We start from the raw sequence: 230,686 nt of genomic DNA on the forward strand, positions 1-230,686 counted from the left end.
GAGTCATGATGGTGCCGATCGGCATCCTCTATCCGGGGTATTGATCGAGGCGCCAGACGCTGGACGCGCGGGTCTCCGGGCCGGAGCCTCATAGGGATTTTATATCAGGGGGACGCGGTAAAGGTGAAGACAACGACACTGATTGTTGGTTGTGGCGACATTGGCATAACGCTGGGACGCGAGCTGCTCGCCAGTGGACACCGGGTGATCGGCGCGCGTCGCCGGCCCGAACGCCTGGCGGATTCGGGCATCGAAGGCGTCAAGGTCGATCTTGCCGACCCCGAGACGCTGGCTGAACTGCCCGATGCCGACATCCTGGTCTACGTGGTCAGCGCCGACCGCTTCGAGGAGGAAGCCTATCGCGCCGCCTACCCCGAGGGCCTTAAGGCGGTACTGGCGACCATGGCCATCCGTGACAAGGCGCCTCGCCACGTGTTCTTCGTGTCCTCCACCAGCGTCTACGCCCAGCGCGACGGCGAGGTGGTGGACGAGACCAGCCCGGCAGAACCCACCGGTTTCTCCGGTGTGCTGATGCGAGAGGCCGAGCAGGCGTTGATCGAACATGATCTGCCTGGCAGCGTGGTGCGTTTCTCCGGCATCTACGGCCCTGGGCGTGACCGCCTGATCCGCCAGGTGGGCGAGGGCCGCATCGCGCCGGCGTCGCCGACAATGTACTCCAACCGCATCCACCGCGATGACTGCGCCGGGGTGCTGGCCCATCTGATCGGCAAGGCGCTGGAGGGAGCCACCCTCGAGCCCCTGTACCTGGCCAGTGACACCGAGCCGGCCCCGCTCAACGAGGTAATGACCTGGCTGGCGAAACAGCTCAAGGTGGAATGTACCGAAACCATTCAGTCACCGCTGCGTCGCAGGGCCAGCAAGCGCTGCGACTCCAGCCTGCTGATCGATAGCGGGTATCGCTTCCGTTACCCGACCTTCCGTGACGGCTATACCCAGGTGCTGAAAGAAGGCGGTTTTCTCAAGGCCGGCGTGGTGGAGTAAGGCCGGCGTCGAGCACCGGATCGACGAGGGTTTCAAAAGGACCGACAGCGCAAGGTCCGACAGCGCAAGGCCGGCAACGGAAAACTGCCGGCCAGGTAGCAGAAAAGCCCGCAACAAGGTTGCGGGCTTTTTCTTATCGACTTTTTCTTGCGGACTTTTTTGCGGTAGTGGCAACGCAGGGGCGATCGCTTGCCCCGCCTTGTTCAGGACGAACGGGGAGTCACCGCTAAAAATGGCATGACCAGATAGTGCAGCGCACGTCTTGTCCAATAAAAGCGTATTCGCTCTGGTGTCGCGAGTGCGCCGAATGCATCGCCAGGGTCTGACCCTTGTCGGTCACATCCCGCAAGGCTTCAGTAGGCAAGGCGCCAGTTGAGCGCATACAGCTCGAAGCCATCGTTGGGCTCCTTGATACTGGCGTTGGAGTAGTGGGTGGCACTGATCGACAGATCCCCGTAGGGGCCCATCCGTAGACCCAGGGCGAGACGATCCTCGAACTGGAAGGAGCTCCCCAGATCACGGTCCTCGATATGGGTATCGATAAAGGCCGAGGCACCGATGCCGCCTTCCACGAAGACGTGGTCCCAGCTGTAGCGCAGCGCAGGACGCAGGTAGAAGGCCTGGTTGGCGCTACGGTCGTCGCCTTCGAACAGGATCACCCCGGTGCCCAGGCGCAGGTCCAGTGAGGGGTGGTAGCGACTCAGGTCGAAGGTCCAGTCATAGCCCAGATCCAGTGCCCCGGTGCCCTCGCTGGTGGAGCCGAGACCGAGGGTGGGGCCTGCCGTGGCGGTAGAGGCGAGTCCCATGAGCAGGCAGCAGGCCAGCGGGCGGGCGAGTGAGGTAGTCATGGCGATTCCCCTATCCTTGTTGTGTCCTCGGGTCGTGAATCCCGCTGGCCCGAGCGCTGTTCGTTATTGTCTTTTGCAAATGGCTTTCGACACTGGCATTCGCACTCGTGCCACTGTCGCGTCTTGCCCGGATATCGTTGACGTTGCTGTGCTGTAATACGCTAGTCCCGGGTCCCACCATCGTTCGTGATTCAGGTCACATTCTTCTGCATAGCCGTGAGGTTTCTGCACAGCGGAAAAGCTCTTGTCGATGGGCCAACCCCAGGTAGATCGGTCAACAGGCAGACCCTCCGGGTGTACGAAAGGTGGTGTTCCTGTGCCTGGCCGGAGCCTACGCTCAAGGGTGCCACTATCGGTCAGATGGCAGAGCTACCTATGCCGAGTTATCGACTGGTTGCGAGCGTGGTATATCGGCTGCCTTCATGACTAATTGATGACTGTATTAGTTGAATTGAAGTATAAGGCCAGCAGAAACAATCTTCTGATAAAGGTTGTGCTGATTGAGTCATCGCACTACGCAGTAACGATACATGGGGACGAAATTGCTGCGGTTGGTGGGGCAGGCCCCATCGGGTGAGCTGTCGCGACAGGTCGCTCTGCAGCTTGAGAAGGGAATCGTGGGGAGAGGAAGGACCGATCCAGACGATGCCGGGCCGGTGGAAGTAGCCTACGTGGTCGAGGGTTAGCCGACCGGGCGCACAGGGGTAGCGCTGGACCCAGCGACGCAGCTTCAAGGCGGAGGTGTCGCTCTGCTCACCGAGGAAGGCCAGCGTCAGATGAAGGTTGTCGTCGGGGATGCGGCGCCCGCCCAGTTCGGCGTGCAGCCGGTCGGCCAGCCCGCCGAGACGTTGGCGCAGCGCAGTCGGCGGCGTGAGCGCAAGAAACAGTCGCATCCCCGGGTTGCCCAGGCAGGGAGCGAGGCCGGAAATCCAGACGCCTCGGACCCTGACCTCAGGCTCCGTCCATCAGTCGCCGATGACCATCACCGCCTCGGCTTCGAACTGGGCGCCCTTGGGCAGGGCCTTGACGCCGACCGCGGCACGCGCCGGGTACGGCTTGGTGAAGACCTCTTCCATCACCTTGTTGACGGTGGCGAAGTTGTCCAGGTCGACCAGGTAGAGGTTGAGCTTGACGATGTCCTGCAGCGAGCCTGCGGCCTCTTCACACACCGCCTTGAGGTTGGTGAAGACCTGGCGCGCCTGGGCCTCGAAGTCGTCGGAAACCAGCTCCATGGTGGCCGGGTCCAGCGGAATCTGGCCAGACATGTAGACGGTGTTGCCGGCCTTGATGGCCTGGGCGTAGGGGCCGATGGCGGCGGGCGCCTGGTCGGTGTTGATGACAGCCTTGTTGCTCATTGTTGACTCCTGATGTCGTGTCAGCGGCAAATAGCAACACCACCACCAGGGCCGTCATCGGGATGACGGCCCTGGCGTCGGGGCTCAATTGCCAAGTCGAGAGATCTTGCCGATATGCGAAAGGTTACGCAGTCGTTTGATGATGCGTGCCAGATGGGTCCGATTACGCACAGAAAGTGTCAGATTGACGATCGAGAGACGGGCGTCACGCTCCTCGATGCCGATGCGCTCGATATTGGCGTCGGCGTCGGTGATCAGGCCGGCCAGCTCGGCAACCAGGCCGCGACGACTCTCGACCTCGAGGCGCAGCGCCACGGGGAAGTCCTCGTCGATGGTGTCCGACCAGTTGAGCGTCAGCAGCTTCTCCGGGTCGCTCTTCAATTCCTGCAGGTTGCGGCACTCGGAGCGGTGTACCACGATGCCTTTGCCCACCGACAGATGGCCGATGATCGGGTCTCCCGGCAGCGGGTGGCAGCAGCGGGCAAACTTGATCACCATGCCTTCGACGCCGCTGATGGTGACCCTGGAGCTGTCCTCGGCGGCCTCGCTATGGGAGATTCGCTCGCCACGGTGCAGTTCCACCAGACGACGGGCGATCACCTGGGTCATGCGATTGCCAAGGCCAATGGCTTCGAGCAGGGCGGATTCGCTCTGCAGCTCCATCTCCTTGAGCAGCCGTGCCATGACGTCTTCGCCGACGTCCTCCAGATGCACGCCAAACTCGCCCAGCGCCTTGGTCAGCAGGCGGCGTCCCAGCTGTACCGCTTCGGTATGCTGCTGATGCTTGAGCGCATGGCGGATGGCCGAACGCGCCTTGGCGGTAACGACGAAATTGAGCCAGGCGAGGTTCGGCTTGCCGCCCGGAGAGGTGATGATCTCCAGCGTCTGGCCGCTCTCCAGGCGCGATGACAGCGGGGCCAGATGGCGGTCGATACGACAGGCGATGCAGGTGTTGCCGATCTCGGTGTGCACGGCGTAGGCGAAGTCGATCACGGTGGCGCCCTGCGGCAGCTCCATGATGTCGCCTTTCGGCGTGAACACGTAGATATCATCGGGGAACAGGTCGTTCTTGACGTGTTCGATGAACTCCAGCGAATCGCCGGCATGGCGCTGCATCTCGAGCAGCCCCTTGACCCATTCCCGGGCCCTGGCGCGGCTGCCTTCGGCGATCGGGTGGGAGGTCTGCCCGGCCTTGTACAGCCAGTGGGCGGCGATACCGTTGTTGGCCATCGCTTCCATTTCCCGGGTACGGATCTGGACCTCGATGGGCATGCCGCTGTTGCCGAACAGGGTGGTATGCAGGCTCTGGTAGCCGTTGGCCTTGGGGATGGCGATGTAGTCCTTGAAGCGCCCCGGGACCGGCTTGTAGAGATTGTGCACCATGCCGAGGATGCGATAGCAGCTGTCGACGTCGTCGGCGATGATGCGAAAGCCGAACACGTCCATGATTTCGGCGAAGGACTTACGCTGGTCGCGCATCTTGCGATAGATCGACAGCAGGTGCTTCTGGCGCCCGATCACCGTGCCCTTGAGCTCGTGCTCGTCGAGCCGGGTCTGCAGCGCATTCTGCACCTGACGGATGGCCGAGCGACGGTTGCCTCTGGCGCTGGCCACGGCGCGCTTGATGCGTTCGGCGCGCATCGGGTGGATGGCCTGGAACGACAGGTCCTCCAGCTCGACCCTGATGGTATTGATGCCGAGGCGGCTAGCCACCCGGGCATAGATCTCGAGCGTCTCCCGAGCGATGCGGCGCTTCTTGTCCGGGCGCAGCGCGCCCAGGGTACGCATGTTGTGCAGCCGGTCGGCCAGCTTGACGATGATTACCCGGATATCCCGGGACATCGCCATGACCATCTTCTGGAAGTTTTCCGCCTGGGCGACGGCCTTGTCCTCGAAGGTGATCTGGGTGAGCTTCGAGACGCCGTCGACCAGTTCGGCCACGGCTTCGCCGAACTGCCCGGCGAGGGCATCCTTGGAGACCCCGGTATCCTCGATGACGTCGTGCAGCATGGCCGCCATCAAGCTCTGATGGTCCATGTGCATGTTGGCGAGGATGTTGGCCACCGCCAGCGGGTGGGTCACATAGGGTTCGCCGGAGCGACGACGCTGGCCGTCGTGGGCCTGTTCGGCATAATAGAAGGCACGCCTGACCTGCTGGATTTCCTCGGCGGGCAGATAGCCTCCGAGTCGGTCAGACAGATCGTCGATCGTGAACATGTGGCGTGCCCTGACTGCGTGATGAGAGGTCCGAAGGGCGACCCGCGGCCGCCTTCGGCACGATCATTCCTCGGAGGGCGAGGCCTGGTACTCGGGACGGAAGCGGCTGGGCGCCTCGACCGGCTCGTCCAGCACGCTGTGGTCGATCAGGCCCTCGGCGATCTCGCGCAGAGCCATGACCGTGGGCTTGTCGTTTTCCCAGGGAAGCAGCGCGTCGCGTGAGCCACGGGCCAGCTGCCGGGAGCGCTGGGTGGAAATCATCACCAGCTTGAAACGGTTCTCGACGTGTTCCAGACAATCTTCGACAGTAACTCGCGCCATTGGGCCCTTCCTGATCTGACAGACGGTGTGTCGGGCAGGTGCTGGCCTTTCGCGGTCGGCGAGACGGACTGTGCCCCCGTCGACGATTGCGCCCGGGGGTTGCACCTGCGAAGTGACAGGCTAGATTACTCGAGTCACGCCGCCTGTGACAAGACGCCGGGGTCTGGTTGCAGCGCCGAAAAGCGAGCCGCGGGAGGCGTGGGTTGCCCGCGCTCCTCGGCGACTTGCCTTTGATAGCGTGTTCTAGTCAGACAGAAGCGCCTCGAGCAGCGGGGCATGGCGCTGTCCAAGGCGCGGTGTGGCCAGGCGCTGGCTCACTACCAGGGCGCGCAGCTCGTCCAGTGCGGTGGTGAAGTCGTCGTTGATGACCAGGAAGTCGTATTCGCTGTAGTGGGACATTTCGCTGACCGCCTCACGCATGCGCGCGCTGACCACCTGATGGTCGTCGGTGCCGCGGCTCGACAGGCGGCGTTCAAGCTCTTCCCGCGAAGGCGGCAGGATGAACACCGAGACAGCCTCTGGCATCTGCTCGCGAACCTGGCGGGCGCCTTGCCAGTCGATCTCCAGAATCACGTCCTGACCGGCGGCCAGCAGTGTCTCCACGGCGCTGCGCGAGGTGCCGTAGCAGTTGTCGAAGACCCGAGCGTGCTCGAAGAAGTCACCCTGCTCGATCATCGCCTCGAAGGTGGCCATGTCGACGAAGTGGTAGTTGACGCCGTCGACCTCGCCCGGGCGCATGGGGCGGGTAGTGTGGGAGACCGAGACCTGAATGCCGTCGAGACCCTCGATCAATTCACGCACCAGGCTGGTCTTGCCGGCGCCGGAAGGGGCAGAAACGATAAACAGCGTACCTTGGGACATGGGCGGGGTCTTCACTTGGAGGCCTTGGGGATCGAGCGCCGTTCGCGGGCGACTTCGCGGGCGACAAGGTGGCGAAGTATGGCACAGTTGGGCCTGGGCCTGCATCCGCCCAGGCTGACCCGCGACGTCGCTCGGTGGGGCCATCGCTCCCCCTGGACTCTCCGTGAATTCCCCCTGAACTCCCGTGAAAAAGCGCCGTGGAGAGGGAAACGGGACCGCCTGGACGGGCGGCGAGATCGGAAAAAGGCAAGCCGATGGCGGCGGTGGATCCGGGGAGCGTCATTCAGCCGGGGCGGAACAACGTCCGAGCATGGGCAAGGGAGCATAAGACATGAAAGGAACAGCCTGGCGGGCGGCGTTGACGGGGGTGCTGATCCGGCTGGTGGCACGGCTGGTGACGGCGCCCAGGCCGATCTGGTCGGGGGTCGCGCCGGTGGCACGTCAGCGGCTGTACTTTGCCAATCACTCGAGTCATGGCGACTTCGTGCTGATCTGGACCACCCTGCCGCCGCGCCTGCGGGCGCGCACCCGCCCCGTGGCGGGCGCCGACTACTGGCTGGCGTCACGGCTGCGGCGCTTTCTGATCCACGACGTCTTCAAGGGGGTGCTGGTCGACCGCCAGCGCAAGCCCGGCCAACCTGACCCCCTGGCAGTGCTGCGTGAGGCGCTCGACGGCGGCGACTCGCTGATTCTGTTTCCCGAGGGCACCCGCAATACCGATGACAAGGGCCTTTTGCCGTTCAAGCCGGGGCTCTACCACCTGGCCTGCGACTATCCCGAGGTAGAACTGGTGCCGGTATGGATCGATAACCTCAATCGGGTGCTGCCCAAGGGCGAGGTGGTACCGCTGCCGCTGCTATGCACGCTCAACTACGGCGAGCCGCTGGCTCGGATAGAGGGCGAGGACAAGGCCGATTTTCTCGCCCGGGCGAAGCGAGCGCTGCAGGCGCTGGCGCCGGCCGGGGCCAGCGTTCCCAGCGACCCCGTGTCTCCCGACACCGCGCCACCCGACACCGCTCATCCAGGTTCTACCACCCCTGGCTCTACCACCCCAGCTACCAGCACCCCAGACACCACCACCCCAGCTAAAAGCACCCCAGGCTCCGCCACCGAGGCATCTGGCCCCAGGGAGGGGGCGCCGAATGACTGATATCGTGATTCCCGCCGGTCTCGGCACCCTGCTCGCCGCCATCGTCGGGATCTTGCTGGTGGCCAGTAGCGTTGGCTTCGTACTGGCCCGCCGCTATTCGCCCGAGGGCGAAAACGAAGTGATCGAAAACCTCAACCAGCGCATCCGCTCCTGGTGGATCATGACGCTGTTGATGGGTATCGCCCTGCTAGGCGGCAGGACCGGGGTGGTGCTGCTGTTTGCCTTCGCCTCGTTTTCCGCGTTGCGCGAGTTCATCGGCCTGGTGCCGTCACGACGGGCCGATCACTGGGCCCTGGCGCTGGTGTTCTTTGTGGTGCTGCCGGTGCAGTACCTGTTCATCTGGCACCAGTACTACGGCATGTACTCGATCTTCATTCCGGTCTACGCGTTCCTGCTGTTGCCGGTGGTGGCGGCCCTGAGAGGGGATAGTCAGGGCTTTCTCGAGCGGGTCAGCGAGGTCCAGTGGGCGCTGATGGTGTGCGTCTTCTGCGTTTCTCACGTGCCTGCGCTGTTGAGCCTGGACATCCCCGGCTATGAGGGGCGCAACGTGCTGCTGATCGCCTTTCTGATCGTGGTGGTGCAGCTCAGCGATGTCCTGCAGTACGTCTGGGGCAAGCTGCTCGGACGCCGGCGTATCGCCCCCAGGCTATCGCCCTCCAAGACCTTGGAAGGCTTCCTCGGCGGGGTGGCCAGTGCCACCCTGGTCGGGGCCGGATTGGCCTGGATGACCCCCTTTTCCATGGGCCAGGCGGCGCTGCTGGCGCTGATGATCGCGCTGCTCGGCTTCGTCGGGGGGCTGGTGATGTCGGCGATCAAGCGCGATCGCGGGATCAAGGACTGGGGTCACCTGATCGAGGGACATGGCGGCTTTATCGATCGTCTGGATTCGGTGATCTTCTCGGCACCGATCTTCTTCCACGTGGTGCGCTACTTCTGGTCGGTGGCATGAGGCCCTGGTGGCGTCACAGCGCAATGCATGGACTGGTGGGGTTCGTCGCCATGGGCGGCTGGACCGCCTGGGCAAGGGCGCGGCGCCTGCATCGTTTCCTTGCCGAAGGCGGTAACTAAGCCTGGGGACGCGGCGCGGCGCCTGTCATTGCGGTTCTCGATTGGCGAAGGCGGCGCCTGACATTGCGCATTCTGCTCAACGAAGGCGACGCCTGAGTCCGGGGCGAACGATCAGCTCTCGCTGGCGCAGTCGGTGGCCGCGGCGCGGCGCCTGTCGCTGCGCTTCTCGGCGCGCAGGCCGATATAGAAGACCACCAGGCCGCCAAGGGCGAGCCCGGCGCCGACCAGGCCACTGGAGGACCAGGGCGCACCGGCCTTGATCGTCACCCCGGCCAGATAGGCGCCCAGCGCATTGGCGCAGTTGAAGGCGGCGTGATTCATCGAGGCGGCCATGGTCTGGGCGTCGCCGGCCACGTCCATCAGGCGTGTCTGCAGCGCCGGACCCAGCGCCATGCTGGTGCCGACCAGGCCGACGAACAGGATGCCGGTGTAAAGGTTGTCGGCGGCAAAGTAGAAGGCGCCCTGGACCACCAGGCACCACAGCAGGATGCGCGGCACCGCCTTCATCAGATTCTTGTCCGCTGCCCGGGCGCCCACCAGATTGCCGATGATGCCGCCGATGCCGAAGATCGCCAGCACCCAGGGGCCGACCATCTCGGGCATGTCGGCCTGGGCGCGCAGGGTCGGTACCACATAGCTGAACACCGAGAACATGCCGCCAAAGCCGATGCTGGCCACGCCCAGGGTGTAGAGCACCCGCTGTTTGACCAGGGCGGTCAGTTCGCGCTTGGGGCTGGCCTTGACGTCATGCGGCTGACGCGGCACGAACAGCTTGATCAGGCCCATGGTGACAAAGGCCACGACGCCCACCGCGAAGAAGGCGAACTGCCAGCCGAACCACTGGCCGGCCCAGGTGGCCAGTGGCGCGCCGATCACGATGGCGCTGGTCAGCCCCAGCATGACCCGGCTGATGGCTCGGGCGCGTTCTTCCACCGGTACCGCTGCTGCGGCCACCAGGGCGGCCACGCCGAAGTAGGCGCCGTGGGGCAGGCCGGCAAGAAAACGCAGACCGACAAAGGGCCAGAAGCTGGTCGCCAGGGCACTGGCGATGTTGCCCACGGCGAACACCAGCATCAGGCAGATCAGCAGGGTGCGCCGGGGCACCCGCGCGGCCAGCGCCGAGATCAGCGGCGCACCGACCACAACCCCCAGGGCATAGGCGGAGATGGCGTAGCCGACGTCGGCGGCGCTGACCGACAGGTCCTGGGCGACACGCTCCATCAAGCCCATGATCACGAACTCGCTGGTACCGATGCCAAAGCCACCGAGGGCCAGGGCGAGCTCCGCCAGGCGAGGATGACGAGCTCTGAGATGGGTGATGGAGATTGCCATCGGGCCTCCTGGAAAACGAAAACGATCCCGACGGGTGTCGAGATCGTAAATTTACGACAAAAGTATAAGGCATCCGAAAGGTGGGTTCTAGCGCCGAAAACGTCAATCTTGTCGATTAGATAGGGCTAAAATGCGGGTAAGTGACGGTTATGTGTCGTCGAGCCGGGGCGCTCTCCAGCGCCACGGCGAGCTATCGTGTTGTTAATTTTACCACTGTGAAAAAGCGCTCAGCTTTAGCGCATTTCTGTTGAAGAAGTTTCACCTATACGCAGTGTACTGTTTTTCTGTGCTCTTTTTTTGACACGACCAGCAGGCTGATCTCTTCAAAACTCTCCACTGCGCTTAACATTTGATTGAAAATCAATAGCCTGGCATGTGTTCACCGGCAAGTGATCGTGCCGATGTCGACGCGTGATTGTCGTGACGAGTGATGGCGGCGAGTGAGGAACGAACTACCTTAGTAGTTCAGTACCACCCGACTAAGTCCGTTGAGCCCCATTCCCCGGTTCAGCGGCGGTCGTCGTGGCGACGCCGAAACCGATGGTTCGGTGCACGCGCTGACGGCAGGGAGTCGACATGAAGGTCGAACTGCATCAGGCAAGGAGCGGCGACGCGACGCTGACCGAGCGCGTCGAGAAAGCCGGTGGCTGGCTGGTGGAGGCTGGACGCAAACGGCTGCTGGTCGCCGCCAACGCCCGCTGGCGGGCCGTCCGCGAGGCCATCAGCCTGCATGACGCCGATGACGCGATGGTCCAGGACCTGGGCCAGGGAAGGCTGCACGGTGTCTGCCAGAAGGGTCGGCTGTTCCAGCAGGCCCATCCCGAGGTCCCGGTGCTGCTGGATGCGGGGCGCTATCTGGTGGTGGACCTGCCCAGGTCCGAGGCCAACAGGATCAACAAGCCCCTTGAGCAAAGTGAAGCGCCCTGCTTCCGCCTGTTCCCTTTACGCGAATCGACCCGTCTGTTTCGCCAGGTTGCGCCTCGTCGCGACGCCGCAGGATCCCGGGCCGTCGACGCTGTCGTCGCGTCGGCCTCCCAGGCCCGCTACGTCACCCTGCTGAGTCAGCTGGTGTCCTATCCGACGCGCCTATCATCGAGCGCCGAGTACGCCCAGGCGGTGGACTGGGCCGAGTCTCAGCTGACCACGGCGGGGCTGGCCGTGGATCGCCAGCAGGTATCGCTGCCCGGCGGCGCCAGCAGCATCAACCTGCTGGCGCGGCTGCCGGGGCAGGCCGTCAGCCCCCGTCACTGGCTGGTGGTCGCTCACCTGGACAGCGTCAACCATCAGGGCGGTACGTCCGCACCGGCGCCGGGCGCCGACGACAACGCCAGTGGCTCGGCGGCGCTGATGCTGATGGCCGAGGTGCTGGCCGGGCAGCGTTTCGATGATGACCTGAGCTTTGTGCTGTTCGGCGGCGAGGAGCAGGGGCTGCACGGTAGCCGCCAGTTCGTGGCGGGACTCTCCGCTGCCGAGCGGGGGCGCATCGCCGGGGTGCTCAACATGGACATGATCGGCTCGATCAACGCCACACCGGCGGCGGTACTGCTGGAAGGCGCGCCCCTCAGCCAAGACATGATCGATGGCCTGAGTGCGGCGGGAGGCCGCTTCACCGATCTCGAACTGCAGGTCTCGCTCAACCCCTTTGCCAGTGATCATGTGCCCTTTATCGACGCCGGGATACCCGCCGTGCTGACCATCGAAGGGGCCGACGGCGCCAATGACGCCATCCATGGACCGAACGATGTCCTGGCCACGGTGGATCCGTCCTACGCCATGAAGATCGTGGCAATGAACCTGGGGTTTGTGGCCACCAGCGCCGGCCTGCACGCGGTTGACGCCCCGCCCCTGCCGGAGTGCCACTGTCGTGGCGACGAGCGCCACCACCTGGGCGACCCCTGGCGCCAGCTCGAGGCCCACCATGAAGCACTGCTGGCCCAGTATCGTCGCTGGCAGGGCCAAGGCGTCTGGTCGGCGCAGCTGGACGCCGGCTGGCGTCAGGCCTGGCAGCGGTTGGAGTTGCTGCGCTCGCGCAGGGGATGGGAGCGACGGTCTCGGTCGACAGGCCGTTGAACGAGCCAGTGGCAAGGCCGCTCACCCAGCCGCTCAGCCAGCCACTCGCCCAGCCATTAACCCAGCCAGTGATCGAGTGACGCCCCGGCGAGACGAGAACAGGCAAGACAAGATCAGGTAAAGCAAGACAAGACCGATCAGGAGGATGTGATGCCAAAGGACCTGTGCGGAGACTGGATCGAGATGCGCGAGGAAGGCATCGGCGACTGCACGGTGCTGCGACACCCGGATTCGCCGGCTGTCACCCCCTCGCGGATGCCGCGAAGGCGCCTGTGTCTGCACCAGGACGGCGCCGTCGAGCTCCACACCGGAGACGCCGCCGACCGCCTTGCCTGCGATGCCCGTGGTCAGTGGCGGCGTGATGGCGATCAACTGCACCTGACACTGCCCGGTTGGGACGGTGACTACGATATCGATGCGCTGGAGGACGATCTTCTGATCATTACCCGTCATTGAGGCCACCAACGCCGCCAATACCGTGCGTTGTGGGGCCACTTGAGGCCAGTTGCTGGCCATTGAACCTGTACTCACGACGCCGACCGGCTGGCCGGCGGGGAGGCTTGCATGTCCGATAACACCACCCATCCGGAACGGTGTCGCTGTTGTGGCACCATGGCGGTTCACCGGCGACTGCTGGACCAGGACCCGGGTTATGCCAGGCGGCGATCGCGCATCGAGGAACACGCCTTTCGCGCCATGCGCGGCACCATCGTCCAGCGTCCGGGGTGCACCCGCATCCCGGTGGTCGTCCACGTGGTCTACAACACCGACGAGCAGAACATCTCGCGGGAGCAGATCGACAGCCAGATCGAGATCCTCAATGAGGACTTTCGCAAGGCCAATGCCGACATCTCGACGGTACCTGCGCCCTTCGCGCCGGTGGCCGCCGATGCCAGGCTATTGTTTGCGCTGGCCACCAGCGATCCCGACGGCAACCCCACCGATGGCATCACCCGCACCCGCACCGACGTCAGCGGTTTTGTCGATGACGACAAGGTCAAGGCCGACGCCAGCGGCGGCAAGGATGCCTGGCCCGCAGACGAATACCTCAATATCTGGGTCTGCCCGCTTTCCGGGGGCTTGCTCGGCTACGCCCAGTTCCCCGGCGGCGCCGCCGCCACCGATGGCGTGGTGGTTAACTACACCGCCTTTGGCAACATGGGCACCGCTCAGGCCCCGTTCAACCTGGGACGCACTGCCACCCACGAGATCGGGCACTGGCTCAACCTCTTTCATATCTGGGGAGATGACGGTAGCGGTTGCTCAGGTTCGGACTTCGTCGACGACACCCCCAACCAGGGCGGGGCCAACGTGGGTAAGCCGGCCTTCCCCAAGGTGTCCTGCGACAATGGCCCCGACGGTGACATGTTCATGAACTACATGGACTACGTCGACGACGACACCATGGTGATGTTCACCGAGGGTCAGGTGGCGCGTATGCAAGCCTGCCTCGATGGGCCACGCAGCGCCATCGGTGAGACGGTGTCATGCACGCCGATGCAACCCAAGATTCTGCCCAAGGACAATCCCAAGGATCTGGCCAAGGAACCGATCAAGGAGCTCGTGAAGGATCGACCCAAGGAGTTTGTCAAGGAAAGGCCGAAGGATCTGATCAAGGATGGCCCAAAGGACGGGTTCAAGGACGGGCCGAAGGATGGGTCCAAGGACGGCATCAAGGATGGCATCAAGGACGGTGGCAAGGAGATTCCCAAGGACAGTCCCAAGGACAACCCCAAGGACTTTGGCAAGGATCCAGGCCTGGAGCCGGGCAAATGGAAGCCGCTTGACCCGCCTCCCAAGCAGATCTTCGAAGTGCCGACCAAGCAACTGGTGGAAGGCCCCGTGGGCGGCAAGCAGGCCTTCGAGAATCCGCTACCGGGGGGCTGGGGCAACCAGCCCGTCCAGCCGATGCAACCAATGCAACCAGCCCAGCCGCTGCAGCCCTTTGTGCTGGCCACCGGTCAGGCGCCGTCGGGCGCCTCGCTCAAGCCGCCGGTGGCGGACGGCGGAGGCGAGCAGGATCAGAGCCAGGCGTTGCTTGGCGAGTACGCTCAACTGCTGGCGCAGTACGCCCAGCTCTACCAGCAGGGCATGCTCGATCAGCAGGGGATGCTGGCCTGGCAGCAGGCCTGGGCGGCCTACGTGCAGCTTGGTGGACGGTGAGCGATGACAGGACCCGCGGGCACCCTGTCGGTGCCCGCCTTTTTCGAGGGAGCCGAGCATGATCCTGATCCTGTCGTTTGCCGACAATGCCCACGTCGAGCGGGTACTGCCCCATCTTCACTCGCCGGTGGAGGTGATCGACGTCGCCGACTTCCCCCGGCGCCTGGGAATCCTGGCCTACGCAGGTGCCAGCGGTGACAGCCTGTGGCTGGAACTTGGCGACGGGCGCCGGCTGGCGCTGGACGAGGTGCGCTCGGTATGGAACCGGCGCATCCGTTCCTTTGACCTGGACCCTGCCCTGGGCGACGGCACCGAACGGCTGTTTGCCTGGTCCGAGACCCAGGAGGCGGTGCTTGGACTGTGGTATGCCCTGGATAGCTTCTGGATGAACCATCCGCTGGCCGACGAACGCGCCCAGCGCAAGCTGACCCAGCATCGTCTGGCCCACCGGCTGGGGCTCGAGATTCCCGATACCCTGATCACCAATCGCCCGGACGCCGCTGCCGAGTTTATCGCCCGCCACGGCGACGGTGGAGTGGTACGCAAGGCCTTTCGCAATATCGTCGAGGCGCCGCGAGAGACCCTCAAGGTCGGCCAGGACGAGATGGCCAGGCTCGAGGCGGTTCGTCTGGCGCCGGTGATCTTTCAGGAGTACATCCCGCTGGCGCTGGACCTGCGCGTCACCGCGGTGGCCGGCGAGATGTTCGCGACCGCCTTCAGGAGCGAGCCGCAGTACGAGGTCGACTACCGCAGTGGCGTGGGCAGCGCCGAGGTCTTCCCCTATACCCTGCCGGATGAGGTGGAGGCCGGACTGCGCGCGCTGATGAGAGAGCTTGGACTGGCCTACGGCGCCATCGATCTAAGGGTCACACCCGAGGGGCGTCATGTGTTCTTCGAGGTCAATCCGGCCGGCGAGTACCTGTTCGCCAGCGAACGCAGCGGCCAGCCGATTCCCCAGGCCATCGCCGCCGCCCTGGAGCGCGGCGGCGGCGAGTGGTGACGTCCCCGGCCGGTGGCAGCAGGGCCCCCGGTCGGTGGGATCAGGGCCCCCGGCCGGTATCAGGTCAGTAGGGTCCCTGGGACCCGTCGCCAGGGCTGGTGGATGAGTCTTCCTGCGAATCGGCCGCCTGCGGGCCAAGCGCAAACTCTGATGCACGCTGGCGCACCGCCTGCATCATCAGGCTGACGTCGAGCCCCACCGCCACGAAGCTGGCACCAAGGGAGAGATAGTGTCTGGCAAGCTCCGGGTCACCGGTGAGCACGCCGGCGGCCTTGCCGCTGGCAACGATGCGGGCGATGGCCTCGTCGATGGCGGCCTGGACCTCGGGATGGCCCGCGTCACCGAGATGGCCCATGGAAGCGGCCAGGTCGGCGGGTCCGACAAAGACCCCGTCGACGCCGTCCACCGCGCAGATCGCTTCGAGGTTATCCAGCGCGGTCACGCTCTCCGCTTGGACCAGTAGGCAGATCTCGTCGTTGGCCCGATGCACATAGTCAGGCCGTGCATTCCAGCGTGACGCCCGGACGATGGCGGAGGCTTCACCTCGCACCCCGTCCGGTGGGTAGCGGGTGGCGGCGACCATGGCGCGGGCCTGCTCCGGGGTGTCGATCATCGGCACCAGCAGGGTCTGGGCGCCGATGTCCAGCAGTTGCTTGATCCGCGCCGTCTCGCCGTTCACCACCCGAACCACCGGGTGGCTGTCGTAGGCGGCGACCGCCTGCAGCTGGGCGAGCATGGAGCGCACATCATTGGGGCCGTGCTCGCCGTCGATCAGCAGCCAGTCGAAGCCGGCGCTGGCGCACATCTCTGCGCAGTAGGGGTCGCCCAGCGACAGCCACAGGCCGATTCTGGCCTGGCCACTGGCCATGGCGGTCTTGAAGGGATTGCCGGCGGGGACACCCGCGCAGTGGGAAGGGGTCATGGGCAGCGTCCTTGATGAGTGTCAATCGTCCAGCATCGCCTTGAGCCGACGGAACACCCCGGGGTCCTGGCGCAGCCCGTCGTGCTCGTGCTCGTTGGTGATCCAGTAGCGTAGCCGCGGGATCGCCTCGGCGGTGGCCAGCGACAGCTCGGCGTCCACGTACATGTCGTCGAAGTAGATCAGCGCCGCCACCGGCACCCGGTTGGCGGCGAGCTGTCTGGCGTCGTAGAAGGGGCTGGCCAGAGGTCGCCGGGCCAGCTGGTGTACCGCCCCACGGAAGGGCTTGAGGGCGCGAATCTCGTCGAACATCCAGGGGTAGATCATCTCGCCGGTCAGCCTGAGCGGGCGATGACGCTCGTCGAACTGCGGCCCCTGCTGGCGCTCGGCGGCCCAGTCGCACAGGCGCTCAGGGTTGGCGTAGATGTTCTCGTGGATGGCGCCGAACAGCGGATTCTCGTCGAAGCCGGTCAGCGTCATCACCTCCACCAGAAAGTGATGGTTGAGCGCGCTTCGCGTGTCGTCGGTGAAGGCCTCCTCGAGCAGCCAGTGGAGCTGCTCGGCGCCGTCACCCATGCCCAGCATCAGTCCCAGGCTCTGGAAGCGGCGCACGCTCAGTCGGTCGCCGTCGGGCAGGCGGACATCGTGGTCCAGCAGATGGTCGGCGATGGCGTCGATCCGCTCGCGATCATCGGGAAAGCGCGCCAGATACGCCTCAAGCTTGCGCTCCACCCGACGGTGAGTGCGCCGATAGACCTCGTCGGGGTCGGCGTCGAGCGCCGGCAAGCCGCCGGTGATATAGCAGCGGCTCAGTCCCTGAGGCGCGTAGGACAGGTAGGTCAGGGTCAGAAAGCCGCCGTAGCTCTGGCCCAGCGTGGTCCAGGTGGCGCCCTGATAGCGGGTCTTGCGCAGGTGCTCGAAGTCCGCGACCACCGCGTGGGCGTCGAAGCAGGCCAGGTAGTCACCGCCTGCCTCGTCACTGTCGAAGGCGGCCATGGTGGCCTCGGTGATGCGCGAACTGCGTCCGGTGCCACGCTGGTCGGGCAGGATCACCCGATAGTGCTTGAGCGCCTCGTGCAGCCATCCCGGTCCATTGGCGGTGGGGCGTGGCGACTTGCCGCCTGGGCCACCCTGCAGGAACAGCAACAGCGGCAGTTCCTCGTCGACACGGTCTGACGCGCAGACCTCGCGGTAGAACAGGCTTAGGTTCTCGCCGCTGTCCGGGTGGGACCAGTCCAGCGGCACCTCGAGGCGATGGTCGCTGATGGAAAGGCCCGGGATGGCGTGGTCGGAAGGCATGCCTGCATCCTGTGTCGAAAGAGTGACGAGAGAGTATCCGGGCGGCCATGGCCGCCCGGTGCCGAAAGAGACAAGGTCGGCCAGCTTCTTGTTGCCAGCGCTGGCCGACCCTGGCGGTAGCTCAGTCTGCGCCGCGCATGGCCCGGCGAATGAACGGCAGGCAGGCCGCCAGCAGCAGGGCGCTGACGCCACCGATGGCCGCCATGGCAATAAAGTAGCCGACTTCGGTGTCCTCGGTATAGAAGGCGCCGAGCTTGCCGCCGGCGGCGAAGCCGAGCGCCAGCGAGAGAAAGAACAGTGCCATCATCTGGGTCTGGAAGGCCCGCGGTGCGAGCTTGGTGGTCACCGACAGCCCGATCGGCGACAGGCACAGCTCCGAGGCGGTGAAGCCCAGCAGCAACAGCACCAGCATGGCCAGCGGCATGTTCGACCCTTCGCTGCCGAGAAACGGCAGGTAGCCGAGGAAGGTGGCGCCGATGATCGCCATGGCGATCACGAACTTGCCGGCCGACGACGGCTGGCGCTTGCCCAGCGTCGTCCACAACCAGGCGAACACCCCCGAGAACAGGATGATGGTCAGCGCCTGCACCGATACCAGCCAACCCACCGGAATCTCCCAGCCGAACAGGCTGCGATCCACGCGCTGATCGAAGAAGGCGGTGATCACGGTGTAGGACTGGCTGTACAGCGCCCAGTAGGCGGCGCTGGTCAGAAACAGCGGAATGAACGCCAGCACCCGGCTGCGTTCCTCGGGGCTTACGTGGGTGGAGCGCAGGATCACCGCAAAGTAGCAGAGCGCCGCTACAGCGATGATGCCAAGCATCACTCCGGACAGATTGTCGGCACGAATCCAGCCCGCCAGGGCCGCGCCGACCACGAGGGCGAGCACCACCAGGGCGATACCCAGGTAGCGCTTGAGGGTCGCTGGCGCGATGGGGTCCGGCGCGGCCTTCTGATCATCGGGCAGCCCCTTGCGTCCCGCCGTGTACTGGGCCAGACCGATCGCCATGCCCACGGCGGCGATGCCGAAGCCATAGTGGAAGCCGGCGTTCTGCTGCAGCAGACCTGTCAGCAGCGGGCCGACGAAGCCGCCGATATTGATACCCAGATAGAAGATCGAGAAGCCGGCGTCGCGCCGGGGGCTGCCGGGCTCGTACAGGGACCCCACCAGCGCCGAGCAGGTGGCCTTGACCCCGCCGCTGCCCAGCGCCACCAGAATCAGGCCGGCGGTGACGCCGTAGACACCGGGCAGGATGGCCAGGGCGATATGCCCGAGCATGACCACAATGCCCGAATAGAACAGGGTGCGTTCGGCGCCGAACACCCGGTCGGCGAACCAGCCGCCGAGGATGGTGGCCAGATAGACCGAACTGCCGTAGGCACCGACGATACCGATGGCCACCGACTGGTCGATCGCCAGGCCCCCGCGGCTGGCCTCGTAGTACAGGTAGATCAACAGGATCGCCTGCATGCCATAGAACGAAAAGCGCTCCCACACCTCCATGCCGAACAGGGTGGCGAGAGGCCAGGGATGGCCGAAGAAGCGGCGTTTGCCGCTGTCGCCGTGCTGGCGGGCGGCGGCCTCGGTGGTTTTCATCGAGAGCTCCTGCTTTGACGAGAAAATCGGAACGAAAAATACATTTTCCGCCCATGAAAACCCTAAAGCGTTGCGAATTACAGGGCAAAACTCATGTCCGCGATCGGAAAGGCCAAGACGAAAAACGACAAGCGGGAGCGAGGACGTTGGCTCACAGCAAAACGAGCGGAACTGCTGCTGCACAGTGATGCTCTGGAGACAGCCCGTCGTGGGGGAGAAGGCCTGCCTGGCTGGGCGGCACGGGCCCCGCCCCTTTCGACGCATAGCCCGCCCCTTTCGGCGCATAGGTAGTGCACGTTTAGCGTGCTACTATCCGCGCGAATGTGCAGGGATAACGTCAGAAGGCGACATGATAAGAACGTTTTTCAAGAAAAAGGTGGCCGAAACGCCACTTGGGAGCATCACCGTCCAGGACCGGACCATCACCGATCTGACGCCTCTGGGCAGCAAGCATTCTCCCGGCATGACCAAGGCCGGCAGGCTGTCGTTTGCCGGCTGGATGAACGGTCGCAAGGTCAAGGTCTATAGCGCCTTCTCGCCGCGTCAGATCGCGTTGAGTCACGCCATTCGCGAACTGCCGGCGTCGGGGCTCAGCTTCCCGGCGATACTCGCCCACGACGACGAGCTGGTCGTCGAAGAGTGGATCCAGGGCCCGTCTCTCAAGCAGATCGAACGCTCCAGGGCAGACAAGGCGCCTATCGCCGCGGCGGCGGAGGCGGTGAGTCGTTTTCTCGAGATGGCGCAGTCGGACGAGCGCTATCGCGCCCTGGCCGACGAGCACGCCGGGGCCTTCTGTTACATTGACGACTACCTGCTCAGACGGGTGGACGGCTGGAAGCACCTGGATGCGATCGGTGGCTTTCTGGCCCGCTGGCAGCGTGAGGACGAGCGCCACCGCGCAGCGGTGGGCGCCAGGCTCAGCCACCCTGACCTGTCGCTGGCCAATATCGTGATGGAAGAAGGCAGCGGCCGTTTTGTGGTGATCGACAACGAACTGGTCGGGGTCGGTCCGGGCTGGGTCATCGACTGGCACAATTCCTTCCTCAAGCGGCGCAGCATGGCCGATGCCCCCGTCGTGCCCGAGGCCATCCGCCCCTTCATCGACCTGACCTGGCGCCTGCGTCTGCTCGGGTCCGCACTGTCCACCGGCAAGCTTCATCGCGCCATCGAGCAACTGGACGCCGAGACCGCGCCGAGCTGGTAATGCCCACAACAAGGCGCTGCAGGCCCCCACCGGCAGCGCCTTCCCGCCTCTCGATTGCTTTCCTTCCCGTCGAGTCCCTGGCCGGGGTTCGACTACCTGTTCAGCAGGCCCCAACCCCATACCCCATACCCCATACCCCATACCCCATACCCCATACCCCACCATTGGCTAGTTGCCATTTGCGCTGCGAGTACGGTTGTGCTTTATTGTTCACATCGCACGCAGAATTGCGTGCAATCCTGACAAGGCCGCCAGACGGTCGATAACAACACCAACAATCAGGGTCGTCGCTTGCTTGGCGACCTCAGGAGAAACGGGATGCTCCCGCAGCGTGATCTGGTCGGCTACGCCGATACTCCCCCCACCGGGGCCTGGCCCAACGGCGCCCGCCTGGCGGTCAATATCGTGGTCAACTACGAGGAGGGCTCTGAAAGGTCCTTCGCCATGGGCGACGACGACCAGGAGTCGATGACCGAGTGGGGGAGTTACGTAACTCCCGCTGGCACCCGTAATCTGGCGATGGAGTCGATGTACGAGTACGGCTCGCGGGTCGGCATCTGGCGCATCCTCGACATCCTGCGCGAGGCCGACGTGCGTTCGACCTTCTTTGCCTGCGCGGTGGCGCTGGAGCAGAACCCCCGCGTTGCCCGTGTCGCCAGCGCCGACGGCCACGAATTCTGCAGCCACGGCTATCGCTGGGAAGAGGTCTTTCGCCTCAGCGAAGACGAGGAACGCGAACATATCCGCCTGGCCATCGAGTCGATCACCGCCACCACCGGCAAGCGCCCGGTGGGCTGGTACTGCCGCTACGGACCCAGCGTGCGCACCCGGCGCCTTTTGGTAGAAGAGGGTGGCTTCCTCTACGACTCCGACGCCTACAACGACGACGTACCCTACTTCACCGAAGTGGCGGGCAGTCGTCAGCTGGTGGTGCCCTACACCACCGACATGAATGACTTCCGCTTCTGGCTTTCTCCTGGGCTTACCTCGGGGCGCGAGTTTCTCGACAACCTCAAGGAAGGCTTCGACGTGCTGTTCGAGGAGTCGGCCCGCGGCCCCAGGATGATGTCTGTCGGCCTGCATCCGCGCATGGTCGGGCGCCCCGGCAAGATTCGTGCGCTCAAGGACTTTATTGCCTATGCCCAGGCCCACGAGGGCGTATGGTTCGCCACCCGGGAAGAGATCGCCCGGGCCTGGCTTGCCCGGGAAGGTGAAGCGACCGGCGCCGTCTGACGTCGCCGGTGAACCCCTGTGTTTTCTGCTGTACCTGCAACAACGACAATAACCAGAGGAAATATCCCATGAGCCTTTCCTACAAGACCTTCTCCAAGCGTTCCCTGGTGCTGGCCACCGCCCTTTCCGCCGGCCTGGCAGCAGGCGGCGTGATGGCAGAGACCCTCAAGGTCGGTGCCAACATCGGCAACCTGCCCTGGGAGTTCCAGGACGACAGCGGTGACTACGTTGGCTTCGAGATCGACCTGGTCAACGAGGTCGGCAGCCGCCTGGGCTACGACGAGGTCGAGATCAGCAACATTCCGTTCAATGGCCTGTTCTCGGCGGTACAGTCCGGGCGTATCGACGTGGCGGTGTCCTCCATCACCATCACCGACGAGCGTTTGGAGTCGGTGTCCTTCGCCCAGCCCTACTACGACAGCGACCAGTCCCTGGCGACCCACACCAGCAAGGGCATCAGCGGGCTCGAGGACCTGGACGGCAAGGTGGTCGGCGTCGATACCGGCTCCACCGGCGACATCTGGACCAGCGAGAACCAGGAGCAGTACGGCATCAAGGAAATCCGTCGTTATGAAGGCCTGCAGCCGGCCATGCTGGACCTGTCCAGCGGCCGCCTGGATGCCTACATCTCCGACATTCCGGCGGTGCAGTACTACGTGCGTGACAAGCCCAGCCTCGAGGTGGTCAGCCGCATCCCCAGCGGTGAGCAGTACTCGATGATGTTCGCCAAGGACGCCGAGCTTGCCGCCAAGGCCAGCGAAGTGATCAGCGAACTCAAGCAGGAAGGCTTTGTCGCCGAGCTGCACGAGACCTGGTTCGGCGCCGCTCCGGATGCCGGCACCAGCACCGTCGAAGTGCGCGATATGCCTTCCGCCCAGTAAACCTGGCCCAGCAAGTCCCGTGGCCGCGGCGGTGACCGCCGCGGCCAGCGTATTACCCTCGATCGTGGAGACGATCCATGGACCTGGTCCAGACATTCTTCAACTGGGAGGTGCTGGTGCGCACCTTCCCGATGCTCCTGCAGGGGCTCGGCATGACCCTGATGCTGGGCTTTCTGAGCATCCTGCTGGGGCTGATCGGCGGGCTGGGGCTGGCGCTGTTGCGCCTCTACGGCCCCAAGCCGCTGCGTTTTCTCACCATCGCCTACATCGACGTCTTTCGCTCGCTGCCGGTGCTGGTGTGGCTGGTCATCGTCTACTACGCGCTGCCGTTCGTCGGCATCACCCTGTCACCGTTCGCCGCGGCCTGTACCGCCCTGACCATGATCTCGAGCGCCTACGCCGCCGAGATCTACCGCGCCGGTATCGAGGCGGTGCCACGGGGCCAGTTCGAGGCCGCCCAGTCGATCGGCCTGAGCCAGTATCGGGTGATGTGCGACGTGGTCCTGCCCCAGGCGATCCGGCTGATCATTCCGCCGCTGACCAGCAACTGCATCAACGTGATGAAGGACACCGCCCTGGCCTCGGTGGTGGCCATGCCCGACCTGCTCAAGCAGGCTACCCAGGCCCAGGCGCTGGCGGCCAACCCGACACCGCTGATCGGCGCGGCGCTACTCTACCTGGCGGTGCTGCTGCCACTGGTGCGCCTGGTCGGTCTGCTCGAGAAACGCTTCGCCCAGGGCCGGGCCTGACAGGAGAACTGCCATGATCAATGAAACCCGGACAACCCAGGGCGCTACCCAGGGCACTACCCTTCCCCCGCTCGAGGCTGGTCTGCCCGAGGCGCCCAGAGCGATCATCTCGCTCGAAGGGGTCAACAAGTACTACGGCGACTTCCACGCCCTCAAGAACATCGACCTCAAGGTACGCGAAGGCGAGGTGGTGGCGATCCTCGGCCCGTCGGGCTCCGGCAAGTCGACGCTGATCCGCTGCATCAATCATCTGGAGGCCTACAGCGCCGGCGACATCTACGTCGACAGCGTGCGGGTCCAGCCCGGCCCCGAGCTGATCGAAGTACGCAAGGACGTCGGCATGGTGTTCCAGAGCTTCAACCTGTTTCCCAACATGACGGTGCTGGAGAACGTGACCCTGGGACCGATCCGGGTGCGTGGCATGAGCCCGGGGGATGCCCAGGCGCGGGCCAAGGAGTTGCTGGAAAAGGTCGGCATCGCCGAGCAGATGTACAAGTATCCAAGCGCCCTGTCCGGCGGTCAGCAGCAGCGGGTCGGCATCGCCCGGGCGCTGGCCAATGAACCGCGCGTGTTGCTGTTCGATGAGCCCACCTCGGCGCTGGACCCGGAGATGGTCGGCGAGGTGCTCGACGTCATCAAGACCCTGGCCGGCACCGGCGTGACCATGCTGCTGGTGACCCACGAGATGGGCTTCGCCCGCCATGTCGCCGACCGGGTGATTTTCATGGAGGCCGGCCAGATCGTCGAAGAAGGCGCTCCCGAACAGATCTTCTCGGCGCCGCAGGAAGACCGAACCCGCGCCTTTTTCCAGTCGGTGCTGGCTCACTGAACCGTGGCGCCTGTTCGGTTGCTGGCCGGCGCTGGTTTCGCCCCAGCCTTGTCTCTCGACGTCCATGTATCGCCTCTCGACCCCTATTCAAGGACTTCCCATGTCACTCGATTCATCCTCAGACGCTCGCCTTGATCTGACACACGTCAGAGCCCAGTTTCCCTCGCTTGAAAGCGACTGGGTGTTCATGGACAACGCCGGCGGCGCCCAGGTGCCGAAGATGGTGGTGGAGCGCATCAGCGACTATCTGCTGGGCGACAACGTGCAGCTCGGCGCGAGCTACGCCCCCAGCCAGAATTCCAAGGCCAAGGTCGACGCCGGTCGCCAGGCGGTGGCGACGCTGGTCAATGCTCGCCACGTGGAAGAGCTGGTGTTCGGTCCCAGTTCGACCATCCAGTTCCGCCTGCTGGCCGACGCCATGGCCAGCCAGTTCGCCCCGGGCGACGAGATCATCGTCACCAACACCGACCACGAGAGCCACGTCGGCCCCTGGATGCGCCTCGAGCAGCGCGGCGTCAAGCTGCGCTTCTGGAACTGCAATCCCGAGACCCTGGAGCTGGAGCTGGATACCCTGGCGGAATTGCTCAACGAGCGCACTCGTCTGGTCTGCGTGACCCACGTCTCCAACCTGCTCGGCACCATCAATCCGATCAAGCGGATCGCTGCCATGGCCCACGACGCCGGTGCTCGCATCTGTGTTGATGGGGTGGCCTTCGCCCCCCACCGGGCCATCGACGTCCAGGACTGGGATGTCGACTACTACGGCTTCAGTCTTTACAAGGTATTCGGTCCCCACCACGCGGTGCTCTATGTGAAAAAGGAGTGCCTGCTGGAGCTGGATAATATCTACCATCACTTCTTCACGCGTGAGCAGATTCCAGGAAAGATGGAGCCGGGAAATCCCAACTACGAGCTGACCTACGCCGCCACCGGTATCCTGGATTATCTGACCTCATTGACGGGCGATAATGGTGAAGGTGATAAGCGGAAAAAGCTGGAAACAGCCTTCGATACCATCGCCAAGCATGAAGCGATATTGAGCAAGAAACTGCTCGATTATCTCGCTGGAAAAGAAGGCGTTCGCATCATCGGAAGGCGGGATTCCGATATCGAACATCGCGTCGCGACCATCAGCTTTACCGTGGAAGGTCATCAGTCTGACGAGATTGTGCACAAGATCGACGAGGCCAAGGTAGGAATCCGCTACGGCGACTTCTACGCCCGCCGCCTGACCGAGGACCTCGGTCTGATGGACATCCAGGGCGTGGTGCGGGTGTCCATGGTGCACTACAACACCGAGGCCGAGGTGGACCGACTGATCGAGGCGCTGGACGCAGCACTCTGATGGCGTGGGCCAGAAGCTGGCAATGACGTCGTGGAAATGCAGAAAAGGGACCTCAGGCCCCTTTTCTGCTGCGGATGTCCCAGGCTTAGGGCCGGCTTTGTTTCCTGCTTGCGTTGGTTTTTCGGCCTGGCGTGGGTTTTTCGGCCTGGCCGGCCCTTTAGCCCAGCGGATCGTCGATGTCGATATCGTAGATGTTGGCCTCGGCGCGGCGGCGCTCGGACAGGTCCAGGCTGTAGAAGATGTGGCGACAGTGCTCCATCATCGACGCGGCGGCGCCCTCGGCGTCGCGCTTTTCGATCAGATCGACCAGGGTCTGGTGCTCGTGGGTCAGGCACAGCACGCCGGTGGAGCGTTCGTAGAGCGACTGGATGATGCAGAAGCGTCGAATGATCGGGCGCACGATGGCAATCAGCTCGTCGTTGCCGGTCAGCTCCGCCAGCATCAGGTGAAAGTCGCCGGAGATGCGATTGACGCTGGGCTGGTGCTCCTCGAAGACCTGGTGCTCCAGCGCCAGGTGGCGACGTAGCGTGGCGATGCCTTCGGCGTCGATACGCTCGCAGGCGATCCGCGCTACCGCACCCTCGATATGCAGCCGCGTCTCGAAGATATCGTAGGCTTCCTTCACCGATGGCAGCGAGACGAAGGCCCCCCGGTGCATCTCGAAGCGTACCAGACGCTCCGCCGTCAGCCGGTTCAGTGCGCGACGCACCCGGCTACGTGGCGTCTTGAAGGCGCTGGCGAGCTTGGCCTCGTTCAAACGCTCGCCGGGACGCAGACGCTTGTCGATCAGGGCGTCGACAATGCGGTCATAGACGAGCTCCTCGGCCAGGGCTTCCGGCTTGGATGGTGCAGCGGAGGTGGCGTCACTCGTCATGGCATGGTCTCGCCAGAAGGCTCGACCATCATCAGGGGGAAATCACCGGGATGGTTGAGCATTGTGAAAGGTGAAATAGCGTCAATTTACGGCCGTCGTGCAAGGGACAGATTATCACGATGTCGCTCGAACGGTAACGTTGGATCGACCAAAGTTCAGGCGCCCAGTGTGCTGCATTTTTGCCATCCGGTCAGCCAGGGCGTACTACTATGAGCAAGCTTCTCGATAACTCCGGACGAACCAGGAAGGATCGGGTAGCGTCCCTTGCCTCGTTCTGGCGCCCGGCTGGGGGTGAGGTTCGCTGTTCCGCTGCCACCAAGGAACGATCAGATGCAGACATTGAAGCCTTCCAGCAAGGCCAGCGTGGCGGTATTTGACGACGCCCTGATGAGTCAGGTGCGTGCTCGCTTTCACCACGTCGACCGCTGCCCCTACACCGGCCCCCGGATATTCTTCGAAAACGCCGGCGGTTCCCTGACGCTAAAGGCCGTGGTGGCGCGCATGGCCGAGGTTGCAGCACTACCGGACAACGAGCATCGCGACAACGACGCTTCCCGGGCCATTTCGTGCATGATCGATGACGGTCGCGATGCCATGGCCAGCCTGCTGGGGGTGGAGGACGGCATCGTGTTTGGCGGCGAGACCGGCACCGAGTGCCTGTTCCGGGTGATTCGCGCCGCCGCCAATGCCGCGCCAGCGGGGGGCAACATCGTTGCTTGTGAGCTCGAGCATCCCGCCACCTTTGATGCCACCGCGCAGTGGGCGAGGCGCACCGGCAGGCAGCGGCTGACGGTGCCCTTCGATCCGCATCAGGGGCGCGCCACCGCCGAGGACTATGCCCGCGTCGTGACGCCAGAGACCCGCGTGGCCACCATTTTGCACACCAGCCCGGTGACCGGCATGACCCAGGACGTGGCCGCCATCACCGAGGCGATTCGCGCCATCGCACCGGACTGCTACACCATCGTCGATGGCATCCAGCATGCCCCCCATGGTGCCCTGGCGGTATCGCACTACGGCGTCGATGCCTACGCGGTGTCGCTGTACAAGGTGTTCTGCCCGTTCAACGACGGCTACGCCTGGGTCTCGCCGCGACTGGGTTGCGCCGATCACGACCGCCTGGCGGGCAAGCCGGAAGACGCCTGGGAGCTCGGTAGCCGCGATCCTGCCGCCTGGGCCGGCGCCCACGAGATGGTCCGCTATCTCGAGTGGCTGGGAGGACACTTCACCGAGGAAACTGGCCGCCGGCAGCGGCTGCTGGCCGCCGGCCAGGCCATGCATGATCAGGAGGCGGCGCTGATGGGTCGGCTGATTGATGGCGCCGATGGTGTCACCGGACTCAGGGACCTGCCCGGCGTGACTCTGATAGGCGAGGCGGATTCGCCCTGGCGGGAGGGGGCGGTCTCGTTTTGCGTGAAGGACCGAGACCCACTGGAGATCGTCGCCGAGCTTGGCGAGCGTGGTATCCGCGTCCACGCCCGCAAGGACGACGCCTACTCCGGCAATATTCTGCGCCCCCTGGGCTTGCCCTCGGTCACCCGGGTGTCATTGGCCCACTACAACACCCCACTCGAAGTGGACGCCTGTCTGGCGGCGCTGAAGGACGTCCTCGGAGCCTGAATCTGGCGGCCCCGCCGAATTGCCCATTCCGGGCGCCGCTGATCAGACCTGGCTTGCCAGGACACCGTGTTCAGGAGATGGCTTCGACGCGCACTCGCCGAAGACACGCTTGGCGCAGCCCTGGCAGACGTCTGGGTTCAGAACCGGCGTAATCGAGGCAATGGCCGCCTCGGGATTTTCGAAAAAGCGAGCTTCGCCGATTCTCTTCAGATCCCCGCGACGGCGCAGCTCATCCATCACCGTGCCCTTGAGCGAGCTGATCATCAGCTCGCCCCCCTGGTCCGTCAGGCGCCGGACCTCCTGCAGCAGCATCTCCACGCCCGCCGTATCGATGAAGTTGATGCCCTTGCCGATGATCAGCGCACGGGAGCCCGGCTCTGCGGTGAAGGCGCGAAGACGACGTTGCACGTGGTCGGCGGCGCCGAAGAACAGCGAGCCGTCGATGCGCAGAATCTTGAGCTGTGGGCACTGCTCGAGCTGGTAGCGCCTGACGTTGCGGATGATCCGCCGGGGATGATCCTGGCGCGGCGCCACTTCCAGCACGGTGGGACGAGAGGTGCGCTTTAGATAGAGCACCAGTGACAGCAGCACGCCGATATAGATGGCGAACTCCAGTGCCACCAGCAGGGTAGCGGAGACGGTAGCGACCAGCACCATCGCCTCGTGGCGACTGACGCGTACCAGATGGACGATGTGCTGGACGTCGATCAGGTTCCAGGCGATCAACAGGATGCCTCCAGCCATGGCGGGTAGCGGCAGGTAGGCGGTGATGCCCGGGGCGAAGATCAGGATCAGCGATAGCAGCAGGGCGGCGAACACCGAGGCCAGCGGAGTGCGGGCGCCTGCGTCGTAGTTGGCACCGGAGCGGGTGAAGGAGCCCGAACTGGCGTAGCAGGAGAAGAACCCCCCCACGATATTGGACAGGCCCTGGCCGATGAATTCCTGATTGCCGTCGATCACCTGACGCGAGCGCAGGGCAATGGCGCGGGCGATGGATACCGCTTCGATCAGCCCCAGCAGGGCAATGGCGAAGGCGCCGGAGGTCAGCACGCGCAGGCTGTCCGGCGTCAGTTCGGGCAGCGTAACGGGTGGCAGGGTCCCGGGCAGGGCGCCGACCAGCGCCACACCGTGGGCGGCGCCATCCATCAACCAGCAGGCCAGGCTGCCGGCGGCCAGGCCCAGCAGCAGGTGAGGACTACGACGATGGAGGCGTCGTGCTACCAGCGAGGTGATCAGCGAGATCAACCCGATGGCCAATGCGTAGAGGTTGATATCCGGCAGCGCCCGGAACAGCGCTGAAAGCTCGGCCAGGAATCCCTGAGCGTCGATGGACACGCCAAGCAGGTGCTCCATCTGACTGGTGGCGATCAGGATGGCCGCACCAGAGGTGAAGCCGATGACCACCGTGTGAGAGATGAAACTCACCAGATTGCCGAGGCGCAAGAGCCCCATGGCCAGCTGGATCAGTCCGACCAGGAGCGTGATGGTCAGTGCCGCTCCCAGGTATTGGTCGGGTGTCAGCGTGCCGAGGCCACCGATCACGCTGGCCAGCACGATGGAGAGCGCCGCAGTGGGGCCGGAAATCATATGCCAGGAACTGCCGAACAGCGCCGCCACCGTGGCCGCGACGATCGCCGTGTAGAGCCCGACCTCCGGTGGCAGCCCCGCGATGAAGGCATAGGCCACGCCCTGTGGCAGTACCAGGATGGCGCCGGTCAGGCCCGCCATCATGTCCGCCGACAGGGTGCGGCGGTCGAGGCCGCGTCCCCAGCGCAGGAAGGGCAGATAACGCTTGGGGGAAGACGCCATGGCGGAACCTCAGGTGGGCAGAAGTAGGGGGTCGGGCAAGCCTAGAGAAATGCGGGTATCCTGAAAAACAAAATTTTTTGCGCCTCATGAACAAAAAAACCGCATAGGTGAGCCGTGGATACCCAACTGCTGAAGACCTTTCTCGAGGTCAGCCGGCTGCGCAATTTCGGCAAGGCCGCAGAGAGCCTCTGTGTCTCGCCCTCGACAGTCAGCGCACGCATTCGTCAACTCGAGACGCAGCTGGGGTTGTCGCTGTTCAGCCGCGGCCATCACCACATCGGTTTGACCCCGGCCGGCGAGCGCATGGAGCGCCACGCCCGCTTTCTGCTCGACGCCTGGGAGCGAGCCTACGAGGACACCGCCCTGAGCGAGCGGCACCAGCGGCGGCTGGTGGTGGCGGGGGTCGCCAGCCTCTGGGATATCTTCCTGCAGGACTGGCTCGCCACCATCTACCGTGCCTACCCGACCCTGGGTGTTCGCGCCGAAGAGAGCACCCCGCTGCGCGTGGTCGAGAAGCTGGAGCGCAACATGGTCGACGTCGGCTTCCTCTACGACACCCCGCGCATCAGTGGCGTCGGGGTCGAGGAGGTGGCGACCATCCCGCTGGTGATGGTCTCAAGCCAGCCGGATAGAAGCGCCGAGCAGGCGGTGGGCGAAGGCTACATACGGGTCGAGTGGGGCACGGCGTTTGCCAGCATCCACGAGAGCAGCTTTCCGCAGCGCCAACTGGCGCGAGGCAGGGTCAACAGCGGCCGCATCGCCCTCGGCCTGCTGCTTGAGTGTGGCGGCGCCGCCTACCTGCCGCAGGACATCGTCGCCCCCTGGTGTGACCGGCAGCGGCTGTTCGTGGTCAAGGACGCGCCCGTCATCGAGCTAAAGGCCTATGTGGCCTACCACTGGCACGGCGAGCACCGCGAATTGATCGGCGAGTTGATCGAGCATCTGGGGTGATCTGCTATGGAGTCTGTGTTGCTTGCGCAGGTCGCTGCGTCATCGTGCCTGGTGTCTTGGCATCATCACCCTGTCGGATCATCGAACCATGACCATCCGGTTCTCCAAAAACCGCTGGAACACGGTTGAGCCAAGTCGCCCCTACCCACACTGATCGACTTGGAAAAACGGTGGATACAAAAAGCGAAAAGTCCCAGTGAAACCACCGAGGCTGTAGCGCCGACCGGGAACTCCCAATCCACTTGATTCACAGTCAAGTGGATGCGCTAACCAGGGTCAAGGCGTCTTCTGTGCTGAATGCTCGGCTGGCCTTGGCGGATACAGCGGCCCTCACTCAATATTCTGAATCTGCTCGCGCATCTGCTCGATCAGCACCTTCAATTCCACCGCGCAGCGGGTGGTGTCGGCGACCACGGACTTGGATGACAGGGTGTTGGCCTCGCGGTTCAGCTCTTGCATCAGGAAGTCCAGGCGGCGGCCGATGGGGCCCTTTTGCTTGAGCTGGCGGCCGACTTCGGTGACGTGGGTATCGAGGCGGTCGAGCTCCTCGGCGACGTCGGCCTTCTGGGCCATCAGCACCACCTCGGCCTCGAGCCGGTGGGGGTCGAGCTCGACGTTGAGGTTGGCGAGCTTCTCCTCGAGCTGGGTGCGCTGGCGTTCGAGGATCTGCGGCATCCTTTCGCGTACCTCGGCCACCAGCTCATGGATGGCCGCCAGGCGCTCCTCGATCAGCGCCTTGAGCTGCTCGCCTTCCCGCGCACGGCCTTCCACCAGGTCATTCAGGGCCTGCTTGAACATCTGGTTGGCGGCTTGCTTGACCGCGTCCAGATCGAGCCCACCGCCTTCGAGCACCCCAGGATGGCCGAGCATGGCCAGGGCGTCGGGCATGTGCACCTCGGGCAGGGTGGCGCGTACCTCGGCCAGTGCCGATGACAGGGCGGTGAGGCGCTCGTGGTTGACGCTCAGGCTGTCGCTCTTGTCGCTGGCATCGAAGCGCAGGGTGCACTCGATCTTGCCCCGGGCCAGGCGCTTGCGCAGGGCGTCGCGGAAGCCGGGTTCGAGGTCACGCAGGGCCTCGGGCAGACGGAAGTGCGGCTCCAGGTAGCGCTGGTTCACGCTGCGCAGCTCGAGCTGCAGGCTGCCCCACTCGGCCTCGAGGTCCTGGCGCGAAAAGGCGGTCATGCTGTGAACCATGGCGGGTCTCCTGGCGATTTCCTGGTGTCGGGCACGGTGGTGTCGCAGGGCCGTCGAGGGTGGGCTCGACACCGGTGAGCGCAGTGTACCCGATTCATCGGCCAAGGCGTGTAGAATGGGCGGCCTTCGTTTTCCATTCCATGATCGACGTCGTCCCCTTCGCTGCGCCAGGCGATGCCGCGGCAAGAGGCGTGTCGACCAAGAGAGGTGCCATGTCCACGGACATCCGTCGTCCCAGCGGACGCGCTTTTGACCAGACCCGCGAGATTCGTCTCACCCGTGACTACACCCGCCACGCCGAAGGCTCGGTGCTGGTCGAGTTCGGTGATACCAAGGTGCTGTGCAACGCCAGCGTCGAGGCCGGCGTGCCGCGCTGGTTGCGGGGCAAGAAGCAGGGCTGGGTCACCGCCGAGTACGGCATGCTGCCGAGGGCGACCCACTCGCGCAGCGGGCGCGAGGCGTCACGCGGCAAGCAGGGCGGCCGCACCCTGGAGATCCAGCGCCTGATCGGGCGTTCGCTGCGTGCGGCGGTGAACCTGAAGAAGCTTGGCGAGTTCACTATCACCGTGGACTGCGACGTGATCCAGGCCGATGGTGGCACGCGTACCGCTTCGATTACCGGGGGCTGTGTGGCGCTGATCGACGCCATCCGCTACCTGCAGCGCGAGAAGCTGATCAAGACTGACCCCTTTTCGCAGCTGGTAAGCTCAGTGTCGGTGGGGCTCTATCGCGGTCAGCCGGTGGTGGATCTCGACTACCCGGAAGACTCCAGCGCCGATACCGACATGAACGTGGTGCTGAGCGAATCCGGCGAGCTGATCGAGGTCCAGGGCACCGCGGAGTCCGGCACCTTCACCCGTGGTCAGCTCAACGCCATGCTGGATCTGGCCGAAAAGGCCGGGAACGAGCTGTTCGAGCACCAGCGTGAGGCGCTCGGCAATCGCGCCTGAGCGGTCGCCGTGACGAGATGAGTCGCATGAACGAAGGCGCCGGCCCCCTGAGGGGCCGGCGCTTTCGTGTCCGGCCCCGGACCCGGGCCAGACGGCGACGAAGGGAGGCTTACAGTTGCAGGTCGTACTCGACGATCAGCGGCGCGAACTCCGAGAAGGTGGCGTCGTAGTCGATCCAGGCGTCGGTGATATGGCGACGGAAGTTCGGCCCGACGATCTGGTAGTCCAGGCGCCAGCCCTCCTGACGGGAGCGCGGCTGATCCTGGTCCAGCGCCGGCCACCAGGTGTACTCGTCACCGTCGCGGTTGATCTCGCGGAAGGTGTCGATGAAGCCGGTGGGACCGAACACCTGGTCCATCCAGGCGCGCTCTTCGGCCTTGAAGCCGGGCGTCGTCTGGTTGTCGGCCCAGTTGGCCAGATCGATGGTCTTGTGGGCGATGTGCCAGGTGCCGCAGATGATGTACTCGCGGCGCTTGCGAGCCATCTTCGACAGGTACTCCTGGTACTGGGCCATGAACGCCTGCTTGGCGTCAGGATCGCTGCCGTCGGGCATCAGGAAGCTGGCGATCGAGAAGCGATCGTAGTCGGCCTGCAGAAAGCGTCCTTCATGGTCGCACTGGGGGAAGCCCAGGCCGTACATGATGGCCTTGGGGATCTTGCGGCAGTAGAGGCCGACCCCTGAGAAACCGTCCTGTTCGGCGTCGAGGAAGTAACCCTCGTAGCCCTCAGGATAAAGAATGCTGTCGTCCAGCTCGAAGCTTTTGGCCTTGATGTTCTGGACGCAGACAACGTCGGCGTCCTGGTTGGCGAGCCAGTCGAGAAAGCCTCGACCGACGGCCTCGCGGATGCCGTTTACATTGATGGTGGCGATTTTCATACGTGGTCCCTTTTGCGTCGCGCGTGTATGATACCCGACGTTTCGACGTTTGGGTAAATGGCCGGTCGAGAAAAACGTGATAAGGCCAGGCAATTGGACAGGAGGCCTCGTGGCTGACATGGCACCTCAACCGCCAGGCGCGGCGCGCCTTCATCCCTACCAGCGGGAGTTCATCGAGTTCGCCATCGGCGAGGGCGTGCTCAGTTTCGGTGAGTTCACCCTGAAGTCGGGGCGGGTGAGCCCGTACTTCTTCAACGCCGGCCTGTTCAAGACCGGCCGCGCCCTGGCGCGCCTCGGGCGCTTCTACGCCAAGGCCATCGAGCAAAGCGGGATCGAGGCCGACGTGCTGTTCGGTCCGGCCTACAAGGGCATTTCGCTGGCGGCGACCACCGCCGTGGCGCTGGCTGACCATCATGACCGTGATCTGCCCTTTGCGTTCAATCGCAAGGAGGCCAAGGACCACGGCGAAGGCGGCAACATCGTCGGGGCCGCGCTCGACGGTCGCATCATGATCATCGATGACGTGATCACCGCCGGTACGGCGATCCGTGAGGTGATGGGGCTGATCGACGGCGCCGGCGCCCAGGCCGCCGGGGTGGTGGTGGCGCTGGACCGCCAGGAGCGCGCCAGCGACGACACCGACAAGAGCGCCATCCAGCAGGTGCAGGCCGAGTTCGGCATCCCGGTGGTCAGCATCGTCGGCCTCGACCAGGTGCTGGCCTACCTCGAACAGAGCGGGGGAGACACCCTCAAACCCCACGCCGAGGCCATCCGCGCCTACCGCGAACGCTACGGCGTCAGCGCCTGAGTCGCTATGGCTTCCTTGCGCCGAGGTCTTCCTCCCAGGAGGGCCTCGGTGATCTCCCTGCCTCACATCGTCCTCCGCCGCGATCCTGGTGATGTCCAATGCTCGACGTGGTGCTCTATCAACCCGAGATTCCGCCGAACACCGGCAATCTGATACGCCTGTGCGCCAATACCGGATTTCGCCTGCACCTTATTGAGCCGTTAGGCTTTACCCTAGACGATAAGCGCCTCAGGCGCGCGGGGCTGGACTACCATGAGTGGGCGCGGGTCCGGGTCCACGCCGACTGGCAGACGTTCATCGACGAGGTTTCGCCCTCTCGGGTCTTCGCCGTCTCGACCCGTGGGCGGCGTGGTTACCATGAGCCCGACTATCGTTCCGGCGACGCCCTGGTATTCGGCCCCGAGACCCGAGGCCTGCCCCAGGCGATGCTCGATGCACTGCCGCCGGAGCAGCGCCTGCGCATCCCGATGCTGCCGGACAGCCGCAGCCTGAACCTGTCCAACGCCTGTGCGGTGCTGGTGTTCGAGGCCTGGCGACAACTCGATTTCGACGGCGCGGCGCGACTCGATGTCCAGCCCGGCGCCCAGGACGACGCATGAACGCACCTGTGAAGACGATCCGCGAACGCATCCGCGGCCTCAACCCGCGTCAGCGCGAGGCCGTGCACTTCATCGACGGTCCCTGCCTGGTGCTGGCCGGGGCCGGCTCCGGCAAGACCAGCGTGATCACCACCAAGATCGCCTACCTGATCCAGGAGTGCGGCATGAGCGCCCGGCGCATCGCTGCGGTGACCTTTACCAACAAGGCCGCCCGCGAGATGAAGGAGCGGGTCAGCTCGATGCTGCAGGGGCGTGAAGGCCACGGCCTGACGGTCTCGACCTTCCACACGCTCGGCCTCAACATCATCCGCGGCGAGCTCAAGGCGCTGGGCTACAAGCCGGGCTTTTCGCTGTTCGATCCGGAAGACGCCAAGGCGCTGCTGCGCGACCTGATGAACAAGGACGCCCAGGTCGACGCCGACCAGATCAATCAGGTCCAGGGAGTGATCTCCAACTGGAAGAACGACCTGATCCTGCCCGGCCAGGCGCTGTCCCACGCCGCCACCGAAGACGAGCAGTACGCCGCCCGGGTCTACGAGGCCTACGTTCGCCACCTCAAGGCCTACAACGCGGTGGACTTCGATGACCTGATCCTGCTGCCGGTGGTGTTGCTGCGCGACGACCCCGAGGCGCTGGCCCGCTGGCGGCGCAAGATCCACTACATGCTGGTGGACGAGTATCAGGACACCAACGTCAGCCAGTACATGCTGGTGCGCATGCTGATGGCCGAGCGCCAGACCTTCACCGTGGTCGGCGACGATGACCAGTCGATCTACGCCTGGCGCGGTGCCCGGCCGGAGAACCTGGTGACCCTGGGCGAGGACTTTCCGCGGCTCAAGGTGATCAAGCTGGAGCAGAACTACCGCTCCACCGGCACCATCCTGCGCGCCGCCAACACCCTGATCGCCAATAACCCCCACGTCTACGACAAGACCCTGTGGTCGGACATGGGCCAGGGCGATCCGATCCGGGTGGTGGTCACGCGCCACGAGGAGGCCGAGACCGAGCGGGTCGCCAGCGAGATCCTGACCCGCCGGATCAAGGAGCGCGCCGAGTGGCGCGACTTCGCGGTGCTCTACCGCGGCAACTTCCAGGCGCGCCTGCTGGAATTGAAGCTGCAGCACTACCAGATTCCCTACAAGTTGTCCGGCGGCACCTCGTTCTTCTCCCGGGGCGAGATCAAGGACGCCATGGCCTACCTGCGGCTGTTGATCAATCCGGCCGACGACAACGCCTTCCTGCGTATCGTCAACGTGCCGCGTCGCGAGATCGGCCCGACCACCCTGGAAAAGCTCGCCAACTACGCCACCGAGCGCGGCGTCTCGTTGTTCGCCGCCTGTCACGAGCTGGGACTGGCCGAGCAGCTGCCGGCCCGCGCGGTGGAGCGGCTTACGCGGTTCACCCACTTTATCGATGGCGTGCGCCGTCGCATGGACCAGGGCGACGCCATCGCCGCGATCCGCGAGATGATGCGCGAGATGGACTACGAGGCCTGGCTCTACCAGAATGCCAGCGCCCCCACCATCGCCGAGCGGCGCATGGCCAACGTGTGGATCCTGATCGACCAGCTCGAGAAGTCGATGCAGGCCGACCCGGAAGAGAACACCGCCAGCACCGATACCGAAACCGACGACGTGGAATCGGCGATCTCGCGTCTGGTATTGCGCGATATCCTCGAGCAACAGGCGGAAGAAGATGACTCGGATCGTGTGCAATTGCTGACCATGCACGCCTCCAAGGGCCTCGAGTTCCCCCACGTCTACCTGATGGGTCTCGAGGAAGAGCTGTTGCCTCACCGCAACTCCATCGAGGCCGGCACCGTGGAGGAAGAGCGCCGCCTGGCCTACGTTGGCATCACCCGTGCCCGGCGTACCCTGACCATGACGCTGGCGCGCCAGCGCAAGGCCTACGGAGAGCTGATGGACTGCGCCCCCAGCCGCTTCCTCGACGAGTTGCCGCCGGATGATCTGGAGTGGGAAGGACGCGCCGATCGGGAAGACCCCGAGCGCAAGCAGGAGCGGGGCAAGAGCGCCATCGCCGGGCTGCGCTCGCTGCTGGACTGAATCCATCCACAGCCGCTGATTGCCATGGGCTGTGGATAAGCCCGAAGGCATCAAGGCCTGGCACGACCCGAGAGCAGGGCCAGGCCCCGCCAGCAGACCAACGCAAGCGGGGCGCCCATGGGCGCCCCGCTGCTATATCGCGTGAGTCGATTTACTGGGTCATGTAAATGACGGCCGCCTTGATCTCGTCATCGGACAGGCTCGGATTGCCACCCTTGGGCGGCATCGCGTTGAAGCCGTTGATGGCGTGGTCATAGAGGGTGTCCATGCCCTTGGCCAGGCGCGGCTCCCAGGCGGCGGCGTCACCGCGAACCGGGGCGCCGGCGACACCGGCTTCATGGCACGCCATGCAGATGCCGCCGTAGACCGCTTCACCATCGATGGCCGCCACCGCCGGGTCGACCTCGGCAGAGCCTGCATCGGCCGCAGCGGCGTCGCCGCCTGCTTCGTCGCCAGAGGCATCGGTGGCAGCGGCGTCCTCACCTGCTGCTTCGTCGCTGGCAGCGGCGCTGTCATCCGATGCTGACTCTTCGGCGGGGGCCGCCTCGCTGGCGCCTGCGTCGCTTGACGGCACTTCCATCACCGGCTCGACCAGGTAGGCCACCGCCGCATGGACTTCTTCATCGGACAGGTTCGGGTTGCCGCCACGGGCCGGCATCGCATTGAAACCGTTAAGAGCGTGATCCAGCAGGGTGTCGAAGCCCTTGGTGGTGCGTTCGGCCCAGGCCGCTTCGTCGCCGCGCTTGGGTGCACCGGCGACGCCGGTATCGTGGCAGGCCATGCAGATGCCGCCGTAGACGGCTTCGCCATCGACGCCACCGCCCGACGCTGCGGCGTCATCGCCGCCTGACGCGGCGGCCATGGCGCTGCCGCATTCCTGGCCTTCGAGGCACACAGAACCTACCGGGGCCAGGCGCTCGGCCATGGCGTCACGCTCGGCATCGTCCTGTGCCATCGCCTGGCCGGAGCCCAGGCCCAGGGTGATCAGACACCCCATGATCAGCTTGCTGGATTTCACTCTCACCACCTCTGTAACGGTCGCTTGATGGAAGTTATTGTTGGTGGCGCCGAGCACGGCCATCGTCCCTATCGCCGGGCGTCACGCTGTGCCGGCAGTATAGCGAGATCGTTCGAGACGGGAAAATGTCGCCCGTCGCCGGGAAGGTGGCGCTGCGGGGCTTGGGCATGGCCTTGGGTGGACACCGGCGGGTGCGCAAGGTAGGATATGGCTCGCCGCGTGACAGGTTCAGGCGGCACCGCGCGCCCTTAGCTCAGCTGGATAGAGCGTTGCCCTCCGGAGGCAAAGGTCAAAGGTTCGAATCCTTTAGGGCGCGCCATAGAATTCAAGGGCTTACGACACTGTCGTAGGCCCTTTTTCATGTCTGGAGGGTGGGTCGGCAGGGGGGCATCGAGCGCTCGAATCGGGCCATTCACTGCCGTTGAATTTGCCCATTGCTGCACGAGCACATGCTTGAAAGTGCACGGTTTTCTGCCGAAGTTCGCCCTTGAGGCGAAAGCGCCTTTGCTGATCTGGATCAAGTCGGCCTTTGTTGCCGAGCGCCGTAGGCCAGGAGCGAGCGGCAGCTTCGCCCCTGGCGCGAACGTTACGCTTCTCTGGCGTGGACGTTGCTCTTCTCTGGCGTGGACGTTACCGGGCGCTCGCTGGACACTTACTCGACCGGGCCGCTATCCAGCTCGCTGAACACGACCTGGGCGTAGTCGCCGTGTTGCTGGTCCGTCTCCCACACCCCGGTACCCAGGCAGGCGCCAGATTCCGGCTTGGTATTGCACTGGTTATAGGAACCCGCCTTGAAGTACATCCAGTCACCGGCGTAGCCGTGCGGATGGTCGGCCTCGTCGACCTCGCCGTCGGGACCGACGTTGTCGGCCAGGTTCTGCTCGAAGGTGCGGGTGGGGTGGCCGTCTGACGCGAAGGTCAGGTGCATGACGTCGTCCTTGACCTCGACCCGATAGCGGAAGCTCTCGCCCAGGGCGATGCCCGCCTCGCCCGGATCCTCGCTGCCGCTCCAGTCGTTGCCCCACACCGCGTGGCTGATATCGATGCGCTCGGGGTCATCTTTCTCGAGGTTGCGTTCGTAGTTCCAGAACACCGAGCCGGTCTCGTGGTCGGGAAACTTCTTGTAGTAGATCTTCAGCGGTTCGTTGCCGTGGCCGAAGCCATTTTCCTGGGCCAGCACCGCTTCGTCCTTGCCGGCGTGGATCTGGCCGATGACCACCGAGTAGGCTGCCGCCCGGTCGGGCTTGTCGGTGCGCTCGGCGACGTGATCGACCCGCAGCGTGGCATCGAGGTAGCCGCCGATCTGGGCGTAGCGGTCAGCCTCGGGGTGGGAGGCGAGGGCAAAGTTTTGCTCAGGTGCCTTGGGGCCGAAGGCGTCGTCGGCGCCGGCCAGCATCTGACGCAGTTCCGTGCGTGCATTGCTGGAATTGGGGGTGGTGAAGGCGCTATTGGGGGTCACGAAGACCAGATTATTGTTGTCGTTCAGATAGTAGTAGTCCGGATGTTGATAGGACTGAAGCTCGCCGACCGATATCTCGTCGACGTCGTCGTCGCCGTCGACGTCCATGGGCAGGGTTAACTTCCAGGTCGTCAGGTCGAAGACCTGCGCCGGTGGCGTATCCTCGGCGGCGGCCATGGAGGATATACCGAAGGAGGAGACGGCCAGGGCCGACAGCGCGACGATCAAGGGCTTGCGAAGGGGGTGGCGAGGGGACTGGTAAAGGGGCTGGCAAAGGGAATGGCGATGGGAGTGAAAACGGCTGAGATGGTCGTGTTCGAGCACGGCGTTGTTCCTTGTTGTGCTGGGGTGGCATCAGCAAGGCTAGAATTGCGTTTCAATATTGTCAAAGACGATTCATCAAAAATAAAACGAGGTTTTGTTTGTATGGGTTCCATGCCTGATAAAAAAAGCCGCCCGGAAGGGCGGCAAGGCGGGGAACCTGTAGGGCCTATGCGTGGCAGTCGACAAGGGTGGCCTGGGGTGAGCCAATAAGCGGCCCGTCTTCCGACGTGGCGTGAAGGGCCGTTGGCACATCGACCTTGAAGCGGCCCACCAGCGAGGCCATGTCGCGAGCCCGCTTGTCGAGGGACTCGCTGGCGGTGGCAACGCGTTCGACCAGGCCGGTGTTGCGCTGGGTGACGTCCTCGAGTTGCGCCAGTGCCTGAGTGATCTGTTCGATACCCAGCGACTGCTCGGTCGCCGCGGTGGAAATCTCCGACACCAGGGTCGCCGTCTGCTGGGCATGCTCGGAGATGGTGACCAGCGCCTCGCTGGTGGAAGCCACCAGTCGCTCCCCCTTGTCGACCCGCTGCGTACTGGTGGTGATCAACCGGCGGATCAGGGTGGCTTCCTCTGCGCAGCGGCTGGCGAGTTTCTGCACCTCCGAGGCCACCACCGAAAACCCTCGTCCCTGGTCGCCGGCGCGTGCCGCCTCCACCGAAGCGTTCAGGGCCAGAATGTTGGTCTGGAAGGCGATGTCGTCGATGGCCTCGACGATCCTGGTGACTTCCTGGTTGGCGTCGCGAATCTGTTCCATGGCCGTGTGGGTCTGGGCGGCGTTCTGGCTCAGGTCGTTGGCGCGGCAGGCGACTTCACGGGTCATTTCTTGCGCCTGGCGAGCGGAGTCCGAGGTCTGCTTCACGGTGGCGGTGATCTGCTCCATGCTGGAAGCGGTCTGGATCAGTGAGGCCGCCTGCTGCTCCGTCCTGCTCGCCAGGTCCTGGTTGCCCCTGGTGATTTCTCCACTGACCGCCTCGACGGCGCTGGCGCTCTTCTTCAGGTTGACCACCAGGCTGGCAATATTGCTCAGCGAGTCGTTGAAGGCGCGGTAAAGCTGAGACAGCTCGTCCTTGCCGGGTACCGCCAGTCGCTTGGTCAGATCATCCTTCTGCTCGCTGATGTCCATCAGGGCAATCTTTAGAGGACGCACCACGCTGCGGGCGGTGATGATCGAAAAGGCAAGGGTGACGAGCAAGACGGCAAGCATGACCAGGGCGTGCTTGAGCAGGTAGCTGAAGGACGCTTTCTGCAAGTCGTCAATACGTGCCAGAAGGTACTGCTCTGCCGACCGGGAGATCTGCTGAATGCCATCGATATACTCGGTCTGGGCCTCGAACCACTCCTGGTGATCGATACCGAAGCCACCGCTTGAGGCCTTTTCGAGGACCACGCTGCGCATGGCATTCAAACGCTCGCCAAGTGCGCTGTCGGTCAGCGTCTTGAGCTCCTCCTGAACCCTCGGTGATGAAAGCTCGAAGAAGTTCTTCTTGTGCACATCGGACTTCACGATCAACGAAAGCAGCTTCCTGAACATTGCAGGCGATATCGCGTCGGCGCTGAAAGATGCCGCCAGTACCGCCCGTTCTATGCCGGCCAGCTCCTTGATGTTCAAAAGGTCGTAATAGGCCGTCAGCTGACGGGCGACTTCTCCCTGATCGACGCCAAAGGTCAGCTTGGCGACGATATCGATCAGCGCCTCGTTGATGTTGGTATAAGCGTCCGTCGATGCTTCGACAGAGATGTCGAGACCATCGACCTTACGCCGTAGGTCATCCTTCTCCTCAAGCAGACGCTTCGCCAGATCGACCTGTGCTTCGATTCGAGGGTCGTGGTGGGAAAAATCGATGTCAGCGATGTAGCGGTCAAATGATTCGGCCTGGGTATTGGTCGCCTCACGTTGCACCGGTAGCTCTGCGTGATAGTTGCGGCCCTGACTGCTGAGAAAGGCGGCCGTCATCCCCCGTTCGCGCTGAAGTTCGTGCACCAGATTGGCCGAATGACGCCCGAGGATCGCCACCTCTTGAAGATTGTCCATCCGGGTAACGACCGCCTGACGTTCCAGCACCGTGGAGAGCGTCATCCACAGGATGGAAAGCAGCGGCAAGAAAAGCACCAGGAAGAACTTTCTTCCCATGGTCAGGCGATCAAGGAGTGATGTCATTGGCAGCGGGCTCATGCTGGGAGGGGCCAACCGGCAGTCATGGCATGAGCGAAGTCATTTCCTGGCTTGCTCATCGCTCGGACTGCCTCCGATTAGCAGCGATGCCAGGGTTATCGACCCATGAAAGCGTCAAGTTGAGAGGAATATGCTAAAGCGCTTTGCACCAATGATCTGGGTCATGAGAGCAGCGGGTTCTCGGCCCTGATGCTCAGGTTCGACCGCGACTATTCGCTGGATGACGGAGGTTTCACGAGAATGGCCGCCTCGGAAGGCGGCCTGTCTTTTTGCCCAAACCTCAGAACTCTGGTCCTGAGGCGAGTCGGGGGGGGGGGTCTTCGGTCAAGCAGGGTGGTCAGGGAGGGATGCGTTCGGATGGTGGGCATGGGCGCGATGGCTGCGACCGACGAGGGTCACGCCGATATACAGAGCCGACGACACCACGCAGCCGGTCAGCGGACCGATCAACCAGCCCACATCGGCGAACAGCATCATGTAGCCGCTGGTGAAGAAGCCGCCGAGCATGGCCGCCAGCGCCCCCCAGGCCGAGCCCTGCCAGAAGGTCGAGATGAACACCGGTCCGATCAGGCTGGCGAGCAGGGTGCCGGTGCCAAGGATGCCGAGCCAGGACAGCATGAAGGGCGGTGCGTAGAGCATCAGCAGCAGCGCCAGCACCCCGAGCACCAGCACCGCGGCCCGGTTCAGGCCCAGGACGCGCCGTGCCGAAGGCTGGCGTTCGGCAAAGATCGCCAGGCGCAGGTCGTGGGAGACGCTGGAGGCCACGGTGTGCAAAAGGGAGTTGGCGGTGGACTTCATGGCGAAGATGATGAACAAGGTGATGACGCCCTGGATCGCCGGATGCATGAACTGCTCGAGATAGACCGGCATGGCGCTGTCGGGGTCCGCCAGTCCCGGCAGCTTGACCCTGACGTAGAGCCCGACCAGCGGAATCAGACTGAGCAGGCCGCCGAGCACCGCGACGTAGATACCGACCTTGTGCAGCTTGACCTCGGGCTTGAAGGCCAGGAAGCGGATCGCCATGAACGGCAGCACCGCCGCGAACAGAAAGGCGTAGGGCAGGACCAGGAAGACGTTGCCTCTGGAGGCGCCGTAGTGGGCCCCGTTGGTCGGGTTCAACAGCTCCGGGTCGATGGCGTTCAAGCCGCTTTCCCACTCGTTCACGTCAATGGTGGTCAGCATCTGGATGACGATGATGACCGCCGCCAGGGCCATGCCCCAGACCATGATGGTGTCGGTCCAGGCCACCGCGGCCAGCCCCCCGAGCATGGTGTAGAGGATGATCACCCCGACCATCAGCATGGCGCTCTGGTCGAGCTCGATGCCCAGCCAGCTGGCCCCCAGAAGCCCCACCGCCTTGATCTGACTGGTCAGGAAGACCAGCAGCAGCACCACGGTGATGATCGCCGATACCGCCTGCAGCACTCGCCCCATGGCGCCGCCGCCGTGGGACTGGCCGATGTACTCGGGGATGGTGTTGCTGCCCATCTCGATCGCCTTGCGCTGCATGAAGCGGGCGAAGTAGAGCACCGCGATGACCATCGCCGGTGCAAAGAAGAAGTTGCCCAGCACCTCGATGGCACCAAACTGGTAGGTGACCCCAGGCGAGCCCATGAAGCCCCAGCCGCTGAATCCGGTGGCAACGATGGTACCGGCACCGACGAAGGCCCCCAGCGAGCGCCCGGCGACCAGGAAGCCCGCAGCGTCATCCTTGTGCATGCGCCGCGAGGACAGGTAGCCCAGATAGAGCATCAGGCCGAAGGTCATCAGCAGAAGCGCCCAATTGAACAGGGTAAAGGAGTCCATGTGCGTCACCTCGGTTGGCGGGCCTTGAGTTCTCGACGCAGGTAGGCTGCACCGGTGTGAATCAGCATGTAGAGCGTTAGAATGGCAAAGGTGGTCAATACCCAGGAGTTCATGAGGAAGCCTCTATTGTTTGTTGTTGGACGTCGACAATCGGCAGTCGTCGAGAGGTAGCGTCGATTTCCATCGACAGATTCAAGGTATTTTCTTGCCGCTGATGCGACCAATAAGAACGACAAATCGATGCATGATCTATGCCAATGAGGCCCCAGGTTGAAGACGATACCGAGTGAGTTATTGCGTACCTTCGTGACCATCAATGAGCTGGGAGGCTTTACCGCGGCAGGAGAGCGCCTGGGGCGTTCCCAGCCCGCCATCAGCCTGCAGATGAAGAAGCTCGAGGAGATGCTGGGTACTCGCCTGTTTCTGCGCGGAAGTCAGCTGGAAATGACCCAGGATGGTGACTATCTCTACCAGGAAGCCAGGGCCATGCTGGCGATCAATGACCGGCTGGTGGAGAAGCTTTGCGGAGGGGGCGTCAGTGGCAAGGTAAGGCTAGGTATTCCCAACGATTTCGAGCTGGCATTTGTGCCGCGAGTGCTGAGGAATCTGGCGCGGGTCTACCCCAATATCGAGGTCGAGGTCGACTGTGAGATCAGCAGGGTCATACTCCAGCGTTTTCACAGGCACCACTACGATATCGCCCTGGTGATGGAGCCGGAAAGGGTCGACGATGATCGCGATGCTCGGGATATCCGGGTAGATGACCTGGTCTGGGTGGTCGGCGACACGGCATTGCTGGAGGGTGAAGCGCCGCTGCCTCTGGTCACCTATCCCCTAGGGTGCCTGTACCGCTCTGCGGCGGAAGCGGCGTTGAGGGCCAGGGCGATGCCCTATCGGGTGAGCTACGCCAGTACCAGCCTGCTCGGTATCTTCACCGCGGTGGAGGAGGGCCTGGGCGTGACCGCCCTGGCGCGCAGCGTCAGCCCCGACCACTTGCACTGCGTGGATGGGGCGGATCGGCTGCCCGAGCTTGGGCGCGTCACCTTCGGCCTGCACTACCAGACCGGCGAGCTGTCCGTGGCGGCGCACCACGTGCTGGACTACCTCAGGGCCGGGCTCGCCGACATGGGGGGCGAGCGGCCCCCCATGTCACGTCCCGGCCGGTGATCGCCGGATCGGTTCAACCCACGATGTTATGCGCCGGCCCGTAGGGGAAGCCGGTGATATTGTCGGCGCCGTCTTCCTTGACCACCAGGATGTCGTGCTCGCGGTAGCCACCGGCGCCGGGCTGGCCTTCGGGAATCATCAGCATGGGCTCCATCGACACCACCATGTTGGGCTCCAGTACGGTGTCGATGTCCTCGCGTAGTTCAAGACCCGCCTCGCGGCCGTAGTAGTGGCTCAGGGTGCCGAAGGAGTGCCCGTAGCCAAAGGTGCGGTACTTGAGGACGTCGTGTCTGGCGAAGATCTCGTTGAGCTCGTGGGCGATGTCGCTGCAGCGGGCGCCGGGGCGAATCAGCTGCTGTCCGCGCTCATGGACCTCGCAGTTGATCTCCCACAGCCGCAGATGGGCATCGCTTGCGTGCTCGCAGAACAGAGTGCGCTCCAGCGCCGTGTAATAGCCCGAGATCATCGGGAAGGTGTTCAGGCTCAGGATGTCGCCGGGACGCACGCGACGGCTGGTGACCGGATTGTGGGCGCCGTCGGTGTTGATGCCGGACTGGAACCACACCCAGGTGTCCATCAGCTCGCTCTGCGGGTAGGTCTTGGCGATCTCGCGCACCATGGCGCTCTGGCCGGCCAGCGCCACTTCGTACTCGGGCACCCCGGCGGCGATGGCGTCGCGTACCGCGACACCGCCCACGTCGGCGATACGCGCGCCCTGACGGATCAGTGCGATCTCTTCGGCGGACTTGATCATGCGCATCTGCATGGTGGGTACGCCGATGTCGACCAGCTCCACCTCGCCAAGGGCGCTTTCCAGCTTGTCGCGGTTGGCCAGGGTCAGATGGTCGAACTCCACCCCGATGCGTCGTTTGCCTTCGCATAGCCGCATGATGGCCTTGAAGAAGTTGTCCTTCTGCCAGTCGGTGTAGACGATGTTGTCGCCCAGACGGTTGCGCCGATACGGTTGGCCGCCGTCGATGTTGGCGGTGACGGTAGTAAAGCCTTCCTGGGTCACCACCAGTCCATAGTCGCGGCCAAAGCGACAATAGACGAAGTCACTGAAGTAATTGATGTTGTGATAGGAGGTCAGGACCACGGCGTCGACCTGCTGCTCGGCCATGTGCTGGCGCAGACGGGCTAGGCGGCCCTGCATCTCGGCGTCGCTGAAGGTGGGGGTGACCTTTTCACCGTTGGGGATCTCGATCAGAGAGGGCAGTTGCATAGGGGCTCCTTGTAATTCTTGGCCGACAGGGCGGTGGTTCTCATCCTGCGCTGGCGCCAGCCTCGACGCTGACCACCACGCTGGATTGACTATCGCCGTGGAGCCGTCAACGGCGCCAATCACAACCGCAAATGTCCCCATTTGCGCCAGAAAAATGGTTCTTGAACAGTGCGTTAAAGAAGTGTCTGCAAGCGCTTGTGGTTGCCGCCCGAGGCCTGTCGAAGGGCCACCCTGACCACTGTCCAATGGCTTTGCATAAATCAGGCTTATGCAAAGCATAAAATCTTGAAAATTGTCTAATACGCCTACCTGGCCGAGTCTCAAGTGACGCCTGTCTTGCCGTCAACAAAGCGGTGGCGGGCCCAGATCACAATCACAACGACTCAACGGGTACCCCCATGACCTCCAGGATGCTCCCCCTGCTGGCGCTTGGCGCCTTCGCCGGTCTTTCCACCTCGGCCCAGGCCCTCGACATCAAGCTCGGCCACGTGCTGGCCCCGACCCATAGCTGGCATATCGCCGCCGAAGGCTTCGCCGACGAAGTGCGCGAGGCCACCGAGGGTCGCGTCAACTTCCAGGTCTTCCCCAGCGGCCAGCTCGGCAACGAAAAGACCATGGTCGAAGGCATGCAGATCGGCAGCGTGCCCGCCGGGGTGATCGGCTGCGGCTCCTTCCAGCCGCTGGACGCCCGCTTCGGCATCGTCGAGCTGCCCTACTCCTGGGCGGACCGCCAGGACGCCTACGCCGCCTACGACGGTGAGCTGGGCGAGGCGCTGGAAGCCATCGCCTCCGACTACAACATGAAGATCCTGTCCTGGTGGGAGAACGGCTTCCGCCACGTCACCAACAACCAGGGCCCGGTCGAGACCCCCGAGGACCTGGCCGGTCTGAAGATCCGGGTAACCCCGGACAAGATGCGACTGGATACCTTCACCGCGCTTGGCGCAAGCCCGGCTCCGCTGTCCTTCGGCGAGCTCTACTCGGCGCTGCAGCAGGGGGTGTTTGACGCCCAGGAAAACCCGCTGTCGATCATCCACTCCTCGTCCTTCTTCGAGGTCCAGGACTACGTTTCGCTGACTGGGCACGTCTGGGCACCGGCCTGCCTGACCGTCGCCAACAACGTCTGGCAGCGCCTGTCCGAGGACGACCAGGCGGCGGTCCAGCAGCTGGCCGACGCCTGGCGTGACGAACAGCGCCGGATGACCCAGGAGGACGACTCGCGCCTGGTGGCCGAGCTCGAGGCCGAAGGCATGAGCGTCAACGAGGTCGATACCACGCCGTTCAATGCCGCCGTCCAGGGCGTCTGGGCCGACTACGAAGACGTCTTCGGCAGCGACCTGATGGCGCTGGTGAAGCGCTACCGCGAAGGGCAGTGAGCGCGATGACCGTGCACGGCCTGCTGCATCCCGTGGCGCGTCTCGTCTCGCGCCTGTGCCTGGCGCTGGCCGGCATCGGCGCCGCCCTGCTGGCGGCGCTGGTCGCCTACTCGGTGTTCATGCGCTGGGTGGTGGGGGCGCCGCCCCACTGGGCCGAAGAGCTGCCCCAGCTGGTGCTGGTGTGGACCGCGCTGCTGGCCGGCGTGGCCTGCACCTACAAGCGCAGCCACCTGAGCGCCGGACTGATGCCGCTGCTGGTCGGCTCCCCTGCCATTCGCCGGCTGATCACCCGGGCCACCGACCTGCTACTGCTGGTGATGCTACTGCTGCTGGCCAAGGCCGGCTGGGACCTGGCCTGGTTGACCATGAGCCAGACCACCACGGCGCTGCAGCTACCTGCGGGGCTGGTGTATCTGTCGGTGCCGGTGTGCTGCGCCGGCATGGCGCTGGCGCAGTGTGACCATCTGCTGGCGAGCGATCCGCTGTCACAGGAGGACGCCTCATGACCCTTGGTGCCTTGACCCTGGTGGGCGTCTTCGCCCTGGCGATCCTGATCGATATTCCCATCGCCTTCGGCCTGATCCTGGCGGTGCTGTCCTATCTGCTGATGTTTGGTGCGGCGCCGATGATGGTCTCCGCCCAGCAGTTCGTAGCGGGCATGGAGAGCTTCACTCTGCTGGCCATCCCGCTGTTCGTGATGGCCGCCCAGTTGATGAATCACGCCGGACTGACCCAGCGTCTGGTGCGTCTGTGCATGGCGCTGGTGGGCGACATCCGTGGCGGCCTGGCGGTGGTCGCGGTGCTGGCCTGCATGATGTTCGGGGCACTGTCAGGCTCCGGCGTGGCCGACGTCATCGCCATCGGCAGCATGCTGCTGCCGGCGATGCAGCGCAGCGGCTATCACCGCGGCTTCAGCAGCGCCCTGGTGGGCACCGCCAGCTCCATCGGCACGGTGATCCCGCCGAGCATCGTGATGATCGTCTACGGCACCACCTCCAACACCTCGGTGGGCAAGCTGTTCATGGGCGGCGTGATCCCCGGCCTGCTGCTGACCCTGGCGCTGGTGGGGGTGGCCATCTATGTGTCACGCCGCAACGGCTGGTCCGGTGGTACCCGGCCCGAGCCCGGCGAGCGCAAGCGTGCCTTTATCGCTGCCCTGCCGGCGCTGCTGGTGCCGGTGCTGATCATCGGAGGCATTCGCTTCGGCGTCTTCACCCCCACCGAAGCCGCCGCCTCGGCCATCGTCTATGCGCTGATCGTCGGCACCCTGGTCTATCGCAGCCTGAGCCTTCGGGACATCGTCGACAGCGTCATCGCCACCGCGGAGACCTCCGGCGCCATCCTGGTCATCATCGGTGCCGCCGGCATGTTCGCCTGGGGCCTGACCTACGAACAGGTGCCCCAGGCCATCGCCACACTGATCGGCGAGATCACCGACAGCCGCTATGGCGTACTGCTGCTGCTGACCGTGGTGTTGCTGGTGCTCGGCTCCTTCATGGAAAGCATCGCCATCATCATCATCGTCACCCCCATCGTCATGCCGCTGCTGGTGCAGTACGGCATCGACCCGGTGCACTTCGGGGTGCTGCTGACGGTGAACCTGGCGATCGGCGCCAATACGCCGCCGCTGGGGGTCGACCTGATGGCCGCCTGCCGCATCGCCGGAATCAGCGTGATGGAGTCGTTGCGCTACCTGGGACTGATGCTCGGGGCGATGATCGCGGTACTGCTGCTGATCACCTTCGTGCCCGACATCGTGCTGTTCCTGCCGAACCTGATGGAGTGACCCATGGCGTCCTTGATTCCGACTCCTTTGTCCCTGACCCAGTGTCGCAGCTGGCTGTTCGTGCCGGGGCATGACCCGGCACGCCTGGATCAGGCGCTGGATAGCGGCGCCGAGGCCATCATCGTCGACCTGGAGGAGTTCACCCCGGCCGCCGATCGCCGCCAGGCCTGCGACGACTTTGTCGCCTTCGCCGAGCGCTGCCGGCAGCACCAGCGGCTGCCCATGGCGCGCATCAACCCGCTGACCCAGGGCGGCAAGGGCGAGCTGGCGGCGCTGATGCGGGCACGACCAGCGGCCATCTTCCTGCCCCAGGTCGAGTCCTCCATGGACATCGTGCTGCTGGCCCTGGCACTGGCCCGCGAAGAGCGTCGCGTCGGCCTCGAACAGGGCTGTACCGCGCTGATACCGACGCTGGAGAGCGCCGTCGGTGTGGGCGCCGCAGCGGAGATCCTCAAGGCAAGCCCAAGGGTGAGCGCGGCGCTTCTCGGCAGTGGCGATCTGTCGCGTGATCTGGGCGTTGCCGCCGACGCCGAGCCAGGCGAGCGGGCCAGCGTCCTGGCGCCCTGGCGCCAGCGCTTCGTCGACGCCTGCGCCAAGGCCGAGTGTCTGGCCATCGACGGCCCCTGGACTTGCCGAGAGGGCTTCGAGCAAGACCTCGAGTGGGCCATGGCGCGGGGCTTTCGTGCCCGCTGCGTGGTGCTGCCCGAACAGATCGCCCCGCTGCACCGCGCCCTGACAGACGCCTGAACCGTCTTTACCAACAACGATATCGAGAACCCTGACATGAGCCTGCCAGCCTCCACGCTTTCGCCAACCACGTCCCTTGCGCGCCGCAATGGCGGCCAGATCCTGATGGACCAGCTGCGCGCCCACGGCGCCCGCCGGGTCTTCCTGGTGCCGGGGGAAAGCTACCTGCCCTGCATCGACGCCCTCAACGAGCATCGGGGCGCCATCGAGCCCATCGTCTGTCGTCAGGAAAGCGGCGCCGCCTACATGGCCGAGGCCTACGGTAAGCTGACCAACGAGCCGGGCATCTGCTTCGTGACCCGTGGCCCGGGGGCCACCAACGCCTCCATCGGGGTGCATACCGCCTTTCAGGACTCGACCCCGATGATCCTGTTCATCGGCCAGGTAGGGAACGACTTCGTCGAGCGCGAGGCCTTCCAGGAGATCGACTACCGTCGCATGTTCGGCCCCATGGCCAAGTGGGTCGCCCAGATCGATGCCACCGATCGTATCCCCGAGTACATCGCCCGGGCCTATCGCGTCGCCACCAGCGGGCGTCCCGGTCCGGTGGTGCTGGCGTTGCCGGAAGACACCTTGTGGGGCGAGGCCGAGGTGGCCGACGCCCAGCCCATGGCCAAGCTGCATTCCCACCCCGGCGCGGCTCAGCTCGAGGCGCTCAAGGCGCGTCTGGCCGAGGCCGAGCGGCCCTTCCTGCTGATCGGTGGCAGCGGCTGGACGGCACAGGCTCAGGCCCAGATGGCGGCCTTCGCCGAGCGTTTCGATCTGCCGGTGGGGGTGGCCTGGCGCCGGCTCGAGTGCTTCGACCAGCGCGATCCGCGCTTTGTCGGCCACGTCGGCTTCGCCATGGACGACGCCCTGCGCGAGCGGCTTGAGCACAGCGACCTGCTGATCGCCGTCGGCACCCGCATGGGCGAGGCCACCAGCGAAGGCTACTCGTGGATCCAGTCGCCGACCCCGCGCCAGACGCTGGTGCACGTCTACCCGGATCCCGAAGAGCTGGGCCGGGTCTATCATGCCGAGCTTGCCATCAACGCCGACGTGGTGGGCTTCGCCGCCGCCCTGGACGGGCTGGCGCCGGACACCTCACCGCGCTGGGCCGACCAGACCCGCGCCGCGCGCGCCGACTACCTGGCGACGCTTGAGCCCCAGCCGGCCCCGGGGCCGCTGAGTCTCGACAAGGTCGCCGCCAGCGTCGATCGTCGCCTGGATGGCCAGGGCTGCATCAGCGTGGGGGCCGGCAACTATGCGCTGTACGCCCACCGTTACGTGCGCTTCGCCGGGCTTGGCAGCTCGCTGGCGCCGACGGTGGGCTCCATGGGCTACGGCCTGCCGGCGGCGATCTCGTTCAAGCTCGAGCACCCCGACCGCCCGGCGGTGTGCTTCGCCGGTGACGGCTGCTTCCAGATGAACCTGCAGGAGTTGGGGGTGGCGCTGCAGTACGATGTCGGCCTGGTGATCCTTCTGTTCAACAACGGCATGTGGGGTACCATCCGTGCCCACCAGGAAAACGACTTCCCCGGCCGCGAGATCGCCCTGACCTTCACCAACCCGGCCTTCACCACCCTGGTCGAGTCCTACGGCGGCCTGGGCGAGATCGTCGAGCGGGACGAGGACTTCGACGCCGCCTTCGAGCGCGCCCTGGCCTTCGCCGAGCGCGAACGCCGTCCGGCGCTGATCGAACTGCGCTACGAGGCCGACGGCATCGCCCCGGGCAAGCGGCTGAGTGCCATCCGCGAGGCTGCCCTGGCGCGTTGAACAGGCTGCCCTATGGCGTATCGTCAAAAGCGAGGGGTGCCTGGGCGGCGTCGGCCACGTCGATACCGGTGGTCAGGCGGTGCTCCATGGGCACCTTGGCCATGCTGGTGAGGAAGAACTCGATAAAGGTTGTCTCCGCCACGCTGGCGCGGCCTTCGCGGTGCCACATCAGGTGCAGGTCGATGTCGGCCACGCCGTCGTAGGGCGGCAGCGGCCACAGTTCGCCGTCCGCCACCTGCCGGGCCACCAGGTGCTCCGGCAGGCAGCCGATGCCCCAGCCCGCCATGACCATGCGCTGGATCTCCTGCAGACGACTGGACTGCCCCACCACCGGGCCCTTGAGGCCGTGCTGGGCGCGGAACACCGCCAGCGGCGACAGCACCCCGTCGAGCTGCTCGCTGCCGAAGGACACGTAGGCCTCCTGCTTGAGTTCTTCCATGGGCAGGCTGTCGCGGCCGAACAGGCGGTGGCTGCGCCCGCAGTACAGCCGATAGCGCTGGCGCGCCAGCACCTGGCTGTCGAGGTTGTCCGGGCAACTCTGGGCCAGACAGATACCCAGCGCGCTCTGGCGTTGTGACAGGGCGTGCTGCACCTCCTGACTCGACATGTCCTCGATTTCGAAGGTGATCTGCGGATAGCGACGATGGAAGGCCGCCAGCACGCTGTCGAGAAAGCGACACTGGATACCGGTGATAAAGGCCAGCGAGACGTGGCCGGCCACCTCCGGGTCCGACTCCCCCACCGAGGCCGCCAGGCGTGCCACATTGGCGTAGATATCCACCGCCTCGCGGTACACCAGTTGACCCGCCTGGGTCACCCGAAAGCGATGGCTGTCGCGCTCGATCAGCTTCTGGCCCAGCCGTTCTTCCAGCCGTTTCAGCGACAGACTCACCGCCGGCTGAGACAGGTACAGGCGCACCGCCGCCTTGCTCACGCTCTCTTCCTGCACGATGACGATAAAGGTCCGCAGCAGGTTCCAGTCCAGGGTGTCGTGAATCGGCCGCATCACCGGCTCCTTTCATTTCTGTCAGCAAGAGGCGCTCGTGGGGACGATCTGTCCTCGCCGAAGGCGCCCTGATGTTGGCCTGTGTATGGTTGGCCAAGCTGTTGTCAGAGAATACACCGTCGGCCGTTGTCGGGCATGGGTTACCTCCTGCCAGCTTCGGCCTGGTCGAGGGTAACCGGCCAGGCGAGTCGATCCCTTCTTGCTGGAAATAGTTTTTCTTCTGCTGAAAGGTGGCCGATAGGGTGTCGAAATTGTCGCCTGTGGCAATAACGACGATGGAGCTGGGCGGGCGTCTGTGCGAAAGAGGGTGTTTTATATAAGTCGTTGTATTATTTGCTTTATCAGGCGTTGTCGGGGTTTTGTCTCATCATGTTTGGCGTAAAATACTTCGAGATAATAGCCCTTTAATACGAGATTTTTCACAAGATAGTGCTCTTTATTTTTCTGGTTTTTATATTTTCATTTTGTTGTATAAATTCCGTAAATTCTACATATTAAAAATCGAAAAACTCGATCGGTGCCTTTCCATTGACCCCGGTGTGTCGGCCTGACTAGATTGAAGTGGTATCGAAGATCCTTCTGCCGGACGCATCCCGCCTCGGCCACGGATGATAACAACCATAAACGCGAGGAAGACCATGAATCGCTCCCTGTCCCGACTCTCCCGCTCCATCCTGACCGTGTCCGCGCTGTCGCTGTCTGCCCTGTCACTGTCGGCGCTGTCACCCGATGCCCAGGCCACCGATCTGCGCATGCTGTCGAGCTACGACCTGACCTCGGCCTACACCCGCGAAGTCGCCCAGCGCTATATCGACAAGGTCCAGGGCGCCAGCGACGGCGAGGTCTCCATCAGCCTCAATGGCCCCGACGTGGTGCCGCCGTTCGAACAGCTGCAGCCGGTCTCGGTAGGGGTGTTCGACCTGCTCTACACCCACGGCGCCTACCACACCAACACCACCGGTGTCGGCGCGGCCATGGACGGGGTCTTCGTCGATCCTGCCAAGACCCGCGAGTCCGGCCTGTGGGACTTCATCGACAGCCACTACAACGAGCTCGGCCTGAAGCTGCTGGCGATTCCGCCGCTCGGCTCCAGCGGTTTCCAGTACGTGCTCAAGGAGCCCATCGAAGGCTCGCCGGGCCTCGAGGGACGTCGTCTGCGCGGCAGCCCCACCTACACCAACGTGACCCAGGGCCTGGGTGGCACGCCGGTGCTGATGTCCAGCGGCGACGTCTACTCCTCACTGGATCGTAACGTCATCGACGGCGCTGCCTGGGGCCTCAACGGCGTCGAGGATCTTGGCTGGCACGAGGTGGCGGGCTACTTCTCCAAGCCCACCTTCGGCCAGACCTACACCTACCTGCTGATGAACCTCGACACCTTCAATGGCCTCGACGAGCAGCAGCAGTCGGTGCTGCTGGCCCAGGGCGAGGCGCTGGAAAGCGAGATCGCCGGGGTGCTCGACGAACTGGCGGTCGAGGAATGGGCGCGCCTGCGGGAGCTCGGCATGCACGAAACCGAGTTCGCCCCGGAAGACGCCGAGCGTCTCGACGAGCTGGTGACCGAAGGCATCTGGCAGCTCGGCCTCGACAAGTCGCCGGAGGCGGTGGCCAAGATGCGCGAGATCGCCGAAAGCAACGACATGACCCCCTGATCGGATCGCTCCCATGCTGGCTACCATTGCCCGTTGGCACGATGGCCTCACGCGATTCGGCTTCTACCTCGGCGGTGCCACCCTGTGTGGCATCGTCGTGTGTTTCTGGATCGAAGTGGTGGCCCGCTACTTCTTCAACGCCCCGACCCTGTGGTCGAGCTCCATCGTCGCCTACTGTCTGTGCCTGTCGGCCAGCCTGGCCATGCCGGAACTCGCCCGGACCCGTGGGCACATCGCCATCAGCGTGCTGCAGGACAGCCTGCCCGCCGCCCGTCGACAGGGCTTCGAGCGCTTCACCTCGCTGCTGACCGCGGCGGTGTGTGCGCTGGCAGCCTGGATGCTGATCAGCGAGAGCCTTCGCCAGTTGGCCAGCGGCACCACCACCGCTATGGGGCTCGATATCCCCAAGGTGTGGGTGTCGAGCTTTATCGGCTACGGCTTTTCCAATACCGCGCTGCACTTTCTGCGGCGCGCGCTGCTGCCCGCCACCGTCGAGTGGCCCAGCGACAGTCCACGGCAGGAGGCGTAGACGATGGAGTGGTATGTCACCCTGGGCCTGGCCGTCGCCCTGCTGATGGGGCTGTTCGCCCTCGGCGTGCCGGTGTTCGTGGCCTTTCTGGCGATCAACGTGGCCGGCACCTTCTGGCTGATGGGCAGCGCCGGCTTCGGCCTGTTCGCCAACAGCGTCTATGACACCGTCATCTCGGAGACGCTGACCACCATCGCGCTGTTCGTGCTGATGGGCGAGCTGCTGTTCCGCTCGGGCTCCATCGACGTCATCTTCGACTCCCTCGACACCCTGATGGGACGCATCAAGGGCCGCTTGTACTTCTTCGTGGTGGCCCTGTCGACGCTGTTCGGCGCGCTGTCCGGCTCGGCCCTGGCGGTGACCGCCATGCTCAGCCGTTCGGCGCTACCGACGATGCAGCAGCGTGGCTACGACGACCGCCTGTCGATCGGCCTGATCCTCGGCGGCGCCGGCCTTGCACCGATCATCCCGCCGAGCCTTCTGGTGATCATCATCGGCTCCATGGTCGACGTCTCCATCGCTCGCCTTTTGATCGCAGGCATCATTCCGGGCATGCTCCTGGCCGGGTTGTTCGTGACCTACGTGGTGGTGCGCATGATGCTGGACCCGTCGCGGGCACCGGCGGTGGACGACTCGGGCGGCGGCAACTGGCGCCAGCGCGGTCGGGCGCTGGCCAACATGGCGCCGTTCTCGATCATCATCTTCTCGGTGCTGGGGCTGATGATGCTGGGGGTGGCGACGCCGTCTGAGTCCGCCGCCACCGGCGTGCTCGGGGCCATTCTGGTGGCCTTCTACTACCGCAAGTTCAGCCTCAAGATGGCCGGACAGGCGCTGCTGTCGTCGCTGTCGATCAGCGCCATGATCATCACCATCCTGGCTTGCTCCAAGCTGTTCAGTCAGCTTCTGTCCTTTACCGGGGCCACCTCCGGGCTGGTGGCCGCCGCCACCGCCATGGACCTGGACACCGGCCTGATGCTGCTGCTGTTGATGCTGATCCCGCTTATCGCCTGCATGTTCATCGACCAGATCGCCTTCATGATGGTGGTCATCCCGATCTACGCCCCGCTGGTCAAGGCCTACGGGTTCGACCCGGTGTGGTTCTGGACGCTGTTTCTGATCAACCTGGCGGTGGGCAGCCTGACCCCGCCGTTCGGCTACAACCTGTTCGCGGTCAAGGGCGGGGCACCCTCGGTGTCGATGCCGACCATCTACGCCGCCGCCTGGCCGATCGTGCTGTGCTTCCTGTTCGGCATGCTGATGCTGTACTGGGTGCCGGGACTGATCACCTGGCTGCCGAGCCTGATATAAGGAAAAACGCTGTGTACACCATCGCCGACCTGCCCGCCCCGCTGGACCCCGCCCGCCATCAGCGCCTGCTCGAGTGCGAGACCGCCACCATCGGTCACTTCCGCGAAGAGGGCTTTATCGACCCCGAGATCCGCTGCCAGCTCGACGAGGTGCGGGTGGCCGGGGTTGCCGTGACCCTGTCGCTGCCGCCGGGAGATGGCACCCTGCTCAACCACGCCATGCGCCTGTTACGTCCCGGCGATGTACTGGTGATCGATCGCCAGGGCGATCGTCGTCACGCCTGCTGGGGCGGGGTGCTGACCGAGGTCGGCTCGCGCCTGGGACTGGCCGGGGTGATCATCGACGGCACCGCCACTGACCTGGCTACCCTGCGCGCAAAGCGCTTCCCGGTGTGGAGCCGCGGCGTCTCGTCGCTGACCACCAAGCTCGCCGACCAGGGCGGTGCCATGAACCTGCCGGTCAGCGTCGGTGGAGTGGTGGTATCCGCCGGCGACGTGGTGCTGGCCGACGAGAATGGCGTGGTGGTACTGCCGCCGTCGGAGGTCGACGCGGTGATCGACCACACCCTGGAACTGCAGCGCCAGGAAGAACGCATCCTCGAGCGACTCGCCCAGGGCGAGTGCCTTCCGGACATCAGCGGCGCAAGTGCCATGGTCGAAAACCGGCTGACGCCGTCGAACTAGCGAAGCCGACGCCGTAGGCAAGCTGTCTTCCGCTGACATTCGGGTCGCGCAAGTGCCATGGCCGAATATCGGCTGACACCGTCGAACTGAAGTTGCAACAGTGACCAACGATCAGGCCGCTCCCCACGGGGAGCGGCCTGATCGTTTTTGGGCGCTTGGGAAATGCTATCGCGGGCGAGGCGACATCAGGGTGCGTCGGCTGCATCGATGGCGTCGAGCATGCTCGCCAGCAGGGCTTCGCCTTCACTGCCGTAGCGCTCGCTGATCACCTCGCGCACCGCTGGCTGGGCCTTGTCGATAAAGGCCTGACGGGCCTCGGGGGTGATGGCGTTGACTTCCATGCCGTCGGCCAGCTTCGGCAGGCCGTTGTCGGAGGCCTCGATGATCCGCGACATCGAGCGGCCGGCGTCCACCGCCACATCGGCGGCCCAGTCGATGACCTTCTGCTGCTCGGGGTCGAGCCCGTTGTAGAAGTCCTCGTTGATCAGCCAGATGTAGGGCGTGATCAGGTGGTTGCTGACGGTCAGGTAGGACTGCACCTCGTCGAAGTTGGCGAAGGACGTCTGCTGGATCGGGTTCATCTGGCCGTCGGCCACACCGGTCTGCAGCGCGGTATACACCTCGGACCAGGCCAGTGGCGTGGCCTCGGCCCCCAGGGCATTGATCATCGCTTCGTGGGTGGGCAGCGTCATGGTGCGAATGCGCAGTCCGTCCATGTCGTCGGTGGTCTCGATCGGACGCTGGGAGTTGGTGAACTGGAAGAAGCCGCCGCTGTCGAGCAGCCCCAGCACCTTGAGGCCGTCGGTCTCGGCTTCGAGGTCCTCGGCCAGGGCCTTGCCGAAGTCGCTGTCCAGGTCGATGACCTCGGTGGCCACCGCGATGTTGGGGAAGGCGAAGGGAATATCGAAGATGCCGATACGCGGATAGTGTTCCGCGACGCCACCGGCGGAAGAAATGGTGGACTGCACGATGCCCTGGCCGACCTGATTGATGACGTTGGCATCCTCGCCCAGCTGCCCGGCGGGGAAGATCTCGATCTGAATCTCGCCGTTGGTGGCGGTCTCCACCAGCTGCTTGAACACGGCGGTCATCGCGCCGGAGTTGCTGGCGGTGGGGTCCGGCGGATTGAGGTGGGCGATGCGCATGGTGGTCGCGGCCTGGGTCGAGGCGCTGGCGACCAGGGCGGCGGCGAGAGCGGCGCCCACCAGGGCAGTACGCGGGGTGACGGGGAGGGGCAGTCGAGACATGGTTCACTCCTTGCGTTGTTGTTGGCGCCCGCCGAGCGAGCCAGGCGCCTTGGGTGTTGCACTGCGTCGAGGACAAGCGGCGCCTGGCGCCGCAATAGATTAGCCCGCCAGTCCCAGCATGCGCGGGATGGCCAGACTGATGGGTTCCCAGTAGGCGGTGGCCAGCAGCACCAGCAGCTCGACCACGATGAAGGGCCACAGCGAGCGAGTGATCGATTCGATGCGCTCGCCGGTCACCGACGCCAGCACGAACAGGCAGGCGCCGACCGGTGGTGTCATCAGCGAGATGGTCAGCGACAGGATGATGATCATGCCTGCGTGTACCGGCTCAAGCCCGATGGTCGCGGCCAGGGGGGCGAGCACCGGCGCCAGGATGATCAACGCAGCGTTGATATCCATGAACAGGCCGATGAACAGCAGCAGGGCGACGATCATCGTGACCACCACCACGGGTGACTGCGACACCGACAGGAAGGCGTCGGCGATCAGCTGGGGGATCTGATTGAAGGTCATCCACCAGCCGAGGATCGAGGCCGAGGCGATGATCAGGAAGATGACCCCGGTGATCAGCGCGGTCCTCGCCAGCATCTCGTAGAGATCACGCCAGCCGATGTTGCGATAGCACACGCAGCCGACAAAGAGGGCGTAGAACACCGCCAGCGCAGCGGCTTCGGTGGGCGTGGTGATGCCGGTGAGGATGGCGCCGAGGATGAAGACCGGCAGGATCAGCGCCAGCAGGCTCAGGCGAAATTCCTTGAGAATACGAGCAAGGCTGGTGCCCTGTTCATCCTTGGGCAGGTTGAGGCGGCGGGCGGTGGCCGCGATCAGGCACATGCACACCAGACACAGCAGCAGCCCGGGGATGATCCCGGCGGCGAACAGCCCGGCAATCGACACCCCCATCAGCGAGCCGTAGATGATGGCCAGGGTGGATGGGGGGATGATCGGACCGATGATGGAGCCGGCCGCCGTGACGGCGCAGGCGTAAGGGCCACTGTAGCCGGCCTTCTTCATTGCCGGCACGAGGGTATTGCCGAAGGCGGCGGCGTCGGCGGTGGCCGAGCCGGTGAGCCCGGCGAACATCACCGACGCCAGCATGTTGGAGTGGGCCATGCCGCCGCGCAGCCAGCCCACCAGTGACTGGGCGAAGTTGACCAGGTTCAGGGTCAGCCCGGAACGGTTCATGATCTCGCCGGCGAGGATGAAGAACGGCATCGCCAGGAACGGGAACAGGTTCAGCCCAGAAAAGAACTTGTCAGGGACCATGGCGAGAAAACTGCCACCGCCCATGTCGACGAGTCCCAGCAGCCCGGCGACGCCGAGCACGATACCCACCGGCATGCCGATGACCAGCAGCAGAAAGAAGGCAGAGGCGACTAGCACCATGAGGGCGACTCCTGTTCAGGTGCGCTCGAGCGCCGGTTGGGGGGACGTACGCTTCATGTCCTTCAGCGCAGACAGAGCGAGCTGCAGGCACGCCACTCCGGAGGCGATGGGGAGGATCAGGTAGGGGTAGCCCTTGGGAACCCCGAAGATCATGGTGGACTGACTGAAGCCGCGTTCGACGTAGGTCAGGCTGTAGAAGAACATGACCGCGAAAAAGGCGATGCCGATAAGGTCGAAGGACAGCGCAAGAACACGCTGGAGAAGCGCCGGAAGTCGGTCGAAGAGTACCAGCATGCCGACATGCTGGCGCCGACATATCCCCATGGAGATTGCCAGCAACGCGACCCAGATCATCAGATAACGGGCCATCTCTTCGGTAAAGGTGAGGTTCCAGGGAAGGACATAGCGGGCGAGGATGCCGGTCCAGACGGTGACGACCAGAACGGCGAGCAGAATGACGCAGCAACGCTCCACCCATTGGTCCAGGGTGTGGCTCAGTCGTGCCGCCAGGTCAAGGGTTCGTGACATGGTGATTGGCTCCCGTCGTGTCTTGTGTTTGTTCTTTACATCTTTGGTGCCAGAGTCGGGTTTCTATCGGTTTTTCAGTATTTTGCTGTGTTCAATGTTCCCTTTTTCGACCTGATAAAGCTCGAGGCGATAATAAATGGTGCAAGCGGATGTTCACCTTGGTGCAGACTGACTTTCGCGCTTGAACCCTTGTGGTGAATGTGTCGGTTTATCAGAATATAGGGTTTCTAGAAATTTTCCGTCATGAGATAAGTAGTCACTGGGTTAACGGCTTTTTTGGCACATGATTCCCCCCGTATATTCATCACCACAGAAGATGTTGTTAGAACCTGGAGAGCTCATCCAGGCTGTCATGAAGCGCTTCGACCTCCCTCAGGCGCTGCTGACAGGTATCGATATTCTGACGGTAAAAAATGGTGCAGATCGCCTGGATCATGCTGAGGCAGGAGGCGTAGCTGTCGAAGGGTGAAGCCGAGGCCACCCGTGCTTCCAGGCGCCAGTCGCCTGCCAGGGTGGTCGGGCAGGTCGGATCGACCAGCAGCAGGGTCTTGGCTCCCTGCTGACGGCAGCAGTCGAGCAGGCTGGTCTCCTGGCCGGTGCGTCGCCTCAGCGCGATCAGTATCACCAGATCATCCGCTCCTACGTCGACCAGGTCCTCGCCGAGGGTCTGGCCTGGCCGGGGCAGCAGCTGGACATCGGGCCTGAGCAATTGCAATTGACGATGAAAGAAGCTCGCCAGCATCTGGCTGTTGCGAAACCCCGCTAGATGTACCCGGGGCGCCTTGCCCAGGGCCGAGATGGCCTCGCCTAGCGCCGCCTGGTCCAGCTCGGCGAAGCTGCGCGCCAGGTTGTCCTGTTCCTGCGCCAGGTGCATCCCGAGTGCGCTATCCGCATCGAGCCCGCCCAGTGCACTCTGGCTCCCTGACAGCGCTTGGCCCTCCGTCCCGCGTGCCGACGGCTGGCGCGAGCTGCCGCCCTGGGCGGCACTTTCCAGGCCGGTACCCTGCTCAAGCGCACCGCTGTCATGGCCGGTGGCGTTCTGGCCTGTCGCACTGTTGTTGCCAGGAGCCGGTCGACGGGCCTCGGTGGCGCTGGACAGGTACAGCGGCGAGCCCCAGCGCTGGGCGTCACGCACCTGCTGTCTGGCCTCGTTGAAGTCGCGGTAGCCGAGCCGGCGAAACAGGCGTGACGCCGCCGCTCGAGAGGTACCGGCGGCCTCGGCCAGTTCTCCCGCACCGTAGCGCGAGATGTCACCGGGAAAGTTCAGCAGCAGCTCGGCCAGTCGGCGCTCCGCCGGAGGCAGGTCCTGGTGGTGGGCGCGTAGCCTGGCTTCGAGGCTCTGTTCGTGGCTGAGGCTCTGTTCGTGGCTCATGTCGGCGTGGGTCGTGTCGGTCATGAAAGCAGTATGGCACGTGGTAAAGCGATGTGAAAATGTATTTTCAATAATTGACAAAGTGAAAATATGGTTTCAGATTGAGGTGAGATATTCAGGCCAGGTGACCTTTGCCAGGCCAGGGCCCCACCGCCCTCGCTTTGCCCGCCACCCCGCGCACGGGCTCGACGACCGCTTCCCACCGACTCCAGGAGACCCCATGACCGCGCTGATCGAACATTCCCGCTGGCGCCACGTCGCCAACCCACGCGTGACGCCCGGTGCGCCCATCGGCGAGCGTCAGCGCGCGATCCTCCACCAGGCAGCGCTCGAGCAGGCGCGGGACGAGATACGCCGCTGGCCCGGCTACGCCGCGACCCCGCTGGTGGGCCTCGACGGCCTGGCGGCGGCGGCGGGAGTGGCGGCGATCCACTACAAGGACGAGTCGGAGCGCTTCTCGCTAAAAAGCTTCAAGGCCCTCGGCGGCGCCTACGCGGTGCTGCGGTTGATCAAGCGTCGGCTCGGCGAGCAGGTCACCAGCGAGGCGCTGATGGCCGGCGAGTATCGCGACGCGCTGGACGGTTTGACCGTGTGCTGTGCCACCGACGGCAACCATGGTCGCTCGGTGGCCTGGGGCGCTCGTCAGTTCGGCGTGCGCTGCGTGATCTATCTGCACGCCACCGTCTCCCCGGGCCGGGAACAGGCCATCGCCGACTTCGGTGCCGAGATCCGCCGGGTCGCCGGCAACTACGATGATTCGGTCCGTCAGGCCGCCAGCGACGCGGCCGAATACGGCTGGTTCGTGGTGTCGGACACCTCGTATCCCGGCTACATGGAGGTGCCACGGGATGTGATGCAGGGCTACAGCGTGATGGTCGATGAGGCGGTGGATCAGCTCGATCAGCCGCCCACCCACTGCTTCGTCCAGGGCGGTGTGGGGGGGCTCGCCGCCGCGACCCTGGCCCAGCTGTGGGAGGCCTATGGGGTGAATCGTCCGCGCGTGATCGTGGTCGAGCCGGAGCGCGCAGCCTGTCTGCTGGAAAGCGCCCGCAGCGGCGAGCCGGTGGCGGTCGACGGCGACCTCGATACCCTGATGGCGGGGCTCGCCTGTGGCGAGGTGTCGCTGCTGGCCTGGGAGGTGCTCGATGAAGGCATCGACGACTATCTGGCGGTCAGTGATGAAGCGGCGGTGGAGGCGATGAAGCTGCTGGCCGAGGGCGTTGGCGGCGATCCGGCGCTGGTCGCCGGGGAAAGCGCGGTCGCCGGTCTGGTGGGGTTGCTGCTGGCTAGTCAAGAGCCGGATCTGGGCGCCCGGTTGGGCCTCGATGGCAATAGCCGAGTGCTGCTGATCGGCAGTGAAGGTGCCACCGACGCCGAGGTCTATCGTGAACTGGTCGGTGCCAGCGCCGAGGACGTCATCGCACGCGGGAGGGCCAACCATGTGGAATGATCTGCGTATCGACGGCGAACGCCTGTGGCAGCGACTGAACGAATTGGGCGAGATCGGCGCGTTGCCGGGGGGCGGAGTCTGCCGCCTGGCGTTGAGCGAGGAAGATCGCCTGGGCCGTGAGCGAGTGATGGGCTGGATGCAGGAACTCGGCCTCGAGATTCACCAGGACGCCATCGGCAATGTGTTTGGTCTGCGTCCGGGGCAGCAGCCCGGCCCACCGGTGATGACGGGGTCGCATATCGATACCGTGCGCACGGGAGGCCTCTACGACGGCAATCTTGGGGTGCTGGCCGGTCTCGAGGTGGTCCAGACGCTCAATCAGGCCGGTATCGAGACGCGCCGGCCGCTGTGCGTGGCCTTCTTTACCAATGAGGAAGGCGCGCGTTTCGCGCCGGACATGATGGGCAGCCTGGTCTATGTGGGCGGCATGCCACTGGAGCAGGCGCTGTCCACCCGCGGGATCGACGGCGAGAGCGTGGCCGATTGCCTGACGCGTATCGGTGCCGTGGGCGAGCGGCCGGTGGGCCGTCCCGAGGCGCACGCCTTTGTCGAGCTGCACGTGGAACAGGGGCCGGTGCTTGAACAGCAGGGCATCACCATCGGCGCGGTAGAGCAGGTACAAGGCATTTCCTGGTCGGAGTATCGCTTCGACGGCTGCTCCAATCACGCCGGCACCACGCCGATGTCGCTGCGACGTGACGCTGCCCATGGGGCGGTGGCCACCGCCGCCTACGTCCGGCAACGCGTCGAGCAGGCAGGTGGCCATCAGGTGGGCACCGTGGGACGTATGGCGTTCACCCCGGATCTGATCAACGTGGTCCCCCTGAGCGCCAGCATGACGGTGGATCTTCGCAATACCGACGATAGCGTGCTGCGCCAGGTCGAAGAGGACGTGGAGCGCTTCGCCCGGCAGGTCGCCGAAGAGGAGGGTCTGGCGTTCGAGCGACGCTCCCTGGCCCGCTTCGAGCCGGTGGACTTCGATCCTGAAGTGGTGGGGCTGGTCGAGACCACCGCGCGCCGCCTGGGCTACAGCGTGCGTCGCATGCCCAGCGGCGCCGGCCACGACGCCCAGATGCTGGCGCGGGTCTGTCCAACGGCAATGATCTTTGTGCCGAGCGTGGGCGGCATCAGTCACAACATCGAGGAGTACACCGCGCCCGAGGATGTCGCCGCGGGAGCCAACGTGCTGCTGCAGGTGCTGCTCGAGCTGTGCCAGTCCCCTGACGTCCCGAGAGAGAATCCATGAGTCGACATATCGTGGTAGGCGCGGCCCAGTTGGGCCCCATCGCACGCAGTGAGCCACGCTCCCGGGTGATCGAGCGGATGCTGGCGCTGCTGCACAAGGCGCACCGGCGTGGCGCGACCCTGCTGGTGTTTCCCGAACTGGCCTTGACCACCTTCTTTCCCCGCTGGTTTTTCGACGATGCCGATGAACTCGATGGTTTCTACGAAGGCGAGATGCCGGGGGAGGCCACCAGGCCCCTGTTCGAGGCGGCCAGGCAACTGGGTATCGGCTTCTACCTGGGCTACGCCGAACGCATCGAGTCGGGAGGCCGGGTGCACCGTTACAACACCTCGATCCTGGTCGACCAGGCCGGTGAGCTGGTGGGCAAGTATCGCAAGGTGCATCTGCCGGGCCATCATGAGCACGAACCCTGGCGGCCCTTCCAGCATCTGGAGAAGCGCTACTTTGAACCTGGCGAGGACGGCTTTGGCTGCTGGGAGGCCTTCGGCGGCAAGATGGGCATGGCGCTGTGCAATGATCGCCGCTGGCCGGAGACCTACCGGGTCAGCGCACTCAAGGGGGTCGAGCTGCTGATGCTGGGCTACAACACCCCGATCCACTATCCGCCGGTGCCGGAGCATGACCACCTGCAGGGCTTCCACAATCATCTGTGCATGCAGGCCGGGGCCTACCAGAACGGCATGTGGGTGGTGGGCGTCGCCAAGGCGGGCCGCGAAGAAGGCTGCGACCTGCTGGGGCAGAGCTGCATCATCGCCCCCACCGGCGAGATCGTCGCCATGGCCAGCACCCTGGAGGATGAGCTGATCGTCCACGAATGCGACCTGGACCGCACCCGGGAAATACGAGAGCACATCTTCAACTTCCGCCTGCACCGGCGACCGGAGTGCTACGGCGTACTGGTGGACGACGATCAATAGACCAAAAAAAACCGCCCCGAAGGGCGGCAGGCTAGTCACGACCTTCCTGGTCGTGGACACCGCGGCCAAGAAAGCCAGACGGTGTCTTCAGGGAACACGGCTTTGTCGTGGTCGAGGGCTCGACCTTACTGACGAATCAGGTAGTCGAAGGCGCCGAGGGCGGCGGTGGCACCTGCCCCCACGGCGATGACGATCTGCTTGTAGGGCACGGTGGTGACGTCGCCGGCGGCGAAGATGCCGGGGACCGAGGTCATGCCATGGGCGTCGGTGATGATCTCGCCGCGCTCGGAGAGCTCGATCGGCGAGTCCTTGAGCCATTCGGTGTTGGGCACCAGGCCGATCTGCACGAACACACCTTCCAGCTCGACCTGCTTGAGCTCGCCGCTGGCGCGCTCTTCATAGCTCAGGCCGGTGACGCGGTTGCCGTCGCCGTTGATCTCGGTGGTGCGGGCACCGGAGATGATCTCGACGTTGGGCAGACTGCGCAGCTTCTTCTGCAGCACGGCGTCGGCACGCAGCTCGTCCATGAACTCGAACAGGGTCACGTGGGCGACGATGCCGGCCAGGTCGATGGCCGCCTCGACGCCGGAATTGCCGCCGCCGATGACCGCGACGCGCTTGCCCTTGAACAGCGGGCCGTCGCAGTGCGGGCAGTAGGCCACTCCGCGGTTGCGGTACTCGGCCTCGCCGGGCACGTTCATCTCGCGCCAGCGGGCGCCGGTGGCCAGGATCAGCGTCTTGGCGCGCAGGCTGGCGCCGGAGGCGAAGCGCACCTCGTGCTCGCCGCCCGGCTCGCTTGACGGCACCAGAGCTTCTGCACGCTGCAGGTTCATGATGTCGACGTCGTACTGCTTGACGTGCTCTTCAAGCGCGGTGGCAAGCTTGGGCCCTTCGGTCTCCTGCACCGAGATGAAGTTCTCGATGGCCATGGTGTCGAGCACCTGGCCACCGAAGCGCTCGGCGGCGACGCCGGTGCGGATACCCTTGCGCGCGGCATAGATGGAGGCGGCTGCTCCGGCGGGACCGCCGCCGATGGTCAGCACCTCGAAGGACTCCTTGGCGCTGATCTTCTCGGCTTCACGCTTTTCGGCGCCGGTGTCGACCTTGGCCAGGATCTGCTCGAGGGTCATGCGGCCCTGGTCGAAGGGTTCGCCGTTGAGGTAGACACTCGGCACCGACATGATCTCGCGGGCCTCGACCTCGTCCTGGAACAGGGCGCCGTCGATGGCGTCGTGGGAGATCCGCGGGTTGAGAATGGCCATCAGGTTCAGCGCCTGGACCACGTCCGGGCAGTTCTGGCAGGACAGCGAGAAGTAGGTCTCGAAGTGCATGTCCGCGTCCAGCGCCTGGATCTGTTCGATCACCTCGGCGCTGGCCTTGGGCGGATGCCCGCCGACCTGCAGAAGCGCCAGTACCAGTGAGGTGAACTCGTGACCCATGGGGATGCCGGCAAACACCACCCCGGTGGGGGCGCCATCACGATAAAGGGCGAACGACGGCGTGCGTGGGTCCGTGCCTTCGGTGGACAGGCTGATGTGGCCGCTGAGCGCGGCGATGTCGCTGAGCAGGCCGTGGAGTTCCCTGGACTTGTCGCCGTCATCGAGGGTGGCGACAAGCTCGAAGGGGCGGGTGACACGTTCGAGATAGGCTTTCAGCTGTTGCTTGAGAGAGTCGTCCAACATGACAGCGGCAATCCTGATAAAAATCGGAAAATGGTGGTCTGCGGCGGGGGCGTAGTGCCGGTATCGGCGAACTGGCCGATCATTGGGCCGCAGAATCCCCACCGGGCCGAAGGACCCGATCTCGCATAAGCGACTGGTAGGACGACCGAGACGAACGACCCGGTGGGGAAAAGGGTGTCACCTCAGGGGTGACGGGCGCCTCTGGCGAGGCGCCGTGACTGCGACAAGGGACACTAAGGCTGAGTCAGCCAGCCTTGGCGCAGTCACATCTTGCTCAAGACACTTTCGGTCAAGTGTCAGATCTGGCGGACAAGTGCCAGATCTTGCGGACAAGGCTTAGATCTTGCCGACGAGGTCCAGGGACGGCGCCAGGGTCTCTTCGCCTTCTTTCCACTTGGCCGGGCACACCTCGTTGGGGTGGGCGGCGACGTACTGGGCAGCCTTGACCTTGCGCAGCAGCTCTTCGGCGTTGCGGCCGATGTTGCCGGCGTTGATCTCGACGATCTGGATCTTGCCCTCGGGATCGATGACGAAGGTGCCACGCTCGGCCAGGCCGTCTTCCTCGATCAGCACCTCGAAGTTGCGCGAGATGGTCAGGGTCGGGTCGGCGATCATCGGGAACTGCAGCTTGCCGATGGTCTCGGAGCTGTCGTGCCAGGCCTTGTGGGTGAAGTGGGTGTCGGTGGAGACGCTGTAGATCTCGACGCCCAGCTTCTTGAATTCTTCGTAGTTGTCCGCCAGGTCACCAAGCTCGGTCGGGCAGACGAAGGTGAAGTCGGCCGGGTAGAAGAAGACGATGCTCCACTGGCCTTTCATGTCGTCGCTTGAGACGTCGACGAACTCGCCGTTGTGGTAAGCGGTGGCCTTGAACGGCTTGACTTCGGTGTTGATCAGGGACATTCCCGTCTCCTTTGAGCGATGGGTGTATTGTCTGAAGACAGGGCTCACCTTACGCAGAAACGAGCAATTGGATAAATTGAATGGTCCGATAATCCTGATAAGAGATGGCTATGGGGTGGCTGTTCCCTCTAGTCGGCCGCTCTTTCTAACCTGCCGTTTTGCCAGTGGTCTTCTTCTTTCGTTTTCTTCTTTCGCTTTCTTCGCTGAGTTGTCGGAGCGGCTCAGTGCTCGCTTAATCGCGCGCGCAGTCGGCTCACCGCCTGGCTATGGATCTGGCACACCCGGGACTCGCTGACCCCCAGCACGGCGCCGATCTCCTTGAGGTTGAGTTCCTCCTGGTAGTAGAGCGCCATCAGCAGTTTTTCCCGCTCGGGCAGCTCGGCGATGGCGGCGACCAGCGCCTCGCGGCGTTCGCCGTCGAGCAGTTCGGCCAGCGGTGCCATGCCGATCTGGTCACTGAAGCGATGCTCGTTGCCTTCGGCGAGCAATTCCTCGAAGGGCATCAGCTGGCCGTTGTTGACGTCGCTCAACAGGCGTCGGTAGCTGACCAGGTCCATGTCCAGCGCCTCGGCGATCTCGTGTTCCTCCGGGGGGCGGCCGAGGCGCTGCTGCAGCTCGCGGGTGGCCTCGTCCAGTGCCCGGGCCTGGCGGCGTACGCTGCGCGGCAGCCAGTCGCGGCTGCGCAGTTCGTCGAGCATGGCGCCGCGCACCCGCTGGCTGGCGAAGGTCGTGAACTGGGCGCCCTGGCTTGCATCGAAGCGCCCCAGCGCCTCCAGCAGGCCGACGATGCCGGCCTGGATCAGATCATCCAGGTCGACCCCGGCGGGCAGCTTGACCTGCAGCGCCAGGGCCTGGCGACGCACCATGGGGAGGTAGGCTTCGAGCTGGGACTGATGCTCCATTCTGCCTTGTGCGGTGTACATGGCACTTTCCTCTGGGACAGCCTCAACGGTGGTTGACGATCACGCTCATGCCGTCGACAACGAGCGGCGACTCACCATCCAGGAGACGGAAACGAAAGACGAAGGGGCCGGCGGCGTCGAGGCCGGCGAAGTGTTCGGTGCTGCCGTGGGCGGCCTTCAGGCGCAGGCAGCGCTGTCCATGGCACAGGCGACCCTGCAGGCGGGCGCCAGGCGCTGTGCGATAGCGCCACACCACCCGCTCGATCACGCCCTCGACGCTGGCGGAGGGCGGCGTCAGCGGTCGCGACGACTGGTCGAGCTGGCTCGAGGCGACGGTCATGCGCGGGGCGTTGGCGGTCCAGGCACCGGGGAAGCCCTGGGCGCCGCTGGCGATCAGCCACAGCGCCAGCAGGGCGAGTGTCGCCAGGCGTCTCGGCGTAATCCGGGTTCTCCGGGCAAGGATCAAGGCTGGGAGCATGGTCACATCCCCCCGACCTGATGGGTGACGCGCAGCATGCGGTCGTCGGGGATCTCGGCCTGGGACATCACCACCAGGTGGCGCAGACGGCGGCGCAGGAAGCGTGCCAGCACCGGGCGCAGGCTCGGGGTGACCACCAGCACCGGCGGCTCGCCGGTGGCCTCGTGGCGGCCCAGCGCCGCCTCGGTCTGGTCCATCAGGGTCTGGGCCAGGCCCGGCTCCAGGGCGCCGTTGCCGTTCATGGCCTGGTGCAGCACCTGTTCGAGCTGGGGCTCGAGGCCGATGACGTTGAGCGATTCCTGTCCGGCGAACCACTGCTGGGTGATGGCGCGGCCGAGCGCGATGCGCACCAGGGCGGTCAGCTCGGTGGGGTCCTGCTGATGGGGTGCGTGCTCGGCCAGGGTATCGAGGATGGTGCGCAGATCACGGATCGACACGTCCTCGTCCAGCAACTGCTGCAGCACCCGGGTGAAGGCGGTCAGCGACAGCGCCTTGGGCACCACCTCCTCGACCAGCGACTTCTGCTCTGCGCTGAGCTTGTCGAGCAGCTTCTGCACCTCCTGGCGCCCCAGCATCTCGGAGGCGTGGCGGTGCAGCAGGTGGTTCAGGTGGGTGGCGACCACGGTGCTGGCGTCGACCACGGTGTAGCCGTAGACCTGGGCGCGTTCGCGCTGGCTGGCGTCGATCCACACCGCCGGCAGGCCGAAGGCCGGGTCCTGGGTCGGGGTGCCGTCCAGCTCGCCGGACACCTGGCCGGGGTCGATGGCTAGCCAGCGCCCGGGCCAGGCCTCGGCGCGGCCGATCTCGGCGCCCTTCAGGGTGACCCGGTAGGTGGAGGCGTCCAGCTCCAGGTTGTCGCGGATATGCACCACCGGTGGCAGGAAGCCGACCTCCTGGGCGAACTTCTTGCGCACGCTCTTGATCCGACCAAGCAGCTCCCCCTGTTGGCGCGCGTCGACCAGCGGAATCAGCCGGTGGCCGACCTCCAGGCCCAGGGTATCGACCAGCTGGACGTCGTCCCAGCTCGCCTCCGGGGCTTCCGGGGGGGGCGCCGGGGCGGTGCTTTCCTGCTCTTCGACCAGGCGCTTCTCGGACTGGCGGGTCAGCCACCAGGCCAGGGTCGCAAGCAGTACGGTAAACAGCAGGAACACCAGGTTGGGCATGCCCGGCACCAGGCCCAGCAGGCCCATCACCCCGGCCGCCAGGATCAGCACCTTGGGATTGACGAACAGCTGGCTGATCATCTGCTGGCCGACGTCCTGGTCGGTGTTGACCCGGGACACCGTGACGCCGGCGGCGGTGGAGATCACCAGCGCCGGGATCTGGGCCACCAGTCCGTCGCCGATGGTCAGCAGGATGTAGGTGCGGGCGGCGTCGGAGAAGGCCATGTCGTACTGCATCAGGCCGATCATCAGCCCGCCCAGCACGTTGACCACCATGATGATCAGGCCGGCCATGGCGTCGCCGCGCACGAACTTGCTGGCGCCGTCCATGGAACCGTAGAAGTCGGCCTCCTGGGCCACCTCGGCGCGCCGCCGCTTGGCGTCTTCCTCGCCGATAAGACCGGCGTTGAGGTCGGCGTCGATGGCCATCTGCTTGCCCGGCATGGCGTCGAGCATGAAGCGTGCGCCCACTTCGGCGATGCGCCCGGCGCCCTTGGTGATGACCATGAAGTTGATGATCACCAAGATCAAGAACACCACCAGACCCACCGCGAAGTTGCCGCCGACCAGAAACTGGCCGAAGGCCTCGATGACCTTGCCGGCGGCGTCGCCGCCTTCGTGGCCATTCATCAGCACCACCCGGGTGGAGGCCACGTTGAGCGATAGCCGCAGAAGGGTGGTGAACAGCAGCACCGCAGGGAAGGCGGCGAAGTCCAGCGGCTTTTCGGTGAACATGCTGACCAGCAGCACCATCACCGCCAGGGCGATGTTGAAGGTAAACAGCACATCCAGCGCGAAGGGCGGCAGCGGCAGGATCATCATCGCCAGGATCATGATGATCAACAGCGGGCCGGCCAGCACCTTCATCGGGATCTCGGCCATCCAGTCGCGGCGGGTCAGGTACTGGGACAACGGCTTCATCCGTGGTCTCCCGCCGGGCTGGCGATGGCGCTGTGGTCAGGCGCTGGGGTCATGGTTGTCTCTCGTCTGCTGTCACATTGCGCTCTGGCGTGGAGGCGGCCACGGCCAGTTCGGCGGGCACCTGGATGGATTCTGGGGCGGGCGGCGGCGTCTCGCCTTCGCTGGCGGCGCGTTTGAGGCCGAAGGCCCAGGCCAGCACCTCGGCCACCGCGGTGTAGAGTTCCATGGGAATCTCGCGATCCAGGTCCACGTGGCGGTACAGGGTGCGCGCCAGGGGCGGCGCCTCGAGCAGTGGCACGCCGGCCTCACCGGCCAGCTCGCGGATGCGCGCGGCCACCGCGTCGGCGCCCTTGGCGACGACCCGTGGTGCGCCCATGCTGCCTTCGCGGTAGCTCAGCGCCACCGCGTAGTGGGTGGGGTTGGTGACCACCACGTCGGCGTCGGGCACCTGGCTCATCATGCGGCCTCGGGCCATGGCCTGCTGCTGCTGGCGGATGCGGCCCTTGACCTGGGGGTCGCCCTCGGACTCCTTGTGCTCCTGCTTGATCTCTTCCTTGCTCATGCGCAGCTTCTTGGCGTGGCTCCATAGCTGGTAGGGCACATCGATCAGGATCACCACCACCAGGGTCAGCACCATCAGCGCGCTGGCCTCGGCGGCCAGCTTCATCGATGCCGCCAGCGCCGCGGCGATGGGCAATTCCATCAGGCTCAGCGCCTCGCCCCGATGCAGGTAGACGAAGCCCAGGCCGACACCGCCCACCAGCACCGACTTGGCGATGGCCTTGCCCAGCTCCGCCAGGGCGTGGGTGGAGAACATGCGCTTGAGGCCCTTGACCGGGTTCAGCTTCGACGCCTGGGGCTTGAGTGCCTTGGCCGATACCAGCCAGCCGCCGAGCAGTGCCGGCGCCACCAGCGCGATCAGGGTCAGCAGCAGAAACAGCGGAATCAGGCTAAGCAGGGTGCGACTGCCCAGGTCCAGCGCCTGGGACAGCATCGGCATGGTCTCCATGGCCTCGCGGCGCTCGAACAGGAAGGCCTGCTCCATCACGCTGCCCAGCTGGCCGTAGAGCATGGCACCCATGGACCACAGCCCGACCACGCCGCCGAGCAGCAGCATGAAAGTGGCGAGTTCCCGCGAACGCGCTACCTGGCCTTCCTCGCGCGCCTTCTCAAGGCGTCGCGGGGTGGCCTCTTCGGTCTTTTCCTGATCGCTGGAGCTGTCGGCCATGGGGGATCAACGGGCACAAGTTCTGGTATGGCCCATTGTCCCTTGGGCAGGCCAGTTCAAAGGCCCGAAAAGGTGACGAGAAAGAGGGCTTACCCCCTGATGGGGGAAGCCCTGTCTGATCCCGGGAAGGGATGGTAGGCGCGCGGCCCTCGGCGAGGCGGCTAGAAACCCAGTTCGTCGAGCAGGTCGTCGACCTGGTCCTGGCTCGCCACCACGTCGCTGCTCTCAGGCTTGACCTGGGGGCCGTTGAGCAACGAATCCTCGTTGCGCCGGCGCAGGCTTTCACGGGCTTCGCTCTCGGGCACGCTGTCGATCAGCACCTGCACCAGCTGGTCCTCGATCTCGCGGATGACGTCCATCATGCGCTTGATCACCTGGCCGGTCAGATCCTGGAAGTCCTGGGCCATCAGGATCTCCAGCAGCTCCTTCTGGGTGGCCTGGGTGTTCTCCGGCACCATCGTCAGGTAGGCACGGGTGTCGCTGACCAGGTCGCGGGCCTCGTCGAGCTCCTTGGGGGCGTCGAACCACTGCTGCCAGCGATCGTCCAGCGCCTTGGCGTGTTCGCTCAGACTATCCTGCAGCGGCTGGGCGCGGTCGATGGCGTTGAGCGAGCGTTCTGCCGCCTGTTCGGTCATGGTGGCAACGTAGCTAAGGCGGTCACGGGCGTCGGGGATGGCCTCTGCGGCCTTTTCGATCTCCTTGTCCAGGCCCAGCTCGCGCATGCTTTCACGCAGCATGCGGGTCAGTTGGCCGATGCGCTGGACCAGGTCGTCGCCCTGGGCGTTGGGCCCGGGGGCGGCGCTGGCGATCTGCTGTTGTGTCATCGTTGTCTCCTCGTGGCGCCAGGGCGTCACATACCGAGCTTTTCGAAGATCTTGTTGAGTTTTTCTTCGAGGGTGGCGGCGGTGAACGGCTTGACCACGTAACCGTTGGCGCCGGCTTGCGCCGCGGCGATGATGTTTTCCTTCTTGGCCTCGGCGGTCACCATCAGGACCGGCAGTGACTTCAGGGCATCGTCGCCACGGATGGCCTTGAGCATCTCCAGGCCGTCCAGGTTGGGCATGTTCCAGTCGGAGACCACGAAGTCGAAACCGCCTTCACGCAGTTTTGCCAGGCCGTCCTGGCCGTCCTCGGCCTCTTCCACATTGGTGAAGCCCAGCTCCTTGAGCAGGCTGCGCACGATGCGGCGCATGGTGGGAAAGTCGTCCACCACCAGGATGCGCATGTTCTTGTCGGCCATTGATACGGGTCCTCGTCGTCGTTATCGCTTGGGGTGGAGGCCTAGAAGGCCTCCCATTCGGTTTCGTCGTGTCGCTGGCTCGCGCGGGCCTCGGGCTCGCGGCGACCATCGCTGCTGTCTGTGCTGCGGCCATCGTCATCGAGGTCGTCAGGGACGCTGCCGGTGCTCGCGGTCAGCGACTGCCCCGGCGCGCTTGCCAGCGCCACGGGGCTATCTGTCTCGAGCCCTGCTGGCAGGCGGAACACCTCCACCTCGGCGGCCAGCTGGCGCGCCTGCAGTGCCAGGTCTTCGGCGGCGCGTGACACCTGCTGCACTAGCGAGGCGTTCTGCTGGGTGGTCTGGTCCATCTGTACTACCGCCTGGCCGATCTGTCCGATGCCGTCGCTCTGCTCGCGGGAGGCCACGGCGATCTCGTCGACGATGTCGAGCACCCGGCGCACCGAGCTGACCACCTCTGCCATGGTCTCGCCGGCCTGGCGGGCGAGTCGGGTACCACCGTCGACGCGGCTGGTGGAGGTCTCGATCAACGACTTGATGCGACCGGCGGCCTCGGCGCTGCGACTGGCCAGGCTGCGGACCTCGCCGGCGACCACCGCGAAGCCGCGGCCCTGTTCGCCGGCCCGTGCCGCCTCCACCGAGGCGTTGAGCGCCAGGATGTTGGTCTGAAAGGCGATGGCGTCGATCATCCCGGTGATCTCGCTGATCTGGCGCGAGTCCTGGCTGATGGTTTCCATGGTCTCCACCACCTGGCTGACCACCTGGCCACCCTGCTCGGCGGTGGTTGAAGCCTGGCTTGCCAGATGGCGTGCCTGGCCGGCGTTGTCGGCGTTCTGGGACACCGTGGTGGTGAGCTGCTCCATGCTGGCGGCGGTCTGTTCGATGGAGGCCGCCTGCTGTTCGGTGCGGGTCGCCAGATCGACATTGCCCGAGGCGATCTCGTGGCTGCCGCTGGCCATGCGTGTGCCGCCCCGGCGAACCTCGCTGACGGTCTGGCCAAGCTTGTGCTGCATTTCCTGCATGGCGCGAAATAGCTGGCTGATCTCGTTGTCGCCCCGCACCTGGATCGGTCGCGACAGGTCGGCGTGGGCGATGGCGTCCAGGCTCTCCACCGCCCGTGCCAGCGGCTTGATCACCAGGCTTTTCAACAGCAGGTAGGCGCCGGCGATGGCCAGCAGGATCATCGCCAGGGCCGCCAGCTCCAGCCCGCGGTCCAGGCGTGACTGACGCTCGAAGTCGCTGACGATGGTGTTGCCGCGGGCGTCGGCGTAGCTGCTGAACGCATCGAGTGCCTGGTTGAGCTCGGCAAGTTCGGGGGCAAGCGCCAGGCTACCGGCCTCGAAGCCTTCGCTGTTGCCCTCGCGCAGTGCCTCGATCAGCTTGACGGCGCCGTCCATGACCACCGGGTAGCGGTCCTCGATGCGCCCGCCGACGGCCTCGCCCTGGGGGGTGCGCGGCACCGCTGCGAAACGGTCGAAGTGGGACTCGGCACTGACGATCAGCTCCTGGGCCTTGTCCAGCCGATCCAGTTGCTGGCTGGTGGCGGCGACCTCGATCTCCAGCAGTGCCTCATTGAGCAGGGCGTCACCGCGATTGACCGCGTTGAGCTGCTCGACGTTGATGCGGTTGAGCAGCGACAGGGTGTCGGCAGCCTTGTGACTGCTCAGCATGCCGATCCCCAGGCCGATGACCGAGGCGACCAGCAGGCTGGCCAGCATCACGACCATCAGGGTGTGCAGGCGAATATTGCGTAGTAGTGACACGGTGAACTCCTTGAGCGAATACGCCCGTCCCTGGGCGACCATCAGACGCGCTGGGCACGGCCAGCGGCGGCGACCAGCGCGAGAATCCTCGGCGCCACTTCAGGCAAGGCGACGGTTTCGTCCGCCCCTCCCAGGGCGATGGCTTCCCGCGGCATGCCGAACACCACGCAGCTGGCCTCGTCCTGGGCCAGGGTGGAAGCGCCGGCCTGGCGCATCTTCACAAGGCCGGCGGCTCCGTCCTTGCCCATGCCGGTGAGCAGTACGCCCACCGCGTTGGCGCCCGCCAGGCGTGCCACCGAGTCGAACATCACGTCCACCGAGGGGCGGTGGCGATTGACCGGCGGTCCGTCGTGCAGCCGGGCGATGTAGTTGGCGCCACTGCGGGCCAGCTCCAGGTGCATGTCACCCGGGGCGATGTAGGCGTGGCCGGGCAGCAGGCGCTCGCCGTCGCTGGCCTCCTTGACCGAGATCTGGCACAGCCGGTCCAGGCGCTCGGCGAAGGAGCGGGTAAAGCCGCCGGGCATATGCTGGGTAATGATGATGGCGGGGCTCGCCGCCGGCAGCGGCTCGAGCACCTGGCGGATGGCCTCGGTACCGCCGGTGGAGGCGCCGATGGCGACCAGCTTCTCGCTGCCGATGATGGGTGCCGACAGGCGCCTGGGCGGCTCCTGGTTCGGGCGCGTCTGGCGGGGGCGCGAGCGTGCCGCGGCGCGGATCTTGGCGGCGATGTCATTGGCGTAGTCGAGCATGCCGTCGCGGATGCCCAGGGTCGGCTTGGCGACAAAGTCCACCGCACCCAGCTCCAGCGCGCGCAGGGTGATGTCGGAGCCGGCCTGGGTCAGCGACGACACCATCAGTACCGGCATCGGGCGCAGCCGCATCAACCGCTCGAGAAAGTCGAGGCCATCCATGCGCGGCATTTCCACGTCCAGGGTCAGCACGTCCGGGTTATGGCGCTTGATCAGATCCCGTGCCACCAGCGGATCGGGGGCCACCGCCACGACCTCCATGTCCGCCTGGGACTGGATGATTTCCTTCAACAGGTTGCGAATCAGGGCCGAGTCATCGACGCACAACACCTTGATCTTGGGGGCGCTCAAGCAGCTCTCCTAGGGGGATGGGCCAGTATCTGTGTTATCGGCGACCGGAAAGGGATCTTTAGGCGTCGTTCAGCGCCCGGCCAGTCGATAGACGGTCTGGCCACGCAGACGGAAGGCGTCGCTGATCTGGGAGAAGTTTTCCGAATGGCCGGCGAACAGCAGGCCGTCGGGCTTGAGCAGCGGTGCAAAGCGTTCGAGGATCCGCGTCTGGGTCGGCTTGTCGAAGTAGATCATCACGTTACGGCAGAAGATCGCGTCAAACTTGCCTTCCAGGCCCCAGCTCGGGGCGAGCAGGTTGAGCGACTGGAACGCAACACGTTGGCTGACGTCGGGATGAATCCGCGCCATGCCCTCGTGGCGGCCCTTGCCGCGCAGGAAGTGGCGCCGCTTGAGGCCCTCGTCCAGCCGCGCGAGCTGCTCGATGCTGTAGACCCCGGCGCGGGCCCGGGCCAGGGCGTCGGTGTCGATATCGGTGGCGATGACCTCGAACTTGCCGGTATTGCCGCTGAAGACGTCGCTCAACGTCATGGCGATGGAGTAGGGCTCCTCGCCGGTGGAGGCGGCGGCACACCACACTCGGTAACCGCCGGTACGGCCACTGGCGTGCTCGGCCAGCAGCGGAAAATGGTGGGCCTCCCGGAAGAAGGCCGTCAGATTGGTGGTCAAGGCATTGGTGAACGCCTCCCATTCCCTGGCATCCGGACGTCGTTCGAGTCTTTCCAGATAGTCGCTGAAGCGGGTCAGACCATGATGGCGCAGGCGCTTGGCCAGACGGCTGTAGACCATCTCGCGCTTGTGCTCGGCCAGCACGATGCCGGCCCGCTCATGGATCAGCTGACGAATGCGGCTGAAGTCGCGCTCGGTCAGCAGCAGGTCACGCTCGAGCGAGGGGATCCCCTCGCTCGTGCTCCAGCTGCCTGGTGGTGCCAGGGGCTCGTTCAAAAGGCTTCCCACTCCTCATGGTGTGTCTGGGCGGCTGGCGCCGGCTCGCGTCGCGGCGCACTGTCGTCGGTGCGTGGGTCCTGACGCTCGCGCTTCTCTCTCACCGTTTCCTGGGCCGAGCCCTTCAGGCGGAAGGCGCGAATGGCGAAGGCCAGTGCCTCGCTGTGGGCACGCAGCTGGTAGGCGGCGGCGGCGGAGGTCTGGACACGGGCGGCGTTCTGCTGGGTCACCTGGTCCATCTCGGTCACCGCCTGGTTGATCTGGACGATGCCGTTGCTCTGCTCGTTGGAGGCGGCGGTGATCTCCGCCATGATGTCATTGACCCGGGTGGTGGCTTCCATGACCTCGGTCATGGAGGCTTCGGCCTGGCGCACCAGCTCGGCGCCGCCGTCGACCCGCTGGTTGGCGTCGTCGATCAGCCCACGGATCTCGCTGGCGGCATCGGCGCTGCGGCCGGCCAGCTTGCGTACCTCGCCGGCCACCACCGCAAAGCCACGACCCTGCTCGCCGGCCCGGGCGGCTTCCACCGAGGCATTCAGCGCCAGGATATTGGTCTGGAAGGCGATGGCATCGATGGTGGAGATGATCTCCGCCATCTTGCGCGAGCCCTCGGTAATCTCGCCCATGTTGCCCACCAGGCGCTGCATCAGCTCGCTGGTGGCCTGGGTGCGCTCGGCGTTGTCCGAGGCAAGACCACTGGCCTGACGCGCGTTGTCGCTGTTGTGGGCGACGGTGGTGGTCATCTCCTCCATGCTGGCGGCGGTCTGCTGCAGCGACGACGCCTGCTGCTCGGTACGCGCCGACAGGTCCTCGTTGCCCCTGGCGATATCGGCTACCGCCGGGGTGACCTGGCCGATGGCCTTGTTGACGTCGCCGATGATGCTGCCGAGGCTCTTGCGCATCACGTCGAGGCCGGCGATCACGCGGCCCATCTCGTCGCGCCGGGCGCTGGGCACTTCGGCGCCCAGGTTGCCTGAGGCGATCTGCAGGCTGAAACGCTCCACTTCGCGCAGCGGCTTGAGCATGGCACGCAGGGTCAGGCCACCGATCAGCACCAGCAGCAAAAGGCCCGCACCGAGCACCCCGGCCAGCACCATCAGCATGGTCTGCTGCATCTGGCTGGCTTTTGCCGCCAGGGCGTTGGCGGCGGCCTGCTTGTCCTGGATCAAGGTGGTGACCCGGTCGGACAGCGCCTTGCCCTCGGCCTCTACCACACCGATGTGGTTGGGCAGGGCGACGAACACCTCGTAGCTGTCTTCACCCGTGAGGATCTCGATCGACTTGCCCAGGGAGTTCTCCAGGTACTCATTGAGCTGGCGCTCGAAGATGTCGGCCAGGGCGGTCTGGTTGACCTCGCGCTCGCGATAGCGCTCCCACAGTCCGCCGAGGCTCTGCTGGATCACCGAAAGCTCGGCGGCGTGCTCCTCACGCTTGTCCATCAGCGCCATGCGCTCCTTGCCCACCAGCGACGAATACCCCTGGGTGATCAGTTGATCCATGCGCTGCAGGCTGGCCACGTCCTGCAGGCCGTCCTGGTGGATGGACGCCAGATAGCCCACCGACTGACGCTCGGCGTAGAGCCCGATCGCACCGCTGGCCGCCAGCAGCACCGCCGCCACCCCGATCAGCCCGATCAGACGCGCCTTCATGCTCTTGAGGTTCAGCCGTCCCAGGGCGCCGAAAAGCCCGCGCCGGCGCAGCTGGCCCTGGCGCAGGGCGTAGCGGGGGCGGCGCTTGCCGGCGCGGTAGTCGGCGTAGGCGCGCTCGGCCAGGGCGATCTCGTCACTCGATGCCTTGACACGCACCGAGGCGTAGCCGACCACCTCGCCGCCCTCTTCCAGCGGCGAGACGCTGGCCCTGACCCAGTAGTAGTCGCCGTTCTTGCGGCGGTTCTTGACCAGTCCCTGCCAGGTTCTGCCGGCCTGCAGGCACTTCCACAGGTCGGCGAAGGCGGCCGGTGGCATCTCGGGGTGGCGCACCACGTTGTGGTGTTCGCCGATCAGTTCGTCGCGGGCATAGCCGCTGACCTCGACGAAGGCCGGGTTGGCGTAGGTGATCCGGCCCTGGAGGTCGGTGCGGGAGATCAGGAAATGATCGTCATCGAGCACGAATTCCCGCTGGGTGGTCGGTTGATTGTTTCGCATCTTGCCCCCTGCATGGTCGTTTTCTTGTGTGGTTGTCGCGGGTGCTGCCCGAGGTCATTAGGGGTGTCCCCGGGCAGCCCTGAGTGAGGTCGTCAGAACGACTCCCACTCGTCGTCGCTGCTGCTGTCGTGCTGGCTGGTGCTGGTACTGGTGTTGCTGTTGGTCTGGCCGGCTCCGGGTCTTTGCCCGGCGTGGCGGCTGGCCTCGGCGTCGCGCTGGCTCGATCGCAGTGCCGGCATCCAGCGGGCCAGTTCGTCCTGGCTGTGGTCGGCATCGGCCCCGCTGTCGGCCAGCTGGAAGCGGCTCATGGTGGCGGCCAGACGGCTGGCCTCGGCCTCGAGCTGGTTGGAGGCCGAGGCGGCCTGCTGCACCATCTGGGCGTTCTGCTGGGTCACCTGTTCCATCTGGTTGATGGCGTCGTTGACCTGGCCGATGCCGTGGCTCTGCTCGCTGGTGGCCGAGGCGATCTCGTCCATGATGTCGCTGACGCGAGTGACCGAGGTGACCAGTTCCTGCATCACCTGGCCGGCCTCATCCACCAGTTCGGTGCCCGAGCCGACCTGGTTCAGCGAGGCATCAATCAGCTCGCGAATCTCCCGTGCCGCCTCCGACGAGCGGCTGGCCAGCTTGCGCACCTCCTCGGCGACCACCGCAAAGCCGCGGCCGTGCTCGCCGGCACGCGCCGCCTCCACCGAGGCGTTCAGCGCCAGGATGTTGGTCTGGAAGGCGATGGCGTCGATGGTGCCAACGATGTCGGCGACGCGATGAGAGCCCGAGCGGATGTCGTGCATGGTGGTGACCACGCTTTGCATCACCTCGCCGCCGCGGCCGGCGGCGCTGCTCGCTTCGTTGGCCAGTTGGCTGGCCTGGCGGGCGTTGTCGGCGTTCTGGCTGACGGTGGAGGACAGCTCCTCCATGCTCGAGGCGGTCTCCTCCAGCGAGGCGGCCTGCTGTTCGGTGCGGGCGGACAGGTCGTTGTTGCCGCCGGCGATATGCTGGGCGCCCTGGTAGATCAGGTTGCCGCTGTCGCGTACCGCGCCCACGGTGCCGGCCAGCCCCGCCTGCATCTTGGCCAGTGAGGCGTAGAGACGGCCGATCTCGTTGTTGCCGCGCTCGGGAATCTGCAGGTCCAGGCGGCCGGATTCCACCGCCTCGAAGTAGCCGACCAGCCGCCCCAGCGGACGAATCACGTTGACCGTGACACCCCACAGCACGCCGCCGATGGTCAGGGCGGCGACGATCAGCACGGCGACGATGGCCCACTGCAGCAGACCCATGTTCTCGAGGAAGGTGTCGTAGAGCGCGGCGCCGTTGCTCTCGGCGGCGACGAAGAAGTCCACGGCTGACTGGTAGAAGGCGTCGCTGAGCGCGATCAGGCCTTCACGATTCTGGGTGAAGGCGTCGGTGTCGCCCTCTGCCAGCGCCGCCCGCTGCGGGATCAGCCCCTGGTCGATCAGGGCGCGGAAGGCCGCTTCCACCGCGGCGATGCGCTCGGCCTGTTCGGGGCGGCTCGGCAGCGCCATGAACTCGGCGAAGGTGGCCTCCAGGGTGGCCAGGTCGTCGTCGAGGGCAGCCGCTGCCTCGATCAGCGGTTCGCGCTCCTCCGGCCACACCGCGTCGAGCAGTCCGGCCTGGATGTCGCGTAGCTCGAGCTGCAGGAACAGCTGCTGGGAGTTGGCCCGGTTGAGGGCGGATTGCTGGTCGACGTTGACCTCGTTCAGGCGCTGGATCGAGTCTTCGCTGAGCGAGGTGATATAGAGGCCGAGGGCGCTGAGCAGCGCCACCAGCAGGGCGAAGGTGCCCAGTACCAGCGTCCAGCTCAGCCTTACCGTCATGTCATTGAGTCGCTTCACGTGCCTTTCCTGTACGGGCGTCGTTTCAAGGGTCCAGGGACCGGATAGATCGGGAGCAGAGGGCGTCAGGCGCTGTCACCGGCGTGTTCGACCAGGGCCATTTCGTCGCTGGTCAACAGCTTGTCGATGTCCACCAGCACCAGCATGCGGTCCTCGAGGCTGCCCAGGCCGCTCAGGTAGTCCGACGACAGGGTCACGCCGAACTCCGGGGCCGGCTTGATCTGTTCCGGGGCCAGGGTCATCACGTCGGATACCGCATCGACCACGATGCCCACCACGCGGGTGCCCACGTTGACCACGATCACCACGGTCTGGCCGCCGTACTCGACCCGCTCCAGGCGGAACTTGATGCGCAGATCGACGATGGGAACGATGACGCCGCGCAGATTGGTCACGCCCTTGATGAAGGCCGGGGCGTTGGCGATGCGGGTGACGTTCTCGTAGCCGCGGATCTCCTGGACCTTGAGGATGTCGATGGCGTATTCCTCGTCGCCCAGGGAGAACACGAGGAATTCACGATGGCTCAGGTCAGTGGCCGCCTGTGCTGCCAGATCGGTGTGCTGGTTCATGCTGAAAGGTCCTCCGTCAGGGGCTGGGATTCAGGCAAAAGGTGGGCGCCGCGAGTATCGTGGTGGCGTCGCTGCTTCTTCTCGCGGTCGAGGCGGTGCAGGTCGGCGATGTCCAGGATCAGCGCCACGCTGCCGTCACCCAGGATGGTGGCGGCGGACACGCCCGGCACTCGCCGGTAGTTGGTTTCCAGGTTCTTGACCACCACCTGCTGCTGGCCGATCAGGTCGTCCACCAGCAGGGCGTAGCGGCGCCCTTCGCCCTGGACGATGACGGCGATGGTCTCGGTGATCTCGGTGCGGGCGTTGGCCACGTCCAGCGCCGAATGGACCGCCACCACCGGCAGGTACTCGTCGCGCACCTGCAGCACCTGGTCGTCGCCGGCCATGGCGTAGAGGTTGTCGCGGGAGGGCTGCAGCGACTCCAGCACCGCCGACAGCGGCAGGATGAAGGTCTCCTCGCCGACCCGAATCGACATGCCGTCGAGGATCGCCAGGGTCAGCGGCAGCACGATGCGGGTGGTGGTGCCCTGGCCCTGGCGCGACAGGATCTCGACGTGACCGCCCATGGCCTGGATGTTGCGCTTGACCACGTCCATGCCGACCCCGCGGCCGGAGACGTCGCTGACCTGGGCGGCGGTGGAGAATCCGGGGGCGAAGATCAGCTGCCACACCTCGTCATCGCTCATCGCGTCGGAGACGTTCAGGCCGCTTTCGCGGGCCTTGGCCAGGATGCGCTCGCGGTCCAGGCCGGCGCCGTCGTCGATCACCTCGATCAGGATGTTGCCGCCCTGGTGCTGGGCCGACAGGGTCAGCCGCCCGGTCGCCGGCTTGCCGGCGGCAAGACGCGCCTCGGGCGACTCGATGCCGTGGTCCAGGCTGTTGCGTACCAGGTGGGTCAGGGGGTCGATGATGCGCTCGGTCAGGCTCTTGTCGAGCTCGGTGGACTCGCCCTCGGTGGTCAGTTCCACGTCCTTGTCGAGCTTGGAGGCCAGATCGCGGACCAGCCTCGGATAGCGGCTGAAGACGTAGTCCATCGGCACCATGCGGACCGACATCACCGCCTCCTGCAGATCCCGCGCATTGCGCTGCAACAGGCTCATGCCGTTGAGCAGGCGCGGATCGGCGGCGGCGTCGAGCTCGCTGACGGTCTGGTCGAGCATCGACTGGGTGATGATCAGCTCACCGACCAGGTTGATGATCTGGTCGACCTTGTCCACCGAGACGCGGATGGAGCTGGCCTCCTTGACCGGCTTGGCGCTGGTCTTGCGCTGCTGGCGCGGCGGGGACGAGCCGGCATCCGCGGTCGTGGCAGCCGTGGTGGCGGGGGCAGTGGCTGCAGCAGCGGCGGCGGGGCCGGCATCAGTGGCGGGCGTCGCTGGGGCTGGCTCGGCCGCAGGCGCTGGGGCGGCGGGGGCTTTTTCTGCGCTGTCGCCGGCGCCGGCGCCGTCGCCGGCGCTTTCCGGGGCGCTGTCAGTGCCGGTAACAGGGGCTGTGCCAGCGACACTCCGGCAGGGACCTATCTCGACCTGGTCGGCCTCGGCGATAAAGCACATCACCGCCTCGATATCCTCGGCGCTGACGCTGGTGGACAACACCACCTCATGGCGCTGGGCGTCGCCGCGTCGCTCCAGCACCTCGCCGAGCTGGGCCAGCTCTTCCACCAGCAGCTCGCGGTCCTTGTCGGCCACGCCGATCAGCGCCACCACCAGGGCCGTGCCGTCGTCCTGTGCCGGCGCTTCACTGGTGGCGGCCTGATCCGCGGGCGAGTCGGCGGGCGGAGCCGTCGCCGCCGGGGCGGGGGCCGGATCGGCCGCTGCTACCACAGTTGGCGCCGCCGGTGCCGCAGGCTCGGCGCCACCGTCCAACGCCTGGCCAATCTCCTCCAGTGCCAGGGTCTTCAGGGTCTGACAGATGCGCTCGTAGGCCTCCTGGTCCGGCGCCTGTTCGTTGCGGTAGGCGTCGAGCTGGTCGTTGAGCATGTCCTTGGTTTCCAGAAAGGTGTCGACGATGTCGGGGCGAAGGCGCAGCTCGCCGCGCCGGGTATGGTCGAGCAGGTTCTCGAACAGGTGGGTGGTGCGCTGCAGGATCTCGAAGCCGAACGTACCGGCGCCGCCCTTGATCGAGTGGGCGGCGCGGAAGATGGCGTTGAGCTGCTCGGTGTCCGGCGCTGCTGGATCCAGCTCCAGCAGATGGCGTTCCATGTCCGCCAGCAGTTCTTCGGCTTCCTCGAAGAAGGTGTCGTAGAAGTCGGTGATATCCATGCCTGTGTCACCCTTGTTCTGGTTCAGTGCGGCTCGTCTGGCGGCGACGCTGGGGAATTGGCCAGGGCGGTGTGAAAGCGTGCCTCGATGTCCTCGAGGGGACCGGCGAGCTGGGCCTCACCGCTTCCCCTGGCGGGCCTGGGGGCTCGCGGATCCAGGGTGCCGGGGTGGCGAATCAGCTCGGCGACGCTGGGAAACAGCACCACCAGTTCGATACGTCGATTGATCGGGTCATCGGCGTCGGTGCCAGGCATCACCACCTGGTCAGCGAGGCCTGCCACCCGCAGCAGCTTGTCGCCCTCGAGGCCGCCATCGAGCAGCTCGCGGCGCGAGGCGTTGGCGCGGTCCGAGGAAAGCTCCCAGTTGCTGTAGCCGCCCCGGCCGTTCAGGTAGGCCAGGCTGTCGGTATGGCCACTGATGCTCAGGTCGTTGGGCAGGTCGTTGAGCAGCGGCGCCATGGTGCGCAGCAGATTGCGCAGGTAGGGCGCCACGCGGTCGCTGCCGAGGGCAAACATCGGCCGCTGCTCGTCGTCCAGTAACTGGATGCGCAGCCCCTCCTGGGTCATGTCGAAGCGCAGCTGGTCACGCAGTCCGCGCAGACTAGGGTCCTGCTGGATGGCCAGCTCGATGCGCTGCTGCAGGTCACGGAAGGCGCGTCGTTGCTGCTCGCTGGGGCGGGTCTGGCGCTTGAGGTCGATGCGCATGCGCTCGCCCTGCTGGCTGGTCACGTCGGGCCCACCGCCGGGGATGACCTGGGGGCTCATGGCCACGCTGTCGCCATTGGTCATGGCGGCCAGCAGCGGCATGCTGAAGTAGTCGGCCACGCCCTCGCGGGTCTCGCGGCTGGCGGAAGACAGGATCCACATCACCAGAAACAGCGCCATCAGCGCCGTCATGAAGTCAGCCAGGGCGATCTTCCAGCTACCGCCATGGTGGCGATGCACCACCTTCTTGCGGCGGATGATGATCGGTCGGCGCTGGTTGGGGCTGCTCATGCGGCCCCCGCGCTGGCCTTGGCGTCACGCACATGGTCCTCGAGCTCCTTGAAGCTCGGGCGTTCGCTGGTGTGCAGCGCCTTGCGGCCGAACTCCACCGCCAGCTGCGGCGGATAGCCGTGCAGGCTGGCCAGCAGGGTGACCCTCAGGCACTGCAGCATCTTGATCGACTCGCCGGTCTGGCGTTCGATGCGGTAGGCCAGCGGGCTGATGAAGCCATAGCCGAGCAGGATGCCGAGGAAGGTGCCGACCAGGGCGTGGGCGATCATCACCCCCATCTCGGCGGGATCGGCGGCGGTGACGCTCAGCGCCTTCACCACCCCCATCACCGCGGCGACGATGCCGAAGGCGGGCATGGAATCGCCGACCTTGGCGATGGCGTCGGCAGGAATATGCGCCTCCTGCTCGAACATCTCGATCTCGTGGAGCATCAGCTCGTCGATTTCCATCGGGTCCATGCTGCCGGCCACCATCAGGCGCAGGTAGTCGGTCAGGAAGTTCATGATCATCGGGTCGGCGACGACCTTGGGATACTCGCTGAACAGCGCACTTTCGGCGGGGTTGTCGATGTCGCGCTCGATGCCCAGCATGCCGTCGCGGCGCACCTTGGCCAGCAGCCGGTAAAGCAACGCCATCAGCTCCATGTACATGGCCTTGTCGTAGCGCTTGGAGCGCCTCAGACGAGGAAAGATGCGGAAGGTCGCCTTGAGCGCCTTGCCGTGGTTGGAGGCGATGAAGGCGCCAACGCCGGCGCCACCGATCATCAGCAGTTCGGTCGGCTGGAACAGCGGGCCGAGGCTGCCGCCGGAGAGCACGAAGCCCCCGAACACCGACAGCAGCACGACCGCGAATCCAATAGGTATCAGCACGACGACTATCCTTTGCAGAGACGTGGAAGACGTTCTGCTTCAGTTATCGGCGTGCCGGCGACAGACTTGAGCCGTGAAATCACCGTTCAACGAAAAAATATGCAGGATCGGTGGGCCCAAGGAAGAAGGGGGAGAGTAAAGACAGAGTGAAGGTAGAGAGGTAGAGAGGGAGAGAGCGGAGAAAGAGAGGGTAAGAGAGTGAGAGGGCGAGGGGGTGGGGCCTAGCGAGAAGGGAGTAGGGCGAGTGAAACAGGGCGGATAACCGCAGACTGGACTGCCGCAGGGCGCCCCGACAAGGAGCGGCCCTGCGGCCTGCGATGCTAAAGAGGGGTCAAGCCAGATGCTTGACCGGTCCTGCAATCGCTGGCGTCTCTGCGGCCTTGGCGGCCTCGTCCTTCTGCGCCTGGCGACGGCGGGTCTTGCCGGCGCGGGACGGCGGCTGGCAGATGCCGCAGACGTAGTCGTGGCTCGGCGAGTGAGCGTGGGCCACGAAATTGCCATGACAGCGGGTGCAGGGCGTCAACTGCAGCAGGTCGCTTTCAAAAAAGCGGATCAGCGTCCAGGCCCGGGTCAGCCCCAGCACCGGCTCGGCGGCGTCGATGTCGATCTGCTCGGTGTACAGCCGGTAGGCCTTGACGAAGGCCTCCATGCGCTCGCATCCCTGGTCCTGCAGGCGCTGATAGAAGGCATAGAACAGCGACGAGTGGATGTTCGGCAGCCAGGTGATGAACCAGTCGGTGGAAAACGGCAGCATGCCCTTGGGCGGTGACATGCCGCGGACCTCCTTGAACAGCCGGATCAGGCGGGCCCGACTGAGGTCGGTCTCGGTTTCCAGGACCTGCAGACGCGCACCGAGTTCGATCAGGTCGATGGCGAGCTGCACCTGATGCATCTCCTGGACCAGGCTCTTGGTGCTCATGTCAGCGCGCCTCCGGTAGAGGCCGCGCTGCAGGCCATCAACAGCGAGGAGTGGAGGTGAGCCAGGCCCTGTTCCCGCGGGTTGTCCACCACCTGACGCAGTTGCTCGGTGGAGCCGAGCCCCAGTTGGCAGAGCAGCTGGTTGGTGCGTGACAGCCGGGTCAGCTGGCGTGCATTGAAGCTTTCCAGCAGCTCAGCCTGTTCTTCGCTGATGTTCAGACGTAGACGGGCGGTGGTGCGGTCTTCGGCCAACAGACGTTGGGCCAGTAGAAGATAGGCAAGATTCAACTCCTGAATCTCGTCGATCAGTGACTGATTGCTCATGGGTTCCCTGCCTTGATCGTTTTTTTTGCTGATCATCGCCAGCTTTAGGTATTGCCGATATACCTGAATAGGTGCGGACGGACACTATCGGAACTTTTTGACGTTTAAGTGTCAGGTCCGTGTCCACCATTCGAGGTATTGTCGATTGCTATCAGTGTGGCGCAAGCCAGGAGGGAGGAAAAAGCTTCAACGGTGTCCGTTTGATGTGTATCAAGAAAAGTGAATATTCAAAGAAAACCGATATTTACGACGCCAAAAAAACCCAAGTTTAATTAGCCCTGTACATTTTATTACATTCTGTTTCGCGAGTCGCTCGCATTTAGCTCGCCCACCCACACCAGCAGTTCGGCGATCACCTGGTAGAGACGAGGCGGAATCTGCTCGTCCAGATCGAGCTGCATCAACAGGCCCACCAGCGCCGGTTCATCATGGACGTGGATTCCCTGGCGGCGGGCTTCGTCGATGATGCGCTCGGCGATATCACCGTAGCCCTTGGCGATCACCCTCGGTGCCTGATCATTTTCACCATAGCTCAGCGCCACCGCATGGCGGCGTGAGGGTGCGGGTTGGTCATCGCTCACTTGGGAAGCTCCTCGGCAGACCTGCTGTCACCTTCGGTGATGGTCAGCTCCACCCGGGCGAAGCCATGGCCCTCAAGGCGCTGTATCAGTGTTTCGCGCCCTTGCTCGAGTCGATCCCTCAGGCCCTCGGCGGACGTCGCCAGGCGCAGGCTCAGGTGCTCTTCACCGAGCAGCGCGGACACCCTGAGCGAGCCATGTTCGGCCAGCTCCAGTTCCAGCTCGGTGCGCCAGGCGTGTTCCTCGTCCTTGCTGTCGTCGCGGCCCTTGCCGCCGCCTTGATGATCCGGCTCCCGTTGCGGCGGATGAATGGCGAGCGCCATGAACAGTCCGCTCCAGACGTCGCCTTCCCAGCGCAGCACCGGGGTGGCCAGCATCTCGAGCTGGTGGCGCACCAGCGGAGCGAGGCTCTCGTGGACGCCGCTTGGGGATGCGCCCTCGCGACGGGCGGCGGCGGCATCGGCCGACGTGCTCGAGACGCCCTGGGCATCGGCGGCGATCGTCGTCGCCAGGCTGGGCAGATAGCCGGCCGGCTGGGAGCTGCGCCAGGGCGCCAGCGGGAAGGCGGGCGCCATGTTCTGTCGAGAGCTCGGTTGAGTGCCCGGTTGAGAGCTCGATTGAGCGCTCGGTTGCCCGGCCATTGCGCCCGCTTGAGTAGAGAGCCGACCAGGGCCTGAAGCGGGGGAGTGCCCAGAGGTCTGAGCATTCGCCTCGCTGGCCATTGGCCGAAACACCAGGGCGCGCCACATCTGGGGCTCCCGTGCCAGCTGGGCGCGGTCCAGGTTGCCGTGAAACCAGCGATTGAGGTGGGACTCGTAGAACAGGCCGCTGTCGCGCACGCGCTCGCCCAGACGCTCGGCGAGCATCGTGACGGCGGGCCCTGACGGGCCAGTGGCCAGCCCGGCCGTTGCGCTGGTCGCCGTGGTTGCCGTGGTTGCCGTGGTGGCCGGGGCGCCGTGTGTGGCGCCTAGCGTCGACGGCGACGCGCTCTGGGGCGCTTGTTGGGCGGGGCTCGCCGTCAGCAGGGGACCCGTCGATGTCAACGCCGAGGGCGGCGCCGGAAAACGCGCCAGCAGCTCGGCGATGCGAGCGCCCGGTGCGCTCAATCGGGTGATGGTGGAGGCGGGACGATCGCTGTCGGTGGGGACCTCGGCGTTCGGTGTTGCCGGGCGCTGGCCGGTGGTGGCGGCGGCTTGCTGGGGCCGCCGTGCGTCCAGGCGCGAGTCGCTATGGACCGCGCCTGGCCCCCGTCCCGGGTCCACCGGCTGGACCGGGGCGTTGGGGTCCTTGGTCGGGGGCACGTCGACACGCTTGCCCAGCACCTGGTGGAGCAGGGTATCGATCAGCGGTGTGATGCCGCTCACGGCGTCTCGCGTCGAAAGCGGGTGCCGGCGTTGACCACCCGGCCACCGGCGTAGGCGCGGTGCAGGTCCTGCTGGTTGCGCGACACCTTGAGCAGTTCGCCGAGTTCGTCACGGCGGTGAACCAGCTTTTCTCGCAGCGCCAGATCATTGACCAGAATGGCCTCCAGCAGGCTGCCGAGGCGCTGGCGCTCGTCGGCGTCGAGGCTTGCCATCGGTGCCGCGCCATCGAGTGTCGCTCCATCACGTGCAGCGCTGTCGAGAGCGGCAACCTGGCTGACATAGTCGCCCTCAATAGCAATCAGCTCGTCCCAGGCGTGGTCGGCGGCCAGCGACAGCATCCGTTCGGTCATCGCCAGCAGTGCCTCGTAGCGAGACAGCAGGGGGCCTTGGGTATCTGGGCCGTGGTACTCGGCAAGCGGTGGCATCTAGGACCTCAAGCGCTCAGGAGTGGGTGGTGGTGCCGATCTCGCGCCAGGCCGAGGCGATATCCTCGATCAGGCGTTCGGCTTCGTCGAGGCCACTGGCGTCGTTGCGCAGGTTGGCGTCGAGCAGGCGGCGCGCTATGTAGTCATAGAGGCTGTCGAGCTGCAGTGCCACCTCGCCGCCCTGTTCGCCGTCCAGCACCGCGCGCAGGCCGCTGTTGACGATATCCAGTGCCTTGGAGATGGCGGCGCCCTTGGCCGGAATATTACCGTCTTCCAGGTGCAGGCGGGCGGCGCGAATCGACGCCTGGGCGCCGTCGAACAGCATCACGATCAACTGGTGGGGGCTGGCCGACATCACGCCGCTCTCCACCCCCATGCGGGCGTAAGCGCCGGCGCCGCGGCCATAGGTGGCCTGTGCTTGTGTCATTGGTTGTCTCCTCGGCTGGGTCTGGCGGGCTCAGGGCTATTGGTTCAGCTGGGCGTTCAGCGCATCGAACTGCTGGGTCAGGTAGCTGCTGGTCTGGTTCATGCTGGCGATCATGCTGTCCAGCTGTCCGAATTGGCTGCGGTAGCGCTCCACGGTGGCATCGATGCTCTGCTCGGTGCGCTCGTACTGGCGGTCGAGGCTTTCCATGCGGGTCTCGAGCCCGCTGGTAGCATTGTCGAGCAGGCCGCCGTCATCGAGGATGGCGCCCAGGGTGTCGTCGAGGCTGTCGGCAAGACCTACCCCGTCCTCGCCACCGGTAAAGAAGTCGGCCAGGTCGCCGCGCTCGCTGGAGATGACCTCGTCCAGGCGCTCGTCATCGAGTTCAAGGGTGCCGTCGAGCTGCAGGGTGATGCCGATATCGCTGAGGGTGCGGAAGTCACCCTGGGCCACGCCGCCGGACAGGGTGCCGCGCAGCCGCGATTCGATGCTGCGCAGGGTGGCGTCGCCAAGCAGTTCGCCCGAGGCACCGCTCTCGGCGTCGAAGCTGGTCAGCGTGCCCATGGTGTCCTTGAGCTCGTTGTAGCTGTCGACGAAGCCGCTGACCGCCTCACGCAGGGCCAGGTTGTTGTACTCGACCTTGACCGTGGTCTCGCCGACGTCCGTCAGGGTCAGGTCGACGCCCTCGATGGCTCCCTCGACGCTGTTGGAGGCACTGGTGATGGCGATGCCGTTGACCGTCAGTGCCGCGTCTTCACCGGCCACCGATTGGTGCATGCCGGCGCCGGTGTCGTCGGGGTCGGGGCTTGAGATGTCGAACGCCAGCTTGGCCTGCAGCTCGGTATCGGCGGCGTCATCCGGCACGAAGCTCACGGCGCTGATCGACGCCTCGGCGCCGGTCTTGTCGCTCGACAGCACCAGACGGTAGGGGTTGTCGGCGTCGCCGGTATTGATGATCGAGGCGCTGACGCCGGCCTCGGCGTCATTGATGGCGTCGCGCAGTCCCTCCAGGGTGCTGTCTTCCTGGCTCAGGCTGATGCTGACGTCTTCGCCACCCACGGTAAGGCTCAGGGTGCCGGCGCCCAGCTCGCTGTCCCTGGCGTCGAAGCCGTCGCTGGCCAGGCTCTGGGCTCGGGCCAGCCGGGTCACCTCGACGTCGTAGCGGCCGGGGCTCGCCAGTTCGCTGGCGCTGGCACTGATACCCTCGCCCTCGACGCTGCTGGACAGGCTCTGGTAAAGCGCCGGGTCGCCGAGCTTGTCGACCGCCTCCTGGAAGCTGTTCAGCGCGCCTTCCAGGGTGCCGTAGGCGGAGATCTTGGCCTGATAGCTCGCCTGCTGGGCCACGATGGGCTCCAGCTGCTTTTGCTCCGCCGCCTCGAGCTGATCGAGCAGCCCGTTGAGGTCGAGACCGGAGCCGATGCCGAGCGATGAGATCGAGGCCATGTCGTCCTTCCTGTGTGATGGGGGCAGTGTGACAGAACGCCGGCAGGCCAGTGGCTCGAACAGGCGTCCTTGTGCTTGGTATATCGGGTTATCGGCGGGTGCTCATCGGACTTGAGCGTCAGGCGCCGATGATCACCTCGGCCTGGATCTCGCCCAGCGCGGCCAGCGTCTCGCCTTCCACCAGCGGGCCGATCAGCGGCTCCCGTGGGACCTGGCTGGGCGGCTTGCCGGCCATGCGCTGTACCCGCGAGGGCCGGCCCTGGTCGTCCAGCGCCAGTACCCAGCCGAGCGAGGCGTCGTCAAAGCGCACCAGCGAGCCGATCGGGTACAGACCGAAGCGCCGGATAAAGCGCTTGACCCAGCTGGTGTCGAACTTGTCGGGGTGGTCGAGCAGGTAGCGGTAGATCGCCGCGAGACGCCAAGGCGGACGGTCGGGGCGCTGGGCACGCATGGCATCGATGGCGTCGACCACGGCACTGGCCCGGGCCAGCTCACGTAGCTCGTCGTCGCGGATGCCGGCGGGATAGCCGCTGCCGTCGAGGCGCTCGTTGATCTGGCAGGCGGTGGCCTCGAACACCGAGGCGTTGATCCAGGCGCAGTGGCTGAGGCGCTCGCGCAGCCAGCCCACGTGCTGGATCAGACGATTGCGTTCGGCGTCGCCGAAGGTCGGCGTCAGGCGCAGGGGCTCGGGCAGCAGCACCTTGCCCAGGTCATGAATCATGGCGCTGGCGACGATGGACTTGCGCAACTCGCCGGGCAGGCTGTCTTCCAGCAGATCGATCAACAGGATCGCCACCGACAGGCCGTGGCGTACCGGCCAGGACTCGCGGGTCAGGAACCTCAGCGCGAACAGCACGCCGTCGCGGTCCTCGTCGTACAGGGCCAGCAGGTGGTCGGCCTGGCGCGACAGGCGCGGGCCGTGGATGCAGCCGCCCTGAATCAGCTCCATAGCCTGGGCGTGCAGGTAGCCGGCTACGCGGGACAGCCGCTGGGTCATGACGGTGGGGTAGGCTTCCGCCTCGCGACGGCCAAGGCGCGGGCCGCGGCGCCCTGCCGGTGGCTGAAACAGCGGCGATGGCGGACGCCTGGAATCCACCCCTTCGGCGATGCGCGCGGCCTCGCGTTCGACCTCGCGTACCAGCTTCCACAGGGTGCGATCCTGGTGGGCCCCGACGCCGATGAAGCGAAAGCCGGCCTCGACCAGCCGCCGTTCGGGGTCGAAGCGATGATGTTGCACGACGGCCTGGAGCGCCAGACGGGTACAATCGGGAAAGCCCAGCTCCAGCGGCACCGGCAGCTCTCTGTTGGTCAGCACAGGAGCGGCGGTGCGCGGGAGGTCGAGGCGACAGCCGTCCACCGACAGATCGATCAGGTCGCCGTGCAAGTCCTGGCTGTCGCCGTCTCTGAGCACCGCCTCGGCGGCCATGCCCAGGCGCAGGCGCGCGCGAAAGCTTTGACGGCGCTGTAGCCGCTCCAGCTGGTCCGGGTAGGGGCAGCGCCACAGCCGGCGCAGCGGCACGCCCTGGCCGGGTGCGCGGCTGACTTCCCGCGACAGCTCCGCCTCACTCGGCGCCGTGGTCACCTCTCCGTCCGCGGCCGTGATCGCCGGAGTGCGGGTGATCATGCCCTCGCAGTAGCCGACCAGACGAAAGGACTTGCCCTGCTTAAGCTGGCGGTGAAGCCCCTCCACCGCGGTGATGTCCAGGGTGATGGACTCCCCCGGGGCAATCTCCATCAGCAGCACCGGTGTCGGCGTTCCATTGCCTTCCTCCCACGCCAGTGCGGCCCCCTGGGGGCCGCTCAAGCAGTCCAGCAGCCTGGCGATTTCCTGGGGGGCGCGTACTTCCTCGAATTCTTGTTGGTCCGGCACCAGCGGGACTCCTCGACGACATCTGGCATACGTTGTCTCGGAGTATCGGCAGAATGTGCCGGATCTTTAGGCTGCCAACCGTGCTCGGGCTAGACACTCGGCGGGGGCGTGACACCGATCAAGCGTTTTCAGGCCTGGGAGTGACGCTTGCGCCGGGAGCGGTCGATGGCATCGCGCTGGCTGGCCAGGCGATGCTCGCCGAGAAAGCGGGTCAAGCGCTCGAAGGGCATGGGGTGGGCCAGGTGGAAGCCCTGGAAGGCGTCGCAATGATGCTGCAGCAGGAACTCGTGCTGGGCCTCGTGCTCGATGCCTTCGGCCACCACCATCAACTCCAGGTGGTGGGCCATGGCGATGATCCCCTGAAGGATGGCGCCATCCTCCTGGTTGTCCGGCAGCCCCTGGACGAAGGTGCGATCGATCTTCACCGTGCTGACCGGCAGGTGCTTGAGGTAGCCAAGGCTCGAGAAGCCGGTGCCGAAGTCGTCGATGGCCACCTCGACACCCATGTCGCGCAGCGACTGCAGCGTCTCGATGGCGTTCGGGGTGTCGTGCATCAGGATGCCCTCGGTCAGCTCGAGGGTGAGCTGGTGGGCCTCGATGCCGGTCAGGTTCAGGGTGTCGCGTACGGTCTCGAGGAAGTTGGCCCGGCGGAACTGCAGCGGCGACAGGTTGACCGCCACCGCCAGGCCCTCGAGGCCGGCCTCGTTGAGGAGCTGCAGGTCGCTGCAGGCGCGGGTCAGCACCCAGTGGTTGATGGCGATGACCTGGCCGGTCTCCTCGGCCAGGGCGATAAAGTCCTGGGGCGGCACCTGGCCGCGTACCGGATGTTCCCATCGCAACAGCGCCTCGACCCCGATGATCGCCCGGTGGTTGTCGAACACCGGCTGGTAGTGCAGGCGTAGCTGCTCACCGTCGATGGCGGCCTGCAGGTCATGACGCATCGCCACCCGCTCGTTTACCCCCCAGGTGATGTCCTGGCTGAAGTGCTGCAGCGCATTGCGTCCCTGGTGCTTGGCCTGGTACATGGCCATGTCGGACTGCTGCAGCAACTGCATCGGTTCGATGGTGACGTCGCTGGACACCGCCACCCCGATGCTGGCGGTAACGTGCAGCTCATGCTCGCCGACCCGGTAGGCCTGGGCCACCTTCGGCAGCAGGCGTTCGGCCAGGGTCACCGCCTGCTCGGGCTCGTCGAGGTCCGGCAGCAGCACCACGAACTCGTCGCCGCCGAAGCGGGCCACGGTATCCCCGGGCCTGAGCGCCTCGGTGAGCCGCTGGGCGACCTGGATCAACACCTTGTCGCCGACGTCGTGGCCGAGGCTGTCATTGATCGGCTTGAACTCGTCCAGGTCGATGAACAGCACGCCAAGGTGGTGGGACTGGCGCTTGGCCAGGGCGAAATCGTGGCGCAGACGATCCTCGAACAGGGCGCGATTGGCCAGGCCCGTCAGGGCGTCGTGGCTGGCATGGTAGGCCAGGCTTTCCTCGTAGGCCTTGTGCTCGGAGATGTCGTGCTGGACGCCGACGAAGTGAGAGACCTCGCCATCGGTGTCCATCACCGGCGAGATGTAGAGGTCGTTCCAGAAGGCCTCGCCGTTCTTGCGGTAGTTGAGCAGGGTGGCGCGGACTTCGCTGTGGTTTGCCAGCTGGCGGCGAATACGTGCCACCACCTGTGGATCGCTCTCCTCACCCTGCAGGAAGCGACAGTTGCGCCCCAGCACTTCTTCCTCCGGATAGCCGGTCATGCGCATGAAGGCCGGGTTGGCGTAGATGATCGGCAGCTCCGGCGAGCGCGCATCGGCGATCACGATGCCATTGATGCTGGCCTCGACGCTGCGCTGCAGGATGCGCAGCTGGGTCTCCTGGGCGTGGCGCTCGGTCACGTCCTTGGCGATGCCGAAGGTTCCACTGATGTCGCCGTCGATGATGATCGGCAGGTTGGTGATGTCCATTACCCGCCTGCCCAGCGGAGTAGTGATGGGCAGGGTGTAGCGGGTGACCTCGCCCTTGAGCGTCTTGCGCACCGCGTCGCGCACCCAGGAGCGATCCGATTCCTTGACGAAGACTTCGTAGTGCCGCCCCAGGATGTCACCCAGGGGTACCCCGGTGAGGGTCGAGCAGGTGGTGTTGGCGGCGACGAAGATGCCTTCGTGGTCGAGGGAGTAGATGGCGTCGGGGTTGTAGGTGAACAGCGAACGGTAGCGCTGCTCGCTCTGGAACAGCGCCTGGCGGTCCTGGTCGCGCTCCACCGCCAGGGCGACCAGCTCCAGGCAGCGCTCGATACGTCGGCTGTGCTCCGCCTGCTGTGCCGGCGAGTGTCGAAAGAACAGGCTGACCACCCCCAGCAGACGTTCATCGCTGGCGACGACCGGATAGGCCCAGCAGGCCATCAACTCGCCGTCGCGCAGGCGCGGGTGCACGCCGGCGCAGGCCGGGTCCTCGGTGATGTCGTCGCTGGCCCGGGGGGCCCTCGCCGCGGCGGCGCTGGCCCAGGTGCCGAAGGTGCCGCCCACCGGGGTTCTGGCGAGCAGTGGTGCCATCTCAGACGGCAGGCTGTGGCCCGCGGTCAGGCTCAGGGTCTCGCCGCCGGGGTCCAGCGTCAACACGGTGGCGATGGCATTGGGGAGGTGGCCCTCGAACAGCCTGCAGCAGGCCTCCAGGGTCTCGGTCAGTGGTGCCTCTCGGGCGATCATCGACTGGATGCCCTGGTAGCTTTCGAGCTGGTCCTGGGCGGCCACCAGGCTCTGGGTCTGCCACAGCAGGGTGCGCATCAACGACAGGCTGATGGCCAGGCTGTAGGACATGATCAACCCGATCAGGGTGATCAGCGCCGGCAGGCTACCCGCCAGCCACCAGTCACTGTCCGGGCCTGGCAGTGCACGCAGGGACAGGGTGCGCCCGTCCAGCTCCAGGGTCTGCTCGGCCAGTCTGGGTAGGGTCGGGTCCTTGACCTGCCAGGTGTCTTCGCCAAAACCGCACCACCAGACGCCCTGGCTGTCGGTGACGGCCAGCAGGGTGCGGTCGGCAACGCTGCGGTTACTGGGGGCCAGGGTGCCGGGCAGATCGATGCAGGCGACCAGGCGCAGGTCGTCATCGGCCAGGGTCCTGACCATGCGTGCCGACGTCGCCAGCGGGTTGTCGGGCAACTCCAGCCGTAGTTCGCCGCGGGCCGGCCTGGGCAGTGCCTCGCTCAAGCGGCAGACGCTGTCCTGAGCACGCCGTGAGCGCAGCCATAGCCGCTGGTCGCCGCGATACAGCGCCAGGCTCTCCAGGCTTTGTACGTCTCGCAGATAGAAGGTGATGACGTCGGCCAGGGTATTGGCGTCGGTCGTCTGCTCGCCGGCACGGTTGGCCAGGCGGTCGAGCCAGCGCTGGTGTAGCGCCATCTGGCCGCGTGCGCGCTCTTCGATGTTGGTCAGGGTATTGGCGGCGTCCTGCTGGACGTGGCTCTGGCGCACATGGTTGAGCGACAGCCAGGCCAGGCTGCTGAGCAGTACCCCGGCACAGGCCACCGCGATGCTGGCGCGTTGTAGGCGCAGCGGGCGGTTGGGCGGGCGTGAGGCAGCCACCAGCGAGGCCGGGCCGGCGATCAGGTAGAGCAGACACACCGCCATGGGCGAGGTGCTGCGGGTCACCTCCCAGACTTTGGGTGCCTGGCCAGGAATCACCAGCCAGACGGTAAAGATCGCGCCGATCAGCAGCAGCAGCCCCCCCGACAACCGCCACCAGAAGGAGCCCTGGCGATGCTCCACCCCGATCATCAGGGCCACGCAGCCCGGCAGCATCGCCAGGCCCGCCCAGCTGGTCATGCGCGGACCGCCGGTCAGCAGCGACTGCACGTCGGCAGGGCCGCTGGCGACCAGGTCATGGACGATGGCGTACAGCGCCAGCAGCAGCATCATCAGGCCGCAGACGCTGCGGCCACGCGGTCTGCGCAGTACCTGCAGCAGAACGCCGCCGCCGCCAGCGAGGCTTGCCAGCGCCACATCGGGGACCAGCAGCGGCTGTTCCACCGGGTGGATCAACCAGGCGGCGAGACCCGCAGCGCCGACCATCAGCAGTCCGCTGGAGGCCATCAGCAGCCAGGCATCTTCCGCCACATCGCGCAGTCTAAACGGCATCCTACCCACGACCCCCTTGGCGACCCTGCTTCCGGGCGCTCATTTCCTTGTCCTTCCGACGCTATGACGAAGACTCGCCATCCTCACAGCATGGCAGGCGACAGCGTTGATAGCGGCCACCGTGGTGCGTCTACCGCCCGAGGCAAAGGCGCCTTTGGACGGGCGGTCCGGTATCCCTGGACGCGTTTGCTCGAAATGGCACCAAAACAGTCTTCAACATACCTCAATCAACCGCGAGTGCTAGCCCCTGATGTCAGCATCCACCACCAGAGTCAGCGTCCAGCAAGGGCGAGAGGGGGACAACCGTAGAGAAGATGCGTCAGCGAATAGGCACAAAGAAGGCACAGGAAAGCATGCAGAACAGTCACAGACCCGATGGGAGGCGGGTAGCGAGCCGGTAAAGAGCAGGCGCAGGCCTGATGCAGACCTGATGGAGAGCGGGTGCAGACCCGGTGAAAAGCAGCCGTAGACGGCCCAGCAGGCGGTCAAGCAAGAGCCTTCCAAAGAAATTTGCAGGCCAGGGCTAAAGCTTTTCGGCGAGCCACCGATAAAGAGGGTAACGGCCAACGGCGCCGTTGCGGCAGGCCAAGACGGTCCGCCAATGGAGCCCAACTCTTTAAGGAAGGATGACACCATGTCCGTGATCAATACCAATATCACTTCCATGATTGGTCAGCAGAACCTCAACGCGTCCAAGAGCGCCCTGACCACCTCCATGGAGCGCCTGTCCTCCGGCCTGCGCATCAACAGCGCCAAGGACGACGCCGCCGGCCAGGCCATCGCCAACCGCATGTCTGCACAGATCACCGGTTTGTCTACCGCTCAGCGTAACGCCAACGACGGTATCTCTGTCGCACAGACCGCGGAAGGTGCTCTGAATCAGGTCAACGATAACATCCAGCGTATCCGCGAGTTGACGGTACAGGCTCAGAATGGCACCAACTCTCAGGACGACCTGACCTCCATCCAGAACGAAATCGGTCAGCGTCTTAATGAGATCAACCGTATTTCCGAAGAAACCAGTTTCAACGGCGTTAAAGTGCTTCAGGAGGACAACAGCCTCAATATTCAGGTTGGTGCAAACGATGGTGAAGCTATAACTATCGACCTGAAGGAAATCAATGCTGAGACATTAGGTCTTAAAGGATTTAATGTTGATGGTACCGGTGAAGCAAATAAAGCCGCTGGGAAAAATGACATTCTTGCTGCGGGGTTTGCAGTCGACGGTTCTGACCCGAGTAAATACAATAAGGCAGATTTTAATAAAGCTGCTACAGTGGATGACGTTTTCTCGGCTCTTGAAGACGATGATGCTGAAATTCAAGATACAACTAACTCTATTACTTATGATTATGACTCAGCATCAGACTCATTTACTTTTGACAGAACAGGCGTTGATCTGAGTGCTTCTCTAGCCAATGATCTTACTCCTCCCGATGGGGAAACCAAATCTTTGACCATTACGCTTGGTGGTAAGGATCAAGACGTAATTGTTGCTAGTGATGGTTCGCTGACGGATGCAGCAACTGGGAATAAGCTATACTTTAATGGTTCGGCAGGGTCTAAGGAGCTTAGCCAGACTGATTCCGCTGGTTCCGACACCCAGGCCACAATTTCTGCTGTCGTCACTGAGCTGTCCCAAGCTGGCGTTGTGGATGCGGCTAACTCTGAAGACAGAATCACCACTTCAGAAGGTACTATTTATAAGGCCACTTCGACAGCGAACGAATTTGACACTGTCGGTGAGGTGAAATCCAAGGATGCGCTTAAAGACCAGATTAAAGGCGATGGAAATGCCTATACTGTAGATCTGGATGGCGACGCGGTAACTACTAATAATAATTTTACTATTGATGCAAACGAGGTGGTTGGTGGTGCAGCCTCTTTTGTGTCCGGGTTTGATGGATCTTTTGTGGCAAGTGCTGCTGCCTCTGTGTACGTTAATGATAATGGGAAAATCACCGATGGCGCGGCTAATGAGATCTACGTTAAAGCAGACGGTGGTTTAACCTTTGATGCAGTAAGCGATGCAACTGCTACAGAAGATCCGTTGGAAGCTCTGGATTCTGCTTTGAATACCGTCGATGCCCTGCGCTCCGATCTCGGTGCGATCCAGAACCGCTTTGAGTCTGCGATCACCAACCTGAGCACCACCGAGACCAACCTGTCTGCCGCCCGTTCGCGTATCGAAGACGCCGACTACGCGGTGGAAGTGGCCAATATGACTCGCGCCCAGATCCTGCAGCAGGCCGGTACCTCCGTGCTGGCCCAGGCCAACCAGGTGCCGCAGTCTGTGCTGTCCCTGCTGGGCTAAAGGCTCGGTGGGTTGTCAGCCCTCGGCTGACGTGTTCCTCAGCGGGTCGCGCCTTTGCGGCCCAACCCCGACAGGCGCCTCTGGCGCCTGTCGGCATTTAGAGGCCCGGCCAACCTTGTTGCGGCTATCTCGGCAACGGCAGGCCCGGTCACGGCAGTCTCGGTCACGGCAGTCTCGGTCACAAGCCCCCCATCAACAGCTGTCTTGGCCCCAGGAGTCACGAATGAATAGCACCCACCCGTCAAGCGTTTCGCAGGATGTCCTGGTCGACGATGTCCTGGTCGATGGCGCCGTGGAGGTGGTCTCCGACGAGGCCCTGTTGGATGCGCTTGCCCGGTATCAGGAGGTGGTAGCCTGGGCGAGTGAGTTACTCGAGCGCTTTGAGGCGACGGGCATGCAGGACGCCCTTGGCGAGGACTACCGCCATCTGCTCGATATTCATCGTCAGGCCATGGTGGGGCAGGCGGAGCTGGCATTGCGACTTGCCTGAAAAGTGCCTGCGCTCGGTAATACGGCGTTAAAAATCGGGTCAAAATGCTCATTTACACCTCGTAAACTGCGCTTTCTCAACGATTTTTGCCTTGTCTAACCATCGCTCGCCGGCTTTTCGTACAAAGCTTAGGGCTTGCCTGAAAAGTGCCTGCGTTCCTCGAGCCTTTCCCCGCGCTCAGCGTGACGCCTCCTCATCTCTGCTTCTCTTCCATCTCTCAACCCTTTGTCTACCCTCTGTCTTCCTTCTGCACGCTCACTTCCTCTTTTCGCCTCTCTTCTCAGGCCCTCTCTTCTTCCTCCATAGCGATAGCCCGCCGGGCTGACCTATTCATCGTATCTATCTCTCGTAAAGGTCAGTGAGCAACGCCTAAGCCATTGGCCTGACGCCCCTGGTGCTGCTTCTGTCCTGAGCTTTTTCTGTTCCACGTCGTAGCGACAAAAATGCATTTAAAACAGGGTGTTGCGATAAGTTATTCCACATCCACTAAGACGTTTGTCTTATCCGTCATTCCTTGTATTCCCGTGGTTCCTCGACTAGTTTCTCCTTCACTAGCTAAATTCATCTGATCAATTGTCTCGATAACCACATACAAATACATTCAAGGAGTCACTTGTGGATGCATCCTCTACCGCGGCGGCTGAGCAACAGTCGGCGCCGGAAAAGTCCTCTTTTCTGCACAGGGGCATGACCTTGCCCTTTGTGCTGATCGTCACCTGCTTTGCCGCCTGGGGTCTCGCCGGCAACCTCACCGATCCCTTGGTGTCGGTGTTCGGCTCGGTGTTCTCGATGAGCGCGCTGCAGGCGTCGCTGGTGCAGTTCGCCTACTACGGCGCCTATTTTGCCCTGGCGATCCCGGCGGCCTGGATCAATTCGCGCCTGGGCTACAAGGGTGGCGTGCTGATCGGCCTGTTGCTGGCGGCCACCGGCGGGCTTCTGTTCATGCCGGCCTCCCAGATGATGACCTACTCGATGTTCCTGGTGGCGCTGTTCACCCTGGCGGCGGGGCTGTCGATCCTCGAAACCTCGGCCAACCCCTACGTGATGGCGATGGGCCCGCGCGAGAACGCCACTCGGCGGCTGAATTTCGCCCAGTCCTTCAACCCGGTGGGGTCGAACCTGGGGGTGCTGCTGGCCGCGGTGTTTATCCTGCCCCACGTCAATCCGGCCACCGCCGAGCAGCGCGCCTCGCTGACCCAGGAGGCGCTGGCCGAGATGCAGTCGGCGGAATTGCAGGCGGTGATGGGCCCCTACATCACCCTGGCGCTGGTTTATGTGGTGATCGCGATCGCCATCGCCATGGTGCGGGTGCCGCGCCACGAGGCGCTGATGGCGGACCGCAAGAGCGAGACGGTGGCGCTGTCGGGGAGTCGTCTCGGGCGGCTGGTGCGCAACCGTCGCTACGCCTTCGGGGTGGTGGCGCAGTTCTTCAACGTGGCCGCCCAGACCTGTACCTGGACCTTCACCATCCACTACGTGACCGAGGCGCTGGGCGTCGGCAGTGAAGAGGCCGGCTACTGGCTGCAGGCCTCCTTGCTGGTCTTCCTGGTGTCGCGCTTCGTCATGGTCGGTGTCATGGGTCGGGTGGACCCGCGCAAGCTGATGACCGGGATGTGCGTGCTCGGTGTCGCGCTGTCGCTGGTGGCGGTGTTCAGCGGCAACCTGATCGGGGCGGTGGCCCTGGTGCTGCTGAGCGCCTGTATCTCGCTGCTGTTCCCCACCATCTACGGCATCTCGCTGGAAGGGCTGGGGCAGGACACCAAGTACGGCGCCGCCGGTCTTGTGATGGCTATCGTCGGTGGTGCCCTGGTGCCGCTGGCCCAGGGCTGGCTGATCGATATCACCTCGGCCCAGATCAGCTACCTGGTGGTGGCGGTGTGCTTCGCGGTGATCGTGGCCTTCGGTGTCTATGTGCAGCGTCATCCGCGGCCCGAGACCAGCAACGAGGGTGATCTGGCCTGAGCTGGCGTCTCTTGAACTGGCAGCGCCTCAACGCGAATCGGGGGTGTCCCGCAGCACCACGGCGACCTGAGCGAGGTGAGTCTGCATGGCGGCATGGGCGCCCCTGGGGTCGCCGGCGACGACGGCATTGAGGATGGCCAGGTGCTCCTGGTGGGTGATGGCGATACGACCGCCGAGGTGGATCGATTGCCACAGCCGCATCCGCAGGGTCGGCCGCGACAGTGCCTCGAGCAGGGCGACCAGCACGGGGTTGCGGGAAATCCTCGCCAGGCTGAGGTGGAACTCCAGGTCGGCGGCCATGGCACCTTCGTGGTCCAGCGCCTGGATGGCGGGCTCGGCCTCGGCCAGTACGGCCTTCAGGCGCTCGATGTCCTCGTCGGTTCGGCGCAGCGCCGCCACCGCCGCGGCCTCCACCTCCAGCGCCTGGCGCACATTGTGCAGGTCGCGGGACGAGGTCCCGGCCTGGATGCCCGCCCAGAACTCCAGGGGCTTCAGCAGCAGCCCCGGGTCCAGCGAGGTAACGGTGGTGCCGGAGCCCTGGCGGGTCTCGAGGATGCCCATGGCGACCAGCGCCCTGACCCCTTCACGCAGCGAGCTGCGCGAGACAGCGAAGCGGGTGGCGAGGATCGACTCGACGGGCAGGCGGTCGCCGGAGGCGATTTCACCGGAGACGATCATCTCCTGGATGCCTTGCACCACCACCTCGTACTGGGAGGGGCGGCGTTGGTCGCTGTCGGACGGGGGCGGCGGCGTCATGGCAGGGGCTCCGGCTCGGAAGGGGTGATCGAATCCCGCCATTCTATCGAAAACTTCGGCAGCACTTTAATACATCTGATGAATCTGGAGGACGATACGTGTCCGTCATCACCTCAATCGAACTGGTGGATCTGCGTTTTCCCACCTCGGACAGCAGCGACGGCTCCGACGCGGTCAACAAGGACGCCGACTACTCGGCGGCCTATCTCAGGCTGGTCACCGATGACAGCGCGCTCTATGGGTGTGGTTTCACCTTTACCATCGGTCGTGGCAACGAGATCTGCCTGCAGGCCATGGAGGCTCTCGCCCAGCCGCTGGTCGGCCGGGACGCGGCCGAGGTCTGCCGGTCCCCGGGAGCGGTCTATCGTGAACTGGCCGCGGATTCACAGCTTCGCTGGCTGGGCCCGGACAAGGGGGTGGTGCACCTGGCGCGGGCGGCGGTGATGAACGCCGTCTGGGACCTGGCGGCCCGGCATGCGGGGCTGCCGCTGTGGCGTCTGGTCTGCGAGATGGAGCCGGAGGTGCTCGTCGAGCAGTTGGATCTCAGCTACCTGGGTGACGTGCTGAGCGCCGAGGAGGCGGTGGCCATGCTCAAGGAACAGCGGCCCTTCCAGCAGGAGCGCATCGCCGAGCTGAGCGAGCAGGGCTTCCCCTGCTACACCACCTCGGCGGGGTGGCTCGGCTATTCGGACGAGAAGCTGGCCCGCCTGTGCCGGGAAGCGATGGACGATGGCTACCGCCATATCAAGCTCAAGGTCGGCGCCAATCCCGAGGACGACGAGCGTCGCCTGGGGATCGCCCGCTCGGTGATCGGCCCCGACGTGGCGCTGATGATCGACGCCAACCAGATCTGGGAGGTGCCCGAGGCCATCGAGCGGGTCGAGGCGCTTTCCCATCACGACCTTCTGTGGATCGAGGAGCCCACCAGCCCGGATGACGTGCTGGGGCATCGCAGCATCGGCGATGGCGTGCGCCCGCTCGGCATCGGCGTCGCCACCGGCGAGCACGGCATGAACCGGGTGCTGTTCAAGCAGTTGCTGCAGGCCAACGCGGTCGACTACGTGCAGATCGACTCCTGCCGTCTTGCCAGCGTCAACGAGATCATCCCGGTGCTGCTGATGGCCAGGAAGTTCGGCAAGCCCGTCTGCCCCCACGCCGGCGGGGTGGGGCTGTGCGAGCTGGTCAATCACCTGGTGATGATCGACCACATCGCGGTGTCGGGGCCCGTGGAAGGGCGGGTGGCCGAATTCGTCGATCACCTGCACGAACACTTCGTCGACCCCTGCGTCGTGAGAGATGGCGCCTATACATTGCCGCGTGAACCGGGGTATTCCGCCGAGATCAAGGCCGAGACGCTGGCGGCCTGGGCCTGGCCGAACGGCACCGAGTGGACCCGTCGGCGCCAGGCGGTGCCGGCATGATCCGCGGGCCGCTGCTCAATCCGCCCTTGCTTAAGGGCCTGGCCGCCGCCGGACATGGTGCCAGGGTGCTGGTGGCCGACGCGCTCTATCCGCATTCGACCGGTGCGCCGCCAGCGGCGAGCCGGGTCTACCTCAACCTGTGCGAGGGCATGGTGCCGGTGCTGTCGGTGATGGAGACGCTGGCCCAGACGGTGTTTCTGGAAGAGGTCACCTACATGGCCAACGCCGAGGGCGGCGCCTCCGAATCCGTGCTCGAGTGCCGCCAGCGGCTGGCCGACCACCGACATGGGGGAGGCCAGCAGATCGCCTGGTCGAGCCTGGATCGCTGGGCCTTCTATGACGCCTGCCGCGGCCCCGAGGTGTGCCTGGTGGTGGCCACCGGCGAGTGCCGCCCCTACTCCAACTTTCTGCTGACCATAGGCGTTCCGTGATGATCGATACCCACCTTCACGTCTGGGACACCGGTGCGGTGCGGATTCCCTGGCTCGCCGGTGCGGGCCTGCCCGCCAGGGCGCCGATTCCCGATGGTCAGGACCGCCGCTACGTGCTGGTCGAGGCCGACGCCCCGGACCCCGCCGAGGAAGCCGCCTGGCTGATCTCGCTGGCCGAGCAGGACCCGCGGGTCCACGGCGTGGTGGCGAGCGTCGCGCTGGAGCTTCCCCAGGCCGAGCGGGCGCTGGCGAGTCTGGCCGAGGTGCCCCAGGTGGTCGGCGTCAGACGCCTGCTGCAGGACCGGGAGCTGTTTGACTCGGCGGCCCTGGTCGAGGGCCTGAAGCGTCTGGCCGACTGGGGCCTGCCCTTCGATGCCTGCGTCAGGGACCGAGAGCTGCCGCGCCTGTTGGCGTTGCTCGAACAAGTGCCGGAGCTGACGGTGGTACTCGACCATATGGGCAAGCCGAACCCGCGTGATGGCGTCGCGCGAGAGGCCTGGCAGTGCAATCTGGCGCGCCTGGCCGAACTCGACAGGGTCCACTGCAAGCTGTCCGGGCTGCCGGCGGAGTGCCGCGACGCCGACGAACTCGAGCGCCACGCCCCAGACATCGTCGACGTCGCGCTTGAGACCTTCGGTGCCGAGCGCTGCCTGCTCGGCAGCGACAGCCCGATCAGTCAGGACCCGAAGGACTGGTGCGAGCGGGTGCTGGCGCGGGTGCCCGCAGAAAAGCGCCAGGCCGTTGCCGAGGACAACGCCTTGAACATCTATCACAGGAGGGATGCCCGATGACGACATCGCCGATCGCCAGCCGTCTGCCGCCCAAGCTGCGCCGTGCCTTCGAAGGCCTCGGCGTCGGTGCGGCGCAGTTCGGCAACATGGGCAAGGTCACGCCCGAACAGGACTGCCTGGCCGCCGTGGACACCGCCTGGGAGCTGGGGCTGAGGTTTTATGACACGGCCCCGCACTACGGGCTCGGGCTGTCCGAACAGCGCCTGGGCAAGGCGCTCAAGGGACGCTCGCCGGACGACTACGTCATCTCCACCAAGGTGGGGCGCCTGCTGGAGCCCAATCCTGCCCCGCAGGGCAGCGACGAGGCCAACGGCTTCCACGTGGCCGATGACCTGACCCGGCGACGTGACTACACCGCCGATGGCGTCAGGCAGAGCCTGGAGGCCTCGCTTGCGCGCCTCGACATGGCGTCGGTGGACATCCTCTGGATCCATGACCCGGAAGAGCCCACGGATCGCTTCGAGGAAGCCCTGACAGGGGCCGTCCCCGAGCTCGAACGCCTGCGCGAGCAGGGCAGGATCGCGGCCTGGGGCGTGGGCTCCAAGGACGCCGCCATGCTCAAGCGCTTCGTCGATCAGGCCAGGCCTGACCTGATCATGCTGGCCGGTCGCTACACCCTGCTGGAGCAGGAACAGACAGGACTGATGGCCGCCTGCCTGGAACGTCAGGTCGGTGTGGTCGCCGTCGGCGCCTTCAATTCGGGCCTGCTGGCGCGTGACGAGCCTCCCGCCGACGCCTGGTACGAGTACGGCCAGGCACCAGAGGCGGTGCTCGAACGTGCCCGCGAACTCGCCGCGGTGGCGCGAGCCCACGGCGTCAGCCTGCCGGCGGCGGCGCTGGCCTTTCCGTGGCGCCACCCCGCCGTGGTCAACGTCATGGCCGGAATGCGCTCGCCTGAGCAGGTGAAGCGAAATCATGCACTGGCCTCGTGCGATATCCCCGAGGCCTTCTGGAACGAACTGCAGGCGCGAGGCCTGCTGAAGGAGAACACATGAAGCTGTTGCGCCGTGGAACGATGGGTAACGAGATGCCGCTGGTCGAGGTCGAAGGCGTGCTCTATGACGCCTCGCCGGTGGGCGACTTCGGGCCAGGCTTCTGGAAGGACAACGGCGTGGCGCGTCTTCGCCAGCTGCTGGACGCCGGACGGCTGACCGCCGTCGAGCTTGCCGACGAGGTTCGCCACGGCTCGCCGGTGGCGGCGGTGGGCTCGGTGATCTGCATCGGCCAGAACTACGCCGCCCACGCCGCCGAGTCCGGCGCCGAGTCGCCGAAGCAACCCATCGTCTTCTTCAAGACGCCCAACACCGTCGCCGGCCCCGACGACACCGTCACCATCGCGCGCGGTTCGGAAAAGACCGACTGGGAGGTCGAGCTCGCCATCGTGATCGGCAGCACCGCCAGCTACTGCGACTCGCTGGAGGAAGCGGCCAGCCACATCGGTGGCTATGTGCTCGCCAACGATCTGTCGGAGCGCAAGTTCCAGCTCGAGGTCTCCGGCGGCCAGTGGAGCAAGGGCAAGTGCAGCCCGGGCTATATGCCACTGGGCCCCTGGATCGTGACCGCCGACGCCTTTGATCCCGCCAATGTGGGCCTGCGCTCCTGGGTCAACGGCGAGCCGCGCCAGGACTCCCGCACCTCGGACATGATCTTCGGCTGCGCCGAGATCGTACGCGATCTGTCGCAGTACATGCAGCTCGAGCCCGGCGACGTCATCTCCACCGGAACCCCCGAAGGGGTAGCGGTCTCGGGGCGCTTCGACTACCTCAAGCCGGGCGACGTGGTCGAGGTGGAGATCGACGGCCTGGGCCGCCAGCGTCAGACCTTTCGTGCCTGGGAGGGCTAATCCATGACAGCTCGATTCGAAGGACGGGTGGCCATCGTCACCGGCGGCGCCTCTGGCATCGGCGCGGCGATCGCCGACTGCCTGGCCGCTGAAGGCGCCCGCGTCGCCGTGCTGGATCGCGAAGATCCCGCCAATCAACACCACTGGGAAGCGTGTGATGTCGCCAGCAGCGAGCAGGTAGAGCGCGCGGTGGCGGCGGTCGCCAGTGCGCTGGGGCGTATCGATATCGTGGTCAACAACGCGGGTATCGGTGCCCAGGGCGATGTCGCGGGCAACCCGGATGAGGAGTGGGCGCGTGCCTGGGAGGTCAACGTCGCCGGCATGGCGCGGGTGTCTCGGGCGGCGCTGCCTCATCTGCGCGAGTCGGACGCCGCCGCCATCGTCAATATGGCGTCCATCGCCGCCACCGCGGGGATTCAGCAAAGGGCCCTGTACTCGGCGACCAAGGGCGCCGTGCTGGCCTTGACCAGAGCCATGGCGGCCGATCATCTGCAACAGGGCATTCGGGTCAACTGCGTCTCGCCCGGCACCGCGGATACCCCCTGGATCGGCCGTTTGCTTGCGCAGGCGCCTGACCCCGAGGCCGAGCGTGCGGCGCTGGAGGCCCGCCAGCCCCACGGACGGCTGGTCGCCGCCGCCGAGGTGGCCCAGGCGGTGGCCTATCTGGCCGATCCTGCCAATCGCTCGACGGTGGGGGTCTGTCTGCCGGTGGACGGTGGCATGGACGCCCTGCGCCTGCGTCCGCGCTAGCCCTGTTCATGTAAAAACCGTTCATCTCGGTCCTCAAGAGTACGCCGGCCTAGCCGATAGTGGTTATATTAGGTAATGCGCACCGCTTACCTCTATCTGGGCAGGGCTCATGGCTAAGGATCGATCAGCGGGCTTGGGCCCGACGACGCTGTTGCAGGCGGCCTCCGCCGGCAAGGTCGCCCATCACCCCTCGGTGGTGGCGGGGCTGGTGCTGGACCGCGCCCCGGTGGGGCTGGCGCTGATCGATGCCAACGACCGCCTGGTATGGGCCAACACCGCGCTGACGGAGCTGGCCTGTCCCACCGGTGGCGAGCTGCAGGGCCGCAATCTCAACGAGCTGTTTCGCCCCTTCGTCAATCTGCTGGGCGAGCGGGGCAGCTACCATACCCTGTCACCCGGCGAGGACTGGCAGCAGGCCTGGCTTGCGGTGGATGACAGCGCCAGCGCCCGGCTGGGGCTGATGTCCTGCGTGGCCTTCGACCGAGGCGCCGATGCGGCTCTGGACAGTGGCACCGATCCGCTGATGTGGCTGGTCACCTTCGTCGATCTCGACGCCGACGCCGACGCGGTACTGGATCGCCGCCATGCCGATATCGGCAACGTGGCCAGTACCTGGATCTTCGAGGACCGCCTGTCCCACGCCTTCGATCGTGCCGACCGTCTGGGTCAGCGCCTGGGCGTGATGCTGGTCGAGCTACACGGCCTGTCGCGCATCCTGGTGGACCATGGTGGCGAGATGGCGTCGCGGGTGTCGCGCCGGGCCGGACGCCGACTGGTCAACGTGCTGCGCCGGGAAGACAGCGTGGTGCAAGTCGATCGCGAACGCTGGGGGGTGCTGCTCGAGCACCCCGTCACGCCGGAGACCCTGCAACTGGTGGCCGACCGCTGCCTCGAGGCGCTGGAACCGCCCTTTACCCTGTCCGGCTATCAGCCCGCCCTGATCGAGCCGCGTATCGGCATCGTCCTGTGCCCGGAAGATGGCGAGGAAACCGGAGAGCTGCTGGCCCACGCCGAAAAGGCGCTGGAAGAGGCCGTGCCTGGTGGTTTGGCCTTTTACGACGGCAGCCTGCAGCGTCTGATGGAGCGCCAGCAGCGCTTCCGTCACGAGCTGCAGGAAGCGCTGATGTTCCCCGATCAGCAGCTCTATCTGGTGTATCAGCCCCAGTTCGATCTGCTCACCCGGCGCTGCTGCGGGCTCGAGGCGCTGGTGCGCTGGCGCCATCCCCAGCGTGGCGAGGTCGCGCCGGGGGAATTTGTCGCACTCGCCGCCGAAATGCAGCTGGTCGACCGGCTAGACCGCTGGGTGCTCAAGGAAGTCATGGCCCAGCGCAGGCGCTGGCGCGAGGCCGGCTCCGAGCTGGGTGACTGGGATATCTCGGTGAACATTCACCATTGCCTGCTGGATCAGGACGGCTTCGATGGCCGCGCCCTGGATCTCTACCTGCGCCAGCTATGCGAGTCTGGCGCAAAGGGGGAGGCGGGTGCCCAGAAGGAGGCGGGCGGCCACTATCGCCACGAGTGCCTCGACTGGTTGTGCCTGGAGGTGGATGGCGCGGGGTTGTTCGAGGTGGGCCACCGCCAGTCCCACCTGTTAAGGCGTATCGTCGCTTTGGGCGTGCGGCTCGGCGTCGATGGGCTGGGCCGCTCCCCGGTGGACCTGTTCGGCATGGCCTCGCTGCCGGTGACCCTGGGCAAGCTGGGGCCGGAGACCCTCAAGACCCTGGCCGATCCCTCCACCAGCATGCGCCAGAGCGTGGCGGCGCTGATGCGCTGCCTCGAGGCGCTGGAGTTCGTCGCGGTGGCGGTGGGGGTCGAGACCGCCGAACAGCTCGATACCATCAAGGCGCTGGGGCTTGTCCGGATTCAGGGGCGTCTTGTCGGTGCGCCGCTGGAAAGCGAGGCCCTGGTGGGCTGGGCGGCCTCCGGCGCGCATCCCGCGATAGCGATCTGAGCCAGCCATTGATGCCGCCAAGGTGGCGGTGCCGGCAAGGTGGCAGAGCCGGGCAGGTGTTTCCGAGAGGAGGCGTCAGGCCCGATGTCGAGAGTCCAAGCTGCGAGCCTAAGCTGCGAGCCAGGACCTTGAACCAGGAAATCAGGCCGAGACGTTGAGCCGAGAGGGCTGCAGCCGGGTGCGGCCGTCGGGCTGGTAGACGCTGGCGTTGGCGATGCGGTGGATCTGGTCGAGCATGCGCTGGTTGTGCTCCATGCGTAGGGCCAGCAGTTCGCCACAGCGCAGATTGGCGCGGGAGACTTCCCTGGCGAGTGCCATGGTGGCCTGCCAGGCGGCTTCGCAGCCGGCGTCACGGGCGGCTTGCAGGGTGCCCTCGCGGTCATCGGGGTAGCCCAGTCGGCACTGCACCTGATGGCGGCGCGCTTCCGTCTCGGCAAGCCTTTGCTGGATCTCGGACTTCTGGCCGGCGAGCGCCACCAGCGCCTCGCTGTCGACCTGGCCCTGAACCAGGCACTCCTGTTCCTCGCCCAGCAGGGCCAGCAGCTCGGCGAGTCGCTCACGCTGCTGGTCGAGCAGTCGGGCCAGACTCACGACTGCGAGCCCTCTGAACCATCGCCGAGCATGTCGCGGACGCTGTCGATCAGGCCGTCGGCGATGCGTTCAGGATGGATTTCCAGGCGTCCCTCGCGGATGGCGTCACGAATCTGTTCGACCCGGGCGCTGTCGATGTCCTGGCTGGAGTCCGCCGCCGGGCGGCTCAGGTGGGCCTGGGCACCGGCTTCGACGCCGGCGCCAGCGGTTTTTTGCGTCTCGCTTTGCTGGAGCTTGTCGCTCTGCTGCGGCCCCTCGCTTTGGGCGGGGCGGGTCAGAGGATGTTGCGAATCGATCTTCACGGGCAAGGCCTCACGAGAATGGCGATGGGACCAGGCGCTGGCTGTCGCCGTTGATCCGAATGTCTGCGTCTATGTACATCATCGGCCGCAAGAACAAGAACTTTAGGTCTGGCGCACCAGCCAAATTTTTAACACCGTATTGCCGAGCGCAGCCGCTTCGTGGACATGTCCTGAGCGTTTTACGAAAAGTCGCCGAGCGAAGGTTAGACAAGGCAAAAGTCGGAGAGACAGCGCAGTTTACTAGCAGTAAATGAGCATGTTGACCGGGCTGGCGCACCAGCCGGTTTTAACGCCGTACTACCGAGCGCAGGCACTTTTCATCAATGTCCTAGGCGCTGTCCGAAAAGTCGACGAGCGAAGGTTAGACAAGGCAAAAATCGGTGAGAAAGCGCAGTTTACGGGGTGTAAATGAGCATTTTGATCCGATTTTTAACGCCGTATTACCGAGTGCAGGCACTTTTCAGACAAGCCCTAGTAGGTTACCGCCAGCCGGCCATGTTCGACCACCCGGGCGTCGAGGATCTGGCGCCGATCCACCCTGACCCGCACGATATCGCCGAGGCCGCCGGCCTCCAGCGCCTCGCCCTGGCGGCTGATGCGAAAGCCCCGGCCACTGGCTTCCACCGCGACCTGCTCGCCGCGTCTCACCAGCTTGGGTGATGTCAGCTGATGGGCCGACAGCGCCTGACCCTGGCGAATCCCGCGTCGTGCGATCTGACCGATGGCCGCTTGTGGATCGGTCAGCGCCTGGGACGGCAGACGGCTTACGTCGAAGCGCTCGCTGGTCAGCATGTCGGCGCTCAGGCGCTCGCCGGGGACGATGTCCCGCGCCGCCACCAGTCGCTCGCCCAGCCGGGTGATCTCGGCCTGCAGATAGCGGCTGCGATGACGCTCTCCCTCGCAGCGAAGCCCCACCGAGACGCGTCCGGCCAGCCGACTCCCCGCCCGGGGCAGGAAGGGCTCGGGCTGGCGGCAGTCGGCCAGGCTCGCCGCCGGCGGGAATACCTGGATCTCCAGATCGCCCGGACGGGCGCCGTCGGCCAGGGCCTGCTCGAACAGAAAGCTCTCCACCCGTGTCAGCGCTTCGCCGGTGCCCGCATCGACACCGCCGTCATCGACCGCCTGGCCGCTGGCCTGGGCGACGCTGGCGGCAAAGCCTGAGCTTACACACAGCACCAGCGCCGCCCGGGCGATGACCCAGGACAGGGAAGCAGTGGCTTGTACAAGAGATGAGGATCGAGACATCGGGATACCGGTGGTCGGTGCGATCTTTAGCGCCCGGGGCCGTTTGAAGGGCACTTTCCTGGCCATTCAAGGGCGCTTGCCTGGCCATTCAAGGGCCATGGCACACCAGTGTAGAGAAGCCGGCATCGACGCATGGTCTGAAATGGGCGTGGTAATGGGGGCTGTTCACGGCTTTGTGCAGACAGGGGGCTGGGTATTCTTCATCGTCGAACCCCTTGTCTCTTTGTTCCCTTGCTTACGGAGCGCACCGGGATGATCGATCAGCTCGAGGCCTCGCTCGCTTTTCACCAGCAGGCCCTGTCGCTTAGACAGGAACGCCAGAAGGTCCTGGCCAGCAATATCGCCAATGCCGATACCCCCGGCTACAAGGCACGCGACATGGACTTTTCCCAGGCCCTGGAAGCCGCGACCAAGGGGGCGAATCAGCCTGGTCTGGCCCTGGCGCGGACGTCCAGCCACCACCTGTCGGGTCATGGCCAGGCGATGTCGCTTGGCGGCAGCGAGCTCAAGTACCGCGTACCGGAGCAGGCCAGCCTCGACGGCAACACCGTGGACATGGACCGCGAGCGGGCCGCCTTCACCGACAACTCGGTGCGTTACCAGGCCGCGCTGACGATCCTCAACAGTCGCATCCAGGGCCTCAAGCAGGCCATGCAGCCCGAGCAGTAAGCCCGGTCCATCTCAGTTTCCAAGCAGGGAGAGCGCCCCATGTCGATGTTTTCGATCTTCGATATCTCCGCCTCGGCGATGTCCGCCCAGGCCCAGCGCATGAACGTCACCGCCAGCAATATGGCCAACGCCGACAGCGTGGCCGGCCCCGACGGCGAGGCCTACCGCGCCCGCCAGGCGGTGTTCGAGTCCCGCGCCGCCAGCGACGGCATCGGCGGCGTCGGTGTGCGCGAGGTGGTCGAGGACCCCTCGCCGCTGCGCCAGGAGTATCGCCCCGAGCATCCGCTGGCCGATGACGCCGGCTACGTGGCGATGCCCAACGTCGACCCGGTGGGCGAGATGGTCAACATGATCTCCGCCTCCCGCTCCTATCAAGCCAACGTCGAGGTCATGAACACCAGCAAGCAGCTGATGCTCAAGACCCTGACCCTGGGCGAGGGCTGATCCCATGGCCAACACCATCGATGCAAGCGTTTACCAGTCGGTCAACGCCGCCACCGCTCAGGCCAGCTCCAAGCAGGCGTCCGACGAGCTCGGCGACAACTTCATGACCATGCTGGTGACCCAGCTGCAGAACCAGGATCCGCTCAATCCCATGGACAACAGCGAGATGACCTCGCAGTTGGCCCAGATCAACACGGTGTCCGGCATCGAGTCTCTCAACGAGACCATGTCGTCAATCACCGGCCAGATCAACGCCGGCCAGGCGCTGCAGGCCACTGGGCTGATCGGCAAGGGCGTGCTGGTGCCGGGGGATCGCATCGTCATGGCCCACAACGATGAAGGCGCGCCGGTCTCCACGCCCTTTGGCGTCGAGCTGGAAAGCCCCGCCGCCGAGGTCAAGGTGACCATCACCAACGAGTCCGGTGAGGTCATCAACAGCTACAACCTGGGCCCGGCCTCCGCCGGGACCGAGTCGTTCCAGTGGGACGGCATGACCGGTGAAGGCGTGGCGGCCCCCGAAGGTGCCTATCACGTCAGCATCGAAGCCACCGGTGTCGAGGGCGAGGAGCTTACGGTGACCGCGCTCAACTACGCCCAGGTCGGCGGGGTGTCCCCGGCGGATGACAGCGGCCAGGTGCAACTCGATCTGGGTGCCGTCTACGGGCAGGTGGCGCTGAGCGATATCCGCCAGATTCTGTAGCGAACGCAGGATGACCGTCGGGTCATCGACGCAGGGAAACGTATAAGGAGAGTGACATGGGTTTTTCACAAGCGCTGAGTGGTCTGAACGCCGCCGCCGATAGCCTGGACGTGCTGGGCAACAATATCGCCAACTCCCAGACCGTGGGCTACAAGAGCGGTAGTGCGCAGTTCGCCGACGTCTTCGCCAACTCCCAGATCGGCCTGGGTACCAAGGTCTCCACCGTGCTGCAGGACTTCAGCGGCGGCAACCTGGAGTCCACCAACCGGCCGCTGGATCTGGGCATCAGCGGTGACGGCTTCTTCCGCATGGAACAGAACGGCCAGGTGGTCTACAGCCGCAACGGCCAGCTGACCATGACCCCGGACGGCTACCTGCAGAACGCCCAGGGCGCGCGCATCATGGGTTACGGCGTCAACGCCGCCGGTGCGGTCCAGGTGGGCGGCCAGCCCGAGGTGCTGCAGATCGAGGCCGACGAGATGCCGGCCAGCGCCACCACCGAGGTGTCCACCACCTTCAACCTGGACTCGCGCAAGGTCGTCGACGAAGACCTCAACAGCGTCACCCTGGCGGGCTCCGACGGCTCCACCGGCGTCGAGGTCGACTACCACTACTCCAACAACTTCACCGCCTACGACTCGCTGGGTAACCCGCGCAATGTCACCGTTTACTACGAGAAGACGGGCGCGAAGACCTGGACCGGCACCATGGCGATGGATGGCAAGGTGTTGATGGACGAGACCGCGACACCTGTCGCAGCGCAGACCCTCTCCATGGAGTTTGACACCAATGGTCAACTGGTCACCCCTGCTGATGGCAAGTTTCCGGTCACCTTTGCCTCGGCCGACTACTTCAATGGCGCTGCCAATGACATGACGCTGGACTTCGATATCTCCGGCTCCACCCAGTTCGGCAATAACGCCAGCACCACCGCACTCAACCAGAACGGCTACACCTCCGGCGCCCTGGTCGGTATCAGCATCGACAGTGACGGCACCGTGGTGCGCAGCTACTCCAACGAGCAGACCCGCCCGGCCGGCCAGATCGCCCTGGCCAGCTTCCGCAACCCCGAGGGCCTGTCACCCGCCGGTGACAACACCTGGGCCGCCACCGACGCCTCCGGCCAGGAGCTGGTCGGTGCCCCGGGTACCGGCCTGCTGGGCGGCATCCAGTCCGGCGCCATCGAGACCTCCAACGTCGACATGGCCAAGGAGCTGGTCAGCATGATCGTCACCCAGCGCGCCTACCAGGCCAATTCGCAGACCATCAAGACCCAGGACGAAGTGCTGCAGACCGCCATCAACCTGCGCTGATGACCACGCCGGCCGCTGCCTCGGGCGGCGGCCTCTCACACCTTCCAGGGGAGTCGTAGATGGATCGCATGCTCTACACCGCCATGAGCGGCGCACGCCAGACCATGGAGCAGCAGTCGGTGGTCAGCCACAACCTGGCCAACGCCTCGACCACGGGCTTTCGCGCCCAGCTTCACGCCATGCGCGCGGTGCCGGTCGAGGGCGAGGCGCGTCTCGACACCCGGGTGTCCACCGCCGCCTCGACCCCGGGAGCGGACTTTTCCCCCGGAGCCATCACCCGTACCGGTCGCACCCTGGACGTGGCCATCGACGGTGACGGCTTCTTCGCGGTGGAAAGCGACGACGGCAGCGAGGCCTACACCCGTCGCGGCGACCTGCAGGTGGATGGCAACGGCCTGCTGACCTCGGTGGGGCGCCCGGTGATCGGCGAGGGTGGGCCGATCCAGGTGCCGCTGGAGGCCGAGCTGTTCCTCGGCGCCGACGGCACCATCAGCGCCATCGGCATGGGCCAGGATCCTGACGCCCTGGCCGAGATCGGCCGGCTCAAGCTGGTCGAGCCGCAGCCCGGCGAGCTGACCCGTGGCGGCGACGGTCTGTTCCGCGCCATCGGTGAGAATGGCGAGCCTGCTGCGCTGGCGGCCTCCGACCAGGTACGGGTGGTCAGCGGGGCGCTGGAGGGCAGCAACGTCAATCCGGTGGAGTCCATGGTGGCGATGATCGATGTGGCGCGGCGCTACGAGCTGCAGACCAAGATGATCAGCACCGCCGACGAGAACGCCCAGAAGGCCAACAGCCTGCTGTCGTTGAACGGCTGAGCCCTTCAACCGACGGCCAGGGCCGAATTATTGAGCGGTCAGGAGAGTCTCCTGACCGAGGGAGAGAATAACCATGATCAAGTCGCTGTGGACGGCCAAGACCGGACTCGAATCCCAGCAGGTCCAGCTGGACGTGATTTCGAACAATCTGGCCAACGTCTCGACCAACGGCTTCAAACAGTCCCGGGCGGTGTTCGAGGACCTTCTGTACCAGAACATGCGCCAGCCCGGCGCCCAGAACAACGTCCAGGACCGCCTGCCCTCGGGCATGCAGATCGGTTCCGGCGTGCGTCCGGTGGCCACCGAGCGCCTGCACACCCAGGGTGGGCTCGAGGCTACCGAGAACTCGCGTGATCTGGCGATCAACGGCAAGGGCTTCTTCCAGGTGCTGATGCCTGACGGCACCACCGCCTTCACCCGTGACGGCAGCTTCCAGCTCGACGAGAACGGCCAGATGGTCACCGCCAACGGCTATCCGCTGGAGCCGGCCATCATCATCCCCGACAACGCCCTGTCGGTGGACATCGGCGAGGACGGCGTGGTCTCGGTGACCCAGCCCGGTACCAGCGAGTCCGACGAGGTGGGCCAGATCACCATCTCCACCTTCGTCAACGCCACCGGCCTTCAGTCCATCGGCGGCAACCTGTACCTCGAGACCAGCTCATCAGGACCGCGCAACGAACTGATGCCGGGCATGAATGGTGCCGGCCGACTGCTGCAGGGCTATGTGGAAACCTCCAACGTCAACGTGGTGGAGGAGATGGTCAGCATGATCCAGACCCAGCGTGCCTACGAGATCAACTCCAAGGCGGTGCAGACCAGCGATGAGATGCTGGCGCGCCTGGCACAACTCTAGCCACGACCCCGACAATAATTTTGCCAACGCCCCTCGGTGGCACTGGAGACGGCCATGCACCCTGACACGACCTCATCATCTGGCGCGCCATACGGTGGGGCTCATGCTGTTCTGCGCCTGGCGACGCTGGCGCTGGCCCTGGTGCTGCTGACGCTTGCCGGCTGCGCCCAGATTCCCCACGCCTCGGTGGTGGGCGAGCAGGAGCAGATCGAGATTCCCGATCGGCCGCTGCCGGTGGCCAATGGATCGATCTTCCAGAAGGCCCGGGGCTATCAGCCGCTGTTCGAGGATCGTCGTCCGCGCAGCGTCGGCGACATCCTGACCATCGTGCTGGACGAAGAGGTCAGCGCCAGCAAGAACTCCCGCTCCAACGCCGACCGAGACGGCGGCTCCAGCCTGACCTTCTCCCAGGTGCCGGAAGGCCTGGAGGAACTGATGGACTACGGCTTCGAGATCGACGGCGATACAGATTTCGAGGGCGGCGGTGGCTCCGAGGCCAACAACTCCTTTACCGGCACCATCACCGTCTCGGTGATCGAGGTGATGAACAACGGCAACCTCAGGGTACGCGGCGAGAAGCAGATCGCGATCAACCAGGGCACCGAGTTCATCCGCTTCGGCGGGGTGGTCAATCCGCGTTTCATCACCACCCAGAACACCGTGCCGTCCACGGCGGTGGCCGATGCGCGCATCGAGTACGTGGGCAACGGCTACATCAACGAGGCGCAGCACATGGGCTGGATGCAGCGGTTCTTCCTGAACGTTTCCCCCTTCTAGGCCGAGCATGATGAGAAACCCTGTCTCCCGTCGCCCCACCCTGACCCTCGGCAGCCTGATGCTGGTGCTGCTGATCGCGCTGTTGGCCTTCTCCCACCTGGCTCGCGCCGAGAAGGTCCGCGACCTGGCCAGCTTCGCCGGGGTGCGCGACAACCAGCTGGTGGGCTACGGCCTGGTGGTGGGCCTGGACGGCTCCGGTGACCAGACCATGCAGGCGCCGTTTACCGGCCAGAGTCTCAACAACATGCTGTCCCAGCTCGGCATCACCGTGCCACCGGGGACCAACATGCAGTTGCGCAATGTGGCGGCGGTGATGGTCACCGCGGACCTGCCGCCGTTCGCCCAGCCCGGCCAGCGCCTCGACGTGGTGGTGTCTTCCATCGGTAATGCCCGCAGCCTGCGCGGCGGCACCCTGTTGATGACGCCATTGAAGGGCGCCGACGGCGACGTCTACGCCCTGGCCCAGGGCAACCTGTTGATCAACGGTGCCGGCGCTGAGTCCGCCGGCTCCAGCGTGCAGATCAGCCACCAGGCCGCCGGGCGTATCGCCGGCGGCGCCATGGTCGAGCAGACGGTACCGCTGGCGCTGGGCAGCCGTGACGGCGTGCTGGAGCTGCAGCTCAACCAGGCCGACTTCGGTACCGCCGAGCGCGTGGTCCGGGCGATCAACGACACCTTCGACTACCCGGTGGCCTCGGCCAGAAACGGCGGCGTCATCGCCCTGAATGGTCCGACCAACGCCAACTCCCGGGTCAACTTCATGGCCCGTGTCGAGAACGTCGACGTCACCCCGATGCCGGCCCGGGCCAAGGTGGTGCTGAATTCGCGCACCGGCTCCATCGTGCTCAACGGCAGCGTGACGCTCAAGCGCGCCGCCGTGGCTCACGGCAACCTGTCCATCGTCATCGACACCGCCTTCGGCGTCAGCCAGCCGGCGCCCTTCAGCCGCGGCGGCGAGACCACGGTGGTGCCGGACTCCGATATCACCATCGACGAGGGCCAGGGCACCCTGCAGGTGGTCGAAGGCGCCAATCTGCTCGACGTGGTGGACGCCCTCAACGCCCTCGGCGCGACCCCCAACGACCTGATGTCGATCCTCGAGGCGCTCAAGGCCGCGGGATCGCTCAGAGCCGAGCTGGAGATCATCTGATGGCTATCTCGGATCTTTCATCGGGGCTGGCTTCGGGGCCCACAACAGGGCTGGCTTCGGGGCCCATGACCGGACTCTCGGGTTCTGCCCTGTCCGGCGCCAGCCGGGCCACCGGCAGCGTCGGCCAGGCCGGCTTCGCGCTGGACATGCAGGGGCTGGCGCGACTCAAGACCAGCGCCCGCCAGCAGGACCCGGCGGCGGCGGCGGAGGCGGCGCGCCAGTTCGAGGCGATGTTCATCAACATGATGATGAAGAGCATGCGCGACGCCGTGCCGTCTTCTGGCCTGACCGACTCGAAGCAGACCCAGTTCTACCAGACGCTGCTCGACCAGCAGTGGTCCCAGACCATGGCCAGCCGCGGCATCGGCCTGGCCGACCAGCTCATGGCCCAGCTACGTGGCCCCGAGGCCAGCCAGGCCAAGGATGTCGAGGCACTGATTGCGGGCATTCCCCGTGGCACGCCGCGTCCGCTGTCCAACGCCCTGAGAGCGGACGCGCCGGCAGACAGCGAGGTCGAGGCGCCGACCAACTTCCTCGACGAGCTGGGCGCCGTCAGCCAGGGCATGACCACCGCCCAGGCCGAGGAGCGCATCAGCGGGCGCGAGGCCCGCGACACCCCGGCCCACGTCCAGGCCTTCCTCGACAAGCTGGCCGCCCCGGCCCAGGCCGCCAGCCGCGCCTCCGGCGTGCCGGCAGAATTGATCCTGGCCCAGGCGGCACTGGAGACCGGCTGGGGCCGCCACGAGATCGCCACCGCCGACGGCAACAACAGTCACAACCTGTTCGGCATCAAGGCCGGCAGCAGTTGGGACGGCCCCACCACCCGTATTACCACCCATGAGGTGGAAGACGGCCAGCGCCAGCGTATTCGCGATGACTTCCGGGTCTACGGCTCGTTCGAGGAAGCCTTCACCGACTACGCCAGGCTGATCAGCAACAACGCCCGCTACGCCGAGGTCACCACCGCGCCGGACGCCGAGGCCGCGGCCCACGCGCTGCAGCGGGGCGGCTACGCCACCGACCCGGCCTACGCCGCCAAGCTGATCGCGGTGATGCACACCTTCGGCCCGATCGATGACGGCGCAGGCGCCACCCGCGTGGCGGCCGGCGAGGCTCGACCCGCGAATGTCGGCGCATCGCCTACCGGTGCCGCCGAGAAGGTGGATGCCGCTTCCACCACGGACAAGCGTGGCAGCGACTGGCTGGCCAGGGCGGATATAAGCGCCAACCCCACCCAGGTCTTCTAGGGCTTGTCTGAAAAGTGCCTGCGCTCGGTAATACGGCGTTAAAAATCGGATCAAAATGCTCATTTACACCCCGTAAACTGCGCTTTCTCATCGATTTTTGCCTTGTCTAACCTTCGCTCGTCGACTTTTCGGACAGCGCCTAGTCGCCCGGAAAATTAATGGTTTTTGCGGCACCGAGGCTCTCAAGCCAGCGGCCATTCGGCCGATAAACAGGCTATCGGCGAAAGGAATTCCACCATGAGCATGTTCTCCATCGGCTTGAGCGGCCTGAATGCCGCCCAGAACGCCCTGACCACCACCAGCAACAACATCAGCAACGTCTATACCCCGGGCTACAACCGCGAGATCACGGTGCTGGGCGAGGGCAGCGGCGGGACCCAGGGCGTCCAGGTCAACGACATCGAGCGTCAGTTCAACCAGTACGTGGCCGACCAGCTCAATGGCGCGGTGAGCTCAAGCTCGGCGCTGGACGCCTACCAGACCCAGATCAACCAGATCGACAGCCTGCTGGCCGATCAGGACGCCGGTCTGGCGCCGCTGATGCAGAACTTCTTCTCGTCGCTGGAAGACCTGGCCTCGGCTCCCTCGGACCCTGCCGCCCGTCAGGGCGTGCTGGGCGCGGCGGACACCCTGAGCGCCCAGTTCCGCGCCTTCGACAGCTACCTGCAGGACATGCAGGACGGCATCAACAGCCAGATCCGCGACGAGATCACCCAGATCAACAACCAGAGCGAGCAGCTGGCCTCGCTCAACCGCGAGATTTCCCTGGCCAAGGCCAAGACCGGCGAGGCCCCCAACGCGCTGCTCAACCAGCGTGACCAGCTGGTCACCGAGATGAGCGAGCGTATCGGGGTGGAACTGACGGTACAGGACGGTTCTTCCTATCGGGTCAGCCTGCCCGGCGGCCAGCCGCTGGTGGCCGGCACCGAGTCCTACCAGTTGAAGGCGGTGGCCTCGGCCAGCGATCCCCAGCGGGTGGTGGTGGGCTACCAGGACCCCGGCGGCGGCCTGCAGCGACTCGACGAGGACAGCCTGCAGGGTGGCTCGCTCGGCGGGCTGATCCAGTTCCGCTCCGAGACCCTGGATCGCACCCAGAACCAGATCGGCCAGCTGGCGGTGTCCATGGCGGTGGCCTTCAATAAACAGCACGCCGATGGCTACGATCTGGATGGCAATAGCGGTGGCGACATGTTCGACATCGGCGAACCGCGGGTCTTTGCCAACGACGCCAACGGCGGCGGCGCCACGGTCACCGCGAGCTTCAACATCGACAAGATCGAAGACCTCGAGGCGGCCGACTACGAGGTTAAGGTCAGCGACGCTTCGGCATCGCCGCCGACCTTCGAGGTCACCCGCAAGGACACCGGCGAGGCGGTGGACGCGAGCTTCGACGCCACCGAGAACACCCTGACCTTTGGCGGCGTGACGCTCGCCATCGATGACCCCAGCGCCCTGGCCGACGGCGATCGCTTCGAGGTGCAGCCGGTGCGCCGCGCCGCGGGTGGCTTCGATACCGCCATCAGCGATCCCGACAAGATCGCCGCCGCCGGGGAAACCGGCGCTAGCGGCGACAACGAGAACGCCCTGGCCCTGCAGGGGCTGCAGGACGAGATGAGCGTGGGCGGCAGTGCCACCCTGAGCCAGGCCTACGCCTCGCTGGTCGGAGACGTGGGTAACCGTACCAACGTGGTGCAGGTCAATCTGGCGGCCCAGCAGGGGCTGACCGAGCAGTTGAGCGCGGTGAAGCTGTCCGAGTCCGGGGTCAACCTGGATGAGGAAGCGGCCAACCTGATCCGCTATCAGCAGTACTACCAGGCCAACGCCAAGGTCATCGACACCGCCACCTCGGTGGTCGACACCATCCTCGGACTGCGCGGCTAAGGAGAGCAGAGCATGCGTATCAGCACCGTCACCATGTACGACCAGAGCGTCAGCTCGCTCAACCGTCAGCAGTCCGAGTTTCTTCACCTGAGCCAGCAGCTCGCCAGCGGCAAGCGGGTGGTCAATCCCTCCGACGACCCCCAGGCGGCGTCCCGGGCGGTGGCGGTCAGCCAGGCCCAGGCGGTGACCCAGCAGTACACCGATGCCCGGGTCAGCGCGCGCAACGCCCTGTCCCAGGAAGAAAGCGTGCTCAACAGCGCAAGCGACGCCCTGGCCAGCGCCAAGGCGCTGGTGATCCAGGCCTCCAACGACACCCTGAGCGATGCCGACCGGCAGTCCATCGCCAGTGAACTGCGCGGCGTCTACGAGACGCTGATCGGTCAGGCCAACGCCACCGACGGCAACGGTCGCTACCTGTTCGGTGGCTACGCCGATGGCGCCGAGCCCTTCACCGACAGCGGTAACGGCATCGAGTACGTGGGCGGTGACAAGGTGCGCGAGCAGCAGGTGGACGCCTCGCGACTGATGTCGGTGGGGGATACCGGCGCCGACATCTTCACCAGCGTGCCCAGCGGTGCGGGCTACGTGGCCGAGCAGGGTGACAACAGCGGCAGTGTGACCTTCGCCGGCCCCGATGTGGTCGACAACAGCGACGCCGGCTACGGCAAGCGTTACCAGGTGGAGTTCGGTGGTACCGACGACGCTCCCACCTACAGCGTCAAGGTCGAACAAGACGATGGCTCCTGGGTCAGCGCCGGTGCGGCCCTGGAAGATCAGCCCTACGACCCCGAAGGCACCAGCGTCGAGGTGGGTGGCCTGCGCCTGGAGCTTGAAGGCGCGCCTGCGACCGGCGACAGCGTGACCTTCGGTCCCGCCGACACCATGAACACCAACGTCTTCACCACCTTCGAGAAGGTGCTGTCGGTGCTGGAAGCCCCCGCCGACACCCCCGAAAAGCAGGCGACGCTGCATAACACCATGAACGGCGCCATGCGCGAACTGGACGCCAGCCTCGACAACGTGTTGACCAAGCGGGCCTCGGTCGGCGCGCGGCTCAACGAGCTGGACGTGATCGACTCGGTCAGCGGCAACCGCGAGCTCAACTACGCCCAGACCATGTCGGACCTGGTCGACCTGGACTACAACCAGGCGATCTCCGAGTACAGCATGCGTCAGGTAGGCATGCAGGCCGCCCAGCAGGCCTTTATCGGCATTCGCGACCTGTCGCTGTTCAACTATATGTAGGGTCGATGTAGCGCTGGTATAGCGCGCAGGTAGCACGACTCGATCGTCGTCGTGTGACAGCCCCCTCAACCAAAAAGCGGCGCGTCTTGCTGGACGTCGCCGCTTTGTCGTTCTTGGCCAGGGTGACGGCAAGCGAGATGCCCTGGATCAAGAAGTACTTGACCCGCACATCAATATGTCCATAATTCCGGACATATGGACAAAGACGATCTGCAACCGACCCTCGACACCTTTGCTGCGCTGTCTCAGCCCACCCGGCTCGCTGCCTTTCGCCTGCTGGTGCGCCACGAGCCCGAAGGCCTGCCTGCCGGCGAGCTGGCCCGCCGCCTGGAGGTGCCCCACAACACCCTGTCGGCCCACCTTGGCGTGCTCAGCCGGGCGGGGCTGGTCAGCCAGCGCCGGGAAAGCCGCTCCATCGTCTATCGGGCGGACCTGGCGCACATGGTGGCCACCCTCGACTTTCTGGTGCGCGACTGCTGCGCCAGCCGGCCGGAGGTGTGCAACCCCCTGGCCGACCTGCTGGGCCCCGGCACCGGTGACGACACCAGGACCTGCTGAGCCACGACAGCCTCGATAGCCAAGAGCGCCTCCCGGAGACCCCATGACGCTGATCTACCACAACCCGGCCTGCGGCACCTCGCGCAACGTGCTGGCCATGCTCGAGGCCTCCGGCGAATCGCCCGAGGTCATCGAATACCTGAAGACACCGCCCAGCCGCGAGCGGCTGGGCGAGCTGATCGAGGCCATGGGCATCACGCCCAGGGCACTGCTGCGCCAGAAGGGCACGCCCTACGACGAGCTGGGCCTCGGCGATGACCGCCTCGACGACGAGGCCTTGATCGACGCCATGATGGCTCACCCCATCCTGATCAACCGACCCATCGTGGTGACCACCAGGGGCGCGGCGCTGTGCCGTCCCTCCGAGCGGGTACTGGCGCTGGTCGAGGCGCCGCTGTCGGCCATCGAGGGCGACAGCTTCACCAAGGAAGACGGCGAGACCGTCACGCTGGAGGCAAACCGCACATGAGCCCCGATACCCTGCTCAAGGACCTGCCCAACATCGATCCGGAGCTGTGGCGGCCTATCGCCGTGGACGAGCTGGCCCCGCCCAGCGCGCCACGCCATGCGCCTCGCATCCTGGTGCTGTACGGCTCGCTGCGCGAGCGTTCCTACTCGCGGCTCTTGGCCGAGGAGGCCGGGCGCTTGCTCGCGGCCTTCGGCGCCGAGGTGCGTACCTTCTCGCCCCAGGGGCTGCCGCTGCCCGATGGCGCCGAGGCCGACCACCCCAAGGTCGCCGAGCTGCGCGATCTGGCGAGCTGGGCCGAGGGCATGCTGTGGGTCAGTCCCGAGCGCCACGGCGCCATGACGGCGGTGATGAAGGCCCAGATCGACTGGATTCCGCTGTCACTCGGCGGGGTTCGCCCGACCCAGGGCAAGACCCTGGCGCTGATGCAGGTGTGTGGTGGCAGCCAGAGCTTCAACACGGTGAACCAGATGCGCCAGCTGGGGCGCTGGATGCGCATGCTGACCATCCCCAATCAATCGTCGGTGCCCAAGGCCTTCAACGAATTCAACGAGGCGGGGCGGATGCGCTTGTCCCCGCTGTATCTGCGCGTGGTCGACGTGTGCGAGGAGCTGATGAAGTTCACCTGGCTCAACCGTGGCCGTGACGGTTACCTGACCCAGCGTTACTCCGAGCGGGTCGAAAGCGCCGAGCAGGTGTCTTCGCGGGTCAATCAGGACAGTCTCTGACAGGGAGTTTTCCATGCTGGCATTCGCCATCTTCGTCGTGACCCTGGTGCTGGTGATCTGGCAGCCAAAGGGCCTCGGTATCGGTACCAGCGCCCTCGGGGGCGCCGCGGTGGCCCTGGCCGTCGGGGTGGTGCAATTGCCCGATGTGCTGGTGGTGTGGGACATCGTGTGGGACGCGACCTTCACCTTCGTCGCCCTGATCCTGATCTCCTTGATCCTCGACGAGGCCGGGTTCTTCTCCTGGGCGGCGCTGCACGTGGCGCGCTGGGGCGGTGGCAACGGACGCCGCCTGTTTCCGCTGATCGTGCTGCTGGGGGCGGTGATCGCGGCCTTCTTCGCCAATGACGGGGCCGCGCTGCTGCTGACCCCCATCGTCATGGCGATTCTGCTGCGCCTGAAGTTCTCGCCTCAGTCGTCGCTGGCCTTCATCATCGCCACCGGCTTCGTCGCCGACTCCACCAGTCTGCCGCTGATCATCTCCAACCTGGTCAATATCGTCAGCGCGAACTTCTTCGATATCTCGTTCAACCACTACGCCATGGTGATGGTGCCGGTGGACCTGGTCTCGCTGGCGGCGACCCTCTTGGTGCTGACCTGGATGTTTCGCAGCGATATACCGGAGCAGTACGACGTCGAACGCCTCGAGGCGCCGAGCCACGCCATCCGCGACCCGCTGGTGTTCCGCGCCGCCTTCCCGGTGCTGGCGACGTTGCTGGTGGCGTTCTTCGTCACCGCGCCGCTGGGCGTGCCGGTGGCGCTGGTGACCGGCAGCGCGGCGCTGGTGCTGGTCGCTCTGGCCGGTCGCTGGCACCAGGCCGGGGGCAGCACGGTGATCTCGCTGTCGCGGGTGTTCAAGGGCGCGCCCTGGCAGATCGTGCTGTTCTCGGTAGGCATGTATCTGGTGGTCTACGGGCTCGGCAACGCCTGGCTGACCGAAGACGCCAGTGCCCTGCTGACCTGGCTGGGCCAGCAGGGCACCCTGGTGGCGACGCTGGGTACCGGTGTGGCCTCGGCGCTGCTGGCCTCGATCATGAACAATATGCCTTCCACCCTGGTGGGGGCACTCGCCATCGACCAGGCCCAGGTCGGCGACCTGACCCGGGAGCTGATGATCTACGCCAACGTCATCGGCAACGACCTGGGGCCCAAGTTCACCCCCATCGGTAGCCTGGCCACCCTGCTGTGGTTGCACGTGCTGGCGGAAAAGGGCACCCACATCAGCTGGGGCCAGTACATGAAGGTCGGGCTCAAGCTGACCCCGCCGGTGCTGCTGGCCGCGCTGCTGGCGCTATGGCTGTGGCTACCGCTGGTATCGTCCTGAGGGTGCGGCGTCGGACCCGTGCCGATCCGCTTGCAGCCCTGCGCTCAATACGCCACTCACGGTAAGCTTTGCACCATCGATTCCCGGGGAGGCCTGGCCTTCCCGGTACTTTGTATCGGCCCGTCGTGTCGACCCCGACCGGGCCTTATATCAAGGAGTCTTGCGTGCCCGTTTCTCTGAGCAGTGAACACAAGGATGCCCTGGTCGCCGGCGTGGAAGAGGCCGGTCGACTGGTGCTCGAGATCTATCAGCGCGACTTCGAGGTCGAGCACAAGGACGACAATAGCCCATTGACCGAGGCCGATCTGGCCGCCCACCACGCCCTGGTGGCGCTGCTGGGACGACTGACGCCGGAGGTGCCGGTGCTGTCCGAGGAATCCGGGGAGATTGCCACCGAGACACGTCTCGGCTGGTCGTGCTATTGGCTGGTGGACCCGCTGGATGGCACCAAGGAGTTCGTCAATCGCAACGGTGAATTCACCCTCAATGTGGCGCTGATCGAGCATGGCGTCCCGGTGCTGGGGGTGGTCCACGCGCCGGTGCTGGGGGTGACCTGGTTCGGTGATCAGGACAATGGCGCCTGGCGATCCGAGGGCGAGTCGCGCCAGCCGATCCATGCGCGTGAACTGCCGGACCCCGCAGAGGCCCCCTGGGTGGTGGTGGGTAGCCGCCGCCACGGTGCCGAGGCCTTCGAGGCTTTCTGTGCACGCTTGCCGGCCACCGAGTGCACTTCGATGGGTAGCTCGCTGAAGCTGTGCCTGGTGGCGGAGGGAAAGGCCGATCTCTACCCGCGCCTGGCGCCGACCTGTGAATGGGACACCGCCGCTGCCCAGGCGGTGGTCACCGCCGCCGGTGGACAGGTGCTGGACGCAGAGACCCTTGAGCCGCTGCGCTGCAATCGTGGTGAGTCGTTGCTCAATCCGTTCTTTGTCGTGTGTGGCCAGCGCGACGCGCGCTGGGAGCAGGCATTGGTTGCTGCCCTGGCACAGTAGTGTTTGTGATCTAGAATTTTATGCCGATCCGGGCCGTGGCTCGGATCGGCCTTTTTTGCCACATAGGGCGTTTTCTTTCTGTGGCTTCAGGTGTCCCGAGGGCTGTGGCCCTTGGCGGTACGCTATCCCTGGCTGTCCTGGCCCCATAGGTTTCTCACTCATTTTTCTGAGTTTTTGCTTGCTGGAGGCGCGGCCGTTGGCCCGCCTGAAGGTAGGCTCTGGCGTGGCTATGCTTGAGAAGTGACGAGGAATCAGGCAATTGTCGCAAGGCGCGTTGAGAGATCGCTTGCTGCGGTAGCGGCACAAAAGTGGTAGTAATATGCCTCTTTGGTCGACATGTGCTTCTTTGGTTGAAGCGTCTTTCCCGCATTCTCTCTTGCCGGTGCCGTGACGGACCAGGCATGGGAGATGCGTGCCTTGGCTCGTTGGAGACGGAAGATGAGTGCCTCGGACGATATCCAGGATTTCCTGCGCAAGACCGGTTCCGATACCGCAGGCTACCAGGCGTTTGGTCGCACCAATGAGGAGGCGGGGCAGCCACGCTGGGGGCTGCTTGGCCAGCTCTCGGGCCACGACGTCGATCCTGGTGACAGGCCGTCACGCGCCGAGCCAGGTGCTCGCCTAGAGCCCTTGCAAACGGCAGCCGAGGTGGCCCCTGCGCGCAAGGGGAAGGCCTGGGCGACGCTGGAAAAGCTTCCCGCAGCCCCGGCACCTGAGCCTGCCTGTGGTCCTGCCGCCCGGCCCGCCCCCTCGGCCGTCGCTGAGCGTAGCGAACCACCCGCTGGGCGGCGGGTCGAGCACCAGGCGCCTGCCACCAACGCCTTGAGCGTGGGCGAGGCCTCGCCTCCGGGGGAGGCACGTGTGCCGCCTGCCGGGCGCTTTGGCCATCTGTTTCGCAGTGCCTCGGACAAGGCGTCGTCCGAGGCCGCTACCGGCAAGGAAACGCCGCTGAAACCTCTGCTCAAACGAATCTCTCAATGAATCTGGTTTCCCTGTCGTCGCCCAAGGGCGGCGTCGGCAAGACAACGCTGACCGCCAATCTGGCTCACGCCCTCAAGCGCCTCGGGCACCGGGTGGTGGTCATCGACTTCGACGTGCAGAACGCTCTGCGATTGCACTTCGGGCTGGGATTCGGCGAGGGGCGAGGTTTTGTCGCCCAGGCCGTGGAGATCGATGACTGGCGACGCCTGCTGGTGCCCAGTGCCAGCGGTATCGAGCTGTTGCCCTATGGCGAGGTCAGCGACGCCCAGCGCCTGGCGTTCGAGTCCTGGCTCAGCGCGCACCCCGAAGCGGTGGCCCAGCGTCTGGGGCCTCTGCTGAACGAGCCACGCTGTGTGGTGCTGGCGGATCTACCGCCTGGGCCGTCGCCGAGCCTAACCGCCATGGGTGCTGCCGATGCCATCCAGGTGGCGGTGCTGCTGGCCGACAGTGCCTCGCTGTCGGTGTTGCCGCGTATCGAAGGCGGCGACTTCATGGGGCCTGGTGTCAGGCCCTACTACATCATCAATCAGGTGGATCGACGCCGCAGGCTTTCCAGCGACGTGGCCGACTTCCTGCAGGATCGTCTGGGCAGTCCGTTGCTCGGCAACGTGCATCGTGACGAGGCGATTCCCGAGGCGCTGGCCTGTGAGCAGTCGATCTTCGACTACGCGCCAGCCTCGGCGGCGGCCCACGATATCGACACCCTGGCCCGCAGCGTCAGTCGTCTGCTCCCCTCACTCCAGTCCCATGGGGTGGTCGCCCCGGCGCTATAGGATGCCCATGAACGTCTCTTCCTCTGCGTCACTGGGCGCGCGTCTGCTGGCGCTGATCCTGGGGGCGCCCCTGGCTGCTCTGCTTGTCACCACGCCGTTGACCCTGGAGCGCCAGCTGGTGTTCGCCGGTGTCGGCATGCTGGCGTTGCTGGTGCTGGCTCGCCTTCGTGGTGGCTGGGTACGCCAGGCGATGATGCTGCTGTCGGTGCTGGTCTCTACCCGCTACCTGTATTGGCGTCTGAGCGAGACGCTGGTGTTCGATACCCAGGTCGAGGCGGTGTTCGGCTACGGTCTGCTGGCCGCCGAGTGCTACGCCTGGGTGATCCTGGTGCTGGGGTACTTCCAGATCGCCTGGCCGCTGGAGCGGGCGATCCGGCCGATGCCGCCGGATGCGACGCGCTGGCCGACGGTGGACATCTATATCCCCACCTATAACGAGAGTCTCGAGGTGGTGCGGGACACGGTGCTGGCCGCCCAGAACATCGATTACCCGGCGGATCGCATGCGTATCTATGTGCTGGACGATGGCAAGCGACCCGAGTTCGGCGCCTTCGCCGCGGCGGTGGGCGTTGGCTACATCACCCGGGAAGACAACAGTCACGCCAAGGCGGGTAACCTCAATCACGCCATGGGGCTGACTGACGGCGAGCTGATCTGCGTATTCGACTGCGACCATGTGGCGACCCGGGCCTTTCTGCAGGCCACGGTGGGGGAGTTTGTCGCCGACGAGCGGTTGGCACTGCTGCAGACGCCTCACCACTTCTATTCCCCGGATCCGTTCGAGCGCAATCTCGTCGCCGGGGCGGACATCCCCAACGAAGGGGAGCTGTTCTATGGGCCGGTGCAGAAGGGCAATGACTACTGGAATGCGGCCTTCTTCTGCGGTTCCTGTGCACTGATGCGGCGTAGCGCGCTGGAAGAGATCGGCGGCTTCGCGGTGGAAACCGTGACCGAGGATGCCCATACCGCCCTCAAGCTGCAGCGGCGTGGCTGGAACACGGCCTTCCTGGGGGTGCGCCTGGCCGCTGGCCTGGCCACCGAGCGGCTGTCTCTGCACATCGGCCAGCGGGCCCGCTGGGCCAGGGGCATGACCCAGATCTTCCGGCTGGACAATCCGCTGTGGGGGCGTGGTCTGCGCCTGCCGCAGCGGCTTTGCTACCTCAACGCCATGCTGCATTTCCAGTTCGCCATGCCTCGCCTGGTGTTCCTGACCGCACCCCTGGCCTACCTGTTGTTTGATCTGCACGTCATTGCCTCGTCGCCGCAGATGATCGCCGTCTACGCTTTGCCGCATCTGTTTCACGCGATCTACACCAACTCGCGGCTGGTGGGGCGCTTCCGCTACTCCTTCTGGGGCGAGATCTACGAAAGCGTGCTGGCCTTTCACTTGCTCAAGCCGACCCTGGTGACTCTGCTCAGCCCGCGTCGGGGCAAGTTCAATGTCACCGAGAAGGGTGGACTGCTGGAGGAGGGCTACTTCGACGGTGAGGCGGTGCGTCCCCATCTGTTCGTGCTTGGCCTGTTGGTGGCGGCGGTGGTGTGGGGGCTGGTGCGGGTCTTCTGGAATGATCTGTTCGATGTCCAGACCAGCGTCATGCTGTTCAACGTGATGTGGGCCTCCGTCAGCATTCTGGTGCTGCTGGCGGCCATTGCGGTGGCACGGGAAACGCGCCAGCTGCGGCGCTCAGTGCGGGTCGAGGCGCGTCTTCCGGTGGTGTTGCATCTGGCCAGTGGCCATGCGGTGCAGAGCTGGACCGCCAACCTGTCCATGGGGGGCGCCCTGGTGGAGGGCAAGCGCTCGGCCCTGGGCAGCGAGGTGGAGTGCCTGGAGATCACCTTCAATCGACGGGGGCTGATGTTCCCCGTGTGTTCGGTCAATGCTTCCGGTACCGATGACTCACTGCGCTTTCGTTTTGATGAGTTGCCGCTGCGCCAGCGCAGAGAACTGGTGCGGGTGGTCATGGGGCGTGCCGATGCCTGGATTCCCGAGGCACCGCATCCCCAGGACCGGCCATTGGCGTCACTGTGGCATGTGGTGCGCTCGGTGGTGGGACTGTTCTTCCACCAGTGGCAGCAGAAGGGGCTGCACTTCCGTAGCCCGGTGCGGGGGCTGACCCAGGGGCGCTTTAGCCGAGGTTGGCTGGCGCCGGTGATGCTGGTGGCCACCATCGTGCTCGGGGTATTGATGGTCTCGCACCGGGTCTGGGCCCAGGTCCCGGCGCCGACGATCGGCGTGACGCACGAGGCCGGCGGTTTTGGTGACGTTCCGGGTGACACCTCGGTACCGGGCGAGACGTTGCCTCCGCTGCGTTTCGGCGAGGACGGCCGGCTGGATCTGGACAGTGTCAGCCAGCCGTTGCAACCGACCCGGCGCGAGTTGTCGATCCCGCTGCTGGCCGCTGACGAGACCTTGCGACTGACCCCGAACACCCGGCTTTCGGGCACTGCATTCTCGCTGCGCGATGATGAGGTGGCGGTGGCTGCGTCGCTGTCGCTGTCGTTGTCACACAGTGACCTGCCGGCCGACAGCCAACTCGGGGTGCTGCTCAACGGCGAGACGCTTCAGACCATCGACCTTGACCAGTTCAACGCCGGCGGCATGACCCAGCGCCTGGATATCCCTTCGGCCCTGATCCTGCCCTTCAATCGCCTGGAGTTTCGCCTGCTGGGGCAGGCGACCCAGCAGTGCCACGGTGATGACCAGGCCGTCGGCAGGGTGGAGATCGCCCCCGAATCCAGGCTGGCCTTGACCCTGCAGCGGCTGCCGACCCCCGACGAGCTGGCCCGCCTGCCGAGGCCCTTCATCGATGTCGCGACGGCGGATGTCAGTCGGGTGGCGATGGTGATGGCCCGCGATGCGTCTGAGGCCCAGTTGCGCGGGGCGGCCATCATTGCCTCGCACTTCGGACGCTACGCCGAGGCCGGGCAGCTACAGGTCGAGGCGCTTTACGATCGCCTGCCGCTGGACAACGCGGTGGTGATCGGTCGCTCGGGACAGCGCCTGGCGGGATTGACCCTGCCGCAGGTCGAGGGGCCGACCCTGTTGATGCGCCCCAATCCGCGCAACCCGCTGTTCAAGCTGCTGCTGGTGGTGGGCAACAGTGACGTCGAGGTGGCCCGGGCCGCCCGCGGCCTGGCGCTGTCGGGACTCGGGGAGAGTCTCGATAGCGCAGCGCCGGTGACGCTGAGCGGCGAACGGCTGCGCCTGGATGACGAACGACTGAGCCCGCCAGCCCCTCGCGAGCCCTATGACGCGCCGCGCTGGGTCGATGTCGAAACCCCGGCCCGCCTGGCCTCATTGGGCGAACCCGAGGGCTTCGTGGCACGCGGGCTGTCCGCCCGGGAGCACGCCCTGAGCCTGAGGGTGCCGCCGGATCTGTTTCTGTGGCCCGGTCAGAACTATCGGCTGAGAGTCGACTATCGTTTTCCCGACGAGCCCTGGCTCGATCCCATCGCCTCGAGCCTCGATGTCAGCCTCAACGGCGAATATCTCGCGGCCTTGCCGGTGGAGTCGGGCAAGGCGCTGGAGCGGCTGTGGCAACGCCTGGTAGGCGCCGGCCGGGAGCAGAGCGCCGAGGTCCTGCTGCCCAGGGACCTGCTCTACGGCAACAATCGCCTGCAGTTCTACTTCCACCTGGCGGTGGCAGACGGGGTCGACTGCGCGCCCGGGCTGGGTGAGGACGCCATCAGCCGAATCCTGCCCACCACCACGCTGGACCTGCGGCGGGCAGAGCACTTCAGCGTCATGCCGTCGCTGTCGTCCTTCGTCAGCGCGGGGTTTCCGTTCTCGCGTCAGGCGGATCTTGGCGCCAGCGTGGCGCTGGTGCCCGAGGCCCCCGACGAGAGCGAGCTGTCGGCGCTGTTGACCAGCGTGGGCCGTATCGCCGGCGCTACTGGCTATCCCGCCCTTGGCATCGAGGTGCGTCGAGGGCTTTCCCTCACCGGCGATCTGGTCGACAAGGATCTGCTGGTGGTCGCCGACCTCGACAGTCTGGCGCAGACGTCGCTGTTCGACGCCGGCGTTTACCGGGCCGACGAAGGGCGTCTGGCGGTGGCCGAGGTGCCCTGGATGAAGCGCTGGCGCTACTGGCTGTTGGGTGACTGGCGGCCGCTGTGGCGAGAGGTCGCCCAGGCGCTGCAGGACAGCGAGGTGTCCCAGGGGCTGGTCAGCCTGCCGTCACCCTTGAACCGTTCGCGCTTCGTGGTCGCGGCGGTCGCTGACGACGCCGAGGCGCTGCCGTCGCTGGTGGCGCGATTGGGCGACGATGAGATCAGCCGCTCGGTGTATGGCGATCTGGCGCTGATTCCTGTCGAGGGCAGTGCCGAGAGCTTTCGCGCAGGGCCGCGTCAGGGCGTCGGTGAGATGCCCTGGCACATGAGGTTGCGCTGGATGCTGGGCCAGAACCTGGTGGCCATGGCGGTTCTGCTGCTGGTGGTGGTGACACTGCTGGGGCTGGTCTGCCACCGAGGACTGGCTCGCCGTGCTGCACGGCGCCTGCAGGGGGGCCAGGCCGAAGGCTCAAGCGGCCAGGCCGACGCTCCTGAAGCCCAGGCCGACGCTCCTGGAAGCCGCGTCGACACCCCGGTGGCCGACGGCAAGGGACAGAGTGACAACACCAGGGGAGCGCCACGCCGATGAAACGCTTGCGTTTGTTCAAGGTTCGCCGCGCCGGTGCGGCAGGACTGCTGTCGTGCTCCCTGCTGTCATTGACGCTGTCTTCTGTTCCGGTGCTGGCGCAGGACCAGAGTCCGGCCCAGGCCCAGGGGACCGATCAAGCCCTGGCGCCGCTGTTCGAGCAGGCTCGCTTCTGGCGGGATCGGCAGCGCGCCGATCTGGCCGAGCAGTCCCTCGAGCGGGTGCTCGATGCTGACCCGGGCAACCGGCGTGCCCTCTACCTGCTCGCGGAATATGCGCTGACCGATGGCGATATGGAAAAGGCCAGCCGCTGGCAGGCGCGGTTGGCCGAGGTGGCCCCGGAGGATGACCGGGTCGAGGCGCTGGCGCAGGAACAGAAACTGCGGCGTGCCGACGGCCAGCGGCTGGCCGAGGCCCGCTCCCAGGCGGCGGCGGGCGACTACGCCGAGGCCATGGCCAGTTATCGGGCGGTGCTCGAGGGCGACGCGGTTCCGCCGAGGCTGGCGCCGGAGGTCTACCTGACCCTGGCCGGTACCGACAATGGCTGGAGCGAGGCTCGCGACCGCCTGGCGGCGATGGCGCGTGAACATCCCGACGAGCCGGCGCTGGCCACCGCGCTGGGCCAGGTGCTGAGCTATCGTGAAGCCACGCGTCGCCAGGGTATCGAGCGCCTGGCCGAGCGCGCTGCGACCGGCGATGCGGCTGCCGATCGCGCCTGGCGTCAGGCGCTGGAGTGGCTCGAGGCGACCCCCGCAGACGAACATCTGTATGCCGCCTATCAGCAGGCGCATCCTGAGGATAGCCAGATCGCCGAGCTGTTCGCCGACAAGATGACCCTGCCGCCGGAACGTGAGGCGGCCCAGGCCAGGGCTCAGGGGTACGACAGCCTGGAGCAGCAGCGGCTGGACCAGGCCGAGGCGCAGTTCCAGCAGGTGCTCGAGCAGACCCCGGACGATGCCGATGCCCAGGGCGGACTGGGGCTGACCCTGCTGCGCCAGCAACGTTTCGCCGAGGCGCGAGACGCGCTGGAGCAGGCGATCCGGCTGGCACCCGAGCGACGCGACCAATGGCAGGCCGCCTACGAAAGCGCGGCCTTCTATGCTCGACTGGGGGAGGCGCGGGCCCAGGCCAGGGCGGGGCGACTGGATCGTGCGCTCGAACTGGTGACGCCGCTGACCCGTGGTGGTGGCGACGGGGCGCGGGCGGCGATCTTGCTGCAGGCCGATCTGCTCAAGCGCCAGGGACGTCTCGATCAGGCCGAACAACGTTACCTAAGTCTGGGCAATGACACCTCGGCACGGCTCGGTCTGGTCGACGTCTATCGACGCCAGCAGCGCTGGTCCGAGGCCGAGGCGCTGGCCGCCAGTCTGCCGGCCAGCGCTCGTGCCCAGCTTGGCGACCTGGGCGCCGCCCGGGCCCAGGCGCTGCGGCAGCAGGCCTCCGGTCAGAGCGCCAGCGAGGCGGAAGCGACCCTTCGCGAAGCGTTGGCGCTGGCGCCCGCGGACCCCTGGGTGCGCCTGGATCTGGCTCGGTTGCTGGACCGCCAGGGGCGCGTCGAAGAGGCTGGCCACCTGGTTCGCCCGCTCAACCTGAGCGAGGCCAGCGCGCCCCAGCTTCAGGCCGCGGCGCTGTATGCCAGTGAACAGGGCGACTGGGACCAGGCCCGACGCTATCTGGCGGCGATCCCGCTGGCGCTGCGCGACGAGGACATCCAGCGACTGGCCGATCAGGCCGAGGCTCAGTCGGCATTGGCGGCCGCCGAAGCGGCCTGGAACCGGGGAGATCGCGCCTCGGCGCTGGAGCGTCTCGATGAGGTACTGACCAGCACCAGCGATCCGGGAGTCCGCGCCGAGGTGGCCCAGCGCTATCAGCAGATGGGCCTGACCAGCCGGGCCCTCGAGCTGGTCGAGGCCGATACCGCCGGCGAGCTGGACGCGCCGGTGGAAGCCTTCACCGGCTACGTGGCGGTGCTGGCGAGCGCCGGCCGCGACCGCCAGGCCAAGGCGCTGGTGCAGCGACTCGAGGCGCGCGACGACTTTGGCCTGGCGGCGCGTGCGGCGCTGGACGAAGCGATGATCGGCGCCCGTGTCGCCCAGGCGGACCGGCTGCGCCAGCAGGGCCAGCTGGCCAGCGCCTATGATGTGCTGGCCAGCGCCCTGCGCGAGCGCCCCGAGGATCAGGCGCTACTGCTGGCGATGGCGCGGCTGTATCAGGACGGGGGGCGCCAGCGTCAGGCGGGGCAGCTCTACGACTACACGCTGAGCCGTTTTCCCGAGAGCGATGACGCCCGCCTGGGGGCCGCGGATGCGGCCCTGGCCCAGGGCGATAGCATGCGAGCGTCGCGGCTTTTGGTGGCGCCGCCGGCCAACGCTCAGGATCGACCTCGCTGGCTGCTGTCGCGGGCGGGGCTGGCCCGGGCCCAGGGACAGGACCGCCAGGCCCTGGCGCTATTGCGTGAGGCGCGCAGCGAGCTGCGCGCCGATCCGCAGCAGTCGCTGGCGCTGGCCTCGACCACCGGCGACAACCCCTTCGAGAACGCCAGTGGTGGCGCTGGTGGCGGACGACCCGCCTGGCTGCCTGGCGGCTCGTTGTCCGCGGGCGCTGGCTCAGGGACGGGATCAGGGGCTGGTGCCTCGGCCGATGAGGCAGCTCCCCAGGCCTCGCCGCTGATCGACGAGGTCGAGCGGATGATGGCCGAGGTGCGCCGCGCGGTGTCGCCCAAGGCTCAGGGCGGGCTTGCCCTGGTGGTGCGCAGTGGCGAGGAAGGCCTGAGTCAGTTCGATCGGGTGGAAACGCCCACCACCTTCACCTCCGGCGATTTTTCCTCGGTCTTTGGTCGCTCCCGCGCCGAGCTGACGCTGACCCCGGCCTACGGTTCCGCCGGTACGCCCTCCGGCGACGCCGAGCGTCGTTTTGGCCGCATGGCGATCGTCGAGGCCATCGGTGAGCTGGCAAGCGATGACGATGTCAGCGCCGCGGTCACCGGCGACTACCTGTCCCGACTGGGGCAGGTGGGGGGCGACGGCCTGGACGTGTCGGCGGATTCCCAGAGCGACGCCGGGGTGGGGCTGTCGCTGGGCTTTCGCAGCGATCTGCTGGACGTGGACGTCGGCACCACTCCGCTGGGCTTCGACCAGTCCCAACTGGTCGGGGGCCTGCGCCTGCACCCGAAGGTAGGCGATTCCGGGGAGTTCACCCTGACCGCGGAACGCCGCGCGGTGAAGGATAGCCTGTTGTCCTACGCCGGCACCCGTGATCCGGTCAGCGGCGAGAACTGGGGCGGCGTGGTCAAGACCGGGGGGGCGCTGGGTTACAGCTTCGACAATGGCGACAGTGGTGCCTACGTCAGCCTGGGCGGCTATCGCTACACCGGTGACAACGTGGCCGACAACGACTCGCTGGAGGCGGGCATGGGGGCTTACCTGCGGCCGATCAACGAGCGTGACCGCGAGCTCAAGGCCGGGGTGCACGTCAACTACCTCGACTTCGATCGCAACCTGAGTCGCTACTCGTTCGGGCACGGGGGCTATTTCAGCCCGCAGGACCATATCAGCGTGGCCTTCCCGGTCAGCTTCAGCGAGCAGCGTGGGCGTTGGTCCTATTCCGCCAGGGTGTCGCCGGGCTTCCAGAGCTACTCCGAGGCGGCGGAGGACTTCTTCCCCACCGACGGCGAATCCCAGGCGTTGCTCGATGACCTGGCCGATGCCGACGCGGCGGTGGAGTCGCGCTACAGCGCCTCCAGCGAAAGCGGCTTTGGCCTGACCCTGGGAGGCGACGCCTCCTACCAACTGACCAATGACATGAAGGTGGGCGGACGCCTGGGCTACGACACCTTCGGCGACTACGACGAGACCTCGGCATGGCTGTACCTGGACTACACCCTTGGGGGAGCAGATGAGTGACCTTGACGCGGCCCGGCGCCGTTCGCTTGCGTACTTTGACAGCACCCACTGTGCGTCACAGTGGAACGATGTGCTGCGCTTCCTGCTGGAAGAGCTGTATGTCTCCGGCGGCGAGCAGGATGCAGGCGCTTTTCTGCGCCATATCGGGGCCAGAATGGCCAGTGAACTGACGCTGCCCGACCAGCAGACCCTAGAGGGGCTCGAGCGCACCCTCAACGAGCTTTGGCGTGCGCGCGATTGGGGCTGGGTGTCATTGACCGCCGGGGAAACTCGGCTGACCATCGAGCATGGTGCCTACCCCGTTGCCGGTCACAGCGAGGCCGAGCGAGCCCGCGGCGCCCGTGCCGCCAGTGCGCTGCTGGCCGGGGCCTATGGTGTATGGCTGGAACGCCAGGGGGGCGATAGCACGGTGCCCCTTCGGGTGGTGACGGCAGAGGCGGGAAAACCTCTGGAGTTCGTCTATGCAAGGGAAGAAGTTGCCGGCCACTGATGCCGGCCTGTGCTGGCGCCGAATGACGGCGATGTTGCTGGTCGCCGTGGCCTCCTTGACCTTTGCCCTCGCGGCGCCGGCCGACGAGAGCTGGGAGCGTTACAAGAGCCGCTTCATGAGCGCCGACGGTCGCATTCTCGACAGCGGCAACGGCGACGTTAGCCACTCGGAGGGGCAGGGCTTCGGCATGCTGCTGGCGGAGGCCCAGGGGGATCGCGAGGCCTTCGATCGGCTGTGGCAGTGGACCCGACTGCATCTGGCGCGGACCGATGTGGCGCTGTTTTCCTGGCGCTACGACCCCACCAACGTGCCACCGGTGGCGGACCCCAACAATGCCAGTGATGGCGACATCCTGATCGCCTGGGCGCTGCAGCGCGCCGCCAGCCGTTGGCAGGAATCCCGCTACGCCCAGGCGGCCGCGATGATCCGCGAGGCCATCGCCGAGTATCTGGTGGTGCAGCGCGGCGGCTACCGGGTGCTGTTGCCGGGGGTGCAGGGGTTTCGTGGCGAGGATTACGTCGACCTCAACCTGTCCTACTGGGTGATGCCGGCGTTGCTCGAGTTTGCGCAGGCGGAGCCGGACGGCGGCTGGGAAACGCTGGTGGAAGACGGTCTGAGGTTGCTCGAGCAAGGCCGCTTCGGTCGCTATCGATTGCCCACCGACTGGCTGCGGCTTGACGCCGACGGCAGCCTGGCTCCGGCGCCGGGCTGGCCGCCCCGCTTCGGCTTTGATGCGGTGCGTATCCCGCTCTACCTGGCCTGGGCAGACCAGCTCGATCGTCCGGGTGTCTCGCCGATCCTGGCCTTGTGGAACGATCCCGCTCGCCAGCCACCGCCAGCCTGGATCGACGTCTACAGCGAGGCCCGGGCGGAGTACGCCGCCTCCCGCGGGGTGCTGGCGATTCGCGCGCTGGCCGGTCGCGACCGCCGGGCGATGCCTGCGGGCCTGGCCCCCGGCGACGACTACTATTCGGCCTCGCTGCTGCTGCTGGCGAGACTGGCCCAGCGCGAGTCCGCCCCCGCACCGGACTAGGGCTTGTCTGAAAAGTGCCTGCGCTCGGTAATACGGCGTTAAAAATCGGATCAACATGCTCATTTACACCCCGTAAACTGCGCTGTCTCACCGATTTTTGCCTTGTCTCACCTTCGCTCGTCGACTTTTCGGACAGCGCCTAGTCTTCGTTGAGGGACTAATGCTCGAGCACAAGCCTGTTCCCTCAGGCTGTCCTGGAAGGCCTAGAAGTCGTAGGACAGCGAGGCGCTGATCACGTCGTATTCGGTAGCGCTGCTGCCCAGTGTCGTCTGGCCTGCGAGGGTAAAACCCACGCCGGGGCCGAGTCGCTGGGTGGCACCGAGCTCCAGCACGGTACGATCGTCATCGCTCCCTTCGAGAAAGTCGGCGTCGTCATCCACGTCGCTGGACACGTCGTAGTGGTAGAGCAGGCCGGCGAACAGGCGGCCGGTGAAGACGTCGGCACCCAGTCGAACTCCGGCAAAGACTTCGCCGGTTTCTTCGCCGTAGTCGGTTTCCGCCTGCAGGTAGTCGCCATCCACATCGTCATCCAGATAGGTCCCACCCAGGGTCAGGCTTGAGTCGATCCGGTGCTGGCTCGTCAGCTGATAGCTCGGCAGGTGGTAGGTGGCGGCGCCGCGCGCGCCCCAGCGATCGCCGTCGAGATCGATGCCCTCGACCAGATAGTCGCGTCGTGCGCTGCCGTCCAGGTCCTGAAACAGCAAGGTAGCGTCCAGCACCAGGCGGTCGTTCAGCAGGGCGATGGCGGCGTAGGGCGCGATCATCTCGCCGCCCAGGTCGGTGTGGCCACCACTTTTTCCATCCAGGTACATCTCGCTCTTGCCGGCGGCCACGCCGACCAGCAGGTTGCGGTAGCGGTAGTCGATGCCCAGCAGGGCGACCTTGCCATCGCCTGAGTAGTCCGAACTTCGGGTGTCGCCGTCGAGATCGCCGATCTCGGCGGTGCTCCAGACACTTATCCCCGGCGGACGCTGATAGGGGCCGTCGCCGAGTGGCGCCATGGTGGCGTCGATGCGCTGGGTGACCGGCCGGAAGTTCTGGGCCATAGCCTGTTTCTGTGCGCCGTACAGGGTCTGGTCGAGTTCCAGCAGGCCCAGTGCATCGGCCAGGGCGAGGGTGCGATCACGGCCGAGCGCATCGAGGCGCCCGGCGAGCAGCACCTTGCCTTCGCCGTCGGTGAGCACCACCGGGGTCTGACCATCGACCTCTGCCAGGGTGATGCCCGCAGGTAGCCTCAGGGTGACGGGTCTGTCATTGATGCGCACGAACATGCGGCTTCCTCCTGTCACCGCCTGCTGACCGAGCAACTCCAGGGTCAGGGGGCGATCTTCCAGGGTGCCGACGAAGGTGGTGGGGCTCTGGTCGAGTGGCGCGAGGTCGACGTCAAGAGCAAGGGCACTCGACGAGGCGCTGCCAAGGATCAGGGCGAGGGGAAGGTATCGCCAGGCACGCAGCACCGAGGCGGCATGGCGGGGAGTCCTGCGGGGCGGGGAGAACTGTGGCTCGTGCATGGGATCATCCTTGATGGGCGAAGCCGGCTTCTTGCCAGGATGTCTGGCGTAGCGTCTGACGCTGGCGGGGCGATCGTGAAGATCAGGGGGCGATGACGTCGACTTCAGGGGTTGGCATGAGTGACGGCCATTGTTAAGCATCAAGGGGCGTGGGGTGCGAAATCCTGTGCAGATAATGCCTGTGCGAGGGAAAGTTGGCGTTTTATCGGCAAGTTTTGGTGTCAAAGCCGACGTGATTGATGAAATTCGGGCGTCAGCAGCAGGGGCCTATGTGGCCACTGCTGCCTTGGTGTCTAGCGCAGACGACATCAGGGCACGCCGTAGCCGAACCATCGTATCAAGGCCTGTGCCAGCCTCGGCGGCAACAGGGTCAGTCCCTGGGTAGCGAGGCACAGTGGCAGTGGGAAGCTGACCCTGGGACGATTGGCGTCGAGGGCCCTGGCGATGCGCCGAGCCGCCCTTTCGGGGGAACACATGAATGGCTTGGGGCCGGGCATCGCCCGGGCCATGGCCGAATCCACGTAGCCGGGCATCACCAGGGTGACGCCGACGCCATCGCTGGCGAGCCCTCCGCGCAGAGCCTCGGCGTAGGCCTTGATGCCAGCCTTGCTGGCGCTGTAGCAGGGGGTGACCGGCAGCCCGTGCCAGGCGGCCAGCGAGCTGATGAAGACCAGCTGGCCACGGCCTCGACGCTGCATGGCAGGGGCAAGCTGGCGTGTCATTTCCATCGGCACGCGTAGATTGATCTCCATCAGCTGACGTCCTGCCTGAAGCGATTCGCCGTCGCGGCGATCGACCACGCCGGTGTTGATGCCGGCGCACATGATCACGATATCCGGCGTCCGTGACAGCCCCGCAAGCCAGGCCTGTCGGGCGTCGTTGTCTTCCAGGGGGCCGCTCGCCAGGCTGACCTCGGCGCCTTGGTCGCGACAGCGCTGCCCTATCTCTGCCAGCGTGTCCTGGCGACGCCCATGAAGCACCAGATGATGCCCTGGCCTGGCGTAGTGGCGCGCCAGGGCGCCGCCGATGGCGCCGGTGGCACCGGTAATCAGGATCAGGCGCTGGGGGGCCGTCATCTGTCGAGTCCTCCTGTGGTGGCAAAGGGGCAAGGGGCAAGGACTGGCGCGCCGTCTCAATAGCGCCCGTACAGATAGCGCCGGACGTGTCGGTAGAGGCGTTGCCACAGCCTCAGCCTTGGCCCTTGCTGGCGTTGGCGTTCGAGCAGGGTGATCGCGGTCTCGACGTTGATCGGTTGGCGGGTAACGGGGTCCACGTAGCCGGGGTAGTGGATCAGTGCCGCTGCGACCAGTTCTTCCAGGGTGGCGCGCCGACATCGCCGAGGGGGTGTCGCTGTCTCATCCCGGGTCAGTCCCCAGCCGGCGTAGAAAGGCAGGCCATAGGTAATCACCGGGCGATTGCGGAGTAGCGCCTCGAAGCCCGCCAGGGAGGTCAGGGTGTGAACCTCGTCGACCTGATCGATCAGGGCCGTGATGTTGCCCTCTGCTGCCAGCACATCGTAGGCCTCGGCGGGAACCTGCTCGCCCTGGCGTACGCCGGCGACCACGTCCGGATGGGGACGATAGAGCAGAAAGGCGTTGGGGTGGCGGCGGCGCACCTCTGCAAGCAGGGCGCGATTGGTGCGGATCTCGCAGGCGCCGTGACGTACCGAAGCGTCACTTTCCACCTGGCCGATCACCAGCAGCCGGGGACGATCGCTGGGCAGCGCTGGCAAACCGGGCTTGGGCGAGGCGTCGTGGCCGTCGTTGTACTTGGATAGACCCCGTTGTACCAGCCGCGAGATCAGCCTGCGTGCGCGCAGGTGGTCCCGCGGGCTGAACTCGCCATTCTCGATCAGTTCCTCGAGCTCGCTGGGACGGGTGGGGTCGTAGTGGATGCCGGCCCCGTCGATGACCAGCGACAGCGGCCGAGTGAGATCGATGCCGAGGCCCACCGAGCGCAGGAAACCGTCTTCCATGCGATGGACATCGTCTCTTCGGGGATATTGGCTGCCCCACACCAGATGATTCACTGGCTTGGGTGCTGGGTCGGATGCCGTTTCAGACGATGAATCGGTCGATTTCAGCGAGCTCAGTGGCAGCTGTTCGACCCGCGACAGGGGGCCGAGGAAGTCCGTCACGAAGCCGCGCTTCCATCGCGACAGACCGTAGCATCGCCAGTGCCCGGCGCCGCGCTGTATCTGACGGCGCTGATCCTCCAGCAGGTCCAGGGTGTCGTCCAACGTCGCTGGCTCGCCGGTATAGGGGTTGGCGTAGCGTGTGTAGCGCAGGTAGGCGGCGGCGAATACCCGGGCCAGGGAGGCTCGTCGCTGGCGCCGCGCGCAGCCTTGTCGGTCCTGGGTGAGGCCCCAGCCGGCATAGAACGGCAGGCCGTGACAGGTGACCGGCAGGCCCGCCAGCAGCGCCTCGAAGCCGAGTTGACTGGTGACCACATGGACCGCATCGACCACGTCGAACAGGGCCCAGGGATTGATGTCGTCGGTGATCAGGCGGCAGCGGGGACGGCCGGCGGCCCCCAGCAGGTGGCCCTGGCGTCGCCCGGCGATCACCTCCGGATGGATCTTGATCAGGATTTCGGCCTCGGGATGGCTTTCCAGGGCCTGTTCAAGCATACGAACAAAGGTGGCCTCCGAGGCCCCGCCGCCGACAATGGAAGCGTCGTCCCGGGTCTGGTCCACCACCAGTACCCGGGAGCGGGACGAATCTTCCAGTCGAATGTCAGGGGCGTGGTTGTACTTGGACAGTCGGGCGAGCCGCAGGCGCGCCATCAAGGCGTTGGCCCGTGCCTCTTCGGTGGCGTCGATGTCGGCGTGGTTGATCAGGGTCTCGAGATCGGAGGGCCGGGAGGCGTCGTAGTGGATGCCGCTATGATCCACCACCAGGGAGAGGCTGGCGAAGCCTTCATCGGCGGGCCCCCAGGAGCGCACGAAACCGTCTTCCAGGGCGACGAAGGGCAGGCCCTTGTCCGTCGCCAGGCGCCTGGCGCGACGGGTGGTCCCCCGGTTGCCCCAGCCGAGCACGGCGGCGGGGCGGCAACGGTGGCGCTGACGCCAGGGCCGTATGCGGGAAAATTCCGGCAGGCAGGGGGCGAGTATCGGTAGCCGGGCCAGGGCATCGGTCGCTGTCAGGGCCTGGTTGTCTGTCGGGGCCTGGTCGTCTGTCGGGGCATGGTTGTCTGTCGAAGCATAGGTCGCCGTCAGGGCGGTGGGCTGCCTGTCCTGCTCGTCCGTGTGTGGTGAAGCGCCCATGCGTGCCTGCATCTCGCCGATGATCGGGGGTCCATCGTATCAGCGTGGCGCTAGCCGCCCTGGTCTCGGGTGTGCCGCTGCCTGCAGCCCGGTGAGTCACGGCTTGATCGGGGTCGTTCGCGAGTCTGATATCGCGCCTGGCTTCCAGTCGCTTCCAGTCGCTTCCAGTCGCTTCCAATCGCTTCCGGCACCGTCAGCTTGCCAGGGGCGCCAGGGTGTCGAGCAGCGACTGCAGGAAATCCAGACCCTGGTGGAAGTGGCGCTGCAGAAAGCGACCGAGGTCGGTCATCAGAACCATCAGCAGTGCCAGGCCGACGCTGAGAGAGGTGGGGAAGCCGATATTGAATACGGTCAGCTGGGGTGCTGCGCGATTGAGGATGCCGAGTGCCAGGTTGATGGTCAGCAGCGGGGCGACCAGTGGCAGCGCCAGCAGCAGGCCGGTGGCAAAGATGGTGCCGCCGTAGCGGGCCAGCAGGATGAAGGCTTCGGGGTTGAAGCGCTGGATGCCGATGGGCAGGGTCTCGAAGCTGGTGATCAACAGTTCCAGCACGATCAGGTGGCCATTCACCGCCAGGAACATCAGTAGCGTGATCATGTACAGAAAACGCGAGATCACGACCATGTTGGTGCCGCTGGAAGGGTCGAAGAAGGTGGCGAAGGCCAGGCCCATCTGCAGCCCGATAAATTCACCGGTGGCCTGTACCACCACCAGGATGATCCGCACGCACAGGCCCATGGCCACGCCGATGATCAGCTGTTCGACCACCAGGCCGAGGCCCGCCCAGGAGGCCACCGGGACATCGGGCAGCGGTGGCAGCATCGGCGAGATGACCACACTGATGGCACCGGCCAGCCCGATCTTGGCCTGGGTAGGCACCGCGCTGTGGCCCCACAGGGGGGCGCTCAGCATCAGCGCGGTGATGCGCATGAACGGCCACAGGAACAGGCTGAGCCAGGCATGCAGCTGGGTGAAGGTGATCTCGACCATCAGGACGCGGGCGCCTCGGGGATAGGGCCGGTGGCTTCAGCGCAGGTGGGCCCGGCTCAGGACACCAGCGCCGGGATACTGGTAAACAGCTCCCGGGTGAAGGTGATGATCAGCTGCAGCAGCCAGGGACCGGCCAGCACCAGCACGGCAAACACGGCCAGGATCTTGGGAATGAACGACAGCGTCATCTCGTTGATCTGGGTAGCGGCCTGGAACAGGCTGACCAGCAGGCCGGTGAACAGCGCGGTAAGCAGCAGCGGCGCACCCAGCAGCAGGGTCACGCGCATGCCCTGGTAGGCCAAACTCATGACGGTTTCGGGATGCATGACGAGTCTCCTTGCTGGCGCAGCCTTGTCTGGGCCCGTAGGCCTGTGCCGGGGCCCTGTCGTCGGGGGCCTATAAATAGAAGCTTTCCGCCATCGAGCCGATGATCAGCTGCCAGCCGTCCACCAGCACGAACAGCATCAGCTTGAACGGCATCGAAATGGTCACCGGCGGGACCATCATCATGCCCAGTGACATCAGCACGCTGGCGACCACCAGGTCGATGATCAGAAAGGGGATGAAGATGGTGAAGCCGATCTGGAAGGCGGTCTTCAGTTCGCTGGTGACGAAGGCCGGTACCAGCACCTGCAACGGCACGTCCTCGGGACCGGCCAGGGGGCCGACCTCGGACAGGCGGGCAAACATGGCGAGGTCCGGCTCTCGGGTCTGGCCCAGCATGAACTCGCGAAAGGGCTGCTGGGCGAGCTCGATGAACTGGCCAAAATCGATGGCGTCGGTGGACAGTGGCAGCCAGGCGTCCTGGTAAACGTCGCTGAGCACCGGCGACATGATGAAGGCGGTCAGAAACAGCGCCAGGCCCAGCAGCACCTGGTTGGGTGGCGTCGAGGCGGTGCCCATGGCGGTACGCAGCAGGCTCAGCACGATGATGATGCGGGTAAAGCTGGTCATCATCAGCAGCGCCGTGGGCAGAAAGGCCATGGCGCTGAGCAGCAGCAGGGTCTGCAGCGACAGCGACCATTTCTGCCCGCCGTCGGCCATGGGTTCACTGATCAGGCCCGGGATCTGCTGGGCCTGGGCCGGGCCGGCAGCCAGCAGACAGACAACCAGGGCCAGTCCGAGGCTGGCCACCAGTGGCGTCCAGGGACGGGAGTAGAGGCTGCGTTGAAGAAGTATCAACTGTCGCATCACCGCTCTCGCCGACCAAGGTTGGCCTTGAGAGCCTGGCCCAGGCGCTCGCCAAAGCTGTCACCCTGCGGCGCGTCCGGCTGGGCGGGCGTCGCCTCGTCGGTCGGAGCGGGCAGGCTGTCCAGCCGATTGACCTGACCGCCGCCGACGCCGAGCACCAGCCAGCGATCCTGGACCTGGACCACCACCACGCGCTCGCGCTGACCGACGGCGGTGGAGCCGACCACCTTGAGTCGGGACTGCTGGCCGTGAAAGCCGCCGCCCCGCCGCTTCAGCCAGGCGGAAAGCCCCAGCAGGATGGCGATGATCAGTGCCAGGGCGGCGGCGGTCTTGCCCAGCATGGCCAGCCCCAGCAGGCTGTCGCCTCCCTGGGCCAGTCCGTCGACGGCGGCGCTGGAGGTGGTCTCGTTCATCGGTTGAGCTTCTGCACCCGCTCTGAGGGGGTGATGATCTCGGTGATACGGATGCCGTAGCGGTCTTCGACCACCACGACTTCGCCCTGGGCGATCAGGTAGCCGTTGATCAGGATGTCCATCGGCTCACCGGCCAGCCCCTCCAGTTCCACCACCGAGCCTTGGGCCAGTTCCAGCAACTGCTTGATGGTCAGGCGGGTGCGACCAAGCTCCACGGTCAGCTTGACCGGGATATCCATGATCATGTCGAGCTCGCGGGCAGCGCTGGAGGAGGTGCTTTCACCGAGCGGGCGGAACACGCTGTCTCCTGCGGCGCGCGCTGCGGCAGGGGTATCGCTTGAGGCCTGCTCGCCCGGGTTCTCCTCGGCGGCCTGCTGTTCGGCCATGGCATCGGCCCAGGGGTCGTCCTCGCCAGCGCCATCGCTGGTGGCATCGTCCTGTTGTTCGGACATGGCGGCGGCCCAGTCGTCGTCGCCGACAGGGGAGTCGGGTTTATTGGGGTCAGTCATGGTGCGATTCCTTGGAAGGAGGCCGAGAGCCTTTGACGAAGGCGTTGCTGGGCTGGTGACCGGCGGCGTGGTCGAACATCCGCAGGACTCGGAGGGCGCGCTGGTCGCGCTGGCTGCCGTATTCGCATTCCATCACCGGCACCTCGTCGACCTGGGCGGTGACGGTATCGGGCAGTTCGAGCGGCAGGATGTCACCGACCTTCAGCGCCATCACCTCGGCGATGCGCGAGTCGATGGTGGCGAAGTTGGCCACCAGCTCTACCTCTGGATGACGCAGCTCGCCGGCCATGCGCCGGTGGAAGGCGCCGTCCTTGTCGCGACTGTTCTCGCTCAACGGGTTGGTCAGCAGGTCCTTGAGCGGTTCGATCATGCTGTAGGGCATGCAGATCTGGAAGCTGGACGAGAGGTTGCCGACCTCCAGATGAAAGCTGGTGCTGACCACGATCTCGTTGGGCGAGTTGGTGATGTTGGCGAACTTGGACTGCATCTCCGAGCGCAGGTAGCTGATGTCCAGCGGGTAGACGGACTTCCAGGCCTCGCGGTAGCCATCGATGGCCATGTTCAGCACGCGCTGGATGATGCGCTGTTCGGTATTGGTGAACTCGCGCCCTTCGGACTTGGTGACGAAGCGGCCGTCACCGCCGAACAGGTTGTCCACCACCATGAACACCAGGCTCGGGGGAAACACGATCAGGGCCGAGCCCTTGAGCGGTTTCATGGCGATGATGTTGATGTTGGTGGGCACCGGCACGTTGCGCGAGAACTCGCTGTAGCTGAGGTAGCGCACGGCGTCGACGCTGATGTCGGCGCTGCGCCGCAGCAGGTTGAACATGCCGGTGCGGAAGTGACGGGCGAAGCGCTCGTTGATGATGTCCAGGGCCTGCAGACGCTCGCGGATGATGCGCTGCTGATTGGCCGGATCGAAGGGGCGCAAGCGCCCTCGAGCTGCGTTGTCTTCGCCCTCGGCATCGTCGTCGCCGCTGACGCCCTTGAGCAGTGCGTCGATTTCTTCCTGGGACAGGAGATCGTCTTGAGACATGGGGGCGACCTATTGGACGATGAACTCGGTGAACAGCACATCATCGATATGGATGCGCGGACGCTCGGGGCCGAGCACGTCTTCCAGGGTGGCGACGATATCCTCGGCCAGGGCCTTCTTGCCCGATGCGCTGACCAGTGTCTCGGCCTCGCGGTCCGACAGCAGCAACAACAGCTGGTTACGCACCTGGGGACGGTGCTGTTCCAGCGTCTCGAGGCTAGCGTCATCGCTGAGCTTGAGGGTCAGGCCGGCGTACAACAGGCGCGGTCCGGCGTTGTCTTCGGCCAGGTTGACGGTGAAGGGCTCCAGTTTCAGGTAGATGGGCGCCGTATCTTCAACCGCGCCGGTGCTGGCCTGAGCCATATGCTCGCCGAAGGTGTCTGCTGATTCTGCGTGCGCCTTTTCCTGGTACAGCAGGTAGAACCCGGCCGCGGCACCGAAGGATGCGAGGATGACCAGGATCACCAGACACCAGATGAGCCGTCGAGATTTCGCCATGTCCTGAAGTCCTGAGCCTGTGGCCCCTCGAGGGGCGGTAATGTACTAGCGTGCGGGCGTGCCGCAACCTTAGTATGCCGTCAGGCATCGGCGATCGATGGCGAGAACAGGCACCGAGTTCGTGCCTATCTTGGGTATTTGTGGGGTGAGCCCCGCCGCTCACGCTGTGTAGCGGCAGGGGGTGCCTGGAAGGGCGTGGGTCAGGCGCAGGTCAGGCGCGTGTCCAGCCCTATGCGTCAGGCGTAGATGTCCACGCGGCCATCGTCTGACTCGTGGCGCTGGTCAGGGGCAGAGCTTGCCGTGGTGGCCGGCTCCATCGACTCGCCCTTGCCCTGGCCGGAGGCTGCCAGCGATGGCTGGCCGCGAGAGTCCGAGGGTTGCTGGCCGCCAAACTGTGCGCCCTGGTCGCTCACCGAGGCGTCACCGAGCTGGATGCCCTGTTCGGCCAGGGCTTCGCGAAGCTGGGGAATGGCCTGCTCAAGGGCCTGGCGCACCTGGGAGTGGGCCGAGAAGAACTGGGCCTGGGCACCGTGCTCGCCCAGCTTGAGGGTCACCCCCAGCGAGCCGAGTTCGGCGGGGTGCAGGCGCAACTCGACCTGCTGTTCGCCCGCACCGCCCTGGCTGGACAGCCTTGCCAGGGTCTGGCCGAGCTGCTGCGGCCAGGCGGCCTGGTTGAATGACAGTGAGGCATTGGTACCCGGGGGCATGGCGGCGGCCAGGGAGGAGCCAAAGGGCGACGCGCCCCGTGCCTGTGAGGCGGTGGGCGAGAGCACGGCATCCAGCGAAGCGTCGGCCTCGCCCCGGGCAGCGCCAGCAAGGATCTCGCCGGGACGAAGTTCCGCAGCGCCTGACCCTGTGCCCTGGGCCATCCAGCCGGACGTGTCTGGAGCCAGGGCGCCGGGTGCGAGGCCCGCCGGGGCAACGGGTGCCTGTCCTTGTAAATTACCCTGCGCATTGCTGCCGGCGGCCATGGCTGCCTGCTGCGCCGCCGAGGGAGCGCGATCCACCGGATGCTCGGCCCTGGGGAGTCGATGCAGCGCCGGGAGCGCGTCCTGTGCCAGGCGTGACTGGGCGGGCGCATTTTCCGTGGCGGCGGTGGCGTCGAGGGCGGCGCTCTGCAGTGCTGGGGCCTGATTCTGGACCTGGACCTGGACCTGGGCCTGGGGCGAAAGCTGAGCCTGCGCCGACGGCCCTGATGGCGGAGACGTCGCGAGCGCCGGTGTGGCCTGGGCTGCGACGTCCAGCGGTAGTGCCTGCTGACTTGCGGCGCCGCCTTGTGTCAGCAGTGCATGCGCCCCGCCGGGGAGCTGCCCGGCAAGCGCTGCGCCTGTAGCGTCCCGCGGTGCGCCGTTCAAGCCTGGTGCGCCGAGTCCTGATGACGCCAGCTGGCCTGCGTCAGCAGCGGGCTGCCCGTGGGGGCCCGGGGCCGATGAGGCAACGGCCAGCAGTGCCAGTGTCCAGTCCTGGGGCTCGCTATGGTCCTGATCACTGAGCGCCGTGTCGCTGGCCTGGCCATTGGCGGGGCGCCCGGTATTGTCGAGGGGGGCCGCCTGGCCGCCGAGTGCGGCCAGGCGCTGGGCGAAGTCGCCACCGATCGGCGCGGCGGCGCCCTTGCTGCCACTGGCCTGGGAAGAAACGGGGCCTGCCAGGCCCAACAGGGTGAGGTCCATGGTGAGTTCCTTTGAGGTCAGTAGCCGCCGGGCATGGCGCTGCCGCGCTGCAGTCGGCTGTTGATCAGGTCGTCGCTGGAGCGCTGTTCCTGGCGGGCCTGCTGGCGCAGGCCTTCCTGGGCACGGCGTTCGGCCAGGGTGTCGTAGGCGCTGAGGCGCTGCTGTTCGTGTTGCCACTCGCGCTGGCTGTCGCTGACCTTCTGGCGCTGTTGCTGGAGCGCTCGTCGTGCGGTGGCCAGGGCATCGTCAAGCGACAGCAGGAAGCGCTGAGTATTGTGCAGGGTGGCCGGATCGATGCCACTGCGCATGTTCTGGTGCAGACGCTCTGCGTATTCCTGTCGGTAGTGTTCCAGCGACGACAGCTGATCGGCGACCTGACGCTCGTCTCGGCGGGCGCTGGCAAGGTGCTGCATCGCCTGGTCGCGGGCGTCCCGGGCCAGCTCGGTCAAGGTGTCCAGAGGGGTTCTCATGGGGTTCCTCCCAGGGTGGACGAGAGCGCCTGACGCGAGGCCTCGAGGGTGGCGCATTCGTCGATTCGCTGTTGCAGAAAGGCTTCCAGATCCGGATAGCGGCGCACGGCTTCGTCCAGGCGAGGGTCGTGGCCGGGCTGGTAGGCGCCCACGCTGATCAGGTCACGGTTGCGCTGGTAGCGCGAGAACATGGCCTTGAAGCCCTGGGCCTGGCGGCGCTGGCCGTCGTCGACGATGGCGTTCATGGCCCGGCTGATCGAGGCTTCGATGTCGATGGCGGGGTAGTGGCCGGATTCCGCCAGGCTGCGCGACAGCACCACGTGGCCATCGAGGATGGCGCGGGCGGAGTCGGCGATGGGGTCCTGCTGGTCGTCGCCTTCGGTCAGCACGGTATAGAAGGCGGTAATCGATCCCCCACCGGGCTCGGCGTTGCCGGCGCGCTCCACCAGCCCCGGCAGTTTGGCGAACACCGAGGGCGGATAGCCCTTGGTCGCCGGAGGTTCGCCGATGGCCAGGGCGATCTCGCGCTGGGCCATGGCGTAGCGGGTCAGCGAGTCCATGATCAGCAGCACGTTCTTGCCGTCGTCGCGAAAGCCTTCGGCCAGGCGGGTGGCGTAGGCGGCGCCCTTGAGTCGTTGCAGTGGCGAGGTGTCGGCGGGGGCCGCCACTACCACGGCACGGCGCCGGCCCTCGGGCCCGAGGATGTTGTCGATGAAGTCCTGGACCTCGCGGCCACGTTCGCCGATCAGTCCGACCACGATGACGTCGGCTCGGGTGTAGCGCGCCATCATGCCGAGTAGCACCGACTTGCCGACGCCGGAGCCGGCGAACAGGCCCATGCGCTGGCCGCGGCCGACGCTGAGCAGGGCGTTGATGGCGCGGATGCCGACGTCGATCTGTTCCTCGATGGGAGCACGAGACAGGGGGTTGAGCGGCGGTGTGGCCAATGGCGCCCGGGGGGCGTCATCCAGTTCACCGAGACCGTCCAGCGGAGCCCCGGTGCCGTCAACGACCCTGCCCAGCAGGCTCTCGCCCAGCGGAAAGCGCCGCGAGGCATTGACGCTACCGTCGCCCAGGGGCAGCACCCGGGCGCCGGGCATCAGTCCACTGATCTCGCCAAGCGGCATCAGGAACAGGCGATCGCCGGCGAAGCCGACGACCTCGGCCTCGGCGTAGTCGTGCGCTGAGCCGGCAGCGGTGTGATCTGCCGTGCCGGGAAGCTCGATGCGACAGCTGTCACCCAGCGCCACCTGCAGGCCGACGGCTTCGATGACCATGCCAGTGGCGCGCACCACGCGGCCTGTGGCCCTGGTCATGGGCAGGGGGTCGACGCGATGGGCGACGGCCTTGAGGGCGTGCTGCCAGCGCTGCTGGTGGATCTGGGGGCCGTTCATGGCGCATCGTCCTCGTGGGCGACGCCATGATCCTCTGGTTCGGGGGTGTGGCGCGGGGCCCTTCTGCGCACCTGGCGATTCACCGCCTGCCAGCGACGCTCCCAGGTGGCGTCGATATCGCCCTGTTCGCCGCTGACCCGGCAGCCGCCACGGTGCAGACGCTCGTCGGCGCGCAGGGTCCAGCCGGCGGCCTCGAGCTGCTCGCCCAGGTGGCGCTCCACCAGGCGCAGGTCGAGCGGGTGCAGCCACAGGCGCTGGCGTCCCACCAGGGGCGGATCGGTGTGCAAAAGCCGCTGGACCAGCTCCACCACCTGGCGTGGCCGGGCCTTGAGGGCGTCATCCGCCAGCTGCCGGCCGGTGGCCAGGGCCAGGTCGGTCAGATCCTCGGCCACCGCATCGTCCAGCTCGGACAGTGCCGTGCGGAATTCGTCGACGAGTCGGCCAAGCGGTGCCAGGGCCTCTTCACAGCGTTTGTCCAGGGCGTCGGCGATTTCCTGCTCGGCGCGGGCGCGGCCCTCGGCCAGGCCCTGCTCGAGGCCCTGGGCCAGTCCTTTCTGGTAGCCCTCGTCGTAGCCCTTCTGGTGGCCCTGGGCATGGCCCTCGCGGTGGCCCGTCTCGCGGGCCCGGCGGCGTTCGTCATCGAGTTCCTGGCGAGTGGGCGGGCGCGGGGTCGCTGCGGCCTCGGTGGTGCCGTCGTCGCCTTCCTCGGGCAGCTCGCCCATGTTCCAGCGGCGCCATTGGCTCATGCCGAGACCCTCCTCGCCGGCGTGCCAGGTTCACTGAATCGAGGTGTCCTAGACATAGGCTTCGTCGCCTCCGCTGAGCACGATTTCGCCGTTGTCGGCCAGGCGACGCACCACCTGCAGGATGGCCTTCTGCTCGGTCTCCACCTGGGAGATGCGAATGGGCCCCCTGGCGTCCATGTCTTCCTGCAGCAGGTCGGCGGCGCGCTGGGACATGTTGACCAGGAACTTGGCCTTGAGCGTTTCCGGGGCTCCCTTGAGCGCGATGACCAGGCTGTTGGTCTCGATCTCCTTGAGCAACAGCTGGATGCTGCGGTCGTCCAGATCGCCGATGTTCTCGAACAGGAACATCTCGTCGATGATCTTCTGAGCCAGGTCCTCGCTGTGGGCGCGCACGGTGTCGATGGCGGCCTCTTCCTGGGTGGTGTTCATCAGGTTGAGGATCTCCGCCGCGGTACGTACACCGCCCATCTTGCTGCGTTTGAGGTTCTGGCCGTCGAGCATGCTGGTGAGCACTTCGGTGAGTTCCTGCAGTGCCGCCGGCTGGACGCCGCTGAAGGTGGCGATGCGCAGCACCACATCGTTGCGCTGCTTGTCGTCGAACAGCTCGAGCACGTCGGCGGCCTGGTGGCGCTCAAGGTGGACCAGCACGGTGGCGATGATCTGTGGATGCTCGTCACGGATCAGCTCCGCCACCATGGACGGCTCCATCAGGTTGAGGGCGTCGATGCCGCTGCTGGTGCCGGCAGTTTCGAGGACGTCCTCGATCAGGCTGGAGGCCCGTTCGGTGCCGAGCGCCTTGGTCAGCACCGAGCGGATGTGCTCGCTGGAGTTCATGTTGAGACCGATGAACTCCTCGGTCTCGGTGTGGAAGTCGTGCAGCACGCGACGCATCTCTTCGTGGGAGATCTGCCCGAGCTGGGTCATCTCCCTCGATAGCTGCTGGATTTCCTTGGCATTGAGAAACTTGAACACTTCCGCCGCGCTGTCCTCGTCCAGGGCCAGCAGCAGTACGGCGCTGCGGCGGATGCCGCTCGAGGCTTCGATGTTAGTCATTGGCGTTCATCCAGCTGCGTACGATCATGGCGACCATGCGGGGATCTTCCTGGGCCAGCTCGCGCAGGTCGTTGAGGTTCTGTTCGTAGGCGCTGGCCTTGCGCCGGCGGCGGTTGTCGCGGCCGTAGGTGGCGTCCTCACCGTCGGTCGTCTCGCTGTCACCCTCGGACGCCTCTTCGTCGTCGCTCTCGTCGTCGCCGACCCGTGCCGAGAAGGCGCTGGGCATGGGGGCCGGGGCCACCGGAGCCTCGGTATAACGACGGATCAGCGGACGCAGCACGAGCAGGTAGAGCAGAGCGACGGCCAGGATGATCAGCAGATAGCGACCGAGTTCCTTGGCCAGTTGATGGACCATCGGGTCCTGCCACCAGGTGGGGGCTTCGACCTCGGGTGCCTGGGCGAATGCACTGTTGACCACCGACAGGGCGTCGCCGCGGCTTTCCGAGAAGCCCATGGCCTGACGCACCAGTGCCTCGATCTCGGCGAGTTGTTCCGCTGACAGGGGGGTGAGAGTGGCTTCGCCTTGCTCATCGACGCCGTCCTGGTAGTTCACCACCACCGCGGCGGACAGGCGTTCGATGCCTCCCTTCTGGTACTGCACATGCGATACCTGTCGATCCAGCTCGTAGTTGGTGACGTCATCGCGCCGCAGGCGTTGCGGTGACGCCTCTTCCTGTTCGGCGGTATCGGCGGCGGCCTCGTCGTTCTCCTGCTGCGCGGCATCACCGTTGTCGATGGGTGACGCAGCGGTACCTGGCGCGGTGTTGCTCAGGGCGCCGGGAATGCCGCTGGCCAGGTCACCCTGGCCATTGATGTCCAGGCTGGTCTGGCGACTGCGGACCGCCGCCTGTGCGGGCGGCTGGTTCGGGGTGTAGCGCTCCTGGGTCTCTTCACGCTGGGAGAAGTCGATCTGGGCGGTGACCTGGGCACGCACGTTGGCATGGCCGACCAGCGGCGCCAGGATGTCCTCGATGCGCCGCTGGTAGGAACGCTCGATCTCGGCGACGTAGTCCAGCTGCGAGCCGTCCAGCCCCAGCCCACCCGCGTCGGCCGATGACAGCAGGCGCCCGTTCTGGTCGATCACGGTGACGTCTTCACCGGCCAGGTCGGGCACGCTGGAAGAGACCAGGTGGACCATGGCAGCCACCTGGCCCTCGCCGACACGTCGGCCAGGCTCGAGTGTCAGCACCACCGAGGCCTTGGCCGGCTGACGCTCGCGTACGAACACCGAGTCCTTGGCCAGGGCCAGATGGACACGGGCGTTGGCCACCGGGCCCAACGAGGCGATGGATCTGGCCAGCTCGCCTTCCAGGCCGCGCTGGTAGTTGATCTGCTCGGCGAACTGACTGATACCGAAGGCCTGATCCTGCATCAGTTCGAGGCCGACGTTGCCGCCGTGGGGCAGGCCCTGTTCGGCAAGCTGCAGGCGCAGGGTGTGCAGCTGGTCGTCCGGCACCATCAAGGCGTGGCCGCCGGCGGAAAAGCGATAAGGCACCCCGCGGCTATCGAGTTCAGTGATGATGGCGCCGCCGTCGGCTTCGCTGAGATTGCTGAACAGGACTCGGTACTGTGGGCGCGAAGCCCACATCACCAGGGCGATGATCAGAGCAATCGCGGCGGCGCCCCCGATCATCAAGGGAATCAGGGGTTTGCCGCGTAAGCGGGACGTCAGCCCGGACAGGGGGCCGGAGCTTGAGGCGGAGGCCGCTGAGCTCATGGACGACTCCCGTCGGGGGACGGCAAATGGGGGCTGTTCATTGGCATGACCGGTGGTCCGTGGGTCGGGTGGCCGCGGGCGGTGCCCGGTTCTGTGTTGATGCCCATTATCCCGGGGCTGTGGCCAGCCAATGATCGAAATAGCCCATGTTTTGACGGCCATTTGCTTCGATGACGGTGCGCTCGCTCTTGTTAGGCTTGCTGTCGTGGAGGCGATGCGCCTCCGTCACCGGCCAACGAGACACAGGACCCGTCATGTCGACTCCCGCGATGCAATCGGCCCTTGCCCAGATGACCACCATGGCCCGCGAGGCCAGCCAGGTGTCGTCCCCGACACTGGGGGGCAACACCGAGGCGGCCCAGGCCGACGCCGGCTTCGCCGACGCCTTGAAGTCGTCGATCCAGCGCATCAATGAGCTCAAGGCCACCGCCGATTCGCAGGCCAAGGCCTTCCAGGCCGGGGTGCCGGGGGTCGAACTCAACGACGTCATGGTCGACATGCAGAAGGCCAGCGTGGCCTTTCAGATGGGCCAGCAGGTGCGCAATCGCCTGGTATCGGCCTACAGGGATGTGATGAACATGCAGGTGTAGGTGCCGCGCTCGGCTACCCCCTCGGCGATCCCCCCATCGTCTGCCGACATCTTTATGTAATGTTTTGCTGATATTCCTTCGGCACCCGCTCGCCCGAGAAGCGGGGCAACCAGGGATATTCGCTCCATGACGTCTTTTCGAACGCTCTCCATACGTGCCAGCGGGCTGCTGGCGTTGTCTCTCTTCCTGATATTGATGGTCGGACTGGGTGGGCTGGGCCTATATGCCAATCAGCAGGGACGAGAGGCTTTCGATGTAATGCGCGACGAGCACGTCGGTCAGTTCCGTCTGCTCAATCTTGCCCAGACCAGGGTCTTTCGTTCACGCGTCGAGATGGATCGGGCGGCCAGGCTGACGCGGGTGCCGTCCTTCGATCGACCGGGTCCGGTGATCGCTTCTGCCGAGACGCTGCTGAGCGAGGCCAGGGAGGCCTTCGAGGCCTTCATGGCGATCGATGTCGGCGAGGCCCAGGCAGACAACAAGGCGACGCTCGAGCGCCACTTCCGCTCACTGGTATCCACCGGCCTGGAACTGCAGTTGATGTTGCTCAAGGAGGGAGACCTTGGCGCCTATGATTCGGGCCAGGCTCGACTGACCAGCATGAGCCAGGCCTTTGTCGATAGCGTGGAGGCCTTTTCCACCCTGGCGCTGGAGCAGGAAGAGGGACTGGCTGCCGGCTTCAGGCACCTGGCAGACAGCATGAACCTCGCCCTGGCGGCGGCGCTCACCCTGGCTCTGGTGCTGGCCATGGCAATGGCTCTGACGGTTCGACGCTACCTGCTGGTGCCGTTGAAGCAGCTGCTGGAACACTTCGAGGCGATGGCCCAGGGCCGACTCGAGCGTCGCCTGCCCGATATGGGCAGCATCGAAGTGGGCCAGCTGTATCGGGGCGTGGAGTCACTGCGACGGGCGTTGGTGAAGAACATTCGCGGGATTCGCGAGACCAGCGATGACCTGCGTCACAATGCCGAACGCATGCTCGATGATGGTCGCGAACTGGCCACCCGTACCCAGCGCCAGGCATCGGCCCTGGAGCAGACGGTCGCCAGCCTCGAGCAATTGACGGCGACGGTGGCCCAGACGGTGCAGCATCTGGGGGACGCCAACCGCCTGGCGGGCGATGTGGGCAAGCGTGCCAGCAAGGGCAGTGAGGGCGTTGCAGCGGTGGCGGCGGCCATGGACGAGATCCAGCGCCACGCCGACCAGGTGCAGGCGATGGTCAAGCTGATCGACGATATTGCCTTTCAGACCAACCTGCTGGCCCTCAATGCCTCGGTGGAGGCTGCCCGTGCCGGCGAGCACGGCAGAGGCTTCGCGGTGGTAGCGGCGGAGGTGCGCGGCCTGGCGGCGCGCAGCGCCGAAGCGGCCGGCGAGATTCGCAGCCTGACCGGTGCTTCCAGCAAGAGCGTGGCCGATGGCGCGAGGCAGTCCCGCGCCGCCGATCTGTCGATCCAGGGGATAGCGGCGGCAGTCGGGCAGTTGGGGGGCCGAATCGCAGAACTGGAACAGGCCGCCGGAGAGCAGCATCAGGGCCTCGATCAGATTCATCGGGCGATGGCCGAGATCGATGCTGTTACCCAGCGCAACGCCCAGATGGTCGAGCGCTCACGGGAGGAAGCCGAACGTCTGACTGGCACCGCCCTGGCGCTGGGGCAATCCAGTGCGCACATGCAGCTGTCCGACGAAGACGACGACACCTGCATCGGCGAGATGACGGTAAGAACGCAACGCTCGTGGTGGCGGGGGCTGCAGGCCTGGCGCGAGCGCCGGCAGGCCAGACGATTGACGCAGGGTGTCAGCGCCTGACGGGCGCGGCCCGTTTCCCTATCGTCGATGAGTCGCTCGGGAGCCGTTCGGGAGCCATTCGGGAGCCATTCGGGAGCCATTCGGGAGGCGAAAGGGGGTAATCGTCAAACTTGGGCTAAAGAGGCATTCTCGATGGCCGATAGTCGCTTGTGTCGACCTTGCAGCCGCAAGGCGTAACCCTTGACAGAGAGCGACATGATTCATTCCTTGAGATTTCGGCTCCTGCTGACCACCGTGGCCGTCATAGTGGTGGCCCTGGCCATCAATGGAGCGGTCAACCTCAGCATTCTGCATCACCATCAGGAGCGCCAGGATGCGCAGCAGCTGGCCTCGGTCGCCGAAGGCAATCGGGTGGCCATCGATGAGTGGGTGTCGAGCCACGCTCGCCAGCTCGAGGCACTGGCGCCGGCAGTGTCCGATGCCGATCCCCTGGCGGCGCTGCTGCAGTTGCAGGCCGGTGGCGGCTTTCTCACCACCTATCTGGCCGAGGCCGCGAGCGGAGATGCGATCTTCTCCGACGGCTGGGATGCCCCCGCAGACTATGATCCGCGTCAGCGCCCCTGGTATCAGCAGGCCGTTGAGGCTGAAGCGACCGTGGTGACCCCTCCCTACAAGGATGCCAACACGGGGGGGCTGGTGGTGACCTTCGCCACGCCCTTCTTTAATGAGGGCAGGCTCGAGGCGGTGGCGGGTGGCGATATCACCATCGACGGTGTGATCGATGTGGTGGCCGACATCGCGCCGACGCCGAGCAGTTTTGCCTTCCTCGTCGATGGTGAGGGAGCCCTGGTGGCGCATCCTGATGCCACGCTGAGCCTGGCGCCGGCGACCGAGCTGTCTGCGCGTCTGACGCCGGATTTCCTGACGCAGCTGGGTGACCAGGCACGCCCTGTCACCGTAGACATCGGCGGACGGCAGCGCGAGCTTCTCGCCACGCCCATCAGCGGTACCGACTGGCGACTGGTGATTGCCCTGGACAGCCGGGAGGCCGGTGCCAGCCTTCAGCAGGTGACACAGGCAGCGCTCTGGACTCTGGTGATCGTCGGCCTGGTGGCACTGCTGCTGCTGAGCGTGCTGTTGACCCTCGCGCTCAAGCGACTGTCGATTGCGCGGGATGCCATGGCCGACGTCGCCAGTGGCAACGGAGACCTGACCCGCCGCCTGCCGGAGGACGGCAAGGATGAGGTGGCCCAGATCGCGAGTGCGTTCAATCGCTTCGTGTCGCGCATGGAGGCGGTGATGATCACCATCCGGGACAGCAGCGAGTCGGTGCGGGTTGCCGCCGGCGAGATCGCACTGGGAGGGCAGGACCTGTCGCGGCGCAGCGAAACGACCGCATCGAGCCTGCAGCAGACCTCGGCATCGATCGAGGAGATCACCAGCACCGTGGCGCATACGGCGGCGGCCTCGCGCGATGCCAGGCGGCAGTCGGGGGAGGCCACCGACGTCGCCGAGCGAGGCGGTGAGGTGGTGGACCAGGTGGTGGACACCATGGAGTCGATCACCGAGTCCTCTGTGCAGATCGGCGCCATCGTCAAGGTGATGGATGGTATCGCCTTCCAGACCAACCTGCTGGCGCTCAATGCTTCGGTGGAGGCGGCCCGGGCCGGGGAGCATGGCCGTGGCTTCGCCGTGGTGGCCAGTGAGGTACGCCAACTGGCCACCCGATCCGCCGAGGCTTCCCGTGAAATTCGTAGCTTGATCGAGACCTCCGGCGAGCGCGTGGCCAGCGGTACCGAGCTGGTGCGCCGGGCGGGCGAGACCATGGGCGAGATCGTTCAACAGGTCGGGCGCGTCACGTTGAGCCTGGACGAGATCAGCGTGGCGGCGGAAGAGCAGAGCGAAGGTATCGCACAGGTCAATATCGCGGTGGCGGAGCTGGACCGCATGTCGCAGCAGAACGCGAGTCTGGTCGAAGAGTCTTCTGCTGCCACCGAGCACCTGCTGGAACAGGCCGACCGACTGGGGCGGATGGTGGCAGGATTTACCCTGAGTGAGGCTGCCAGCTCTGCCTCAGCGCCGGCCAATCACCCCGAGCGGGTTGCCGCGCCAACCCCCGCTTGATGCCCTGTTCGTGGGTCGGGGGCCGGGTCTTTCCGGCCCCCGCTTCAACCCTCCACTTCAACCCTCCAGTTCCAGCCCAGGTTCTGCCCCCTGGCGGCGCAGAGCCTGAGTGGTTGCCCCGCCATGCTTGTTACCCCAGGCCAGCAGGCACTCTGCGTCCCGGCCTCCTCTCGACGTGGGATGCCGGGGCGCGCGGTGTCCCTTGGTGGTCTCTCCCATGACAGGCCCCACGCTATCTACTTTCTACCTTTCTCTGTCCCTCTGTCCCTCTGTCCCTCTGTCCCTCTGTCCCTCTGTCCCTCTGTCCCTCTCTGCCTCCTGATTCTTGTGTTCCTCCGCGCCCTGCAGGGCGCCCGTCACCACGTGCCCGGTGACGGCGGAACGTCGATTGGGGGCCAGGAGGGCCTCCTTGAGAAGGATCAGACTGGAGGAAGCGCGCGCCTGGAGCGGCCTGGGAGCTAAAGTTCGGCACAGTTAGTTGCCCTGCTCAATGGCGACTCCCTCATAAAAGCGGCCCTCCGGGCGCCCCCTCATGGCCTTGGCGCCGAGGCGGGGCGTTAGAAGATTACATTTGTTGGATGCTGGCACTTCTGACGATCAAGAAATGTTCTTCGCCAAGATGGTGAAGTTTTAATGAAAAACAATACCGTCGCAGTTAATTATTAAAGTTCTATGCCGGTCGTGACTCACGCCTAACCTAAATTATCCAATACTTGCTTTAATTATTGTACCGAAGAACTAGGCACGAAGCTTTTAAATGTGCCGTAACGACATTATTGCAATGAGCATGCTTTTTCTGGTCTTTGTTTTTTTTGTTATGCCTTTGATTTTTTTGATCTTTTGCTGATTTTTTTGGCGTGTGTGGATTGTGGCCTTTTAGATATTTTTTTGTATTGCAGCATAGTTAAAGGGAGGCGGATTACTCTCTATGCAGTAACCGTTTATTGCCCGCCAATAACCTCGCCCGTGTCTGGATGGAGAAGTACAAAAACATTAGTATCGATGATTGTGATCAAGTGTTAATGAACCGTTATCAATGTTACTCGTCTGTTTGCTACCACGGTCGAGGGCAAAATTCGTTGAAGCAGGGCATGGGAAGGCGTCCGTGACATCCCGGGGCGGTAGCGTGCTTCATCGCCATCAGGTCCAGTGCCCCTCTCCTGCACCAACTCGCGGATCACATGCCGCGCCCACTCTCCGGTGCCTGGAGCCTTGGTGCTGCTGTGGGCTATTCGGGCCAACGGCTGCGGCTACGTCACGCGGGTCGAGTCGGCCGAGTCCACGCATTCCGCCGGCGAGTGTTTCCCTTTCCGAGGACTTCGATCCGTCATGGAACTACTACCCGATCGCCAGACACACCTCCGACAGCTGGAGGCCGAATCGATCCATATCATCAGAGAAGTCGCAGCCGAGTTCCGTTCTCCGGTCATGATGTACTCGATCGGCAAAGATTCATCGGTGATGCTGCATCTGGCGCGCAAGGCTTTCTTTCCCGGCACGCCCCCCTTTCCGTTGATGCACGTGAACACCACCTGGAAGTTCCGCGAGATGATCGCCTTTCGCGATCTCATGGCGAAGCAGTCCGGCATGGAGCTGATCGAGCATATCAATCAGGAGGGGGTCGCGGCCGATATCAATCCCTTTGATCACGGTAGCGCCAAGTATACCGACGTGATGAAGACCGCCGCTCTCAAGCAGGCACTTGATCACCATGGATTCGACGCAGCCTTTGGGGGTGCCCGCAGGGATGAGGAGGCGAGTCGTGCCAAGGAGCGCATCTTCTCCTTCCGTGACAGGCATCATCGGTGGGAGCCGAAGAGCCAGCGTCCCGAGTTGTGGAGCCTGTATAACGCCAAGGTGAACAAGGGGGAGTCGATTCGCGTCTTTCCTCTCTCCAACTGGACGGAACTGGATATCTGGCAATACATCTATCTCGAGGGAATCCCCATTGTGCCGTTGTACTACGCCGCACCGCGGCCAGTGGTGGAGCGGGATGGCATGACGATCATGGTCGACGACGACCGACTACCGCTGCGGAAGGGCGAGACGCCCCAGGAGCGCTGGGTAAGATTCCGTACCCTCGGCTGTTATCCCCTGACCGGTGCGGTGGAATCTCGAGCCGCGACTCTCCCCGAAATCATCCAGGAAATGCTGCTGACGCGGACCAGCGAGCGCAGCGGTCGAGCCATCGATCATGATCAGGCGGGGTCGATGGAAAAGAAGAAGCGCGAGGGGTATTTCTAAATTAGTTGGAATGAATGTTCGTCTGCCGTCTTGTCCTGAACTCGCGAATTGCCGATGGGTGGTGTTCCCGGGAAGGCGGCTACACCCATCGCTTCACCAGACGGCAAAGGCCGCGACCGCGTGGCTCGCCGCATTCCTCCACGCTCCGCTCTTCCAGTCTCCAGATTGCACTCCGGTTCAGCCCTAGTCTCCTCGGCATCCTTGTCCGGGTGCTGTGGCTTGCGCCTCTACCAGGAATTCGTCATGTCCCATCAATCCGAGCTGATCGCCAGCGACATCGAACGCTATCTGAAGGAACACGAGAACAAGGACCTGCTGCGCTTTATTACCTGCGGCAGTGTCGATGATGGCAAGTCCACTCTGATCGGGCGCCTGCTGCATGACTCCAAGATGATCTACGAGGATCAGCTGGCCGCCATCACCCAGGCATCTCGCACCAGCGGCACCACCGGTGACGAGGTGGATCTCGCGCTACTGGTGGATGGCCTGCAATCAGAGCGTGAGCAGGGGATCACCATCGATGTGGCCTATCGATTCTTCTCCACCGATAGACGCAAGTTCATCATTGCCGACACGCCGGGGCATGAGCAGTACACCCGCAACATGGCGACCGGCGCTTCCACGGCCAGTCTTGCGATCATACTGATTGATGCTCGACACGGTGTGCAGACCCAGACGCGTCGCCATAGCTTCATCTGCGACCTGCTGGGCATAGAGCACCTTGTGGTAGCGGTCAACAAGATGGATCTCGTGGCGTATGACGAAGATCGTTATCTGCAGATCGTCGACGAGTATCGGCTCGTCATGGATCGACTCGAGGCCCGGGATATACATTTTGTCCCGCTGTCTGCGCTGAAAGGCGACAACGTGGTCGAGCCCAGCAGCGAGATGCCCTGGTATGACGGCCCCAGCCTGCTCACGCTGCTGGAAGAGGTCGAGATCAGGCACGACCAGAATCTGCGAGATGTGCGCTTGCCGGTTCAGTTCGTCAACCGCCCCAATCTGGATTTCCGGGGATACGCGGGCACCCTCAGCTCCGGTGTCTTGACTCCCGGACTGGCGGTCAAGGTGCTGCCGAGCGGTACCACCAGTCAGGTGAAGCGCATCGTTACCATGGATGGTGATCTCGATGCGGCATTTCCCGGGCAAGCGGTGACCATCACCTTGTGCGACGAGATCGATGCATCGCGCGGAGACTGGATCGTCGGGGTCGATGATCAGGTGCCGCTTCGGTCGGAATTCGTGGCCGATATTGTGTGGATGCACGAGTCCCCGTTGGAACCCGGGAAATTGTATGACATCAAGCTGGCCACTCGGGACCTTGCGGGAAAGGTTGTCGCCATCGACTACCTGGTGGACGTCAACACCCTGGAGCAACGGCATGGGGAGCAGCTGGATCTCAATGCTATCGCGCGTTGCCGTGTCGAGCTCACCACCGCGATACCTGTCGACGACTATCGTACCCACCCTGGCACGGGCTGCTTCATTCTGATCGACCGATTGAGCAATCTTACCGTCGGTGCCGGGATGATCCATAGTCCGTCGGATGCGGAGCTGCCCTACGAATTCCGCAAACACGACAGCAAGGCCAGCGTGGTGTGGAACCGCACCACGGTAACCCAGACCATGCGAGAGAGGATCAATGGCCACCGTGGCTGCTGCGTCTGGTTTACCGGCTTATCGGGCTCCGGCAAGTCGACCCTCGCCAATGCTCTGGAGGTGGAGCTCAATCGACGCGGGTATCACACCATGCTGCTGGATGGCGACAATGTCCGGCATGGGCTATGCAAGGACCTTGGCATGGGGGAGCAGGACAGGGCGGAGAATATTCGGCGAGTCGGTGAGGTTGCTCGGCTTTTCGCAGAGGCTGGGGTGATCGTTATTACCGCATTTATTTCGCCGTTTCGAGCAGATAGAGAGGCGGCCAGGGCGCTGTTTCTTAGCGATGATTTTGTCGAGGTGTTTGTCGATACGCCCCTGGATGTCTGTGAAGAGAGAGACCCTAAGGGACTGTATCAGAAGGCGAGGGAAGGCAAAATTCTGGATTTTACTGGCATCAATAGTCCTTATGAGGCGCCTGTAAAGCCAGAGGTTTCCGTCAATACAGAGATAATGAGCGAGCAAGATATTATTGCGAAATTGCTAAAACATCTGTAACAGTTATTCGTCGTTTATCGCATGACGACGTCGGGAATTTCGCTATGATTATGCTTCGATATTGCACGTTTTTAAGGTCGATTTCAGCCGATGGAAGGGCGCCTGAAAGGGCCTCGGGCCTTTCGAGGAAAAGCGTCTTTCGCCGGGGTGCCACGGTCACGCTTCTTCTTGCTACGGTGCTGATCACCGGCTGTGTTCAGCGTCCGCTTACCCAGCCGAACAGTGCCCAGGGGATCATGAGCGAGCCTTCCGGGATCCCTGCCTCCAGCGACTTGTCGCGGTTTCTTGCCCAAACCCCCGCCGGGAGCGCCACCACACTATCGAGTAGCCCCTGGGGAGCGAATGTGGAGGTGGTGGCTGACTCCCCCTACTTCTCTGCCAGCAGGCGCATATGTCGTCACTTGACAGTGACTCGCCGGAGCAACGGGGATCGACTGGCGGCCGTTGCCTGCAAGTCGGGAGAAGGCGCCTGGTTTACCAGTCGCCTGGTAACGGCGCTGTACAACGGAGCGGAGACCTGGTGATGACGATCATGGATGAACGGCTCGGCAGGGCGGTGCTGTATCTGGCAAGACGGCTGGCGTTGCCTGTGTTGTTGCTGATGGTGAGCTGGTCGATGGCGAACTCGGTCGCTGCGCAGGGTATTGCTCTGCCGGACGATATCTTGCCTCAGGCTCGGGAGCAGACGGATGAAGGGACGATCAATGACTCGCCTCGCGCCAACTGGAGCAACGATCGCTACGGGCCGCCCTCGATACCGTCACCGATCGATGTGGAACTGCTTCCTCCCTTTGGCGCCAACCTCTTTACCGGTGGGTTTCGAGGCACCATGGCAGATGGGCTCAACCGTGACTATCGCATCAAACCTGGTGATCAGGTCACCCTGAGAGCATGGGGGGCGGTGGAATTCGATCGAGTGGTGCCCGTGGATGCCCAAGGCAATATCTTTCTCCCGTCGATCGGCCCCCTCGCCGTGCAGGGAATGAGTCATGGCCAGTTGGATGCTCGGGTTCGAGAAGCGATCCAGAGCATCTATCCCGAGAACGTGCAGGTGTACACCAACCTGCAAGGCGTTCAGCCCGTCGGTGTCTATGTCACCGGCTATGTGCACAGCCCTGGACGTTACGCGGGCACCCCCTCGGATTCGATTCTGTACTTTCTCGATCAGGCCGGGGGGATCGACAACGCCCTTGGCAGCTATCGCAGCATCAGCCTGATGCGTCAGGGGCAACGCCTGGCCAGCTTCGATCTCTACGACTTTTTGCTGGATGGCAGGATCGCTCGGCCTCAGTTGCGCGACGGCGATACTATCGTGGTGGGTGAACGAGGCCCCTCCATCGCGGTGACCGGTGATGTGGAACGCGCCTACCGATACGAACTACAGTCTGGCCAGTTGAGTGGCAGCGATCTGGTAAGCCTGGCCCGCCTGAAGAGTGGTGTGTCTCACGTATTGCTGCGCGGAGAGCGTGCAACAGGCCCGGTTGCCACCTACCTGACGCTCGACGAATTTCTCGCGCGCCAGGTCCAGCCTGGTGATGAGGTGATCTTCAATGCAGATCATCAGGAAGGCACCATCGTGGTTGCCCTCGAGGGGAGTTTTCTGGGCCCGTCGAGGTTTGCCCTGCCGCGGGATGCCCGGCTCGGAGAGTTGCTGGACGCCGTCGCCATCCTGTCCGACATGTCGGCCAGCCACAATGTGTCGATTCGCCGAGAAAGCGTAGCACGGCAGCAGAAAGAGGCGCTCGAGGATAGTCTCCGTCGTCTGGAAACGACCTATCTGGGAACATCGTCATCCACCGATGAGGAGGCCAGAATCAGGATTCGCGAGGCCGAGCTGATTCAGATGTTTGTGGCGCGGGCGCGACAGCTCGAACCCAGCGGTCGACTGGTGGTCGCCAGTGATCAAGGGGTTGCCGACATTCGGTTGCAGGACGGTGACGTCATCACGTTGCCGGAGGCCATGGATTCGGTGCTCATCAGCGGAGAGGTGGTCGTGCCACAGGCGGTGGTCTATCAGCCGGGTTCTGGTCTCGACCACTATCTTGATGCCGCAGGTGGTCTTACCCAGCGTGGCGATGAGGACAACATATTGGTGGTTCGCCAGAACGGCGCGGTGCGGAATGCCGACGATATCACCCTGCGTGCAGGAGACGAGATTCTGGTGATGCCGGCTGTCCCCACCAAGAATCTTCAGTTGGCAACCAGCCTGACCCAGATCCTTTATCAGATTGCCGTGGCCACCAAGGTGGCGATCGATCTCTAGAGGGGGGCAGCATGTCGATGATTGGCAACTCCGTGCAACGCCACCCTTGGGTGGTGACGCGTAGCGTCTGGTACGCCATGTTCCTGCGAGAGGCCATTGCGCGCACCATGTCGGATCGCCTGGGCTGGTTCTGGATGATCGCGGAACCTGTGTTCTTCACACTGATCATGGTGGCCATCCGCAGTCTCATCCGCGGAGACGCCCTTATCGTGGGAGCCCCTTTCATCCCATGGATGGTGGTCGGACTGATGGGATTTTTTCTGGTTCGCGAAGGGATGATTAGAGGGCTGGGAGCCATCAAGGCCAACCAGGCGCTGTTCGCCTATCGGCAGGTCAGGCCCGTGGACCCGGTGTTGGTGCGCAACGCCCTGGAGGGGCTTCTGCGATCACTGATATTTCTCTTGTTCATCTTCGGCGGCATGTTGCTCAAGGTCGAGGCGCTGGCACCTGACGACGCCCTGTTGGCACTGGCGTGGTGGCTCTCGCTCTGGCTGCTGGGCCTGGCGCTTGGGCTAATTGTCTCCGTGCTTGCCACCCTCATCGCCGAGGTGGCGATCGTGCTACGGATGATGATCATGCCATTGTTGATCCTATCCGGTGTCATTTTCCCGATCCATCACATGCCCCACTGGATGCGTGAGTACCTGTTGCTCAACCCGATTGTTCATGGTCTGGAGCGACTACGTGGCGGTTTTTTTGAAGGGTATTGGCAGGTCCCTGGTACCAGTGCCCCCTATTACTGGATGGTGACGCTGGCACTGCTGTCACTAGGATTGATGCTACACCTTCGGTTTCGACATCGGCTGATGGCGCAATGATCCAGATAGAACACCTCTACAAGCGCTATCACCATCACAAGGTCAGGGACTGGGTGTTGAAGGATATCAACCTGACCATCCCCCACGGCGTAAGCGTTGGAGTGTTGGGGAGAAATGGCGCGGGAAAGTCGACCCTGCTGCGATTGATTGCCGGCATGGATACGGCTGAAAGGGGCTCTATCCGGCGCGATGCTCGGGTCTCCTGGCCGATGGGACTGGCCGGAGGTTTTCAGGGGGCCTTGAGTGGCCGTCAGAACGTCAAGTTTGTTGCCCGTGTCCATGGTGGTGGTCGTGACGTCGGAGCCATCATCGACAAGGTGCAGGAATTTGCAGAGCTCGGGCCGGCCTTCGATGACCCGATTCGTACTTACTCCTCCGGGATGCGTGCGCGACTCAATTTTGGTCTGTCGCTGGCGTTTGATTTCGATGTCTATCTGTCTGACGAGGCGACCTCGGTGGGCGATCGGGTATTCAAGGCCAAGGCGACCCGTGCCTTCAAGGACAGGGTCAATCGCGCAAGCCTGGTCATGGTCTCCCACAGCGAAGGCATACTGCGCGAACTGTGCCAGGCAGGCATCTATCTGAAGCATGGCGAGGCGTTCTGGTTTGACGATATCAGAGACGCCATTCGCAGCTATCACCAGGACAGTGACAGCAAGGCCAAGGCCAAGGCCACCGGCGGCCCCGGCAATGGGCCACGCCACGATGGCGAGCCGCAAGCACCCCGGTATCCGTCACCTGCGCCGACACCGGGTATCGACACAATGTCCCTGGATACGCTCAAGGCATTGCTGGGCAAGCGCAGACAGCAGCTGGAGCGTATCCAGAAGCGCCTCGATGCTCTGGAGATGGGGCGTGAGAACGCAGACGAACTGGTCGACCCGAGGGTCCGTCAGGAGCTCATCGCTCGCCTTCACCTGGCGAAGCAGCGCTTGCATGAGGTTCGTCGCGCGGTACAGACGAAAAAGCGGGCCGCACCCGCGAGCAGCAAGGACGATTCGGGGAAGGATTCGCGGAAGGATTCGGAGAAGGGGTCCGAGAAGAAAGAACGGTAGCCACCAGGCGATGGCAAGGCGTCGCTCACTGAGGACTAGATCCCGACGGTGGTGCTCGCATTCAGAGGCGTCCGGATGCCCCGCGACGTCGCTCCAGCAAGGAAGCCAAGATAATGTTGCGATGGATTGCTCGGCAGCCCCATTGGGCATTTGCCTGCCTGTCGATATTGGCCATGTCCTTCTACTGGCTAGTCTGGGCCGAGGATCGGTACGTATCCGAGGCCGTCGTGGTACTTGAAAGCCCACAGATCGCTGCCCCAACCTTCGACTTCTCGAGCCTGCTTTCCGGTGCCAGCGTCGATAGCGATATGTTGCTTTTGCGGGAGTATCTGCTTTCTGTGGATATGCTCAAGAAGGCTGATGAACGGCTCGACCTGAGGTCTCATTACAGTGAGAACGGTGACTTTCCTGCTCGTCTGTGGGACGCCGAGGCTCCCATCGAAGACCTTCATGAGTATTACCTGAGTCGCGTAGAGGTAACGCTCGATGACTACGCAGGGGTCCTGAAGCTGGAGGTCCAGGGCTTCTCTCCCGAGTTTGCCCAGCAACTGACCTCGCTTTTACTGGCGGAAGGTGAAGCGCACATGAATGCCATGGGGCAGCGCCTGGCTCAGGATCAGGTACGGTTCCTCGAGCTTCAGGTAGAGCGCCTGTCCGATCGGTTGGATCAGACGCGCACGGATCTCCTGGACTATCAGAACGAGCATGGTCTGGTGTCTCCTACCTCGACGGTGGACAGCCTCAACCAGGTGGTGGCCAGTCTGGAAGGTGAGCTGGCAAGACTGGAAGCCCGGCGTAGCGCCTTGGCCAGCTTTTCCAGCCAGCGTTCATCGGACATGGTGAGAGTCGAGAGCGAAATCACTGCGTTGCGTCGTCAGATCGATCAGGAGCGTGAGCGACTGGCAAAGGCCACAGGAGACTCCCTCAACCGCCTGTCCTCCGAGTATCAGCGGCTCGAGCTGCGGGCTCGCTTTGCCCAGGAGACCTATGCCAGCGCTCTCGGTGCATTGGAGGGCACGCGCATCGAGGCTGCTCGCAAGCTTAAGCAGATCAGTATCTTGCAGAGCCCTCTATTGCCCGAGTACGCCACGCGTCCAGAGCGCCTCTACAACCTGACCATCTTTGTGATCGTCACTCTGTTCCTTGCCTTCATTGCCAGCATGCTGTGGCTGATCGTCCAGGACCACAGAGACTGACGCTCTTCCTGATGCAACTACCGATAGCTGTCGTCGGACGGCTGCCGCAATGAAGCCCTTCATGTTGAAGAGCTCAGGGCTCACGCTTCCTGTCATCCTCTCTTCCTTCCCGCCCGTATGCCATTTCTAGCGTCCTCCCTGGCGGGGCGGGCAGAATTTCCAGTCCTCTCGGGGTTCTTTCATGATCAAGACGTTTCTCGTGACCGGTGGTGCCGGTTTTATCGGCTCGGCCGTGGTGAGGGAGTTGATTACCCACACCCCTCATCGTGTCGTCAATGTGGACAAGCTGACCTATGCCGGCAATCTGGCATCCGTTGCGTCTGTCGCCTCCGATCCTCGCTATATCTTCGAGAGAGCGGACATCTGTGATGGCGCGGCAATGAGCAGAATTCTGGACAAGTACCGCCCCGATGTGGTGATGCATCTGGCCGCTGAAAGCCACGTTGATCGCTCCATCGACGGGCCTCGCGCCTTTATTCAGACCAATGTGGTGGGCACTCTGGTATTGCTCGAGGCGGTACGCGGGTACTGGGAAGGAATCAGGCAACAGGACAGCGACAAGGCCGATGGTTTTCGGTTTCACCACATCTCCACCGACGAAGTCTACGGAGACCTCGAGAATGATGGCAGCCTGTTCACCGAACAGACCCCCTACGCGCCTAGTTCGCCCTACTCGGCCAGCAAGGCGGGATCGGATCACCTGGTGCGGGCGTGGACGCGCACCTATGGCTTGCCTTGCCTGGTGACCAATTGTTCAAACAACTATGGTCCGTTTCACTTTCCTGAAAAACTGATTCCTCTGATGATCCTCAATGCGCTGCATGGAGAGGCTCTTCCTGTCTACGGTGATGGTGGACAGGTACGAGACTGGCTCTACGTCGAGGACCATGCGCGCGCCCTGGTGCTGGTTGCCAGTGAGGGAAAGGTTGGAGATACCTACAACATTGGCGGCCATAACGAGAAAACCAACCTCGAAGTGGTACACACAATCTGTGACCTGTTGACGGAAATGGCTCCGGACAAGGGCGAATATCGTGATCTGATCACCTACGTCGCCGACAGGCCTGGCCACGACCGGCGCTATGCCATCGATGCATCCTACATTCAGCACACGTTGGCCTGGGAGCCACGAGAGACTTTCGAGTCTGGCCTTCGCAAGACAGTGTCCTGGTATCTGGCCAACGAGTCGTGGTGGAAGGCGGTGCAGGATGGTAGCTACCGGGCCGAGCGCCTGGGGGTGTTGTCATGAGTGGGCTCTTGCTTGGTGCCTCGGGCCAGGTGGGCCATGAGCTTCACAAGGCGCTAGCCATCCATCTGGATCTTCATGCGCCTGACCGCAGGACCCTGGATCTGACCGACCTTGATGCGGTGAAACGCTGTCTGGACCACTATCGCCCCCAGTGGGTGATCAATGCTGCTGCCTACACCGCGGTGGACCAGGCAGAGACCGATACGGCGACTGCCTTTCGACTCAATGCAGAGCTGCCTGGCTGTCTCGCACGCTATTGTGCCGATCACGGGGCACTGTTGACGCACTATTCCAGCGACTACGTCTATCCAGGCGATGGCATTCGGCCCTGGACGGAAGATAGTCCAACCGACCCTTTATCTTGCTACGGCCAGTCCAAGCTTGCCGGCGACGAGGCGGTGCTCGCCAGTAGATGCGACGCACAAATCTTCCGGACAAGTTGGGTTTACAGTGCCAGGGGCAACAACTTCATGAAGACCATGCTGCGTCTGGGGCGGGAGCGGGCGTCCCTGGCAATTGTCGACGACCAGGTAGGGGCCCCTACGCCCGCACGCCTGATTGCTGACGTGACCTTGCATGCGTGGCAAGTCTACCGCTCTCGTCCCGAACTGACCGGGCTCTACCATCTGGCACCACGGGGTTTCGTGTCCTGGTATGACTTTGCCCGAGAGATTTTTCGTCTCGCCCGTCTGCACGGCCTTCCTCTCATGCTCTGCGACGACCAGCTGTCTCGTCTGGCGACGAAGGACTATCCCACACCAGCAAAGCGTCCACCCAACTCCCGGCTGTCGGTCTCTCGTCTTGAGAACGCCTTCGACATCTCGCTCCCTGACTGGAGGGGACAGTTGTCTCTCACCATGAAGGACTATCTAAGGTAGGCCTGCCGCCGCAAGGCGTTGTCCGAAAACTAGAGGTTACCGCCATGAATCGGAAGGGAATCATCCTTGCCGGAGGCTCCGGTACGAGACTTCACCCCATTACCCATGGGGTCTCAAAACAGCTTCTCCCTGTCTACGACAAGCCGATGATCTACTATCCGCTCTCGGTGCTAATGTTGGCAGGAATAAGAGAAATACTGGTGATATCTACACCGGATGATCTACCGGTCTACCGTCAGTTGCTCGGTACCGGTGACCAATTTGGTGTTTCCTTGTCCTACGCAGAGCAGCCAAAGCCAGAGGGACTGGCCCAGGCTTTTATTATCGGCGAGAAGTTTATTGGTGATTCTCCTGTCTGTCTCGTCCTTGGCGATAATATCTTCCACGGACAACACTTTTCCGAGCAACTTCTGAGAGCCTCCGACCAGGCTCGAGGTGCCACAGTGTTCGGCTATTTCGTCAAAGACCCGGAACGCTTTGGTGTTGTCGATTTTGATGAGAAAGGGCGTGCGGTCTCTATTGAGGAAAAGCCCAAAAAACCAAAGTCATCCTATGCGGTGACGGGCTTGTACTTTTATGACAACTCCGTGGTGGACATCGCGCGGAGCGTCAAGCCATCGGCTCGGGGAGAGTTGGAGATAACCTCGATCAACAATGAATATCTACACCGTGGTGAACTTCACGTAGAGCGTTTGGGGAGAGGATTTGCCTGGTTGGATACAGGTACTCATGACAGTTTACTTGAGGCAGCGCAGTACGTGCAGACAGTCGAACATCGACAGGGGCTGAAGATAGCGTGTCTGGAAGAGATTGCCTGGACTCAAGGCTGGATCAGTGACGAGTTCCTGCTTTCACAGGCAAACAGCCTTTCCAAGACAGGATACGGGGAATACCTGCTACAGCTTCTGGCCGCGAAGGCTGTTGGTCAGTGACAAGGCTACCTGATGGTGGAGGTGACGTGCATGAAAGTTGAAAGGCTGGCTATTCCTGATGTCGTGCTATTTACGCCAAAAGTGTTAGGTGACGAAAGAGGTTTCTTTATGGAAACCTTTCGCCAGGAAACATTTGATGAAGTCTGTGGTGAACACAAGTTTGTTCAGGACAACCATAGTAGGTCGAGTCGCTCGATACTCAGGGGACTGCATTATCAGCTGAAGCATCCCCAGGGAAAGCTGGTGAGAGTAATCAGGGGAGAGGTATTCGACGTAGCCGTTGATATGCGAACGTCCAGTGCCACCTATGGTAAGTGGGTAGGCGTTTTCTTGAACGAAGACAACCGGCAGATGCTCTGGGTACCACCTGGATTTGCACATGGTTTCTACGTTACCAGTGACGATGCCGAGTTTGTATACAAGTGTACTGACTATTACGCGCCTTCAGACGAAATGTCGGTGCACTGGGCAGATACTATCCTGTCAATCGACTGGCCATTGGACAACATTGAGCCACGAGTTTCCGATAAGGATGCTCGAGGGATGTCGTTTGTCGAGGCTCCTGGCTACTAGTAATTGCCTGAGGAAGTAGACGTGGTAGAACATGAACCAAGAAGCGGCCCTCCCTCTTCGCAATCACCACACTTGGCTACACTGGCGTTGTCGGCACGCCTGAGGCGAATGCAGACTTCCTTCAGTTGGCGAGCGACCAAACCGCTGAGAGATCTCGGTGGGTTGTATCACAAGTACATCAAAAAATGCTCCCGCATGGACTTGCTGCCGATCCATGAACTGGAGCTGATGACCCGCAATAACAAGGTGGTCTGGGTATCTCGCGGTGGAGATCCACAGTTCCTGCTCACCCCGATCAATCCCGCTGTGCTTCGCCAAGGTGGATGGTTCAGTCTCGAATACGACTTTTCGGCGACTCAGGCAGTGGATCAGTGTCTCTATATTGATTATGGCGATGGTTTCCAGGCAGATATCGTGTGGGCCCGTCATGTGGAAAAGAGCGGCCACCAGAGCCTGGTCATTTACTTGCCGATGGGAACACAGGCATTGCGGCTGGACCCGATGACTCGACCTGGAGAGTTCCGGTTGGAGGATCCGGTGCTGAAAAAGATCGAGACGCCACAGATTCCGCACCCTTGGTCGGGGCTGGATGGATATCTGAAGTGCTGCGAAGGCTGTGAATTTACGCTTGCCGCTGCCCAGCAGCTCGAGCGCCGCCTGGAAGGGGAGTTCCATTGGCGTTCCCACGGTACCGATCCGGCCTTCGTCGTTCGTCATCGCCGAGGTCGAGTCATCGAGCCTGGGTGGTGTCGTATCGAATTTGTTCTCAGTGGCGAGTATCAGCACCAGGTCGCCAAGCTATATATCGATCACGGAGAGGGCTTCAGTGAAACTCACGCCTATCCCATACCCTTCCAGTCAGGGAAACTGGCGACAAGGGTGATTCAGCTTGAGCGAAGTATTGTCAACATACGCTTTGACCCATGGGAGCGGGAAGGAAGCTTCCGTCTGGAGCGACTATGCATCGACAATGTCGATGCCGAAGAGGCTTGGGATGCGATTGCCGGGCGTCTTGTCGAGACTGCTCCTGAGTACATGGACTTGAAAAAGGCCGAGGTCCTTGCGGGAGTGGGTAGATCTGCTCCGGAAACGGATGAAGGTGACGGGACGGCAAAGAAAGCCGAGTTGGCGGATGCCGAGGACGACGCCGCACGCGAGACCCGCCTTCTCGAAGAGTACGCGGAAACCTTTATTGTCAACGAGGCCGAACTCTCCTACCAGAAATGGATAGATGAGGTAGAAGTCAATGGCCTGCCGAGCTCTGAAACCATCCGCAGCTATCTTGAGGGCCTTGAGAGTCCTGCATTAATTTCGGTGTTGGTGCCGGTTTACAATACCGATGAAACGCTTCTGAAAGCTTGCATCGACTCGGTCATCGCACAGTCTTATCCCCACTGGGAGCTTTGCCTTGTGGATGATGCCTCTCCATCACCACATGTCGAAAAAGTCCTCAGGCACTATGCCAGCAAAGATAAACGCGTAAAAATACATTTTCGGCCGGATAATGGGCATATTTCCAAGACAACTAATGACGCCCTGTCGATGGCCACTGGTGACTATCTGGCATTGCTCGATCACGATGATGAATTGGCCAGAGATGCGTTGTACTTTATTGCAAAAGAGCTGGAAAAGAATCCCGATGCCCAGTTGATCTACAGTGATGAAGACAAGATCGATGTTCAGGGCATGCGCTGCGAGCCTCACTTCAAGCCAGACTGGAACATCGACCTTCTCTATTCGCAAAACTATGTTTCTCATCTGGGCGTATATCGACGCTCGTTGATCGAGAAAATTGGGGGTTTTCGAGTCGGGGTAGAGGGATCGCAAGACTATGATCTGGTGCTGCGTTGCATACCACACCTGACCGCTGGCTCAATTTCCCACGTTTCCAGAGTTCTCTATCACTGGCGCGCTATCGAGGGTTCGACAGCACTGGCTGAAGAGGGCAAGGATTACACGACCTCAGCTGGTGTAAAGGCGCTGAAAGACCATATTGAAGGAATAGCAGATGGGCGTGCGATTGTAGAGCAGGGGATTGTGGGAAATACCTATCGTGTGCGTTGGCCTATTCCTGAGCCGGCACCGTTGGTGAGCATGTTGATTCCTACGAGAGACAAGAAGGACGTCACAGAGCTGGCAGTGCGCAGCATCCTGGAGAAGTCACGTTATACAGACTACGAGATTATTCTCCTTGATAATGGCAGTGTAGAGCCTGAGACGCATGAATTTTTTGAAAAAATTCAGGCTGAAGACTCCAGGGTAAGCGTTCTCAGGTACGACCACCCCTTCAACTACTCAGCTATCAATAATTTTGGTGCAGAGCATGCCAAGGGAAGCATCATTGGTTTGGTAAATAATGATGTTGAAGTGATCAATGGAGACTGGCTCCGGGAGATGGTTTCTCATGCCTGTCGCGAGGATGTCGGCTGTGTCGGCGCAAAACTATACTATGGGAATGACACCATTCAGCACGCAGGCGTCATCGTTGGGCTTGGCGGAGTAGCAGGGCACTCTCACAAGCACTTTCCTCGAGAGTCCGGCGGTTATTTCAACCGTTTGAAGGTGGTCCAGTCTGTATCTGCCGTGACAGCGGCGTGTCTGCTCGTGAGAAAGTCGGTGTATGAGGAAGTCGGAGGCCTGAACGAACAGGACCTCAAGGTCGCTTTCAATGACGTTGATTTCTGCCTGAAGGTGCTCGATGCCGGGTATCGTAATATCTGGACCCCATACGCTGAATTGTATCACCACGAATCCATCAGTCGTGGAGCAGAAGATAACCCAGAAAAAGTTGCCAGATTCAACACCGAGATAGATTACATGCAGAAGGCCTGGGGAAAAATAATCGAACACGACCCCAGCTACAGCCCTTGCCTCACAAGAAGCCGAGAAGACTTCTCCATCGGAGGTCGTTGATGGCTTTCTTGATGGGTCGTCGTATTCGGAGAAACTACGTATCCCAGGAGGGGACATGCCCAAGAATGATGCCTTGATCAACAAGGGAGTCGTGGTCATAGGGGACCAGGATGACAAGATGCCATCTCCTATCATCGTCATTGGAACCGCGCGAGGCGGGACCTCGATGGTCGCTGGCGTGTTGGCCAAGCTTGGCGTCTTCATGGGCGACCGTGCCTCACACCCTGTGTACGAAGACGTCAGACTTTCCGAGGCTTTCGAAAAGCAGGACATGGCTCAGACAGCTTTGATTGTGAAGGAGTACCAGACCAGGTACACCCGCTGGGGCTGGAAGCGACCTTCCATCATCGACCATCTGGATGAAGTAGACGCTCTATTGCCGAATGCCAGGTATGTGTTTATCTACAAGGATATTCTTTCAATAGCGCAGCGGAATTCTATTTCCATGTTGGCCGAAATTACCGAGGGCATGGACAGAGCGCTGTCACAGTATAGAAAGACGCTTCGCTTTGTCAGGCAGAAGTCTCCGCGTGCCATGCTCGTCTCCTACGAAAAGGCCAGTGCTTATCCCGAAGCCTTTCTTTCCACTCTCGAGTCCTTTTGCGGAATTTCTCCCTCGCAGGAGGAACACCAGACGGCACTGGCCTTTATCGATCCTGAACCAGAAGACTATATAGAGGCAACCCGGATCACCAAGTCACAGGGAAAACTTCTTTCATGTGATTCACGACGTGTCAGCGGTTGGGCGCGCTATGTACACAAGAAACAGCATGCTGAGGTAGAAGTTTTTGTTGATGACCGGTCCGTGGGTGTGGTGGTGGCGAACGAACCGAACCCCGGTGGCGGTGCTCCCGCGAACGAGCCATGTGGCTTCACCTTCACCCTTCCTGCCGGTGAAAGCTTGAGCGAGGACGCCAGTGTCAGAGCCAGAGTAGTGAACGACGTTGTCGATCTTGGCAACTCTCCGGTCAGGGTGGGCTAGAGATGGCGAAGTTCTGTGTTGCCGGTATCGTCCGCAATGAGGTGGATTACCTTGTCGAGTGGGTAGCTTGGCATCGGCTTGCCGGGTTTGGGCATGTCATTCTGGCCGACAACGGTTCCGACGACGGCACCCGCTCTTTGCTCGAAGCGCTGGCAGATCTGGGAGAGGTCAGCCTGCTGTACCAGCCGGTGCTTGAGCGCAGGTCGCAGCAGTTGGCCTATCGTCGCATCCTTGGGCTGGCTCTGGGAAAGCATGACTACGTCATGTTTCTCGATGCCGATGAGTTTCTTGTGCACGAAAGCCAGCGTCACGGTGAGGAATGTCGCGAGCTGGAAAGGCTGGTGGCGTCGGGTGATGTGGGAAGCGTCAGTGTGAACTGGAAATGCTTCGGCTCCTCGGGGCTTGAAGAGGCGGGATCTGAACCGGTACTGCAACGTTTCACCCGTTGTGGCACTGCACCAGGCGCGAGCGCAGATTGTCACACCAAGAGCCTGGTACGCGTCGACCATGTCAAGGCGCCCTATTGTCATTCCTCTACCCTGGTATCGGCCTGGAAATATGTCGATGCCACAGGGGACGTGATCGAGGACTTCGTTGGCTCGCCGGACGGCAGTGGTGAGTCGGACCCACGTGGTGGGCGTACGCGGTCGATCCATCAGGGACCGCTTCGGGTTCACCATTACGCGGTGAAGTCGCGTGAGGAGTTCTCGCGCAAGCGATTGAGGGGGAGTGCTACGCGAGGCGCCAACTTCGACAAGGGCGAGGCATATTTCGGACGTTACGACATCAACGACGTTGCTCATGAGTTCCAGGCCGGCAAGCTTGCCCGCCTGGCTCGGGAGATGTCGGCGCTGAAACAGCGTCTGGCAGAGCGCACCGTGCTAGATCGCCCTTTGGTGGGAGCCATCGATCATTTTGACGCCAACGCAGTCTGTGGTTGGGTGACGGACCGCAACGGCAAGGCCAGTGGTCTGGCAGTGAACATCTTCGTCAATGGTGTTCACGCGGGGCGTGCAAGGGTGGGGTTCTATCGACCCGATCTACGACGTTCCGGCAAATCCGTGGATGGTTATTGCGGGTTTCGCTGGCTGCATCCGGCGCCTTTGAAAGAAGGCGATCATGTGACCGTTTCTCTCCATGCCAATGCTTCAGTGCTGGTGGGGGGGAGTGATCTTGTTGTCGGCACATCGTGACGCGTCCGGAGTGTGGAGGTGGCTCCGCCACCGGATCCCGTGTCGTCTTCCCCTATCCCTTTTGCCACGCCGCGCCGCAGGACTGATTCCTGCGGCGCTTTTGTCAGGAGACTCCACCATGAAACCCTTGTTTTTCGTACATATACCCAAGACGGCGGGAACCAGTTTTCGTCACGGTGCTGAGCGCGCCTTTGGCTTCGACAAGATCGTCTATGACTACGGCCAGGATGCATCTCAGACCAGCGTCCTGACACGCGAGTGCATGTATGGCGAGTCCCCCGATCCTTGGCGCCTGTATCGCAGGAGCCTGGACAACCAGGCGATGATGCTGGCAGGACACGTCACCGCGGCCAAGTATGTCCCGCTGTGTGGCGTCGATCGCGCGGTGACCTTTGTTCGCGAACCGTTGCAGCGGGCGGCTTCCGAGTATTCGCACTTTCAGCGGATTCATCAGTACAAGGGCAGCTTCCGCGACTTCATGAAGATTCCTCTGATGCTTGATCGCCAGTCGAGCATCTTCAAGGGGGTCGATGTCGAGGCGATCGGGATGGTCGGCTTGACCGAACGCTACTCGGAGAGCCTGGAGTTGATCAATGCTCGCTTTGGCATCGATATCGCCCAGCGTGAGGACAACCGGGGGAAGCCGCAGGTGGGCGAATTGCATGACATCGCGCCGGAGGATGAACAGGAGTTCCGCAAACTCAACCCGCTGGATCTGGCGCTCTACGAGCGTTGTCGCAAGCTATTCGAATCGCGCATCCAGCTCTATCGCGACAATCTCCCCTTTGCTCACGCTCGACTGACGCAGTTCGATGCCGAGCGGGTGGGGGGGTGGGCCTGGTGGGAAGGTGGTGCTGATACCCCGGTGGACGTCGAAGTCTGGGTCAATGACGAACATCGCGACACTGTGTCGGCCACCCAGCTCCGTCCGTCCATGGCTCGCTTGAAGCTTCCCCGTGGCGGCTATGTCGGCTTCCAGCTGAAGGTGAATCTGTCTGCGGGTGACAGGGTCCAGTGTCGTGTTGCCGAGACCGGACAATGGTTCCCGCCGGGGCCGCGTCGAGTCGCTGTGGCCAGCAACTGAGCGGCGGGTATGGAAGGTGCCAATCGAGGTGGCGGAACACGGTCGTGGCTGAAAGGTCTTCTCGATCTGTGCCACCTGGTCGTTCAGCCTCAGCGACACTGGCAGCCTCATCATGGCCTGAGACAGCAGGCGAGTGGAGGGGACTGGGAGTGGGAGTCGCTGGATGAAGACCCCCAGTTCCTGCTGTGTCGGCACCTACCGTTGCCTGGCTGGCATATGGTGGAGCTGGACCTGGACCACGACCAGCATAGCGTTGCTGTCAGGCTTTACTTCGATACGGGGGAAGGCTTCAGTGAAGACGAGTCGTTGACCCTTCCGCTCAAGGGTGGACGTATTACCAAGCGGTTGATCTACGTGAAGCGGCGACTGCGCCGGTTGAGATTCGACCCGATGGAGTCGCCGGGATACTTTGCGATCCGCCACTTTCGCGTCGTCTGGCTCTCTCCCTGGTTCGCGCATGATCGCCTGAGCCAGCGTCTGGTCAATATGCACCATCGCTGGCGTGATGTGTCGAAGCAGGAAGTGTTGGGAGTGCTTCGCCACCGCGCCCTCCAGGACGGCACCTGTTGGCGCGACCTTGCCCTGTCGGACTACGAGGAAACGTTCGAACGATTCTGCTCGGGACGAAGCTATGTGCAATGGCTGCGTGAGCGCGGATGGGATAAGAATTCGGATAGCAGTTCAGATAGTAGTTCGGATAGTAGTTCGGATGATTGCGACAAGACCTCTATGGTCTCGGCGCTCGAAGGTGGGTGTCGTTCCAGGAATAGAAGAGCTGAGCTGGACGAGATTCGTGGTGGGCTTGACGGGTGGCGGGGCAAGGATGAACGCCGCCGTAGCCTGGCGCTCGAGCGTCGTTGTGCTGCTGCCGAGCGAGCTGCGCAGTCATGTGTGGACACCGCAGTTGAAGCCAGGACGAATACGTTCAGGCCGATTGTGTCGATCTTGCTGCCGGTACATGATCCTGCGCCGGAACATCTGAAAGACTGTCTCGAGTCTGTGCTTCGCCAGGACTATGATCATTGGCAACTCTGTATCGTTGATGACGCCTCCAGAAACCGCGAAGTCATAGTGTTGCTGGAGCAATTTGAGGGTCGCGATTCTCGAATAGTTCTGCGTCGCCAGAAAACTAATGGCCATGTCTGTGAGGCCTCCAACGCGGCCTTGAGCATGGCCGCTGGACCCTACGTGGCGCTACTGGACCATGATGACCTGCTGACTCCGTGTGCCTTGAGCTATGTCGCCGAGGCGCTGAGTCGCTCACCACGACCGGTGCTGGTGTACAGCGACGAAGACAAGGTGGATCAGCGTGGTGTACGCTGCGAACCTCACTTCAAGCCCTGCTTCAATCCTGATCTGCTGCTGGCCCAGAACTACATGGCGCACTTGAGTGTCTTCGACACCGCGCTGGTACGGCAACTGGGAGGCTTCCGCAAGGGGCTGGAGGGCAGCCAGGACCATGATCTGGCCCTGAGAGTCTGTGCCCACACAGAGCCTGATCGCATCGTCCATATTCCCAGGATTCTCTATCATTGGCGTGCCAGTCCCGGCTCCACGGCGATGACCAGCAACGCCAAGGATTATACGTCCCGTGCAGGGCTGCGAGCGGTCGCCGACCATCTGGCACGAAGCAGCCCCGGCGCCACCGTCGAGCTTGGGCGCCTGCCCAATACCTATCGTGTCCGCTGGCCTCTGCCGGATCCGCTCCCGCTGGTCAGCCTGATGATCCCTACGCGTGATCGTGTCGATCTGTTGGCACCATGCGTCGATGCGATCCTGTCTCGTACCCGCTATTCCAGGCTTGAGGTGCTGATCCTCGACAACGGGACGCGATGCGAAGAGACACTGGCTTATCTGGCCGAGATCGGCAAGGGAGACCCCCGGGTCAGGATTCTGGCCTGGAACCATCGCTTCAACTATTCCGGCATCAACAATTTCGGAGCGTATCACGCACGTGGTGATGTGCTCGGACTTATCAATAACGATATTGAACCCATCAACGAAGAGTGGCTCGAGGAAATGGTGCGGCACGTCGTGCGGCCGGACATCGGTTGTGTCGGCGCCAAGCTCTATTATCCCAACGATACCATCCAGCACGCCGGTGTCGTGTTGGGTATCGGGGGCGTTGCGGGCCACGCTCACAAGTACTTCAGCCGCCATGCCAACGGGTATTTTTCTCGCCTGGCGCTAGCGCAGAATTACTCTGCGGTGACCGGTGCCTGCTTGTTGATACGCAAGGCGCTCTATCGGCAGGTGGGCGGCCTCAACGCGCGAGATTTGCCGATCGCTTTCAATGATGTGGACCTGTGTCTAAAGGTTCGGGAGGCGGGTTATCGAAACGTATGGACGCCCGACGCCGAACTCTATCACCACGAATCCGAGTCGCGTGGTGCCGATGACAATGCCAGCAAGCGAGCCAGGGCCATCGGAGAGGTACTCTACATGCGCCACACCTGGGGTGAGCAGCTTGATCGGGATCCGGCCTACAACCCCAATCTGACGCTGGTTCACGAGGATTTTTCTCTGCGTTGAGAGGCGTTCACCACGGCCCGGGGTTCTGGCATTTGTGGTTCTCGCTGGCTGTTGCTGAGTGATGGGGCTCTGCCCACCGAGGACATCTACTTCATGGCGACGGCTGCGCCCTGGCTTCGCTATGCAGGTGCGACAGTGACTCGCCTTGATACCCGTCGGTGGGCGTCTCCTCTGCTGTGCTGGCCCTGGCTGGATCGCACCTTGGCCGGGGCACAGATCATCGTTTGTCGAAGCCTGTCCGAAGCCTGGATCGATCTGCTGGAGACGCGCCGAGCTCAGGTCGCCAGCGTACATTACCTGCTGGATGATGATCTTGATGCTGCCGCCAGGGATCCTGGCTTACCGACGGGCTATCGTGAGCGTATGGGGTGGGTGTCGCGCCGGATTATGCCCAGGCTGCTGGCCCTGGCCGACGAAGTCGTCGTACCAAACGAGGAGCTGGCGGCACGAATCAGGCCGCGCCACTCCCGGGTGGTGACGCTGGCACCTGCGCTGCTTTTTTCCCCGGAGATGGCCACCCCCGAGGCAACATCGACGGGATGGCGATTGGGTTACCACGGTACGCGGGCCCACCGGCGGGATCTGGAGCAAATCAGCTCGGCACTGGTCAGCGTTCTCGAGGCCCACTCGGGACTGATGCTGGAAGTGGCAATGGGGCGCTACACTCCGCAATCCTTGCGTCAGCATGATCGTGTGGGCGCGCTCGCCCCCATGGCCTGGCATACCTATCTGAGGCACTTGAAAGGTTCGCGGTTGCATCTGGGGCTGGCTCCCTTGTGGCCGACAACGTTCAACACTGCCAAGTCCCATATCAAGTTTCTGGAGATTGCCGCCATGGGTGGTGTGGGTCTCTTCAGCAGGCGTGCCCCCTACAGCAATATCGTCAGCGACGGAGAAGATGGACTGCTGGTCGATGATGATCCCGCGGATTGGCAGCGCTGCCTCGTCCGGTTGCTGGAGTCTCCGCGGGAAACCCATCGCATGGCCCAACGGGCGTTGGAAAAGGCCCGGGATATCGGCAGTGCGGCCCACCACCATGCCTTCTGGGGTGAGCGTCAGTGCTGAAACAGACAACAGTTTCCAAGGGAGCAAATGCTGTATAGACAACAGTGATTGGTGCTTTCTTCTCTCCTTCTCTCCTTCTCTCCTTCTCTCCTTCTCTCCTTCTCTCCTTCTCTCCTTCCTCCCCCCTTCCTTTCTAACCTCCTTCCTTCCTAACTTCCTTCCTTTCTTACTCTCTCTTTCTCTCTTCCTTATCTAGCCCTGCTTCCTGTTCTTTCATTGAAGCTTGGTACCTATCCCTATCCCTATCCCTATTCCCTCTCCCCATCCGTGGCCGCCGCTCGCTATCTGTTTTTGTGGCTGGGCTGCCTGCAAGGTGGGGGAGCGTCAATCTGAGTTGATCAGCCCTCCCAGGGCCGACAGGGTCTGATCGATCTGGTCCGGCTGGTGCTCGCAGCTGACAAAGAAGCGCAGCCGAGCGCTACGTTCTGGCACTGCAGGGTGCAGGATGGGTTGCACATTGATACCCGCCGCCAGCAACGCATGGGACAGCTTGGCTGCCCTGGCGGAGCTGCCGAGAATAAGTGGCACGATGGCATGTCCCTCGCTGCTGCCGGTATTCAGCCCCAGGGACTGGATACCGTCCAGCAGACGTCGAGCGTTCTGCGTCAGCCTGGCGGTTCGCCAGGGCTCTTCCTGCAGCACTTGCAGAGCGCGGCGTGCTGGTGCGGCCAGTTGCGGTGCCAGCCCGACGCTGTAGAGAAACCCTGGCGCAAGGTAGCGCAGCGTATCCACCAGTGCTTGGCACCCGGCGATATAGCCTCCGCAGGAGGCAAGGGATTTGCTCAGGGTGCCCATCCAGATGTCTACATCTCCCGGAGCCACTCGGCAATGCTGGTGAAGACCTAACCCGGTTGCCCCCAACACGCCAAGCGAGTGGGCTTCATCCACCATCAGCCAGCAGTGGTGCCTGCGCTTCACCTCAACGAAACGTGCCAGGTCCGGGGTGTCACCGTCCATGCTGTAGTGGCCTTCGATTACCACCAGTACGCGCTCGAAGCGATCGCGATGGTCGAACAGCAGACGATCCAGGGCTTGGGCATCGTTGTGGGGGAAACTCATGCGAGTGGCGCCGGATACGCTGGCGCCCACCACCACACTGTTGTGGATCAGGCTGTCGTGGATGATCAGGTCCCTGGTGCCCACCAGCATGGCGATGGTGGAGACATTGGTAGCGTGGCCGCTGACGAAGGCGAGCGCATCATCACTTTGGTAGCAGTGTGCCAGCTCACGCTCCAGGGCCCCGTGAAAGGGGCGTTCGCCGGCGACAATGCGACTGGCCGATACCGAGGTGCCGTAGTACTCGATCGCCTGATGGGTGGCGTCCAGGACACGTCGATCGCCGGCCAGGCCGAGATAGTCGTAGTTTGCAAAGTTGATGACGTCCTGATCGCCGAGTCGGCTGGTAGCCCCCGCCCTACGCTGATGACAGCGAAAGAAGGGGCTGGTGATACCGAGGGAGTCTCCTAGCGTCCTCATCATGGCGATGCGGCGATAGCCTTCGAGGCTGCGGAAGTCGGTGGTTGTGACGAGTGTTTCGGTCAGCGGGTAGTGCTCTGAGGTTGAAACAGCGCGGTCGATGGGCGTTGCCTGGGCATGACGAGCGCTGTCGATCGCCCTGGCCTGGTTGAGCAGGCGGTCTTTCAATGCCTTCCGGTCATCAGGATTCATGTCACCTCCCGTGCAGGAGCAGGAGGGGAGACTGCGTGGCTGTAGGCCAGCGCAGCGTGTTCGTCGGTTGCATCGAGCTCGGGGCTTTCCAGCAGGTCGCAGATCAACAGGGTGGTGCGATGCAGGGTCGCGGCGTCGGCGAGGGCCAATGCGGACACCTTCACGCCAAGCCGGGTCTCGATGGCCGATACTAGCTCGACGGCCATCAGCGAATCGAAACCGAACTCGGAGAGCCTGCGCCCACTGTCGATGCGTTCCGGGTCCAGCATCAGGATGCTCGCCAACTGTCGACGCAGGATGGCTTCGACGGCCTTGCGGCGGGACGATTCATCGAGCGCCGATAGATCGAGGTCGTCGTTGCTACTTGCCTGGCGGTCCGCTTCACCGGAGTTCTGGCGCAACTCGATAAAGCGCCGCTGGATGAAGCCATGGTCGATGGCACCGATGACGGCGGCGTTGCTGACGCCTGCCGCGAGTGCTCGTTCCAGCGCGTCCAGCGCCTGCTCTGCGCTCAGCTGCCCACCCCCCATACGCTGGGACAGGGCCTGACGCTTGGTCTGGTGACGAGCCAGAAAGCCGGTGTCCTCGATGATGCCCAGGCTCAGGCAGGTGGCGGGTTTCCCCGCCTGACGGCGCCGCACGGCCAGCGCTTCCAGGCCAAGGTTGGCCGCCACATAGGCGGACTGCCCGGGACTTCCGAACAGGGTGGTGGCCGAGGAGTAGAGCACAAAGTGCTGCAGGTCGTGATGGCGAGTCAGGCGGTCCAGCAGGATGGCGCCCAACAGCTTGGGGCCGAGTACCGCGTCCAGCTGCTCGCGAGTCAGCTGTCGCGCGAGGCCGTCTTCGATGACGGCGGCGGCGTGAATGACGCCACGCAGCGGTGGGCGCCGGGAACCGCATTCCTCGATCAGTCCAGCCAGGGCCTGCTCATCGGTGACGTCCAGCGCTGGCGCTTCTACCGTGACGCCCTGTCTTTCCATGGCGGCGATAGCGGCACTGGCCTCCGGGCTGCTGACGCCCGAGCGACTCAGCAGCAGCAGATGGCGAGCGCCGCGCCTCACCAGTCGCTCTGCACTGGCCAGGCCCAGGCCGGACAACCCACCGCTCACCAGGTAACAGCCTTCGGTATCCAGCGCCATGCAAGCCGGATTGGTAGAGCTATTGGTGGTGTTTCTCGGACCGCCATGCGGGTGCATGGTGGTCTTGGAGGCTGAGCCTGTGCGGAGTGTGTCAGGAGACGGACTGGCAGCGGCTGAAGGGTGCGTCACGATGATCTTGCCGATATGCCGCGCCTGCTGCATATGGCGGAAGGCCTCGACCACTCTGGTGGTCGTGAAGGTGGTATAGGGCAGGGCGCTGAAGGCGCCCTCGGCAAAACGGTCCATGACCTGTCGGAACAGTTGGCGGGCGAGCGCGGGACGATGTGACAGCAGTTGATCGGAGTCGATGCCGAAGTAGCTCAGGTTGTGACGGAAGGGGCGCAGCCCCATCGGGGTATCCTGGTAGAAGTCTCGCTTGCCAAGCTCGAGAAAGCGCCCGAAAGGCGCCAGCACACGCAGGTTCTGATGGATGGCGTCGCCGGACAGGGAGTTGAGCACCACATCGACACCCTGGCCATCGGTGTCTGCGAGGATCTGTTCGGCGAAGGCCAGGCTGCGTGAGTCGTAGCAGCGCTCGGCACCCAGCAGTGTCAGCAGATCACGCTTGTGCGGGCTGCTGGCGGTGGCCAGCACTTCAGCCCCTCGCCACCGGGCCAACTGTACGGCAGCCAGACCGACACCGCCGGCAGCGCCGTGTATCAGCACCCGTTCCCCGGGCGATAGCCGAGCCAGATGCTCGAGGCTGTACCAGGCGGTGAGAAACGCCGTGGGCAACCCGGCAGCGGCCACCGGGTCGAGACCTGTCGGCACCCTGGCCAGCGAGTCGGCCTCGACCACCAGATGGTTAGAGAAACAGGCCGACCCCAGCCCGACCACCGGGTCACCAATATCGAACTGGGTGACCCCTTCGCCCAGCGCCTCGACGATACCGGAGAACTCGAGCCCCAGGGTGGCGCCGGAAAAGCCCTGCTCGAGCGCCTCATCGGTGAGCACGCCGAGAGCATACATGACGTCACGGAAGTTCAGACCCGTGCCCAGGACCCTTACTCGGACCTGGTCCTTGGCGAGCGTCGACCGTGCCGGGTGGGCTCGCCACTGCAGGCGCGAGAGCTGACCGGGATGAGCGATTTCCAGGGTCACCCTGGACGCTACTCGGTCTGGCGTGGGGGGTGGTGTGAGCGCTGGCGGTGTGTCGGCGACAGGACGCACGCGCAGTGCCCGGCGATGTCCGTGGTGGTCGATGACCACCTCATCCTCGCCATCGTCGTGATGCAGATCCTGCGCCAAGGCCACCAACGCCGCTTCTCCCGAGGCCAGGTCGACCAGCCGTACGCGGGTGTTCGGCAGTTCGTTGTCGAGGGAGCGACAGCCCCCCCACAAGCCAGCCTGGTACAGGTCGATATCGGGGGTATCAGCGCCGAACAGCGCGGCGACATCGCGAGTCACCACGACCAGCGTCCCGTGGCGATCCGCCAATGTCCTTGCCCAGTCACCCAGTCGCTCAAGGGCATCCAGGCCCGCCTGGTGGGTCTCGAGGTCACCGCCTGTCTGCCGAGACGGTACGGCGGCTCGCAGGTCGACAACTTGCGGGGCGACCACTTTCCGGGCACTCGGCGCTTGCTGCGCGTTCGAGGCGCGCGCTGAGGTGACCTCCGCAAGCGAGGACGGGGCGGCAAGCGTCAACTCGAGATCATTGTATGTCACGCAGCGGGTAGCACCCGAGGGCATGTGTTGTACAAGCCGCTCACCCAGAGCACGACTGGCAGCATCCACCACCAGCAAGGTGGCTGCGTCGCGCTGTGCAAGAGGCTCGTCCGAACCGGTCTCGGTGGTGGGGCGAGCGCTTGCCGAGGGCACGGCACTCAGCAGAGTCGGAAGATGGGAGGCCTCTGTCGGGGGACGCGCCTCGACGCTGAACCCGGCCTGGCTCAGGTGGTGGCAGATCGCCTCGACAGTGGCCGGTCTGGCGTCAGGACGCAGGGAGCCCAGCGCTCGCCACCACCCTGTAGGGGGCAGGACCAGTATCAGCAGTTGCCCGTGCGGTGCCAGGCGCGCCGTGGCCTTGTCGATTGCCTCGATGCTGACCTCGAGATCCGTCGGTGTGCTCACCACCCAGGCCAGCTGGGCGCCGGGGGCGGTATGGAAGGGGGGCAGCGATGCGGCACCGTTGGACGCTTCGATCAGCGGTTGGGTGCGTTGGCTGGAGCCATCATCTGGGGGCAGGATGTCCACCATGAGGCGATCGGGGTCCAGTGTCTGGCTCAACGCCTCGCCCAACCGAGGCGCCGCGCATCCCGCCTCGACCAGATGCAGCCGTTGTGCCGAGGGTAGCGTCGACAGGATCCGGGAAACGCTGGCGAGAACCTCGTCGTGCAGGGCCTGCCACAACGCTTCCGGGATCAGCGAAGCGGCGTCGAGGGTCAGCCCTTCGATGTGCTCGACCGAGCCCTCCAGCAGGCCGGGAAGATGCAGGCCAAAACGCCCGAGTGAGCCAAGCAGAGGGAACTGCCGAGGGTACTCCGCCAGCAGCAGGCGCCAGATATCGACCGCCGCAGGAGACGCTTGCACCTCCGAGGAGGTCACTGTCGCGTCTGTCGGGTACTGAGCCAGAAGTCGACGGTAGAGTTCATTATTGCCGAGGCCGTCGCCTTCGATATCGGGCCGAGCGGCGACGAAGGCCTCCTCGAGCCAGGCAACGTTGAGACGCTCGAACAGCAGGCTGAGCTCCTCCAGGTCGCGCCCCACTGGGCCTGACATGATGCCGGCAAGGGCATTGGCCAGTCGCCTGCCTTCTTCGCCCAAGGGGGTAGGTACCAGTGGCGCCGGGGTCAGGCGGGTGGTCAGCCACTCGGTGGACGAGGAGGTTGGCAGGGCTAGTGGCGTTGTCGCGAAGCGGACCTCCTCGAGGGCAGCAACGCAACGATGCTTGCGGTACAGCCAAAGGTCGGCGGTGAAGGAGTGTGGTGAGCGTCGCGTAATGACGGCGCGGGCGTGGGTCGGTCGACCGCCGTCCTTGTCGAACTGCATGCGCGACAGGCGCACGGGCAGGTAGCCCTGCGTCGGCGGCGTCTGAGCGTTGTTCATCAGTGGCAGGCACAGTTGCAGGGCGCCATCGAGCAGACCGGGTGGCAACCACCAGCAAGGAGTGTCTTCACTGACGGTGAACTCGCCGATGGCTTCATCGTCCTGGCACCAGATCCGGCCCAGGCTACGGTACTCGCCGCGGTAGTCGAGCCCCATCGACCTGGCGAGCGCCAGGTGGGCGTCGCTGTTTATGCAGGCCTTTTTATCCAGCCAGGTCTCGCCATCCAGGTGCTCCTCACTGGCCGGCTCAAGCGGAGGGGCCGAACGCAGCAGACTGCCCTGGCAGGCAGGGGCCAGGCGGGCGCTGAGGTGTAACTGCCAGGCGGCTGCCGGGTTGAGGTCGCGTACCGTCAACTGAACACGCCCCTGATCGGCCAGGGTGAGCCGCGCCAGCTTGCCCACAGAGGCGTCCAGTACCAGCGGCGCCAGGATCTCCAGGTCGTTGATTTCGAAGGTGGTGTCTGGCGACGAAGTGATGGCGGCAGCCAGTACCATCTCGACGTGCGCCGCTGCGGCCAGCACCGGTGTCTCCCCGACCCGGTGGTCCGCGAGAGCGGGCTGCGTGGCAACACTCAGACGCTGGATCCACGTCGACTCGTCCGGGGCCTGGCGAGCCCCCAGCAGGGGATGTTCGTCACGCTGCTCCAGCGGGTTGCGGCCCAGGCCACTCGGGCGGGTCCAGTGGTGGCGACGTTGCCAGGGGTAGGCGGGGAGTTCGATGGGGGCAAGGGGCCGTTCGAACCAGGGGGAAAAGCCATCCAGGGCTCCACTGAGCCACAGACGCGCCCGTGCTTCGGTGAGTTCGTCCAGGGCCCGGCCCTGGCGTGTCAGGGTAGCGATATGCAGGACCTGATGCCCCCGCAGGCGACACTGCTCCTCGATGTATCGCTTCAACAATGGATGGGCGCCGATTTCCACCAGCACCGAGTCACCGCGATCGATCAGCGACTCGATGGCCTGGCGAAAGCGCACAGGCGCCCGCAGGTTTTGCCACCAGTAGTCAGCGCCGAGGGGGCGGTGGGTCTCGCCACCCTCGACGGTGGAGATCATCGGCAAGCGTGGAATTGATCCGTCCAGATCGGCAAGCGCCTCGAGCAGCGGGGTCTTCAAGCCATCCAGCAGTGGGCTGTGGAATGGGTAGTCCAACGCCAGGCGAAGGTATCGATGGCCCGCGGCCCGCAAGGCGTCTTCCAGTTCGGCCAGCGCCGGCAACGGTCCCGCCAGCGTGACATTCCCTTCGCTGTTGTCCCCGGCCAGGGAAATCTCGGCGAAGCGTGGCTGTGCGAGCCAGGTGGCGATGGTGTCAGCGGAGCAGGACACCGCGGTCATGCCTCCCTGATGACGGATCTTGCCCTGCAGGCGGCTGCGGTGGGCAATCACGGTCACCGCCTCAGCCAGTGATAGTGCGCCGCAGGCCCAGCCCGCCGCGACCTCACCGACGCTGTGACCGACCACCGCGGTGGGCGTGATCCCCGCCTCGTCAAGCCAGGCGGTGATCCCGACCTGAATCGCAAATAGCGCCGGTTGGGCCACCACGGTGTCTTCGAGCAGGGCCGGATCATCGCTGCTGGCCAGTACCTCGAGCAACGAGAAGCCGGCGATGGGCAGGAAGTGCTCATCCACCCGCGCGACGGTATCGGCGAAGGTGGGACTGGTCGAGAGCAGGTCACGCCCCATGCCAAACCATTGGCACCCATTGCCGGTGTAGACGAATACCGGCCCCTGGGGCGCATCCAGGCGTCGCTGGCGCCACACCCTGGGGGCGCTGCTGTGGGGAGCGGTCGTCGTGTCCTTCAGCGAGTCCAGGGCCGCCTTGGCCTCGTCATGGTCCCGCACCAGGGTCAGCGCCTGTTCGTCAAGGCGCTCGCGGTGGTGAACCAGGGTCCAGGTCAGGGCATCGAGGGCTGGCTGGTGCGTTTCGAGGTGGTCGCTTAGCCGCCTTGCCAGTGCAGCCAGCGCTTCCTCGTCGTGGGCCGAGACAAGCAGCGGTAGCGGCTGCTCGAAAGAGACTCGTGGCGTCGGTCGCGATCGCACCAGTGACGGTGGCGGCGGCGTGGTCAGCACTACGTGGGCGTTGGCCCCCCCGAAACCGAAGCTGTTGATACCGACGGTTAAGGGGCCGCTTTCGGGGAGCGTCCGCGGTGTCAGCACCACGTCCACATTGGCCTCGTCGAGGTGCAGCTCAGGATTGAGGCGATCGACACCGATGGTGGCGGGGACGAAGCGCTGGGTCAGGCAACCCAGCGCCTTGTAGAGTCCGGCGATGCCGGCCGCTGTCTCCAGGTGGCCGATGTTGCTCTTGACCGAGCCGATCGGCAATGGGTGGTGACGATGTCGCCCAAGGGCCTGGCCGATGGCGGTGACTTCGATGGGATCTCCGACGGCGGTGCCGGTCCCATGGGCTTCCAGGTAGTCCAGTCCGTCGGGATCGATCCCCGCCCGGGCGTAGACCTCGGTCAACAGTTGGGCCTGAGCCTGAGCGCTGGGTACCGTGAGTCCTGACTTGTGTCCGTCGGTATTGGTGCCGCTGGCGGCGACTTCGGCGAGGATGGGGTCGCCGTCCGCGAGCGCCTGATCGAGCGCCTTGAGCACGAAGATGCCGGCCCCTTCCGAGCGCACGTAGCCGTCCGCGTCTTCGCTGAACACGCGACAACGGCCTCGCGGCGACAGCATGCCGGCCTTGGAGAAGGCGACGAAGCCGAAGGGATGCAGGTGCAGGCTGACGCCGCCGGTCAGGGCGGTGTCGCATTCACCGGCGCGAATGGCCTGACAGGCCTGATGAAAGGCTACCAGGGAAGACGAGCAGGCCGTGTCGATGGCCATGCTGGGTCCCTTGAGATCGAACACGTAAGACAATCGATTGGCGGCGATGCTGAAGGTGTTGCCGGTGGCGAACAGATTGCCCAGAGAGGCCAGGTCGGCGGTATGCCGATAGGCGAAGTCAGGACTGGAGATGCCGATATAGACCCCGCAGCGGCTACCGCGCAGGCGCGAGGGGGGGACGCCCGCGTGCTCGAGCGCTTCCCAGGTCAGCTCCAGCAGCAGGCGCTGCTGGGGATCCATGGTCGCCGCTTCCCTGGGAGAAATTCCGAAGAAGTCGGCGTCGAAGCCGCCGATGTCGCCGAGTGATCCGGCGGCGAAGGTCACGCTGGTACCGGGCGAACGACGGTCGGGATGATAGAACCGGCGCCAGTCCCAGCGCGATGCATGCACCTCTGTGACCAGATCCCGACCCGCCAGCAGGCTCTGCCACAGGGTTTCTCCGGGGACTCCAGGAAAGCGGGTAGCGTTTCCGATGATGGCGACGCGCCTGGTCATAGCGGTTCCTTGCAATGGCGGTGGAGGGAGCGCCCGAGGGAGCCTGTGGCGACGGTCGTGGTCTGGCACCCGATGGTGTGGAGCAGTGCTTCGGCCAGTTGCGACAGGTCGGACGGTGGCTCCGGCCGTCGTGTGGTCTGGGGTCGGTTGCTCCAGATCATGAAAGGCGTTGTTCCATCGGGCTCTCCGTGCCAGCGATAGCTGGGAGACAGGATAGGGACGTGGTCGCCATAGGCGCACAACAGGCCCGGGCGCGATTGCCTGGTGAGGGTCGCCGCCAGGGCGCCGAGCATGGCGTCGGTATTGGCCAGGTGATGGAGATAGATATCGAGTTCGTGGGTCACGGCCATGGGGCGCGAGGCGTCGGCAGCGAGCCAGCGCAGTGGATCGGGCGCTGGCTCCAGCAGAAAGGGGCCGTGGCTTTCCATGGTGATCACGAACACCATCAGTGGGCGCGGGTCTGGATCATCCAGGGCTTGTGTGACCCGCCTGGCGAGCTCGACGTCGGCGATGAAGGGGCCATCTCGACGGCAATGCCTGAAGCTTTCGATGTCCTCGAATGCCTGAAATCCCAGCCGAGGCATGACCTGGTCGCGCTGGTAGAAGTCGCCGGGGTAGGGGTGCAGCACCAGTGTGCGGTAACCCAGGTGAGCGCAGGCACTGGCCAGACTGGGAACCGGCTGGCGGGACAGCTGACGATAGGGATTGAAGCGATGCATGCCCAGAGCATCCTCGTCCAGCCCGCACAGAAAGGCCGTTTCGCTGCGTATGGTGTTGGCGCCCCAGGCCGGCACCTTGAGGTAGCCGTGGGTGATGGACTGCTCGTTCAGGCGATCCCAGTGGGCGAGCACATCCAGGGGTATCTGGTCGTACCAGGGGCGTGGATCGAAGAACGACTCGCCCTGGACAATCACCAGGTGTGGCAGTGAGTCCTGGGAGACTGGTGATGGCGGTTGGCGCAGGAGCGCTGGAGCCTGGGTGGTGTCGATGGGGGTATCGGGGAAGCGGGCGTAGGCCCAGAAGCAGCTCCACAGTCCCAAGTGGTGGTGGTCTTGGCACGGAACCAGGGAGGCCGCCGGGAGTCGCCGCAGGCCAAGCCCCAGAGCAGTGGCTGGCCCCAGTGCCAGGCCGCCCAGCAGCAGCGCCATGGAGGATAGGGAGAGCTGATCCAGCAGCCAGGGTTCGAGGAAGACGAAGACCGACACCGCCATCAGGGCGGCGAGGCTGGCACCCAGGGCCAGGCCGATACCGAAGAACGGCAGGTAGAGCCTTGGATGTCGGATGGCATCGAGGAAGTACTCGAAGTCCTGCACCAGGAAGGGCTCCTTCAGGCTCTGCCACTTCGCCTGATGGCTGCGCTGCACCACCCATTGCAGGGTAAGCACCGTGGCCAGGGCCAGCGCACCTCGTTGCAGCACCGCTACGGCTAGTACGTAGCACAGCCCCCAGGTGCCCGCATGGACCAGCCAGGGGGCCGGAGGGCGGTCGCGCCAGTTGCCCAAGCCTCGACAGCCTATGGCGTCCATGGCGAGGCTTAGTCCCGTGCCGAGGGGGAGTCCCAGTACGCACAGGATGAACGCCAGGTCTCGGGACGCGATCCACGTCAGCATCGGCGGTCAGAAAGAAGCGGGCCAGCGAGCCGAGCAGCTACGACGTGCCGCGAGTCGGCCCCTGAAACCGCCAAAGCCGTATCTGGCACGGGGAAAACAAGGGTCAGGCGGCGGCGGGCAGGCATGACAGTAACTCCTCCAGGGGAGAGCGTTCGGCGACGAGTCGCCTGGCGCTGTGGTGCACACCGAGACGAATACCGAGGCGGCAGTAGAAGCTGCCGTTGAGCTGAACGGTTCGCAGCAGGGTGGTCCTGAGCGCCTGATACAGGGCGGCGTTCGGTGCCGGTGGATCGTGCCAGAAGCCCGCGGGGACCCGTTGCCGGCCTGTCGCCAGTCCGGGCATGGTGTAAATGGCTTCGCCCAGGGTCAGCAACGGACAGCCGTGCTCCAGGGCCACGAAACCGGAAGTACTGTTGACGGTGATGGCGCCAGTGGCGCCCGGCAGGAGGTGATTGAGGTCACCGCCCTCGATGAACAGTACCCGCCGGTCGATACCCAACTCTCGTGCCAGTCGGCGAGCGCGACGATGGTGTGCGCTGAGGCCGGGGTCGAGAGGGTGGTTCTTGATCAACAGACGTGTCCGGGCCGGCGCGTCGCGAGCAAAGGACGTCATGGTTTCTTCGAGTACCCGGGCCATGTCGGGAAAGGGCGAGTGGCAGCGGATCTGGGCGTCGCTGTCCAGTTGCAGCAACAACACGAAGTAGGGCGCTGGCGCCGAAAGAAATGCCATGATGCGGTTAGCTTCAAGGCCAGCCAGCAGGCGTTTGCGCGTCAGTTGCTGCGCATAGGCGGCGTACTCCCGGGGAGCGCTGACCGGGGCGTGGCCGCGATAGCCCGGGAACAGCAGAGGGTTAAGGACGCCTGCCAGATGGTAGATCACGTCGTGGGTGGCACGGGTCAAGAAGGGACTGATGCAAGGAACGGGAGGCTCTGCCGGCCCAAGACAATGGGCGGCCTCGAAGACCCAGGCCGGGTCCCTGGGAAAACGGGAACATCCGTTGACACCTTGGGGCTCCAGGGTGATCCAGTGGGGACGCAGGTAGCCTTCCTCGAATACATGGACCCGCAGCCGTTGACGCTCTGCGGCCTGAACAGCGAGCCGATGCAGAGGGCGCTGGTCGCCGAAGACCACCAGGTCGGAGATTCCCCGTTGACCGAGAAAATCATCGATCAGCTCGCCAAAGCCTGCGGCGTCGCCACGGTAGCGTTGGCCCCCGAGGCGCCAACGATAGAGCAGGTCTCCACCACACAGGTCGAGCACATGAACACCGTGTCCCTGGTCAGCAAGGGTGCGAGCCAGTTGCGTGAAGAAGGGAGAGCATGGCCCCTGAAGCAGCAGAAACTGACGCGCCTTGAACGGGCCCATGTTCAGACCTCGCCCCCATGCACAAGAGACGCCGGGCGTCGACTCAGGAAAAGAAATGAAGATGCCATCATGCGGACGGGTGGGCTCCTGTGGCAATGAGGAGCATGGGGAATGATCGTTCTCAAGCACCGCTCAAGATCATTTGCCAAGCATTAGTTGAATGGGTCTTTCAGAGGTTACGAGGAACATAGCACGTGCCCCGCCGAGTCCGGCTGACGAACTTCGCAGCGTCGAGCCGGGGAAATGGAAAACTTGCCCACAGTCATTACAGGTGGCATGTAGCGGCACAGCGCCACGGTTCATGGGGGGAGCGGCGGCTTGTCAAGAGCCTATCCACAGCGGGTGGAGAACTTTTCCACCGAGTTGTTCACAGCCCTGACAGGGGCGGCTGCAAGAGAGGGGCTGCGAGCGGTGATCAGCGAGCGAAGATCAGCGGCCGGACATCTGCCGGTGCCAGCGGTGGTTGGCTTCGATGCTCGCTCAATGGACTTCCGCTGGCTGCGGTCAGCAGGATCTGCAGGGGGTCACCATGGCCGACCAGCAGGATGGTGGCATCATCGAAGCGCTGTTCCAGCGAGATGATCAGGTCGATGAGTCGGCGGGAGACGTCGCCGACGCTTTCGACGCCGTGGGTGCGGTGTTCGGCATTCTCGCTATCCATTGCCCAGACGTCCGCGTAGGCCGGGTCCGGCCCCTGGTCGTAGTCACCGAAGAAGCGCTCTCGCAGGCGCGGTTCAGGGTGTGGGGTGACGTTGAAGTGTTGCCCGACCAGTGCTGCGGTTTCGGTGGTGCGCAGAAAGTCCGAATGGAAGACCTGGTCAGGCGCGGCCAGGTGCCAGCCGGTCAGCCGTTCGTGCAGCTGTTCCTGCCCCTTGGGCGAAAGACCGTAGCCCTCGAGTCCCTGCTCGGGGGAGGAAACGATCAGGCCCATGGCATTGGCCTGGCTATGGCCGTGGCGCATCAGCAGGTAGTGATTGCGGCAGCGTGGAAAGTCGTTGGCCTCAACGTTTGACATAAAAGTGTCACCTCCTAGATTGAACTCAACGATGTTTGTTTTCGAACATCGCTGCGTCGCTGGCGCTCGTCTTCGCACTTGGCAGAGCCTTCAGCCCATGTGATAGAGCCTTCAGCGTAACGCGGGAAGTCTTCAGCCCATGTGGCAGAGCCTTCAGCGTAACGAGTGAAGCCTTCAGCCCATCTGACAGAGCCTTCCCCAAGTCGCCAGTCGTCGACCGCCAGGCTGTCCGCTGCCGCCGGGACCCGCGATGTCGGCGCGAGAGGCCGGGGTCGATTCCCACCCTATAACAAGACTCAGCATAGGTGAGCCACGCCATGACACAACGCTCAAGCCGGGGACGTCAGGTCCTCAACGCAGGTCTCCTGCTCACTTTCGGCGCTGTTGCATCCGTCGCTGTCGCGGAGGATTGCCCCCGAGGTGATCTGGATGCGCTCTACTGCGACCGCAATGGCGATCTGGTGGCCGACCCGCCCGCCAATCAGGACGAACTGGTCGACCCCGACACCCTCATCTTCGCCTACACCCCGGTGGAAGACCCCGCCATCTATGCCGATATCTGGGAGCCCTTCATCGATCACCTCCGGGAGGTGACGGGCAAGGACGTTCGTTTCTTCGCGGTCCAGTCGAACTCGGCCCAGGTCGAGGCCATGCGCAGCGGGCGTTTGCATATTGCAGGTTTTTCCACCGGCCCCACGCCCTTCGCCGTCAACCTGGCCGGCGCCGTTCCCTTTGCCTTGATGGGCTCCGACGACGGACGCTTCGGCTATACCCTGCAGGTCTACACCCAGGCCGATTCGGATATCCAGTCGCTGTCCGACCTGGCCGGCAAGCGGGTCGCCCACACCTCACCCACCTCGAACTCGGGCAATCAGGCGCCGCGTGCGCTGTTCCCCGAGGAAGGCGTGGTGCCGGACGAGGACTACGAGGTGGTGTATTCCGGCAGTCACGACCAGTCGATGCTGGGAGTGGTAGCGGGTGACTACGACGCTGCACCGGTGGCGTCCGAGGTGGTGGAGCGCATGGCCGCACGGGGGCTGTATGACGAAGACAGCGTGCGCATGATCTTCGAGTCCCAGCCCTTCCCCACCACCTCCTATACCTACGCCCATGACCTGGCGCCGGATCTGGTCGAGCGCATCGAGGAAGCCTTCTTCAGCTTCGATTTCGCCGGTACCGCGCTGGGTGAGGAATTCGAAGGCGTCGAGAAGTTCATCCCGATCACCTACCAGGACCAGTGGGAGGTCATTCGCACCATCCAGGCCTCGAACGGCGTCAGCTACACCGCCGACAATCTGGAGTGACGACAGGGTATCCCAGGGACAGGAGGGCCGGCGCACGGCGCTCGGCCTTCCCGGGGAACGAGGATGTGCAATGCTCGAGATTAGCCAGCTGGTCAAGCGCTATGGCCACGATGACCCCGTGCTCAAGGGGCTGGATCTTCGCGTGGAAGGCAACTCCGTGGTGTCCATCGTGGGGGCGTCCGGGGCGGGCAAGAGCACCTTGCTCCGCTGCATCAATCGGCTGATCGAACCCACCTCGGGGTCGATCAGGCTCAATGGCCAGGAGTTGTCCAGCCTCAAGGGCGCACCACTGCGCCAGGCCAGGCGGCGCATCGGCATGGTCTTCCAGGGCTTCAACCTGATCGACCGATTGACGGTGATGGAGAACGTGCTGGCCGGTCGGCTTGGCTACGTCGGCTTCTTTCAGGCATGGCGGCGGCGCTTCCCGCCGGAGGATATCGAACGCGCCTTCCACCTGATGGAGCGAGTGGGCATCGCCCAGTACGCCAACAAGCGCGCGGACGAACTGTCCGGCGGCGAACGCCAGCGCGTCGGGGTCGTCCGAGCCTTGATGCAGGAGCCGGACATTCTGCTGGCCGACGAGCCGACCGCCTCGCTGGACCCCGTCACCAGCGAGCAGATCATGAAGCTGATGAGAGCCCTGGCCAGCGAGCTGTCATTGCCGGTGCTGATCAACATTCACAATGTGGCCCAGGCCAGGGCCTACACCGAGCGTATCGTCGGCTTGCGCCACGGTCGCATGATCTTCGATGGCACGCCGGAGCGCTTTGATGCCGCAGCGCTGGAGGAGATCTACGGTGGCATCGAGGCCCCGGACGAGACCTCCGCATCGACCGTCGCGGAAGGGGAACGCTGATGGTCAACGACAAGGCTCGGACCTGGCGCAAGCCGCCCTTTATCGCCAGTCCTGTGGTGCGCCTGCTGCTGGCGCTGGGCGTGTTGGGTTACCTGGGCTGGGCTCTGGCCACCCTGCCGTTCGACTGGGAGCGGATCAGCGATGGGCTGCCGCGGGCCGCGCGCATCTTCGGCGGCGGCTTTCCGCCCAGCTTCGAGCGCTTCGAACTGCTGCTGACCGGCTTCAAGGAAAGCTTCCAGATTGCCCTGCTGGCGACTCTGCTGGGGGTGGCACTGTCGATCCCCTTTGCGGTGATGGCGGCGCGCAATATCGCCCCGCGTCCGGTCTATCTGGTGGGGCGAGCGGTGATCATCGTGTCGCGCAGTTTTCACCCGGTCATCGTGGCGATTCTGTTCGTCAAGGCGGTGGGGTTCGGACCCCTGGCCGGGATCCTGACCCTGACGCTTTATTCCATCGGCTTTGTCGGAAAACTGCTGGCCGAAGAGATCGAGGAGATCGACTGGGGGCAGGTGGAGGCCATGAGGTCGGTCGGTGCAGGGTTCATGTCCACGTTGCTGTACGCCGTCTTCCCCCAGATCCTGCCACGCCAGCTGGGGCTTTCCATGTATCAGCTGGACAGCAATCTGCGCGCCTCGGCGGTGGTCGGTATCGTCGGCGCCGGTGGTATCGGTGGCACCCTGATGAACGCCTTCGGGCGCTACGACTATGACTTTGCCTTCGCCATCCTGCTGGTGATCATCGCGGTGATTCTGGTCAGTGAGGGCATCAGTGGCTGGGTCAGGAGACGACTATGGTAGCGACGCCGACAGAACAACGGGTATGGCAGCGCTACAGCCGACGGGAGCGCTGGACGCGCTTCGTGCTGCTGTTGCTGGTCGTGGCGGTGTTGAGCTGGGCGGCCAGGGATGTCGATATCTTCTGGCCCTGGGTGTGGGATGCGCCTGCCCAGATCTACAGCCTGGCCGACCGCATGTGGCCACCCGACCCGCGGCGCCTCGGCGAGATCGTCGAGGCATTGGTCGAGACCGTCCATATCGCCACCCTGGCCACGTTCTCGACGATCTTTGTGGCCCTGCCCGTCGCCTACCTGGCGGCCCAGAACACCACGCCCAATCGTGCCTGCCTGTGGTTTGCCCGTTTCGTGCTGGTGGCCAGTCGTTCGGTCAATACCATCATCTGGGCGCTGCTGTTCGTGGCGATCTTCGGCCCCGGCGTGCTGGCGGGCATCCTCGCGATCATGTGTCGCTCCATCGGTTTCGTCGGCAAGCTGATGGGCGAGGCCATCGAGGAAATCGACCGACGGCCGGTCGAAGCGATGGAAGCGGTGGGCGCCAGTCGGCCCAAGGTCATCCTCTACGCGGTGGTGCCTCAGGTCGTTCCGGCCTTCTTTGCCGTGATCATCCTGCGCTGGGACATCAATATTCGCGAGTCCACCGTGCTGGGGCTGGTCGGGGCCGGCGGTATCGGCGTTATCCTCCAGGGGGCCATCGACACCTTTGCCTGGCCGACGGTGGCCACCATTCTCTGTGGCATCGTCATTCTGGTGTTGCTGGGAGAGGTGTTGACCGGATGGTTGAGAAGCCGAGTGCTTTAGGCTCGTACGACGGAAGGCTGTACGAATCTGTGCGATTGCCGGCATGAACCGTTGATGCTTGCGGCTTAGTGCTAACGTTCTGTTTTCTGGGACAGTTGTCTTGGAGATGTCGCCGTTTTCTGGTGCCGGATGATGTCTGGTCCTGGGGGAAACGGCACAGAATGCCAGGGCGAGGCGGCGGGGTGCCCCGAAGTTAAGCTATCCTCGATACCATTGATTACCTTGTTCAGTGGATCGTCGCCCGGCCTATGAAGATGGATGCCCGCAGAGCCTTTCAAAGCCTAGCCGACAGCCTGTCGCGGGATATCGGTGATGACTTCTTCATGCATCTGGTCGATCGGCTGGCGGTAATCCTCAACGCTGACGCCATGATGATAGCGACCCCTGTCGCGGACGGCTCACGCCTGCGGTCCATGGTGCTGATGGCAGATGGCAAGCATCAGCCAGACGTCGAGTACGAGACTGCCGGCACCCCCTGTCGCGATGCCCTGGACGGCGGAGCCTGCATCTATCCGGAGAACGTCTGCAGTGCCTTTCCGGACGACGTCCTGCTGCGAGATTTTGGTGCAGAAGCCTATGCCGGTGTGGCGATGCGAGGGCCCGAAGGTGAGTTGCATGGTGTTCTGGTTGCCTTGCACCGCCATCGACTGCACCAGCGTCGCCTGGTCGAGGAGGTGCTGAGAATTGCCGCGGCGCGCTGCGGGGCCGAACTGTCCAATCGGCGCACCGAGCAGGCGCTGGAGAAGACCGCCACCCAACTGGACACGACCAACCGACAGCTCAAGCGCGCCCACCGCGCCTTGACCCTGCTGCGACTGGTCAACCGTGCGGTGATTCGGCTCTCCGACGAGATGGCAATCTTCCAGGAGGCCTGTCGGCTGGCGGTGGAGCAGGGCGGCTACCGCTACGCCTGGGCGGGGCTGGCCCAGGACGACCCCGAGCGCAGCATCCTGCCGCTGGTCAGCGCCGGTGGCGCCGATGATTTGTTGCGTCACGCGCGTTTCAGCTGGGATGTGACCACGCCTGAGGGCCTGGGTCCCAGCGGGCAAGCGGTGCATGAAGGCAAGGAGCAACGGGTAGCCGACTATACGACAGGTACGGTAGCGCCTCCGCCTTGGGCCGAGCGATTCGGGGTCGTGGCGGAGGTGGCCTTACCGCTGAGTCTGGGAAGCGAGCGACGGGGCGTGCTGGTGCTGTTGATGGATCAGCCCTACCACGCTGGCGCCGACGAACTGGCGCTGCTGAGGGAGCTTGCGGACAACCTGTCGTTTGGCTTGCAGGCCATGCGTGCCCACCAGCACCAGCAGAACACCCAGCAGGCGGTGCTGGACATGGCCGAACTGGTGACGGCGCGCAGCGACGACGCCTTCTTTACCCTGCTGGTGCGACGTCTGACCGACGCCCTCGGCGCGGACGCCGTGTTCGTGTCACGCGTCGAGGAAAGCGTCCCGTTGCAGGCGACGCTGATCGCCGGCCTGGTATCGGGCCAGCCGGTGGAGCCCTTTCACTACAGTTTCGAAGGGCTGCCCTGCGAGAGGTCCTTTCGCGACAGCGAGCATGTGATTGCTCGAGGCATGAGCCAACGCTATCCCCGCGCCGAGGAGATGGTCGGCTTCGCTGTGGAAGCCTACGTCGGCCGACGCCTGGAAGACGCCAACGGCGACGCCGTCGGTATCCTGTTTGCGCTGTATCGCCAGCCGCTGCATGATCCTGAACCCATCTGTCATCTGTTGCGGATCTTTGCCGCAGGCGCCTCGGCGGAGCTCGAACGGCGCCGCAGCGACGCCCATATACGGCATCTGGCCTTCTTCGATCCCGGGACCGGTCTACCCAACCGGGTCCACTTCATGGAGCGTCTGCAGGCGGCCATTGTCCGGGCTCGCACCGAGCAATATCGGGTGGCACTGATGTTCCTCGACCTCAACCGCTTCAAGGAGATCAACGACGGTCAGGGCCACGACGTCGGTGATCAAGTGCTCAAGGAGGTGGCCGCTCGCTTCAGCGGTTGCCTTGGCAGGCTGGAAAGCCTGGCGCGGATGGGGGGCGATGAGTTCGTCGTCATGGTGGAGCAGACCGACGAGATCGGAGCCGCCCAGGTCGTGGGGCGTCTGCTCAGCGCCTTGAATGATCCAGTGGTGCATGAGGGGCATCGATTCAACGTCGACGTCAGCATCGGCGTCGCCTTCTTCCCCGACGATGGCGATAGTTCCCGGGAACTGCTCAAGCACACCGACATCGCCATGTACCATGCCAAGGAAAGCCGTAGCGGCTATCGCTTCTACGCACCTGAGATGGGACGTGATCTGCGGCGCCGACTGGTGCTTGCTTCTCGACTGGGTGAGGCGCTGGACACGAAACGTCTCGAGCTCCGCTTTCAACCTTGCGTCGACCTCAAGAGCGGGGACCTGATCGGCGCCGAGGTACTGTGTCGCTGGCACGACGCCGAACTGGGATGGATAAGCCCGATGGAATTCGTCGCCGTGGCCGAGGAACAGGGGATGATCGAGGCCCTCGGCAGTTGGGTCATGGAGCAGACCTGCCGACAGCTGAAGCAGTGGCAGCAGGCATCGCTGGACCGGCTTCCCGAGCGACTCTACGTCAATCTGGCGGCGGCCCAGTTCGAGGACCCCGAGCTGGCAATCAAGCTTTGCGAGATCGCGGCCCGGGCTGGCGTCTCCCCCTCGCTGCTGGGGCTGGAAATCACCGAAAGCGGCTTCATGAAGGATCCCGAGCAGGCGATACGCATCACCGACACCCTGCGCCAGCAGGGATTCGCCCTGGCCATCGACGATTTCGGGACCGGCTATTCCTCGCTGGCCTACCTCAAGCGCTTTTCCGTACAGGCGGTCAAGATCGATATGTCCTTCGTCAGCGACATGCTGACCGACAGCAACGATCACGCCATCGTCGCCACCATCATCGCCATGGCCGATCGTCTGGGACTGACGGTGGTGGCGGAGGGCATCGAGACGCCGGCGCAGTTCGAGGCACTGCGTGCCCTGGGTTGCGATCTTGGGCAGGGGTATCTGCTGTCACGGCCTTTGAGCGGTGATGACTTCGCGCGGCGCTGGTTGAGCCGCGATGGGCAGCGGCAAGATGGTCTGGGAGATACCTTGCAGGCGATGGAGCGGCCCGCCTGAGCGGCCTCAGGGGACCCGGTTCAGGTATTCGGGGAAGGTCCCCGAAGAAGGTCCCCCGAAGAAGGTCCCCCGAAGCAGGCGCGCCGCTAGCCCTCGCAGGGATCATGACGCCCGCACCTTTATATTGCCTCTGGAATTGCTGCCGGATCAGGAAGCCCTGCACAGGGTCTTCATCCGCTGCCATGCCGTAAAGGCGCCATTCAGTGAAAAGCTCATGAACCAGTAGTCGCTGGTATCGGGCGTCATGCGCAGGCGCAGATGCAGCTGCTCACCGGTGGCGAGACGCGAGGCCAGCAGGTCCATGTCGATGCCATTCACGCGCACGTAGAGGCCGTCGTCACCGCGTTGGGTGGACAGCACCGCCGTGCCGGTCTGGGCACGTTGCTCGTCTACCAGCAGGTCGATGGGAACGCGATTGACCACTTCGCTCACGGCCTGGCGCTGGCCAAGGTCGCTTCTGACCTCGATCCAGGGCGTGCGGCAATGCCCTGGCGTGGCGTTGACGCTGAGCATGGCGTCGCTGTAGCTGGTCCTTTGGACCGCTCGCACATGGGACTCGTCGCCGAGGGTCGCGATCAAGGTCTGCCAGTTCTGGTGGGTCTGGTGGGCCGAGGTGTCGAAATCCACCGCCATGGCTTGGCTGCTGACGCCTGTCAGCCCGAGTACGGAGACCAGTGCGGCGGCGACACTCAGGCGAAGAAGGCGGGCGCGGCGAGGTGAAAACAATGGCGGAATCGGCATGCTGGCTCCTGACGACCGAGAGAACTCAGAGGTCAGGAGGCTAGCATTCTCGGAGTACGCTGTCGTGGCGTTACCCTGTCTTGCCTCGGCGCGTCAGGCGGGCTCGGCTTCAGGCTCCGGCTCGAGCTCGATCAGCTTGAGGGTGTGCAGGCGCTGGCGGCACTGGGGCGTCATCAGGTCATCCAGGGTGTAGCGATCCAGGACCTCCAGAAATGCGGTCAACCCTTCGTTGGCGATCTGCTTGAAGCGGCAGATGGGCGCGATGTAGCAGGCGCTGTCGTCCCCTTCGCACTCCACCAGGGCGAGGCTATGTTCGGTATCCCTGACCAGGGCGCCGAGGTGGATGCTGCCCGGCGCCTGCTTGAGCGACAGTCCCCCGTGCTTGCCACGGACGGCGGAGACATAGCCAAGGCGACTGAGCTCCTGAACCACCTTCATCAGATGGTTGCGTGAGACCTCGAAGCGTGAGGCGATCTCGGCGATCGTGGTGCGTTCGCTGCCGGATTCGGCAAGGTACATCAGAACGCGCAATGAGTAGTCGGTAAATCTTGTCAGATGCATTGGTCGTGCCCCGGCGCCCCTTGGGCGACTTGGTAAAGAGAAGGGAGGCTTTCGCTCATGCTTTCGACTCTAGCAAGGGACGAGAAATCTCACGCAGGCTTGGCGCATTAAAGCGTAGCGATGTGCGATTATTCCTACGCCAGATGACCTATATCAATGAGATAACATGCGCGGTTTAACTCCTTGTCATGGATGTTCCATCCATCTTATTGTCTCTTGAATGTAGCATGGTAAATCCATAAATTTAGCAATTTTTTTGGTCGGCTTTTGTCGCTGCATATTTGTGGGATTTTCTATACCTATTCAAGGGTGGTTTGCTCGGCTCATATGGGTTAACTGGTCGATTTCAAGCTCATCAAAGCGCTCGATGATGCCGCCGTGGTCGCGCTGAAAAGCCTCCGCATCGTTTCTTGTGGCAAAGGTCGCCAGCGGATGTCCCATGCCGCCGGGCCGCGAATGGCCAGACACGTACCAGGCCTCCTGTGCACTGATAAAGGCACCGTTTTCGGGGTGATCCCAGTCGGTGCGAGCCATGTCATGAACCCAGGCATGGGCAAGGCGTTCGACGTTTTCCGGTTGAAGAAGAAATACCAGCATTTCCGCCGCCGAGCAGAACTTGGTGACCTCGCTGTCACCATCGAGTGCGAGTTCTCCCTTGGGGCCTGGCATGGCCTCGATCAACATCCCGCATACATGGCAGATGTCGTCATCACCGATGGGGGCGGGGCCGATAGTCGTGTCAGAGGTGCCGTCGTTGCAGCCGATCAACAACAGCATCAGGCCACCGATGGCAAAGCGTTGCAGCATAGAAGGAAGGGACATGGGAGTTCTCCAGGCGAGCGTCCTGGCGGACGGAGTGGGGGGGACCGCTGGCAGCAAAAGCCAGCAGCAATAACCCGCAGTAATGGCTGGCAGGCAGCGTCGGCATTCGGCTGAACTAGGCGCGCGGGTTACAGCGCTCGATGCTCGAATCGCCTGATCGCCAGACACAGGGGTAGCAGCACCCAGACGACCTGCAGCAGCGCCAGCAGCAAGGGCGACCTGGGGGTGGCGCTGGCCAGGGCGGTGATCGCGGAGGCCTGATGAGACTCGATCGCCGAGAGCACCAGCAGTCGGAAGCACTCGGCCGGGTTGGCCAGCATCAGCCAGGGCAGCCAGGCCCCTCCCTGGCGCACGCCTACCAGCAGGGCGAGCAGCGCCAGGTCCAGTACCAGCACGAACACGAACCAGGTGATCAGGGCCTGGCTGGCAGCAGCCTGCTTGCTGCCGGCACGGGCGCTGATCCAGTACGCCAGGGCCAGAAACGACCAGCCCAGCAGCACGCTGGAGACGATCAGGGTAGTGAGCCCTGCGGCTACCTCGGCCAGCGCGGTTTCCGGTGTGGCGAAAGCGATGACCACGCCAGCGACTGCAAAGCCGCACACAGTGGCCAGGCCCAGCACCCAGGCGTGGCCCATGAACTTGCCGAGCAGCCAGGTCCGGCGTGACATGGGGTAGGTGGCGAGCAGCAGCAGGGTGCCGCCCTCGTCCTCGCCGACGATGGCGTCGTAGGCCAGCATCAGGGCGATCAGCGGGATCAGCAGCATGGACAGCGTCGACAGGCTGATCAGGGTGGTGGACAGGCCGGTAAAGCCGGTACCACCACTGGCGGCAGCACCGAAGGCGGCGATACCCAGCGCCAGTACCCCCAGCAGCACGGCGATCCCGAGCACCCAGCGGTGGCGCAGGCCGTCACGGAATTCCTTGTGGGCGATGGTCAGTAGAAGGCGCATCAGGGCGTGTCCTCGGCGGATGGTGAGACGGTGGTGTGGTCGGTCTCGTCGATCACCTGGTAGCGGTCGCTGGCGTCGCTCTCGCTGCTCCCGTCACTGCCATTGCCTGGATCGCGGCCGCTGGGGTCCTGGACACGTCGGTACAGTGCCTCGAGGCTGGGGGGGCGAATCTCCAGGTCCTTGAGCCCCTGAAAGGCAGTGCACAGCCTCAAGGCGTTCATGCGGTGCTCCGGGGCCACTTCCAGTCGCAGCCGACCACCGTCCGCCAACGAAGAGCGGGCGGGGATGCCCTCGCGAATCAGCCTTAGTGCCAGATCCTGGGGAGCACCCCGCATCTCGATCACGTAGGGCAGCGCAAAGCGTTCGCGCAGGCTCGCCAGGTCGCCCAGCGCCAGGCACTTGCCCTCGCCGAGGATCAGCGCACGATCGATCACCGGCTCGACCCCCGGCAACAGGTGGGAAGACAGCACCACCGTCACGCCACGCGCCTTCAGCATTCCGATGGTGGCGTAGACCGCCTCGGTGGCGGCGGGGTCGAGCCCGCTGGTGGGCTCGTCGAGCAGCAGCAGCCGAGGCTCGCCAAGCAACGCCTGGGCCAGCCCCAGGCGCTGGCGCATGCCCTTGGACCAGGTCGCCAGGCGTCGGTCGGAGGCCCCACCAAGCCCCACCTGCACCAGCAGCTCGTCCACCTCTGCCGTGGGCCGACCCTTGAGTCGGGCCAGATAGGTGAGGGTCTCTCGCCCGCTCAGGTTAGGGTAGAAGCGGACATTTTCGGGCAGGTAGCCCAGGTGCTGGCGAAAGGCACGGTCACCGGCTCGGTCCGGCCGTTGCCCAAGCACGCTGAGACTTCCCTGGGTGGGCGACAGCAGTCCCAGCATCAGTTTCATGCTGGTGGTCTTGCCGGCGCCGTTGTGGCCGAGCAGGCCGAGCACCTCGCCCCTGTTCACCTCGAGGCTGAGGTGCGACAGGCGGGTCACGCCGCCGTGTTCCAGGCTGACGTCGTCAAAGGCGATAGCGCAGGTTGTGGCGCAGGTCTTGGCGCGGGTCATGGATAGGATGTCCGTGTGGCGGAACGAGGTCTCGAAGGCGTCATCAGGGGAGCGCTGTCGCTGACGCCGGCGGGGCGAAATACCGGGAAGGCGCGCTGTACCCAACGCAGCGCCAGCACCGCCGGGCTGGCCATCAGCACCTTGGCCTCCGGGTGTCGCCACAGCAGCTGGTCCATGGCGTCATTGGGCTGGTAGCGGGTGTCGCCGATGCCGTCCTCGTCAAGGTCCCAGCCCAGGTAGTCGCTCCAGTAGTTGCCGCGACCGTGCTCGGACCATTCCTGCTGTCGAGTGGCCACGTACTTCACCTGGCGGCGATTGTGGATGAGGGCGTTGCCGCTGATGCGGTTGTCCTCGGAGCCTGCGGTCAGGTGAAGCCCGATGTCGCTGTCCTCGAGGCGGTTGCCGCGAATCACGTTGAACTGGGCGTTGTAGACGAAGATGGCCTTGCCATCGCCACCGCTGACCAGGCCCCGGTCATGGGCGTCGCGTGCCTGGCGCACGCCGATGATGTCGTTGTCGATGATCCGGCTTTCGGTGATGTTGTTCATCAGGATGCCGTAGTTGCGATCCTCGATGGAGCGATTGGCCCTCACCGTCAGCCCACGGGACTGCATCAGGGCGTAGCCGGTGCGGGTGTGACGGGTCAGGTTGTTGGTCACGCTATTGTCGTGGGCGTACATGTAGTGGACGCCGTAGCGAAGGTCTTCGAGCAGATTGCCGTCGATCACGCTGTCGCTGCTGGTGTCGATATAGACGCCGTCGCGCACCTGGCGGATATCGTTGCCGGAGACCAGCGCCCGACGCGCATTGAATAGCTGCACGCCGTTGCCGCGGTCCTGGGAGCGTACCCGGGTATCGCCGCGAATCTGATTGTCGAGGACCCGGGCGTCGTCGACGCCATCGAGCCAGATGCCGAAGCCAGGGCCGGACAGCCGGCAACGCTCGATGCTGGCGCCATGGGCGGTCCTTTCCACGTGAACGCCCGCATCCATGGCGGTCAGGTCCGCGCCCCAGTGCTGAAGGGTCAGCCCGGACAGGGAAATGCCAGGTGAGCGCAAGGTCAGCAGGGTCCCGCTGCCGCCGCCATCGATCACCACACCGGCACCGTCGGCGACCAGGCTAAGCGGTTTGTCGATGATCACCGGGCCTGTCGTGTAGTGGCCCGGTGCGAGCCGCAGGATATCGTTGGGCTCGGCCTGCTCGACCCAGCGCTTGAGCGGTGTGCCCGCGGTCACCTTCAGCTCAGCGCCCAGCACCTCGCTGGGACTCAGTATCGCCAGTAGCGCCAACCCTGCGGTCAGGGCCAGCGCCATCGGTGTTGCTCGGCCGGATGCCGAGCCACCTGCAGGAAAGGAGAGAGCTCGAAACATGGTGATGTCGCCTGGGCCGGGCCGAGCGCCATCGGCGCCCGGCCCGGCCGCTCCTCAGGCCTTCTCCACCAGCATGCGACCGAACATTTCCATGTGCATCGCGTGGCAGAACCAGTTGCAGTAGTACCAGTGCACCCCGGCGCGTTCGGCGGTGAAGGTGACGCTGGACGTCTGCTGCGGACCGATCTCCATGGACACGCCATGGTTGACCATGCAGAAGCCGTGGGTCAGGTCTTCGACGGTATCCAGGTTGGTGATCACCACCGTGACCTCGTCACCCTGCTTCACCTTGAATTCGGTGATGCCGTACTGGGGCGCGACCGAGGTCATGTAGACGCGCACCTTGTTGCCGTCGCGGATGACCTTGTTGTCGCTCTCAAGGGTGATACCGTCGGCCTCGGCCATGGCGCGGGTGGGCGCGAAGAACGGATCCTGGCGGTCCCACACCTGGATCGGGTTGAGCTGGTCGGCGCGCATCATGATGGCGTCATGGGGCTCGGCGTAGGTCGGGCCGTCATGCACCAGCTTCATGGTGTCGCCGGAGATGTCGATCAGCTGATCGTTTTCCGGGTGCAGCGGTCCCACCGGCAGGAAGCGGTCCTTGGAGAACTTGCACAGCACCACCAGCCACTTGCCGTCGGCATCGCGGGTCTCGCACAGGCTGGCGTGGTTGTGGCCCGGCTGATAGTGCACGTCGAGCTTCTGGTGGATGTAGTTGACGTCCTCGCCGTTGTAGGCGCGGATCGCCTCCTCGATGTTCCACTTGGCCACCTGGCTGTCGATGAACAGGGTGGTGTAGGCGAAGCCGCGACCGTCGAAGGTGGTGTGCAGCGGCCCCAGGCCCAGCTCTGGCTCGGCGACTACGCTGTCGCGGGGCTCGATCTCGTCGGCGAACAGCGCCGGCAGCTTGTCGATGGCGATGATCGACACCGTCGGCGACAGCTTGCCGTTGGCGATGAAGTACTTGCCGTCGGGTGAGGTATTCAGGCCATGGGGGTTCTTGGGCACCGGAATGTAGCGGGTCAGCGGTGAGCCCTTGCGTCCGTCCAGTACCGGCACCGGGGAGTCGCCCAGGGTCTCGAACTGGCCCTTCTCGACGGCGGCCTCGATGGCTTCGACGTCGTACACCACCACCCAGTCACGCTCGGCACGCATGCTGTCGGCCAGGGTCATGCCCTTCTCGGAGTTGTAGCAGGTCGAGGCAACGAAGCGGCCGGTGTAGTCGGCGTCGGTGTTGTCCAGGTTGCCATCGACGATCACCTGCCAGGCCACCTCCATGGTCTCGGCGTCGATGGCGTTGAACATGGTGTAGTAGTTCGCAGGATTCTCCAGGTCGCGACCGTCGTTGACCTGGGGGATCGGGAACTCGGCGTTGGCGAAGACGTACTTGGTGTAGGGCACCTTCTGCAGACGCAGGCCGTGGATGGCCTGGACGTTGGGAATAGTGGTGACCTTGTCGGTCTTCATGATGTCGAGGCGGATCCGCGCCACCCGGGTATTGGCCTTGTCGTTGATGAACAGGTACTTGCCGTCATAACGACCGTCGGTGAGCGAGGCGTGGGGGTGGTGGGCGTCGCCGTTGTGGAAACGCGCGGACTCGCCGAGGATGTGCTTAGACTCGTTGGTGATGCCCCATCCGGTGGCGCTCTCGGTGTTGAACACCGGAATGCGCATCAACTCGCGCATGGAGGGGATGCCCAGGACCCTCACTTCACCGGAGTGGCCGCCGCTCCAGAAGCCGTAGTATTCGTCGAGTTCACCGGGGGCCACCATGGCGTCGCCTTCACTGGCGCGGGCGCTGCGGCTGCCGAGCAGGGCGCTGGTGCCAACACCGCCGACCACTCCGCTGGCAAGGCCGGCGCCGGCGACGCCGGTCACCGCACTGTTGCGTAGAAAGTGGCGTCGGGCCAGATTCTGGATACTGCGGGAATCGTCACTCACTTCAGTTCTCCTCAAGGCAGGGTATACGCCGCGGGTCGCCGTCCTGGCTTGATCCGCGGGGTTCTGCGTCACCCACGTCGCCGTGCGTCCTCGCCGCATTCCGTTCCAGGCGCTTTCTGCGCTTGACCCGGGGCGGACAGCGACGGTCGTCGTCGTAGGTGATCTGGCAGTCCAGGCAGTAGTGGCACTCCGAGGCCTCGATACGGCCGTCGGGATGGATGGCCACCAGCTCGCAGTCGTTGGCGCAGATCTGGCAGGGCGTGCCGCACTGGCCACGGTGCCGCCTGAGCCAGTCGAAAAGGCGCAGGCGACCGGCGATGGCCAGGCTCGCACCCAGCGGGCAGACGTAGCGGCAGTAGGCCTTGTGCATGAAGGCCGAGCTTGCGATCAGTGCCACGGCGTAGAGCACATAGCCCCAGTCGCGCAGGAAGTGCAGGGTGATGGCGGTCTTGAACGGCTCGACCTCGGCCAGCCGCTCCGCCTGTCCCAGGTCGTAGAAGGACACCCCGACCAGGCCAAACAGGATCAGATACTTCACCACCCACAGCCGCCGGTGCACGGCGAAGGGCAGCGTCAGTTGCGGCACCTTCAGGTGACGGGCGAGCTGGTTGACCAGGTCCTGCAGCGCACCGAAGGGGCATAGCCAGCCGCAGAAGATGCTGCGGCCCCACAGCACCAGAGTGACCGCCACGAAGACCCACAGCACGAACATCAGCGGGTCGATCAGGAAGGCCGACCAGCTGAAGCCATGGCTGGCGGAATTGGCGACGGCAGGGATGACGGCATGGATCAGCGCCAGCACATTGACCACCGAGAGCTGGGCCAGCGACACCCAGCCGATATAGACCAGGGTGTAGAGCAGGAAGGCCTTGCGCAGCAGGCGCGGGCGACGCGCCAGGGCGTCCTGGAACGCCAGGATCAGTGACAGCGTCACCAGTCCAGCACCAAGCCCGATCAGCTCTAGCCGACTCTGCTGCCACATCTCGAGCCACAGCGGGGCGGGCTCCACCGGCTCGGGGCGCTCGATAAAGGCCTCGGGCAGCGCCTGGTCGAGATGAAAGCGGGTGAACTCCTGGGTCAGCGGCCCCGAGGCCCGGCGCACCAGCAGGTTCAGCCGCCAGGGCGTGCCCGGGTCGAAGTGGGCGTCCTCGTGGATCACGAAGATGTCGCGTTCGCTTAGTGCGGGGGCTCCGTCGATGGCCAGGCGCGGCAGGCGGCGCTGGTCGCTGTCGTGGAAGCTGATCGAGGCGTTGCCCTGGACCAGCTCGATACGATCGAAGATGCCGCCGCGCACGTAGCCCGACCCCTTGTAGGAAAAGCTGCCATCGGCGAGCAGGGCAACGGCGTGTTCGCCGGGGGCGAGGCTCGCCATCAACTGGTCGTAGCCGCGCTCGCCGAGCAGATTGCGGCCAACGCTCGGCGCATTGAGGTAGCCCAGGTAAAGATCGATGAAGGTGGCGTCGCGGGGCGGACGCTGGCCGCTCAGGTAGTGCTCCGCCGGGGTGCCGGCGAAGGCGTCATCGACCTCTCCCTGGCGCAGGGTCAGGTGACCCAGTGCCCCCTGGTCGAGCAGTTCCTGCCAGTCGGCGGGCGCGTAGACCTCGTCGCGCACACGGGCGATTGGCGCTGCCGCGGGGTCTTCGATCAGCCCAAGGGCGGCGGCGACCAGGCGTCCTGCCCGCATGATGGTGTCGTTGACCACGATGACGGTCACGGTGGCGCCGGAGATGGCATCGACGTCCTCTCCCACCTCCAGGCGCGACGTCACCGGGGTGCCGAGGTGCTGGTCGGCGAAGTCGTCCAGGCGCTCTGACGGGATACCAACCAGCATGATCGGCTCGGAATGATTGAGCACCTTGGCCAGGCGCAGGCTGGCGGAAGGATCGATGGCGATCAGCAGGTTGACCGGCTTGCCCGAGTAGGCGGGGATCGGCGCGACCTCGGCGCTCTCGAAGGCGTAGCCGACCAGTTCGTCGCCACGGTAGAGCGCATTGACCGGCCACGGCAGGTCGGCCACCGGCTCTATTCTGTCGGTACCGGGAAAGGCCTGCTGAAACAGGGCGAGGTCACCCTTGGCGCTGCCAAGGTCACCGGGATACTGATCGAATTCCAGCGCCAGGGCGGGCAGGCTCAACCACATCGCCAACAGCACGACAAGCAGGCGCAGGAGAGAAGACCAGTGGCGGGGAAATTGGCGGGGGGCTTGGGTCATGGCATGACCTCGAGGCGCAAAGCGCCCCAAGGACGCTTCGCGCACCAGGGTGGGATCAGGGCGTCAGCGACGAGAAGTAGGCGGCGATGTCGGCGATATCCTGATCCGACAGGGCCGCCGCCTGGGGCGCCATGATGGCGGACATGCCACCACCGCGCTGACCCTCGCGGTAGGCCTTGAGCGCGCTTTCCAGGTACGGAGCGTTCTGACCCGCCAGGTTGGGATAGATCGGTCCGGTGGCCTTGCCGTCGGTGCCATGGCAGGCGGCGCAGGCGCCGATCTTGGTTTCACCGGCGGCGGCGTCGCCGGCGGCCTGGGCGTTGAGACTGAACAGACAGGCGGCGCCAAGCGCGGCCAGGGGGATCCATTTCATGATGAGCGCTCCTCGGTCTTGGGGCGTGATACCTGACGCAAGCGGCGTGCGGCTTGGGTCAGGCATCACGGTTTGTGCGGGATGTCCCTTGGGACTCTCGAGTATTGGAGCGCTCAGCGACAATACCCTATGACGTTGGTCAACTTTAGGCGGGGAGAGGTACGTCTTCCGTACTATGCTTGATCGGGATCACTGGGATGGCAGGGGCATCATTGCGGTTGGCTCGCGTTTGCACTACCTCGGGCGAGAACACGCCACAGGGGCAAGCGCCGTGATGCCGCTGCCGTGATTTGATGCAGATCATGTCTGGCTTCGTCTTGCCGGGACGGGCGGATTCGACGTGCGACAATGCCGACAGATGCCGCCGTCGGGCGGTCGTGTCACGAGGGGCCTTGTCGATGTCATCCGATGTTTTGCCGTTTCAGCGTGCGCTGGTCGAGAAGTACGACCGTCCAGGGCCGCGCTACACCTCCTATCCCACCGCGCCGCACTTCCACGACGGTTTCGGTGTCGCCGACTATCGCCAGGCGGTCGAGCGCAGCCAGCAGGGGGAGCCGAAGCCGCTGTCGGTCTACGTCCATGTGCCCTTCTGCGAAAGCCTCTGCTACTACTGTGCCTGCTCCAAGATCATTACGCACAATCGCGAGCGTGCCGCCGACTACCTGGCGCTGCTCAAGCGCGAGATCGCCCTGCAGGCGGCGCTGTTCGACGAGACCCGGGAGCTCAACCAGCTGCACCTGGGTGGGGGCACCCCGACCTTTCTGTCCAATGACCAGCTCAAGGGGCTGATCGACGCCCTGGCGCGCCACTTCCGGTTCGCCCCGGAGCAGCGCCGGGAATTCTCGCTGGAGGTGGATCCGCGTACGGTGACCCCCGCCCAGATCCATGAACTGCGCGAGATGGGCTTCAATCGTCTGAGCTTCGGCGTCCAGGACTTCGATCCGCTGGTGCAGAAGGCGGTCAACCGCGTGCAGAGCGAGGCCCAGGTGGCGGCCCTGGTGGACGCCGCCCGGGACGCCGGCTTCGCCTCGGTGTCGGTGGACCTGATCTATGGGCTGCCGCTGCAGACCCGCGACAGCTTCGACGCCACCCTGGCCAAGGTGGTGGCGCTGAGACCCGACCGCATCGCCGCCTACAGCTACGCCCACCTGCCGTCGCTGTTCAAGGCCCAGCGGCTGATCCGCGACGAGGACATGCCGCCGCCCGGGCGCAAGCTCGAGTTGCTCGAGCTGACCATCGAGCGGCTGACCCAGGCGGGCTACGTCTATATCGGCATGGACCACTTCGCCCTGCCCGAGGACGAACTCAGCAGAGCCCGTCACGACGGTACCCTGCAGCGCAATTTCCAGGGCTACTCGACCCACGCTCAGTGCGACATGATCGGGCTCGGGGTCACCTCCATCGGCAAGGTCGGCGACGCCTACAGCCAGAACGTCAAGACCACCGCCGAGTACGCCGAGCACCTCGAGGCCGGGCGGCTGCCGGTGTTGCGGGGCTATCGGTTGAGCGACGAAGACCAGCTGCGTGCCGAACTGATCACCTCGCTGATGTGTCACGGCGAGGTGCGCTTCGCCGAGTTCGAAGCCCGTCACGCTATCGACTTTCGCACGCATTTCGCCAGCGCCCTCGACCAGCTCGACGAGATGCAGGCCGACGGCTTGATCGAGATCAAGCAGCAAGCGCTCAGGGTACTGCCGGCAGGACGCCTGATGATGCGCAACGTGGCCATGGCCTTCGATGCCTACCTGGTCCCCGGCAGCGGGCGCTTCTCGCGCACCGTCTAGCCGGCTCTATCGCGGCTGCCCCGGGGCGAGACGCCCGGGGTAGGCCGCGCTACCTTTCATGCGCCAAAGCCGAATTAACGATCGGGTCTTCCATGGCCCGATTTTTCGTTTATATTGTGCCGCCGGTCGAAAATTTTACTATATCTGGTAGGGTGCCCGAGCTTATCCGGAGCGCGCATCCGCCCCTTTACGACCCCGTTTATTTGCCGGTAACTTCATCGGAGACAAGCTTTCATGACCACATCCGCCAAGGCCGCCGCCCTGTCGCAGGAGGTTCCCATGCAGGGCCCCTCGTATGACATCTGGGACGCCAAGTATCGCTTGAAGGACCGCCACGGCCAGCCCGTCGACGCCGACCTTCAGGCCACCTGGGACCGCGTGGCCAAGGCGCTGGCCGCCGTCGAGGGCGACGCCGCCGACAAGTGGCTGCCGAAGTTTCGCTGGGCGCTGGAAAACGGCGCCGTGCCGGCAGGCCGGATCACCTCCAACGCCGGAGCCGAGGGCTACAAGCCCGCGGTCAGCCTGATCAACTGCACGGTATCGCGGACCATTCGCGACTCCATGCACGACATCCTCGACAGCGTGGTGGATGCGGGCATGACGCTCAAGGCCGGCTGCGGCATCGGCTACGAGTTCTCCACCCTGCGCCACAAGGGCGCCTTCGTGTTCGGCGCCGGTGCCGGCACCAACGGCCCCCTGGCGTTCATGGATATCTACGACAAGATGTGCTTTACGGTGGCCTCCGCCGGCGGCCGTCGTGGCGCCCAGATGGGCACCTTCGACGTCGGTCATCCCGACGTGCGCGACTTTATCGAGGCCAAGCGCGAGGCCGGTCGCCTGCGCCAGTTCAACCTGAGCCTGCTGATCACCGACGAGTTCATGGAAGCGGTGAAACAGGACGCCGACTGGCCGCTGGCCTTCCCGCTGCACGAGGGCGAGAAGGGCGACGTCGATGACAGCGAGCTGATCTACCGCGACTGGCCGGTGATCGAGGACGGCTACACCCAGGACGCCGAAGGCCGCGTAGCCTGCCGCGTGGTCGAGGTGATCAAGGCCCGCGAGCTGTGGGACACCATCATGCGTTCCACCTATGACTACGCCGAGCCCGGGTTCATCCTGATCGACCAGGTCAATCGCATGAACAACAACTGGTTCTGCGAAGAGATCCGCGCCACCAACCCCTGCGGCGAGCAGCCGCTGCCGCCGGAGGGCGCCTGCCTGCTGGGGTCGGTCAACCTGACCCGCTTCGTGATCGATCCGTTCGGCGACAAGCCGCGCTTCGACTGGGACAAGTACCGCGAGGTGGTGGCGATCTTCACCCGCATGCTCGACAACGTGGTCGAGATCAGCGGCCTGCCGCTGTCCGGCCAGCGCCGCGAGATCGAGGCCAAGCGCCGCCACGGCATGGGTTTCCTCGGCCTCGGCTCGACCATGACCATGCTCAAGATGCCCTACGGCTCGGCCGAGTCGCTGGGCTTCACCGAGGAAGTCAGCCGAGTGCTGGCCGTGGAGGGCTGGAAGCAGGCGCTGGAGCTGTCCCGCGAGAAGGGCATGGCCCCGATCCTCGAGCAGGAGTTCGAGCTGACGCCGAAGATGCTGCGCGAGCGTCCCGAGCTCGGCCGCGACGGCTATGAGGTCGGCGACAAGGTGCCCGGGCGCATCCTGCACGCGCGCTACAGCCGCTATATGCAGAAGATCGCAGAGGTCGAGCCGCAGCTGGTGGCGGAGCTGGCCGAGCACGGTGCGCGCTTCACCCACCACTCGTCGATCGCCCCCACCGGGACGATCAGCCTGTCGCTGGGCAACAACGCCTCCAACGGTATCGAGCCGTCGTTCTCCCATCGCTACTTCCGCAACGTGATCCAGGCCGGCAAGAAGACCAAGGAGCAGGTCGAGGTGGTGTCCTTCGAGCTTGCCGCTTACCGCCACTTCATGCACGCCGACGCGGTGGAAAGCGACCTGCCCGACTACTTCATCACCGCCGACGCGGTGACCCCCAAGCAGCACGTGGCGGTGCAGGCCGCGGCCCAGGCCTGGGTCGACTCGGCGATCTCCAAGACCGTCAACGTGCCCACCGACTTTGCCTTCGAGGCGTTCAAGGACCTGTACCTGGACGCCTACCAGAGCCGTCTCAAGGGCTGCACCACCTTCCGCTTCAACCCGGAGGCCTTCCAGGGCGTGCTGGTGCGCGAGGATGACCTCAAGAACACCACCTATATCTTCGAGCTGGAGAACGGCGAGACCCTCGAACTCAAGGGCGACGAGACGGTGATCTACGACGGTGAGGAACACAACGCCGCCAACCTCTACGACGGCTTGAAGGAGGGGACCTATGGCAAGTGGTAATCGGTCCAGCGGCAAGCCAGCCTGCCTGCCAGTCGGCGAGCCGCAATATCATGCCTGGGTCGTGAGCGTGTCACGCCCGCATCATCTTTCTGGAGGAGCCCGCTGATGGCTGTCGAAATCAATTCCAAGATCGTGGGCTACCGCGTCAAGAGCGAAGAGGCCGCCCCCGCGCCGGCCCCGCTGCCCGAGGAAAACCCGCTGACCATGCGCATCCCCTCGCGCCCCGAGGGAACGCTGGAGGCGGTGTCCGAGAAGATCTCCTACGTCGGCGCCGAAGGCCGCAAGAAGGTCTACCTGCTGGTGTCCTTCATGCCGGTGGAAGGCGTGCTCAACGGCCAGCGGGTGATCATCGAGCGCCCGGTGGAGTTCTTCTTCCCCTCCGGTCAGCTGTCCAGTGAGCACCAGTGGATCACCGCCACCATGCGCAGCCTGTCGCTGGCGGCCCGCGGCGGCTACGTCACCCAGGCGGTGGCGGATCTGCGCAAGGTGGCTTGGGACAAGGGCCTGGTGCGCTGCGGCATGAACCGCTGGAACAAGCCGATGTTCCACGACTCCGAGGTCGCCGCCATCGCCTGGTCGATCCAGCAGATCCTCTACCGTCGCGGCTTTCTCGATATCGACGGGAACCAGGTGCCGGTGGAGGACCTGGTCAGCCGTTACGCCCGACGCCAGGCCTCCGGCCACGGCTGGTACCCCGCCGAGGTCGAGGACGAGACCCCGAGCGGCGCGGTCGAGCCGCTGGATGGCAAGCCTGCCGAGTCCGCCGCCGAAGGCGCCGGCCCCGCCGTGGTCGGCAACTGCCCCGAGTGTCGCGGCGAGCTGATCATGATGGACGGCTGCCCCACCTGCTACGCCGGCTGCGGCTGGTCGAAGTGTGGCTAGTCGACGTTTGGTTGGAAAGCACGACTAGAATACGTGGCTAGAAAGCACGGCTGGCGCGCGAATAGGCCAGCGTCACAACGATGGGCCCTTCGGGGCCCATCGTTGTGTCTGGAGGGGGGTGTCGTTCAGCCAGCGTCGTGACAGCAGGCGCTATGACGCCCCAGGCGGCTGAGCCTGGCCGGAGCGGGTGATGTTGTAGACGGGGTGGCCGCAGGGGCAGTGGTGGTTGATGAACCGGCTGCGGAAAAAACGGATGTCGAACTCCCGGACGTAGCTGGTCTTGTGGGCGGCCAGCACGATGTCAAAGGCGTAGTCGCGGTGGGCCTCGCCCCGACTCTGGGCGTCCAGGTAGGGCGTGTAGTCGGTGGTGATATGCAACTGGAGATGGGCTTCGCACAGGTGCCCGGTGAAGTAGGGCAACACACGTATCTGGCTTTCCTCCTTGGGCGCCGAGGGTTCGGGCATGCCAGTCACGTTGCCGATGATCACCTTGCGAGAATCCAGCACGAACATGCAGAGGCCGCTGCCGGTGCCAAGCAGGCTGCCAAGGTAGAGGGTTTCGGCATGGTCACCCTCTATCAGCTTGCGCATGGCGTGGACGGTGAAGCGATAGCTCTGCCAGTGGCACCACTGTGCTGCTCGTTGCAGTCGGTGATAGACACTAGCCCCGACGCTGCGACGCGCAAACCCGGCCAGGCGCTGGCGCAGACGGGATTGGCCCAGATAGAAGGCATAGTACCAGGCCACCAGTTTCGTAAACGCCAGGCAGATGATCGCAATGGTAAGGGTAACCAGCGACGTCTGAAGGAAGGGCTCGCCGAAGGGCTCGCCTTGGGTGTCTGGGTTGGCGTAAGGAGAAGCGGAGGGGGCAGAGAAAGCGTGCAGGAGGTAGAGCACAGCGAAGACCGGGAGGGCGGCCCCAAAGCCGGCGATGGCGCTGCGCAATGTCAGCTGTTGTCCGTTGGCACGAATGACGTAGCGTCGCCAGGAAGGGATCGAATGGCATAGCAGAAAGCCGGCCACCAGCAGGACGAAAGGTGGCAGCAGCTTGATGCCGCTCATTCCGGCTTGCTGTCCCTGCGATCGAGGCTGCGGCGAAGGGCTCTGACGTTGCTCTTGACCTTGCGCGACCGCACCAGCTCGGCGCTGTCCACGGAGACGGCGCCGCGATGCGATATCTTCATGCTACGCAGGTGGCCACCCTCTTTGGCCTTGAGGTAGCCTTCGAAGCTGGTTTCGATGGACATCGTTGCTCCTTTTCCGCTTGTGAACTTGATGCTCTGCGGAACCTGGGTGAAGCCAAGGGGCCGAACCCTATGATGTCCGCAGTGTAGCAGAGTTCCCATTTCGACCCCGGCATTCGGCTGTGTCAGAGCGTTCAACGAGCGCTACGCCAGAGGGCTTGATGGGCGTCATGAACCGAGGGCGACGGGATCGCTAGCATGACCCGGCGGCGTCGTGCCGCTTGACCAGGAACCCGTCATGTCGCTGTCACCGCTCGGCTCGCTGTCGTTGCCTTCTCTTGCCCTTCCTGCCTTGCCCACCCTTCCTTCGCTGTCGTCGTCGTTGACGTCCGGCGCCTTGACCCGGGTGCCCCATCGTCTGCATCTGTCACTGATGCGCCGTCTCGGCCCGCTGCCCCTGCCGCTGTTGCGCACGAGTCTCGAGCCCTGGCTCAACCGCACCCTGGCAGAGCCGCTGGCCGACGGTGAGTTCGACGTGCTTGAAGGGCGCCGTGTATGTCTGTCCATCGACGATCTGGCGCTGGCGGTCACCCTGACGCTTACGCACGGGCGCCTGCAGGTCACCGACGCGCCCTGGGAGGTGAAGGTGGCGGGGGGCTGGCGCGAGTTCGCCTGCCTGGCCAGCCGTGAGGAGGACCCGGACAGCCTGTTCTTCCAGCGCCGGCTGTGCCTGGAGGGTGACACCGAACTGGGGCTGACGGTGAAGAACTTGCTGGATGGCCAGGAAATGGAACTGCTGCATCCCTACCTGCTCGAGGTGCTGGGGCAGCTGCAGCGCTGGCTGCCCCGCCAGGCCTAGGCTCCTTGCTGACGGGTAGCGCAGGAGGCCGGCGAACCGGCCTCCTGAGTGAGGTGGCGTGGGAGGGAAGGGGCTTTCAGTCTTCCAGCACCGGCGCCAGATCCATCCCTGCCTGGCCGTGCCAGTAGCCGTTGCACAGCTCGGCGTCGACCAGCGCCAGCGGCGAGGGCGCCGGGTAGCGTCCCTGGCGGGCCAGGTCGAAGTCCGCCACCACCTCATCCATCCCCTCTGAACGCGGACTTAGCCGGGCCGTGGTGACGCCCATTGTGGCCATCTCGGCAAGCTCGTGGCGCAGGTCCTGACAGGCCCCGGACAGGGTCTGGATACCGTTCAGGGTGAACAGTCGACGGCTGTCGTCCTGGGTGGTCAGCGACAGCCCTTCCGGATAGTCCTGGCAGACGAACTGGCAGCGATCCTTGGGGTGCTGATGGTGACGCGCGGTAAAGCAGCGCGGCGACCAGGCCAGCGGCAGGTGGCCGTAGGCCAGCACCTCGCAGTCCAGCGCCAGCCCCGCCTCGCGGGCGTCAGACAGCAGCCGGGCCAGGTCGGCGCCGGGCAACTCCACCGGGGCGACGAAGCGGAACATGCCGGCGCGCTTGAGGATCTCCAGGGTCGGCACATTGTAGAGGTTGAGCGCCGGGCCGCCGACGAAGGGCAGGCCCGCCTCGGACAGCCGGTGCACCGCGCTCATGTCGTTGGCCTCGACCAGGAAGTCGCCGTTGTCGCACAGCCTGGTCAGGTCGCGCAGGTCGGCGTTGGACTCGATCAGGGTCTGCGAACCGAGGATCACCTGCTTGCCGGCGGCGGCCAGCTGGTGGCCGATCTCCAGCCAGTCGGCGAGCTTCATGTCGCGCCGTCGCGAGCACACGGTCTCGCCTAGGGTGACGCTGGCCAGCGGCCAGTGGCAGGCCTGTTCATAGAAGGCGAAGTAGCGCTCGCGGGTCCAGTAGAAGGACACCGGGCCAAGGCTCAATTCCAGTGAAGCAGCGGTCATCTCGCCTCCTGTCATTTCCAGTCGCGCTCGTAGGCGCCGAGAGTATGGGTGGAGCCTTCGGCCAGCGGCGCCAGGGCGGCGCTCCAGTCGGCCTGGGGGCGATAGTCGTCGCCGGCCCGGTCCAGATGGTCCAGTGCCTGGCGCCACACGCGGGTGACGCTGGCCACATAGGCCGGACTGCGCTGACGACCCTCGATCTTGATCGCCTTGATGCCCAGCGCCGCCAGCTGGGGCAGCAGGTCCAGGGTGCTGAGGCTGGTCGGCGCCTCGATGGCGTGGCCGACGTCGCCCTCGACGTTGAAGCGTCCCTTGCACAGGGTCGGGTAGCCGGCCTGTTCGTCGGCGCGGTAGCGATCGATCAAGACGCCGTTCAGGCGCGATTCGCGTCCGCTGGCGGTCTCTTCCCAGCGCACGTGGGCCGCCGGCGAGCACACGCCGTGGGTGTTGGGCGACTCGCCGGTCAGGTAGGACGACAGATAGCAGCGGCCCTCGGCCATGATGCACAGGCTGCCGAAGGCGAACACCTCGAGCTCCACCGGGCTGTGGCGGGCCAGGTCGCGCACCTGGTGGATCGACAGCACCCTGGGCAGCACCGCACGGCGGATGCCGAACTCGCGGTGGTAGAAGGCCAGCGCCTCGTGGCTGGTGGCGGAGCCTTGCACCGACAGGTGGCGGGGGATGTCCGGGTGGCGTTCGGCGGCGTAGGCCAAAAGGCCCGGATCGGCCAGGATCAGGGCGTCGACCTGAAGCGAAGCCGCCTGGTCCACCGCCGCGCGCCACTGGGCCAGGCTCGACTGCTGCGGGTAGGTATTGATCGCGCAGAACACCCGGCAGCCCCGGGCGTGGGCGTAGTCGATACCTTCCCGGGCGCGCTTGTCGGTGAAGTTCAGCCCGGCGAACTGGCGGGCGTTGGTGGCGTTCTGAAAGCCGAAGTAGACCGCGTTGGCGCCCTCGTCCACGGCGCGCTTCAAAGCGGGCAGGCTACCCGCGGGACAGACCAGTTCCATGTCGATCTCCGAGCGAAGAGAGGCGCCATGCTAGCCCCACGCGGACACCGCCGGCTTGATGCGTATCAGTGTCCGCCAATGAAGTGAGGGATGGAGCGAAGGGATGACGCGCTGCACCGGGGCCGGGTGTGGACAACCTGGCGATGGTGGGAATCCGACTTGCGGGTCAGGCGTGCAGATAAAGGTGGCGATGAGCTTGTGAGTCGTTCTGTGGATAACCCTGTGTGGCACCTTGTGAAAAGCGGTGGGCAGGCGGTGCAGGGGCTGTGGGCAGCGGTGTATAAGTCGCCTGTCAGTGGTGGATCAGCGGCTCGCTCGCTGTGGTAAACGAAAACGGGCCCCGCAGGGCCCGTGGTCTTCTTGCCGGAGCCTACTGACCGCCGGAGGGGAAGTGGAACTCCGCCTGGGTGGTCTCGAAGGGCGAGGGCCAGCGCTGTGACACCGCCTTGCGACGGGTGTAGAAGCGCACAGCGTCAGGGCCGTAGGCGTGCAGGTCGCCGAACAGCGAACGCTTCCAGCCGCCGAAGCTGTGGCTGGCCACCGGCACCGGCAGCGGCACGTTGATACCCACCATGCCGACCTCGATGGCGTCGGTGAAGCGACGCGCCGCCTCGCCGTCACGGGTGAACAGGCAGGTGCCGTTGCCGTACTCGTGGGCGTTGGTCAGGGCGATGGCCTCGTCGAGGCTGTCGACACGCACCACGCACAGCACCGGGCCGAAGATCTCCTCGCGGTAGATGGTCATCTCCGGGGTGACCCGGTCGAACAGGCAGCCGCCGACGAAGAAGCCGTTCTCGTGGCCCGGGACCACCAGGTCGCGGCCGTCGGCCACCAGCGTGGCCCCTTCCTGCACGCCCTTCTCGATATAGCCGAGCACCTTGTCGCGATGCTGGGCGGTGACCAGGGCGCCCATGTCCAGGCCCTTGTCGGTGCCGGGGCCGATCTTCAGCGCGGCGATCTTGGGGCCCATGGCCTCGATCAGGCGGTCGGCGGTGTCATCGCCGACGCACACCGCCACCGAGATCGCCATGCAGCGCTCGCCGGCGCTGCCGTAGGCGGCCCCCATCAGGGTGTTGGCGGCGTTGTCGATATCGGCGTCGGCCAGCACCACGGCGTGGTTCTTGGCGCCACCGAGGGCCTGCACCCGCTTGCCACTCTCGGCGCCACGCCGGTAGATGGTTTCGGCGATGGGGGTCGAGCCGACGAAGGACACGGCCTTGACCTCGGGGGCGTCGAGCAGCGCCTCGACGGTCTCGCGGCCGCCCTGAACCACGTTCATGATGCCCTGGGGCAGGCCGGCTTCCTCGAGCAGGCGGGCGACCGCCAGGGCGGCGGACGGGTCCTTCTCGGAGGGCTTGAGCACGAAGGCGTTGCCGCAGGCGATGGCCATCGGGTACATCCACAGCGGCACCATCGCCGGGAAGTTGAACGGGGTGATGCCGGCCACCACGCCCAGCGGCTGAAAGTTGGAGAAGGCGTCGATGGACGGCCCCACGTTGTGGGAGTACTCGCCCTTGAGCAGCTCCGGCACGCCGCAGGCGTACTCGACGTTCTCGATGCCGCGCTTGAGCTCGCCCATGGCGTCCTCGAGGGTCTTGCCGTGCTCCTCGCTGATCAGTTGCACCAGACGATCGGCGTCACGCTCCAGCAACGCCTTGAAGCGGTACATCACCTGGGCGCGCTTGGCCGGCGGGGTATCGCGCCAGGCCGGGAAGGCCGCCTGGGCGGCGTCGATGGCGGCCTTGATGGTGTCGGCATTGCCGTCGGCGACCTGGCGAATGGTCTCGCCGGTGGCCGGGTTGGTGACCGGCAGGTGGCGGCTGGCCTCGAGATCCTGACCATTGATCCAGTGATTGACGTTGTCCATCGAGGGTCCTCAAGTGTCGAAAGGGCGGACGGGCATGGCCCGTCCGCGCTGTGGATAACGCTGTGAACAGTGGGTGTAAAGGTTGTCCACAGGCTGTCGGTTTCAGGTGGATAAGCCGGGCGCTCGGTACCGGCAAGCGGCCTCAGTAGTGCGGCCCCAGTCAAGCGGCCTCAGTCGAGCCGGTCGAGGGTCTCGGCGACGGCGTCGAACAGGCGCTCGAGCTCCGCCTCGGTGGTGGCGAAGGGAGGGCCGAACTGCAGGGTGTCGCCACCGAAGCGCACATAGAAGCCGGCCTCCCACAGCGCCAGGTGGGCGTCGCGCGGGCGGATGGCCGGATCACCGTCGCGCGGGGCCAGCTGGATCGCCCCGGCCAGGCCGAAGTTGCGGATGTCTACCACATGGGAGCGGCCCTTCAAGGCGTGCAGGCGATCCTCGAAGGCCGGGGCGATAGCCCTGACCTGGGCCGGGAAGTCCTCGCGCTCGAGCAGGTCCAGCGCGGCCAGGGCGGCGGCGCAGGCCACCGGATGGCCGCTGTAGGTGTAGCCGTGGGGAAATTCAATGGCGTGCCCCGGGCCGCCGGCGTGCATGAAGGTGTCATGGATCTCGCCAGAGGCGATCACCGCACCCATCGGCACGCAGCCGTTGGTGATCTGCTTGGCCACCGTCATCAGATCCGGGGTGACGCCGAAGGCCTCGGCGCCGGTGCGCGCGCCGCTGCGGCCGAAGGCGGTGATCACCTCGTCGAAGATCAACAGGATGTCGTGGGCCGAGCAGATATCGCGCAGCCGCTCGAGGTAGCCCTTGGGCGGCACGATGACCCCGGCGGAGCCGGACATCGGCTCGACGATCACCGCGGCGATGTTGGAGGCGTCGTGCAGCGCGATCTGCTCGAGCAGCGCATCGGCGAGTTCGGCCCCGGTCTCGGCCTGGCCCCGGGTGAAGGCCTGGTTCGGCTGCAGGGTGTGGGGCAGGTGGCTCGAGTCCAGCAACTGGCCGAAGTGCTTGCGGTTGCCGCCGATGCCGCCAAGGCTGGTGCCGCCGATGTTGACCCCGTGGTAGCCCTTGGCGCGGCCGATCATGCGGGTCTTTTCCGGGCGGCCCTTGAGCCGCCAGTAGGCCTTGGCCATCTTCAGCGCGGTATCGGCGGACTCGGAGCCGGAATCGGTGAAGAACACATGGTCGAGCCCGGCCGGAGTCAGGCTCGCGACCTTCTCGGCCAGCTTGAAGGCCAGCGGATGGGACACCTGAAAGCTCGGCGCGAAGTCGAGACTGCCGAGCTGGTGGGCCACCGCCTCGCGGATCTCTTCACGGTTGTGGCCGGCGCCGCAGGTCCACAGACCCGACAGTGAATCGAACACCCGGCGGCCGCGGTCGTCGATGAAGTAACGGCCCTCGGCGCCCTGGATCATCCGCGGATGCTGGTGGAAGTCCTGGTGGGCGGTGAACGGCATCCAGTAGTGATGGTTGAGCCCGGCCCCCGCAGGGCGCTCGGCGTGGGCGTCGGGACGGGTATCGAGGGTGTCGAAGGTCAGCATGGCGAGTCTCCAGTCAGGGGCCGCAGGGCGGGCATGGACTCAGCATGGACAGGGCTTCAGGTTTGTAAAATCACTCTTTGTTGTCGTTCACGTGAGTAAAGATAAACGTTTAGTGTCGGCGATTTCTTTTCTTGACCAATTCACGCAACGGGTCTAATCCTTATATTTATTCGAATAAATGACCGAGGCGATCCGTGCCGACTTCCTTTCCCCAGCGCCGACAGAAGCTCGCGGACCTGATCTGCGAGGACATCAAGCAGAAGATCGTGATGGAGAACCTGTCGCCGGGTGACCGCCTGCCCAACGAGAAGGCCCTGATGGAGCGCTATGAATGCGCCAAGGGCACCATTCGCGAGGCGCTGCGGGTGCTCGAGGTGGAAGGCCTGGTCGCGCTCAAGACCGGCCCCGGTGGCGGCGCCATCATCCGCGAGGTGACCGTCGATCCGGCCTGCCGCGCGCTGCGCAACTTTCTGCACTTCCAGCACGTGGACGGTAGCCAGGTCTATCAGCTGCGGCGGATGGTGGAGGTCGAGGTGGCGGTCTCGGCCATGGACCGGCTCGATGCGGCGGGGCTGACCCGGCTGCGGGACAACATCGATCAGTGCCAGCGGCCCCATGAGGACGAACTCAGCCAGCGCCAGCACCGCATGCTGGAACTCGAGTTTCACAACATCCTGGCCGAGTACTGCCCCAATCCGCTGCTGCGCTTCATGAGCACCTTCCTCAACGACCTGCTGCGCGACCTGGTCGTCATCAAGAAGGCCTACAAGCCAGAGCGCCACGCCTTCGATGAATCGAACATCCGCTATCACATCGCCCTGCTGGAGGCCTTCGAGGCCAGCGACCGCGAGGCGGTGCGCCGCCTGATGTACGAGCACATGTGTGACGCCGAGCACCATATGTCGGCCCTGGAGGGCGAGATGGCCAAGCAGTTCCTGGTCTCACCTGACGCCCTCGGCGAGGCGGGCGGCTAGCCTCCTGGCCCCCGACCTGCGGCAAACCAACCAACAATGACAACAACTGCCACCCCACGCCAGCGACCCCTCATCCACTCCGATGACGTCGAAAAAAGAGGAACAACAATGACTGTGCGCAAGACCTCCCTGATGCTTTCCGCCCTGGCCCTTGGCCTGGCGACCCAGCCGCTGCTGGCCCAGGATCAACAGCCGCTCACCTTCTACGGGGTGAAGTCCCTCTCCGGTGCCTTCGCCAGCTACGGCAAGTACGCCGAGATGGGCTCCCGGCTGGCGGTGGAAGAGGCCCGAGAAACCCTCGGCCGCGATATCGAGTACGTCAGCCTGGACACCGAGGGCAACGCCGGCCGCGCCATCCGCAAGGTGCAGGAAGCGATCAACCAGGACGGCGGGCGACTGTTCAACGGTGCCACGCTGTCATCCACGGCGCTGGCGGTGGGCAAGGAAGTGGCCGGCGTCGAGGGCGTGTTCATGACCCCCGCCGGCGCCGACGAGCTGACCGGCAGCGAGTGCAACGCCTCCACCTTCCGCTGGTCGGTGCCGACCTACGGGGCCATCCGCGAGACCCTGGTGCCGCTGATCGAGGCGTTACCCGAGGCCAAGCGCTTCTACACCATCACCCCCGAGTACGTGTTCGGCGAGGCGCTGCTGGACAACGCCAAGGCGGTGTTCGAGGAGTACGGCGTCGAGCACGTCGGCAACAGCTATCACTCGCTGCAGGAGCAGGAGTTTTCCGGCTACCTGACCAACGCCATGTCGGCGGCGCCGGACGTGCTGGTGCTGTTGAACTTCGGCTCCCAGTCCTCCAACGCCCTGCGCCAGGCGCGCAACTTCGGCCTCAACGAGCAGATGGACATCCTGATGGTGTGGTCGGCGGGCCTCGACCAGTTCGAGGAACTCGGCGCAGCCAACGTCGACGGCATCTACTTCGGCGCCCAGTACTGGCACGAGGTCGACACCCCCTTCAACCAGCAGCTGGTGGCCTCGGTGCGCGAGGCCTACGACATCACTCCGACCTATCCCCTGGCTGCCGACTACACCATGACCCGCGTGATGCTTGAAGTGGCCGATGCCAGCGGGGCCAGCGAAGGTCCGACGCTGATCGAGGCGCTGGAAGGCTACACCTACCAGGGCCCCACCGGTGAGGAGACCATCCGCGCCTCCGACCATCAGGTGATCAAGGACTACTACCTGCTCAAGGGCAAGGCCGAGGGCGAGATGGAAGACCCCGACGACTACGCCGACGTGATCAGCGCCGGGCGCTCCTTCGTCACCCCTGAGGACTCGCCCTGCCAGCTGTAAGGCTGTCAGCTTGCCAATCTGCCGGGGACGGCGTCCCCGCCACGACAGGAGTCGGGACCATGCTTAACGTCTATCTGTTCCAGATCCTCAACGGTCTGGGGCTCGGGATGATCTATTTCCTGATTTCGGTGGGATTGACGCTGATCTTCGGACTGTTGAACTTCGTCAACTTCGCCCACGGGGCCTTTTTTCTGGTGGGCTCCTACCTCTGCTACACCCTGGTCAGCCTGACCGGCAACTTCTGGCTGGCGCTGATCGCAGGCCCCTTGCTGGTGGCGCTGCTGGCCTGGGCGCTGGAGCGCAGCCTGATCCAGCGCATCTACCACCTGCCGCATACCTTCCAGATTCTGGTCACCCTGGGCATCGCGCTGATCATCCAGGAGCTGTCGATCATGATCTGGGGCCCAGTGGGCAAGAGCATCCCCACCCCGGAGGCACTGCAGGGCGTGGTACGCATCGGCAACTTCGCCTACCCCTACTACCGGCTGTTTCTGATCGGCTTCAGCGCCCTGGTGGCGGTGGTGCTGTGGCTGCTGCTCGAACGCACCCGCTTCGGCGCGCTGGTGCGCGCCGGCAGCGAGTCCACCGAGATGGTATCGCTGCTGGGTTCCAACATCTTTCGCCTGTTCTCCATCACCTTCGCCCTCGGGGTGGGTCTGGCCGGGCTTGCCGGGGTGCTGTCGGCGCCGCTGCGCGGGGCGCACCCCTTCATCGGGCCGGAGGTGCTGGGCCTGGCCTTCGTAGTGGTGGTGATCGGTGGCATGGGGTCCTTCACCGGCGCCCTGGTGGCGGGGCTGATCGTCGGCGTAGTGCAGAGCCTGATGACCTCGCTGTGGCCCCAGGGCGCCAGCCTGATGATCTACGCCGCCATGGCGGTGGTGATCCTGCTGCGTCCCCACGGACTGTTCGGGAGAGCATGAGATGATGACCAAGACACTCGATACCGCCGCTGCCAACCCGGGCCGGCGCCGCTTCAAGGGGCGTCTCGGCGCCGGCACCACCCTGGCGATGCTGGCGGTGATGGTGCTGCTGCCGCTGGTGCTGCCCTCCGCCACCCTGGCCACCGAGATCCTGATCTTCGCCATGGCCGCACTGGCCTGCAATCTGCTGCTTGGCTTCACCGGACTTCTGTCCTTCGGCCAGGCGATCTTCTTCGGCGCCGGTGCCTACATCAGCGCCCTGGCGATGATCCATCTCGACGCGGGACTGATCGGCGCGCTGCTGATCGCCGTGGTGTCAGGCTGTGTGCTGGCACTCGGCGTGGGCATGCTGTGCATCCGGCGCAAGGGCATCTACTTCGTGATGCTGACCCTGGCGCTGACCCAGATGGCCTACTTCCTGGCCTACACCCTGAGCGACTGGACCGGTGGCGACAATGGCCTGCTCGACGTGCCGCGCCCGCCGCTGGCGGTGGGCGAGACGACCCTGATCAGCTTCGCCTCGCCGCTGGCCTTCTATGCCCTGGTGGCCACGCTGTTCGCACTGATCTACGTGGTGGCCCGGCGCATCACCGACTCGCCGTTCGGCAGCACCCTGCTGGCGATCCGCGAAAACGAGCAGCGCGCCTCGGCGCTGGGCTACGACACCCGCCTGTTCAAGATCATGGTGTTCGTGCTGTCCGGCGGCATCACCGCCCTGGCCGGGGCGCTCTACGGCATGCTGCTGAACTTTGTGCCGCTGTCGAATATCGAGCTGTTGATGTCCGAGCAGATCCTGATCATGACCATCATCGGCGGGACCGGCTCGCTGTTCGGTTCGCTGCTGGGCGCCGGCGCCATCGTGCTGCTGGGCGACCTGCTGTCGTCGATCTGGCCGCGCTGGATGCTGCTGCTGGGCGTGGCGCTGATCGCGGTGGTGATCTTCATGCGCGGCGGTCTGTGGGGCGGGCTGTCGAGCCTGCTGGAGCGACGCCGTGGCAACCACGCCGAACCGCACAAGGAGGCCAGCCATGACTGACGTACTGCTGGAAACCCGCGACCTGGCCTTGGCCTACGGTGCCTTTCGGGCGGTGGACGGAGTCAGCCTGCGTATCGCCCGCGGCAGCATCCATACCGTGATCGGACCCAACGGCGCCGGCAAGACCAGCCTGTTCCATTGCCTCACCGGTGAGCGTCGGCCCACCGCCGGGCGCATCCTGCTCGATGGCCGCGAGATTACCAGGGAGCCGCCCCACGGCC

The 230,686-nt window shown here is 64.7% G+C and carries 189 protein-coding genes, 1 tRNA gene and 1 pseudogene (2 of these 191 cut by a window edge); 100 read left to right on the forward strand and 91 right to left on the reverse strand.

Annotated features, from left to right (window positions below; genetic code table 11):
- Positions 1-7: the 5' portion of a hydrogen peroxide-inducible genes activator gene (locus KUV74_RS10505; RefSeq protein WP_108132191.1), read on the reverse strand. The gene continues 911 nt to the left of window position 1, outside the view; 7 of the gene's 918 nt are visible here — the first part of the coding sequence; its start codon is at positions 5-7; the stop codon falls past the left edge of the window.
- Between the two features lie 116 nt (positions 8-123).
- Here KUV74_RS10505 and KUV74_RS10510 point away from each other — a divergent pair, with 116 nt between their 5' ends.
- Positions 124-1,002: an SDR family oxidoreductase gene (locus KUV74_RS10510; RefSeq protein WP_124804545.1), complete on the forward strand. Its 879-nt coding sequence runs from the start codon at positions 124-126 to the stop codon at positions 1,000-1,002.
- Between the two features lie 353 nt (positions 1,003-1,355).
- Here the strand turns inward: KUV74_RS10510 and KUV74_RS10515 are convergent, their stop codons facing one another.
- The 6 genes from KUV74_RS10515 to gmk all read right to left on the reverse strand — a co-directional run bounded on the left by KUV74_RS10515 (position 1,356) and on the right by gmk (position 6,604).
- On the reverse strand, positions 1,356-1,850 hold the full coding sequence (locus KUV74_RS10515) for an acyloxyacyl hydrolase (RefSeq protein ID WP_052704262.1): 495 nt from the start codon (positions 1,848-1,850) through the stop codon (positions 1,356-1,358).
- Positions 1,851-2,233: 383 nt separating this feature from the next.
- Entirely contained in the window at positions 2,234-2,743 is a 510-nt protein-coding gene (gene thpR, locus KUV74_RS10520) for an RNA 2',3'-cyclic phosphodiesterase (RefSeq protein WP_222516277.1), read from the reverse strand.
- 72 nt (positions 2,744-2,815) lie between these two features.
- The gene (locus tag KUV74_RS10525; protein ID WP_108131980.1) at positions 2,816-3,205 is read right to left on the reverse strand and encodes a RidA family protein; all 390 of its coding nucleotides are present in this window, start codon (positions 3,203-3,205) and stop codon (positions 2,816-2,818) included.
- Between the two features lie 84 nt (positions 3,206-3,289).
- Entirely contained in the window at positions 3,290-5,422 is a 2,133-nt protein-coding gene (locus KUV74_RS10530) for a RelA/SpoT family protein (protein ID WP_045991657.1), read from the reverse strand.
- Positions 5,423-5,485: 63 nt separating this feature from the next.
- Positions 5,486-5,743 carry a DNA-directed RNA polymerase subunit omega gene (gene rpoZ, locus KUV74_RS10535; protein ID WP_045991658.1) on the reverse strand — a complete coding sequence of 86 codons (258 nt, stop codon included), beginning with the start codon at positions 5,741-5,743 and terminating at the stop codon, positions 5,486-5,488.
- Positions 5,744-5,986: 243 nt separating this feature from the next.
- Positions 5,987-6,604: a guanylate kinase gene (gene gmk, locus KUV74_RS10540; protein ID WP_045991659.1), complete on the reverse strand. Its 618-nt coding sequence runs from the start codon at positions 6,602-6,604 to the stop codon at positions 5,987-5,989.
- Between the two features lie 331 nt (positions 6,605-6,935).
- Between gmk and KUV74_RS10545 the strand changes: the two genes are divergently transcribed.
- Both KUV74_RS10545 and KUV74_RS10550 read left to right on the forward strand, forming a co-directional pair.
- Complete coding sequence (locus KUV74_RS10545; RefSeq protein ID WP_222516278.1) at positions 6,936-7,754, forward strand: lysophospholipid acyltransferase family protein; 819 nt, start codon at positions 6,936-6,938, stop codon at positions 7,752-7,754.
- Positions 7,747-8,703: a phosphatidate cytidylyltransferase gene (locus KUV74_RS10550; RefSeq protein ID WP_108131982.1), complete on the forward strand. Its 957-nt coding sequence runs from the start codon at positions 7,747-7,749 to the stop codon at positions 8,701-8,703. Before KUV74_RS10545 ends, KUV74_RS10550 begins: the two co-directional genes overlap by 8 nt.
- 230 nt (positions 8,704-8,933) lie before the next feature.
- Here KUV74_RS10550 and KUV74_RS10555 read toward each other — a convergent pair whose 3' ends face one another.
- Positions 8,934-10,154: an MFS transporter gene (locus KUV74_RS10555; protein WP_045991661.1), complete on the reverse strand. Its 1,221-nt coding sequence runs from the start codon at positions 10,152-10,154 to the stop codon at positions 8,934-8,936.
- Between the two features lie 576 nt (positions 10,155-10,730).
- Between KUV74_RS10555 and KUV74_RS10560 the strand changes: the two genes are divergently transcribed.
- The 4 genes from KUV74_RS10560 (at position 10,731) to KUV74_RS10575 (ending at position 15,387) form a co-directional block, all read left to right on the forward strand.
- Positions 10,731-12,224: a M28 family metallopeptidase gene (locus tag KUV74_RS10560; RefSeq protein WP_222516279.1), complete on the forward strand. Its 1,494-nt coding sequence runs from the start codon at positions 10,731-10,733 to the stop codon at positions 12,222-12,224.
- 150 nt (positions 12,225-12,374) lie between these two features.
- Positions 12,375-12,680 (forward strand): hypothetical protein, encoded by a 306-nt coding sequence (locus KUV74_RS10565; RefSeq protein WP_045991662.1) that lies wholly within the window; start codon positions 12,375-12,377, stop codon positions 12,678-12,680.
- 108 nt (positions 12,681-12,788) lie between these two features.
- Positions 12,789-14,387: a zinc metalloprotease gene (locus tag KUV74_RS10570; RefSeq protein ID WP_222516280.1), complete on the forward strand. Its 1,599-nt coding sequence runs from the start codon at positions 12,789-12,791 to the stop codon at positions 14,385-14,387.
- 58 nt (positions 14,388-14,445) lie between these two features.
- Positions 14,446-15,387 (forward strand): RimK family alpha-L-glutamate ligase, encoded by a 942-nt coding sequence (locus tag KUV74_RS10575; RefSeq protein ID WP_108131984.1) that lies wholly within the window; start codon positions 14,446-14,448, stop codon positions 15,385-15,387.
- 64 nt (positions 15,388-15,451) lie between these two features.
- Here KUV74_RS10575 and hpaI read toward each other — a convergent pair whose 3' ends face one another.
- From hpaI to KUV74_RS10590, 3 genes are all read right to left on the reverse strand, one after another.
- The gene (gene hpaI / locus KUV74_RS10580; RefSeq protein ID WP_108131985.1) at positions 15,452-16,309 is read right to left on the reverse strand and encodes a 4-hydroxy-2-oxoheptanedioate aldolase; all 858 of its coding nucleotides are present in this window, start codon (positions 16,307-16,309) and stop codon (positions 15,452-15,454) included.
- 21 nt (positions 16,310-16,330) lie between these two features.
- A complete protein-coding gene (locus KUV74_RS10585; protein ID WP_222516281.1) occupies positions 16,331-17,605 on the reverse strand; it encodes an alpha/beta fold hydrolase in 1,275 nt (424 codons plus the stop codon).
- 121 nt (positions 17,606-17,726) lie between these two features.
- Positions 17,727-19,202 carry a peptide MFS transporter gene (locus tag KUV74_RS10590; RefSeq protein ID WP_045991666.1) on the reverse strand — a complete coding sequence of 492 codons (1,476 nt, stop codon included), beginning with the start codon at positions 19,200-19,202 and terminating at the stop codon, positions 17,727-17,729.
- Between the two features lie 349 nt (positions 19,203-19,551).
- On the opposite strand from KUV74_RS10590, the gene KUV74_RS10595 reads away from it, so the two are divergent.
- The 6 genes from KUV74_RS10595 to KUV74_RS10620 all read left to right on the forward strand — a co-directional run bounded on the left by KUV74_RS10595 (position 19,552) and on the right by KUV74_RS10620 (position 25,443).
- Positions 19,552-20,406: a hypothetical protein gene (locus tag KUV74_RS10595; protein WP_222516282.1), complete on the forward strand. Its 855-nt coding sequence runs from the start codon at positions 19,552-19,554 to the stop codon at positions 20,404-20,406.
- Positions 20,407-20,724: 318 nt separating this feature from the next.
- On the forward strand, positions 20,725-21,639 hold the full coding sequence (locus KUV74_RS10600; RefSeq protein WP_222516283.1) for an allantoinase PuuE: 915 nt from the start codon (positions 20,725-20,727) through the stop codon (positions 21,637-21,639).
- A 68-nt stretch (positions 21,640-21,707) separates the two neighbouring features.
- Positions 21,708-22,520: a transporter substrate-binding domain-containing protein gene (locus KUV74_RS10605; RefSeq protein ID WP_213229512.1), complete on the forward strand. Its 813-nt coding sequence runs from the start codon at positions 21,708-21,710 to the stop codon at positions 22,518-22,520.
- Positions 22,521-22,597: 77 nt separating this feature from the next.
- The gene (locus KUV74_RS10610; protein ID WP_108131989.1) at positions 22,598-23,269 is read left to right on the forward strand and encodes an amino acid ABC transporter permease; all 672 of its coding nucleotides are present in this window, start codon (positions 22,598-22,600) and stop codon (positions 23,267-23,269) included.
- A gap of 82 nt (positions 23,270-23,351) precedes the next feature.
- On the forward strand, positions 23,352-24,098 hold the full coding sequence (locus KUV74_RS10615) for an amino acid ABC transporter ATP-binding protein (protein ID WP_045991702.1): 747 nt from the start codon (positions 23,352-23,354) through the stop codon (positions 24,096-24,098).
- A gap of 100 nt (positions 24,099-24,198) precedes the next feature.
- Positions 24,199-25,443 (forward strand): cysteine desulfurase-like protein, encoded by a 1,245-nt coding sequence (locus tag KUV74_RS10620; RefSeq protein ID WP_222516284.1) that lies wholly within the window; start codon positions 24,199-24,201, stop codon positions 25,441-25,443.
- Between the two features lie 157 nt (positions 25,444-25,600).
- Here the strand turns inward: KUV74_RS10620 and KUV74_RS10625 are convergent, their stop codons facing one another.
- Complete coding sequence (locus KUV74_RS10625; RefSeq protein ID WP_108131992.1) at positions 25,601-26,317, reverse strand: GntR family transcriptional regulator; 717 nt, start codon at positions 26,315-26,317, stop codon at positions 25,601-25,603.
- Positions 26,318-26,647: 330 nt separating this feature from the next.
- Here KUV74_RS10625 and KUV74_RS10630 point away from each other — a divergent pair, with 330 nt between their 5' ends.
- Positions 26,648-27,937, forward strand: a complete 1,290-nt coding sequence (locus tag KUV74_RS10630) for an aminotransferase class V-fold PLP-dependent enzyme (protein ID WP_222516285.1) — start codon at positions 26,648-26,650, stop codon at positions 27,935-27,937.
- A gap of 42 nt (positions 27,938-27,979) precedes the next feature.
- Here the strand turns inward: KUV74_RS10630 and KUV74_RS10635 are convergent, their stop codons facing one another.
- Positions 27,980-29,746 carry a SulP family inorganic anion transporter gene (locus KUV74_RS10635; protein ID WP_108131994.1) on the reverse strand — a complete coding sequence of 589 codons (1,767 nt, stop codon included), beginning with the start codon at positions 29,744-29,746 and terminating at the stop codon, positions 27,980-27,982.
- A gap of 114 nt (positions 29,747-29,860) precedes the next feature.
- Between KUV74_RS10635 and KUV74_RS10640 the strand changes: the two genes are divergently transcribed.
- A complete protein-coding gene (locus KUV74_RS10640) occupies positions 29,861-30,697 on the forward strand; it encodes a LysR family transcriptional regulator (protein ID WP_108131995.1) in 837 nt (278 codons plus the stop codon).
- A gap of 330 nt (positions 30,698-31,027) precedes the next feature.
- Here the strand turns inward: KUV74_RS10640 and KUV74_RS10645 are convergent, their stop codons facing one another.
- Positions 31,028-31,891 (reverse strand): YicC/YloC family endoribonuclease, encoded by an 864-nt coding sequence (locus KUV74_RS10645; protein ID WP_222516286.1) that lies wholly within the window; start codon positions 31,889-31,891, stop codon positions 31,028-31,030.
- A 212-nt stretch (positions 31,892-32,103) separates the two neighbouring features.
- On the opposite strand from KUV74_RS10645, the gene rph reads away from it, so the two are divergent.
- Positions 32,104-32,841, forward strand: a complete 738-nt coding sequence (gene rph, locus KUV74_RS10650) for a ribonuclease PH (protein ID WP_045992108.1) — start codon at positions 32,104-32,106, stop codon at positions 32,839-32,841.
- A 109-nt stretch (positions 32,842-32,950) separates the two neighbouring features.
- Here the strand turns inward: rph and KUV74_RS10655 are convergent, their stop codons facing one another.
- Positions 32,951-33,718 carry an exodeoxyribonuclease III gene (locus tag KUV74_RS10655; RefSeq protein ID WP_045992107.1) on the reverse strand — a complete coding sequence of 256 codons (768 nt, stop codon included), beginning with the start codon at positions 33,716-33,718 and terminating at the stop codon, positions 32,951-32,953.
- A gap of 118 nt (positions 33,719-33,836) precedes the next feature.
- Between KUV74_RS10655 and pyrE the strand changes: the two genes are divergently transcribed.
- The 3 genes from pyrE (at position 33,837) to rep (ending at position 37,188) form a co-directional block, all read left to right on the forward strand.
- Positions 33,837-34,526, forward strand: coding sequence for an orotate phosphoribosyltransferase (gene pyrE, locus KUV74_RS10660; RefSeq protein ID WP_045992106.1), 690 nt, complete (start codon positions 33,837-33,839; stop codon positions 34,524-34,526).
- 98 nt (positions 34,527-34,624) lie between these two features.
- Positions 34,625-35,125 carry a tRNA (uridine(34)/cytosine(34)/5-carboxymethylaminomethyluridine(34)-2'-O)-methyltransferase TrmL gene (gene trmL, locus KUV74_RS10665; RefSeq protein ID WP_108131999.1) on the forward strand — a complete coding sequence of 167 codons (501 nt, stop codon included), beginning with the start codon at positions 34,625-34,627 and terminating at the stop codon, positions 35,123-35,125.
- The gene (rep, locus tag KUV74_RS10670) at positions 35,122-37,188 is read left to right on the forward strand and encodes a DNA helicase Rep (RefSeq protein WP_108132000.1); all 2,067 of its coding nucleotides are present in this window, start codon (positions 35,122-35,124) and stop codon (positions 37,186-37,188) included. Before trmL ends, rep begins: the two co-directional genes overlap by 4 nt.
- A gap of 151 nt (positions 37,189-37,339) precedes the next feature.
- On the opposite strand, the gene KUV74_RS10675 is transcribed toward rep, so the two are convergent.
- Entirely contained in the window at positions 37,340-38,206 is an 867-nt protein-coding gene (locus KUV74_RS10675) for a c-type cytochrome (RefSeq protein ID WP_315900774.1), read from the reverse strand.
- 242 nt (positions 38,207-38,448) lie between these two features.
- Between KUV74_RS10675 and KUV74_RS10680 the strand changes: the two genes are divergently transcribed.
- A tRNA-Arg gene (locus tag KUV74_RS10680) sits at positions 38,449-38,525 on the forward strand.
- Positions 38,526-38,858: 333 nt separating this feature from the next.
- On the opposite strand, the gene KUV74_RS10685 is transcribed toward KUV74_RS10680, so the two are convergent.
- From KUV74_RS10685 to KUV74_RS10695, 3 genes are all read right to left on the reverse strand, one after another.
- Complete coding sequence (locus KUV74_RS10685) at positions 38,859-39,989, reverse strand: polysaccharide lyase family 7 protein (RefSeq protein ID WP_222516287.1); 1,131 nt, start codon at positions 39,987-39,989, stop codon at positions 38,859-38,861.
- 166 nt (positions 39,990-40,155) lie between these two features.
- Entirely contained in the window at positions 40,156-42,147 is a 1,992-nt protein-coding gene (locus tag KUV74_RS10690) for a methyl-accepting chemotaxis protein (protein WP_222516288.1), read from the reverse strand.
- A gap of 339 nt (positions 42,148-42,486) precedes the next feature.
- Positions 42,487-43,968 (reverse strand): sodium:solute symporter, encoded by a 1,482-nt coding sequence (locus tag KUV74_RS10695; protein ID WP_222516289.1) that lies wholly within the window; start codon positions 43,966-43,968, stop codon positions 42,487-42,489.
- A gap of 270 nt (positions 43,969-44,238) precedes the next feature.
- On the opposite strand from KUV74_RS10695, the gene KUV74_RS10700 reads away from it, so the two are divergent.
- Positions 44,239-45,135 carry a LysR family transcriptional regulator gene (locus tag KUV74_RS10700; RefSeq protein WP_222516290.1) on the forward strand — a complete coding sequence of 299 codons (897 nt, stop codon included), beginning with the start codon at positions 44,239-44,241 and terminating at the stop codon, positions 45,133-45,135.
- Between the two features lie 13 nt (positions 45,136-45,148).
- Here KUV74_RS10700 and KUV74_RS10705 read toward each other — a convergent pair whose 3' ends face one another.
- A complete protein-coding gene (locus KUV74_RS10705) occupies positions 45,149-46,357 on the reverse strand; it encodes a M24 family metallopeptidase (RefSeq protein WP_045992100.1) in 1,209 nt (402 codons plus the stop codon).
- 398 nt (positions 46,358-46,755) lie between these two features.
- On the opposite strand from KUV74_RS10705, the gene KUV74_RS10710 reads away from it, so the two are divergent.
- From KUV74_RS10710 to KUV74_RS10730, 5 genes are read left to right on the forward strand one after another with little or no spacing between them, the layout of a single operon-like run.
- The gene (locus tag KUV74_RS10710; protein ID WP_222516291.1) at positions 46,756-47,733 is read left to right on the forward strand and encodes a DctP family TRAP transporter solute-binding subunit; all 978 of its coding nucleotides are present in this window, start codon (positions 46,756-46,758) and stop codon (positions 47,731-47,733) included.
- A 5-nt stretch (positions 47,734-47,738) separates the two neighbouring features.
- The gene (locus KUV74_RS10715; RefSeq protein WP_261395367.1) at positions 47,739-48,239 is read left to right on the forward strand and encodes a TRAP transporter small permease; all 501 of its coding nucleotides are present in this window, start codon (positions 47,739-47,741) and stop codon (positions 48,237-48,239) included.
- On the forward strand, positions 48,236-49,519 hold the full coding sequence (locus KUV74_RS10720) for a TRAP transporter large permease (RefSeq protein WP_108132006.1): 1,284 nt from the start codon (positions 48,236-48,238) through the stop codon (positions 49,517-49,519). Before KUV74_RS10715 ends, KUV74_RS10720 begins: the two co-directional genes overlap by 4 nt.
- Before the next feature lie 3 nt (positions 49,520-49,522).
- Positions 49,523-50,266, forward strand: coding sequence for an HpcH/HpaI aldolase/citrate lyase family protein (locus KUV74_RS10725; protein ID WP_222516292.1), 744 nt, complete (start codon positions 49,523-49,525; stop codon positions 50,264-50,266).
- A gap of 36 nt (positions 50,267-50,302) precedes the next feature.
- Positions 50,303-52,021, forward strand: a complete 1,719-nt coding sequence (locus tag KUV74_RS10730; RefSeq protein ID WP_108132008.1) for a thiamine pyrophosphate-binding protein — start codon at positions 50,303-50,305, stop codon at positions 52,019-52,021.
- A 10-nt stretch (positions 52,022-52,031) separates the two neighbouring features.
- Here the strand turns inward: KUV74_RS10730 and KUV74_RS10735 are convergent, their stop codons facing one another.
- A complete protein-coding gene (locus tag KUV74_RS10735; RefSeq protein ID WP_045992342.1) occupies positions 52,032-53,027 on the reverse strand; it encodes a LysR family transcriptional regulator in 996 nt (331 codons plus the stop codon).
- A 638-nt stretch (positions 53,028-53,665) separates the two neighbouring features.
- On the opposite strand from KUV74_RS10735, the gene dctP reads away from it, so the two are divergent.
- The 4 genes from dctP to KUV74_RS10755 are packed head-to-tail and all read left to right on the forward strand — an operon-like array spanning position 53,666 to position 57,199.
- A complete protein-coding gene (dctP, locus tag KUV74_RS10740; protein WP_162816416.1) occupies positions 53,666-54,679 on the forward strand; it encodes a TRAP transporter substrate-binding protein DctP in 1,014 nt (337 codons plus the stop codon).
- Between the two features lie 13 nt (positions 54,680-54,692).
- Complete coding sequence (locus KUV74_RS10745) at positions 54,693-55,208, forward strand: TRAP transporter small permease (RefSeq protein ID WP_108132011.1); 516 nt, start codon at positions 54,693-54,695, stop codon at positions 55,206-55,208.
- A gap of 3 nt (positions 55,209-55,211) precedes the next feature.
- Entirely contained in the window at positions 55,212-56,516 is a 1,305-nt protein-coding gene (locus tag KUV74_RS10750; RefSeq protein WP_222516293.1) for a TRAP transporter large permease subunit, read from the forward strand.
- A gap of 11 nt (positions 56,517-56,527) precedes the next feature.
- Positions 56,528-57,199, forward strand: a complete 672-nt coding sequence (locus KUV74_RS10755; protein ID WP_108132013.1) for an RraA family protein — start codon at positions 56,528-56,530, stop codon at positions 57,197-57,199.
- Positions 57,200-57,384: 185 nt separating this feature from the next.
- Here the strand turns inward: KUV74_RS10755 and KUV74_RS10760 are convergent, their stop codons facing one another.
- The 4 genes from KUV74_RS10760 to KUV74_RS10775 form a co-directional block, all read right to left on the reverse strand.
- Complete coding sequence (locus tag KUV74_RS10760) at positions 57,385-58,446, reverse strand: DctP family TRAP transporter solute-binding subunit (protein WP_222516294.1); 1,062 nt, start codon at positions 58,444-58,446, stop codon at positions 57,385-57,387.
- Between the two features lie 99 nt (positions 58,447-58,545).
- The gene (locus KUV74_RS10765) at positions 58,546-59,832 is read right to left on the reverse strand and encodes a TRAP transporter large permease (RefSeq protein ID WP_181248614.1); all 1,287 of its coding nucleotides are present in this window, start codon (positions 59,830-59,832) and stop codon (positions 58,546-58,548) included.
- Between the two features lie 15 nt (positions 59,833-59,847).
- The gene (locus KUV74_RS10770) at positions 59,848-60,360 is read right to left on the reverse strand and encodes a TRAP transporter small permease (protein ID WP_108132015.1); all 513 of its coding nucleotides are present in this window, start codon (positions 60,358-60,360) and stop codon (positions 59,848-59,850) included.
- Positions 60,361-60,682: 322 nt separating this feature from the next.
- The gene (locus KUV74_RS10775) at positions 60,683-61,756 is read right to left on the reverse strand and encodes a MurR/RpiR family transcriptional regulator (RefSeq protein WP_222516295.1); all 1,074 of its coding nucleotides are present in this window, start codon (positions 61,754-61,756) and stop codon (positions 60,683-60,685) included.
- Between the two features lie 196 nt (positions 61,757-61,952).
- Here KUV74_RS10775 and KUV74_RS10780 point away from each other — a divergent pair, with 196 nt between their 5' ends.
- From KUV74_RS10780 to KUV74_RS10790, 3 genes are read left to right on the forward strand one after another with little or no spacing between them, the layout of a single operon-like run.
- Positions 61,953-63,182, forward strand: coding sequence for a diaminopropionate ammonia-lyase (locus KUV74_RS10780; RefSeq protein ID WP_108132017.1), 1,230 nt, complete (start codon positions 61,953-61,955; stop codon positions 63,180-63,182).
- Positions 63,172-64,428, forward strand: coding sequence for a Zn-dependent hydrolase (locus KUV74_RS10785; RefSeq protein WP_108132018.1), 1,257 nt, complete (start codon positions 63,172-63,174; stop codon positions 64,426-64,428). The genes KUV74_RS10780 and KUV74_RS10785 overlap by 11 nt, the downstream gene beginning before the upstream one ends.
- A complete protein-coding gene (locus KUV74_RS10790) occupies positions 64,425-65,345 on the forward strand; it encodes an N-carbamoyl-D-amino-acid hydrolase (protein ID WP_108132019.1) in 921 nt (306 codons plus the stop codon). Before KUV74_RS10785 ends, KUV74_RS10790 begins: the two co-directional genes overlap by 4 nt.
- A gap of 125 nt (positions 65,346-65,470) precedes the next feature.
- Here the strand turns inward: KUV74_RS10790 and ahpF are convergent, their stop codons facing one another.
- The 26 genes from ahpF to KUV74_RS20985 form a co-directional block, all read right to left on the reverse strand.
- Complete coding sequence (ahpF, locus tag KUV74_RS10795) at positions 65,471-67,027, reverse strand: alkyl hydroperoxide reductase subunit F (RefSeq protein ID WP_108132020.1); 1,557 nt, start codon at positions 67,025-67,027, stop codon at positions 65,471-65,473.
- A 336-nt stretch (positions 67,028-67,363) separates the two neighbouring features.
- Positions 67,364-67,927, reverse strand: coding sequence for an alkyl hydroperoxide reductase subunit C (gene ahpC, locus KUV74_RS10800; protein WP_045992348.1), 564 nt, complete (start codon positions 67,925-67,927; stop codon positions 67,364-67,366).
- Positions 67,928-68,148: 221 nt separating this feature from the next.
- Positions 68,149-68,850 carry an RNA polymerase sigma factor FliA gene (locus KUV74_RS10805; RefSeq protein ID WP_108132021.1) on the reverse strand — a complete coding sequence of 234 codons (702 nt, stop codon included), beginning with the start codon at positions 68,848-68,850 and terminating at the stop codon, positions 68,149-68,151.
- 22 nt (positions 68,851-68,872) lie between these two features.
- Positions 68,873-69,307 (reverse strand): flagellar protein FlhE, encoded by a 435-nt coding sequence (locus KUV74_RS10810; protein WP_108132022.1) that lies wholly within the window; start codon positions 69,305-69,307, stop codon positions 68,873-68,875.
- A 2-nt stretch (positions 69,308-69,309) separates the two neighbouring features.
- Positions 69,310-71,391 carry a flagellar biosynthesis protein FlhA gene (flhA, locus tag KUV74_RS10815; RefSeq protein ID WP_108132023.1) on the reverse strand — a complete coding sequence of 694 codons (2,082 nt, stop codon included), beginning with the start codon at positions 71,389-71,391 and terminating at the stop codon, positions 69,310-69,312.
- Positions 71,392-71,440: 49 nt separating this feature from the next.
- Positions 71,441-72,619 carry a flagellar biosynthesis protein FlhB gene (gene flhB / locus KUV74_RS10820; RefSeq protein WP_108132024.1) on the reverse strand — a complete coding sequence of 393 codons (1,179 nt, stop codon included), beginning with the start codon at positions 72,617-72,619 and terminating at the stop codon, positions 71,441-71,443.
- A 161-nt stretch (positions 72,620-72,780) separates the two neighbouring features.
- Positions 72,781-73,443: a protein phosphatase CheZ gene (gene cheZ / locus KUV74_RS10825; RefSeq protein ID WP_108132025.1), complete on the reverse strand. Its 663-nt coding sequence runs from the start codon at positions 73,441-73,443 to the stop codon at positions 72,781-72,783.
- 26 nt (positions 73,444-73,469) lie between these two features.
- On the reverse strand, positions 73,470-73,859 hold the full coding sequence (cheY, locus tag KUV74_RS10830) for a chemotaxis response regulator CheY (protein WP_045992353.1): 390 nt from the start codon (positions 73,857-73,859) through the stop codon (positions 73,470-73,472).
- A gap of 41 nt (positions 73,860-73,900) precedes the next feature.
- A complete protein-coding gene (locus tag KUV74_RS10835) occupies positions 73,901-75,619 on the reverse strand; it encodes a methyl-accepting chemotaxis protein (RefSeq protein ID WP_315900778.1) in 1,719 nt (572 codons plus the stop codon).
- 41 nt (positions 75,620-75,660) lie between these two features.
- Positions 75,661-76,719, reverse strand: coding sequence for a chemotaxis response regulator protein-glutamate methylesterase (locus KUV74_RS10840; RefSeq protein ID WP_045992355.1), 1,059 nt, complete (start codon positions 76,717-76,719; stop codon positions 75,661-75,663).
- Between the two features lie 69 nt (positions 76,720-76,788).
- A complete protein-coding gene (locus KUV74_RS10845) occupies positions 76,789-77,661 on the reverse strand; it encodes a CheR family methyltransferase (protein ID WP_222516297.1) in 873 nt (290 codons plus the stop codon).
- On the reverse strand, positions 77,658-79,805 hold the full coding sequence (locus KUV74_RS10850; protein ID WP_222516298.1) for a methyl-accepting chemotaxis protein: 2,148 nt from the start codon (positions 79,803-79,805) through the stop codon (positions 77,658-77,660). The genes KUV74_RS10845 and KUV74_RS10850 overlap by 4 nt, the downstream gene beginning before the upstream one ends.
- Before the next feature lie 92 nt (positions 79,806-79,897).
- Complete coding sequence (locus KUV74_RS10855) at positions 79,898-81,658, reverse strand: methyl-accepting chemotaxis protein (RefSeq protein ID WP_315900780.1); 1,761 nt, start codon at positions 81,656-81,658, stop codon at positions 79,898-79,900.
- Between the two features lie 65 nt (positions 81,659-81,723).
- A complete protein-coding gene (locus tag KUV74_RS10860) occupies positions 81,724-82,227 on the reverse strand; it encodes a chemotaxis protein CheW (RefSeq protein WP_108132029.1) in 504 nt (167 codons plus the stop codon).
- Complete coding sequence (gene cheA / locus KUV74_RS10865) at positions 82,224-84,488, reverse strand: chemotaxis protein CheA (RefSeq protein ID WP_222516299.1); 2,265 nt, start codon at positions 84,486-84,488, stop codon at positions 82,224-82,226. The genes KUV74_RS10860 and cheA overlap by 4 nt, the downstream gene beginning before the upstream one ends.
- 23 nt (positions 84,489-84,511) lie before the next feature.
- Positions 84,512-85,483, reverse strand: coding sequence for a flagellar motor protein MotB (gene motB, locus KUV74_RS10870; RefSeq protein ID WP_108132031.1), 972 nt, complete (start codon positions 85,481-85,483; stop codon positions 84,512-84,514).
- The gene (motA, locus tag KUV74_RS10875) at positions 85,480-86,352 is read right to left on the reverse strand and encodes a flagellar motor stator protein MotA (RefSeq protein WP_045994770.1); all 873 of its coding nucleotides are present in this window, start codon (positions 86,350-86,352) and stop codon (positions 85,480-85,482) included. Before motA ends, motB begins: the two co-directional genes overlap by 4 nt.
- Before the next feature lie 331 nt (positions 86,353-86,683).
- Positions 86,684-87,271 (reverse strand): flagellar transcriptional regulator FlhC, encoded by a 588-nt coding sequence (flhC, locus tag KUV74_RS10880; protein ID WP_045994769.1) that lies wholly within the window; start codon positions 87,269-87,271, stop codon positions 86,684-86,686.
- Positions 87,268-87,594 carry a flagellar transcriptional regulator FlhD gene (locus KUV74_RS10885; RefSeq protein ID WP_045994768.1) on the reverse strand — a complete coding sequence of 109 codons (327 nt, stop codon included), beginning with the start codon at positions 87,592-87,594 and terminating at the stop codon, positions 87,268-87,270. The genes flhC and KUV74_RS10885 overlap by 4 nt, the downstream gene beginning before the upstream one ends.
- Positions 87,595-87,884: 290 nt before the next feature.
- Positions 87,885-88,175, reverse strand: a complete 291-nt coding sequence (locus tag KUV74_RS10890; RefSeq protein ID WP_045994767.1) for an EscU/YscU/HrcU family type III secretion system export apparatus switch protein — start codon at positions 88,173-88,175, stop codon at positions 87,885-87,887.
- On the reverse strand, positions 88,172-89,536 hold the full coding sequence (locus KUV74_RS20980; protein ID WP_222516300.1) for a flagellar hook-length control protein FliK: 1,365 nt from the start codon (positions 89,534-89,536) through the stop codon (positions 88,172-88,174). The genes KUV74_RS10890 and KUV74_RS20980 overlap by 4 nt, the downstream gene beginning before the upstream one ends.
- Complete coding sequence (fliT, locus tag KUV74_RS10900) at positions 89,533-89,961, reverse strand: flagellar protein FliT (RefSeq protein WP_231498575.1); 429 nt, start codon at positions 89,959-89,961, stop codon at positions 89,533-89,535. Before fliT ends, KUV74_RS20980 begins: the two co-directional genes overlap by 4 nt.
- A gap of 16 nt (positions 89,962-89,977) precedes the next feature.
- Positions 89,978-90,388, reverse strand: a complete 411-nt coding sequence (gene fliS / locus KUV74_RS10905; protein ID WP_045994764.1) for a flagellar export chaperone FliS — start codon at positions 90,386-90,388, stop codon at positions 89,978-89,980.
- Positions 90,389-90,424: 36 nt separating this feature from the next.
- Positions 90,425-91,828 carry a flagellar filament capping protein FliD gene (gene fliD / locus KUV74_RS10910; RefSeq protein WP_108132034.1) on the reverse strand — a complete coding sequence of 468 codons (1,404 nt, stop codon included), beginning with the start codon at positions 91,826-91,828 and terminating at the stop codon, positions 90,425-90,427.
- A 118-nt stretch (positions 91,829-91,946) separates the two neighbouring features.
- On the reverse strand, positions 91,947-93,698 hold the full coding sequence (locus KUV74_RS10915; protein WP_222516301.1) for an HD domain-containing phosphohydrolase: 1,752 nt from the start codon (positions 93,696-93,698) through the stop codon (positions 91,947-91,949).
- A gap of 128 nt (positions 93,699-93,826) precedes the next feature.
- Positions 93,827-97,819, reverse strand: coding sequence for an EAL domain-containing protein (locus KUV74_RS20985; RefSeq protein WP_108132036.1), 3,993 nt, complete (start codon positions 97,817-97,819; stop codon positions 93,827-93,829).
- Between the two features lie 664 nt (positions 97,820-98,483).
- Here KUV74_RS20985 and KUV74_RS21060 point away from each other — a divergent pair.
- The 4 genes and pseudogenes from KUV74_RS21060 to fucP form a co-directional block, all read left to right on the forward strand.
- Positions 98,484-98,816 (forward strand): annotated as a pseudogene (locus tag KUV74_RS21060) (flagellin FliC); the annotation flags it as partial.
- A 654-nt stretch (positions 98,817-99,470) separates the two neighbouring features.
- A complete protein-coding gene (locus KUV74_RS21065; RefSeq protein WP_409996589.1) occupies positions 99,471-100,133 on the forward strand; it encodes a flagellin in 663 nt (220 codons plus the stop codon).
- Positions 100,134-100,356: 223 nt separating this feature from the next.
- On the forward strand, positions 100,357-100,623 hold the full coding sequence (locus KUV74_RS10930; RefSeq protein ID WP_222516303.1) for a hypothetical protein: 267 nt from the start codon (positions 100,357-100,359) through the stop codon (positions 100,621-100,623).
- A 615-nt stretch (positions 100,624-101,238) separates the two neighbouring features.
- Positions 101,239-102,585, forward strand: a complete 1,347-nt coding sequence (fucP, locus tag KUV74_RS10935) for an L-fucose:H+ symporter permease (protein WP_197037086.1) — start codon at positions 101,239-101,241, stop codon at positions 102,583-102,585.
- 27 nt (positions 102,586-102,612) lie between these two features.
- Here fucP and KUV74_RS10940 read toward each other — a convergent pair whose 3' ends face one another.
- Entirely contained in the window at positions 102,613-103,341 is a 729-nt protein-coding gene (locus KUV74_RS10940) for a FadR/GntR family transcriptional regulator (RefSeq protein WP_162816418.1), read from the reverse strand.
- Between the two features lie 98 nt (positions 103,342-103,439).
- Between KUV74_RS10940 and KUV74_RS10945 the strand changes: the two genes are divergently transcribed.
- The 7 genes from KUV74_RS10945 to KUV74_RS10975 all read left to right on the forward strand — a co-directional run bounded on the left by KUV74_RS10945 (position 103,440) and on the right by KUV74_RS10975 (position 110,528).
- Positions 103,440-104,762, forward strand: a complete 1,323-nt coding sequence (locus KUV74_RS10945; protein ID WP_108132040.1) for an L-fuconate dehydratase — start codon at positions 103,440-103,442, stop codon at positions 104,760-104,762.
- Positions 104,759-105,193, forward strand: coding sequence for an RbsD/FucU family protein (locus KUV74_RS10950; RefSeq protein ID WP_108132041.1), 435 nt, complete (start codon positions 104,759-104,761; stop codon positions 105,191-105,193). The genes KUV74_RS10945 and KUV74_RS10950 overlap by 4 nt, the downstream gene beginning before the upstream one ends.
- Positions 105,193-105,984, forward strand: a complete 792-nt coding sequence (locus tag KUV74_RS10955; RefSeq protein WP_222516304.1) for an amidohydrolase family protein — start codon at positions 105,193-105,195, stop codon at positions 105,982-105,984. Before KUV74_RS10950 ends, KUV74_RS10955 begins: the two co-directional genes overlap by 1 nt.
- Complete coding sequence (locus KUV74_RS10960; RefSeq protein WP_213230176.1) at positions 105,981-106,979, forward strand: aldo/keto reductase; 999 nt, start codon at positions 105,981-105,983, stop codon at positions 106,977-106,979. Before KUV74_RS10955 ends, KUV74_RS10960 begins: the two co-directional genes overlap by 4 nt.
- On the forward strand, positions 106,976-107,827 hold the full coding sequence (locus KUV74_RS10965) for a fumarylacetoacetate hydrolase family protein (RefSeq protein WP_222516305.1): 852 nt from the start codon (positions 106,976-106,978) through the stop codon (positions 107,825-107,827). Before KUV74_RS10960 ends, KUV74_RS10965 begins: the two co-directional genes overlap by 4 nt.
- Before the next feature lie 3 nt (positions 107,828-107,830).
- Positions 107,831-108,577, forward strand: coding sequence for an SDR family NAD(P)-dependent oxidoreductase (locus KUV74_RS10970; protein ID WP_108132045.1), 747 nt, complete (start codon positions 107,831-107,833; stop codon positions 108,575-108,577).
- 133 nt (positions 108,578-108,710) lie between these two features.
- On the forward strand, positions 108,711-110,528 hold the full coding sequence (locus tag KUV74_RS10975) for an EAL domain-containing protein (RefSeq protein ID WP_222516306.1): 1,818 nt from the start codon (positions 108,711-108,713) through the stop codon (positions 110,526-110,528).
- Positions 110,529-110,669: 141 nt separating this feature from the next.
- Here KUV74_RS10975 and flgN read toward each other — a convergent pair whose 3' ends face one another.
- From flgN to flgA, 3 genes are all read right to left on the reverse strand, one after another.
- Positions 110,670-111,119, reverse strand: a complete 450-nt coding sequence (gene flgN / locus KUV74_RS10980) for a flagellar protein FlgN (protein WP_045994752.1) — start codon at positions 111,117-111,119, stop codon at positions 110,670-110,672.
- A complete protein-coding gene (gene flgM / locus KUV74_RS10985) occupies positions 111,116-111,421 on the reverse strand; it encodes a flagellar biosynthesis anti-sigma factor FlgM (protein ID WP_222516307.1) in 306 nt (101 codons plus the stop codon). The genes flgN and flgM overlap by 4 nt, the downstream gene beginning before the upstream one ends.
- A 471-nt stretch (positions 111,422-111,892) precedes the next feature.
- Complete coding sequence (gene flgA / locus KUV74_RS10990) at positions 111,893-112,666, reverse strand: flagellar basal body P-ring formation chaperone FlgA (protein WP_222516308.1); 774 nt, start codon at positions 112,664-112,666, stop codon at positions 111,893-111,895.
- A gap of 252 nt (positions 112,667-112,918) precedes the next feature.
- Between flgA and flgB the strand changes: the two genes are divergently transcribed.
- The 22 genes from flgB (at position 112,919) to KUV74_RS11100 (ending at position 139,643) form a co-directional block, all read left to right on the forward strand.
- Positions 112,919-113,335 (forward strand): flagellar basal body rod protein FlgB, encoded by a 417-nt coding sequence (gene flgB / locus KUV74_RS10995; RefSeq protein ID WP_108132049.1) that lies wholly within the window; start codon positions 112,919-112,921, stop codon positions 113,333-113,335.
- A 39-nt stretch (positions 113,336-113,374) separates the two neighbouring features.
- Complete coding sequence (flgC, locus tag KUV74_RS11000) at positions 113,375-113,779, forward strand: flagellar basal body rod protein FlgC (RefSeq protein ID WP_045992584.1); 405 nt, start codon at positions 113,375-113,377, stop codon at positions 113,777-113,779.
- Between the two features lie 4 nt (positions 113,780-113,783).
- Positions 113,784-114,479, forward strand: coding sequence for a flagellar hook assembly protein FlgD (gene flgD / locus KUV74_RS11005; protein ID WP_222516309.1), 696 nt, complete (start codon positions 113,784-113,786; stop codon positions 114,477-114,479).
- A 56-nt stretch (positions 114,480-114,535) separates the two neighbouring features.
- Entirely contained in the window at positions 114,536-115,792 is a 1,257-nt protein-coding gene (gene flgE, locus KUV74_RS11010) for a flagellar hook protein FlgE (protein ID WP_222516310.1), read from the forward strand.
- 59 nt (positions 115,793-115,851) lie between these two features.
- Positions 115,852-116,607, forward strand: coding sequence for a flagellar basal-body rod protein FlgF (gene flgF / locus KUV74_RS11015; RefSeq protein WP_222516311.1), 756 nt, complete (start codon positions 115,852-115,854; stop codon positions 116,605-116,607).
- A gap of 73 nt (positions 116,608-116,680) precedes the next feature.
- The gene (gene flgG, locus KUV74_RS11020) at positions 116,681-117,463 is read left to right on the forward strand and encodes a flagellar basal-body rod protein FlgG (RefSeq protein ID WP_045992588.1); all 783 of its coding nucleotides are present in this window, start codon (positions 116,681-116,683) and stop codon (positions 117,461-117,463) included.
- A gap of 54 nt (positions 117,464-117,517) precedes the next feature.
- Complete coding sequence (locus KUV74_RS11025) at positions 117,518-118,240, forward strand: flagellar basal body L-ring protein FlgH (protein ID WP_222516312.1); 723 nt, start codon at positions 117,518-117,520, stop codon at positions 118,238-118,240.
- Positions 118,241-118,298: 58 nt separating this feature from the next.
- Positions 118,299-119,390, forward strand: a complete 1,092-nt coding sequence (locus KUV74_RS11030) for a flagellar basal body P-ring protein FlgI (RefSeq protein WP_185696447.1) — start codon at positions 118,299-118,301, stop codon at positions 119,388-119,390.
- A gap of 146 nt (positions 119,391-119,536) precedes the next feature.
- Positions 119,537-120,637 (forward strand): flagellar assembly peptidoglycan hydrolase FlgJ, encoded by a 1,101-nt coding sequence (flgJ, locus tag KUV74_RS11035; RefSeq protein ID WP_349623123.1) that lies wholly within the window; start codon positions 119,537-119,539, stop codon positions 120,635-120,637.
- Between the two features lie 237 nt (positions 120,638-120,874).
- Positions 120,875-122,518 carry a flagellar hook-associated protein FlgK gene (gene flgK / locus KUV74_RS11040; protein ID WP_222516314.1) on the forward strand — a complete coding sequence of 548 codons (1,644 nt, stop codon included), beginning with the start codon at positions 120,875-120,877 and terminating at the stop codon, positions 122,516-122,518.
- A 12-nt stretch (positions 122,519-122,530) separates the two neighbouring features.
- On the forward strand, positions 122,531-123,763 hold the full coding sequence (gene flgL / locus KUV74_RS11045; RefSeq protein WP_222516315.1) for a flagellar hook-associated protein FlgL: 1,233 nt from the start codon (positions 122,531-122,533) through the stop codon (positions 123,761-123,763).
- 195 nt (positions 123,764-123,958) lie between these two features.
- A complete protein-coding gene (locus KUV74_RS11050; protein ID WP_108132057.1) occupies positions 123,959-124,321 on the forward strand; it encodes an ArsR/SmtB family transcription factor in 363 nt (120 codons plus the stop codon).
- A 43-nt stretch (positions 124,322-124,364) separates the two neighbouring features.
- Positions 124,365-124,790 (forward strand): arsenate reductase (glutaredoxin), encoded by a 426-nt coding sequence (gene arsC, locus KUV74_RS11055; protein ID WP_213230226.1) that lies wholly within the window; start codon positions 124,365-124,367, stop codon positions 124,788-124,790.
- Positions 124,787-125,515, forward strand: coding sequence for an arsenical resistance protein ArsH (gene arsH / locus KUV74_RS11060; RefSeq protein ID WP_222516316.1), 729 nt, complete (start codon positions 124,787-124,789; stop codon positions 125,513-125,515). Before arsC ends, arsH begins: the two co-directional genes overlap by 4 nt.
- Before the next feature lie 13 nt (positions 125,516-125,528).
- On the forward strand, positions 125,529-126,836 hold the full coding sequence (locus tag KUV74_RS11065) for an arsenic transporter (protein WP_108132060.1): 1,308 nt from the start codon (positions 125,529-125,531) through the stop codon (positions 126,834-126,836).
- Positions 126,837-127,000: 164 nt separating this feature from the next.
- Positions 127,001-127,828, forward strand: a complete 828-nt coding sequence (cysQ, locus tag KUV74_RS11070) for a 3'(2'),5'-bisphosphate nucleotidase CysQ (protein WP_287163878.1) — start codon at positions 127,001-127,003, stop codon at positions 127,826-127,828.
- 438 nt (positions 127,829-128,266) lie between these two features.
- A complete protein-coding gene (locus KUV74_RS11075) occupies positions 128,267-128,809 on the forward strand; it encodes a hypothetical protein (protein WP_222516317.1) in 543 nt (180 codons plus the stop codon).
- The gene (gene bcsQ, locus KUV74_RS11080) at positions 128,806-129,582 is read left to right on the forward strand and encodes a cellulose biosynthesis protein BcsQ (protein ID WP_045994298.1); all 777 of its coding nucleotides are present in this window, start codon (positions 128,806-128,808) and stop codon (positions 129,580-129,582) included. The genes KUV74_RS11075 and bcsQ overlap by 4 nt, the downstream gene beginning before the upstream one ends.
- A 7-nt stretch (positions 129,583-129,589) precedes the next feature.
- Positions 129,590-134,221 carry a UDP-forming cellulose synthase catalytic subunit gene (gene bcsA, locus KUV74_RS11085; RefSeq protein WP_222516318.1) on the forward strand — a complete coding sequence of 1,544 codons (4,632 nt, stop codon included), beginning with the start codon at positions 129,590-129,592 and terminating at the stop codon, positions 134,219-134,221.
- On the forward strand, positions 134,218-138,120 hold the full coding sequence (locus KUV74_RS11090) for a cellulose biosynthesis protein BcsC (protein ID WP_222516319.1): 3,903 nt from the start codon (positions 134,218-134,220) through the stop codon (positions 138,118-138,120). Before bcsA ends, KUV74_RS11090 begins: the two co-directional genes overlap by 4 nt.
- A complete protein-coding gene (bcsD, locus tag KUV74_RS11095; protein WP_045994300.1) occupies positions 138,113-138,610 on the forward strand; it encodes a cellulose biosynthesis protein BcsD in 498 nt (165 codons plus the stop codon). The genes KUV74_RS11090 and bcsD overlap by 8 nt, the downstream gene beginning before the upstream one ends.
- Entirely contained in the window at positions 138,582-139,643 is a 1,062-nt protein-coding gene (locus KUV74_RS11100; protein ID WP_222516320.1) for a glycosyl hydrolase family 8, read from the forward strand. Before bcsD ends, KUV74_RS11100 begins: the two co-directional genes overlap by 29 nt.
- A 203-nt stretch (positions 139,644-139,846) precedes the next feature.
- Here the strand turns inward: KUV74_RS11100 and KUV74_RS11105 are convergent, their stop codons facing one another.
- The 16 genes from KUV74_RS11105 to fliF all read right to left on the reverse strand — a co-directional run bounded on the left by KUV74_RS11105 (position 139,847) and on the right by fliF (position 156,107).
- Positions 139,847-141,154, reverse strand: a complete 1,308-nt coding sequence (locus tag KUV74_RS11105; protein WP_222516321.1) for an autotransporter outer membrane beta-barrel domain-containing protein — start codon at positions 141,152-141,154, stop codon at positions 139,847-139,849.
- Positions 141,155-141,462: 308 nt separating this feature from the next.
- On the reverse strand, positions 141,463-142,230 hold the full coding sequence (locus KUV74_RS11110) for an SDR family NAD(P)-dependent oxidoreductase (RefSeq protein WP_222516322.1): 768 nt from the start codon (positions 142,228-142,230) through the stop codon (positions 141,463-141,465).
- Positions 142,231-142,286: 56 nt separating this feature from the next.
- Positions 142,287-144,419, reverse strand: a complete 2,133-nt coding sequence (locus KUV74_RS11115) for a capsular polysaccharide biosynthesis protein (protein WP_222516323.1) — start codon at positions 144,417-144,419, stop codon at positions 142,287-142,289.
- Positions 144,420-144,612: 193 nt separating this feature from the next.
- On the reverse strand, positions 144,613-145,407 hold the full coding sequence (gene fliR, locus KUV74_RS11120) for a flagellar biosynthetic protein FliR (RefSeq protein ID WP_108448597.1): 795 nt from the start codon (positions 145,405-145,407) through the stop codon (positions 144,613-144,615).
- Between the two features lie 56 nt (positions 145,408-145,463).
- Positions 145,464-145,733 carry a flagellar biosynthesis protein FliQ gene (fliQ, locus tag KUV74_RS11125; RefSeq protein ID WP_045992443.1) on the reverse strand — a complete coding sequence of 90 codons (270 nt, stop codon included), beginning with the start codon at positions 145,731-145,733 and terminating at the stop codon, positions 145,464-145,466.
- Between the two features lie 70 nt (positions 145,734-145,803).
- Complete coding sequence (fliP, locus tag KUV74_RS11130) at positions 145,804-146,598, reverse strand: flagellar type III secretion system pore protein FliP (protein ID WP_045992442.1); 795 nt, start codon at positions 146,596-146,598, stop codon at positions 145,804-145,806.
- Positions 146,598-147,011: a flagellar biosynthetic protein FliO gene (fliO, locus tag KUV74_RS11135; protein ID WP_045992441.1), complete on the reverse strand. Its 414-nt coding sequence runs from the start codon at positions 147,009-147,011 to the stop codon at positions 146,598-146,600. Before fliO ends, fliP begins: the two co-directional genes overlap by 1 nt.
- Positions 147,008-147,520: a flagellar motor switch protein FliN gene (fliN, locus tag KUV74_RS11140; protein ID WP_108132069.1), complete on the reverse strand. Its 513-nt coding sequence runs from the start codon at positions 147,518-147,520 to the stop codon at positions 147,008-147,010. The genes fliO and fliN overlap by 4 nt, the downstream gene beginning before the upstream one ends.
- Positions 147,513-148,559 carry a flagellar motor switch protein FliM gene (fliM, locus tag KUV74_RS11145; RefSeq protein WP_222516324.1) on the reverse strand — a complete coding sequence of 349 codons (1,047 nt, stop codon included), beginning with the start codon at positions 148,557-148,559 and terminating at the stop codon, positions 147,513-147,515. Before fliM ends, fliN begins: the two co-directional genes overlap by 8 nt.
- A gap of 9 nt (positions 148,560-148,568) precedes the next feature.
- Complete coding sequence (gene fliL, locus KUV74_RS11150) at positions 148,569-149,057, reverse strand: flagellar basal body-associated protein FliL (protein WP_045992438.1); 489 nt, start codon at positions 149,055-149,057, stop codon at positions 148,569-148,571.
- Positions 149,058-149,293: 236 nt separating this feature from the next.
- Positions 149,294-150,727 carry a flagellar hook-length control protein FliK gene (locus tag KUV74_RS11155; RefSeq protein ID WP_222516325.1) on the reverse strand — a complete coding sequence of 478 codons (1,434 nt, stop codon included), beginning with the start codon at positions 150,725-150,727 and terminating at the stop codon, positions 149,294-149,296.
- Positions 150,728-150,744: 17 nt separating this feature from the next.
- Positions 150,745-151,197: a flagellar export protein FliJ gene (gene fliJ, locus KUV74_RS11160; protein WP_045992437.1), complete on the reverse strand. Its 453-nt coding sequence runs from the start codon at positions 151,195-151,197 to the stop codon at positions 150,745-150,747.
- On the reverse strand, positions 151,194-152,591 hold the full coding sequence (gene fliI / locus KUV74_RS11165; RefSeq protein ID WP_222516326.1) for a flagellar protein export ATPase FliI: 1,398 nt from the start codon (positions 152,589-152,591) through the stop codon (positions 151,194-151,196). Before fliI ends, fliJ begins: the two co-directional genes overlap by 4 nt.
- Positions 152,588-153,337 carry a flagellar assembly protein FliH gene (gene fliH / locus KUV74_RS11170; protein WP_222516327.1) on the reverse strand — a complete coding sequence of 250 codons (750 nt, stop codon included), beginning with the start codon at positions 153,335-153,337 and terminating at the stop codon, positions 152,588-152,590. The genes fliI and fliH overlap by 4 nt, the downstream gene beginning before the upstream one ends.
- Positions 153,338-153,385: 48 nt before the next feature.
- Complete coding sequence (gene fliG / locus KUV74_RS11175; protein ID WP_045992434.1) at positions 153,386-154,390, reverse strand: flagellar motor switch protein FliG; 1,005 nt, start codon at positions 154,388-154,390, stop codon at positions 153,386-153,388.
- Positions 154,383-156,107, reverse strand: coding sequence for a flagellar basal-body MS-ring/collar protein FliF (gene fliF, locus KUV74_RS11180; protein ID WP_222516328.1), 1,725 nt, complete (start codon positions 156,105-156,107; stop codon positions 154,383-154,385). The genes fliG and fliF overlap by 8 nt, the downstream gene beginning before the upstream one ends.
- Before the next feature lie 254 nt (positions 156,108-156,361).
- Here fliF and fliE point away from each other — a divergent pair, with 254 nt between their 5' ends.
- The 20 genes from fliE to KUV74_RS20990 all read left to right on the forward strand — a co-directional run bounded on the left by fliE (position 156,362) and on the right by KUV74_RS20990 (position 183,701).
- Positions 156,362-156,697 (forward strand): flagellar hook-basal body complex protein FliE, encoded by a 336-nt coding sequence (gene fliE / locus KUV74_RS11185; protein ID WP_045992432.1) that lies wholly within the window; start codon positions 156,362-156,364, stop codon positions 156,695-156,697.
- 126 nt (positions 156,698-156,823) lie between these two features.
- A complete protein-coding gene (locus KUV74_RS11190; RefSeq protein WP_222516329.1) occupies positions 156,824-158,503 on the forward strand; it encodes a methyl-accepting chemotaxis protein in 1,680 nt (559 codons plus the stop codon).
- Positions 158,504-158,698: 195 nt separating this feature from the next.
- Positions 158,699-160,567, forward strand: coding sequence for a methyl-accepting chemotaxis protein (locus KUV74_RS11195; RefSeq protein ID WP_222516330.1), 1,869 nt, complete (start codon positions 158,699-158,701; stop codon positions 160,565-160,567).
- A gap of 1,329 nt (positions 160,568-161,896) precedes the next feature.
- A complete protein-coding gene (cysD, locus tag KUV74_RS11200) occupies positions 161,897-162,811 on the forward strand; it encodes a sulfate adenylyltransferase subunit CysD (protein WP_045992429.1) in 915 nt (304 codons plus the stop codon).
- Positions 162,812-163,054: 243 nt separating this feature from the next.
- A complete protein-coding gene (gene cysN, locus KUV74_RS11205) occupies positions 163,055-164,968 on the forward strand; it encodes a sulfate adenylyltransferase subunit CysN (protein WP_222516331.1) in 1,914 nt (637 codons plus the stop codon).
- Positions 164,969-165,204: 236 nt separating this feature from the next.
- Complete coding sequence (locus tag KUV74_RS21070) at positions 165,205-165,492, forward strand: DVU3141 family protein (protein WP_221621186.1); 288 nt, start codon at positions 165,205-165,207, stop codon at positions 165,490-165,492.
- 92 nt (positions 165,493-165,584) lie between these two features.
- The gene (locus KUV74_RS11215) at positions 165,585-167,231 is read left to right on the forward strand and encodes a polysaccharide biosynthesis/export family protein (protein ID WP_375038063.1); all 1,647 of its coding nucleotides are present in this window, start codon (positions 165,585-165,587) and stop codon (positions 167,229-167,231) included.
- A gap of 11 nt (positions 167,232-167,242) precedes the next feature.
- Positions 167,243-168,049, forward strand: coding sequence for an ABC transporter permease (locus tag KUV74_RS11220; RefSeq protein ID WP_108132080.1), 807 nt, complete (start codon positions 167,243-167,245; stop codon positions 168,047-168,049).
- Positions 168,046-169,104 carry an ABC transporter ATP-binding protein gene (locus tag KUV74_RS11225; RefSeq protein WP_222516333.1) on the forward strand — a complete coding sequence of 353 codons (1,059 nt, stop codon included), beginning with the start codon at positions 168,046-168,048 and terminating at the stop codon, positions 169,102-169,104. Before KUV74_RS11220 ends, KUV74_RS11225 begins: the two co-directional genes overlap by 4 nt.
- Before the next feature lie 113 nt (positions 169,105-169,217).
- Positions 169,218-170,300 carry a chain-length determining protein gene (locus KUV74_RS11230; RefSeq protein WP_045992425.1) on the forward strand — a complete coding sequence of 361 codons (1,083 nt, stop codon included), beginning with the start codon at positions 169,218-169,220 and terminating at the stop codon, positions 170,298-170,300.
- 181 nt (positions 170,301-170,481) lie between these two features.
- Positions 170,482-171,549: a dTDP-glucose 4,6-dehydratase gene (gene rfbB / locus KUV74_RS11235; protein ID WP_261395325.1), complete on the forward strand. Its 1,068-nt coding sequence runs from the start codon at positions 170,482-170,484 to the stop codon at positions 171,547-171,549.
- Positions 171,546-172,427 (forward strand): dTDP-4-dehydrorhamnose reductase, encoded by an 882-nt coding sequence (gene rfbD, locus KUV74_RS11240; RefSeq protein WP_222516334.1) that lies wholly within the window; start codon positions 171,546-171,548, stop codon positions 172,425-172,427. The genes rfbB and rfbD overlap by 4 nt, the downstream gene beginning before the upstream one ends.
- Positions 172,428-172,471: 44 nt before the next feature.
- On the forward strand, positions 172,472-173,359 hold the full coding sequence (gene rfbA, locus KUV74_RS11245; RefSeq protein ID WP_222516335.1) for a glucose-1-phosphate thymidylyltransferase RfbA: 888 nt from the start codon (positions 172,472-172,474) through the stop codon (positions 173,357-173,359).
- A 30-nt stretch (positions 173,360-173,389) separates the two neighbouring features.
- Entirely contained in the window at positions 173,390-173,932 is a 543-nt protein-coding gene (rfbC, locus tag KUV74_RS11250) for a dTDP-4-dehydrorhamnose 3,5-epimerase (RefSeq protein ID WP_222516336.1), read from the forward strand.
- A 108-nt stretch (positions 173,933-174,040) separates the two neighbouring features.
- Positions 174,041-176,845 (forward strand): glycosyltransferase family 2 protein, encoded by a 2,805-nt coding sequence (locus KUV74_RS11255; RefSeq protein WP_222516337.1) that lies wholly within the window; start codon positions 174,041-174,043, stop codon positions 176,843-176,845.
- Between the two features lie 55 nt (positions 176,846-176,900).
- Positions 176,901-177,827 (forward strand): sulfotransferase, encoded by a 927-nt coding sequence (locus tag KUV74_RS11260; RefSeq protein ID WP_124804634.1) that lies wholly within the window; start codon positions 176,901-176,903, stop codon positions 177,825-177,827.
- 2 nt (positions 177,828-177,829) lie between these two features.
- Complete coding sequence (locus KUV74_RS11265) at positions 177,830-179,020, forward strand: glycosyltransferase family 2 protein (protein WP_222516338.1); 1,191 nt, start codon at positions 177,830-177,832, stop codon at positions 179,018-179,020.
- A gap of 118 nt (positions 179,021-179,138) precedes the next feature.
- On the forward strand, positions 179,139-180,104 hold the full coding sequence (locus tag KUV74_RS11270) for a sulfotransferase family 2 domain-containing protein (protein WP_045992418.1): 966 nt from the start codon (positions 179,139-179,141) through the stop codon (positions 180,102-180,104).
- A 9-nt stretch (positions 180,105-180,113) separates the two neighbouring features.
- Positions 180,114-182,636 (forward strand): glycosyltransferase family 2 protein, encoded by a 2,523-nt coding sequence (locus tag KUV74_RS11275; RefSeq protein ID WP_222516339.1) that lies wholly within the window; start codon positions 180,114-180,116, stop codon positions 182,634-182,636.
- A 135-nt stretch (positions 182,637-182,771) separates the two neighbouring features.
- Positions 182,772-183,701 (forward strand): glycosyltransferase, encoded by a 930-nt coding sequence (locus tag KUV74_RS20990; protein WP_222516340.1) that lies wholly within the window; start codon positions 182,772-182,774, stop codon positions 183,699-183,701.
- A gap of 324 nt (positions 183,702-184,025) precedes the next feature.
- On the opposite strand, the gene KUV74_RS11285 is transcribed toward KUV74_RS20990, so the two are convergent.
- The 5 genes from KUV74_RS11285 to KUV74_RS11305 all read right to left on the reverse strand — a co-directional run bounded on the left by KUV74_RS11285 (position 184,026) and on the right by KUV74_RS11305 (position 196,862).
- Positions 184,026-185,369 carry an aminotransferase class I/II-fold pyridoxal phosphate-dependent enzyme gene (locus KUV74_RS11285; RefSeq protein ID WP_222516341.1) on the reverse strand — a complete coding sequence of 448 codons (1,344 nt, stop codon included), beginning with the start codon at positions 185,367-185,369 and terminating at the stop codon, positions 184,026-184,028.
- Entirely contained in the window at positions 185,366-192,871 is a 7,506-nt protein-coding gene (locus KUV74_RS11290; RefSeq protein ID WP_222516342.1) for a type I polyketide synthase, read from the reverse strand. The genes KUV74_RS11285 and KUV74_RS11290 overlap by 4 nt, the downstream gene beginning before the upstream one ends.
- Positions 192,868-194,481, reverse strand: coding sequence for an LTA synthase family protein (locus KUV74_RS11295; protein ID WP_222516343.1), 1,614 nt, complete (start codon positions 194,479-194,481; stop codon positions 192,868-192,870). Before KUV74_RS11295 ends, KUV74_RS11290 begins: the two co-directional genes overlap by 4 nt.
- A 103-nt stretch (positions 194,482-194,584) precedes the next feature.
- Positions 194,585-195,847, reverse strand: a complete 1,263-nt coding sequence (locus tag KUV74_RS11300; protein ID WP_222516344.1) for a capsule biosynthesis protein — start codon at positions 195,845-195,847, stop codon at positions 194,585-194,587.
- A gap of 415 nt (positions 195,848-196,262) precedes the next feature.
- A complete protein-coding gene (locus tag KUV74_RS11305) occupies positions 196,263-196,862 on the reverse strand; it encodes a histidine phosphatase family protein (RefSeq protein WP_231498578.1) in 600 nt (199 codons plus the stop codon).
- Between the two features lie 317 nt (positions 196,863-197,179).
- Between KUV74_RS11305 and phnD the strand changes: the two genes are divergently transcribed.
- The 5 genes from phnD (at position 197,180) to KUV74_RS11330 (ending at position 203,756) form a co-directional block, all read left to right on the forward strand.
- Entirely contained in the window at positions 197,180-198,166 is a 987-nt protein-coding gene (gene phnD / locus KUV74_RS11310; RefSeq protein WP_083970649.1) for a phosphate/phosphite/phosphonate ABC transporter substrate-binding protein, read from the forward strand.
- 70 nt (positions 198,167-198,236) lie between these two features.
- Positions 198,237-199,022: a phosphonate ABC transporter ATP-binding protein gene (gene phnC, locus KUV74_RS11315; RefSeq protein WP_045994840.1), complete on the forward strand. Its 786-nt coding sequence runs from the start codon at positions 198,237-198,239 to the stop codon at positions 199,020-199,022.
- Entirely contained in the window at positions 199,022-199,819 is a 798-nt protein-coding gene (gene phnE, locus KUV74_RS11320) for a phosphonate ABC transporter, permease protein PhnE (RefSeq protein WP_045994839.1), read from the forward strand. The genes phnC and phnE (KUV74_RS11320) overlap by 1 nt, the downstream gene beginning before the upstream one ends.
- Positions 199,813-200,616: a phosphonate ABC transporter, permease protein PhnE gene (phnE, locus tag KUV74_RS11325; RefSeq protein WP_045994838.1), complete on the forward strand. Its 804-nt coding sequence runs from the start codon at positions 199,813-199,815 to the stop codon at positions 200,614-200,616. The genes phnE (KUV74_RS11320) and phnE (KUV74_RS11325) overlap by 7 nt, the downstream gene beginning before the upstream one ends.
- A 254-nt stretch (positions 200,617-200,870) precedes the next feature.
- Positions 200,871-203,756 carry an EAL domain-containing protein gene (locus KUV74_RS11330; RefSeq protein ID WP_222516345.1) on the forward strand — a complete coding sequence of 962 codons (2,886 nt, stop codon included), beginning with the start codon at positions 200,871-200,873 and terminating at the stop codon, positions 203,754-203,756.
- Positions 203,757-203,903: 147 nt separating this feature from the next.
- Here KUV74_RS11330 and KUV74_RS11335 read toward each other — a convergent pair whose 3' ends face one another.
- The 9 genes from KUV74_RS11335 to KUV74_RS11375 all read right to left on the reverse strand — a co-directional run bounded on the left by KUV74_RS11335 (position 203,904) and on the right by KUV74_RS11375 (position 213,775).
- Positions 203,904-204,497, reverse strand: a complete 594-nt coding sequence (locus KUV74_RS11335) for a hypothetical protein (RefSeq protein WP_222516346.1) — start codon at positions 204,495-204,497, stop codon at positions 203,904-203,906.
- Between the two features lie 93 nt (positions 204,498-204,590).
- A complete protein-coding gene (locus KUV74_RS11340) occupies positions 204,591-205,058 on the reverse strand; it encodes an Rrf2 family transcriptional regulator (RefSeq protein WP_045993543.1) in 468 nt (155 codons plus the stop codon).
- A 303-nt stretch (positions 205,059-205,361) separates the two neighbouring features.
- Positions 205,362-205,880, reverse strand: a complete 519-nt coding sequence (locus tag KUV74_RS11345) for a nitrous oxide reductase accessory protein NosL (protein ID WP_222516347.1) — start codon at positions 205,878-205,880, stop codon at positions 205,362-205,364.
- A 128-nt stretch (positions 205,881-206,008) separates the two neighbouring features.
- On the reverse strand, positions 206,009-206,830 hold the full coding sequence (locus KUV74_RS11350) for an ABC transporter permease (RefSeq protein WP_222516348.1): 822 nt from the start codon (positions 206,828-206,830) through the stop codon (positions 206,009-206,011).
- Complete coding sequence (locus KUV74_RS11355) at positions 206,830-207,879, reverse strand: ABC transporter ATP-binding protein (protein WP_222516349.1); 1,050 nt, start codon at positions 207,877-207,879, stop codon at positions 206,830-206,832. Before KUV74_RS11355 ends, KUV74_RS11350 begins: the two co-directional genes overlap by 1 nt.
- A complete protein-coding gene (locus KUV74_RS11360) occupies positions 207,876-209,249 on the reverse strand; it encodes a nitrous oxide reductase family maturation protein NosD (RefSeq protein WP_249743040.1) in 1,374 nt (457 codons plus the stop codon). Before KUV74_RS11360 ends, KUV74_RS11355 begins: the two co-directional genes overlap by 4 nt.
- A 54-nt stretch (positions 209,250-209,303) precedes the next feature.
- Positions 209,304-211,190 carry a TAT-dependent nitrous-oxide reductase gene (gene nosZ, locus KUV74_RS11365; RefSeq protein WP_253554425.1) on the reverse strand — a complete coding sequence of 629 codons (1,887 nt, stop codon included), beginning with the start codon at positions 211,188-211,190 and terminating at the stop codon, positions 209,304-209,306.
- A 1-nt stretch (position 211,191) separates the two neighbouring features.
- Positions 211,192-213,402, reverse strand: a complete 2,211-nt coding sequence (locus KUV74_RS11370; protein ID WP_261395329.1) for a NosR/NirI family protein — start codon at positions 213,400-213,402, stop codon at positions 211,192-211,194.
- A 55-nt stretch (positions 213,403-213,457) separates the two neighbouring features.
- Complete coding sequence (locus KUV74_RS11375) at positions 213,458-213,775, reverse strand: c-type cytochrome (RefSeq protein WP_045993538.1); 318 nt, start codon at positions 213,773-213,775, stop codon at positions 213,458-213,460.
- 398 nt (positions 213,776-214,173) lie between these two features.
- On the opposite strand from KUV74_RS11375, the gene hemN reads away from it, so the two are divergent.
- The 3 genes from hemN to KUV74_RS11390 all read left to right on the forward strand — a co-directional run bounded on the left by hemN (position 214,174) and on the right by KUV74_RS11390 (position 218,787).
- Positions 214,174-215,559, forward strand: a complete 1,386-nt coding sequence (gene hemN, locus KUV74_RS11380) for an oxygen-independent coproporphyrinogen III oxidase (protein WP_108132103.1) — start codon at positions 214,174-214,176, stop codon at positions 215,557-215,559.
- A gap of 234 nt (positions 215,560-215,793) precedes the next feature.
- Entirely contained in the window at positions 215,794-217,905 is a 2,112-nt protein-coding gene (locus KUV74_RS11385; RefSeq protein ID WP_213230902.1) for an adenosylcobalamin-dependent ribonucleoside-diphosphate reductase, read from the forward strand.
- Positions 217,906-218,010: 105 nt separating this feature from the next.
- Complete coding sequence (locus KUV74_RS11390; protein ID WP_108448631.1) at positions 218,011-218,787, forward strand: ribonucleoside-diphosphate reductase; 777 nt, start codon at positions 218,011-218,013, stop codon at positions 218,785-218,787.
- Between the two features lie 150 nt (positions 218,788-218,937).
- Here the strand turns inward: KUV74_RS11390 and KUV74_RS11395 are convergent, their stop codons facing one another.
- Complete coding sequence (locus tag KUV74_RS11395) at positions 218,938-219,849, reverse strand: hypothetical protein (protein WP_108132106.1); 912 nt, start codon at positions 219,847-219,849, stop codon at positions 218,938-218,940.
- Complete coding sequence (locus KUV74_RS11400) at positions 219,846-220,034, reverse strand: hypothetical protein (RefSeq protein ID WP_045993533.1); 189 nt, start codon at positions 220,032-220,034, stop codon at positions 219,846-219,848. Before KUV74_RS11400 ends, KUV74_RS11395 begins: the two co-directional genes overlap by 4 nt.
- A 235-nt stretch (positions 220,035-220,269) precedes the next feature.
- On the opposite strand from KUV74_RS11400, the gene KUV74_RS11405 reads away from it, so the two are divergent.
- Complete coding sequence (locus tag KUV74_RS11405; RefSeq protein ID WP_231498581.1) at positions 220,270-220,830, forward strand: SCP2 domain-containing protein; 561 nt, start codon at positions 220,270-220,272, stop codon at positions 220,828-220,830.
- 76 nt (positions 220,831-220,906) lie between these two features.
- On the opposite strand, the gene KUV74_RS11410 is transcribed toward KUV74_RS11405, so the two are convergent.
- The 4 genes from KUV74_RS11410 to KUV74_RS11425 all read right to left on the reverse strand — a co-directional run bounded on the left by KUV74_RS11410 (position 220,907) and on the right by KUV74_RS11425 (position 226,233).
- A complete protein-coding gene (locus tag KUV74_RS11410; RefSeq protein WP_222516350.1) occupies positions 220,907-221,824 on the reverse strand; it encodes a U32 family peptidase in 918 nt (305 codons plus the stop codon).
- Between the two features lie 11 nt (positions 221,825-221,835).
- Positions 221,836-222,831, reverse strand: a complete 996-nt coding sequence (locus KUV74_RS11415; RefSeq protein WP_108132108.1) for a peptidase U32 family protein — start codon at positions 222,829-222,831, stop codon at positions 221,836-221,838.
- Between the two features lie 370 nt (positions 222,832-223,201).
- Positions 223,202-224,698 (reverse strand): CoA-acylating methylmalonate-semialdehyde dehydrogenase, encoded by a 1,497-nt coding sequence (locus tag KUV74_RS11420; protein ID WP_222516351.1) that lies wholly within the window; start codon positions 224,696-224,698, stop codon positions 223,202-223,204.
- A 170-nt stretch (positions 224,699-224,868) separates the two neighbouring features.
- Complete coding sequence (locus KUV74_RS11425; protein WP_222516352.1) at positions 224,869-226,233, reverse strand: aminotransferase class III-fold pyridoxal phosphate-dependent enzyme; 1,365 nt, start codon at positions 226,231-226,233, stop codon at positions 224,869-224,871.
- Positions 226,234-226,427: 194 nt separating this feature from the next.
- On the opposite strand from KUV74_RS11425, the gene KUV74_RS11430 reads away from it, so the two are divergent.
- The 5 genes from KUV74_RS11430 to KUV74_RS11450 all read left to right on the forward strand — a co-directional run.
- A complete protein-coding gene (locus tag KUV74_RS11430) occupies positions 226,428-227,207 on the forward strand; it encodes a FadR/GntR family transcriptional regulator (protein WP_231498582.1) in 780 nt (259 codons plus the stop codon).
- 108 nt (positions 227,208-227,315) lie between these two features.
- Positions 227,316-228,509, forward strand: coding sequence for an ABC transporter substrate-binding protein (locus KUV74_RS11435; protein ID WP_108132111.1), 1,194 nt, complete (start codon positions 227,316-227,318; stop codon positions 228,507-228,509).
- A gap of 59 nt (positions 228,510-228,568) precedes the next feature.
- Positions 228,569-229,429, forward strand: a complete 861-nt coding sequence (locus tag KUV74_RS11440; RefSeq protein WP_108132112.1) for a branched-chain amino acid ABC transporter permease — start codon at positions 228,569-228,571, stop codon at positions 229,427-229,429.
- A gap of 1 nt (position 229,430) precedes the next feature.
- On the forward strand, positions 229,431-230,465 hold the full coding sequence (locus tag KUV74_RS11445; protein WP_240184216.1) for a branched-chain amino acid ABC transporter permease: 1,035 nt from the start codon (positions 229,431-229,433) through the stop codon (positions 230,463-230,465).
- On the forward strand, positions 230,458-230,686 hold the start of the coding sequence (locus KUV74_RS11450) for an ABC transporter ATP-binding protein (RefSeq protein ID WP_108132113.1). Its footprint extends 524 nt past the window's final position; the window shows 229 of its 753 coding nt (coding positions 1-229); the start codon lies at positions 230,458-230,460; the stop codon falls past the right edge of the window. The genes KUV74_RS11445 and KUV74_RS11450 overlap by 8 nt, the downstream gene beginning before the upstream one ends.

The organism is Halomonas sp. DP1Y21-3 (genome assembly GCF_019801245.1).
Classification (GTDB): Bacteria; Pseudomonadota; Gammaproteobacteria; order Pseudomonadales; family Halomonadaceae; genus Halomonas; species Halomonas litopenaei.

Excerpts from the sequence above, each read along its gene's own strand:
- KUV74_RS10515 (WP_052704262.1), bottom strand. The coding sequence starts at position 1,850 with ATGACTACCTCACTCGCCCGCCCGCTGGCCTGCTGCCTGCTCATGGGA.
- thpR (WP_222516277.1), bottom strand. The coding sequence starts at position 2,743 with ATGCGACTGTTTCTTGCGCTCACGCCGCCGACTGCGCTGCGCCAACGT.
- KUV74_RS10525 (WP_108131980.1), bottom strand. The coding sequence starts at position 3,205 with ATGAGCAACAAGGCTGTCATCAACACCGACCAGGCGCCCGCCGCCATC.
- KUV74_RS10530 (WP_045991657.1), bottom strand. The coding sequence starts at position 5,422 with ATGTTCACGATCGACGATCTGTCTGACCGACTCGGAGGCTATCTGCCC.
- rpoZ (WP_045991658.1), bottom strand. The coding sequence starts at position 5,743 with ATGGCGCGAGTTACTGTCGAAGATTGTCTGGAACACGTCGAGAACCGT.
- gmk (WP_045991659.1), bottom strand. The coding sequence starts at position 6,604 with ATGTCCCAAGGTACGCTGTTTATCGTTTCTGCCCCTTCCGGCGCCGGC.
- KUV74_RS10545 (WP_222516278.1), top strand. The coding sequence starts at position 6,936 with ATGAAAGGAACAGCCTGGCGGGCGGCGTTGACGGGGGTGCTGATCCGG.
- KUV74_RS10550 (WP_108131982.1), top strand. The coding sequence starts at position 7,747 with ATGACTGATATCGTGATTCCCGCCGGTCTCGGCACCCTGCTCGCCGCC.
- KUV74_RS10555 (WP_045991661.1), bottom strand. The coding sequence starts at position 10,154 with ATGGCAATCTCCATCACCCATCTCAGAGCTCGTCATCCTCGCCTGGCG.
- KUV74_RS10560 (WP_222516279.1), top strand. The coding sequence starts at position 10,731 with ATGAAGGTCGAACTGCATCAGGCAAGGAGCGGCGACGCGACGCTGACC.
- KUV74_RS10565 (WP_045991662.1), top strand. The coding sequence starts at position 12,375 with ATGCCAAAGGACCTGTGCGGAGACTGGATCGAGATGCGCGAGGAAGGC.
- KUV74_RS10570 (WP_222516280.1), top strand. The coding sequence starts at position 12,789 with ATGTCCGATAACACCACCCATCCGGAACGGTGTCGCTGTTGTGGCACC.
- KUV74_RS10575 (WP_108131984.1), top strand. The coding sequence starts at position 14,446 with ATGATCCTGATCCTGTCGTTTGCCGACAATGCCCACGTCGAGCGGGTA.
- hpaI (WP_108131985.1), bottom strand. The coding sequence starts at position 16,309 with ATGACCCCTTCCCACTGCGCGGGTGTCCCCGCCGGCAATCCCTTCAAG.
- KUV74_RS10585 (WP_222516281.1), bottom strand. The coding sequence starts at position 17,605 with ATGCCTTCCGACCACGCCATCCCGGGCCTTTCCATCAGCGACCATCGC.
- KUV74_RS10590 (WP_045991666.1), bottom strand. The coding sequence starts at position 19,202 with ATGAAAACCACCGAGGCCGCCGCCCGCCAGCACGGCGACAGCGGCAAA.
- KUV74_RS10595 (WP_222516282.1), top strand. The coding sequence starts at position 19,552 with ATGATAAGAACGTTTTTCAAGAAAAAGGTGGCCGAAACGCCACTTGGG.
- KUV74_RS10600 (WP_222516283.1), top strand. The coding sequence starts at position 20,725 with ATGCTCCCGCAGCGTGATCTGGTCGGCTACGCCGATACTCCCCCCACC.
- KUV74_RS10605 (WP_213229512.1), top strand. The coding sequence starts at position 21,708 with ATGAGCCTTTCCTACAAGACCTTCTCCAAGCGTTCCCTGGTGCTGGCC.
- KUV74_RS10610 (WP_108131989.1), top strand. The coding sequence starts at position 22,598 with ATGGACCTGGTCCAGACATTCTTCAACTGGGAGGTGCTGGTGCGCACC.
- KUV74_RS10620 (WP_222516284.1), top strand. The coding sequence starts at position 24,199 with ATGTCACTCGATTCATCCTCAGACGCTCGCCTTGATCTGACACACGTC.
- KUV74_RS10625 (WP_108131992.1), bottom strand. The coding sequence starts at position 26,317 with ATGACGAGTGACGCCACCTCCGCTGCACCATCCAAGCCGGAAGCCCTG.
- KUV74_RS10630 (WP_222516285.1), top strand. The coding sequence starts at position 26,648 with ATGCAGACATTGAAGCCTTCCAGCAAGGCCAGCGTGGCGGTATTTGAC.
- KUV74_RS10635 (WP_108131994.1), bottom strand. The coding sequence starts at position 29,746 with ATGGCGTCTTCCCCCAAGCGTTATCTGCCCTTCCTGCGCTGGGGACGC.
- KUV74_RS10645 (WP_222516286.1), bottom strand. The coding sequence starts at position 31,891 with ATGGTTCACAGCATGACCGCCTTTTCGCGCCAGGACCTCGAGGCCGAG.
- rph (WP_045992108.1), top strand. The coding sequence starts at position 32,104 with ATGTCCACGGACATCCGTCGTCCCAGCGGACGCGCTTTTGACCAGACC.
- KUV74_RS10655 (WP_045992107.1), bottom strand. The coding sequence starts at position 33,718 with ATGAAAATCGCCACCATCAATGTAAACGGCATCCGCGAGGCCGTCGGT.
- pyrE (WP_045992106.1), top strand. The coding sequence starts at position 33,837 with ATGGCACCTCAACCGCCAGGCGCGGCGCGCCTTCATCCCTACCAGCGG.
- trmL (WP_108131999.1), top strand. The coding sequence starts at position 34,625 with ATGCTCGACGTGGTGCTCTATCAACCCGAGATTCCGCCGAACACCGGC.
- rep (WP_108132000.1), top strand. The coding sequence starts at position 35,122 with ATGAACGCACCTGTGAAGACGATCCGCGAACGCATCCGCGGCCTCAAC.
- KUV74_RS10690 (WP_222516288.1), bottom strand. The coding sequence starts at position 42,147 with ATGACATCACTCCTTGATCGCCTGACCATGGGAAGAAAGTTCTTCCTG.
- KUV74_RS10695 (WP_222516289.1), bottom strand. The coding sequence starts at position 43,968 with ATGGACTCCTTTACCCTGTTCAATTGGGCGCTTCTGCTGATGACCTTC.
- KUV74_RS10705 (WP_045992100.1), bottom strand. The coding sequence starts at position 46,357 with ATGCAACTGCCCTCTCTGATCGAGATCCCCAACGGTGAAAAGGTCACC.
- KUV74_RS10710 (WP_222516291.1), top strand. The coding sequence starts at position 46,756 with ATGACCTCCAGGATGCTCCCCCTGCTGGCGCTTGGCGCCTTCGCCGGT.
- KUV74_RS10715 (WP_261395367.1), top strand. The coding sequence starts at position 47,739 with ATGACCGTGCACGGCCTGCTGCATCCCGTGGCGCGTCTCGTCTCGCGC.
- KUV74_RS10720 (WP_108132006.1), top strand. The coding sequence starts at position 48,236 with ATGACCCTTGGTGCCTTGACCCTGGTGGGCGTCTTCGCCCTGGCGATC.
- KUV74_RS10725 (WP_222516292.1), top strand. The coding sequence starts at position 49,523 with ATGGCGTCCTTGATTCCGACTCCTTTGTCCCTGACCCAGTGTCGCAGC.
- KUV74_RS10730 (WP_108132008.1), top strand. The coding sequence starts at position 50,303 with ATGAGCCTGCCAGCCTCCACGCTTTCGCCAACCACGTCCCTTGCGCGC.
- KUV74_RS10735 (WP_045992342.1), bottom strand. The coding sequence starts at position 53,027 with ATGCGGCCGATTCACGACACCCTGGACTGGAACCTGCTGCGGACCTTT.
- dctP (WP_162816416.1), top strand. The coding sequence starts at position 53,666 with ATGAATCGCTCCCTGTCCCGACTCTCCCGCTCCATCCTGACCGTGTCC.
- KUV74_RS10745 (WP_108132011.1), top strand. The coding sequence starts at position 54,693 with ATGCTGGCTACCATTGCCCGTTGGCACGATGGCCTCACGCGATTCGGC.
- KUV74_RS10750 (WP_222516293.1), top strand. The coding sequence starts at position 55,212 with ATGGAGTGGTATGTCACCCTGGGCCTGGCCGTCGCCCTGCTGATGGGG.
- KUV74_RS10760 (WP_222516294.1), bottom strand. The coding sequence starts at position 58,446 with ATGTCTCGACTGCCCCTCCCCGTCACCCCGCGTACTGCCCTGGTGGGC.
- KUV74_RS10765 (WP_181248614.1), bottom strand. The coding sequence starts at position 59,832 with ATGGTGCTAGTCGCCTCTGCCTTCTTTCTGCTGCTGGTCATCGGCATG.
- KUV74_RS10770 (WP_108132015.1), bottom strand. The coding sequence starts at position 60,360 with ATGTCACGAACCCTTGACCTGGCGGCACGACTGAGCCACACCCTGGAC.
- KUV74_RS10775 (WP_222516295.1), bottom strand. The coding sequence starts at position 61,756 with ATGACCGACACGACCCACGCCGACATGAGCCACGAACAGAGCCTCAGC.
- KUV74_RS10780 (WP_108132017.1), top strand. The coding sequence starts at position 61,953 with ATGACCGCGCTGATCGAACATTCCCGCTGGCGCCACGTCGCCAACCCA.
- KUV74_RS10785 (WP_108132018.1), top strand. The coding sequence starts at position 63,172 with ATGTGGAATGATCTGCGTATCGACGGCGAACGCCTGTGGCAGCGACTG.
- KUV74_RS10790 (WP_108132019.1), top strand. The coding sequence starts at position 64,425 with ATGAGTCGACATATCGTGGTAGGCGCGGCCCAGTTGGGCCCCATCGCA.
- ahpF (WP_108132020.1), bottom strand. The coding sequence starts at position 67,027 with ATGTTGGACGACTCTCTCAAGCAACAGCTGAAAGCCTATCTCGAACGT.
- ahpC (WP_045992348.1), bottom strand. The coding sequence starts at position 67,927 with ATGTCCCTGATCAACACCGAAGTCAAGCCGTTCAAGGCCACCGCTTAC.
- KUV74_RS10805 (WP_108132021.1), bottom strand. The coding sequence starts at position 68,850 with ATGTACACCGCACAAGGCAGAATGGAGCATCAGTCCCAGCTCGAAGCC.
- KUV74_RS10810 (WP_108132022.1), bottom strand. The coding sequence starts at position 69,307 with ATGCTCCCAGCCTTGATCCTTGCCCGGAGAACCCGGATTACGCCGAGA.
- flhA (WP_108132023.1), bottom strand. The coding sequence starts at position 71,391 with ATGAAGCCGTTGTCCCAGTACCTGACCCGCCGCGACTGGATGGCCGAG.
- flhB (WP_108132024.1), bottom strand. The coding sequence starts at position 72,619 with ATGGCCGACAGCTCCAGCGATCAGGAAAAGACCGAAGAGGCCACCCCG.
- cheZ (WP_108132025.1), bottom strand. The coding sequence starts at position 73,443 with ATGACACAACAGCAGATCGCCAGCGCCGCCCCCGGGCCCAACGCCCAG.
- cheY (WP_045992353.1), bottom strand. The coding sequence starts at position 73,859 with ATGGCCGACAAGAACATGCGCATCCTGGTGGTGGACGACTTTCCCACC.
- KUV74_RS10850 (WP_222516298.1), bottom strand. The coding sequence starts at position 79,805 with ATGCGAAACAATCAACCGACCACCCAGCGGGAATTCGTGCTCGATGAC.
- KUV74_RS10860 (WP_108132029.1), bottom strand. The coding sequence starts at position 82,227 with ATGAACCAGCACACCGATCTGGCAGCACAGGCGGCCACTGACCTGAGC.
- cheA (WP_222516299.1), bottom strand. The coding sequence starts at position 84,488 with ATGGATATCACCGACTTCTACGACACCTTCTTCGAGGAAGCCGAAGAA.
- motB (WP_108132031.1), bottom strand. The coding sequence starts at position 85,483 with ATGAGCAGCCCCAACCAGCGCCGACCGATCATCATCCGCCGCAAGAAG.
- flhC (WP_045994769.1), bottom strand. The coding sequence starts at position 87,271 with ATGAGCACCAAGAGCCTGGTCCAGGAGATGCATCAGGTGCAGCTCGCC.
- KUV74_RS10885 (WP_045994768.1), bottom strand. The coding sequence starts at position 87,594 with ATGAGCAATCAGTCACTGATCGACGAGATTCAGGAGTTGAATCTTGCC.
- fliT (WP_231498575.1), bottom strand. The coding sequence starts at position 89,961 with ATGCCACCGCTTGCCGAGTACCACGGCCCAGATACCCAAGGCCCCCTG.
- fliS (WP_045994764.1), bottom strand. The coding sequence starts at position 90,388 with ATGACACAAGCACAGGCCACCTATGGCCGCGGCGCCGGCGCTTACGCC.
- fliD (WP_108132034.1), bottom strand. The coding sequence starts at position 91,828 with ATGGCCTCGATCTCATCGCTCGGCATCGGCTCCGGTCTCGACCTCAAC.
- KUV74_RS20985 (WP_108132036.1), bottom strand. The coding sequence starts at position 97,819 with ATGCCGTTTAGACTGCGCGATGTGGCGGAAGATGCCTGGCTGCTGATG.
- KUV74_RS10930 (WP_222516303.1), top strand. The coding sequence starts at position 100,357 with ATGAATAGCACCCACCCGTCAAGCGTTTCGCAGGATGTCCTGGTCGAC.
- KUV74_RS10940 (WP_162816418.1), bottom strand. The coding sequence starts at position 103,341 with ATGACGCCGCCGCCCCCGTCCGACAGCGACCAACGCCGCCCCTCCCAG.
- KUV74_RS10950 (WP_108132041.1), top strand. The coding sequence starts at position 104,759 with ATGATCCGCGGGCCGCTGCTCAATCCGCCCTTGCTTAAGGGCCTGGCC.
- KUV74_RS10955 (WP_222516304.1), top strand. The coding sequence starts at position 105,193 with ATGATCGATACCCACCTTCACGTCTGGGACACCGGTGCGGTGCGGATT.
- KUV74_RS10960 (WP_213230176.1), top strand. The coding sequence starts at position 105,981 with ATGACGACATCGCCGATCGCCAGCCGTCTGCCGCCCAAGCTGCGCCGT.
- KUV74_RS10965 (WP_222516305.1), top strand. The coding sequence starts at position 106,976 with ATGAAGCTGTTGCGCCGTGGAACGATGGGTAACGAGATGCCGCTGGTC.
- KUV74_RS10970 (WP_108132045.1), top strand. The coding sequence starts at position 107,831 with ATGACAGCTCGATTCGAAGGACGGGTGGCCATCGTCACCGGCGGCGCC.
- flgA (WP_222516308.1), bottom strand. The coding sequence starts at position 112,666 with ATGTCTCGATCCTCATCTCTTGTACAAGCCACTGCTTCCCTGTCCTGG.
- flgB (WP_108132049.1), top strand. The coding sequence starts at position 112,919 with ATGATCGATCAGCTCGAGGCCTCGCTCGCTTTTCACCAGCAGGCCCTG.
- flgC (WP_045992584.1), top strand. The coding sequence starts at position 113,375 with ATGTCGATGTTTTCGATCTTCGATATCTCCGCCTCGGCGATGTCCGCC.
- flgD (WP_222516309.1), top strand. The coding sequence starts at position 113,784 with ATGGCCAACACCATCGATGCAAGCGTTTACCAGTCGGTCAACGCCGCC.
- flgE (WP_222516310.1), top strand. The coding sequence starts at position 114,536 with ATGGGTTTTTCACAAGCGCTGAGTGGTCTGAACGCCGCCGCCGATAGC.
- flgF (WP_222516311.1), top strand. The coding sequence starts at position 115,852 with ATGGATCGCATGCTCTACACCGCCATGAGCGGCGCACGCCAGACCATG.
- flgG (WP_045992588.1), top strand. The coding sequence starts at position 116,681 with ATGATCAAGTCGCTGTGGACGGCCAAGACCGGACTCGAATCCCAGCAG.
- KUV74_RS11025 (WP_222516312.1), top strand. The coding sequence starts at position 117,518 with ATGCACCCTGACACGACCTCATCATCTGGCGCGCCATACGGTGGGGCT.
- KUV74_RS11030 (WP_185696447.1), top strand. The coding sequence starts at position 118,299 with ATGCTGGTGCTGCTGATCGCGCTGTTGGCCTTCTCCCACCTGGCTCGC.
- flgJ (WP_349623123.1), top strand. The coding sequence starts at position 119,537 with ATGCAGGGGCTGGCGCGACTCAAGACCAGCGCCCGCCAGCAGGACCCG.
- flgK (WP_222516314.1), top strand. The coding sequence starts at position 120,875 with ATGAGCATGTTCTCCATCGGCTTGAGCGGCCTGAATGCCGCCCAGAAC.
- flgL (WP_222516315.1), top strand. The coding sequence starts at position 122,531 with ATGCGTATCAGCACCGTCACCATGTACGACCAGAGCGTCAGCTCGCTC.
- KUV74_RS11050 (WP_108132057.1), top strand. The coding sequence starts at position 123,959 with ATGGACAAAGACGATCTGCAACCGACCCTCGACACCTTTGCTGCGCTG.
- arsC (WP_213230226.1), top strand. The coding sequence starts at position 124,365 with ATGACGCTGATCTACCACAACCCGGCCTGCGGCACCTCGCGCAACGTG.
- arsH (WP_222516316.1), top strand. The coding sequence starts at position 124,787 with ATGAGCCCCGATACCCTGCTCAAGGACCTGCCCAACATCGATCCGGAG.
- KUV74_RS11065 (WP_108132060.1), top strand. The coding sequence starts at position 125,529 with ATGCTGGCATTCGCCATCTTCGTCGTGACCCTGGTGCTGGTGATCTGG.
- KUV74_RS11075 (WP_222516317.1), top strand. The coding sequence starts at position 128,267 with ATGAGTGCCTCGGACGATATCCAGGATTTCCTGCGCAAGACCGGTTCC.
- bcsQ (WP_045994298.1), top strand. The coding sequence starts at position 128,806 with ATGAATCTGGTTTCCCTGTCGTCGCCCAAGGGCGGCGTCGGCAAGACA.
- bcsA (WP_222516318.1), top strand. The coding sequence starts at position 129,590 with ATGAACGTCTCTTCCTCTGCGTCACTGGGCGCGCGTCTGCTGGCGCTG.
- KUV74_RS11090 (WP_222516319.1), top strand. The coding sequence starts at position 134,218 with ATGAAACGCTTGCGTTTGTTCAAGGTTCGCCGCGCCGGTGCGGCAGGA.
- bcsD (WP_045994300.1), top strand. The coding sequence starts at position 138,113 with ATGAGTGACCTTGACGCGGCCCGGCGCCGTTCGCTTGCGTACTTTGAC.
- KUV74_RS11100 (WP_222516320.1), top strand. The coding sequence starts at position 138,582 with ATGCAAGGGAAGAAGTTGCCGGCCACTGATGCCGGCCTGTGCTGGCGC.
- KUV74_RS11105 (WP_222516321.1), bottom strand. The coding sequence starts at position 141,154 with ATGCACGAGCCACAGTTCTCCCCGCCCCGCAGGACTCCCCGCCATGCC.
- KUV74_RS11110 (WP_222516322.1), bottom strand. The coding sequence starts at position 142,230 with ATGACGGCCCCCCAGCGCCTGATCCTGATTACCGGTGCCACCGGCGCC.
- KUV74_RS11115 (WP_222516323.1), bottom strand. The coding sequence starts at position 144,419 with ATGGGCGCTTCACCACACACGGACGAGCAGGACAGGCAGCCCACCGCC.
- fliR (WP_108448597.1), bottom strand. The coding sequence starts at position 145,407 with ATGGTCGAGATCACCTTCACCCAGCTGCATGCCTGGCTCAGCCTGTTC.
- fliQ (WP_045992443.1), bottom strand. The coding sequence starts at position 145,733 with ATGCATCCCGAAACCGTCATGAGTTTGGCCTACCAGGGCATGCGCGTG.
- fliP (WP_045992442.1), bottom strand. The coding sequence starts at position 146,598 with ATGCGACAGTTGATACTTCTTCAACGCAGCCTCTACTCCCGTCCCTGG.
- fliO (WP_045992441.1), bottom strand. The coding sequence starts at position 147,011 with ATGAACGAGACCACCTCCAGCGCCGCCGTCGACGGACTGGCCCAGGGA.
- fliN (WP_108132069.1), bottom strand. The coding sequence starts at position 147,520 with ATGACTGACCCCAATAAACCCGACTCCCCTGTCGGCGACGACGACTGG.
- fliM (WP_222516324.1), bottom strand. The coding sequence starts at position 148,559 with ATGTCTCAAGACGATCTCCTGTCCCAGGAAGAAATCGACGCACTGCTC.
- fliL (WP_045992438.1), bottom strand. The coding sequence starts at position 149,057 with ATGGCGAAATCTCGACGGCTCATCTGGTGTCTGGTGATCCTGGTCATC.
- KUV74_RS11155 (WP_222516325.1), bottom strand. The coding sequence starts at position 150,727 with ATGGACCTCACCCTGTTGGGCCTGGCAGGCCCCGTTTCTTCCCAGGCC.
- fliJ (WP_045992437.1), bottom strand. The coding sequence starts at position 151,197 with ATGAGAACCCCTCTGGACACCTTGACCGAGCTGGCCCGGGACGCCCGC.
- fliI (WP_222516326.1), bottom strand. The coding sequence starts at position 152,591 with ATGAACGGCCCCCAGATCCACCAGCAGCGCTGGCAGCACGCCCTCAAG.
- fliH (WP_222516327.1), bottom strand. The coding sequence starts at position 153,337 with ATGAGCCAATGGCGCCGCTGGAACATGGGCGAGCTGCCCGAGGAAGGC.
- fliG (WP_045992434.1), bottom strand. The coding sequence starts at position 154,390 with ATGACTAACATCGAAGCCTCGAGCGGCATCCGCCGCAGCGCCGTACTG.
- fliF (WP_222516328.1), bottom strand. The coding sequence starts at position 156,107 with ATGAGCTCAGCGGCCTCCGCCTCAAGCTCCGGCCCCCTGTCCGGGCTG.
- fliE (WP_045992432.1), top strand. The coding sequence starts at position 156,362 with ATGTCGACTCCCGCGATGCAATCGGCCCTTGCCCAGATGACCACCATG.
- KUV74_RS11190 (WP_222516329.1), top strand. The coding sequence starts at position 156,824 with ATGACGTCTTTTCGAACGCTCTCCATACGTGCCAGCGGGCTGCTGGCG.
- KUV74_RS11195 (WP_222516330.1), top strand. The coding sequence starts at position 158,699 with ATGATTCATTCCTTGAGATTTCGGCTCCTGCTGACCACCGTGGCCGTC.
- cysD (WP_045992429.1), top strand. The coding sequence starts at position 161,897 with ATGGAACTACTACCCGATCGCCAGACACACCTCCGACAGCTGGAGGCC.
- cysN (WP_222516331.1), top strand. The coding sequence starts at position 163,055 with ATGTCCCATCAATCCGAGCTGATCGCCAGCGACATCGAACGCTATCTG.
- KUV74_RS21070 (WP_221621186.1), top strand. The coding sequence starts at position 165,205 with ATGAGCGAGCCTTCCGGGATCCCTGCCTCCAGCGACTTGTCGCGGTTT.
- KUV74_RS11215 (WP_375038063.1), top strand. The coding sequence starts at position 165,585 with ATGGCGAACTCGGTCGCTGCGCAGGGTATTGCTCTGCCGGACGATATC.
- KUV74_RS11220 (WP_108132080.1), top strand. The coding sequence starts at position 167,243 with ATGTCGATGATTGGCAACTCCGTGCAACGCCACCCTTGGGTGGTGACG.
- KUV74_RS11225 (WP_222516333.1), top strand. The coding sequence starts at position 168,046 with ATGATCCAGATAGAACACCTCTACAAGCGCTATCACCATCACAAGGTC.
- KUV74_RS11230 (WP_045992425.1), top strand. The coding sequence starts at position 169,218 with ATGTTGCGATGGATTGCTCGGCAGCCCCATTGGGCATTTGCCTGCCTG.
- rfbB (WP_261395325.1), top strand. The coding sequence starts at position 170,482 with ATGATCAAGACGTTTCTCGTGACCGGTGGTGCCGGTTTTATCGGCTCG.
- rfbD (WP_222516334.1), top strand. The coding sequence starts at position 171,546 with ATGAGTGGGCTCTTGCTTGGTGCCTCGGGCCAGGTGGGCCATGAGCTT.
- rfbA (WP_222516335.1), top strand. The coding sequence starts at position 172,472 with ATGAATCGGAAGGGAATCATCCTTGCCGGAGGCTCCGGTACGAGACTT.
- rfbC (WP_222516336.1), top strand. The coding sequence starts at position 173,390 with ATGAAAGTTGAAAGGCTGGCTATTCCTGATGTCGTGCTATTTACGCCA.
- KUV74_RS11255 (WP_222516337.1), top strand. The coding sequence starts at position 174,041 with ATGCAGACTTCCTTCAGTTGGCGAGCGACCAAACCGCTGAGAGATCTC.
- KUV74_RS11260 (WP_124804634.1), top strand. The coding sequence starts at position 176,901 with ATGCCCAAGAATGATGCCTTGATCAACAAGGGAGTCGTGGTCATAGGG.
- KUV74_RS11265 (WP_222516338.1), top strand. The coding sequence starts at position 177,830 with ATGGCGAAGTTCTGTGTTGCCGGTATCGTCCGCAATGAGGTGGATTAC.
- KUV74_RS11270 (WP_045992418.1), top strand. The coding sequence starts at position 179,139 with ATGAAACCCTTGTTTTTCGTACATATACCCAAGACGGCGGGAACCAGT.
- KUV74_RS11275 (WP_222516339.1), top strand. The coding sequence starts at position 180,114 with ATGGAAGGTGCCAATCGAGGTGGCGGAACACGGTCGTGGCTGAAAGGT.
- KUV74_RS11285 (WP_222516341.1), bottom strand. The coding sequence starts at position 185,369 with ATGAATCCTGATGACCGGAAGGCATTGAAAGACCGCCTGCTCAACCAG.
- KUV74_RS11290 (WP_222516342.1), bottom strand. The coding sequence starts at position 192,871 with ATGACCAGGCGCGTCGCCATCATCGGAAACGCTACCCGCTTTCCTGGA.
- KUV74_RS11295 (WP_222516343.1), bottom strand. The coding sequence starts at position 194,481 with ATGCTGACGTGGATCGCGTCCCGAGACCTGGCGTTCATCCTGTGCGTA.
- KUV74_RS11300 (WP_222516344.1), bottom strand. The coding sequence starts at position 195,847 with ATGGGCCCGTTCAAGGCGCGTCAGTTTCTGCTGCTTCAGGGGCCATGC.
- KUV74_RS11305 (WP_231498578.1), bottom strand. The coding sequence starts at position 196,862 with ATGTCAAACGTTGAGGCCAACGACTTTCCACGCTGCCGCAATCACTAC.
- phnD (WP_083970649.1), top strand. The coding sequence starts at position 197,180 with ATGACACAACGCTCAAGCCGGGGACGTCAGGTCCTCAACGCAGGTCTC.
- phnC (WP_045994840.1), top strand. The coding sequence starts at position 198,237 with ATGCTCGAGATTAGCCAGCTGGTCAAGCGCTATGGCCACGATGACCCC.
- phnE (WP_045994839.1), top strand. The coding sequence starts at position 199,022 with ATGGTCAACGACAAGGCTCGGACCTGGCGCAAGCCGCCCTTTATCGCC.
- phnE (WP_045994838.1), top strand. The coding sequence starts at position 199,813 with ATGGTAGCGACGCCGACAGAACAACGGGTATGGCAGCGCTACAGCCGA.
- KUV74_RS11330 (WP_222516345.1), top strand. The coding sequence starts at position 200,871 with ATGGATGCCCGCAGAGCCTTTCAAAGCCTAGCCGACAGCCTGTCGCGG.
- KUV74_RS11335 (WP_222516346.1), bottom strand. The coding sequence starts at position 204,497 with ATGCCGATTCCGCCATTGTTTTCACCTCGCCGCGCCCGCCTTCTTCGC.
- KUV74_RS11340 (WP_045993543.1), bottom strand. The coding sequence starts at position 205,058 with ATGCATCTGACAAGATTTACCGACTACTCATTGCGCGTTCTGATGTAC.
- KUV74_RS11345 (WP_222516347.1), bottom strand. The coding sequence starts at position 205,880 with ATGTCCCTTCCTTCTATGCTGCAACGCTTTGCCATCGGTGGCCTGATG.
- KUV74_RS11350 (WP_222516348.1), bottom strand. The coding sequence starts at position 206,830 with ATGCGCCTTCTACTGACCATCGCCCACAAGGAATTCCGTGACGGCCTG.
- KUV74_RS11355 (WP_222516349.1), bottom strand. The coding sequence starts at position 207,879 with ATGACCCGCGCCAAGACCTGCGCCACAACCTGCGCTATCGCCTTTGAC.
- KUV74_RS11360 (WP_249743040.1), bottom strand. The coding sequence starts at position 209,249 with ATGTTTCGAGCTCTCTCCTTTCCTGCAGGTGGCTCGGCATCCGGCCGA.
- KUV74_RS11370 (WP_261395329.1), bottom strand. The coding sequence starts at position 213,402 with ATGACCCAAGCCCCCCGCCAATTTCCCCGCCACTGGTCTTCTCTCCTG.
- KUV74_RS11375 (WP_045993538.1), bottom strand. The coding sequence starts at position 213,775 with ATGAAATGGATCCCCCTGGCCGCGCTTGGCGCCGCCTGTCTGTTCAGT.
- hemN (WP_108132103.1), top strand. The coding sequence starts at position 214,174 with ATGTCATCCGATGTTTTGCCGTTTCAGCGTGCGCTGGTCGAGAAGTAC.
- KUV74_RS11385 (WP_213230902.1), top strand. The coding sequence starts at position 215,794 with ATGACCACATCCGCCAAGGCCGCCGCCCTGTCGCAGGAGGTTCCCATG.
- KUV74_RS11390 (WP_108448631.1), top strand. The coding sequence starts at position 218,011 with ATGGCTGTCGAAATCAATTCCAAGATCGTGGGCTACCGCGTCAAGAGC.
- KUV74_RS11395 (WP_108132106.1), bottom strand. The coding sequence starts at position 219,849 with ATGAGCGGCATCAAGCTGCTGCCACCTTTCGTCCTGCTGGTGGCCGGC.
- KUV74_RS11400 (WP_045993533.1), bottom strand. The coding sequence starts at position 220,034 with ATGTCCATCGAAACCAGCTTCGAAGGCTACCTCAAGGCCAAAGAGGGT.
- KUV74_RS11405 (WP_231498581.1), top strand. The coding sequence starts at position 220,270 with ATGTCGCTGTCACCGCTCGGCTCGCTGTCGTTGCCTTCTCTTGCCCTT.
- KUV74_RS11410 (WP_222516350.1), bottom strand. The coding sequence starts at position 221,824 with ATGACCGCTGCTTCACTGGAATTGAGCCTTGGCCCGGTGTCCTTCTAC.
- KUV74_RS11415 (WP_108132108.1), bottom strand. The coding sequence starts at position 222,831 with ATGGAACTGGTCTGTCCCGCGGGTAGCCTGCCCGCTTTGAAGCGCGCC.
- KUV74_RS11420 (WP_222516351.1), bottom strand. The coding sequence starts at position 224,698 with ATGGACAACGTCAATCACTGGATCAATGGTCAGGATCTCGAGGCCAGC.
- KUV74_RS11425 (WP_222516352.1), bottom strand. The coding sequence starts at position 226,233 with ATGCTGACCTTCGACACCCTCGATACCCGTCCCGACGCCCACGCCGAG.
- KUV74_RS11435 (WP_108132111.1), top strand. The coding sequence starts at position 227,316 with ATGACTGTGCGCAAGACCTCCCTGATGCTTTCCGCCCTGGCCCTTGGC.
- KUV74_RS11440 (WP_108132112.1), top strand. The coding sequence starts at position 228,569 with ATGCTTAACGTCTATCTGTTCCAGATCCTCAACGGTCTGGGGCTCGGG.
- KUV74_RS11445 (WP_240184216.1), top strand. The coding sequence starts at position 229,431 with ATGATGACCAAGACACTCGATACCGCCGCTGCCAACCCGGGCCGGCGC.